The following is a 203,908-nucleotide window of genomic DNA, read 5'->3' on the forward strand; positions in this document are numbered from 1 at the left end:
TAAGTTTCCGATATCCGCTCCACAAACCGTCATCCTGACGAAGGTCAGGACCCAGATCGTAAAGGGAGATTTGGGCCAGGCGGGCTCGGATCGTACTGCGCCATCATGGGGGATAAGTGCGAGATCGCGACCACCCGGCTCTATGAACTGGGCCCTGACTTTCGTCAGGGTGACGGTGCTTGGTGGCGGCGTTTGCGCTCTGTCTTCCAACCGCCTCACTTTTTCCCGGACGGAGGCCCGCGCAAGCAGGCTGCAGATCCGGGACCGACCGGAGATCGTTTCAAGCGATGAGCTTCCCGTAGATCCCGGCTCTCCGCCCGGCCTTCGCCGGGCATTCGACCGGGAGAAAACGAGGTCTTCAGGGGGGTGGTGGCTTCAGCACCCCCTCTCCCCCGACCGGGGAGAGGAATCAAAGGTGAGAGGCGGCCGCGCAGCGGCCTGCTCAAGACTCGTCTCAGCGCTGCCGCGCGCCCCTCATCCGCCCTGCGGGCACCTTCTCCCCGGACGGGGAGAAAGAAAACTCAGCGCGATAATCAATAAAATTCAATTCTCTAACACCAGAACCCGTATGTAAGTAATTATTCACTTGCAATTCTACGAACACCATTTCATAAAATGCGTGAATGATCGTTCACACGATCCTGCAACACGGGACGAAAGCGATGACCGGAATGCTGAGAACTGACCTGTTCGACGGTGTGGATGCCAATACCGGTGTGACGGCGAAGGCCGGTACGACCAAGGCGCGGATCGAGCGGGCAGCGCTGATGCTGTTTGCCCGGCACGGGATGGACGGGGTGTCGATCAAGCAGATCGCCGGAGCCTGCGGCATATCCGACGGCGCCATGTATCGCCACTTCAAGTCCAAGGATGCGCTGGGCCGGCAGATGTTCGAGGCGATCCATGCCCGGCTGGAAAGCCTGGTGACAGACAATCTGGCCCCGGGCGCCTCGCTGGAGGATATCGCCCGTGCCCTCACCCGGGCCTATTGCCACCTGGCGCAGACCGATCCGGCGCAATTTGCCTTCCACCTCACCCACCGCAATTATTTCATCGCGGCGTCGGGCGATGGCGGGGCCGACCCGTCCGACCTGATGACGGCCTGTGTAGCCGACGCGATGGCGCGCGGCGAAATCCCCCAGGGCGATGCCGAACTGAAATCCGCCATGGCGCTGGGTGTGGTGATGCAGGCGGCGGAGTATTCGCTCTACGGCCGGATCGCCAGACCGCTCACCTACTATGTGGACGACTTCACCCGCGCGATCATGGCCGTGCTGCACACCGCCTGATCCACCCGATTTTCCAATGACTTCCAACAGCCAAGGGAGGCCGTGATGCGGTCCTTCGTGTTCAACTGTGCCTACTGGTTCCTGTCCGGCGTCTACGCCATCCTCTGCGCCATCTTGGCGCTCGTGCCCGGCCGCCGCGTGCTGATGCACGGTCTGCGCTCCTACTGCCGCGCCACGGTAATTCTGATGCGCGTCGTCTGCGGCATCCGCGTCGAGGTACGCGGCACGCCGCCGAAAGACCAGCCGGTGATCATCGGCGCCAAGCACCAGTCCTGGGGCGACGGCATCGTGATGATGGCCAAGTGCGGCGATGTGAATTTCGTCTGCGGCGACCACATGCTGAAATTCCCGCTGATCGGCTGGGTGCTGAAACGCTGCGGCGCGATCGTGCTGTCCAATGGCGGCGGCGCGGAGGCGCAGAAGAGCCTGGCCGAGGGTATTGCCCGCTCGCAGGGCGAAGGCCGCCCGCGCCCGGTGCTGATCTATCCGGAGGGCCATCTCACCCCGGTCGGCGAAGGCTTGCGCTACCGGTCCGGCGTGTGGCGCCTGAGCCAGGCTCTGGACCGGCCGATCGTGCCCGTCGCCACCAATCTGGGCCAGTGCTGGCCGCTACAGGGCTGGACCAAGTTTTCCGGCACGGCGGTGATCGAATTCATGGACCCGATCGCCCCAAGTGCCGACCGCGATGCGGTGCTGGCGGAACTGGAAAGCCGCGTCGAGGCCCGCTCGCGCGAACTGGAAGCGGAATACGCGGCCCGGTTTGCGCCGCGTGAAGAACGCGCGCAGTCTTCCAGCCGTCCGGTCCGGAGCTGCGCATGAGACGCGGCCAGGGCCCGGCCGCACCCGGGGAGTGTCATGCGATCGACCGTGTTCAACATCCTGTTCTATGCCTGTCTGGCCGTGTTCGTGCTGATCGCGGCCGCCCTGACCCTGCAACCCTCGCCCCGGCCCGTTCGCGCCGTCATGCGCACGGCCTGCCGCACGGTGCGCGGCCTGATGCGATGGGTGCTGGGTATCCGTATCCAGGTGCGCGGCACGCCACCGGCGGGCCAGCCGGTGATCATCGCCTCGAAACACCAGTCCTGGGCCGACGGTTTCATGATGATGGCGGTTACCGGCGATATCAATTTCATCATCGGCACGGCAATCGCCAAGTTTCCGCTGGTTGGCCGCATCGTCGCCCGTTCGGGCGCGACCATGGTCAACTCGCCCGGCGACCGCGCCTCGGACCAGTCGATGCAGGACGTGCTCAACCGCGCGGCCGACGATCCGCGCCCGCTGCTGATCTATCCGGAGGGCAATCTGGCCGCAGTCGGCGAGGCCAAGCGCTACAGGAAGGGCGTGCACCTCATGTATGAGACACTGAACCGCCCCGTCGTGCCCGTCGCCACCAATATGGGGCTGCGCTGGCCGAAGAATGAATGGGTCAAGCATCCCGGCCCGGCAGTGATCGCGTTTCTCGATCCGATCCCGCCGGGCCTGCCGCGCGATGCCTTCCTGCCGCGCCTGATGACCACGATTGAAACCCGCACCCGCGCCCTGGAGGCCGAGGGCCTCGCGCAGGGGCGTACCGACACGGAGACAGTGTCATGAGTGCCAAGATTGCCGCCCGTCTGGTCACGCAGAAGCGTTTCCTGCCCCTGCTGGTCGCCCAGTCGCTGGGCGCCTTCAACGACAATTTCTTCCGCTATGCCCTGGTCACGCTGATCACGTTCGAAGGCCTGACCCTGTTCGGGCTGGACCGGCTGACCCTGGTCTCGGTTGCCGCCTCGATGTTCACCGTGCCGATCTTCCTGTTCTCGGCCGTCGCCGGCCGCATGGCCGACAAGTTCGACCGCACGCGCATCATGCGTTTTGCCAAATTCGCCGAGATCTGGCTAATGGCGATCACGGCCCTGGGTTTCATCCTGGAACAGCCGCACCTGTTGATGACGGCGCTCTTCCTGATGGGCACGCAATCGGCCTTTTTCACCCCGGCCAAGAATTCCGCCCTGCCCACGCTTCTGACCGACACCGAGCTGGTGCCTGCCAATGCGCTGATCTCCGGCCTGCTGAACGTTTCGGTGCTGATCGGCATCGGCACCGGCACCTGGCTGATCACCCAGTCCTTCGGACCGCAGGCCGTGGGCGGCGGGCTGGTCGTGATGGCGATCATCGGCTGGCTGGCGATCCGGCAATTGCCGCAAGCGCCCGCCTCGCAACCGGACATGCCGCTGACCGTCAACTTCATCGGCGAGACAATTCGCGTGCTGGGCTATGCGCTGAAAGCGCCGGCCGTGCTGCGGCCGCTGATGGGTGTGGCCTGGTTCTGGATGCTGGCCGCCTCGATCATCACGCTGATGCCGGTCTTCACGGCCTCGGTGCTGGGCGCGGACGAAACCGTCGTATTGCTTTTCTCGGCGCTGTTCACGGTCGGCGCGGCGATCGGTGCCATGGCGTGCGGCGCGCTGAGCGGTGACGGCGATGCCCTGCCCTTCTCGATCGCCGGTGCCTTCGGCGTCGTGATTTTCGCCGGGGATGTCGCCCTGCACACCTGGTCCAACCCGCTGACACCGGAAAGCGCGCCGCTGGTCTCTGCAAACGCCTTCCTGGCCGAGCCGGCCAATCTGCGCATCCTGATCGATCTGGGCATGGCCGCCGTGTCGGCCGGTCTCTTCGTGGTGCCCCTGCAGGCCATGGCCCAGCGCCGCGCACCGGCCGAGCTGCGCGGCCGGCTGCTGGCGGCGGGCGGGATTCTCAATGCCGCCACCGCGACCGCCGGACAATTCGTGCTGGCAGCCATCGCCGCCCTGACCCTGCCGATCCAGACCGCCTTCCTGGTGATCGCCGCGATCAGCCTGCTGGCGGGTCTGTTTATTCTCTGGCGGCAATCGCTGCGCTGGCGCTCCCCCCCCGACTCGCCTTCGAGATAGTCAAAACGCTCGTACCACGCTAAACGGCGGCTCCATGAATATAATCACGACGACAAAGGGCCTGGAAAAGGCCTGTGACGACCTCCTCCAGAATCCCTACATGGCTGTCGACACCGAGTTCATGCGTGAAACGGTGTACTGGCCGCAGCTCTGCCTGATACAGGCGGCCGGCGGCCCGACGGAAGTCATTATCGACCCGCTGGCTGACGGTCTCGACCTGGAACCCTTCTGGGAGCTGATGGCGGATGAGCGGATCATCAAGGTCTTCCATGCTGCACGGCAGGACCTGGAGATCTTCTTCCACCGCGGCGGCGACAGCCTGATCCCGCATCCGATGTTCGACAGCCAGGTCGCCGCCATGGCGCTGGGCCTGGGCGACTCGATTGCCTATGACGCGCTGGTGAAGGCGCTGCTGAAACGCCCGATCGACAAGGGTCCGCGCTTCACCGACTGGTCGCGCCGCCCGCTGAGCGACGCCCAGCTGGAATACGCCATGGCCGACGTGACCCATCTGCGCGATCTCTACCCGATCATGCAGGAGCGCCTGGAGAAGAAGGGCCGGGCCGAATGGCTGGCCGAGGAAATGAAAATCCTCACCAATCCGGACACCTACCGCCTCGATCCCGAAGAGAGCTGGCGCCGGATGAAGCTGCGCAAGAATTCGCCCAAATGGCTGGCGGCGCTGCGTGCCGCTGCCGCCTGGCGCGAGACCGAGGCCCAGACCCGGGACATGCCGCGCCAGCGCGTGATGAAGGATGATGCGATCTACGAGATCGCCGGTGTCGCGCCGACAACGCCGGACCAGCTCACCGGGCTGCGCGCCGTGCCGAAAGGCTTCGAGCGCTCCTCGCCGGCCCGCCGCCTGTTCGAGAAAATGTCGGCTGCCCTGGCCGCGCCGGAATCATACGCACCGAAATACGAAAAGTCCGCACCGCCGCCGCAGGGCACGGGGCCGACCGTGGAATTGCTCAAAGTGCTGCTGAAATTCGTCGCCGAGGATGCCGGTGTCGCGCCGCGCCTGATCGCCACCGTGCCGGATCTCGAAAAGATCGCCAGTGGCGATGACGAAGATGTCGCCGCGATGACCGGCTGGCGGCGCGACGTGTTCGGCGAACCGGCCCGCCGTCTCAAACGGGGCGAACTGTCGCTGACGCTGAAGGACGGCAAGGTCTGCGTTTCCGAGGTGAAAGCCTAGAGCGATCAGGTGATCACGCTTTAGGCCAAAGGCTTGAGCCTCGCATCCCAGGCACTGCCGCCATTGGCATAGAGCGGCAGGCCCGGCGGTGGCAGCAGGATGTTGTTCCAGTAGACATGCACCAGATCGCGCAAGGGGTCGTCGAGACGCTCAATGAGGCCGCGCGCCAGTTCCGGCATGGCGAAGAAGACAAACTCGCCCAGCGAACAGCACAGCCAGCTCTCGAAACCCGACGCCGGGCCGTCCGGATCATAGGGGTTCGGGACGGCCGTGGTGCACAATGTGTGGAAGCGGACATAATCCTCGACGTCCCAGCCGGCAAAGTCGAGGCAGTCGGACGGTGTGCGCAGATGATCGTGGATCGCCTCGCGCCAGCCGGCTTCGGCTGCACGGTCCGGCCAGGTCTCGCGCAAAAACTCAGCCACCGCGCCAGCCGGATTTCGAAGGACAAGGCCGGGGTGTTCACCGCTGCCGCCGCCGATAACCAAACCGCCGCGCGGACAGGAAAACTCCTGCGGCGGACCGTCGATATCTTCAAGCGGGCGGTAAACCGGCAAATAGCCGAAATAGCCCACAAGCTGGTGTTTATAGCCGTCGATAAAGCTCACGCCGCCATCCCTTGCGATCCGTCCCGTCCCAGATAACGCGCAGCGCGTGCTGTGGCGAGCCCGGTCAGCCGGCGCGGCTCATTCTGAGACCGCCCTCGCGGCGCTCGGCCTCGACATGCGCGACCAGCGCGTCCAGCGTCAGTGGACGTGCGAAGAGATAGCCTTGAGCCTGGTCGCAGCCGATAATGCGCACGGCCTCGAACTGGCGTTCGGTCTCGACGCCCTCGGCAACCGTCGTCATCTGCAGGGCCCGGGCGAGCGCGTTGATCGAGCCGACGATGGAGATGGATTGCGGCTCGCGGTCCAGCGGTTCGACGAAGGAGCGGTCGATCTTCAGCTTGTCGAAGGCGAATTTGCGCAGATAGCTGAAGGAGGAATAGCCGGTGCCAAAATCGTCCAGGCTGATTTTCAGGCCGATATCGCGAAGCTTCTGCAGGATGTTCAGGTTCGCATCGGTATCCGCCAGCAGGACGGATTCGGTGATTTCCACTTCGATACGGCCCGGATCGACCCCGTAGCGCGTCAGCGCCTCGATGAAAACGGCGGGCAGGTTGGGATTGCGCAATTGTACCGGCGACACGTTGACGGCCAGGCAGATATCGTTATCGATCCGCGCCGCGGCCGCGACAACCGACCGGATCACCCATTCTCCCATCGGCACGATCAGTCCGCTGCGCTCGGCCAGTTCGATGAAGCGGTCGGGCGGCACATTGCCGTGTTCCGGATGGGTCCAGCGCAGCAGCGCCTCGCAACCGGTGGTCCGGTTCCGGTCGATGTCGATCAGCGGCTGATAGACCAGATGGATCTGGTCGTTGTCGATCGCCGCCCTGAGGTCCCGCTCCATCCGCATCAGCGCCTGGGCCTCGATGTCCATCGTCCGGTCGAACTCGACGACATTGCCCTGCCCGCTCGCCTTCGCACGATAGAGCGCAAGGTCGGCCTGGCTCAGCACTGCCTGGACGCAGGTATCACCGGCACCGAGCTGACGGATGCCGATACAGGTCGAACAATCCACCACGGCGTCGTCGATCGTGATCGGCAGCTCGATCGCATCGACGATCTGGCGTCCGATATACTGGGCCTCGCGACCCGGATCGGTCAGAACAATGGCAAATTCGTCACCGCCCATCCGGCACACGATGCCAGCCCGCCCCACAACATGGCGCAGGCGGCTGGCGACGGTCACCAGCACGCGGTCGCCCACCCCGTGTCCCATCGTGTCATTGATGACCTTGAACCGGTCCAGGTCCAGCAATAACAGGCTCGTACGGCCGTCCGGCAATTGCATGCGCTGATCGAGCAGTGCCGAAAGCGTCGCCCGGTTGGCGAGGCCCGTCAGGGTGTCGTGCGAGGCCAGATACTCGATCTTTTCGGCGCTCTCGCGCGTCGCGGTAATATCGGAGGCCACGCCCTGGTAGCCGGTGAAACGCCCGTCCTCATAGCGCGGCTTTCCGGTCAGGCTGACCCAGCGCACGGTGCCATCGCCCTTCAGCCGCAGCTCGCGATCCGAGAAAGCCTCTTCGCCGGCCATCAGATGTGCCAGTTCGCTGGCGGCCACACCCCGTTCGAACAGAGACAGCAGCGCTGGCGCAGGGTGATCCTCCGAACGGATATTGTCCGGATCGAAACGCGGCAGGCCGGACCGGATCCGGCCCGACGTGTCGGTGCGCCATAGCCAGTCGGAGGCGGCCTCCTCGAAATCATGCAACAGCAGACCGATCAGCTCGGTCTGCTGTTGTGCGACACGCTCGCCCAGCAAGCGGTGGACAAATTCCGAATGGGACCAGCGGACCGATTGCGCCAGCACGCCGGAATAGACCAGCAGGAGTGCGGCGACATAGAGCTCGACCGGATCCGGGTTCCGGAACAGGGCGACAAGCGAGCCTGCGGTAATGATGCCGATCCATGCCATCGCCGCGCGCGGCAGGCTGGACAGCATGAAGGCACCGCCGCACAGCATGCCGACCGTCACGGCAACGACGGCCGCCTGAAACGAGCCCGACATGGAATTGTAGAACAGGATCGGGAAAGCCGCCCAGACCAGCGCCAGGATCGAACTGTCGCGCAGATTACGGCTGATCGACCGTTCCGAAGCCGCGGGGCGCAGCGGACGCCGGCGTTTACGCAGCCAGCCATAAAGGAGGAAGAGATTGGGTGCGGTGATGGCGAGCGCCCAGAACAGGCCGGACCACATCTGGCTGGTCTGTATCATCACACCCGCAACCAGTACCGCATTGGCAATATTGGCCCCGGCCGCAACCGGGCTGAACCGCTGAAACGCGTCCAGCTGCCGCGCCCGCACCCAGCCTGCCACGTCCTGCGGCACCGGTACGGGCGCGAAAAGATATTCCCCTAAACGCTTGAACATATGTCCGCAAAGCCGGTTTATCCCGCGACCATACTGTCGGACAAACCTTACGCCACTGTAAGAAGCCGCCGGCTTTTGCAGTCCACGGCGAGGATAAATTATAACCGGCCCGCTGCGTCCTAGACGTATTCGGCACGCCCTTCGCGGCCGATGGCACGGGCCAGATTGTCCAGCAGGGACAGGGATCGCTCGACATAAAGGTCACGCACGCTCTCATCGACCGCCAGGCAGACCTCGGCCGGTGTCACCGTCAGGGTGAAGCGGTCCAGCAGACGCGGTGCCCGGCCGGACAGTTTGGCGCCCAGACGCAGCGCACAGCCCATCATCTGGGCGACATTGTGCTGCACCTCGCTCAACAGCTCGAATTCGGCATGCGGCTCCAGCTCGCTCCGCTTGCCGGCATAGCGATAGTGCAAGGCAGCAGCCAGGAAGGCCCGTTCGGCATGGGTGACACCGGCAAAGGGCGCATACAGCACAGTATCGCGCGCCAGCTCGGCCCGGTGGTCGGGATGGAAGCGCGCACCCAGATCGGTCAGTCGCGCTCCGGCCTCCTGCAGCACCCGGTCGCGCGCCGGATCGAAGGCCGTCTCCACCTCGCGCATGGCCGGTGCGATCCAGGCGGCGAGTGCCCGGCCGAAATCCGGCGAGGGTGAAGACGGACGGGCCATCGTCTCGGCCCCCGCGATCAGCGGATCGGTCGCCAGAAGGTCAGGTGGCAGGCCCTCGGCCAGCACCCCTTCGCGCACGCCATAGGCCGAGAACACGACGCGCCCGAACCCGCCATGCCGGATCACCCGCCGCAGGAGAAGCGCGGCATAGGGCAGCGTCGTAACCCGGCGTGATGACAGTCCGGGCACACCGGTCAGCGACGCGGCGCTTAACCGGGTCGCCAGCCGCGCCAGTTCCAGCGCTTCGGCGGCCGACAGCTCGAACTGGTGTACGACGTGCAGCGGATGGTCGAACCGCGCAAAGGCCAGTTGCGCCATGGCACGCCAGGCCCCGCCCACGGCATAGAAGGTGCCGCCCTGTCCCGTCAGGACACCGCCTTCGGCCAGGCGTTCATCGATCACGGCCTGGGCCGCCGCACTGTCGAAGAGATCGCCGGAAAGAACCGCCTGCGGTCCAAGCTCGAACGTTTTGCCCTCGCCCACCGCACCATCGGCGATCGGCGTGAGTTCCAGGCTGGACCCGCCCAGATCGCCCGTCACGCCACGCGCATCGGGGATGCCGGTCAGCACACCCATCGCCGACAGGCGCGCCTCGTCCTCGCCGGACAGGATCCGGATATCCAGGCCGGTCAGCTCCGCGGCTTCCGCGACAAAGGCTCGACCATCGACGGCGTTACGCACGGCAGCCGTAGCCACGACATGCCGCTCACGCACGCCCTTGGCGTCCAGCAGGCGCTGAAAGCGTTTGAGCGCGCGCAGGGCGATGTCCCGGCCTTCCGTATGCAGCCGCCCCGTCTCGCGAACGCCGCGGCCCAGACCGGCCATCACTTTCTCGTTGAAAATCGGCCAGAGCGCCCGCCCCTCGACCCGGAAATGCACCAGGCGCACCGAGTTGGAGCCGACATCGATCACCGCGATATCGCGATGAATGGCGGTTTCCGCAATCAGCGGCTCGATCGGCTGGATGACGTCGTCCAAGGCGGTCAGCTGCCGGTACTGCCGGTCAGCGTCGGCGGCTGGTCGTTCTTGAGCGCGTGGCCGCGGCCGGACAGGCTGGGATTGGTCATGAAATAGGCGTGCGCACTGAACGGCTTGTCGACATTGGCCGTGTCCACCCGGTGATAATCGCCCTCTGAATCCATATACCAGCTCTGATCGGTATCATTGAGATTGGCGACCATGATCTGGTCCAGCACCTGGCGGTGCACGGTGGGGTTCTGGATCGGGCAGAGATGCTCGACCCGGCGGTCCAGATTACGCGGCATCCAGTCGGCGGAAGAGATGAACACCTTGGCCGCCGGCGACGGCATCGCGGCGCCGTTGGCAAAGCACACGATGCGCGAATGCTCGAGGAAACGGCCAACGATGGATTTGACGCGGATGTTCTCGGACAGGCCCTTGATCCCCGGACGCAGGCAGCAAATGCCCCGCACCACGAGTTCGACACGCACCCCGGCCTGGCTGGCGCGATAGAGCGTATCGATGATTTCCGGATGGACGAGCGAGTTCAGCTTGGCCCACACGGCCGCCGGCTTGCCGGCGCGGGCATTCTCGATCTCGCGCTCGATATGTTCGAGGATGAATTCCTTCATGCCGATCGGCGAGACCGACAGCCGCTCCAGATTTTCCGGACGCGCATAGCCGGTGACATAGTTGAACACCCGCCCCGCATCGCGCCCGAAGGCCGGGTCGGCGGTGAACAGCGACAGGTCGGTATAGATGCGCGCCGTGATCGGGTGGTAGTTGCCGGTGCCGAAATGGGCGTAGGTGCGCAGGTCCGAACCCTCGCGCCGCACCACCAGCGAGATCTTGGCGTGGGTCTTGTACTCGATGAAGCCGTAGACGACCTGCACACCGGCGCGTTCCAGGTCGCGCGCCCATTTCAGGTTCGCTTCCTCGTCAAAACGCGCCTTCAGCTCGACCAGGGCGGTGACATTCTTGCCGCTCTCGGCCGCCTCGATCAGGGCCGCCACGATCGGGCTGTCCTTGGAGGTGCGGTAGAGCGTCTGCTTGATGGCGATGACGTCGGGATCGGCCGCCGCCTGGCGCAGGAATTCCACCACCACATCGAAACTCTCATAGGGGTGGTGGACGATGATGTCCTTCTCGCGGATCGCCGAGAAGCAATTGCCGCCATGATCGCGGATCCGTTCGGGATAGCGCGGCTCATAGGGTTTGAACATGTGATCGGGCCGGTCGTCCGGGATCAGCTGACCGATCTGGGCCAGGCCCAGAAGACCGTTCACCGGTACGATGTCCTGCGGGCCGGCATGCATGTGCTGGACGATGAGGTCGCGCAGCGCCGGCGGCATGCCGGTTTCCATGGTCAGGCGGACCACAGCGCCGCGGCGGCGCTGTTTGAGAAGGTTCTCGAATTCCAGCATCAGGTCTTCGGACTCTTCCTCGACCTCGATATCGCTGTCGCGGATCACCCGGAAGACGCCCTTGCCGACCACTTCATGACCCGGAAAGAGCGTGTCGACGAACAGGGTCAGCACCGCTTCCAGCGACATGAAGCGCCGGTCCGGCCGGCCGCCATCGCGGCGCGCGCGTGTCGGCAGTTCGACAAAGCGCTTCACCCCGCTGGGCAGCGGGATCAGCGCATTCATCAGCTTGCCCGTGCCCTGTTTGCGCAATTGCAGCGCCAGAGCAAAGCCCAGATTGGGGATGAAGGGGAAGGGATGCGCGGGGTCGATCGCCAGCGGCGTGATCACCGGCAGGGTGTGTTTGAGAAACTCGCCGCGCAGCCAGGCCTCGTCGGTCTTTGATATCTGGTGCGGTTCGAGGACTTTTACCCCGGCCCGGCCCATCTCCGTCCTCAGCTTGCGCCACAGGTTCTGCTGCTTGAGCATCAGCTCGCCCGCCAGCGCGTGGATCTTCTCCAGCTGCTCGGCCGGGGTCAGCCCGTCGATACTGGTGGCGGTGACACCGGAGTGCATCTGCGCGCGCAGACCCGCGACGCGGACCATGTAGAACTCGTCCAGATTGCTGGCCGAGATCGACAGGAAACGCAGGCGTTCGAACACCGGATGGTTCGGATTCTCCGCCTCCTCGAGGACGCGCAGATTGAAGCGCACCCAGGACAATTCCCGGTTCAGGTAACGCGCAGGCGACTGCATCAGCGCGTCGATGTCGGCGATATCCCGGGCCGGGAGGTTCATTCCGTCTCTCCACTGTCCTGCCAGGTGTCCAGCACTTCCCGCGCAATAGCACGTGTTATTGGCGTTTTCTTCACGAGCGCCAGCTTGTCCATCCGCTCGACGATGCGGCGTACGGCCGTGGCCGAACGCTCCATGCGCGGCAGCAGATAGTCTATCACGCCGGGCCGGATCGGGGCGCCCCGGTCCTGCAGCTGTTTCTCGATCAGCCGGGTGAGCAATTCATCGTCGGCTTCGTGCAGATCTGCATGCGGCAGCGCCCGCAGCCGCGATACCAGATCGGGCAATTGTGCCGGCCACAGCACCGGCGGTTTGCGGGCCGTCAACAACAGGGCCGGGATATCGCCCTCGGCTGCACGGTTGAGCGTGTGGAACAGCGCGTCATCATCCAGGGCACGGTCGATGTCTTCCACCAGTACGCGGCGCCCCGGCGCAATGTCCGCCAGCCGTTCGGCCAGATCGGCAGCCTCGACGATCTCCGCCTCGCAGCGCAGCGCCCAGACCGTCGCCAGATGCGACTTGCCAGCCCCTTCCGGCCCGATCAGCGCCATGACATTGCGCGGCCAGTCCGGCCAGCGGCCAAGTGCGGCCAGCGCCTCGGCATTGGACGGGCCGAGGATCAGGCTCGACGCGCTGAAATCCTCGCGCGCCGGCAGATCGAGTGCCAGTTGGGGTGTCATGTCGGCCCGCCGGTTCAAGGGATCACCGGGTGGCCAGCACCACCCAGCCCAGTTCCGGGTGTTCTTCCAGTGCGGCGCCGCGTTCGGCAAGTTCCGTGACCAGCTGGTCCAGGGCCCCGCGATACTGCACCGTCATGCGCGCGCCGTCGCGCGACAGCGCATCGAGCTGGGCATTGCGCACCAAGGAGGCACGCGCCAGCGCGGTCTGCAGACGGCGCCATTCGTCGATACCGCTGTAGAGCACCGTGACGCGCATCTCGGTCTCTTCCATGTCGCGCACAATGCTCTGGCGCTTCCAGGCATCCTCGCGCTCGATCACGAAGAAATCCGCCGCCTCGGCCCAGCCGCCATAGAAACTCATCGGCCCCCAGGTATCGACGGCCATCGTCCCGTCCTGGGCAAACTCCACCATATAGCCGCCAGCCCGCACCGCCTCGGAGGGCTGTTGGGCCGCGCGCAGGATCGCGATCCGGGTGACGCCGTACTGCATGGCCAGCGCACCCAGGGACGCCTCGTCCAGCTGCAGCGCCTGGCGCGCGGTGATCGGCGCCGTTTCCGGATCGGCGGACGCCAGCATCATCGGCGTCAGCGCATGACGGAAGCGCCGGCTCTGCCAGGCCTCGCGCCAGGGATTGTCACGCCACAACACCAGGTCGCCGCCGGCATCCAGCACCGGCAGGACAAGGGTCGCGCGCGCCGGACTGTCGACAAAGGGAATACCGTAGTTCTCCAGGACGCGTGCCACCGAGCGGCGATGGAAGCCGACATCCAGCTTGGCGAGATAACGCGTGGAGCTGCGCTGCTCGTCGCGAATCTGCAGGCCGGAGATCATTTCCGCGATGATGGCGTCGTCCAGGGCAAATGCGCCGCTGTCCAGCGGTGTGCCGGCCCGGTCCTCGGCCAGGGTGAGACGCTCGATCAGCCGGCGGGCGGCGAGGCGCTGGCCCTGCTGCATCGCACGCGTCTGGGCCTGCAGGGCATTGTCGGCGGTCGCATCGATCTCCACGCCGGTGACCGTATAGGGGTCGTCCGCCTGCGCCGCTGCCAGCGGAACAAGGGTGAGACACAAGGCAGCGAGAAGGAATCGCACGGCAGGCTCCTGTCAGGTTCGGATGTCGCGCCACTATAACCGGACGCAGTCCCGCGTGAAGCCCGTGGCTTGCGTCTGGAGCGGGTTTCGACTGTACTCCGCCGCACTTTGACAGAAGGCTGGGGAATCGGCATGGCCGGAACCGATGATAGCGGACGCAAGAACGGGCTCACCTATGCGGACAGCGGGGTCGATATCGACGCCGGCGATGCCCTGGTCGACCGCATCAAACCGCTTGCCGCCGCGACGCGCCGGGCCGGCGCTGCGGCCGATCTGGGCGGTTTCGGCGGCGCTTTCGATCTCAAGGCAGCCGGCTATCACGACCCGATCCTGATTTCCGGCACGGACGGTGTCGGCACCAAGCTGAAGCTGGCAATCGCGACCGGCATTCTCGACACGGTCGGCATCGACCTCGTGGCGATGTGCGTCAACGACGTGCTGGCCCAGGGCGCCGAACCGCTCTTCTTCCTGGACTATCTGGCGACCTCGAAGCTCGACCCGGCCCGTGGCGAGGCCATCGTCAGAGGCATTGCCGAAGGCTGCAAACAGTCCGGCTGTGCCCTGATCGGCGGCGAGACGGCCGAAATGCCCGGCATGTATGCCGAGGATGATTTCGACCTGGCCGGCTTTGTTGTCGGCGCGGCCGAACGCGGCCGCCTCCTGCCCGATCACGACGCCATGAAGGCCGGCGATGTACTGATCGGTCTCGCCTCCTCCGGCGTGCACTCCAACGGCTTCTCGCTGGTCCGCAAGGTGATGGAAGTCGCCGGACTGAACTGGTCTGACCCGGCCCCGTTCGAGCCGGGCAAGACGCTGGGCGAAGCCTTCCTGACGCCGACGCGGCTCTATGTGAAATCCTGCCTGCCCCTGATCAAGTCCGGCCTGGTGAAGGGCCTGGCCCACATCACCGGCGGCGGTCTGGTCGAGAACCCGCCGCGCATGATGCCGGACGGTCTGGAAGCCCGGATCGACTATTCCGCCTGGACCCTGCCGCCGATGTTCCAGTGGCTCGCCGAGACCGGCGGGATCGAGGTCCATGAAATGCACCGTACCTTCAATTGTGGCGTCGGCATGCTGCTATGCGTCGCACCGGAGACTGCGGATGCGGCCCTCGAGGCGCTTGCCTTGACCGGCGAGCGCGCCATGATTGTCGGGCAAGTCGAGACAGCCTGACCCAGGATAATCCCGATGGCGAAGACCAAGATCGCCGTGCTCATTTCCGGGCGCGGTTCGAACATGCAGGCGCTGCTGGAAGCGGCGAAGGACGAGGCTTTCCCGGCCGAGATCGTGGTGGTTGCCTCGAACCGGCCCGACGCGCCCGGCCTGGCCGTTGCCGAAGCGGCGGGTATCGCGACCGAAGTCATCGACCATCGCGACTATGATGGCCGCGAGGCCTTCGAGGAAGCGCTCGATTCGACGTTGAAGATGTACGGCCCGCGCATCGTCTGCCTGGCCGGCTTCATGCGCATCCTGACGCCGTGGTTCACCGAGCGCTGGCGCGACCTGCTGATCAATATCCACCCCTCCCTGCTGCCGGCCTTCAAGGGATTGCACACGCATGAGCGGGCGCTGGAAGCCGGCGTGCGCATCCATGGCTGCACGGTGCATTATGTGCGCCCGGAAATGGATGACGGCCCGATCATCGGCCAGGCCGCCGTGCCGGTCCTGCCCGGCGACACGCCGGACACGCTGGCCGCGCGCGTGCTGGAAGCCGAGCACAAGCTCTATCCGCAATGCGTCGCCCTCGCCTGCTCCGGCAAGGCGCGGGTTGCCGGCGAACGCGTCCGGCTGCAGGTCCGCGAATTCGGCGCCGAATTGCTGATGAACCCGCACGATTGACGGCCGCCGCCGACGCTCAGCGCCTTTGCGTCAGATAGCCGGCGATATCGAGTGCCTGAAAGAAGCGGACCGGCGGGGCGAAGCCCGCAGTTTCAAGCAATTCCGTCAGACGGGCTTCGCTGACCGGGTGAAAGTCGGCAGCCATCCGCTCCACGGTCCGCGCTGCGAGCGAGGGATCGGGCGCAACCGACTCGATCCAGTGACTGAAAGCCGGACGCGCTGCGTCCTCGAACAACAGTCCGAGATCGGCCAGGATCAGCGGTGCGCCGGGCCGGACACGGTCGGCCAGATCGGCAAAATAGCGCGCCTTCTCGCCATTGTCGGGCAGGAAGTGGGCGACCAGAACGCTCAGCGCTGCATCATGCCGGTGCAGCGGTGCGTACTCACCCAGTGTGCTGATGCGGAAGTCGACCTGTTCCAGACAGCCCAGCATTTCCGCCCGGCGGCCGGCAATGGCCAGCATGTCGGGCGATGGATCGACAGCGGTGAAACACCATTTCGTCGACTGGAAGGCCAGTTCGGAGAGTTCGGCGCCGGTGCCCGCCCCGCTCAGCAGGATGGATGCCGCGCCGCGTCCAATCCGCGCCGCCAGGACGGGTGCGATCAGTTCCTGCAGCACCGAATAACCCGGCACGAGACGCCGGATACGCGCATCATAGGACCTGGCACCGGAACCGGAGAAACGCCCGCTATCCGGGGCGGACTGGCCTGCCGCGGCGCGGGCCGCAGCAGGTGGGATTTCGATGGAGTGTGTCATGGTCTCCGGATAGCATTATTGCGAATGTGTCGCAATTGCATTTCTTCGTCTTGCCCTTTCCGTGCGCAGCGCCGAAACACGTCGCAGGAAAGGAGGCGAGCGGTTCCATGCGCATCACCGACACGCTGAGCATCGACGAGAGCGAAATCGAGGAACGCTTCCTGCGCGCCTCGGGCCCGGGCGGCCAGCACGTCAACAAGACCGAGAGCGCCGTCCAGTTGCGCTTCGATGTCGCCCGTTCGAGCCTCGAACCGGGTGTGAAGCAGCGGCTTGTCCGGCTGGCCGGCTCGCGCATGACCCGCGAGGGCGTCCTGGTGATCCGGGCGGAGAACCAGCGATCCCAGGACCGTAACCGGGCCGAGGCCCGCGAGCGCCTGCGCGTGCTGATCGAACGCGCCCTCACCCCGCCCAAGCCGCGCAAGAAGGCCCGCCCGTCACTCTCCTCCATCCGCAAGCAGAAAGAAGCCAAGGCCCGCCGCTCGCAAACCAAGGCCATGCGCCAGAAACCGGCACCGGACAGCTAGTTTTCAGAGGCTGCACAGAGCTCCGGATCGCCGGTCCGGGCGGCGCCTTCCGCGCACAGCGCGTCGGCCGCGGCCGGATCGCCGGTTTCCCGCAGCAGGGCAGCGAGTTCGGTGGTGGCGGCGCGGTTATAGGGGTCCCAGTAGAGCACGCGGCGATACCAGAGTTCGGCGGTCACGGGATCCTCACGCAGGGCATGGCCGCGCGCGATGCTCAGCCCGGTCGGGCTGTACCAGGGCCGGATCAACACGGTCTGTTCGTCATAGACCCGGCTCATCGCCTCATAGGCTCGCTCCAGATAGGTCAGCGCCAGATCGGCCTCGCCCTTGAGAGCGTGGAGGTCCGACAGGTTAACCCAGGCTTCCCAGGCATCCGGGTCGAGCGTCAGGGCGCGGTTGTGCGCCTCGATCGCGCCGTCGAGATCGCCCTGCGCCGACAGGGCCAGTCCCAGCGCCCGGTAGCCCAGCGGGTATTCAGGGTTCGAAGCTATGGCCTGCCGCGCGAGAGCTTCAGCCCGTTCCAGCTGACGGGCGGCCGCGGTTTCGCGTGTCTGACCGGACGCCAGCGCCGCACCGATCCGCGACTGCCCGGCCTCACCGGGCCAGTCGTCCGGCCGGGCGCGGATGACGCGCTGGGTGATCGTGTTGGCAAGCCCGGCGAGCGCCCGCGGACTGTCGGGCTCAAGCGCCAGCGCGGCCTCGTAGAGCCGCATGGCGGCATCATTATCGCCGGGCTGGAACTGGTAGTAGAAATCGTCCGCGCGATCGGTCAGGCTTTCAGCACGATCCGCGGGTGCACCGGGCGGAGCGATACGGTCGCGCACCAGCCAGAAGACCGGAAAGGCTGCCAGCAGCACCAGCGCTCCCACGACGCCGCGCACCCAGGCGGGAACCGCCCGCACCGGCGCCGGCAGGCTTTCCGGCTCGGCCGGCACCAGCAGGCGATAGCCGCGCTTGGGTACGGTCGCAACATAGCGCGGCGAACGCGCCGGATCGCCCAGAGCCCGCCGCAATTTCCAGACACAGCGGCCAAGCGCATCGTCATTGACCGTGACGCCGGGCCAGATGCGTTCGGCGATCGTCTCGCGCGACACCACATCGCCTTCGGCTTCGGCGAGCAGGCACAGCAGGTCCATCACTTTCGGCTCGACATCCTGGCTGCCGCCGGGACCGCTAATCCGGCCGGCCCGCGGTTCGACACGCCAGTCTGCGAGCTTGAATGCCCTGCCGTACTTCATTGATTTTACAGTCCCCTTGCCCCGGTCAGAAAAAGGTCAGACCATCAGGAAGATTGGGTCATGGCCTTTTGTCAGGCGGCGCCCCCAGTGTCCGGGCAGCCCCACCTGAAAGAAGACACGGGAGACCGGGATGCTCAAGAGCCTGACCCTTTGCACCGCACTGATGACAGCCGTCGCGGCACCGATCGCCGCACAGGCCCCGACGCCGGACACAGTCTATGAGGCCGACGTGGTCCGCGCCGATTTCGACCAGCTTTATGCCGGCTTGCGCGCGGCGCATTTCGACCTGTTTGCCGTCACGCCACAGGCCGTATTCGACCAGCGGCACGAGGAAATGCGGGCCGGTTTCGACCGGCCGATGACCCGCCTCGATATCCGGCGGGAGTTCCAGGAATTCACCGCGCTGGCCCGTCATGCCCATGCGCGTATCGACTTCCCGATGGAGGCCTATGGCGCCTTCCGCGCGGCTGGCGGCCGCGTCCTGCCGCTGACGATCTCGATCCGCGAAGGCCGCGTCTTCGTGGAGACACGGGCGGCGGCCCTTGAAGGCCTGGCGCCGGGCGATGAAATTCTCGCCTTCAACGGCCAGCCGAACACGGTCTGGATCCCGGCCCTCACCCGGCACCTGTCGGCCGAGACGCCGCGCTTTGCGCACACCTTGCTGGAAACCTATCTGCGCGGCCTGGTCTGGCTGGAATGGCCGGAGATGACCGAGGTCACGCTCGAGGTGCGTCATGCCGACGGATCGGTGGAAACCCTCGTCCTGCCCTTCCTGAGCGGTGACGCACTGGCGCGGGCTGAAGCGGGCGAACAGCCTTTCAGTCTCGATGGCCGCGAGGCCCGCATGATCGGCAGCGATATCGCCTATCTGCGCCCGGGGCCGTTCTACAATACCGAGCCGGACGGGAATGTCTGGGATACGACGGGCTTCGCCGCGTTTGTCGATAACAGTTTCAACGACTTCCAGGCTGCCGGCGCGGAAGCGCTGATCCTCGATCTGCGCGACAATCCCGGTGGCGACAATTCCTTCTCCGATCCGGTCATGGCCTGGATCGCGGACCGGCCCTTCCGCTTTGCCTCGCGCTTCACCGTCCGGGTCAGCGAGGAGACGACCGCGGCCAACCAGGCCCGCCTGGACACGCTGCCGGAGGGTGGAGGCGGCATGTCGGCGACCTATGCTAACCTGTTTGCGGCGCATGCGCCGGGCGAGACGGTGGAGATCGACCTGCCCTACGCTCAGCCGCGCCCGGAGGGAGACCGGTTCGAGGGACAGGTCTATGTGCTGGTCAACCGCTACAGCTTCTCCAATGCGGTGGCCGTGGCGGCGCAGGTCCAGGACTACGGATTCGGTGTCGTGACCGGCGAGACGACGGCCGACATGGCCACCACCTATGGCGCGATGGAGCAGTTCACCCTGCCCCGTACCGGCATCATAGTGGGTTATCCCAAGGCCCATATCGTACGCATAAACGGTACATTGGAGTCACATCCGGTGACACCGGACGTCGCCCTCGACTTCCCCGTCCTGCGCGGACCGGAGGATGTCGTTCTGAACCAGCTGGTCGCGCAGGTCCGCACCGCGCTCGACGGCTAGCCTTTCAGGATGATGGCGATCGTGGCGAGCAGGAGAAGCGCGATCGCGAAATTGAGGATGCGGGCGTGGCGGCGATCGGTCAGGAAGCGATTGATCACGCCGCCCGCCAGCAGCCACATCAGCCCGCAGGGCGCACCGAAGAGCAGGAAGGTCGCCATGAACAGCATCGCCCGCTCGCCCGCCGTGTCGGCCAGGGCGATATAGGCGCCGGCCGTCGAGACCGTCATCAAAAGCGCTTTCGGATTGACCCACTGGAAGAGCGCCGCCTCCCAGGTGCGGAAGGGCCGCGAGCGGCGCCTGGGCGCCTTGGCGTCGCCCGGCTCGGCCGGACGCGCCAGCCCGGCCCGCACGAAGGCGAAGGCCATCCAGGCCAGCCACAGCGATCCGCCCACCTTCACCACATCCAGCGCTACCGGATAGCGGGCCACGAGTGTGCCCAGGCCGAACACGGCCGCAACCAGCAACAGGTTGAAGCCGATCTGCACGCCCAGGAAATGCGGCACGGTGCGGCGCACGCCGAACAGCGCCGAGGAGGACATCAGCATGAGATTGTTGGGGCCCGGCGTGGCCGACATGGCGACGACAAAGCCGACCAGGCTGAGATAGAGGGCCATGTCCATACTGTCTCCCCGCGCGCAACGTGAAGCGCAGGTAGGAGGCGCGGCTGCCCGTATCAATGCCGCAGGGACAAAAAGCGGCGGACAAAAAGAAAGGGCCCGGCGATCGCGCCGGGCCCTGTCCTGCAGTCTGATAGGAAAGTCCGGCTTAGCCGACGATCTCGTCGTCGGAGAAGAAGAACTTGATCTCTTCGGCAGCGGTTTCCGGCGCGTCGGAACCGTGCACGGAGTTTTCGCCGATCGACAGGGCGAATTCCTTGCGGATGGTGCCTTCGGCGGCTTCGGCCGGATTGGTGGCGCCCATCACTTCGCGGTTCTTGGCAATGGCGTCTTCGCCTTCCAGCACCTGCACGACGACCGGTTCGGAGATCATGAAGTCGACCAGTTCACCGAAGAAGGGACGCTCCTTGTGCACCGCGTAGAAGCCTTCGGCCTGCTCGCGGGTCATGTGGATGCGCTTGGACGCGACGACGCGCAGGCCGGCCTCCTCGAACTTGGCGATGATCTTGCCGGTCAGGTTACGCTTGGTGGCGTCGGGCTTGATGATGGAGAAGGTGCGTTGCAGCGCCATGGGAAAGGTCCTCGAAGACTTTTGTGACTGTCCGGGCAAACCGGCCTCTGGGATTCGCGCGGCTTATAGCGGCGCTTGCGCCAGGCCACAAGCCGCGCGGCAGAGACATTCCAGCAAGGGGTGCGGTGAAGCGGTTTTCCCAGGTTTCTCATTTCCCCCGGCCCCGGCATAAATCCGGAGCAGGTGAGTTTGAAATACCTTTTTGCTTCTCCCGGCGGGACGCCCGCGCAGGCGGGCGGGAGAGCCGGGATCTACCGGACCAGACCTCAAGCGATGTGTCTCCCGTTGGTCCCGGACAGCGCTGACGCGCTTCCGGGAGAAATGCGCTTGTTGGAAATGCGTCTGTGCGAACCCCACCCATCAGCCTTTCCGGATTGATCGGTTCGCCGCTCCGCGCTAACGGCCTTCCCATGTTGCACATCAATGACCTCACCTATCGCATCGAAGGCCGGATGCTGTTCGACCAGGCGACGCTCTTCCTGCCGGCCAAGGCCAAGATGGGTCTGGTCGGGCGGAACGGTACGGGCAAGTCGACCCTGTTCCGGCTGATCCGCGGCGAAGCCGTCGCGGAAAGCGGCGATGTGCGTGTGCAAAAAGGCGTACGCGTCGGCTCGGTCGCCCAGGAAGCGCCCGGCGGCGAGGAAACGCTGATGGACGTGGTGCTGGCCGCCGATAGCGAGCGCGCCGCCCTGCTCGCCGAAGCGGAAACGGCGACGGATCCCGACCGGATCGCCGAGATCCAGACACGGCTGGCCGATATCGAGTCGCACACGGCGGAGGCCCGCGCCGGCTCGATCCTGTCGGGTCTGGGCTTTACCGGCGAGGAACAGCAGCGCCCCTGCCGCGAATTCTCCGGCGGCTGGCGCATGCGCGTCGCGCTGGCAGCCACCCTGTTCGCCCGCCCCGATCTCCTCCTGCTCGACGAGCCGACCAATTATCTCGACCTGGAAGGCGTGATGTGGCTGCAGAGCTATCTGAAAACCTTCCCCGGCGCCGCCCTGGTGATCTCGCACGACCGCGACCTCCTGAACGGCGCGATGCAGAAGATCGCCCACCTGAAACAGGGCAAGCTGTCCGTCTATGAAGGCGGCTATGATGATTTCGAAAAGGCGCTGGCCGAGAAACAGCGCCTGCAGATGAAGCTGGTGGAAAAGCAGGAGGCCGAGCGCCGCCACCTGCAAAGCTTTGTCGACCGGTTCAAGGCCAAGGCCTCGAAGGCGAAACAGGCCCAGTCGCGGGTGAAGCGGCTGGAGAAGATGCAGGTTGTCGCCACCCAGGTGGAAGACCCGGTCGCCCCCTTCGACTTCCCCAATCCGCAGCGCCGCATGGCGCCGCCCATCGTGCGCATGCTGGACGTGTCGGTGGGCTATGAGCCGGGCAAGCCGGTGCTGCGCGATATCAGCCTGAATATCGACACCGAGGACCGGATCGGCATTCTCGGCCGCAATGGCGCGGGCAAGTCGACCCTGGCCAAATTGCTCAATGACCGGCTGGAACCGCTCTCGGGCCATCTGAGAAAACACAAGAAGCTGGAGATCGCCTTCTTCGCCCAGCACCAGATCGACGATCTGTCGCCGGACATGTCGGCCTATCAGCACGTGATCGAACTGATGGAGGACGCCACCGAGGCCCAGCGCCGCGCGCGCCTGGCCCGGTTCGGCCTGCCCGGCGACCGCCAGGAAACGCCGGCAAAAAACCTCTCCGGCGGCGAGAAGGCGCGCCTCCTGTTCAACCTGATCACGTTCGGCGGCCCGCACCTGCTCATCCTCGACGAGCCGACCAACCACCTGGACATGGACAGCCGCGCCGAGCTGATCAACGCCATCAATGCCTATGAGGGCGCCGTGGTGCTGATCACCCACGACCGCCACATCATCGAAAGCTGTGTCGACCGGCTCTGGGTGGTCGGCGACGGCACGGTGACGCCCTATGACGACGATATCGAGACCTATCGCCAGTCCCTGCTGGGCCGCGTCGCCCGCGACGCCCGGGGCAAGAAGCCTGCGCCGGCCGACGAGAAGTCGCAGCGCCGCCGCGACAAGGCCTCGCTGCGCGAGACGCTGAAACCGCTGAAGGCCGCTGCCGCCCGCTGGGAAAAGGAAGCCGAACGCCTGCGCGGCGTGATCGAGATCATCGACAAGGGCCTCGCCGCCCCCGGCCTCTACGAAAAAGACCCCAAGACCGCCACCGAACTCCAGATCAAGCGGGCCAAAGCCGTCGACCTCCTCGACACCGCCGAACTCAACTGGCTGGAAGCCGCCGAAGCGCTGGAGACGGCACAGGCGGAGTAGCGCTCGCGCTAACCCCTTGTTGCGCCAGACATCTATCCGGTTAATCGATCCTTAAGGGTCGATTTATACAATATTACCCGAAATCAGCCGAGGTGCCTGTCGAGCCCCGTGAACGGTGAACCGGTCTGCGTGAGCGGACGGGGCGGCGTGTGCCGGGCGGGAGGTGCGGCATGAAGATCGATCCGCCGGTTGCGGCCCCGATCTCGCTGGCCCAGGTGCGCAAGATGCGCGCGCGCACGCATCCGCGCGGCGGCGATTTCCGCCAGGAAGTGCCCACCCATGCGCCCGAAGTGATGCATGTCGATGCGCTGGCCCCGGCCGATCCGGACAGCCATGAGCCGCCGGAATTCGACGATGTCGAGATCACGCGCGACGATGCGCTGGAAACCGCCCGCGACATCGCCCACGAACTCGCCGCCCTCACCCTGCCCATCGCCAACTGGCAGGCCACACGGGTGCACCACCTGTTTCATCCGTAAGAGCCGGAGCGCGCCCTAGTCCGGCATGTTGGCCGGGTCGAAGAAGAGGGCGAGCACGATGGCGGCGAGCGTGACCGGTTCGCGCAGCGTGTCGTCCTCGCCGGGCAGATACATGCGCGACTGCATCACGCCGTAATCCATGCCGCCGACATCCACGCCGTCATGCCGGATGACATAGCCCGGCACGCGGCCGGACGGGAAGGCCATGCCGGACAGGCGCTGGGTCTCGAAAGTCAACGTGGTGCCGTTGTGATGGAATTCGCCGGCGCGCTCATTACGCCCCATACCCATCAGGCCGCGCCGCTGCAGCGCCAGCTCGAAACGGCTGTCCAGCGCTTCGCCATTGCGGGTGAAGCTGCACGAATAGACGAGGTCCTGCCTGTCGAAGGTGATCCAGGCCAGGCGCAGCTCGCTCTCCCCGCCGGAACAGGAAATCTCCAGCGGCACCTCGCCGAAACTGCCGCCGGTCACGGTGAGGTCGGCGCGGGTGCGGCGGCGTTCGGAGACGCCGAACAGGTTGCGATAGGAGCCCATGCCCGACCAGGTGCCGCCCAGCTCGTCCGCCTGCCAGCGGTTCTGGCCGTCCTGCCGGCTGTAGCGGATTTCGACTTCCTCGGTGCGCCCGGTGATCGGCGTGTCGTCGGCCTGCGCGCCCATCAGGGCTGCCGACGCAATCAGTGTGTGAAGCAAAGCCATGATATCCCCCCGGTCCTGGCCAGGAGGATCATAGCGCCGCGGCTCACGGGTTCAAAGCCGGCCCGGATCAGCCGCAGGCCATGCTTTCGACGATGTCGCTTTCATTGACGCGAATGGTCAGCCGGTCGGGGCGGTAGTCCATCGTCACCGGCGTGTTCGGGCCCACAACGCGGTAGTTTTCCGGCATGGCATTGCGCGGGACATTGACCCGCGGTTCGCCGACAAAGTGCTGCAGGTCTTCCATACCGCAATCGCCGGTGATCGGCGGGCGTACGGGATTGGCATCGACATCGCCGGCATCTTCCAGCGGCGGCAGGGCCGGCGCGGCGTTGCCTGTGTCTGCCGACGGGGTCTCGGCGATCTCGGGATAGGGTGCGGGGGCCGGTGTTTCACCGCCGCGGGTTGTCAGGGCACAGCCCGCCACAAAACAGGCAATCAGCAGGGAAAGACGGGTTTTCATCGCACGCTACTCGACCGGATCAGCCACACCAGGGCCGTAGAATGACGCCCGATTCGGCCAGGTCAAGGTTGAGGCGCGACGGGCGATAGTCCTCGGTGATGGCGGTGTCGGGATAAATCAGGCGGACATGGCCGGACAGGCTGGCCAGATCGACCTCCTCGACCTGCTGGCCGACGAGATAGCCCATCTGGGCGGCCCCGCAGGGGCTGGTGTCCGGCGCAGCGGCATCGCTATCCCCGTCCACATCCGGCGGCGGCAGGGCCGGGCCGGACGGGCCCATCCCGCTGCCCCCGCTGGAACAGGCGGTAACGGCCAGGGCGGCGAGCGCGGCGAGGAGTGCGTGTTTCATGCCTTCTTCTCCCATCTGCCCTCGGGCGACTGGCGCCAGTAGGACACGGTGCGTCCGTCGGCGGCCGCCTTCTTCCAGAGCGCGCGGGCGTCCTGGACCGAGGCCTCGTCATGCCCGTCGAACATGACGATCATCCGTTCGAAACCGTCCGGATTCTCCGGTTCGGCTCCGTCGAGCAGGAAAAGGCACTGGGCGCCGTTGGGATTGGCTTCGTCCTCGGCCAGCAGGATGGGCTGTCGCGCTTCCTGCCCCGCCCCCGCCTGGCCGTGCGGCGTGAAACTGTCGTCTCGCCAGCTCCACAGCCACTGGTCCAGGGCTTCCAGACGCCGCGCGTCCGGCGAACGCACCAGCGCCCGCCAGCCCCGCGCGAGGGTCTTTTCCAGCAGTTCGGGAAGAACGTCTTCCAGGGCGGAACGTTCCAGATGGTAGAACCAGAGTTCGCCGCTCATCGCCCTCTCCTGCATCTGAACCCGGGGTCCAGTGGACAGTATAACAATGCCGGTGTCATCCCGGCCCCCCGCTTACGCGGGCGCAAGCTTCTGGCCCGCACAGGCGGGCAGCAGGGCCGGGACCCATAACCGCCGGACCTGGGAAAGCGTGGCTCCGCTGCCGGCGTCAGCTGGTCAAAGTGCGGGCGTACAGGTCCCGGACTTCCGCCCGGCACAAGGCCGGGCATCCATCCGGGATGACATGAAAGCCGGGCCTAGCCCTCGTGATTGTCGCGCACGAAGCGGTCGAGGATGCGCACGCCCCAGCCGGTGCCCCAGCTCGGCTGGCGCGGATCGTCCTTCGGGCTCATGCCGCCCATCGCCGTGCCGGCAATGTCGATATGGCACCACGGGCGCTCATTGACGAAGCATTTGAGGAATTCCGCGGCCGAGATCGAGCCGGCCAGGCGGCCTTCGCCGACATTTTTGATGTCGGCATTCTTGGTCTCGATGTGCTTTTCGTAGTCCGGGCCCAGCGGCATCCGCCACACCGGCTCGTCGCTGTCATTGCCCGCCTTGGACAGGTGATCGGCGATCTCGTCGGAATTGGTGAAAATGCCGGCGCGGGTATTGCCCAGCGCGATCAGCATGGCGCCGGTCAGGGTCGCCAGGTCGATGATCAGCTTCGGCTTGAACCGGTCCTGGGAATACCAGAGCACATCGGCCAGCACGAGACGGCCTTCCGCATCGGTGTTGAGGATCTCGATCGTCTGGCCGGACATGGAGGTGACGATATCGCCCGGACGCTGGGCATTGCCGTCGGGCATGTTCTCGACCAGGCCGACAATGCCGATGGCATTGACGTTCGCCTTGCGGCCGGCGAGCGCGCGCATCAGGCCGACCACGGCGGCCGAACCGCCCATGTCGCCGCGCATCTCGTCCATGCCGGCACCCGGCTTCAGCGAGATACCGCCACTGTCGAAGGTCAGGCCCTTGCCGACGAAGAGCAGCGGCGCATCGCCCTCCTTGCCGCCATTCCATTTCATGATGGCGATCTTGCTCTCGAACTCTGACCCCTGGCCGACCCCCAGAAGCGCGCCCATGCCCAGCTCGGTCATGTGGACTTCGTCGAGGATCTCGATCTCGAGACCGAATTCGGCCAGGCCCTCGATCTTCTTGGCGTAGGTTTCCGGGTTCAGCACGTTCGGCGGCAGATTGGTGACATCGCGCGCCAGGTCGACCCCGTCGGCCACAGCGCCCCAGCTTGCCCATTCCGCGTCAGCCGCAGACGTGTCGTCGACCACGATGGAGACGGTCTCCAGCGAGGGCTTCTGGTCGTCCTTAAGCTTGGTGCGGAACTGGTCGTAGCGATAGGCCGCCAGACGGGCACCCAGCGCAGCGCGGGCCGCGCCTTCCGCATCGGTCTCGCCATTGAGCGCGACGGCGACTTTCGTCTCGCCGCTGCTCAGCAGCAGTTTGGCCACGGCCGCACCGGCCTTTTCCAGCGTCGAGGCCGAGCGCTTGTCCTTCTCGCCCAGGCCGAACAGCACGATACGGCTGTTCTCGACACCCGACGGCGCGACGATTTCGAGCGTCTGGCCCGGCTTGCCGGAGAAACGCGAAGCCGCCACGGCCCGCTTCACGGCACCCGAGGTCGCGCCGTCCAGCGTCTCGGCAGCAGCCGACAGGCTCGCACCGTCATAGACCGGCACGGCGATCGCTCCGGATGTGCTGGCGGCAGCGGCGAATTCGATTTTCATGGCTTCCCTCTCCGGTGTGGCGAAGGCCCGGACATGTCATCCGGGCGCAAAAACATATGTCGCGGAAGTGGTATCCGATCACGACGTGAGATAGAAGGCGGATCGCGCAGCACAAGCCGGATCATGATTCTCGTTCAGCGGTATTTCTTCAAGCAATTGCTCTGGCCCTTCCTGACCGCGGTCGGGGCCTTCGCTGCACTGGCGCTGCTGACGCAGTCGCTGTCGAATGTCGATCTGGTCTCCGGCTATTCGGAAACTGCACTGACCTTCATCAAGATCACGCTGCTGGCGCTGCCGCATCTGACCGCCCTTCTGGTCCCGCTCGCGCTGTTCGTCGCCGTCCTGTCGACGCTGAACCGGCTGTCCGGCGACAGCGAGCTGGTGGTGACGCAGGCCTCGGGTCTCGGCCGGTTCGGCATGATCACGCCGGTGCTGCGCCTGGCGGTCTATGTGATGATCGCCAATCTCGCCTTCAATCTCTTCCTGCAGCCGGTTTCCTATCGCGAAATGCGCCGCTCGCTGCACGAACTGCGCTCGGACGTCGCCGCCAGCCTGATCACACCCGGCGCCTTCACCCAGCTGGGCGACGGGGTGACCATCTATGCCCGCGACCGCGACCGGTCCGGCCGCATGCAGGACATCCTGATCGACGATACCCGCGGCGAGGAACAGTCGACCCTGACCGCGCGCGAAGGCGTGGTGGTGCGCACCGACGACCGCTCCGTCATGGTGCTGATCGACGGCAATCGCCAGCAGATCGACGAGGCCGGCGAGCTGTTCTACGGCTCCTTCGACCGCACCGAATTCGATCTCGGCGAGTTCATCGGCCCGGTCGACGCCATGTTCTTCAAGGAAAGCGACCGCTTCCTGCACGAGCTGATCTGGCCCGATGCCGGCACGATCGCGCGCACCGGCGGTCCCGAACGGGCCTGGGCCGAGGCGCACTACCGCCTGTCCGCGCCGCTCTACAACATCGCCTTCGCGCTGATCGCCGCAGCCGCCTTCCTGGCCGGCGATCACTCGCGCATGGGCCATTCGCGGCGCGTGATGATCGCCGTGGCGGCCGGCATGACGATGCGCCTGGTCGGCTTCGGCGTGCAGTCGGCCAGCGCCGACGACAGCGCGATGAATGCCATGCAGTACATCATTCCGCTGGCCGGTATTGCCGGGGCCATCGCCGTGATCTACTGGCCCGCGCGCCGCCGGCCCAAACACCCGCCCGCCGAGACGGCCTCCCTCGCGGGTGCGGAGGTGACGGCATGACCGGCGGCCGTCTCAATCGCTACATGCTGACCCAGACGCTGAGCGGGCTGGGCCTCGCTCTGCTGACCATCACCACGGTGATCGTGCTGGTCGATTTCGTCGAACAATCCCGCGCCATCGGCACGCGGGTCGATGTGTCGACGCTCGACCTTCTGGGCCTGACTCTCCTGAAGACGCCGCTGCTGCTGGAAACCACCCTGCCCTTCATCTTCCTGTTCGGCATCCTGACTTCGCTCTTCCGCCTGAACCGCCGCTCCGAACTGATCGTGATGCGCGCCTCGGGCATGTCGGCCTGGCGGATCCTGACGGCGCCGATGCTGTTTGCCGTCGTGGCCGGCGTGATCGGCGCGACGGCGCTCAACCCGCTGGCGGCCGCCGGCAATGCCGAATTCCAGCGCCGCCGCGATGCGCTGATGAATGTGCGCCAGACGCCGGGTGTGGAAGAGCCGGTCTGGCTGCGCGAGACCACGGCCGACGGCTTCACGGTGATCTCGGCCATGGCGCTGGAGGAGAACCGCCGGGAAGTCCGGCGCCCGACCTTCTATCACTTCTCGCTGAACGATGAGGGCGTGCCCAGTCTGGAGCGCCGGATCGACGGGGCGACTGCGCAGCTGATGGACGGGTTCTGGGAGGTCTCCGGCGCGATCGAGCGCATTCCCAATGAAAGCGCGCTGGAACTGGGCATGATCACCCTGCCCACCCAGATCAACCGCCAGGCCCTGTTCGAACGGGCCCGCTCGCCGCAGGGCGTGTCCTTCTGGGACCTGCCGGGCCTGATTGCCACGGCGCGCGATGCCGGCCTGGCGACCGCGCGCTACGAGCTGCGCTGGCACGGCCTGCTGGCCCTGCCCCTGACACTGCTGGCGGCAACGCTGATCGCTGCTGCCGCAACACTGCGCCTGCACCGGCTGGGCGGAGCGGCCGCCTTTGCGCTGGTCGGCGGGCTGGCCGGCTTCGTGATGTTCTTCTTCCAGGAAGTCCTCAGCTCCTTCGGGGCGACGGGCGCCCTGCCGCCGCTGACGGCCGCCTGGGCCGCACCGGCGATCACTGCGCTGATGGCGCTGACCTATATCGCGTCGACCGAAGACGGCTGACGGCATGGACGCGGGCGGCGGGTTCGGCTAGTCAGGTTCGATCCGTTCGGCCGGGGTTCGGGACAGATCAAGGGGATGACGCGCATGGCGTCACAGGTTCGCCGCCTCGCGGCAGTTTTGTTGAGCACGACGGCGCTGGCGATGGCAGCTCCTGCCCAGGCGCTGGCGCAGACGCCGGAACCGTCGGACCCGCCCATCTACCTGGAAGCCGACCGGATCGACGATCTCGCCGAGGGCGGATACGTCGCGCGCGGAAATGTGCGTGTGCGCCAGCAGGACCGCACCCTGATGGCGGACGAGCTGGAATACCACCCCGAAAGCAATCGCGTGATCGCCCGCGGTCATGTTGTGATCATCGGCCAGGGCCCCTACCCGCAATATGCCGACGAGGTCGAGCTCGATTCGGCCCTGTCCTCGGGTATTGCGCTGGGCTTTGCATCCAGGCTGGAACGTAATGGCCGCGTTGCGGCCGCCTCGGCGATCCGCGACGAGAATGCCTCGATGACGCTGCGCGATGCCTATTATACGGCGTGCGAACTGTGCGAGAACGGCGAAGGCAATCCGACCTGGCGCCTGCGGGCCCGCCAGGTGCACCAGAATGCCGAAGAGCAGATGATCTATTACCGCGATGCGCGGCTGGAAGTTCTCGGCGTGCCGGTGCTCTACGCCCCGGTCTTTGCGCATGCCGACCCGTCGTCGGAGCGGCGCTCGGGCTTTCTCTTCCCCAAGATCGGCGTCTCCTCGCGGCTCGGTTTCGTCTATCAGCAGCCCTATTACTGGTCGCTGTCGCCATCGCAGGACATCGTCATCGCGCCGCGCGTGATGACCAATGTGAACCCGCTGCTCTACACCGAATACCGCAAGCGCTTCTGGTCGGGCTTTACCGAATTCGAGGCCAGCCTGACGCGCGAAGCGGAAATCGACAGCGATGGCGAACGCTTCGGCGAGGAAGAGTGGCGCTGGCATGTGTTCGGCGGCGGCCGGTTCGAGATCAACGAAGACTGGCGCTGGGGTTTCGGCATCCAGCGTGCCTCGGACGACCTTCATCTGCGCCGCTATGATTTTTCCGAACGCGCCAAGGATCTGGGTCAGCCGATCGAGGCGGTGAACCGGCAGCTGGTCAGCCAGCTCTTCGTGGAAAACCGGACCCGGCACCGCTACGGGTCGGTGCTGGCGGCGACCTATCAATCGCTGCGGACCAACGTCAATGACGACACCCTGCCGGATCTGGCGCCGCAGATCGATGTGACACAGATCGTCGATGCGCCCGATGGCTGGGGGCGCGTTTCGCTGAACGGCAATGTGGTGCATCTGACCCGCGAAGCCGGCTCGGACTACACGCGAGGCAGCGCAACGGCCGACTGGCGCACGCGCTGGATCGCCCCCGGCGGCGTGGTGGTCGAGCCCTTCGCGCTGGGCCGTGTAGACTATTACAACCTTGCCGACCTGCCAGTGGCGGCCGGCCAGGACGACACCGACAATTTCACACGCGCACTCGGCCTCGTGGGCACGGAATTCAGCTGGCCCTTTTATCGTGCAGGCGAACAGGTGGACTGGATCATAGAGCCGGTCCTGTCGCTGGTCGCCGCGTCCGACGATCCGGAGCGCACCCGCATTCTCAACGAGGACACGCTGTCGACCGATCTGGACGAGAGCATGCTGTTCGAGCCGGTCCGTGCGTCCGGCTATGATATCTGGGAAGAAGGCACGCGAGCCAGCTACGGCCTTCGTGCCACCGCCTTCTGGGGCGAAACCGGCCGCTTCCGCGCCTTCGCCGGCCGCAGCGAGCGTCTGGACGGGGATCCCGCCTTCGGCCCGACCAGCGGACTGTTCGAAGAAAGCTCCGACTATGTCGTTGCCGGCGAAATCGACATTGCCCAGTTCTCCGCCGAGATCCAGACCCGCCTCGACACGGACGATTACGACGTCAACACCTTGCAGATCTCGACACGCTACAGCGGCGACCGGTTCAGGGCCATGCTGGGATATCTGGACACCAGCGACGACGCTGCCACCCGCGGGCCGCAGCGTGAACTGCGCGCCGATTTTCTGGTGCGCCTGACCGACCGCTGGAGTGCAGTGGCCCGCATGACCCGCGACATCGACCTCGATCTCTCGCGCCGCGAGGAGACCGGCTTCATGTATCGTGACGAGTGCACCCAGTTCGAGATTGTCTATCAGCGCGAGAATCTGGGAATCGAGAGCCTGGGCCCCTCGGAATCGATCCAGTTCCGGATTACCCTCTTCACCCTGGGCAGCCTGGATCCCGAACAGTAACGGTGTCCCGTGATTGCGCCCCTGCCGAGTTTGAGTAATGTTCCGCGCCGAACCGAAATGCGATTGCTTATGACCGCCAAGAACCTCGTTTTCGCCCTGTTTGCCGCTCTGACGGTGTTGCCTGCCATGGTGCTTGCCGGTGGTGCACACGCCCAGACGACGGAGGGGGTTGCTGCGCTCGTCAATGACGAACCGATCACCACGGTCGATGTGCGCAACCGGATGCGTCTGATCATCTCGACCTCCCGCATGTCGCAAATCGACGAGCAGACGCTGGCGCGGGTGCAGGACGAAGCCCTGCGCGGCCTGGTCGACGAGCACCTGCAGATGCAGGCAGCGCGGGAGTATGAAATCGAGATCGAGGACGCGGAGATCAATAACGCCCTTCTCGACCTTGCCAGCCGCAACAATGCGACGATCGACGAAATCCTGGCCGATCTGCAAAATTCGGGCATCGATGCCTCGACCCTGCGCAGCCAGATCGAAGCGGAAATCGCCTGGCAGATCCTGGTCAATGGCCGCTATGGCTCGCGCATCCGGATTTCCGAACAACAGATCGAGCTGGCACTGGACCGTCTGGTCGCCAGCGCCTCCCAGCCGCAATTCTACATCTACGAGATGTTCTTCGAGGTGCGCCGTCCTGGTCAGGAGCAGGCCACGCTGCAACGCGTGATCGCAGTCATGAACCAGCTGCAGCAGGGCGCATCCTTCCCGGAACTGGCACGGCAGTTTTCCGATGCGAGCTCGGCCGCCGCCAATGGCGAGATCGGCTGGGTCGCCCTGTCCGAACTGCAGCCGGAAGTCGCCGCCATCATGCCGCAGATGCGCCGGCAGTTCGAACAGTCCGGTGGCCGTGGCGCCCTGTCCAATCCTGTCCAGGTGCCGGGTGGCTTCATGGTCATTGCACTGGTCTCCGTGCGCGACGGCACGACCTCGCTACAATACGATCTCGTCCAGATCACCGTCCCCCAGAGTGCCGCGAGCGACGACACACGCAATCGCCTTGAGCGCGCGCTTCGGGACAATCCGCAATGTGAGGCCAGCGAAGCCATTGCCGAGCGGATCGACGGTGCCATCCACACGCCGCTCGGCAGTATCGGTGCCGATGCCATGCGCGACGAGATCCGCCAGGCGCTGGAGCCGCTCGATGCCGGCGAGAACACCGGAGTGATCGATACACCGGCCGGCCTGACAGCGCTGATCGTCTGCGACCGCGCCATCACCGGCCCCGGCGTTCCCAGCCGCGACGATGTTGAATCGCAGCTGCGCGGTCAGCAATTGTCGCTGCTCTCGCGCCGCTGGCTGCGCGATCTGCGCCGCGACGCGACCATCGAGATCCGCGAGTGATGACACCGCGCTCACCCATCGTCGTTTCGATGGGTGATCCGGCCGGGATCGGCCCCGAGATCATCCTGAAGGCCCGCAAAGAGCTGGGCACATCCATTCCGCTGCTCGCCCTTGGCGATCCGGGGGTTTTCGCCGGCACCGCTGCCCGCCTCGGCCTTCCGGGGCCGGCTATTGTCGATGCACCGGACGCCCCGCTTCCGGCAGACCGCCTCGCCGTTCTCGCTACACCGCACACCTGTTCCGGGCCGGTCACGCCCGGCCAGCCCGATGCAGCGCATGCGCGCGCGGTCACATCCGCAATCGAGACCGGCGTAGCCCTGTGCCGCGACGGCAAGGCCTCGGCCCTGGTGACCGCGCCGATCTCCAAGGCCGTGCTCTACGAGGCCGGCTTCAGCTTTCCCGGTCACACCGAATATCTCGCCGAACTGACCGCCGAGGCGCCCGTCGAGGGCCCGCGCGGCCCCGCCATGATGCTGTCCGGCGGCGGACTGCGCGTGGTGCTGGCGACCATCCACCTCTCCCTGCGTGACGCCCTCGTGGCGCTGACGGCCGAGCGGATCGCCAGGATTGCCCGTCTGACCCATCACGCCCTCATCCGCGATTTCGGGATTGCCGCTCCGCGGCTGGCCCTCGCGGGTCTCAACCCGCATGCAGGCGAAGGCGGGGCGCTGGGCCGCGAGGAAATCGAGATCGTCAATCCGGCCGCCGCCGCCCTGCGCGCCGAGGGAATCGACATCACCGACGCCCTGCCGCCGGACACGATGTTTCATGCCGAGGCGCGGGCGCAGTACGACGCCGCCGTCTGCCTCTATCACGATCAGGGGCTGATCCCGGTGAAGACGCTGGATTTCCATGGCGGGGTGAACATCACGCTGGGCCTGCCCATCGTGCGGACCTCGCCGGATCACGGCACCGCCTTCGCGATTGCCGGTCAGGGCGTGGCGCGTCCCGACAGCCTGATCGCGGCGATCCGCCAGGCCGCAGAGATAGCGGAGCACCGCGGATGAGCCTCGACGCCCTGCCCCCGCTGCGCGATGTCATCGCCGCCCATGGTCTGGGTGCCAACAAGGCGTTCGGCCAGCACTTCCTGCTGGATCTCAACCTGACCGGCAAGATCGCCAGCCTGGCCGGCGACATGTCGGCGGCCCACGCCGTCGAGATCGGGCCCGGGCCTGGCGGCTTGACCCGCGCCATCCTGACCGCGGGCGCAAAAACCCTGACCGTGATCGAGAAGGACAGCCGCTTCCTGGGCGCGCTGGGCGAGATCGGTACGGCCAGTGGCGGCCGTCTCGACATCATCGAGGCCGATGCGCTGAAGGTCGACGAGGATGCCAGCCTGCCGCGTGACGGCGCGCGGATCATCCTGTCCAACCTGCCCTATAATGTCGGCACGCTGTTGCTGATCAAATGGCTCGAAGCGGAGCCGGTCTGGTGGTCGCGCGCGGTGCTGATGTTCCAGCGCGAAGTCGCCGACCGCGTCGTCGCGGCGCCGGGCACGAAGGCCTATGGCCGTCTCGCCGTGATCTCCCAGGCGCGCTGTGACGTCCGTATGGGGCTGAAAGTGCCCGCACGGGCCTTCACTCCGCCGCCCAAGGTGGACAGCGCTGTCGTGGTGCTGGATCCGCTGCCGGAGGACAAGCGCTTCGCCGATGTCGAGGCGCTGGGCATTGTCACCGCCTCGGCCTTTGGCCAGCGCCGCAAGACGCTGCGCCGCAGCCTGGCCCAGGCCGCCGGACAGACAGGCGCGAGCGCGGAAGACCTGCTCACTGCAGCCGGTATCGATCCGGGTGCAAGGGCGGAAACGGTGGATGTGGCCGGGTTCCGGCGGCTGGCCGAGGCCTGGCGCGCCGCAAAGGGCTGAGCCCCTATTCCTCGTCCATAATCGCGTCGACGAAATCGTCGAGCCAGGGATGGCGGGTGCGCTTGAGGCGTTCGGCGTGCAGGATCAGGCTGAGCTTTTCCAGTGCGCGGGCGAAGTCGTCATTGACGATGATGTAGTCGTATTCGTGCCAGTGCGAGATCTCGTCCTTGGCGCGGTCCATGCGGCCCTTGATGATCTCCGGCGTATCCTGGCCACGCTTGCGCAGACGCTCTTCCAGCAGCGCCAGCGAGGGCGGCAGGATGAAGACCCGCACAGTGTCTTCCGGTGCCTGTTCGGCGATCGCGCGGGCGCCCTGCCAGTCGATGTCGAAGACCACGTCGCGGCCCTCTTCCACGGCATCCATGACCGGTGTCTTCGGCGTGCCGTAATAGCGGCCGAAGACTTCCGCCCATTCGAAGAACTCGCCGTTCGCGGCCTTCGCCTTGAAGTCGTCGACGGACATGAAGTGATAGTCCTGACCGTCGGCCTCGCCGGGACGCGGATCGCGGGTCGTTGCCGAGACGGACAGAATGACATCGGGATTCTGGCTAATCAGGCGCTTGGACAGCGTCGTCTTGCCCGCGCCCGACGGGCTGGACAGCGCCAGAAGAACACCCCGGCGGCGGCCGCGGAAAATCGGTCCGGAATGGCCGTCACTCGACATTCTGTACCTGCTCCCTGAACTGATCGACGGCGTTCTTGATCGCCAAGCCGATCTGCGTGAGTGAAGAATCGGAAGACTTGGAGCATAGAGTGTTCGCTTCGCGATTAAACTCCTGCGACAGGAAGTCCAGCTTGCGGCCGGTCGGCGAGCCGGCCGCCAGAAGCTCGCGTGCCGAGGCGATATGCGCCTCCAGACGGTCCAGCTCCTCGCGGACATCCATCTTCACGGCGAGCGCGGCGGCTTCCTGGGCCAGCCGGTCCTCCGGCAGATCGCCCTCGATCAGCTCGGCAAACTTGGCCGCCAGCCGGTCGCGGATCGTTTCGATGCGCACGGCGGCGCTCGCAGCGGCTTCACGGGTCAGCTGTTCGATCGTGTCGATATGGCCGCTCAGCACGGTCTCGAGCGAACGGCCTTCATCATGGCGGGCCGCCTGAAGCGCATCGAGTGCATCCGCCAGCCCCGCCAGCAGGGCCGAGTCCAGCGCCGGGTCTGCGGTCTGGTCCTGCGGACCGCCCAGCGAACCGGCGAGCGCCACCAGCCCCTCGAAACTCGGCTTGGCGATCACGCCGCGCTCGACATAGGGGGCCGCGGCCGCCAGCAGGGCGTCGATCCGGGCGGTGTCGATATCCAGTCCGGAACCGGACGCATCGCGCTTGAGGGTCAGGGTCGCCTGCACATTGCCGCGCGTGAAGCGCGCCTTGGCGAGATCGCGCGCCTTGGCTTCCAGACGGTCATGGCCGGGCGGAAAACGGAAACGGGCCTCCAGCCCCTTGCCGTTGACGCTGCGCGCCTCCCAGGTCCAGCACCAGTCGCCCGTCACGCCTTCGCAGCGGGCAAATCCCGTCATGCCGGAGAGCACGCCCATCACCGCCCCCCGTTCGAGCGGCGCTCGCGCTCGATCCGGCGCCATTGCGCGACATTGCGCAGGTGCTGGGCATAGGTGTCGGCGAAGACATGGCCGCCCGTACCGTCGGCGACGAAGAAGAGCGCGCTGGTCTCGGCCGGATTGAGCACGGCGGCCAGGGATTCGCGCCCCGGATTGGCGATCGGCGTCGGCGGCAGGCCGGCGATCTGGTAGGTGTTCCAGGCGTTTCCGGTATTGTCGATTTCCGACCGGCGCAGGCCGCGGCCCAGCGGCTCGCCCTGCGAGATACCGTAAATGATGGTCGGATCGCTCTCCAGCCGCATGCCGCGCCGCATCCGGTTGACGAAGACGGAGGCCACTTCGGGCCGTTCGGACGCGATACCCGTCTCCTTTTCCACGACCGAGGCCAGGATGATCGCCTCCTCGCGCGTATCGAAGGGCAGATTCTCCGCGCGGGCCGGCCACAGCTCGTCGAGCAGCGCTGTCTGGGCGGCGGCCATGCGGTCGATGACGTCCTGACGCGGCGTGCCGCGGGTGACCAGATAGGTCTCCGGCAAAAGCGTGCCTTCAGCCGGAATCTCGGCGATCTCGCCGGTCAGGACCTCGACCTCGTTGAGCACGGCGACGATCATCGCGCTGGTCAGCCCTTCCGCGAAGGTGACGGGATGCTGCACCGTCTGGCCGGAGCGCAGGAGTTCGTAGATCTGGGCCATGGAGGCCCCGGCGGGGATGCGGTACTCGCCGGCTCGCAGCGCCCTGTCGCCCTCGTCCAGAGTGACGGCAATGCGGAAGATGCGTCGATCGGTGATCACACCCTCGTCTTCCAGCTGCTGGGCGATGCGGATCAGCCCGGCGCCGCGCGGCAGGAGAACAACGGTCTCCTCGGCAGCCGGACCCGGCTCCGCGAACTCGGCCTCAAGCCATTTATAGCCGCCATAGAGCGCGCCCAGCGCACCGAGCGCCAGCACGATGAGAACCACCAGCAATCCGATAAAGAATTTCGCCAGCCCGTTCCCGGACTTCGGCGCAGGCGTCTCGCTCATTCACATTTCCCCGACAGGCGTCACTCTGCGGCGACGAATACCACGGACGCGTTGGTCCCGCCGAATCCGAAAGAGTTCGACAGGGCGGCGCGGACCGGCTTTTTCACGGCGGCCTTGGGCGCCAGATTGATCGCGGTCTGAACCGACGGATTGTCCAGGTTCAGCGTGGGCGGACAGACCCCGTCGCGGATCGCCAGGATCGAGAAGATCGACTCGACCGCGCCGGCCGCGCCCAGGAGGTGGCCGATCGCCGATTTGGTCGATGACATGACCAGCCCGTCGGCGCTGTCGCCGAACAGGCGTTCGACGGCCCGCAGCTCGATCTCGTCGCCCAGGGGCGTCGAGGTGCCGTGCGCGTTGACATAGTCGATATCGCCCGGCTCCAGCCCGGCATCCTTCAGCGCGGCGGACATGGAGCGGAAACCGCCATCGCCATCCTCGGCCGGGGCCGTGATGTGATAGGCATCGCCGGACAGGCCATAGCCCTTCACTTCGGCGTAGATTTTCGCGCCGCGCGCCTTTGCGTGCTCATAGTCTTCCAGCACCACAATGCCGGCCCCCTCGCCCATGACGAAACCGTCGCGGTCGGCGTCATAGGGGCGCGAAGCCTTTTCCGGCGTGTCGTTGAAACCTGTGGAAAGCGCCTTGCAGGCGACGAAGCCGGCAATGCCCAGACGGCACACGGCGGCTTCGGCACCGCCGGCCACCATCACATCGGCATCGCCGCGGGCGACCAGGCGGGCCGCATCGCCGATGGCGTGGGCGCCGGTCGAACAGGCCGTCACCACGGCGTGGTTCGGACCTTTCAGGCCATGACGGATCGACACCTGGCCGGAGACCAGATTGATCAGCATGGCAGGAATGATGAAGGGAGAGAGGCGCCGGGGCCCCTTCTCGTGCAGATCGACCGAGGCCTGGTAGGTGGTCTCCAGACCGCCGATCCCCGACCCGATCATGACGCCGGTGCGCTGCTTTTCGTCTTCCGTCCCGGGTGTCCAGCCGCTGTCGGCAATCGCCTCGTCGGCGGCGGCAATCCCGTAGAGGATGAAATCGTCGACCCGGCGCCGGTCGCGGGCGCTCAGGACGTCGTCGGGATTGAACACCCCGGCATCGCCCTCGCGGCCGCCGCCGCGTCCGTCGCTGCGTGGAACAAGTCCGGCGATCCGGCAGGCCAGATCATCCGTTTCGAAATGTTCGATCGGACCCAGCCCCGACTGACCGGCGAGAAGACGTTCCCAAACGACTTCCCGCCCGCAGCCCAGCGGCGTGACGAGCCCGATACCTGTGACAACGACGCGACGCATGAAGGGGTCGTTAGCCCACCTTCTCGGAGATGAACTTCACGGCGTCGCCGACCGTCTGGATGTGCTCGGCGGCATCATCCGGAATTTCGATGTCGAACTCTTCTTCGAACGCCATCACCAGTTCGACATTGTCCAGGCTGTCAGCGCCCAGGTCGTCGATGAAGCTCGCGTTTTCCGTGACCTTTTCGGCCTCGACATCGAGATGTTCGACAACAATTTTCTTAACGCGCTCGAGAACGTCAGACATTTCAGACCCTCATAATGAATCACCGCGAGACTATAGCGGTGCAGGAGAAGACGGGAAGTGCCCAATTACAAGGCTTTCCCAAGATGCGCGGGCACCTAGCACACATAATGGCGGGACGCCAGAATGTGACACCGTGTCCGCAGGCTCGGATTTTGCCGCTAGATCATCGCCATACCGCCATTCACATGGACGGTCTGGCCGGTGACATAGTGGGCTTCGGAACTGGCGAGATAGACCACGGCGGCGGCAATGTCGTCGCCCGAGCCCAGATCGCCGGCAGGAATTTTCGTCAGGATGGCCGCCTTCTGGTCGTCGGTCAGCGCATCGGTCATCGGCGAGGCGATGAAGCCCGGCGCGACACAATTCACCGTCACACCGCGCGCCGCAACTTCCTGGGCCAGCGACTTGGAAAAGCCGATCATGCCCGCCTTGGAGGCGCAGTAATTCGTCTGGCCCGGATTGCCGGTGACACCGACCACGGAGGTGATGCCGATGATGCGGCCCCAACGCGCCTTCATCATGCCGCGCAGGGCGGCACGGGACAGGCGGAAATAGCTTTCCAGATTGATGCGCATCACCGTGTCCCAGTCCTCATCCTTCATGCGCATGAGGAGCTGGTCCTTGGTGATGCCGGCATTGGCAACCAGGATGTCCAGCGAGCCCATCGCCTCGGCGGCCTGCTTGGGCAGGGCGTCGACGGCTTCGGCGTCGGACAGGTTGCAGGGCAGGACATGGGTGCGCTCGCCCAGTTCGCCGGCGAGCTCCTGCAGCACGTTTTCGCGCGTACCGGACAGGGCAACGGTCGCGCCCTGGGCATGCAGCTTGCGGGCAATCGCATTGCCCAGACCACCGGTGGCACCGGTCACGAGGGCAGTCTTGCCGGTAAGATCGAACATCATGCGTTCTCCTTGAGAGCCGCCGCGAAGGCTTCCAGATCGTCGGCGGAATTGAGGGCAACGCCATTGGCGTCCTTGGTGGTGCGCTTGAGCATGGTGGTGAGCACCTTGCCCGAACCGGCCTCGGCCAGCGTGCCGATACCCGCCTCCTCGACCATCCACAACACGCTTTCGCGCCAGCGCACGCGGCCGGTCACCTGTTCGACCAGCTGACGGCGGATCGTCTCGACATCATCGGTCGGACGCGCGGTGACATTGGCGACCACCGGCACGACGGGCGCCTTGATCGTCGCTGCGGCGAGCGCTTCGGCCATCGCATCGGCGGCCGGCTGCATCATCGGACAATGGAAGGGTGCGGAGACCGGCAGTTTCATCGCCTTCTTCAGGCCCAGCTCACCGGCCTTGGCGATGGCGGCATCGATGGCCGCGACAGAGCCGGAGATCACGATCTGGCCCGGTGCGTTGTCGTTGGCGATCGCACAGACACCCGCCTGGGCGCCGGCCGCGACGGCCTGTGCCGCCAGATCCTCGTCGGCGCCGAGAAGCGCCGCCATCGTGCCCTCGCCCACCGGCACAGCCTTCTGCATGGCCTGGCCGCGCAGCTTGAGCAGTTTCGCGGCATCGCTGACGGACAGCGCGCCGGCGGCCGCCAGGGCCGAATATTCGCCAAGACTGTGACCGGCGACGAATTCGGCGGCGTTGACGTTTACGTCAAACTCGCTCTTCAGCACCGCCATGACGGCCAGGCTGGCGGCCATCAGGGCCGGCTGGGCGTTCTCGGTGAGGGTGAGTTCTTCGATGGGACCGTTGGCCATCAGGCCCGACAGGTCCTGGCCCAGCGCCGCATCGACTTCGTCCAGCACCGCCTTCGCGCTGGCAAAGCGCTCCGCCAGTTCCTGGCCCATGCCGACGGCCTGGCTGCCCTGACCGGGGAAGACAAAGGCAAATTTCATGGAGTATTCCCTTCCCGACTCTCAAATGGCCGATCTGTTCGGGTTCGCTCGATACCTCCTGCGGGAGGCCGCGCGCAAGGGTGCTTGCGCCTTGCGCTGTGCATTCAATTCGGGTATGGCCCGCGCTTCGCTTGGTTGCGGTCCGTTCTTCCGGTCGATCCTGCATGGTGCAGGGTCAGGGATTTCGGAGCCGCCGCAGACCTGCCCGACCCTTCGGCATGGTGTGCGCCGCAACCGCTTATGAAGGGAGCCGACATGGCACTTTACGAGCACATCTTCATTGCGCGTCCGGACATTTCCCCGGCGCAGATGGAATCTCTCATCGAAGAGACCAAAGCCCTGATCGAAGAGAAGGGCGGCAAGACCGGCAAGACCGAATACTGGGGTCTGCGCAACCTTGCCTACCGCATCAACAAGTCCCGCAAGGGCCATTACGGCCTGATCGACATGGACGCCCCGGCGGATGTCGTTGCCGAACTGGACCGTATCCAGCGCCTGTCCGAAGACGTGATCCGTCACATGACGGTCCGTGTCGAGGACCACAGCGAAGAGCCGTCCGCGATCCTGTCCAAGAAGGACGATCGTCGCGGCCGTCGCGAGCGCAGCTAGAAAGGACTTAACAGATGTCTTCCGGAAACATTTCCAACCTGCCGGCACGCCGTCCGTTCATGCGTCGCCGCAAGGTCTGCCCGTTCTCTGGCGAAAACGCGCCGAAGATCGATTACAAGGACCCCAAGCTGCTGCTCCGCTACATGTCCGAGCGCGGCAAGATCGTGCCGTCCCGCATCACCGCGGTTTCGGCCAAGAAGCAGCGTGAACTGGCCCGCGCCATCAAGCGCGCCCGCCAGCTGGCCCTGCTGCCCTACGTGGTCGATTGAGGGAGGACTGAACGATGAAACTGGTTCTCCTTGAACGCGTGGAAAACCTTGGCGCCATGGGTGACGTTGTCTCCGTGCGTCCGGGCTTCGCCCGCAACTTCCTGCTGCCGCAGGAAAAGGCGCTGCGCGCCACCGAAGCCAACCTGGCCCGTTTCGAAGCCGAACGCGAAGCGCTGGAAAAGCGTAACGCCGAACGCGCTGCAGAAGCTGCCACGGCTGGTGAAACGATCGACGGCGAACGCTTCGTCATGATCCGCCAGGCCGGCGAGAGCGGTCAGCTCTACGGTTCGGTCACGTCCCGCGACATCGCCGACATCGTCTCGGCCAGCGGCACTTCGGTTGCCCGCTCGCAGGTCGTGCTGAATTCGCCGATCAAGACGCTGGGCGTCCACGACGTGCGCATCAAGCTGCACGCCGATGTCTCCGTGATGGTGTCGATCAATGTCGCCCGTTCCGAAGAGGAAGCCGAACGCCAGGCGGCCGGTGAAGACGTGATCGCGGCCCAAGCCGACGAAGATCGCGCCATCGCCGAAGCCCAGGCCGCGGCCCTGTTCGAAGCCAGCGAGGAAGGCCAGGAACTGGCTGCCCAGCAGGCTGCGGAAGCCGAAACGGCCGGCGACGAAGCCGAGACCGAGGAAACCGAGCAGTAAGTCCTGCAGGTTCCCGAATTTTCAAAGGGCGGCCCGCCGGGCCGCCCTTTTCTTTTTGCTGTCGCTAATCCGGAAGACGCGCGCTAGCGTACGAACCCGTAGGGGATGGCCGGACCTGCTTCCGTGCCGAGGAAATGCGAATGGGTTTTCCGCCTGTCTTCCGTCTGGTCGAACGCTGGCTCGGCGTGCTCCTGTGTTTCCTGCTCGCCCTGTCGCAGGGCTATTTCATCCTCGGTCTCTACGTGTTCTCGGTCGACGAATATGTCGATCTGGAGCCGAATGTGACGTTCGAGGATGTGCGGCCGGTGATCGAATGGCCGCTGGAAACGGCGATCGTCATCGCCTTTGCCGGCGCGGCGCTGGCCACCGTGCTGGCCCTGTTCCGCTCCCGCTGGGCCTTTGCCGCCATCCTTGTGCACTTCGTCGCCGCGAAGACGGCCTGGGTGCTGTCGACCTTCCTGCCCTATTATGACGGCGGAGCGATCGGCGCCTGGCTGACCGTCATCCAGATGATCGCCATTGTGCTGATCTTCCGCACGACAGCCCCTTTCCGGCCCCGCCGGGCTGTATGACAGTCACACTGTGGATAAACCGGTCATCCAACCCCTTGTTTTCCCGCTCCTGAAACTCTCCTGCCCTGTCGCACAAACCCATGACAGGCAAGGCGGACGTGACGTTATCCACAGCCATCAACAATCGTTAACGCCGACCGGTCCGGCAGCTGCATCTGACAGTGTTCGACAGTGGCCACGGGCGATCCGGCCCGGTATTGATCCGCCCTTCGCCTGCGGGCGAAGTGAAGGGGACCATCGGAATGACCACCGCGCTGCAGCCGTTCGTCGAGAACGACTCCGAAATTGCCAATGCCGATACGGCACCGCACAACCTGGATGCGGAACAGGCATTTCTGGGCGCGCTTCTGTATGACAACGAGATGTATCACCGGGTCGCCGACTGGCTGAAGCCGGCGCATTTCTACGACCCGGTCCATGGCCGCATCTATGAAACCGCCGCCGATTTGATCGGCCGCGGCTCGCTGGCCGACGCCGTCGTGCTGAAAACCCAGTTCGACCGCGATGACGGGCTGCGCGAAATCGGTGGCACCACCTATCTCGCCGTCCTGATGGAAGGCGCAGTAACGGGCAATGCGGCCGTCGAGTACGCCAAGATCATCTATGAGCTGGCCCTGCGCCGCGAACTGATCCGCATCGGTCACGATCTCGCCAATACCGCCGGCAGCGATGCCGAGGTCCAGGCGCGCGCCCTGATCCAGGATATCGAACAGCAGCTCTACAATCTGGCCGAGGAAGGCTCGGCCTCGCGCGGCTTTGTCAGCTTCAAACAGGCGCTGGCCGAGTCGGTGGAAACCGCTTCGGCAGCCTATGAGCGCGAAGGCGGCCTGGCCGGTATCTCCTCGGGTCTGAGAGAACTGGACCGCAAGCTGGGCGGGCTGCACCCGTCGGACCTGATCATCCTCGCCGGCCGTCCCTCGATGGGCAAGACCTCGCTGGCGACGAATATCGCTTTCAACATCGCCAAGGCCTACCGGTACGAGGAACAGCCCGACGGCACACGCAAGACCGTCAATGGCGGCGTGGTGGGCTTCTACTCGCTGGAAATGTCGGCCGAACAGCTCGCCACGCGTCTCATCGCCGACCATACCGGCATCCCCGGCTACATGATCCGCCAGGGTACGATCGACGCGGCCCAGTACGAAGATATCCGCGACGGCGTGCTCGAGATCCAGGGCCTGCCGCTCTATATCGACGACACCGGCGGCCTGCCCATCTCCGCCCTCGCTGCCCGCGCGCGCCGCCTCAAGCGTACGCACGGCCTCGACCTGATCGTGGTCGACTATCTGCAGCTGGTCACCTCCTCGCGCGCCCGTGCCGGCGCCAGCCGGGTGGAAGAGGTCTCCGAGGTCACCCAGAACCTCAAGGCGCTGGCCAAGGAGCTCGGCGTTCCGGTGATCGCCCTCTCCCAGCTGTCGCGCCAGGTGGAAAATCGCGACGACAAGAAACCGCAGCTGTCCGACCTGCGCGAATCCGGCTCGATCGAGCAGGACGCTGACGTCGTGCTGTTCGTTTACCGGGAAGCCTATTACAAGGAACGCGAGAAGCCGCGCGAAGACACGCCGGAATATCTCGCCTGGGAAGAAGAGTTCCGCCGGATTGAGAAAGTCGCTGAAGTCATCATCGGCAAGCAGCGTCACGGCCCGATCGGATCGGCAAAGCTCCACTTTGATGGCATGCTGACGAAGTTCACCGATCTCGAGACCCGCTATGACGACGAGTCCGACTGACACACGCGCCGAACCCGCTCCGCGCCTGATCATCGATCTGGCGACCATCCAGCAGAATTACCGCAAGGTCCGCGACCTCGCGCCCGGCGCCGAGGCCGGCGCCGTGGTGAAGGCCAACGCCTATGGTCTCGGCGCCATGGAAGTGGTGCCGGCGCTGGCCGATGCCGGCTGCCGCACCTTCTATGTCGCGCATACGTCGGAAGGCCGCGAGGCCCGCACGGCGCTCGCCGGGCGCCCGGCCGACATCTATGTCTTCAACGGGTTCTGGCCGGCCGAACTGCCGGCCCTGCGCGATGCCGAGCTTTTCCCGGTGATCAACGAGCTCGCCCAGCTGGAGCAATTGCGCGAACAGGCGCCGGACCTGCCCTGCGCGCTGCATTTCGACACCGGCATGAACCGTCTGGGCCTCGGCCCCGAGGAAACCGACGCGCTGATCGCGAATCCCGCGCGGCTTGACGCCATCGATGTGCGGCAGATCATGAGCCATCTCGCCTGCGCCGACGAGCCGGTCTACCCGCTCAATGCACGGCAGCTGGAACGCTTCTCCCGCATCCGTGAGGCCTTCCACGGCATTCCCGCCTCGCTGTCCAATTCTGCCGGCATCCTGCTGGGGCCGGACTATCATTTCGACGTGCTGCGCCCCGGGCTCGCCCTGTTCGGCGGGGTTCCCGCCCCCGGCTATCCCTCGCCCTTCGAACCGGCGGTCGAGATCGACGCCCCCATCCTGCAGATCCGCACGCTGCGGCCCGGCGACACGGTGGGCTATGGCGCAACCTTCACGGCTGACACGCCGCGCCGCATCGCGACAGTCGCGGCCGGCTATGCCGACGGGCTGCTGCGCGCCTTCGGCAATGGCGGGTTCGGCCGGATCGGCGAGACCCGTGTGCCGATCCTGGGCCGGGTGTCGATGGACCTGATCGGTGTCGATGTCACCGATGTCGATAACCCGCTCGCACCGGGGCACCCGGTCTGCTTCCTCGGCGGCGATATCGAGGACATGGCCAACAGTGCCGCCACCATCTCCTACGAATTCCTGGTCCGTCTGGGCCTGCGTTTCCACCGCATCTACAAGCCGGCTGCCAGACGGCGCTGACCCCGGACACATTCTGTCATCCTCCCCTGCTTGACTGTGCGCAAACAGAAGGAGACACACCCACATGGCCCGATCCGATAGCGTCTATGTCTGCCAGTCCTGCGGTGCCGTCCATTCCAAATGGGCGGGCAAGTGCGATGATTGCGGCCAGTGGAACACCCTGGTCGAGGAAGCCGCATCCGCGCCCCTGGGCACACAGGCAACCGCCGCGAAAAAGCGTGGCCGCGCAGCCCGCCTGGAACTGGTCGATCTCGGGGCCGAGACCCCGGAAACGCCGCGCCTGCGATCGGGCATAGACGAGCTGGACCGGGTGGCCGGCGGCGGGCTGGTGCCCGGCTCGGCCATCCTCGTCGGCGGCGATCCCGGCATCGGCAAGTCGACGCTTCTGCTGCAGATGATGGCGCAGCTGGCCAACCAGAATACGCGCGCCATCTATATTTCCGGCGAGGAAGCGATCGACCAGGTGCGCCGCCGCGCCCGCCGGCTCGGTCTGGCCGATGCGCCGGTGGCACTGGCAGCCGAGACCTCGCTCAACGACATTCTGGACGGGCTGAAATCGGAAAAGCCGGACATCGTCGTGATCGATTCGATCCAGACGCTGTGGACCGACCAGCTGGCGGCCGCGCCGGGCACGGTGGCCCAGGTGCGCGCCTGCGCCCAGGAACTCGTCCGCTTTGCCAAGAAACGGAACTGCACCGTCATCCTGGTCGGCCATGTCACCAAGGACGGCCAGATTGCTGGGCCGCGCGTGGTCGAGCACATGGTCGATGCGGTGCTCTATTTCGAAGGCGAGCGCTCGCACCAGTTCCGCATCCTGCGCGCCGTGAAGAACCGCTTCGGACCGACCGACGAGATCGGTGTGTTCGAGATGGGCGACAAGGGGCTCGGCGAGGTCACCAACCCCTCCTCCCTCTTTCTTGATGGCCGCGCCGAGGCCAATCCCGGTGCCGCGGTCTTTGCCGGCATGGAGGGCACGCGGCCGGTCCTGTCGGAGATCCAGGCGCTGGTCGCGCCCGCCGCCTTCGGCACACCGCGCCGCGCTGTTGTGGGCTGGGATTCAGGGCGCCTCGCCATGGTGCTGGCCGTGCTGGAAGCGCGCTGCGGCGTCAACATCTCCAATCGCGACATCTTCCTCAATGTTGCCGGCGGGCTGAAAATCACCGAGCCGGCCGCCGATCTGGCCGTTGCCGCCGCGATTGTCTCCTCGGCAATGGATGTGGCGCTGCCGGGCAAGGGTGTCGTTTACGGAGAAATCAGTCTTTCCGGCGATGTTCGTCCCGTCGGACGCTCTGAGGCCCGGCTGAAGGAAGCCGCAAAGCTCGGTTTCGACTCGGCCATCGCGCCCCAGGCCGCGGCCGACGGTAACGCACCCGTGCGGGTGCATGGCGTGGCCACGGCGCTCGAATTGGTGCAGACTTTGCGGGCTCTGGCGGGAGAGTAGGAGTTGCAGGGATGGATGGATCGCTGAGTGCCTTCGACGGGATCGGCCTCGCCATCCTGTTGATTTCCGGCCTCCTGGCGCTGGTGCGCGGCTTTGTCCGCGAAGCCCTGTCGGTCACCGCCTTCGTCGCCGCCTCACTGGCGGCCTTGTGGAGTCTGCCGGTTTTCATCGGCCCGGCCCGCGACATCATCGATCCGGACTGGCTGGCACCTGTCGCCGTCGGCGCGGCCGTCTTCATCCTGATCTATCTGGCCGTCACTTTCGTGACGAGCTCGCTCTCCAAGGGACTGGCCAAGGGCGAAGATGTGAATGTCGTCGACCGCACGCTGGGCTTTGTCTTCGGCGTCGTGCGCGGCCTCGTCCTGCTCGGTCTCGGTGTGATCTTCATGGCCGCAACGATGGGTGAAAGCGGACGCCCGCCGGCCTGGGTGACCCAGGCGCGCATCTATCCGCTGGTCGGCGCGACGGCCCGGGCCCTGCAGACGCTGGCTCCCGAGACCTCGCGGCTGGCCGAGACCCGTCCCCTGCCCTATGGCGAGGACGACCCGATTGCAGAAACAATAAGAAATAATGACAGCTCCTATGGAAGCCGCGACCGAAACCGACTAGATGACCTCATCGGTTCGACCACGGATGACCAGGACGAGGACGGATGAGCCAGGCCAACCCCCAAACTGCCACGCTCACTTACGATCCCGAGACGGATCGCCCCCAGGAAGAATGCGGTGTTTTCGCCGTTTACAATGCGGTAGATGCCGGTGTTCTCACTGCGCTCGGGCTTCACGCCCTGCAGCATCGTGGACAGGAAGCCTGCGGCATCGCGACCCATGACGGGTCGCGTTTCCATATCGAGCGCTATCTCGGCCTTGTCGGCGAGAACTTCACCTCGCCAGACATGCCGCAGCGCCTGCCCGGCAGGGTCGCGATCGGCCATGCCCGCTATTCCACCCAGGGTGCATCCGTGCTGCGCAATGTGCAGCCGCTGTATTCGGATGTGCGCGGCGGCGGCATCGCCCTCGCCCACAACGGCAATCTGACGAATGCCCGCGTCCTGCGCGAAGAGCTCGTCAGCCACGGCGCCATCTTCCAGTCGACCTCCGATTCGGAGGTCGTTCTGCACCTGGCTGCCCAGTCAAAAAAGACCAAGCTGACCAATCGCGTCCTGCAGGCGCTGAAACAGGTGCAGGGCGCCTTCGCTTTCGTGGCGCTGGTGAATGACCGCCTGATCGCCGCCCGTGACCCCTACGGCATCCGGCCGCTGGTGATGGGCACGCTGGGTGACGCGGTGATCTTCGCCTCGGAAACCTGTGCGCTGGACATGGTCGGCGCGAGTTTCGTGCGCGATATCGAGCCCGGCGAGGCCGTCGTAGTGAGCGAGGACGGCATCCGTTCCGAACGCTTCGCCCCGGCTCATCCGGCCCGCATCTGCGCCTTCGAATACATCTATTTTGCCCGGCCCGACTCGATCATCGGCGGCCGCTCGGTCTACGAGGCCCGTAAACAGATGGGCCGCCAGCTGGCGATGGAAACACCGGCCGATGTCGACGTCATCGTGCCCGTGCCCGACAGCGGCGTGCCGGCTGCGATCGGCTATTCGGAAGCGGCAGGCGTGCCCTTCGAACTGGGCATCATCCGCTCGCACTTCGTCGGCCGGACCTTCATCCAGCCGACCCAGGACCGGCGCGACCTGTCGGTCCGCCGCAAACACTCGGCCAATGCGGCCGTGGTGCGCGGCAAGCGCGTCCTGCTGATCGACGATTCCATCGTGCGCGGCACGACCTCGCTGAAGATCGTGCGCATGATGCGCGAGGCCGGCGCGGCGGAAGTGCATTTCCGCTCGGCCTGCCCGCCGATCAAGTTTCCGGACTTCTACGGCATCGACATGGCCGGACGGGCCGAACTGATCGCCGCGAACATGGAACTGGACGAAATGGCCGCCAAGCTCGAGGCCGACAGCCTCGGCTTCCTGTCGGTCGACGGTCTCTACCAGGCCGTCTGCGGCGAAGCGCGCAATGATGCGAACCCGCAACTTGCCGACCACTATTTCACCGGCGAGTACCCGACCCGTCTCGTCGACCACGACCGGGACCTCTCGGCCAAGGAATTCCAGCTCTCGCTTCTGGTGGACGCATGACCGACATCGATCTGAAAGGCCGCCTCGCTCTCGTCAGCGGGGCCTCGCGGGGTATTGGCCGGGCTCTGGCCCTGGAACTGGCCAAGGCCGGCGCCCATGTGATCGCCACCGCCCGCACCCAGGGCGCCCTGGAAGAGCTGGACGACGCCATCAAGGCTGCCGGCGGGACCACGACGCTCGTGCCGATGGACCTGATGTCGGAAGACGGGATCGAACAGCTCGGCCAGATTGTCACCGACCGTTGGGGCAAGCTGGACATCATGATCGCCAATGCCGGTGCGCTGGGTGAGCTGACACCGGCCGCCCAGGTGAAGGCCAAGACCTGGCAGAACGTGCTGGGTGTGAACCTGGTCGCGCCGGCGCGCATGATCCGCGCCTTCGAGGGACCGCTGCTGTCGTCGGATGCCGGCCGCGCCGTCTTCATCTCCTCGGGCGCCGCCAGCTCGCGCCGGGCCTTCTGGGCGCCCTACGCGGCCGCCAAGTCCGGCCTCGACGCCCTCGCCCAGTCCTGGGCTGCCGAGCACGTGAATTCGCCCAGCCTGCGCATCAATGTCGTCTATCCCGGCGCCATGCGCACGCGGATGCGCGCCAAGGCCTTCCCGGGCGAGGATCCCAATTCCCTGCCGGAACCGGCCGCCCTGTGGCCGCTGGTCGCCGAACTGGTCGGTCCGGACTGTGCCCGCCACGGCGAAATCGTGCGGTTCGAGGGCTAGCGCTCAACTTGCCGTGAGCGCGTGACGCACCGGCTTCCCGTTGCCCCCAAGCCGGTGCTAGCTGGGCGGCATGCCTCAGCGTCCCGACATCGCCTTCACACGCCTCACCAGGATCGCGCCGGACGCGATCCTGGACCACATGTCCGATCCACGCCTGGCCGAGCACATGCCCCTGCTCAACGGCGGTTGGGACATGGAGACCTGCACAGCCTTCATCGCCGCCAAGGAGGCGTGCTGGGCACGCGACGGGCTGGGACACTGGGCGATCCTGGCGGACGGGCGCTATGCCGGCTGGGGCGGCTTCCAGAAGGAAGGTGAGGACTGGGATTACGGCCTGGTGCTGCGGCCGCAGGATTTCGGTCTCGGCCTCACAATCACCCGCAAGGCCCTCGCCTTCGCCCGCGCCGATGCGCGCATCCCGTGGATTACCTTCCTCCTGCCGCCCTCGCGCCGCCATGTGCGCGGTCTGGAGCGGCTGGGGGCGGAGATGGTGGGCGAAGTCAGCTATGAGGGCGAGGTCTTCCGCAAATACCGGCTGGAGACGTCCTGAGCGCCGTGCAGGAAGGGCCGGCGATGTCTTCTTCCCGTCAGCTGGGCTTGCGCGGTCCGGCCGCCTTGCCCGGCTTGCCGGCTTTCTTGACCGATCCGGGGGCGCCCTTGGGCTTCTGACGGATGCGCGGCACGCTGGCCCGCGCCGGCGCTCCGGCCCGGACCGGCGCACTGCCGCCACGCTCGCCATCGGCGTAAGGATTCTTGCCCGCTTTCACGATCAGACGGATCGGCACACCGGGCAGATCGAAAGCCTCGCGCAGCCCGTTCACCAGATAGCGCTTGTAGCTTTCCGGCAGTTCGCTGGCGCGCGAGCACATCATCACGAAGGTCGGCGGACGGCCCTTGGTCTGGGTGATATAGCGCGGCTTGACGCGGCGGCCATTGATCGAGGGCGGCGGATGCCGCTCGATCATCTCGTGCAGCCAGTCATTGAGATCCCGGGTCTTCACCTTGGCATCCCAGTCGGTATGCAGTCGCGACAGGGCCGGCATGATCGTCTCCAGCCCTTTCTTCTTGAGGGCCGAGATCGGCAGGATCGGCGCACCGGTCATCTGCGGCAGCAAGCGCTCGAACTCGGTGCGTATGTCCTTGATGAAGGCGTCGCGCTGGTGCACGAGGTCCATCTTGGAAACAGCGATCGCGACCGCGCGGCCTTCCTTGTAGGCCATGTCGGCCAGGTGCAGGTCCTGCTTTTCCAGCGGGTGGCCGGCATCGACGATCAGCAGCACGACTTCGGCAAACTTCACGGCGCGCAGTGTGTCGGCGGCGCTCATGCGCTCCAGCCGGTCATTGACCTTGCCGCGCTTTCTCAGACCGGCCGTGTCGTGCAAACGCACCCGGCGCCCGTCCCACATCCAGTCGATCGAGATCGCGTCGCGGGTGATCCCCGCTTCAGGCCCGGTGATCAGGCGTTCCTCGCCGATCAGCGCATTGATGAGGGTCGACTTGCCCGCATTCGGACGGCCGATCACGGCGATCCGCAGCGGCGGATCCTCGCTGTCGTCGCGATAGCGTTTGGCATCGCGGGCCATGCTGCCCAGACCGGTCTCGACGGCATCATAAAGGTCGCCGATACCGCCGCCATGGGCCGCCGACAGGGGCACAGGCTCGCCCAGGCCAAGGCCGTAGGCGTCCATCAACCCGCTCTCGCCGAACCGGCCCTCGCACTTGTTGGCGACCAGAACGACCGGTTTGCCCGAGCGGCGGATCACATCGGCAAAGCTCTGGTCCAGCGGCGTCACGCCGGTACGGGCATCGATCAGGAAGAGGCAGAGATCGGCATCCTTGAGCGCAATCTCGGTCTGGGTGCGCATTTCAGCGTCCAGACCGGCCTTCTCGCCATCGTCATAGCCCGCCGTGTCGATCAGCAGGAGTTCCATATCGCCCAGCCGGCCGCGCGCCTCGCGACGGTCACGCGTGACCCCCGGGCGATCGTCGACGATCGCCAGCGGTTTTCCGGCCAGCCGGTTGAACAGGGTGGATTTACCCACATTGGGCCGTCCGACGACGGCGATGCGGGGCAGATATGCAGTCATGCGCGAGCGCCTAGAGCAATTTCACACGGAATGAAATCACAAAAAGCCGCTGAACGCCCGATTTGCCGTTAGCGGATCGCGATCAGCCGCGCCTCGTCGGTGAGCACATAGATGGTCTCATTGGCGATGACCGGGCCGATGAAGACGTCGTCGCGCAGGTCCATCTCGCGCAGAACTTCACCGTCATAGGCATTCAGCACCACGCCCTGACCATTGCTCGATGCCACAAAGACGCGGCCGCCGGCGAGAACCGGGCCCGTCCAGGCGATGCGGTCCCGGCGCTTGTTCGGATTTTCGAACAGGTCGAGCTGCGTCATCCAGAGGACGGATCCGTCACGGCGGTCGAGACAGACGATCTCGGCTTCATTCGTGGTGACGAAGAGATAATTGCCTGCCACCCACGGCGCCTGGGAGCCGCCGGCCGGCTGCGTCCACAGACGCTCGCCGGTGCGCAGCGAAATCGCCACCAGCAGACCGGAATGGCTCATCGCATAGACGGTGTCTTCCATGATGACCGGGCTGCCGGCGAGATCGTTGATCTCGGACACGGCCGTCAGACGGGACGAGCCGGACAGGCTGTCCGACCAGATCGGATTGCCGTTCTGCACACGCAGCGCGATCAACTCGCCCGAGGCGAAGGGTGCAATGACCAGATCGCCCAGCACGGCCGGGGACGGCGCGGTCAGCAGGCGGGCGGTCTCGACGATGCCCGGATGGGTCCACATGACGGTACCGTCATCGGCGTCGAGCGCGAGGAGCTCGTTATTGTCGCTGGTCACGAAGACACGGCCATCGGCCACGGTCGGCGCCCCGTGGAAGGGAACCAGCACATCGCTGCGCCAGATCTCGTCACCGCTCTCGGCATCCAGCGCCACGAAATAGTTGTAGCCGGAATGCGCGTAGACACGGCCGCCATCATAGGCCACGGCGCCGCCGAAGGACATGCGGTCGCGCCGGTTGGGACCTTCCAGACGCGTCGACCATTGACGGGCACCGCTGTCGGCATCATGGGCAAAGACCACGCCATTGGCGTCGATCGTGAAGATACGGCCATCGGCGACGACAGGCCGCGCGATGATACGGCGATTATTGTCCGACCCCTCACCGAAGCTCTGGCGCCAGGCCACTTCGAGAGGGCCGCTCGCCTGGGTGTGCTGCAGGGCGTGTGTCGGATAGCCGTCCGGCTGCGGCCAGACCTGGTTCACATAGGCCGTCGGCAGATCGACCGGTGCCGCTTCGGTATCGAGCTGGAGGCCCTGTTCGAACGACATGATCGAAACGCGGTTATCGTCCGGCGCCGTGCCGTTCAGATTGTCATCCTCGTCATCCCCGATGCCCGGGATCACATTGAGCGGATTGGGAATGTCCGGGATCGAGGAACAGGCCGCCAGCGGCGCGATCAGCGCCACGGCGAGAAGATTACGGATACGCTCGACACTATTCATCGCCTGGCTCCCCGGCGTCATTTTCATCATCGCCGGCCGGTGCCGGGTCTTCCGTCACGTCGCCTGCCGGCATGCCGGCTTCAGCTTCGCCGCCTGCGGCTTCGGCCGGTGCCTGCGTCGCCGACCGGCTCGCGATCACGGCCAGGGCTTCCTGGGCGCGTTGCCGCACGCCCTGCGGGGCGTCGAAGCCGAAGCTGATCAGCTGGTAGGTTTCGCGGGCACGTTCGAGATTGCCATCGCGCAGCGCAGCCGCAGCGATCGCCTCACGCGCCAGGAAGCGGTAGGGCGAGGTGTCGCCGGTCAGCGGCGTCAGGCGGATCTCGATATCGTTGAAGCTCAGTGCGTCCCACCGGGCCCAGACCGATTTCAGCGTGGCCAGGTCGCGAATGACAGGATCGGACGCCTGGCGGGCCGCCCGGTCGAAGAAGCCGGCAGCCGCTTCGCGGTCGCCCTCTTCCAGCGCAACCGAACCGCGCTGCAGCAGCGCCAGTTCCGGATAGCCGCCGACGCCGTCCTCGGCGAGCGTCTCGAATCCGGTCGATGCCAGGGAGTAATTGCCGGCCTCGGCCGCACGCAGCGCGGACACATAGGCATCGGACGACGCCTCATGCTGTGCCGTACGCCACGCGTTCCAGCCCTGGTAACCGGCCGCACCGGCGATGATCACCAGCGCGCCGCCGAGCACCCAGGGGCCGTACTTGCGCAATAAATCCTGATACTTGTCGCGGCGAAGTTCTTCGTCGACTTCCTCGAAAATATCGACCACGTCGATGTGGCTCCGTCGTTCTTGTGCCCATGCCGAAAGGTTTGCGCGGGACCCTAGCCTTACCCGCGCCGGGCGGCAACAGAGCTCAACCGTCCTGACGCGTCATGGTGTAGACCTGTGCCGTGGCCGGGAAGCTGCGATCGCGCACCTCCTCGGCATAACGCTGCACCGCAGCGGTCGTGCGTTCGGCCTGGTTGTCATAGCGCTTGACGAATTTCGGCGTCCACTCGAACACGCCCAGCATATCCTGGGTGACCAGCACCTGGCCGTCGCAGGCCGCCGAAGCACCGATGCCGATCGTGGGGACCGGCACTTTCTGGGTGATTTCCAGAGCGAGATCCTCGGCCACGCCTTCCACAACGATGGCAAAGGCGCCTGCGTCCGCGGTCGCCATGGCTTCATCGATCACTTTCTGGCGCTCGGCGCGGGTGCGGCCCTTGGCCTTGAACCCGCCATCGGCCAGCGCCGCCTGGGGCCGGAGCCCGATATGCCCCATTACCGGGATCGAGCGCTGGGCCATGAAGTCGATGGTTTCGGCGGCATAGGTCCCGCTCTCGATCTTGATCGCCTGGCAGCCGGTCTCGCACATGATGCGGGCGGCGTTCTCGAACGCCTGCTGCGGCGACTTTTCGTAGCTGCCGAACGGCATGTCGACGGTCACCAGCGCGCGCTTGGCGCCGCGCATCACGGCCTGGCCGTGCAGGATCATCATGTCGAGGGTAACGCCGATGGTCGAATCGAGCCCGTGCACCACCATGCCGACGCTGTCGCCGACCAGCAGGAGATCGCAGTGCGGGTCGAGCAGCCGCGCCATCGGGGCATCATAGGCCGTCAGGCAGACGATCGGTTCGCCGCCCTTGCGGGCCCGGATTTCAGGAGCAGTGATGCGGCGGGTCTGGGTCTGGGCGGACATGGCTGTCTCTCCGGGGTTGGCCGGAGAGACTAGCTCACAATGCTGCGGTGCAAAAGCCCGCCCTCGCCCGTGCAGTATCAGCCGGCAATCCGGCGCGGCAGGACGACAGCAACGAGACCGACGGCGACGGCCATGGCGGCCGCGGCGAGCACTTCCGGCGACATCAGGAAGCCGGCATTGGCCAGCAGGCCTTCGGTGGGGACATGCATGTTGCCGAACACGCTTTCGAGTTGACTCCCGGCAATGGCCGATCCCGTGGAGCCAGCACCGCCCAGGATCAGGACCCGTTTGCGGTCCGGACGCGACAGGCGCTCGACCACCGATCTGGAAAAGGCTTCGCTCTCGCTGTCGCGTTCCAGCGGGGCTGCGGCGTCGGCAAAGGCCGCCTTCAGCCTTGCATCGAATGCATCATCTATCGTCATGACGCCATTTCCTCAGCTTCCTGGAAGTAGGCCTGCAATTTGGCCCGCCCCCGGTTCACATGCGATTTCACCGTTCCCAGCGGCATTCCGGTCGCCTCTGCAGCTTCGGAATGCGACAATCCGCAAGAGTAGCACATCACCACCGCGATGCGTTCCTCCTCCTTCAATGTGGCAAGCGCCCGGTCGAGATCAACCACATTGCCCATGTCCCGTGGCGCTTCGCTGTCTTCCAGTCCGGTCTGGAATTTCTCCATGGCCCGCTCGGTGGAGCGCCGCTTGCGCGCGGCCATCAGGAATTCCGTGTAGGCAATCGAGCACAGCCAGGACTTGAATGCGCCCTTGCCGGTGAAGGTGCCGATCTTCTCGTAGGCGCGGATGAAGGCGTCCTGCGCGAGATCGTCAGCCAGGGCATGGTTGCGGCACATGCGATGCAGCATCCCCCTGACCAGCCCCTGGTGGCGCCGGACCAGCTCCCCGAAAGCCGCCGCATTCTTGGTGGCGACCACGAGGGCGACAAGTTCTTCGTCCGGCGCCTTCATCGGCGGCGTCCTCCTCAGGCCTGGTCTTTTTTGCCGAACAGGCCAAAGCCGATCAGCACCAGACCGATCAGGCCCGGGAAGGCCGCGACGGCCGGCATGATGTACATGGCTTCCGCATCACCCTCGACACCGAAGATGGCAAAGCCCAGAACGATCAGGGCCAGCGCGATGGCCACCAGGATCGAACCGCTCTTCAGATCGCCATTGGAATCCTTGCGCGGCATACCCAGTGCGCGGATCGTCTCCGGCGTCATGGTCTGCCCGTTGCGGATCGCCTCCTCGACGACGCGCAGCGTTGCCCGGCGATTGCGCGATACCGCGCTCATTGCGATCCAGACGATAGCCACCACCATGATGAAGGGCGACATCGACACCAGCATGACTGTCAGGTCCATTTTCGTAACTCCCGTATCTGGGCGGGTCCGCACAATGCTGCCCGTTTGACACCTTGATGCACCATCGTGCGGAATTGGATGCAGGCGGACTATCCGATGATGGCCACGCCGAACAGATACATATGAAGATTCATGATGATAAGCGCTGCAAGTGCGCCCAGCACGATCGCCGTCAGATCGCCGCCCCAGCCCTTCACGACCGGCGGCGGGGTCTCGCGCAGCCAGGACGACACGAAGGTCACCAGCGACCAGACAAAGAAACTGCCGAACAGCACGAGTGCGGCGCGTTCGCCATTGGCAAGGAAGTGTGCACCCGCCCACAGCATGACCCCGGCCAGCATGGGATGGCGTACCCAGTGGCGGATATGTCCTGGCGCATAGGCCGACACGATAAGGATCAGCCCCAGCGGCACCAGGGCGAAAGCCAGATGACGCGTCCACACCGGCGGCGCCCAGACGGTTCCGGCCACAGGCTGGGCGAGCATCATGCCGTAGATGACGAGGCCGAAACCGACGAGCGATATCGCCGTATAGGCCAGCTTGTAGGGCGTTTCCCCCAGAGCCGACTGCAAGGCCGGCCGCGCGCCCGGCACCACGCGCAGCGAATGAACGCCCAGAAACAGAACCAGACCGGTAATCAGGACCAGCATGCGCACCTCCCCGCTGTCCGGGCACGAGTATAGGCGATTCACGCCCGCGTCGCGGGGGCAAATGGCTGACGCCCGAATCCGGGTCCAGGCTAGAGCAAATTCGGCAGGCGTACGCGCAGACGCCCATTCAGCCAGAAATGACCGATCAGGCCCACACCCAGAGCCAGGGGCAGCGTCACAAGGGCGAAACGGGACTCCCCGCCCCGGAACAGGGTTTCCAGCACATCCCCGGCGATGGGAGCCGTGATCAGTGCGAGCAGGCACACCACCAGCCCCTGCCCCAGCCGTTCGGCCAGTTCCCGCCGGAAGCGGCGATGGGCGATATCGGCCATCACGGCCAGCCGGAAACCGGGATCGCGCGCCGGCACATCGCCAGCGCGGAAGAAGTCCTGCAGCGGATCGTGTTCACGCATCGTCCACTCCCAGAATGGCCATCAGACGGGTGCGGCCCCGGCTGACATGGGATTTTATCGTACCCAGCGGCAAGTCCAAGACATTTGCCGCATCGCTGTGCGACCAGCCTCCGGCCAGGCAGAGCGCGACGGCCGCCCGCTGCTCTTCCGGCAGTTCCGCAAGCGCCTGCTGCATCGCCAGGGCCAGTTCGCGCTGCGGCGCCTCGCTGACCGGCTGCAAGGCCTGCCAGGCGGTTTCCCGAGTGCGGGTGCGCGACATGGACCGGGCGCGCGCCTTGGCCTTGCGCCAGGCAATCGCGAACAGCCAGGATTTGAGCTTCGCTCCGTCGCGCAGGCTGCCCAAATGCGTCCACGCATCGACGAAAGCATCCTGTGCGATCTCGTCAGCATCGGCGTCATTGCCACTTACCCGCCGCAAAAAGCCGCGGACCGGCGACTGGTACCGGTCCACGATACGGGCAAAGGCCTCATCCGATCCCGACCGGGCCGCCGCGACCAGCGCAGCGTCGTCGGGGGCCTGCATGATCAGTCATTCCTGCGGCGGCGCGAAAACAGGCCGCTGAAAAGAAACGCGACCGCGAGCACACCGAGCACCATTGAGATGAAATACATTTCGCGCGTGGTGCCGCCCAGCAGTCCGGCATAGCCGGTATAAGCAAACACGCCAGCCAGACCGGTGAACAGCACGACCAGAAAGACATGGCCACCGCCAGGGCTGCCGCTGCTTTCCTCGCCGGAGGTGTGATATTCGTGGCGATGCGTGTTGTCGTTATCGAGCGAAGCGAGCAATTCGGCCGGCGGCTCCTTGCCCGCGGCCGTGAAGCTCTTGATCAGGTCGATCTTGGCCTGGGTGCGCTTGTAGCGCATGAAACTGCCCCAGCCGGCAGCCAGAAAGAACCCCAGCGGAAACAGCAGCCACCAGTAACTGTGGAAGATCTCGACCATTGCATTCATCCCTTTCCGGCGGCACCCCGCGGCACCTTTCGATAACAGGTTGCCGCCAGGCCCCCGTCCGGATGCAGCGTCGGAAAATTATTCTGCAGCCGGAGTCCAACAGCAGCCGTCCAACAGGCGCCGTCCCTCACCGTCTTCAATATCCGCGCTGACGTGCCAACCATAGCCGCGCTCGCTCATCCCGTCAGAACAGGCCTGCGGCGAAACGATTGCAAAACCACTCACATCGCCGCCGAACCGGTAGATGAAAGGATGCATGCGCCCCCGCGCGGTGCGCGCATCACTCACCGCAAAACCGCGCTCCTCGCCCATCGACATCGCATCGTTGAAGCGTCCCTGGCCGTCGACATCGATCTGAAGTCCCCAGAAGGGTTCGGTCCCGGCACAGGCGAAGCCGCCCGGCGCCGACTGACCGGGAATGTCCGGCCGCTCGTCTTCCGCCAGATAGGCGAGACTGACCCAGCCTTCAGCTCCGCGCAGCAGGACCCGGCCCCAGCCATGCCGCGTTTCCAGCACCTCGACCCGGTTTGCACCGGGCGGCAGGGAGCCGACAAGTGCACTCGTCGGACTGGGCGTGCTGCGCACATTGAGTACGTCATGACTGTCGACATTGACCACGCGATAGACCGCGGGCTGGGCTTGCGCCGCCCCGCTCGATGCCCCGGCAATGGCAATGATGATCCCGGCCAGAAAGGTCCGCATCCCGGTCTCCGTCTCGTGAAGCCTCAGACTAGCGGAGCCGGCCGGACGGGCAACTGCGCCCGCATCACAAAAAGACGCCCCGGAGACACGGCACGGATCCCCGGGGCGCAAGACGGTTATTCCGCGGCCTGCCTGAGCCGTCCCGCAACGGCGACCATGCCTTTCAGGGATGCCTCGACTTCCGGCCAGCCCCGCGTTTTCAGTCCGCAATCGGGATTGACCCAGATCCGGTCGGCCGGGATCACATCGGCCGCTTTCACAAGGAGGCGCTCAAGCTCGGCCTCACCCGGAACCCGCGGCGAGTGGATATCCCATATGCCCGGCCCGATCTCGTTCGGATAGCTGAACTCGGCGAACGCCTCGAGCAACTCCATGTCCGAGCGCGATGCCTCGATCGAGATCACGTCGGCGTCGAGTCCCGCGATCGACGGCATGATGTCATTGAACTCGGAATAACACATATGGGTGTGGATCTGGGTCGCGTCGGACACGCCCGATGCGGCGATGCGGAAACAGGTGCCCGCCCAGTCCAGATACCCGGCCCAGTCCGCGCGCCGCAGCGGCAAACCCTCGCGCAGCGCCGGCTCGTCGATCTGGATCGCGCCAACCCCGGCTTTCTCCAGATCGACAACCTCGTCACGGATGGCATAGGCGATCTGCCGGCATGTCTGCGAACGCGGCTGATCGTCACGCACGAACGACCATTGCAGGATGGTCACCGGTCCTGTCAGCATGCCTTTCACTGGTTTGCCGGTGAGACTCTGTGCATAGGCCGTCCATTCGACCGTCATCGGCGCCGGACGCGATACATCGCCGAAAATGACCGGCGGCTTCACACAGCGCGATCCATAGGACTGGACCCAGCCGAAACGCGTGAAGGCGAAACCGTCGAGCTGTTCGCCGAAATACTCGACCATGTCATTCCGCTCGAACTCGCCATGGACCAGCATGTCCAGTCCCAGCGCTTCCTGGCGGCGGATGGCATCCTCGGTCGCCGCCTTGAGGAAGGCATCGTAGTCGGCATCGTTCATGTCGCCCTTGCCGTTGGCCGCACGCGCCTCCCGGACGGGCTGGGTCTGCGGGAAGGAGCCGATCGTGGTCGTCGGATACACCGGCAGGTTCAGCCGGGCACGCTGTTCAAGACTGCGCCGTTCATAGGGCGATGCGCGCCGTGCATCCGTGTCCGCCGATGCCGCCAGCCGGTCTGCGACGGCCGGGTCATGGATTCGCGGGGACGCGCGCCGGGACGCCTGTGCGGCATCGCTGGCGTCAAATGCTGCGGACCGGGAGGCTCGCCCGCTCTGCGCCGCCTGCGCGAGGGTCACGACCTCCTCCAGCTTCTGCTTGGCAAAGGCGAGCCAGGCTTTCAGCGCGTCATCGAGGCGATCTTCCTGTTCCAGATCGACCGGCACGTGCAACAGGGAACAGGACGGCGCGATCTCGATATCTCCCCCGCCCCGGGCAGCGATCGCCGTCTCGACCCGGGCGAACGCTGCGGAAAGATCCGTGCGCCAGATATTGCGTCCGTCGATCACGCCGAGCGACAGGGTCCGGTCCTGCGGCCAGGCCGCCAGGACTGCATCCAGCTGGTGCGGCGCACGTACCAGATCGACATGCAGCCCCTCGACCGGCAGGTCCGCAACGAGATCCAGATTGTCGCCCAGAGCCCCGAAATAGGTCGTCAGCAGGAGGTTCGGGCCAGCACCGGTCAAACCGGCATAGGCTTCGCCTACCGCTGCCTTCTGTGCGTCGCTCAGATCGGTCACAAGGACCGGTTCGTCGATCTGCACCCAGTCCGCGCCCGCTTTCGCGAGACGGCCCAGAATGTCCCGGTATACCGGCAATACCCGCCCGAGCAGGTCCAGCGGATCGATCTCGCCGCTCTTGCACTTGCCCAGCATCAGCCATGTCACCGGCCCGATGATCACCGGCCGGGTCCGGTATCCCGCTTCGCTCGCCTCTTCATAGGCGTCGATGATGTGCGTGGAGGCGAGCGAGAAGGTCTGTCCTTCACGCAGTTCGGGGACGAGATAGTGATAGTTCGTGTCGAACCACTTGGTCATTTCGAGGGCCGGCACATCACCGTGACCGCGGGCCATGTCGAAATAGGTATCGAGCCCGATCGTGCCGGGTTGCCAGCCAAAACGTTCGGGAACGGCTCCGAGCGCAACGCTCATGTCGAGCATCTGGTCGTAGAAAGAAAAATCGTTCGACGGAATGATGTCGATACCCGCCTCGGCCTGGAGCGCCCAGTGCCGGCGGCGCAGTTCGCGGCCGGTATCCTTCAGGGCTTCTGCGGAAACCTCGCCGCGCCAATAGGCCTCGACGGCCTTTTTCAGTTCCCGGCGGCGCCCGATGCGCGGAAAGCCGAGATTGCTGGACCGGATCGTCATGATCGTCCCTTTCATGGTTCTTGGATGTGAAAATTCGAATGCGTGCCTGGACGGCTTACCCCTGTGCCGGACGATGCCGGGCGACATGCTCCAGAAGCGTCAGCATGCGTCGGCGGTCTCGACTGTTCGGATGCCCGATCTCCGTGCGCAGCCGGCTCGCAAGCCGTCTTGCCGCACGGCCCTGGTCCGTCGCCCGGCTGGAGATCAACCAGGCCAGAACCATGGTGTCCGCGTCGGGGTCCGGCCGGTCACAACCGCAATACCAGTCCACAATCATCCCGTCGGGACCGATCTCCCGGCCGGAATGGCGGCGGCCTCTGGCACATTGGGCATCTGTTAGGGGAAAGCGTCGCTCAGCCTGTGAGCGCGTCACCGTCAGCCCGGATCAAGGCTTGTACCTGACACGTCTCGGGGGCTTCGGCCCCGGCTGCTGGAGCTGAAAATCATAATCTGTCCTCCGCCGGATATCCCCGTCCGGTGTGTTCGAGTTGTCCGAGCGACGGTAGGTCTCCTGGCTTGCGGCCTTTGCAGCCCCCTCGCCTTCCCGGGTTTCCACCCAGTGGCATATTGAGGAGGCCAGCCGCCAACAGTTGCGGGGACAGCTCCGGACTTGACCTGTCAGACAGGCCGTACCGGTATTCCCTGTTATGCCCTTGCGGGCACCGTCGCAGCGTCAGACTGCGCCAGCTGCGAACGCCTGTCAACAGAGTATAACGACATGCACATTTCTTTATATCAGATCGGTCAGGCTAGCGGCAGGTAGATATCCGACCGCCATTCCGCTTCGGGGCGGCTTTCCGGATCGTCGACATAGTTCACGATCAGGGGCCGGTCGGCGATCAGATGCGTGTCGTCCGCCATGATCAAGGCGTAGAGCCGGTCGATCGTGTCATGCAGCGACGTATAGCTGCCGACATGGCGCAGGCGGGCGTGCCGGCCACCGGCGATACCGAGCAGCTCGATCTCGCCCTGCTCGGGGAAGCTCTCTGCGACCTCGATGGCGCAGTCGAAATGGAGGTCTGCGGGATCGCAGAAGCGCGGGTCCTCGTGCCAGACGCCCCAGATGCCACGCAGGCTTTCCATCGGAAGCTGCGAGAAGACGGTGGCGAACAGGCGCTCATAAGTCAGGTTCAGCTCGGCATAGGCGCCGATATTGCGGATCGCGAGCAGGCGCAGCGGGTCGGTGGAGACGATTTCGACCGGCATGGGCGTCTCGGCCTCGATGCCCTGCGGCTGTAGCAGACGCTCGAACAGGGTGCCGCCTCCCGCCCGGATCTCGCTCGCCGTTGCACCCGTCGCGGCCTTTATGGCGCGGGCGAAGGACTGGCTGGACGAATACCCCGACGCTGCGGCCGCCTGGGTCACGGTCAGGCGATCATCCTGCAGGGCCGGCGCTGTGCGCACCAGACGGATGCGGCGCACGGTTTCCGCCGGGGTCTCACCCGTCATGATCCGGTAGATGCGATGGAAGTGAAACGGCGACAGTGCCGCGACGCCCGCAAGGGTCTCCAGATCCAGCGCGGCTTCCTCGTCGGCTGCCTCGATATACGCCACGACACGATCGATCCGGTCGGCATAGCCTGCTCGATTATCCGCTCTCATCCCCATGTCTCCTCTGTCCGTGTGGCAATGATACTCGCCCGGACGGGCAGACACAGCGTGCCTGTTCTTGCTCATTTGCCCCGGTCACACGGCACCGGACGCCCCCAGCCCGATCGTGCGCGTCACACCGATCGCGTCGAGAAAGCGCGTATCATGGCTGGCGACCAGAATGGCGCCATCATATCCCGCGAGTGCCTGCTCCAGGAGTTCCACCGCTTCCAGGTCGATATGATTGGTGGGCTCGTCGAGGATCAGCAATTGCGGGGCCTCGGCCGCACAGGCGAGACAAGCCAGTCCGGCCCGCATCCGCTCGCCGCCCGACAGCACGGAAACAGGCTTCTCTGCGGCTTCTGCCCGGAAGGCATAGCGCGCGAGCGCTGAGCGCACCGCATTCTCGGAGAGTTGCGGATTGAGCCGGCGGGCATTGGCCGCAACCGACAGTTCCGGTTCCAGGAAGGTCACGGACTGGTCCAGCAGCGCAAAGCGCTCATGCCGGCCCGAGACTGTACCGCTGTCCGGCTGCAGCCGCCCGGTCAGCAGATCGAAGACCGTGCTCTTGCCCGACCCGTTGGGGCCGGCGAGCGCAATCCGCTCCGGACCTCTGATCTCGAACGAAAGCGGACCGACAATCCGCTTGTCATTTCGCGAGAAAACCAGGTCCCGGACATTCAGCACCGACTGGCCGGCGGCCAGTCCGCTGGCGGGAAGATCGATACTGAGTGGCGTGACGATCTCGACTTTTTCGCGCGCCGCATCGTATTCGGCCCCGGCTGTTTCCATCTGCCGCGCCGACATGCGGGCAACCCGGCTGTCACTGCCCCCGGCGCGGTTCTTGCGCGCATCCAGGAGGATTTTGGGCTGGCTGCCGGCAGCCCGTTCCTGACGCCCGGCCCGGTCCGAGCGCGCCTTGCGCTCGGATCGCTGGCGTGCCGCGGCGCGGGCCTGGCGGACACCGGCCTCGGCCCGCTCGGCCTCCGCTTCGACGCGGGCGAGCCGGGCTGCACGGGCGTCGGCAAAGGCGCTCCAGCCGCCTCCGACAACCGTCGCACCCACGGGGGTCAGTTCGACAATCCGGTCCATGCGCTCCAGCAGGTCGCGGTCATGGCTGGCAATGATGATGCCGCCGGACCAGTCCTCGATGAGAGACAGGATCGCCGCCCGGCCATCGGCATCGAGATTATTGGTCGGCTCGTCGAGCAGCAGGATATCTGGTTCGGCCAGCAGCATGCGTGCGATCGCCAGACGCGTTCTCTGACCGCCGCTGGCCGCCGCAGCCGGACGGTCAAGCGGCCAGGCCGGCAGGCCCACCTGCGCCAGTACCGTCTCGACGCGGCTCTCCAGCGTCCAGTCGGCCTGATCGAGATCGGCATCACTCGCCGTGCCGTCGAGAATGCGGGCCAGACAGGCCCGCGCATCGTCCACCCCCAGCGCTTCGGCAATGCTGGCAGCACTGACACAGGCATGCTGTTCCATCAGGGCGATCTTGCCCGTGACGGAGACCTCGCCGGCGGCGGGGGCAAGTGCACCGGCGATAACATGAAGAAGGGTCGACTTCCCGCAGCCATTGCGGCCGACAATGCCGGTGCGTTCCGCCCCGAAGGCGAGCGTCAGGTCCGCGACAAGCGGACGGGCATCAGGCGTGGCGAGGGAAAGACTGGAAAGCGTGATCGAAGCGGACATGGCAAACACCGGCAAAAACAAAACATTGGGTTTCGATTTGCAGGTGGTTGTTCATCACACGCTCCGGGTTCGAGATCCGATAAGGTCGGTATGACCGCGCCCGGCCCGGAAATCAAGCCGGGCCGGGGCGGTATTCGTCGAGGGTCAGTCCCGCCTAGAAGGGCAGTTCGGTGAAGTCCGGCAGATCGACGATAACCTCTTCGGTCCCCACCGGCTCATCACGCATGAAGCGGTGCATGACATCGTGCACGTCCGGCGATGTCATGAAGAGATTGTGCCCGGCATTGCGCACAATGACCTGTGTCACATCGGACAGTCCGGAGACTGCTGCTGCCTGGCCTTCCGGATAGGTGCGACCGTCCAGCGTGCCGGTCAGCAGGAGGACCGGCGTGTCGCCGGCCGGCGCTGTGCGGAAATCATCCCCCAGATCGAAGCCGTTCCAGGCGCCGCGGATCTGCGGCATGGGATGGTTGAGATAGGCGCCGACCAGCCCGTCCTGCGCCTGCTGTTCGAACGCAGCCAGACGCGCATCGCCGATACCCGAGGCCAGATCCATGGCTGTCGGCATGGCACTCAGCGAGATCGGCTCGCCCGGCGTGTGGAAGCGCTGCAGAAGCCCGATGGCCAGTCCGGTCTCGCCGGCGTCGAGTGTTGCATAGAGCGCCAGCAGGATGGCGGCGTATTGCGGGTCGGAGATCAGCCCTGAACTCATTTGCTGCATGTGCCGCCGCTGCAGGAGTACGGGCGCCACCGAACCATCCTGCTGCGGGATGTCCAGCAGGACCGGCTCGGCCTCCAGGCGGGCGTGGACCCGCCGCATCATGCCGGCAATATCCGGATAGCGGACTGCGGCTTGTGGCTGGCTGTCCACGGCCGCCTGCAGCCGCGCGAAATACGCGTCGGTATAGGCGGGCATCTTCACCGTCTGGTCGAGGCCTTCGGCACTGGCGATGATAACACGGTCGATCTCATCGGGAATGTCCTTCAGCGCCGCCAGGGCCAGATGGCTGCCATAGGAGATGCCCCACAGCGTGACGGTGTCGGCGCCCAGATGCTCTCGCAGATCCGAAATATCCTGCACACTGTCGCGCGTCGTATAGCCCTCGATAGCGACACCCTCGCCGCGCCAGAAGGCGCCGCATTCCTCGACAGCCCGCCGGTAGGCTGCGCCATAGCCGGCATCGGAGACCGGTTCGGTCTCGGACACGTGGACCGAGGAGACACAGCGCGGCAGGCGGGTGGAGTCGCCGGTTCCGCGCTGATCGAAGGCGATGACATCGCCATGCTGCCGCATCGCCATGAACAGTTCGAAGCGCGGCCCTTGCGCCGTACCGCTGCCCGATCCGCCCGGCCCTCCGGCCAGGTAGACGATCGGCGGTCCATCGGCATCGCCGGTCGCGGGAAAGCGGACATAGGACAGGGTGATCATGCGGCTGCCGGGATCGGACCGGTCTTCCGGCACCTCGAACGAGCCGCGCAGGGCGTCGACGCTGTCGCCGGACCGGGCCGTGAAGGTGATCGGCTCTTCGGCGCCTGCAGCCGGGGTTAGCGGCAGCGCCATGGCAAGACCGGCAATGACGAGGAAGGATCGGATCGGGGACATGGGGAGACCTCTGGGGTTGTTTCACCCTCACCCTCGAACGCCCTGCGCCACCGTACACGCGCCGATCTGTGAGCGGTCATGACCGGCCTGCAAACGGCGTCGGCCTTCGCCCGGCGGCGCGCTAGACTGGGTGAATGAAAACCTTCTGCATCCTCCTCGCCGCGATCACCGCAGGCCTGCTGCTGTGCGTTCCGGCACACGGTCAGCCCGGCGCCCATGTCGATACGGCGAATGTGAGCGTCTGCCTCGTCGACGATCCGGCCCGGATTCCGGACTTCTCGGGACCGGAATGCCAAATCATGCCGCTCTGGTCCGTCGACCCGCAGGGCCGGCATCTCTGGATGCAGGCGCAGCTGGTCCTGCGTCCCGAAAACCTCGACGGTCCCGGACCGTTCGGCCTGCAGGTGCTTGCCAAGGCGTCCAGCGAAGCCTGGATCAATGGCACCTATCTGGGCGCCAATGGCCGCCCCGCCGGCACGCGCGACGCGGAAATTCCCGGCCGGATGGACAGCGTGATCTATGTCCCGCGCGCGCTTGTGCAGGAGGGCGAGAACACGGTGGTGCTACGCCTGTCGGCCCAGCACGGATTCATCCGGCTTACAGCACCGATCCATCGCATCGCCTTCGGCCCCTACCGGAACCCCAGCCAGCGCATGATCCTGGCCTACTGGCCATCCCTGATCACATTCGGCGCTTTCGCGGTCGGCTGCCTGTTCTTTGGCGTCACGGCCCTGCGCGGTGAAGACCGCGAAGGCTCGGCCATCCTGTCGGCCGCCTCGCTGTTTGCGGCGATCCAGTTGCTGGCGGAAGTCTCACGCTCGCTCTACCCCTATCCCTACCCCGTGCACGAGGTCCGGCTTGTGACGATCCTGGCCTGTGCCTTCGGTTTCGGGCTTTGTCTGAACGCCTACCTGTTGCTGCGTCTGAGCGGGCTGGGCGCCAGGGCGCGTATGCGGCGCCTGGCCGGACTGGCCGCCATCATGGCCGTGATCGTGGTCGTCGTGCCCGGTTTCGATGGCAAGACCGGCTTCGCGCTTCTGGCTGCCGTGGCGGCGGGGATCATCGGGAGCATCGTCTGGAGCATCGGGAAACGCCCCGGGGCTCCGGCCTATCTCGCGCTGTTTTGCGTCTTCGCGGCGCTCATGATCTTTTTCCCGACCGACTTCATCGACACCTATTTCTACCTCGCGGCCGGCGGCATGCTGGTCTTTCTCTTCTACCATCAAGCCTTGAACCTCGTCGGCGAACGCCGGCGCCGCCAGGCCGAGGAACGACGCGCGCGACAGCTCGAAACGGCTCTGGCCGAAGCGCGCCAGCGCACAGCGCCGGCACAGCTGCAGCTGGTCAGCGCGGGACGCGTCGATTACGTGCCCACGGACCGGATCGTTCAGCTGAAGGGCGCCGGGGATTATGTCGAAGTGCATTATGATGACGGCCGCACAGCGCTCTACAACGGCTCCCTGGCGGGGCTTGAGACCGAACTGCCGGAGACATTCCTGCGCGTTCACCGCTCTCACATCGTCAACACGGCTTTCGTCAATGCGCTCGAGCGCGATGCGTCGGGTGTCGGCCGGCTGCTGCTGACCCAGGGAAGCGAGGTCCCGGTGAGCCGGCGCATCATGCCGAAAGTCAGGACCGCCCTCGCCTCGCCTGCTGACTAGGCTGGCCGATCATCAAGCCGTCACTCGGCGCCGAGCGGCCAGCGGTCGAGGATGACATGCCGGGTCTGCCCGAGCAGACTGTGCACGAGCACGAATTCGCCGGCTGTCCACGTCACGGGCTCGACGGGGTGGACCAGGATCATCGCGTCGTCATAAAGCAGGGTGACGTGCGGCGAATACGGCCCGGCCTTGCGCCCGAGACCGACCGCCATCATCGCCCGCCCCAATGTTCGCTGGAACGCCGTCACGACAGTCTCGCTTTCACGCGACTGCAGGACAAAGGGCCGGTTGCCGGAGCGTCCTGCAAAACTGCCGGCCCGGTCGAAATGCGGTCTGAAAGCCGGGGCGGACACCTGGTCTCCGGCCTGACGCGCCTTGGCGACGATATCCGCCGGCAGGCCGTGATAATCACCCAGGTGCGACAGTGTGATGTGAAAGCGTTCGGCCGCCAGCGCAGGGCCGGTCAGGCCATGCCGCTGCCGCAGCTGTGCCGCAAGCGCTGCGATCCGTTCTGCCGTGCCCGGGTCGGGAAACAGGGCGAAGAAGAGACGATCGGTTGCACGCGTCTCCCCCAGGAGGCTCAGCTGTTCAGACATGGGGGCTCCAGCGACTCACCGAGCCTCAACCTCGCGGTCCGTCCGGGGTCCGGTCAAGCGCGGCACTCGCCCTAGTGATGTGACATGTGCATACGGTCGGCTTCCGGTGCTGCGGCATGCGCCTCTTCGGGCAGCGGCGTCTCGAACGCACCCGCCCGCATGTCCTCGATCTGCCGGCGCACCCAGTGCTCCACCGCGACACTGGGCAGGAGACCGCGGCCGGTGGAGGCGTAGTCCAGCCCTTCCAGGACCTCGGCATAGGGGCCGAAGCCCTGGACCCGATAGGGCAGGACGATCGTACGCTCTTCGCCTTCATTCGCAGCCGTCACGAATTCACGGATCCGCACTTCGGCGGCTTCGCGCGCTTCCGGCCAGTCCTCGCGCAGCGTCTCGACACGAACCTCGCGGAAGGGCATCGCCTCGCGAACTGTATCTGCGCGCGCGTCGATCCAGTCGATCCAGCGCTGGTTTTCCGCATCGTCGCCGGGACCGTGGGCGAGGATCAGAACACTCTCATTCTCCGGCGTTTCGCTGAGTGCGCGCGCCCGTTCGACCAGCACTGCACCCATCTCCGGCGCTTCGGCCAGGCCTTCAGTCGAAAGCGCGTACTCCGCATCGGTGTCGAGGCGCCAGTACTCCATGCGCATGCCGTGATGGCCGCCCTCTTCCCCGTCCGCCTCTTCCGGTTCAGGCCGCGCCGGCGCGCCGGTGTCCAGGCCGATGATCTCGCGCGTGCGCTCATACCAGCTCTCACCGGAGATGAAGAGACGCACCACGCCGATCCGGTCGGCACCGCGGTTCTCCAGCCGGTCGACAGCCTCTTGCAGGCTCACCGCATCAGCCATTCCGAAGGCGAGCTCCAGCGGATAATCCTGATCGATCGGTGCGAGCATGTCGCGGACTTCGCCATTCCACGTCTCGCCGCCGCCATGTGCCATGACCAGGACGCCGAACCCGTCGGCCTCGTTCTGGGCGGTTGCAGACGCCGTCGCGAGGCTTGCAGCCGTCATCGCAGCAAGAATGGGGAATTTCATGATCGCACTCTGGGTCAGCCATCGGACAGGCCGTAGCCATAATGCGATTGGTTCTCATACGCAATAAAAGCCGGTGCGACCGACTGACGCTTTCGCCAGACGCCCGTGGCTCAATAGTGCGGCGGCGGTGCGTTTTCCGGCAGCGGTGCCTGGTCCTCCAGCGTCGCGACGCGGGACATCAGCTTGTCGATCCGCCGCTCCAGCCGGCGAATGTCCTCACGCTGGGCCAGCACGACCTCGTTGAGCTCCTCGATCGTGCGATCCTGGTGCGCGATATGGGTCTCGAGACTGTCAATGCGGGCGGCCTGGCTGTCGATCATGGTCGGTCTTCCGGAGAGGTTTGCTTGGGTGGCGCCATCCTATGCCGCGTCGCACCGGGGCCGAACAGTCTTCTGCACCCGGCAGGGCGGTCCGGCGGGGACTCAGCCGCGTCCCCGCCGGTGCATTCATCGCAACAGCGACCCCACCGGCAGTGCGGTAAGATAGAGTCCAAGTCCGAACAGGGCATGGGTCACCAGGCTGTGAAAGCGGGCGCGGCCCGGAGCCGGTGTGCGGCTGGCGGCGATACCCGCCCCCAGCGCCGGCTGCATGACCAGAAAGGGAAACAGTACGGTCCCGAGGCCAATAATGAGGGCTGGCGCGAGTGTCGGCGCGGCAAGCCACCCAAGCCCCCAGACTGCCAGCAGCAACGCGGCAAAAGCGATACCGGTCAGATAGTGGAGGAGCCACCCCAGCGCCCGCTCACCCGCAACAGGCGCAGCCGCAGCAATCGGCCGGTGCGCGAACCGCCCCCGCGGCATGTGACCGACCCAGCGGCCCAGAAGGGCGTAATCCAGAGACGGGACACCCCACAGGCGGGCCTTCACGACGCCCCAGACATCCATAAACGCCGTTGCCCCGCACCCGATCAGCACGGCAGCCACCAGAAACGCGACAACCGGATCAGACATTCTCGCCTCCGATCGCCCAGCACGCAGCCGTGAAGCGAACCATGTCCCCGTCGACATAGGGCGCGTATGCAGAACGCGCGGCGTCGATCACCGCGGCGCGGTGCCCTGGATCAAGTTCGGGCAGGAGCCGTCCGAGCGGGCCAAGCCGTGTCAGCCAGGTCTCCAGCGCGTCCTCCGGCAGGGAACAGGCGACATCGAGCGGCGTCATGGTGACGCCGGACCACCCGCTGTCGCGCAGAATTCCCCGTACATGGTTTTCGTCGGCAAAGGCGAATTGTCCGGTCGGCTGCAGCGCCGCAGCGAGCGCCTCCGGCAATAAAGGCCGCACTGCCGCCTCGGCAGCTGTCATGAACGGGTTTTCCGCCGGGTCGCGCCAGGCGATGACGGCCAGTTGTGCGCCCGCCGCGCTCGCCCGGCGCAGATTGGCGAAAGCCCGCACCGGATCGCGGAAAAACATCACACCGAAGCGCGAGACGATGCGGTCATACCGGGCAATGCCGAGCGGATGATCCTCGGCGTCGGCGCAGATGAAGTCGGCGCCGGATCCGGACTGCACTGCGCGTTTACGCGCCAGCTCGATCATGGGATCCGAGATGTCGATCCCGGTACAGCCTCCCGCCTCGCGCAAACGGTCTGCCAGCGCCAATGTCGTTGCACCGGTACCGCAGCCGACATCGAGGACATGGCGTGCGCCCTGTTCCAGACAGCCTGTCACAATGATGTCCTCGAAGCGCTTGAACATGCTGTCGAGCAGGACCTGGGCTTCTACCCAGTTCTGCCCGGCGATGCCGTTCCATATCTCTTTTGCCGTGGGCGGATTTGCCTGCATCGTGTTCATGTCGGTCTCCTTTTGCCTTGCCGGAAAGCGGCGGAAGGCGCAGGCTGCCACCTCAAGTCAACTTGAGGTCAAGCGATGAAAGACCTGGACACTGCAGAACTCGCCCGGCTGACCGGACTGCCCGCCTCGACCCTGCGCTATTACGAGGAGAAAGGACTGATCGTGTCGATCGGACGACGCGGTCTGAAACGCCTGTTCGACCCGTCTGTCGTCGACCGGCTCTCCCTGATCGCCCTGGGGCGGGCGGCCGGTTTCTCGCTGGACGAGATCGGCGGCATGTTCGCACCCGACGGCGGACCGCGCATCGACCGCGGCAGACTGGTAGAGAAGGCGGAAGACATCGACCGGACAATCGGCCAGCTGACCGCGATGCGGGACGGGCTTCGTCACGCCGCGGAGTGCCGCGCGCCCAGCCATATGGAATGTCCGACTTTCAGGCGCCTGATGCGGGTGGCGGCAAAGGGCGGGCTTGGTCATTCCCGGCAAAAGCCTCAATCACCCGCCTGACAGCCGCCCCTGCGCGGCCGGGCATCGACGGCGCGGGCTGACTCGTGAAGAATGTGGGCCGAACCCGAGGAGGCTTGCGCATGACCACGATCTACGACTTCAACGCCATCGATATCGCCGGCCAGGAGGTTTCGCTCGCCGATTATCGCGGCAAGGTTCTGCTGATCGTCAACACCGCCTCGAAGTGCGGCTTCACGCCCCAGTATGAAGGCCTGGAAGCCCTCTACAGGGACCTGCAGGACAAGGGGCTCGTGGTGCTCGGCTTTCCCTGCAACCAGTTCGGCAATCAGGAACCCGGCGATGCCGAGGAGATCGCGAATTTCTGCAAGCTCACCTATGATGTGAACTTCCCGATGTTCGCCAAGATCGACGTCAACGGCGAAGCGGCAGCACCGCTCTATGAATTCCTGAAGCGCGAGGCCCGCGGCCTGATGGGGTCGAAGGCCATCAAATGGAATTTCACGAAATTCCTCGTCGACCGCGAAGGGAATGTGGTCAAACGCTTCGGCCCCCAGGAAACGCCGGAAAGACTGCGCGGTGCAGTCGAGGCCCTACTCTAGGCCGGGCGTACCGTGCGCCTCACAGCCCCAGCTCGCTCAGTCCGGGATGATCGTCCGGGCGGCGGCCCTGCTCCCAGTGGAATTTGCGGTCGGCCTCGCGGATCGGTGCGTCATTGATGCTGGCGATGCGCCGCCGCATCAGGCCGTCCGGGGCAAACTCCCAGTTCTCATTGCCATAGGCACGATACCAACTGCCGCAGTCATCGCGCCATTCATAGGCGAAACGGACGGCGATGCGACTGGCCTGGAACGCCCAGATCTCCTTGATCAGGCGGTAGTCATGCTCGCGTTTCCACTTGCCGGTGAGAAAGGCGACGATTTCCGCCCGTCCGGTCAGAAAGATCTCGCGATTGCGCCACTCACTGTCCGGCGTATAGGCCAGCGACACACGTTCGGGGTCGCGCGAATTCCAGGCATCCTCTGCCAGGCGCACCTTCTCGGCGGCAGCCTTGAGTGTGGTGAAGGGCGGAACCGGCGGGCGGATGATCGGGGTCATTGTTCACACTCCCGATGGCCCGCAAGAGCGAGCTCGGCGCGCAGGCGCGCATTCTCGTCCTCAAGACCGGCCAGGCGTTCCCGCACGCCGCGCATGGTCTCGATGATCTCCGCTTCGGTGAAGCGTGGCGTGATGTGCTGCGGGCAATTCCAGTCGAAGGCGACCAGGTGCAACAGCACGATGCGTTCCGGCCGGGCCCGATAGCCCGGCGTCAGCACCTGGCCGGCCAGACCGCTGTCCGGCTCCGCCGGCAGAAGCTCGACCGTGGCGAAGATCTTGAGGCGCGCCTGGCGGACATAATCCATCAGGATCAGCGCGACACGGGCATTCGCCCGGGCATTGCCGGTGGAGATGTATTGCCGGTTTCCGCGATAGTCGGCGAAGGCCAGCGTGCGCTCGTCGAGCACGGTGAGAAAGCCTGCCGGCCCGCCGCGATGCTGAACATAGGGCCAGCCGGTCTCGGAGACCGTGGCCATGTAGAAACTGTCGCGCGCCGCGATGAAATCCATCTCGTTGCGCCCGAACCGGTCGAAGGCGCGATCGCCCGCGAACTGCTCCCAGACATGGGCACTGCCCATCTCCGCCTGCATCGCGCGCACGCTGGGTGTGGTCGCGATATCGAGAAATCCGTAGCTCATGGCGAAGCTCCTGTCCTGGCCGCCGCAAAAAAAACGGGCGGACCGGTGATCCGGCCCGCCCGCTCGCGATCAGGCTGCTTCCGCGGCGCTGACGACGGGGAAGTCGATATCCGTCTGGGCGACGATATTGATCAGGTTGGTGAAGACGTTCTCGGCCGCGACAGCGACGATCTCGACAATCTGGCCGTCCGAATAGCCGGCATCGCGCAGCTCGGCGATATCGATATCGGAGACCTGGCCGCGCTCGCGCACCACTTTCGCGGCGAAGCGGACCGCGACATCAGCCTTGGCGTCGCCGGACTGGCCGCGGCGATTGCGGTCGATCTCTTCCGGCGTGAGCTTGGCCAGGTTCAGACCGAGATAGGTGTGGGCCGACAGGCAATAGTCACAGCCATTGATCTGGGCCACGGCCAGGGCGATGCGTTCGCGGGTCTTCACATCGAGCGTCTTCGCCAGGGCACCGTTATTGCCGGCGAACCCTTCCAGCGCGGCCGGGCTGGTCGCGACCAGGCGGAACATGTTCGGCACCGTGCCGAGCTGTTTGTGGACGGCGTTGAGGATCGGCTTGGACGCTTCCGGTGCGGAATCGAGATCGGGGATCGGCAGACGGGACATGTTTTCTCCTTCGGGGTCCGTGCGATCCATCGCGGATCGCGTCTTGCCGGGGAGAAATAGGCATTTCACCGGGAACGATAATCCGCTACTTCCGGAAACGTCTTTTCCATTTTACGGAACAATCATGGACCGTCTCAAAGCCATGTCGATCCTGGTTCAGGTCGTCGACAGCGGAAGCTTCTCGGCCGCCAGCCGCACGCTGGGTATCCCCCTGGCAACGGTGAGCCGACAGGTCACCGAGCTGGAAACCCATCTGGGAACTCGGCTTCTGACGCGCACCACGCGCAAGCTTGCCCTGACAGATGCCGGCATCGCCTATCTCGCCTCGGCCCGCCGTGTCCTCGAGGATATCGACGAGGCCGAGCGCACAGCCGCCGGCGAATTCCACACGCCGCGCGGTGCGCTGAACCTGACCGCGCCGGTCTGTTTCGGACGGCTGCACACCCTGCCCGTCGTGAAAGACTTTCTCGCCGCCTACCCGCAGATCAGCGTCGGCCTCACCCTGTCCGACCGGAATCTGCATCTGATGGAAGAACATATCGACATGGCCGTCCGGATCGGTGCCCTGCCCGACAGCTCCATGGTCGCCACCCGTATCGGTTCGGTGCGGACCGTTCTCGTCGCCAGCCCGCAGCTGCTTGCCGCGCATGGCACGCCGAAAACCCCCGACGACATCGCCGCCCTGCCGGGTGTGCATTTCGATGTCCTCTCGCCGGGTGGCCGCTGGAGCCTCACGCCGCCGGACGGCAAACCGGTCGACATCGCCTGCCCGCCCAGGCTCACCGTCTCTGCCGCCGATGCCGCCGTGTGGGCGGCCAGCGAAGGTATCGGCGTGACCCGGGTGCTGAGCTATCAGTGTGCGGATGCGGTCCGCGACGGTTCGCTGCGCATCCTCATGGAGGATTTCGAGCCGGCGCCCCTGCCCGTGCATCTGATCCATGCCAGCCGCGGCGCCCTGCCGACGAAAATGCGCGTCTTCCTCGACTTCGCGAAAACAGCACTCAAAGACCGCCTCGCGGCCATTGCCTGACCGGCTCTAGGACCGGCCCAGCTGTTTGCGGCGGGCGGCAACATAGTCGCGCAGCAAGCCGACCCGGCGCGGCCGGAAGCTTTCGCCGCCGCGTTGCAGGCCTTCAATGCGCGACACGTGGAAGACCCGGTAGTCCAGCCGCAGGCGGCAATGCGCCAGCAGCATCAGCGTCCCCTCGCCATAGGACAGACCCAGCGGCCAGATCTCGCGCTCGGTGCGGTTCTCCTTCAGATCCCGATAGCTCATGACGAGCGAGAACTCGTCCCAGCAGGCCTGGCGCAGCAGGTCCATGTCGATCCCGACCGGCGGACGCATATCGGCCGGAAACCAGGCGCGCATCGCCGAGTGCATCGCCTGGCGCGACTGGGCGTCGGGCAGCGTCGCGATGATCCGCGCCAGCGCATCCTTTCCGGCCGCCGTCAGCGTGTCGTCGCCGATCCGCTCCAACGCCCCGATGGCCAGCGTCAACGCCTCGATCTCCAGACGCGAGAAACTCTGCGGCGGCAGGGCCGGATCCTCGGTCAGCGTGTAGCCAGCCCCCGCCGCCCCGTCGATCAGGGCACCGCCCGCGCGCAGGGTAGCGATATCGCGGTAGAGCTGGCGCAGGGAGACGCCGGTCTCGTCCGCCAGCCGGGCGGCCGTCACCGGGGACGGCAGGCGCCGCATCGCGTCCATCAGACGCATCAGCCGGTCTGTGCGGGCCATTCTCGCTCCTGCCGCAATCTGTCAGCAGGGCGTGTGTAAGACACCGTCATCGCAAGACAAAGGAAAAACCCCATGCCCACGCTCTACCATTCGCCGATGAGCCGTTCCTCCGGCATCGTCACGCTGATCGATGAACTCGGCGCCGATGTGGACATCCGCGAAGTCACGATCCCGCGTCAGGACGGGTCCGGCGGGCCGGATCCGGCCAATCCGCACCCGGAAAAGAAAGTGCCCTTCCTGGTGGATGGCGAGCAAACGGTCCGCGAGCGCGGCGCCATCATCCTCTATCTCACCGACAAATATCCCGAGGCCGGCCTCGGTCCGATCGAGGGCGAGCCGGGGCGCGGCGAGTACCTGTCCTGGCTGTTCTACTATCAGGGCGTGATGGAGCCGGTCTTCATCCTGCACTGGGCCGGCGTGTCGCATCCCGCGATCACCGCCAGCATCCGGGACATGGACACCATGCTCGCCCGTCTCAATGATGCGCTGGAGAAGGGGCCATACCTTCTGGGCGACCGCTATTCCGCGGCCGACCTGCTGTGCTCCAGCCCCTTCCAGTGGTTCTCCGACCTCTTGCCGGACAATCCGAAAATCCGCGACTGGGTCGCCCGCTGCGCCGACCGGCCGGCGGTCAAGCGGACGCTGGAGCGGGACAATGCGGCCCTGCAGCCGGGCTAGGACTTGGTGCGGCGGGGGCTTCGGCGTTTGGCCGGTTCAGGCGCCGGCTGGGCGGCCTCCCGGGCCAGGCGTGCTGCACGCAGCTTGTTGGTAAGAGCCGTCCGCGCATCATGCTCTTCCTTGAGATATTCACGGACCGTGGCGTCGGTGATGTCGGCCTTGGATTTCGGCGCCGTCGACTTCAGCGTGAAGATACTCTCATCAATTTTCTGGACCATGCGTGTGTTCTCCTTGAACCGGGGGTCCGGAAACGACAAAGGCCGGGCTGATGCCCGGCCTTTGCAATTGCCAATCCGGCGTGCTGGCATCCAGCTGCCGGATAAACCGGATGCCTAGACGGCTTCCAGATTGTCAGCGGCGCTCTTGCCCGAACGCTTGTCCTGGACGACATCGAAGCTGATCTTCTGGCCTTCGGACAGCGGCGGCAGACCGGCGCGCTCGACGGCAGAGGCGTGGACGAACACGTCCGTGGAGCCATCTTCCGGAGCGATGAAGCCGAAACCTTTGGTGGTATTGAAGAATTTAACGGTACCAATAGCCATGACGAGATCCTTTCAATCAGTCACGTGTAGGTGGGCCCCGCCGACCGCGTGCCGGCAGATACCCGAGTGTCGATTTTGGAAGGAAGAGCGTCAGGGGGGCGAAAACCGTGCCCAGAAGATTCGTCATTCAATATCGATGAGCCATCATATGCGCCGGAACTGTGTCGGAAACAAGGCCTGAGCGGCTGCCTTCCGGAAATTCCGGCGCCCGGGTCCGATCAAGCATGCCGTTACAGCTCAGCGGTCGCACCGTCCGGGAACCGCATCAATCCGTCTCCAGACCTGTTCCCGGGCCAGCAATTCCCGCCCGGCGGCAGCGCGGACAGCGAGATAACCCAGATCGACCGGGTCGGGCAGATTGCCCATCGCCGCCCCGATCACGACCGATACGCCCTCATCCACGCTCGCGCCCTCATAGAGCAGCACGTCAAGCCTGTCCGGTCCGGCCGCGGCGATCTCGGCGTGGTAGATCGCGCCTTCGGCACGCACATAGACGCGGCCCTGCCAGACCCCGGTCTCCGGCTGCACACGCGCGTCGAACACGACCTGGCCGCCACAGACCCGCTCGCCCCACGCCCAGACATCGGGATGGGAATAGTCGCGCGCATTGTCCGGCCCGTCATGCGCGACGAGCCGGCCGCACAGCGCATCGGCCCGCGTTTGACATCGCACGAGCTCGATCACGCCCTGATTGTCCGGCAATCTCCAGAAGCCGGTGAGAGCGTCGGTGCGCCCGGACGGCATGTCCGGCGTTGCGGCGCAGCCGGCCAGGGCTGCCATCAGGGCGAGGAGCAGGGCCAGCGCCACGGCGCGCACAAGAAGGACAAACGGGTTCATGATCTTGCCCCCTCCCCGTCGCGGCGGATCGGCGCGCCATAGGTCACCCGGCGCAAGACGGCTTCCAGCGGACCCCGGCCGAACAGCCGGGCAAACAGGCCGACAGCCAGCATGGCGGTAAGCGCCACACAGACGCTCAGTGGCAGGAGCGCGGCGTGTCCCAGCTGGCCGAACAGACCCAGTCCATAGGCGCCGAACAGAAAACCGGCGATCACGCCCTGCAGCACATAGGCCGACAGGGAATTCCGCCCGGCCAGAACCAGGATCTGCGGCAGGCGCGGCCGCTCGAAAACGAGACGGATGATGCACAGATACGCCGCTGCGAGCACGGGCGCGCCCAGACCGAGCGACACAAAACTCACAAGATCGGCCAGACCGGTGCCGCCGAAGCCCGGCCCGTTGGCGACATAGCCATAGGCGATGTTGAGCGGCAGACCCGCCATGAGCAGCCAGGGCAAGGCATGCGCGCAATGACGCCGCCAGGGCGATCCCGGCTCGAAGAAGCCGGTCTTGGCCGCCGCCAGGCCCGCCGCATAGGCACAGAAGGCCAGCGGTCCCTGCAGGATGATCAGGAAAATGAGGGTTTCCGGCCAGTCCGTCAGGCGCGCAAGGACGGCCTCGCCATAGCTGCCGCCCAGCCCCGGCCCCGAGGGAAGGGGCACGGCCCCGGACGGCAGCAGCGTGACCAGCCATGTCAGCGACAGGCAGGACACAAGCACCATGCCCGCCGCTATCGCGGCCAGAACGCCGGGACGCGCACGGCGAAACGGCCAGATCAGAAGACCGAGCAGCGCATAAAGCACGAGGATATCGCCGGAGAAGACGAAAATGGCGTGTGCCGCGCCGAACAGGGCCAGCATGACCAGGCGCCGGCCATAACGCCGCCCGGCACTGGCGCCGGCCCGTTCGGCCGCCCTTTGCTGGATCTCGATCCCCCAGCCGAACAGGAAGGAGAACAGCATGAAGAATTTGGCTTCGAAGAAGATACCCGTGAAGAGCGCCGCCGCCTGGTTCCACAGCCCGTCCGGTGCCGACAGGACGGCGCCCTGCGGCAGGCCCATGAAAGGCAGGTTGACCACGCAGATGCCGATCAGCGCCGCGGTGCGCAGCGTATCGACGGTTGAATTACGATCCGGTACCGGCATAAAACCCTCATTGAACAGTCGCTCAATTTAATTGAGCAATGGCTCAATGAGTCAAGAGGGACGCGATGTCAGATGTGAAGAAACCCCGGGGCAGCGGCCGCGAGCGGATATTCCGGGCGGCGGTCGAAGTGTTAATGGAGAGCGGTCTGGAAGCGGCCCAGACCCGCAGCGTCACCGAGCGCGCCGGTGTGGGCACCGGGCTGCTGAACCATTATTTCCGCTGGCCGGTGCTGCGGGCCGCGGCCTGGGAAGCGGTATTCGAGGACGCTCCGGCCGACATCCGGCGTGCCGACGAGACGCCCCGCGCCGCGATCGAGCGTTTCATGGCCGAGGCCTTTGCGCCGGAGGCCCGGCTTTACTGGCGGCTGTGGATCGATGCCGAACGGCTGGCGCCGCACGACCCGCCCATCGCCGAAGCGCTGGACCGGATCCGCACGCAATTGCGCAGCGCCCTCGCCCGCCTGCTCGCCGACGGGGTCTCGTCCGGCGACTGGCAACTCCCCGACCCGGCCGCTACAGCCCTGCGCCTCGACGCCCTGCGCGACGGCCTTGCCGGGCTTATCCTGGCAGGCGATCCGGCGATGAATGCGGACACGGCGCGGCAGCACCTGGAAGCGCTGTTTGCGATGGAGTGCGGTGTGGCGGGCGGAGGCTAGACGACAGGGCCCTGGATGATCGCGCGGACCTGCTTCATCGTCATGAACATGCGGCCGGCCCGGCTGGCAAAATCCTGGAATCCGAAATCCCGATACCAGGCGCAGCGACGGGCGAATGCGGCCTCGCCGCCATCGTCCATCACATCGAGGACCAGGGCAAAGCAGCCGGCTTCCTGGCTGATCCGGCCGGCTTTCTCGAAAACGTGGTGCATCAGGATCGAGCCGATCCCCCGGCCTTGCACGGATTGGCTGACAGCAACCTGTCCGAGGAAAAGAGCGGGCAGTTCGCCATGAGCGGGCGTACCGCGCGGCTTTTTGGGCAGCTCCGTCACATCCATCATGCCCAGATTGATGGCGTGGTAGCCCAGGACCCTGTTATCGCCATCAGCGATGATGACATAGACCCGGGTCATGTCATCGATTTGCTGCCGCTTCGCCGTCAGCTTGAGATAATTGTCCAGCCGCTCAACGCCGCATGAAAAACCGGCGCGGTCATGCCGCGCCGGGTCAAACTTTTCTATGCGCAGATCGACGCCGTCAGTCGGCATGCACAACGCGGCGGCGATAGGCTTTTGCAGCCTCCAGGGCCCGCGGCGTCGGCGGCAGATCCGCATCCAGGGCCGCGGCAAACCGTGCTGCGTCCTCCGCCGAGAGCACGTGACGCGATTGCGCCTCGATCACACGCGCGGCCTCATTCTCGATTGCAGCGCGCAGGAAGACCGACTTGTCGACACCCAGCGACGTCGCCGCACGCTCGATCATCTCGCCAAGCTGATCGCCATGACGGATTTGCGTTGTGCGGGTCTGCTTTTCAGGTGTGCGGCCGGGGCCGGTAAAATTGAGCATCGCAAGTCTCCTCACCGCAATGTAGTGCACGAAGCACTACAAATCAATGAAGCCCCTACTCCCACTCAATCGTCCCCGGCGGCTTGCTGGTCACGTCATAGACCACCCGGTTCACACCGCGGCATTCATTGATGATGCGGGTGGCGACGCGGCCGAGGAAGTCGTGTTCGAACGGGTAGTAGTCGGCGGTCATGCCGTCGACCGACGTCACCGCGCGCAGGGCCAGGACGTGGTCATAGGTGCGCTCATCGCCCATCACGCCGACCGTGCGCACCGGCAGCAGCACCGAGAAGGCCTGCCAGATCTTGTCGTACGGGTCCGCCTGGGCGCAGCGGCATCTACGCGCGTGACGCCGGCGCGGCATGGCCGCGCCGGTCGGCCGGCCTCATCCGAACGAAACGCTGGTCAGCGCCTCGGATCTTTCCCAGAGGCGGGCGGCGACCGTTCCGTCCAGGGCCTGGGGCGGAATTCTTGCAGGACCTGGGGAGCCGCGCAGTTCGCTGAGGCCCTGCGGCCCGTAATATCCGCCGGGCGAGACCTCAAGCGCGGCAGCGGCGTACAGGGCCGGCAAGGCGCCCTGCTCCGCCGGCTGGAACAGAAACCAGAGCAGGGATCGGGTCAGGCCCGACGCGCTCCAGCGGCCGGGCGCATTGTGGAGCAGGCTGGTGCGCGCGATCCCCGGATGCGCGGCCATGCCGGCGACGCCCCAGCCAGCGGCTTCGCTGCGCCGCTGGAACTCCAGCGCGAACATCAGGCACGCGAGCTTGGACTGGCTGTAGACGGCCATCGGCCGGTAGCTGGCCTCAGCGTTCAGATCATCGAAATCGATGGCGCCGCCACGCGCGGCGATGCTGGACAGCGCGACGACGCGCGACTGCTCGGCGTTGCGCAGCAAAGGCAGCAGCCGGCCGGTCAGGGCGAAATGGCCAAGATAGTTCGCGCCGAGCTGAAGCTCGAAGCCGTCGGCCGTCACAAGCCGCCGCGGGGGCGTCATCACGCCGGCATTGTTGATGAGGATGTCGACCCGGTCATGCCGCGCGGCGAGGCGTTCGGCGAAGGCTGCGACCGAGGCGAGGCTCGCCAGGTCCAGCGCCTCGAACCGCACCCGGGCCGCCGGCGCCGCGGCGGCGATCCGCGCCACGGCCTCCGCGCCCCTGGCCGGATTGCGGCCCGCGACGAGAACCTCCGCCCCCGCGCGCGCCAGAGCCAGCGCGTTCTCGACCCCCAGACCGCCCGTGCCGGTGACGACCGCCAGGCGCCCCTGCTGTGACGGGATATTCGCTGCCGCCCATTTCGTCATGGAGACCGGCCTTTCCTGATTGTTGCACTCAGTGCAATTATCAAGGCGCCATGAACAGCGACGACGAAATTTCACCCCCGGGCGAAGGCAAGCGCGAGCGCAAGCGCCGCGAGACCCTGGCGCGCATCACCGATGTGGGCCTCCGCCTCTTTCTTCAGCGGGGCTATGACGCGACGACGCTCGACGAGATCGCCGCGGAGGCTGGGATCTCCCGCCGCACTTTCTTCCATTATTTCAAGTCGAAGGATGAGATTCTGCTGTCGCTGCAAAGCGATATGGGCCTGCGGATCGTGCGCGCGCTGGAGGACGAACCGGCCGACAAGCCGCCACTGGAGGCTATTCGCGACGCGGTCCTGGAGGTGTGCAACACCATCCCCGCCGACGAGATGCTGGCCATCGACCGGCTGATGCGCGCCAGCCCGGTGGTGCAGGCGCGCAAGTTGGCCAGCTATGTCGAGCACGAGGCCACGTTGTACGCCGCCCTGCGTCGGAAATGGCCCGGGGAGCAGCGGCAGCTGGCCCTCCGGCTTGTCTCCATGATGTCCATCGGAGCGCTGCGCCTGTCGACCGACGCGTATCACCGCGAAGACGGGGCGCGACCGTTCGGAGACTTGCTGCGAGAGGCTTTCGCGGCGCTCGGCGGCGAGGCCAATCCGTAGGAGACTTCGCTTTATTTCGGTCGCATGGCGATAGCGCCGGGACCGGAATTATAGATGGCGTCCAAGAGCATCAGGGGGCTGCCCGCAAATTGCCCCCCTACTCCCACTCAATCGTCCCCGGCGGCTTGGACGTCACATCATAGACCACCCGGTTCACGCCGCGGCATTCATTGATGATGCGGGTGGCGACCCGGCCGAGGAAGTCGTGTTCGAACGGGTAGTAGTCGGCGGTCATGCCGTCGACCGACGTCACCGCGCGCAGGGCCAGGACGTGATCATAGGTGCGCTCATCGCCCATCACGCCGACCGTGCGCACCGGCAGCAGCACCGAGAAGGCCTGCCAGATCTTGTCGTAGAGGCCTTCCTTGCGGATCTCGTCGATATAGATCGCGTCGGCCTTGCGCAGGATGTCGGCCTTTTCCTTGGAGACGGCGCCGGGGATGCGGATCGCCAGGCCCGGCCCCGGGAAGGGATGCCGGCCGACAAAGGCTTCCGGCAGGCCCAGCTCGCGGCCCAGCGCGCGCACCTCGTCCTTGAACAGTTCGCGCAGCGGTTCGACCAGCTGCATGTTCATGCGTTCCGGCAGGCCGCCGACATTATGGTGCGACTTGATGGTGACCGAGGGGCCGCCATCGAAGCTGACGCTCTCGATCACGTCCGGATAGAGCGTGCCCTGGGCGAGGAAATCGGCGCCGCCGGCCTCTTTCGCCTTGGCCTCGAAGACGTCGATGAAGAGCTTGCCGATCGTCTTGCGTTTCTTTTCCGGATCGTCGATGCCGTCCAGCGCCTCGAGGAAGAGTTTCTCCTCGTCGGCATGGACGAGCGGGATGTTGTAGTGCTCGCGGAACAGGGTCACCACCTCGTCCGCCTCGCCCAGGCGCATCAGGCCGGTATCCACGAAGACGCAGGTCAGCTGGTCGCCGATGGCCTCGTGCAGCAGCACGGCCACGACCGAGCTGTCGACACCGCCGGAGAGGCCGCAGATCACCTTCTTGTCGCCGACCTGGGCGCGCACCTTGGCGATCGCCTCGTCCTTGAAGGACTTCATCGACCAGTCGCCGGTCAGGCCGGCAATCGTGTGGGTGAAATTGCGCAGCAGGGCGGCACCGCGCGGCGTGTGCACGACTTCCGGGTGGAATTGCACACCGTAGAAACGGCGCGCCTCGTCGGCGATGGCGGCAAACGGGGCATGACCCGATTTCGCAATCACCTTGAAGCCCGGCGGCAGGGCCGAGACCCGGTCGCCATGGCTCATCCAGACACGTTCCTCGTGACCGACCGGACCGAAGCCCTCGAACAGCGGGCTGTCCTCGATCAGGGTGATGTCGGCGCGGCCGAACTCGCGATCGTCCGAAGCTTCCACCGCCCCGCCCAGCTGGGCACACATGGTCTGCTCGCCATAGCAGATGCCCAGCACCGGCAAGCCCCGGGTGAAGACGCTGTCATCGGCGCGGGGCGAGTTGTCCCAATGCGTCGAGTGTGGCGAGCCGGACAGGATGATCGCCCGAGGGTCGAAATCGTCGATGAAGGCAGCATCGGCGCGATTATAAGGGTGGACTTCGCAATAGACGCCACTCTCGCGCACGCGGCGGGCGATCAGCTGGGTCACCTGGCTACCGAAATCGATGATCAGGAGTTTCTGGTGGTTCTGGTCGATAATATCGTCGGTCATGCGCGCACGGGCCTGCAGGCGCAGGCCTCCCGGAGGTCAAATTGTGAGGAAAGGGCCGAGTCGAGGTTCAGCATGCGGCCGGATAGCGCGTAACGGGCAAATTGGCTAGAGGGCACGGGCGTCCCGTGTGCAACCGGGCAGATATTTTCCCCGCGGCCGTTCCGGTTTCCCTTGATCCCGGCCCCGGCGGGCTTCACCTATAGGGAACTCGCACGTGCAATCAGGAGAGTCTCATGCGCCGGTTTCGCCATGCCCTTCTTCCCGCCGCTCTCGTCCTCGCGGCCTGCGCCCAGCCCGCGGCACAGGGCAATGACTGGCAGCTCGATCGCGAGACCTCCTCGGTCGGCTTCGTTTCCATCAAGTCCGGCGAGATCGCGGAAGCGCATCATTTCACGAACCTCACGGGTTCGGTTGCGGAAGACGGCACAGCCGAGCTCCTGATCGCGCTGGACAGCGTGGAAACCGGCATCGAGATCCGCAATGAGCGCATGCGGGAACATTTCTTCCAGACAGGCGAGTATCCGCAGGCGCGCCTGACCGCCCAGATCGACCTGGCCGCCCTGACCGGCCTGTAACCGGGCCAGCGCACCACCCTGCCGCTGCAGGGCACGCTGGAACTGCACGGCGTCAGCCTGCCGGTTGAAACAGATGTCACCGTGACCGATCTCAATGGCGAGCGGGTGCTGGTGGAGACCACGCAGCCGGTTCTGCTCCACGTCGACGACTTCGGCCTGACAGACGGTCTCGCCACGCTCCAGGACCTGGCCGGCCTGCCCTCGATCACACCGGTCGTGCCGGTGACGGCGTCACTGGTGTTCGAGCGGGAATAGCTTGCATTAAATCCCTGTAATACATTGAATTAGTTTAACTTAAAAGACAGCCGCGCGTCATTGTAGACGCCCCACTCTCGTCACAGCGAGGGATGCGGCGCGATGCAATATGCAGTGGGGAAATCTCCGATTTTCATCGGCGGCGCGCCGCGCTCCGGCACCACGCTCTTGCGCGCCATCGTCAATGCCAGCCGCAATATCGTCTGCGGGCCGGAGATGCGCGTTATCCCGGCGCTGTGCCATCTGGCAGAGCAGATCGAGACTTCCCATCTCGACGTGCTTTCAGCCGATTATGGCCTCGATGCAGACGCGCTGAACGCCCGTTTCGCCCAGACCATCGATACCCTTCTGTCACCTTTGCACGCCCGTACCGGCGCGCGTGTGGCCGAGAAGACGCCGGCCAACATCCTGCACTTCAGCCAATTGCGCCGGCTCTTCCCGGACAGCCCGCTGATCGGGATCGTGCGCGACGGGCGCGATGTCGTGGCCTCCCTCCTCTCGATGAACTGGCGCGACAATCAGGGCCGGCCGATGGCCATCACGCAGGATGCCGGTGCCGCCGCCGAACTCTGGATGCGCAGCATCGAGTCCGGCGCCCGGATGCATGACGATCCGAATTATCTGGAACTGCGTTACGAACATCTGGCGACCGATCCGGAGCGCGAAATCGGACGGCTGTTCGACAAGCTGGGCGAAAACGATGCCGCCAAGGCTCGTGCCCTTGATCATGCCCGCCATTTCGACCGCACGGCCGGCCAGTCGGAATCCAGCGCCGAACGCGTCGCCCAGCCGATCGACGCCTCGGCAATCGGTCGCTGGCAGCGCGATCTCGATGACCGCCAGCTGGCACAGATCGACGCTGTTGCCGGCCGCGTCCTGCGTACGCTCGGCTATGCCTGAGCCGGCTGACCCCGCCCCCGGCGACGGTCAACGCCTGGTCTTTGCCGGCGGCTGCCCGCGCTCCGGCCTCACCCTGCTGCGCCGGCTCGTCGAGCCGCACAGCCGCATCCATTGCGGGCCAGATACCGGCCTGCCGCCCGCTATCGCCATGCAATGGCAGGCCTTCGCCAGCCAGCTGGGCGATCTGCACGCGCGCGATTTCGACCTCCAGGCCGAAGACATGCGCCATGCCATGGCGGAACTGCTGACGGGTCTGTTCGAGGTGCCGCTGGCGGCCGATCCGCGCCGCGTCCTGATCGAGAAGACCTCGCTCAACATCGCCGCGTTCGAACAGCTCGGGCGCCTGCTGCCGCAGGCGAAGTTCATCCATGTCGTGCGCGACGGGCGCGATGTGGCCGCATCGCTGCTCGCGCGCGACTGGCGCGATGCCGACGGCCAGACCTATCCGCATGTCAGCCGGCCCGATGCCGCACTGAAATACTGGTTCGACCTCACAGGGATCGGCCTGCGCGCCGAACGCGCCCTTGCCGGCCGGATCCACCGGGTGCGCTATGAGGATCTGGTCAAACGCCCCAAGGCCACGCTGACGGCGCTGACAGCCTTCCTGGGCCTGGGCTACGAGCCCGCCATGCTTCACTTCGCCGGCCGGCCTGTGGAGCTGAAAGGGCTGGAGCGCGACAGCCTGCCCCTGATCAATTCAGCCCTGACCCAGCGCCGCATCGGTGCCGGCGCGGCGCTCGACGCGCAGGTCTCGCCGGACATCCGGGCCCGGCTGGACGCGCTGGGCTATGCGGCGGCTCCGGGACGCCGCCGCAAGGTGCGCGGCTAGCCCACCGACTCGTCCTTCCCCTTGATGGGGAAGGTGTCCGGCGCAGCCGGACGGAAGGGGTGAACCCCGGTGATGGCCTTTCAGGTGCGTAGCCGGAAACACCTTGCTCCCACCCCATCCACCCCGCCTTCGGCGCGGTCCCCCTGCCCCATCAAGGGGCAGGATGACGCGGGTGGCGCCAAAGCCGCCAGCCTACCCCACCCGCTCCATCACGCAGATGTAGAAGCCGTCGGTATCCGTCCGGCCGGGCGAAAGCTGGATTGCGCCGTGTTCACCGACGCAAGGCTCCAGCATTGCGCGGGCGCCTTCGGCGAGGTGGCCGCTGGCTTCGATCACATCCAGCGCCGGGACCGGTTTGAATGCATCGGTGCGGTCGAGGAAGGCCGTGACCCGGTCGCCATTCTCCTCGGGCAGGACCGAACAGGTGACATAGACCAGACGGCCGCCGGGCTTCACATAGCGCCGGGCGCGCTCCAGCACCGTGTCCTGCTCGGCCATGCGCTTCTCCAGCGCGGCCGGTTTGAGACGCCATTTCGCATCGGGCCGCCGGCGCCAAGTGCCGGTTCCGGTGCACGGGGCATCGCAGAACACGACATCCATTTTCTCAACAAATTCGGACAAAGCCTTGTCTTCATTGCCGTCATGGACCTGAACATTGCGCGACCCGGCTCGCTTCAGACGCGGCCAGATGGCCCGCAACCGGCGCCAGTCCAGATCCCAGGCATGAACCTGTCCGGTATTCATCAGCAGCGCTGACAGGGCGAGCGTCTTGCCGCCTGCACCGGCGCAATAGTCCAGGATCTGCTGGCCTGGCTGGGCGCCCGCGGCCAGGGCGGCCAGCTGCGACCCGGCATCCTGCACCTCGACCCAGCCCTTGCCATAGGCGGGAATGCTCTCGGCGGCGGCCGCCTTGCCGCGCGGATCGCGCTGGGCAATCCGAATACCCGAGCGCACCAAAGGGGTATTTTCGGCCGCTTTGAGTTTCGACGATACTTCCTTGAAAGCCTTGTCGAAATCAGCTTTCAGTTCATTCACTCTCAGATCGACCGGGGCGCGGGACGAGAGGGCATGCCCCTCCTCGGCCGCCGCATCGCCGAAGGCGCGCAGCAGGCTCTCTTCCAGCCATTCGGGCACATCGGCCCGCACGTGGAGCGGAGCATCGGAAATATCGCGGACAAGGCCGGCCCGTTCCGCTTCGCTCAGCGGTTCGGGCGCGTGCTCGTCGCCCTCGAACAGGGCGTCGATCTCGTCAGCGGACAGTCCCCAGATACGGCCGACCGTCCCCAGGGCCAGCGCCCGCGCCGAACCCTCTCCCATCGCATGGGCGATCGATGCCTGGTGCCGCAACGCGTCGAGCACGAGGCCCGCAATCCAGGCCCGGTCGCCGGATCCGGCAAAGCGGTGCGCCTTGCCCCAGTCGCGCACGGCGTCCTTCACCGGCTGGTGCTGACGCGTCAGCGTGTCGAGGATTTCAATGGCCGCAGCGATACGGGCGCCGTCTCTCATGGGGTGCGATCCTGTGCATCTGACGTCCCGGCATAGCGGGGAAGTCGGCCGGCGCAAAGCGCCGGATCAAAAGGGCGCCTTCCCTAGCGCAAGCCGGGCACGCCGGACAGTGCCGCACGCAGGGCCGCTATTTCGGCCGGGCTCCGCCATGGGTGGCGGCGAGCTGGCGGCAGATCGTCTTGGGATCGGTGAAGATGCGAAGGCCGTTCACCACGGCCTCCGGCTCTTCGTGCGCCACCGTGTCCCCGGCGAGGATCAGGGTCGGCGCGTTCTGGTGATCGGCATCCAGCAGCGCGACGATCTCGGCCCGCGGCCGGGCATAGTCGACGCGCACCAGGGTGATGGCATCCACCCAGTGCGGATTGACCGCAAGCGCGCCCTCCATTGTGCAGCAATCGGCGCACAGCCAGGGACCGCCATCGGCGTCATCCCACTGGCCGGTCAGCAGGAAGAGCACATCTTTGGACAAATCGAGCGGCGGCTGGTCCTGCATCATCGGGTCAGCACCTCAATGGCCATGAAGACCCAGAAAGCAGCCAGCACGAGCACGCTTGCCAGGAAGGCTGCGAAACGGTGCAGCATGTGATTGGTGGTGATGTGGATCGCGACATGCACGATGCGCAACCCGACCCAGATCCAGGCCAGGGTGAGCAGGAGATCTCCGGCGACGCCGAACACGCCTGCGAACAGCACCCCGGCATAGAAGAGGATCGGTGTTTCCAGCTGGTTCTGATAGGCGTTGGAAACTTGCATCGACCGTTTCGGCCACGCCTTCTGCCCCAGCGCCACCTCGGACACTTTCACCTCGCCCCGCCGGATTGCAGCGGTCCGGGTCAGCCCGGTCGCAATCACCAGCGCGAAGGTCAGCGCCACCTGCACCAGGACCGGATAGAGAAAAGCCGTGTTCATTGCATCACTCCCCTTTTGCAGCCGCTCGTCCGGCGGCCCTGCGCGACCCTAGGCAGGCTTTCCGGCGAACGACAGCCATCCGCGATGGATGGCTGCCATACACCGGTTTTGGCAGCACCGCCGCCTAGCTCGTCGTCGGGTAGTTCGGCGCTTCGCGCGTGATCTTCACGTCGTGCACATGGCTTTCGCGCAGGCCCGCATTCGTAATGCGCACGAATTGCGCGCGATTGTGCAGATCGGCAATCGTGCGCGAACCGGTATAGCCCATGGCCGCCCGCAGACCGCCCACCATCTGGTGCAGGATCGGACCGACCGGCCCCTTGTAGGGCACCTGGCCCTCGATCCCTTCGGGCACCAGCTTCATGCGCTCGGTATCCTTCTGGAAGTAACGGTCGGCAGAGCCTGCCGCCATCGCCCCCAGCGACCCCATGCCGCGATAGGATTTGTAGGATCGGCCCTGGTAGAGGAAGACCTCGCCCGGCGCTTCTTCCGTGCCGGCCAGCAGCGAACCGATCATCACGCAGTGCGCGCCGGCCGCGATGGCCTTGGCCATGTCGCCGGAGAATTTGATCCCGCCATCGGCGATGATGCAGGCATCGGAGCCTTCCGCGGCGCGGCGGGCATCCATGATCGCCGTCAGCTGCGGCACGCCGACCCCGGCGACCACGCGCGTCGTGCAGATCGAGCCCGGCCCGATCCCCACTTTCACACAGTCCGCACCGGCATCGATCAGCGCCCTGGCACCGTCATAGGTCGCCACATTGCCGGCCACGACGCGGGCGGCATTCGACGCCTTCTTCACCCGGGTGACCTGGTCGAGCACAGACTGGCTCTGGCCGTGGGCGGTGTCGATCACCACCACGTCCACGCCGGCGTCCATCAGGGCCTCGGCGCGCTCGAAACCGCTGTCGCCGACCGTGGTGGCCGCCGCGCAGCGCAGACGCCCCTGGGCGTCCTTGGCGGCCATCGGGAAGGCCTGGGCCTTTTCCATATCCTTGACCGTGATCAGGCCGATACAGCGATCCTGGTCGTCGACCACCAGCAGGCGTTCGATCCGGTGCTTGTGCAGCTTGGCGCGCGCCTCGTCCTGGGAGGCGCCCTCACGCACCGTCACCACATCGCGCGTCATCAGATTGCCGACCTTCTCGTTGGGGTCGTCGGCAAAGCGCACATCGCGGTTGGTGATGATGCCCACCAGCTTGCCCGGCAGGCCGTCGCCATTGCCTTCCACGACGGGAATGCCGGAAATCCGGTGCTGGGCGATCAGGGCGCGCAGATCGGCGAGCGTCGCGTCCGGCGAGATCGTCACCGGATTGACCACCATACCGCTCTCGAACCGCTTCACCCGGCGGACCTCTTCGGCCTGCTCGGCAATGGTGAGATTGCGGTGGATCACCGCCAGGCCGCCGGCCTGGGCCATGGCGATCGCCATGCCGCTCTCGGAGACGGTGTCCATGGCGGCGGCCATCACGGGAATGTTCAACCCGACATCGCTGGCGATGCGGGTGGACACATTGGCGTCGGCGGGGAGAACTTCGGACGGGCCGGGCTGCAAGAGCACGTCGTCGAAGGTGAGACCTTCGCGAATCTCCATGGGAGACTCCTTTCTGCTGCTTGCGGCGCGGCTTTAGTCCGGATTCGACAGGGAGGCAAGGGGGCGGGGTGCGACATCGCGGAATTGTCGCATTTGGCGGGGCCGGCACCCGGCAGGGATCTGCCGCTTATTGCCGCCCGGCCCCGCATTGGCATATATTGCCACACCGACAAAGGAGCGCCTCATGGCCACACGCAATGTTGTCCTGACCGAAGCCCAGTCCGGCCTGATTGACCGGCTGGTGGCATCTGGACGCTTCCAGAATGCCTCGGAAGCCATGCGGGCCGGCCTTCGGCTTCTGGAAACCGAGGAAGCGGAACTTGCCCTGCTGCGTGACCGGCTTCAAACCGGTATCGCGCAGGCCCGGACCGGCGAACTCGCCGCCGGCAGCGGCGAAGATGCCGTACGCCGGGCTTTCGCACAGGCCCGGGCAAGCAAGGATTGACCCGCAACTGGCGCCTCACACGGCAAGCTGAGGCCTCCCTTGTCGATATCGCCCGCTGGACCCTGAAAACCTTCGGCCCCCGCCAGGCCGAGGCCTATGAAACCGATCTCATTGCATGCTGCCATGAGATCGCAAACGGCACCCGTTTTTCACAGAGCTGCCGTCAGCTGGTGGGTGCCGAAATGACCGAAGACCTGCGCTACGCGCGCGCCGGAGAGCATTTCGTCGTCTTTCTGGAAGCCCCGGCAGAGATTGTCATCGTCGACTTTCTTCACGCCCGGTCAGACCTCCCCGGGAAACTTCGATCGGAGTAAATCAGGATGTTCGACATTCTCACCGTCATTGCCGCCTGGTTCGGCGCGATAACAGCTGCAGTCGCTCTCGTCTGGCAGATTGCAAGCGACCGAAGACGCCGGAAAGAAATTGAAGAGGAACGCCTGGAGATCGTTTCCAAGCCCGTTGCGGCTTGGCATAGGGGAACTCTAGTGCGTTACAGACCGCGTATAAGCGGACCGACATATCATTTGAAATTCAAAATCGAAGGGGCGACGTGGGATCCCCACGAAGCCAACGGCAATTGGATCGAGAGTGGTCCTAGCGGCGGCCGCTATGTAATGGTGCCAGACGCCGACGGTCGTCATCGCACACATATTATTTTCCGCTCAGGCCCGCCAGAAGGCGCCTTTGTTGACTTCAAAGTCGTTGAATCGAACTCCAACAAGCCGGTGGTCAGGCGCCGCGTATATATCGAGTAGACACACAATCCCATACTTGGGTCATCCGTCACGCCCGAACCTGTTTTGCGGGGATAACCCCGATCTTATCCCCACCCTGCAAAGACCGCGCATAATCACCCCACGGTCCGCTGTCGCCGGTGCACAGGCAAGGCGGAGCGGGTGGCGCTGAGGCGGGCACGATCGGCCGGCTTCTTAATCGGCTTCACCGGGTTGCAGACGATCCTGCGGGACTTCTCGTACCCATATTAGATACCGGATACCCCCGAAGGGTCGTCTGCAATGCCCGCCCTCCGGCGCTGACACGCCCGGAGCCGCTTTCGTACGCCCGTGAGAGATACCCCGATATCCCCAAGTAAATTGAGGACTTCCAGACACCAAATATCAACATGCCGCTGCGACAAACCGCCCCATAGCGCGACCAAAAAAGAAAGTTGGGGTTGGTCATGCGGGTGATTACCTGTCTTTTCACGGAACATAATCTCTGGCTGGTGCTGCTGGCGGCGGCGATGTGTGTCATCGGCTCCTTCGCCACGCTGCGGCTGGGCCGCCGGGCTGCGGCCAGCGAAGCCACGCCGGAGCGTCTGGGCTGGCAGTTCCTGACCGCCGTCTGTGCCGGGTCCTCGATCTGGACCACCCACTTCATCGCCATGCTGGGCTATCAACCCGGCGTCCCCGTGAGCTTCGACGCCGCCCTGACCGTCGTCTCGATGATCATCGCCATTGCCGGGACGGGCATCGGCATCCTGCTGTCGACCGCTCCGCTGGGCCGGCTGGCCAACCCGCTGGGCGGTGCCGTGTTCGGCCTGGCCATCGCAGCGATGCATTTCACCGGCATGTTCGCCTATCGCGTCGACGGGCTGGTCTCCTGGGACCAGGCCTATATCACCGCCGCCATCATCCTGTCGGTGACGCTGACCGCCCTCGCCTTCATGGGCGTGAAGCGTTGGACCACGGGCGCGATGTCCTACGCACCGGCCGGCATTCTCGTGCTCGCCATCGTTGCGCTTCACTTCACCGGCATGGCCGCCTTCGAGGTCACGCCGCTGGCCGGGATCGAGCACGGCGCCGACAGCGCGGCCTTCCGCGCGATGGCACTGTCGATTGCGGTCGCCGGCCTAGTGATCGTCGGCACCGGCATGTCGAGCTATCTGATCGACACCCGCGTGCGCGAAAGCTCCGACGAACGCCTGCGCCACATGGCGCTGCACGATCCGCTGACCGGCCTGCCCAACCGCACCAGCTTCAATGCCTGCCTCGACGCCTGGCTGGCCGAGGCCGAGGATGGCGGCGTGGCGGTGATCGGGATCGATCTCAACCGCTTCAAGGAAATCAACGATGTCTGGGGCCATGAGGCCGGCGATGCCGTGCTGTGCACCCTGGCCAATCGCCTCAAGGGCTTTGTCGGCCGCACGCATTTCGCAGCCCGCCTGGGCGGCGATGAATTCAGCGTGATCCTGCGCACCGACTCGCGCATCGGCCTGCAGGAACGCGTCGAGGCGATCGAGAGCCTGTTCAACGACCCCGTCGTGTTCGGCGAATACAAGTCGGCGACCGGCGCCAGCCTGGGCATTGCCGTCTATCCCCATGACGGGAACGACCGCGACACGCTGGTGCGCAATGCCGACCTGGCGATGTACAAGGCCAAGGTCGATCCGCTGCAGGATGTGTGTTTCTACGATACCGGCCTGGGCGAAGCGGTGCGCGAACGCCGGGCCCTGGCGAGCGATCTGCGCGAGGCCATCGAGACCGACCAGTTGCAGCTGCACTACCAGGTCCAGACCGCGATTGGCACCGGCGATATCCGCGGCTATGAGGCGCTGCTGCGCTGGACCCATCCGACGCGCGGACGCATCGGTCCGGACGATTTCATTCCGCTGGCCGAGGCCAACGGCCTGATCCTGCCGCTGGGCGAATGGGTGCTGCGCCGCGCCTGCGAGGAGGCCATGCGCTGGTCCGAACCGCACAAGATCGCGGTCAATCTCTCCGCCGTGCAGCTGACGCATACCGGCCTGCCACAGCAGATCCACCAGATCCTGATGGAAACCGGCCTGCCGCCGGCCCGCCTCGAGATCGAGCTGACCGAGACCGCCGTCATCAAGGACCGCGTGCAATCGCTGCACATCATGCGGCAGATCAAGGCGCTGGGCGTCTCCGTCGCGCTCGACGATTTCGGAACGGGTTATTCCTCGCTGGATATCCTGCGCACCTTCCCCTTCGACAAGATCAAGCTGGACAAGTCCTTCACCGAGGAACTCGAGCACGATCACCGCTCGCTCGCCGTGGTGCGCGCCATCCTGGCGCTGGCCAAGAGCCTGGGCATTCCGGTGCTCGCCGAAGGCATCGAGACCGTGCAACAGCTCGACCTGCTGCGCAGCGAAGCCTGCGACGAAGGCCAGGGCTATTATCTCGGCCGCCCGGCCCCGATGGACGTGGTCAGCAATCCCGGCAGCACGGCCTCGACGGCGGACCGGGACGACGCCGTGGCGTAGCGCTGCCGGAAGACCGGACCGTCAGGCCTTTCGGCCCCGGAATCCCGTCGCGATGACGAAGGTCTCGGCGCTCTCGGAGCGGCTGGCGTCGGGTTTGAAGTGGCGGACCTTGTCGAAATTGGCTTTCAGCAGGTCCAGTAATTCGCCCTCGGCGCCGCCCTGGAAGACCTTGGCGACGAAAAAGCCGCCGGGCTTGAGGGTTTCCAGCGCGAACTGGGCTGCCAGCTCCACCAGCGCCACAATGCGCAGGTGATCGGTCTTCTTGTGGCCGGTCGTCCAGGGCGCCAGATCCGAGATCACGGCATCGGCCGGCCCGCCCATTTCGGCTTTCACCAGACCCGGTGCGTCATCGGCCGAGAAATCGTGCTGCAGCAGGGTGGCGCCGGGGATGGGCTCAATCTCCAGCAGGTCGATCCCGACGACTTCGGCCGCATCTTTCTTCAGCGCCACCTGCACCCAGCCGCCCGGCGCCGAGCCGAGATCGACGATCCGCATGCCGGGGCGCAACAGGTGGAAGCGCTCGTCCAGCTGGATCAGCTTGTAGGCCGCGCGAGAGCGATAGCCCTCCATCTGGGCTTTCTTCACATAAGGATCGTTCAGCTGGCGCTGCAGCCAGCGCGTGGAGGAGGACTTGCGGCCGCGCGCCGTCTTGACGCGTTCGAACATCTGCTTGGCCGCACGGGCGTCCCCGCCCTTGGTGACGGGGCCGGACCGGCGCCGGCGGCGGCCGCCGCTCTCACCCTCGCCTTCGGGCTTTTCGCTGTCGTCGTCGCTCATTCTTCGCCACCCGTCTCGTCGCTGCTGCTGCGGCGCTTGCGGCGGCGCTTGCGCGACTTGCGCATCAGGTTCAGCAGCATGCCTTCGCGCAGCCCCCGGTCGCCGACGCGCAGCCGGTCCGCCGGCCAGGCCTCTGCCACCGCCTCGTAGATCGCGCAGCCCGCGAGCACAAGCTCGGCGCGGTCCGAACCGATGGTCGGTTCCAGCGCCCGGCCGGCCACATCCAGATTGCGCAGGCGCGCGCAGGCGGCCAGCGCCTCCTCGCCCGACATCCACAGCCCGTCCACGCGCGAACGGTCATAGCGCGGCAGGCGCAGATGCACGCCGGCCATCGAGGTCACCGTGCCGGACGTGCCGACCAGATGCCCCCGCCCTTCGCTGAACAGCGGCCGCATCGCCCGGGCGCCGCGCGGCGTCTTCATCAGCCCGGCGGCATAGGCCTTCATCTCATTATACCAGGCCTCGCGATCCTCGCGCTCGGGAAAGCGTTCGGACAGGGTGACGACGCCCACCGGCGTGGAGGTCCAGGACTTCATCGGCGGACGGCCGCCGCTTTCCGGACCGCCGCGCTTGCGCCATTCGGCCAGATCCACCCAGGAAAGCTCCGTCGAGCCGCCGCCGATATCGATCACCAGCGCGGCATCCTTGTCCGGATCCAGCAGGTCGACACAGCCATGCACGGCCAGCCGCGCCTCTTCCTCCGGCGAGATCAGGTCGAATTCCAGCCCGGTCTCGGTGCGCACGCGCTCGAGGAAAGCCTCGCCATTGCCCGCCATGCGGCAGGCCTGGGTGGCGATGGAGCGGTAGCGGATGGATTTGTGCCGGCGGATCTTGGAGGCGCAAATCTTCAGCGCCTCGACCGCCCGGTCCATCGCATCGTCGGAAAGCCTGCCCTCGGCGGCCACGCCTTCGCCCAGGCGCACGACGCGCGAAAAGGCGTCGATTACCTGGAAGCCGCTGCCCGTGCGGTGTGCCAGCAGCATGCGGCAGTTATTCGTACCCAGATCGATCGCGCCGTACACCGGAGACGGCGCGCGTTTGCGCCGGTTCCGTTTGCGTCCGGCGGCGACCTTCCCCGGTTCCCCGGGTGATGGCTCCGCCATGATAGTCCTCTCGCCGTCCGGCGCGCCTGGGTCCCGGAGCGGGAGCACGAACCCGCAAGGGTCCGCCGGCGCGACACGAATCGGCCTGATACCGTTTCGAAACCAGAATACTCTCCCTGCCCCGGCCTGCAAGGATGCGTGACGGATGGCCCGTGTTTTCGTAGCTTATTGCCGGAAACACCCCATATAGAAGGGTATGAACACTTTAATGGACGCGAGTCAGAGTACGCCCATGATCATTCGCCACGCCCGTTTCGGCCTCGGCGATGTGGTTCGGCACCGCCTTTTCCCCTTCCGGGGCGTGGTGGTGGATGTCGATCCGGAATTCGCCAACACCGAGGAATGGTACCAGTCCATCCCGGAGGATATCCGTCCGTCCAAGGACCAGCCTTTCTACCATCTGCTGGCCGAGAACGAGGAAAGCTATTACGGCGCCTATGTCTCGGAAGGAAACCTGATCCCGGACGCCGAGAACGGCCCGGTCAGCCACCCGCAGGTGCCGGACGCCTTCGAAGGCTTCGATGGCGAACGCTACACCCTGCGCGCCGGACCGGAGAGCGCGCACTAGGTCGATACACATACGGTGTCATTCCGGATGGACGCCCCGCGCAGGCGGGGCGCAAGCCCGGGACCCATAATCCCGGTATTCGTCCAGCTGACACCGATATCGAGCCTGCTTTCGGTTGACGGCGGCGTTTATGGGTCCCGGCCCTCCAGCCCGCCTGCGCGGGCTATCCGGCCGGGATGACAATGAGCGGCATCGTCGCCCCGCCTCAGCCCGCGTCATACCCCGCCTGCAATTCGCGCTTCAGCACCTTGCCGATGGCGCTGCGGGGGAGTTCGTCGATGATGCGCAGATCGGCGAGGCGCTGCATCTTGCCCAGTTTCGCATTGGCCCAGGCGAGGAGTTCGTCCGCGCTGGCCGCGTCCGGTGCCGACAGGCACACGAAGGCCACCGGCGTCTCGCCCCAGTCCTTCGATGGCACGCCCACGACAGACGCGTCGGCGATGGCGGCGTGCTCCATCAGCACAGCTTCCAGGTCCGCCGGATAGATATTCATGCCGCCGGAGATGATCATGTCCTTGGCGCGGCCGGCGATGGTGAAGAAGCCGTCGGCATCCATCTTCGCCAGATCGCCGGTGCGGATGAAGCGCTCGCCCTGCGGCGAAATCCATTCCGCCTCGCGCGTCTTGTCCGGCCGGCCGTGATAGCCGGTCATCATCGAGCCCGAGCGGCCGACAACCTCGCCCACCTCGCCCGGCGGCAATTCGCGCCCGTCCGGCCCGATGACGCGGATATCGTGACCGGGCATCGCCTTGCCCACCGTGTGCAGCTTGTCCGGATGCTCGTGAGCAACAAGGGCGCAGGACCCGCCGCCCTCGGTCATGCCGTAGAATTCGATCAGACCGCCCGGCCAGCGGCGCAGCACCTCGGCCTTCAGCTCGGCGGAGAAGGGCGCGGAGGTGCAGTATTTCAGGCGGAAGGCCGACAGGTCGAAAGCGTCGAAATCCTCGACCGCCAGAATGCGCTGATACTGCACCGGTACCAGCATGGCATGGGTCGCCCTGTGCTGCTGGGCCAGTTCCAGAAAGCCGCGCGCGTCGAATTTCGGCATCAGCACGACCGTGCCGCCACCGGCCAGCGCCGGCAGGAAAGCGACCAGCGTGGTGTTGGAATACAGCGGCGTCGACACCAGCCCCACCGCATCGGGACCGAACCCCGGCGGATCGGTCAGCTGATTGTGCGGCCAGCGCATCTTGTGCGACTGGACGATCCCCTTGGGCGTACCGGTCGTACCTGAGGAATAGATGATGTTGAAAGCCATCTCCGGCGTGATCTCGACCGGATCCGGCCGGGCGCCCTGCGGCGCCATCCAGCCGTCCAGCGGTTTGCCCCGCGCACCCTCTGTCAGCGCGATGAAGTCTGCCCCGATCCCGTCCGCGACCGGTGCCAGATGCGCCGAGACGCTTGCATCGGTGAAGATATGGCTCGCCCCGCAATCGGCGATCATGCCAGCAAGCTGTTCGGCCGTGGCCGAGGGCGAGAGCGGCGCGACGGCCGCACCTGTGCGCAGCGTGGCAATGAAGACGGCGACATAGTCGATCGAGGCCGCCGCACAGATCGCCACGGCACCGCCCGGCTTCACCCCGTCACGCTGCAGCGCCGCCGCAATCCGGTCGGCCCGCGCATCCAGGTCGCGATAGGAAAGACCCGCCTCGCCGCAGATTACCGCGGTTTTTTCAGGATTGGCCGCCACCTGCAGGGCGAACAGCCCGGTGAAGGTGCCGAAAGCCTGCTGCACATAATCCCGGATCGCACTCACCGCATCTCTCCCGCCATGGATTTAAAGACAGGGTATGCCTGCCCTGCCACATATTCGTGCGGAAAGGTTAGCCTTGCGATCTACGGTATGGAAGAAGCGCGGTGCAGCACGCACAACACGCCATCGCTTCATCTGTCATCCCGGCCGGATAGCCCGCGCAGGCGGGCTGCAGGGCCGGGACCCAAACGCGCCGATGTCGGCCGGAAGCAGACTTCACCGCCGAGACAGCTGGAAAGCACCGGGATTATGGGTCCCGGACTTCCGCCCGGCCCAAGGCCGGGCATCCATCCGGGATGACAGCGGGATTTGCAGCCCCTACGCCTTCACCACTTCCTGTTCGATAGCGCCGAAGATGGAGTGGCCGGTCTTGTCCTTCATCTCGATGCGCACCGTGTCGCCGTAATTCATGAAGGGGGTTTTCGGTTCGCCGCTCTCGATGGTCTCGATCATGCGGATCTCGGCGATGCAGGAATAGCCCACCCCGCCTTCGGAAATCGGCTTGCCGGGACCGTCATCCAGCTTGTTGGACACCGTGCCCGAGCCGACAATCGTGCCGGCGGTGACCGGGCGCGTCTTGGCCAGATGGGCGATCAGCTGCGGGAAGTCGAACGTCATGTCGACGCCGCACTCGGCCTTGCCGAAGGGTTCGCCATTATATTTCACCAGCAGCGGCAGATGCAGCTTCCTGCCGTCCCAGGCCTCGCCCAGCTCGTCCGGTGTCACGGCGACCGGCGAGAAGGCGCTCGGCGGCTTGGACTGGAAGAAGCCGAACCCCTTGCCCAGCTCGGCCGGGATCAGGCCGCGCAGCGAGACATCATTGACCAGCATGACCAGACGGATCGCCTTTTCGGCCTCCTCGACCGAGCAGCCCATCGGCGCATCGCCGGTGATCACGGCGATCTCGCCTTCCATGTCACAGCCCCAGGCCGTGTCGCCCAGCGGGATATCGCCGCGCGGCGCCAGGAAGGCGTCGGACCCGCCCTGATACATCAGCGGATCGGTCCAGAAGCTGGCGGGCATTTCCGCCCCGCGCGCCTTGCGCACGAGTTCGACGTGATTGACATAGGCCGAGCCGTCGGCCCACTGGAACGCCCGCGGCAGCGGCGACAGGGCTTCGCGCTCATGGAAGCGCTCACGCGGGATGGTCTCGCGCTCCAGCTCGTCGGACAGCGTGCGCAGCTCGCCCTCGCATCGCTCCCAGTCGTCCAGGGCAGCCTGCAGGGTCGGCGCGATGCGGGTCGCATCGGCGCACCAGGCCAGATCCTTCGAGACGACGACCAGACGGCCGTCACGGCTGTCCGACTTGAGCGTTGCGAGTTTCATGATCGGTCTTTCCTTCGACGTTCGTGGATACCGGCCGCCCCTCTGCGGGAACGGTCCGGCGCTAGACCAGCGCGCCGGGCAGGCGCCCGTCGCGCGGGGATTGCGGGAATACGCCGTAGCTCCAATCGACGATGGCGTCGAGCTCCGGCCCCAATTGTTCGGCGATACGTTCGGCCTCGGCGCGGCGGCGGTCCGGACCATGCGCCTGTCCCGTATCCTTGGCATCGCGCGTGAAGAGCGACCCGGAGGCCGTGGCGGTGATATGCTCGGCACCCAGTTCCAGCCCGAAAAACGCGTCGACGGCCGTCAGCCCCTGTTCCGGCGCGGCGACGAAGGCATCGCCGTCGAGCCAGGCGAAACGGTCCGCGGCGCCCTGGGCGCGTGCTTCCAGCATGGCGGCGACCTGCATCTGCCAGACGAGGGCCGCGATCTGCAGATCGGACATCTGCATCAGCTGGCGCGGGTCGGTGCGCGCGACCGGATGCCCGTCCATCGCGAAAATCGTGAACAGCCGCCGCGCAAAGGCCCGTCCCGCCTCGCCCTTCTTGGCGATAGAGATCAGGAAGGCGCGCAGCTGGGAGGTCAGGAAGAGATGCCGGCTGTCCGGGAAGAGGCGCGCCACATCGCCGATCAGATTGTTGACCGTATTGGTCGGCTTGATCGTGACATGGGCCTCGCCGGCAAAGGGCTGGCTCAGGGCACCGAGAACGGGTTTCAGCCAGCTGTCGGAGACCGCCCGGCCCTCGCGCCGCTTGATGTTGGCGACCTCCATCAGGGCGGCCGGCTCTTTCAGGCTCAGATTGACGCCCGGCCGGTCGAGACAGCGCGCCAGCAGGGTCGAGCAGCAAAAGGCGGTATGCCAGATGAAGACCGGTGCGGCCGGCTTGTCCGGCTGCGGCAGCTCGTTCAGCGATACAGGCCGGGTGCGGCAGCCGGTGCGGTCCCAGCGCTCGTCCAGGAAGGCCGTATCGGCGAGACTGTCACGCGTGACCTGGCACAGGCGCACCGCCCGGTTCTGCGCATCCAGCGCATCGGGGAACCACAGCGCGTCTGGCATGGCCGTATCCGTCAAATCCCGCTCCGCCTGCTTGTGTCAGATGTTTCCGAACGTGCCGTCTTCGCCCAGCCATTCCAGGACGCCGTCATGGATGGAGAAGCGCGCTCCGTGCAGTTCCAGCCCGCGCTGTTCGATGGCATCGCGCACGAAGGGGAATTGCTTCAGGCGCTCCAGCGAATGGCGGATCGAGACCAGTTCCAGCGTGTCGGCGATCTCGGCCAGCGGCGCATCGCCCAGCTCGCCCGTCACCTCGTCACGGGCCGGCTCCATCGTGCTCAGCCAGGGACCGAGATAGGTGTTGGGCAGGCCGTCGAGGCCCGTCGCGCAGGCTTTCACGCCGCCGCAATCGCCATGGCCCATGACCAGCACGCCCTTGACCTTGAGCACTTTCACCGCGAACTCCAGCGCCGCCGAGACGCCGTGCAGGCCGCCGCCCTCTTCGGCCGGCGGGACCAGATTGGCGACATTGCGCACCACGAACAGCTCGCCCGGCGCGGCATCGAAAATCGCAGCCGGATCGACCCGGCTGTCCGAACAGGCAATGACCAGCGTGTGCGGCGTCTGCCCGTCGGCGAGCTCGGCATAATGCGCCCGCTCGACCCGGAACCGGCCGTCCTTGAAGCGGCGATAGCCCGAAATCAGGGTTTCTGGCGGCTGAAACGACATGAACACCTCCGGCGATGCCTGGGCCCCTCAGAGGGCATCTTTGCCAGCGTTTCTAGTTGCAATCGCAATCGACGGGAACCCGCAGCCGCAGGCAAAAAAGGCCGGCCCCGCGAACGGGACCGGCCTCCAGTGTCGTGCATTTCGCCTTGGCAGTCTGGGAGGATTACCCGGCAGTCGTGCACTGAGCCATGGCCAGATTGGCCTCGACCTCGTCCTCGCCGGACGAGGCCGCATTCGCCGCCTGGAACGCCTCGACAGCGGCCGCACGGTCGCCGGACAGCCACAGGGCCACGCCGCGATTATTCATCGCGCGCCAGGCGTCGTCGCGCATCTCGATGGCCGCATCGCAGGCCGCGATCGCCATCTCGTACTCGCCGGTGGCGGCATAGGCGGCGCACAGATTGGTGTGGGCGGCCACCTTGTGACCCGGCGCACCGGAACCGGCGACAACTTCTTCGCCGAAATGGATGGCTTCCGGCCACTCGCCGCGGCTCACCGCATTGTACTGCGCGCGGATCACGCCGTTGGCGGTGCGGTGGGCGGCAAATTGCGGTTCGGCATCGCAGGACTGGGCCAGGGCCGCAGACGAAGAGACGGCCGCCAGGGCCGCCGCGAGAAACACAGAGCGCATGGTCACTCCCTCAACAAGCGCGACCCTTCGGGGGTGTCCGTCAGGGACAGAACGGGCTCCGATCCGTTCTCCAGGCCGCGCGACCATTCAAGATTGGCAGACAGCGCGGCTCCGCTCGGAAGCTGCGCCGTCCAGGTAAACAGCGTTCAGATTTAGAACTAAGTTATGCGAATGGAATTGACGAATTCAGGATTGCCGGAATACATAATCGTATGGATGACTGGTCCGATTATCTTGTCTGCCTTGCGATTTCCGAGGCCGGCAGCCTGACCGCCGCGGCGTATCAGCTGGGCGTCAGCCAACCCACCGTGACCCGGCGCCTGCAGGCGCTGGAACGCCGATTCGGCGAGCCCGTTTTCGAACGCGAAAACGGCCAGTCACGGCTCACCCCGCTCGGTCACAAGGTTATCGCACATGCCAAGCGCATGCGCGACGAGGCGTCGGCCATCGAACGCGCCGTGATCGCCCAGGACCAGTCCCTGTCGGGCCTCGTTGTGGTCTCCGCCTCCGAAGGCATCGGGGCCGACTGGCTGCCGCGCGCCCTCGTCTCCTTCCAGCGCGACAATCCGGGCATCGGCATCGAGATCGCGATCAAGAACAACTCCGCCAATCTGGCCGACCGTGAAGCCGATATCGCGCTGCGCTGGAACGGGCCGGGCACGCAGCAGAGCCTGATCGGCCGCCGCGGCGCCACGGTCGGCGCGGGCCTCTATGCCTCGAAGGATTATCTCGACCTGCACGGACGCCCCGAACAGGTCGAGGATCTCGCCGACCATGCCTGCGTCGGCTGGTCGATGGGCGATTATTTCGGCTGGCCGTCCACCATACACGGCACGCCCGTCCTGCCCCGCCATGTCTCGATGAAGGCCAACTCCCCGGCCAGCCACGTCATGGGCATCGAGGCCGGCTTCGGCGTCGGCGTCACCTCCCACCGCCTCGCCCGCCGCAACCCCAACCTGGAACGCCTCCTGCCCGACTTCGAATCCTCCCTGGACCTCTGGGTCGTCGCCCACGAAACGGTGAGAAAAAGCGCCCGCGTGCGCGCAGCCTTCGACCACATCATCGCGCAGATGCAGGCGGATGGGGCTTATTTCTCAAGGGGGGAGGCTTCGATTTTGTGAGGGGGCGGATTGGGCGCAGGAGCGGACCTAATGATCGAAGTTTTTCGCATCGAGCGTTTGATTCCGCGCGAGACATCATCAAAATCGAACAGAACTAGGCCTCGTGCCTTGGGTCCGAGCATGCTTGATTTGGAATTTGGGGTCAGCTCCAGGGCACTACCGGCGTAGAAAACGACGATATGCTCAAGCAAATGCATCACATGTCAGAACGTTTCGACCTAGATCGTTTTAGATGGCTTTTCGGAGATGTCGCGCGTCACTGCTACCACCATCTTGCCTTCAGCGAGCCCGTCATTCACTGCCGCACACTTCGCTCTCACAAGTGTCTCGAGCTCCTCAAAGTTAACTACGTTGCCAGCGACTCGCTTTCGAAATGCCTTTCTTCTGACTTTTCTGGTCTTCTTGTCCTTCATCGCCTTCCTAGGAAGTGACGCATTAACGAGAACATATACTCCGGTGTGTGATGAAGCCTCGAACAGATACTGGTTCGAGAGCTGCTCATCAGGAGTGTTGACCAACTGATTTCCAGTCCAATGCCTCTTGTCGGCGAGCTTAATCTCAACCGACACCTTTCCCAAGGCCTCCACTCTCGAATGCAGCCTTAGGTCGGGCCGCTTCTCCCCTGCGACTTCTTGCTCCCGTATCACCGTGTAAAAACGCTCCCCTACCTCTCTCAGGCGAGCGGCCAACCAATTTCGTAGGTCACTCTCTTCGGATGCACCACGCCTGAAAAATGCGCTTTCGTCATCATCGGAAGAGTGTAGTTTTTCCAAGAGTGTCTCTATATGGGATTGGCAAAGTCGTCTGAACTCTTCCACAGTCGTGGGAGGCTTAGACTGATCGTTTAGAAACCGGATCGCGTCTTCAGGTGAAAATTCGATTCTCCTTCCGGCTCCTCGCTTCATCAGCTCGATTTGATACAGAAACGTATCTCGATAGCTCAACAGTTCTTTCGACTGCGCCAGTCTCCCGAATGCACCAACAGCATCGGGCGTTTGAAGCGCCGCCAACATGTTGGTGTAGCTTCGCCGGCTGCTCTCGGCGTGGTCCTCTTTTCCCGGCGAGTAGACGCCCTCGTGCCTCAGATCCTTCTCAGGTGGCCATGCGAGATATGATGCCCGAACCAACCACTCAAGCAGAATAGGATCGCGCTCACATTCTCTTCTCACAAAATCCGATCCGCCTTCCAGAGCAGGCTTGTTTCCTTCGCGTCCTAAATATTCAAAGAAGAGCGCTCTTTGTGCCGCGATCTGTAGATCGCCAAATGTTGCAGCTAAAACGCGTTTGGCGGCACCAGTGTTTGCGTTCATCAACCCATCAAGCCACCCCCAAGCTTCTCGAAAGTCGAAACGGGTCCAAGCCGCCAGATAGCCGGAAGCAAGAAATCTTGATAAGCGGTTCAGTTCGACGCTCGGGGCACGAGCCACGATATCCAAGCAGAGCATTCTGTCGCGGCGTTTTTTGGGCAGTGCAATCATCAACATCCGAAGAAGCATCGGAGCTACTAGGTTTCTGATTTCGCTGTTGGAGTAGGCGAGTTTGCTGACGCAGTCCGATACATGGTGGTCGCCCTCACCTTGCTCGGTGCTGAAATCCGTCAACAACGCAATTTTGACCTCGGAGCAAAACGGGGCTGGAAACCGGGTCGCCAATTCCTCGACCCACACGGGAAAGCCGTTCAATTCGTGAAATGCGTAACGAAAGGCTTTTCGCGCGTCGTCGGCCTCATTAGGCAGCTCGCCACATTCGTAGTCCAAGTTTATGCCCGCTAGGCCTATGTGGCCCAGATATGTCCGCCTCTCAAAGTAGCTTGTATCATGGTTCTTCCAGTATTGTCGTAAACCATCGCTAAATAATTGGGCGATCTCAGAATTATATTCTTCCTTGACAGCACGGATAGTTTCATATCCAGGATCATTGGGAGCTTTGTTAAAAAGCCAAATTGCATTGCTGTTGTCGAACTCACCCGCAGCAATTCCTTTTCGATTGCTCCAGATGAACTTGCGATTCCTTCGCGCAACATTCCAAGACCGCAATGCTTTCTTCTTGCCCCTTATCCACCTTTGGGGCTCGTAGCGATAATGATGTTGGAAGCGCGACTTCGTTCGAAGAAACCAGCCGCTAACGCCGAACTGCCGCCTTTGTTCCTCGTCCCCATATCTCTTGAGGTGCTGCCTGAGTACACTTAACGCCGTTTTGCGGTCTGCGGCCGAGAGTTTGCCCAGAACCGTTTGGGCCAAGTCGAGTAGAAATGCCCGCTCCGATGGATCGGTTGCGTCGGAAGCGCGCCCACAATAGTGGGATACGTCAGAGTGAACGAAGAGGTGTCCGTTTTGGTCTCTAACATTAAACTCTAAGGGGTGAACCAATCCAAACGGAACCCTATTCCGCTGACCACGATCAGAGAACAAGTTTACCCGCCGTTGAACAAGAGCGTGTTTGACTTCGGGTCTGGCTCGAAGGCCACCGGCTAAAATATTCGTCGGCGACTTTCGCCCGAGTAAGTCGATCCTGTCATCTATGCCCATCGCCATCTCCACGGCGTTCAGCAAGTCACTGTCGTCAGGACGAACGCCTTCATCACCAACTAGTTCGGACGCTAGGTAGATAATGGCTGGCACAAACTTCCTGTACCGCACCGAGGTATTCGGCATTCGGTATCGGTTCTCGTCGCGACCAGCAAATGCAAAGCCCAACAGCACGGATAACCAGGCCCGCCTCTCTGACTTCGACAAGTCGTCAAGTATTTCAATCAAATACTCATATGTCGCGGACGAGTAGTTCGAGCGCTCTCTTTGGATTCTGGAAAGAATGGCAATAACATCGAGCGGTAACGCCTCACCAAGGCTATACCTCAAGGCCTTCAGCTGAAACATGTTCCAGTTCGGCGCCGAGTCGGTATCCTGTGGGTCTGGTGGTGTGGCCGTAAGAGCTTCTAAAAGCACAGCAGCGCGATAAGTCTGGTCTCCTATCTCATAGAGAGCCGCGCACGCTTCCGCCTTGATCTTATAACCAGTATTCGGATTTCCGACATACCCCGCCAGTTTGGGGGCCAATGGTTCCATTCGGCCAAAGCGGGCAATATCGATCAGAAACTCGGTCAATTCAGGAGAATTAGACTTGTTTAACAGCTCATCGACTACAGGCCACAAGTCCGGGTGTGTGAACCGCTTTACGTCGTCATGATAGAACCATTCGCCTCTATAGCGAAGGTCGTCGTAGAGACGCGCCTGGTTGCGCAGGATGTCCTCTTTGTCGCCCACGGATAGTGACTTTGGGTCTCCAGTTTCGATGAGCAGGGCGGGTCTTGCATTTGCGACAACCGCCTTTGCTGAGTTGTTCAAGGCGGCTAACCAGCCCATGACATGTTCAGTCGACTGTGGAATCGATCGCTGACCCAGCCCCTCGGCAAGCAGTGGGGCAATTGTATTTCTCGAATGCGCTCTGGCTCGCAAGCTCTCGTCGAAATGTTCAGCTGCAAGGAAGTCGCGAATCTCTCGATGCGCGAACCTGATGCGCCCCCCAACAGAGGGCTGGAAAAGCCCGCTGGCGAGTAGTTGGCGAATTTCTGTAGTCGTCCATGCCTCCACATCCGTAGATAGGATATTTGCAGCATTCATCGCATCGCCGGCCGCTAAGGGGAGGACGGTAAAGTCCTGTTTGCCTGACAAAATCACAAAAGCTGCAAGTTTAGCGGCGGCCTTCCGTGCTCTGTTAACGTCAATGTTCAGCCGGTCTTTGCCTTCAGATCGTCCGAACAGCCGCCACGCAACCAAATCGCGCATAACTTGAAGTCGGGACTTGAAAACTTCCTCAGAGGAGCGGCCCTCATCAACAGCCTTCTTCCAAACATCCAAAAATAGATGCGCATCCAGCGGCTGCTGTATTAGACCAGCAGAAAGATTGGTGTTCACGGCGTTGATGAAGTCCGAAGGATTTACGTCGCGAGAAATGGCAAGTTTCTCAATGTCTCCGGTCGCAAGCGGTGCGAGGCGAAAAATTTTCTGCGTCGGACTATCGGCTTCCAAGTCCTGCTTGGCATCTCGTGCCTGCCTCACGAAACGAGATAAACGTCTTAGATCGCCATCCCCTAGCCACTCGCTTGGGCGGCTCGTGACGAGAACATGTATCGGTGCCAGTCGCCGCCCGATTTCTTGCGAGACAATGCTAAGGGCCCTTTCTAGAGCACTTTCATTGCGCGAAGCCGGCAGACGCGCCTCGTCGAGTGCGTCGAAGAACAGAAATCCGCCTCTTCGAGATCGCTTCCATTTTTCAAAACGTTCGCTTTGATTTTCCAGTTCGAAGTCGAATGAGCCCGTCAGGGAGCCGTCCTGTAGCGCCTCCAATCGCAGTAAGAACGCGTCTTCTCCTTCCTCAATGAGACGCTTCACGTGTTGACGAACTTCTGTAGTTTTCCCCGAGCCCGCAGTGCCTAGGAGAACAGACACATCATTCGAAAGAACTTCTTCCCACGTTTTCCCTGTCTCGCGGGTCGCGAGCGAAGCCCAAATACTGTCCAGTTCATTGTCAAATTCTGTCGATTGAATTTCGACAAAGCGCCGCGACAATGGAATGTACTGACCGCTGTTCACAGATGCTCCCTGACACTCTTTGGTTGATGGTATCAGTGGTATCGCCAGAGCACCATCTGGGGTGGTGGGCATTTTTATCAGTTTCAACAAGATAGAGCGTGACTGCGGGCGGGAGAATGCCTGCTGTACCCAATGTCCGCTTCCAGGATTATCCAGCCCCCTACCCCTCCGGCGGCGCCCCTGCCGGCAGGGCCAGCACATTCATCGCCACGGAGATCCGTTCTCCCGGGCCCTTGTGGGGGCGGACGGCGTGCATGAGCCAGGAGGGGAAGATGACCAGCTTGCCGGGCTCGGGACGGACGCGGAACTGGGACATCTGCTTTTCGCCGGTCTCGTCGGTGAAGACGAGGTCGGGGGCGACCATGCGGATCATCGGGAAGCGCGGATCCTGGGCGACGAAGAAACCGTCCTCGCCATCGCCGCCATCGTCGACATAGAAGCTGGCCGACCAGAAGGAGCCGGGATGGGAATGCATCTGGTTGGACGCGCCGGCGGGCGAGACATTCGCCCACATCTCCATGCCCATTTCATAGCGCGAACGGCCTTTGGCGGCATTCACGTCCGAGGTGAAACGGCCGCAGACCTGCATCGTCTCCCGCGCCAGCGCGATCGCGGCCTCGCCGCCCCAGTCCAGCATCTCGATGTCGGAATGCCAGCCATGAATGTTCGAGCGCCGCACGCCCGGCGAGGCGGCCCGGCGTGCCAGGATCGCCTGCTTCAGCTCCGAGACGAGCCGGTCGGCACCGGGCAGGCGCACCTCGATCAGCGGGGTGGCGAAGAGCCGGTTGACCGTGATCTGCGGCGCGGCGCTGCCGTCCGTCACCGTCATTCCTCGTCGCCGTAGATCGCCACCACCGGCTCGCCGCCTTCGGTCAGGCGGGCGCGGTACATGCCCGGCGTGTTGAAACTCCAGGCGATATCGCCCTCAGCCGTCAGCGCGATAATGCCGCCATCGCCGCCCAGATCCGTCAGCTCTTGCTGGATCACCTGGTCGGAGGCCGCCTGCAGGGTGAGGCCCTGCATCTCGACCAGCGCACAGATGCGGCTGGCCACGGTGAGGCGGATGAAATACTCGCCCGTGCCCGTCGCCGAGACGCCGCAGCTGTCATTATTGGCATAGGTGCCCGCGCCGATGATCGGGCTGTCGCCGACCCGGCCCCAGCGCTTCGCCGTCGTGCCGCCTGTCGACGTGCCCGCCGCGATATTGCCGGCCTCGTCCAGCGCCACCACACCGACCGTGCCGAAACGGTGTTCCAGCGCGTCACGCTCGAGCAGGCCCTCCTGGACCGGTTCCGGATCCGGTGCGCCGTCCGGACGCGGCGGAATCTCCAGACCGTCGCGGCCGAGCGACCGTTCCAGCGCTGCCCAGCGGCGTTCGGTGAAAAACCAGGCCGGCTCGACCATTTCCAGCCCCTGCTCCCGCGCGAACGTCTCCGCGCCCTCGCTTTGCAACATGACGTGACGCGAATGTTGCATCACTGTGCGTGCAAGGGTGATCGGATGTCGCACCTGTGTGACACCTGCGACGGCTCCCGCTTCAAGGGTCGCCCCGTCCATGATCGAGGCATCGAGCTCGTTACGGCCGGCCGCCGTGAACACGGCTCCCCGCCCGGCATTGAACATGGGATCGTCCTCGAGACCGTGGATCACCGCCTCGATCGCATCGAGCGCACTGCCGCCCTGCGACAGCACCGCCTCGCCACGCTCCAGCGCCGCATGCATGGCTGCGCGATAGGCGGCATCGGTCTCCGGCGTCATGCTGTCACGCTCGATCACACCGGCCCCGCCATGCACGACAAGCGCCCAGTTTCCGTCCTCCGCCAGGGCCGGAGACAGGGTCAGAAGGGCCGCGGCAGAGGCCGCCGGCAGAACAGATCGCAGCATGTTGAAATCTCCCCAAATCAGTTGGTTTCAGCTTTGCCATTCGCACCGCCCGGCGCAAGCCTGAAGACGCTCCGGGGCTGCTCAGCCGCCCGTGCGGATACGCACCCGGGACTGCGCCATCCGGCCGGATTCATCAACGGCCGTAACGGCATAGAAGCCCGGCCCCGGCGGCACCCAGACCGGTTCGCCCAGCGCATTACGGTCGACCGGTTCGCCATCGGCATACCAGTCCAGCGCGCCGCTCGCCTGGGCTGCCAGGACAAAGCCGCGCCCCTCGCCTTCCGACCAGACCTCAGCCCCGTCCGGCGGGAAGAGGATGTGCGGCGCCGGGTCGGTGCGGTACTGCGCCATCGTGCCCGGAACGTCCTGCACAGGCGCCCGGTCTTCCGCCCGCGAGACAGAGCCCGGCTCGATCCGCTCCAGCCCGTCTGCCAGGCGGAACAGCAGCGGCAGGGCGCCGTCACGGCCGGTAATCCCCTCCCGCGGCGCACCGTCGGCGCGACCGGTCCAGACCACCAGGGTATAGCGCCCGGTCACGCCGGCCGCCCAGGCATCGCGGAAGCCGTAGGATGTGCCCGTCTTGAAGGCGATGTCCGGCGCCCCGCGCGCCAGCGAGGCCGGCATGCGTCCACCCGGATGCGGTGCCCGGCGAAGGATATCAAGCACTTCCGCCGCCGATTCCGCGCCCAGCACGGCATAGCCGTCTTCTGCGGCCGGATCGTCTTCGCGCCAGCGCAATGGACGCGCCACGCCCTCATCGCCCAGCGCTGCATAGAGCACGGCCAGCTGGCGCAGGGTCAGCCCGGCACCGCCCAGAGCCACGGCAAGCCCGCTGTCGGCTCCTGCCGTGCGCGGCCGTTCCGGATGGGCGCCGGCAAAAGTCAGTGCGGCATTGAAGCGGCGTGCTCCCACCCCGTCCAACGCCGTGACCGCCGGAACATTCAGCGAGTGCTGCAAGGCCTCCGCGATCGTGACATCGCCGCGGAAACGGCGGTCGAAATTGTCCGGCCGGTAGCCGGCAAACCGGCGCGGCAGGTCGGAAATGCGTGTCCCTCCGGCGGCCAGACCGTCATCGAACGCCATGCCATAGATGAAGGGTTTCAGTGTCGAGCCGGGTGAACGCGGCCGGTCTGTCAGGTCGATCCAGCCGCCGGGACGCGCCCGGCTGGCCGATCCCGCCATCGCCCGCACAGCCCGTGTCTGCGTTTCCACCAGCATGGCGGCAAACTGTACATCCGGCCCGGTTTCCCGGGCCGCCAGTGCCAGCTCGTCCTGCAGCATCGTCTGGAGATGACTGTCGAGGGTGGAGACGATATCCGCCTCCCCGGGCCCGGCCGCCCGGCGCAGGGCATCGGCCGCATGCCAGGCATCGGCCGGGAAATCCTGGCGCCCCGGTGCCGGATCGAAAGCGGCATCGGCAGACGCATCCGCACGCGCCAGCCCCACTTCGGCCAGACGGTCCAGCACGCGTCCGCGCGCCAGCACCGCATTGTCGGGACGCCGATCCGGACGCCGCGCTTCCGGCGATTGCGGCAAGGCGATCAGCAAGGCGATCTGCTCGATGGTCAGCGCGTCGGGCTCGCGCCCGAAATAGGCCCAGCTGGCGGCCCGGACACCTTCCAGATTGCCGCCATAAGGCGCCAGGGTGAGATAGAGTTCGAGGATCTCGCGTTTGGAGTAGCGCAGTTCCAGCTGCCAGGCCCGCAGGATCTGGATGACCTTCGCGCCCACCGTCCGCTCGCGCGGCTCGATCAGACGGGCAAGCTGCATGGTCAGGGTAGAGCCACCAGAGACGATACGGCCGGCCAGGGCGCTGTCCCGCGCCGCGCGCACCAGCGCCAGCGGATCGACACCGGAATGCTGGTAGAAGCGCGCATCCTCATACGCCAGCAGGGCCTCGACAAAGTTCGGGTCGATGCCGTCCAGATCGGCTTCAAGCCGCCAGCGGCCATCGGCGACCGGGAAGGCCCGCAACACCTGCCCGTCCCTGTCCCGAACCACGGTGGAGACGACATGCCCTGCCTCGACAGGCGGCGGCAGGGCATGGTCGGCCGCGAGAACCGCCGCAAACAGGGTCAGGGCGATCACCCCGGCCCAGTATATCCGCGGCAGTCCCAGCACGGCATCAGCCTCGCGGTGCGATCACGATACGCCCGGTCGCACTGCGCGCGAACGTATCCGGCCGGTACATGTCCTCAACCACGGCCCCGGGCAGTGTGTAACTGCCCGGCGTCACGGCGCGCACGACATAGGCGATACGCTCGGCCCGCCGGTTGCGCAGATCTAGCGCCGCCACGAAGCGGTCGTCACGCGCTTCGGCCACGCGCGGTGTGCGGATATTGTCGAGCCAGGAATAGACGCCGGTATTGCCGGCATCCTCGGGCCGCACGACCGCTTCAATCTCGAAACCGGGCGGCAGGAGATCTTCCACGATCGCCGGGATCAGGCGTTCCTCGCGCGGCGCGACAACAAGATCGATAATCAGGCGGTCGCCCTGGACCAGGTTCTCAAGGTCGGCCTCGGAACCATCCAGGCGGCGAACCCGCTTCTGGATCACCAGGCCCTGGGCATCGACATCCGGCGCCTCGACCGTCTGACCGTGAGCGATCTGGGTCACCCACGCTGGCGCATCGCCGGTCATGCGGAACTCGACCCCCTCGCCGATCTCGCCGGCTTCCAGCCGGTAGCGCAGCGGGCCGTCGGCCTCGACGGCCGTTTCGACGGCGATCTCCTCGCCGCCATCGCGAAGCGCATTCGCAGCGAGAAGCAGGAAGGCCTTCTCCTGTGTGTTGAGACGGGCCGGTTCCGGCAGGTCCTGACCGACACGCTCGGCCAGGCGAGCAACACGCTCATGCTGGCCGGCTTCGGCGGCGAGCGCCAGAACACCGGCCAGGTCACGACGCGGCGACATGTAGTAATTGCCGGGGTTTTCAAAGCCCAGCGCCGCCTCGGCCGCATCGAAAGCGTTCACGGCGCGGGATTGATCGCCGATGAGATAAAGCGCTGCACCGATCTGTGCCCGGGCCAGCGGGCTTTCGATCGCCTCCAGGCGCTCGTCATGCATGTAGCGCAGGCGCGAACGATCGACCCGTCCGGCGCGGGCCAGAACGTAGAGCGCATAGGCCGCGGAACGGTCATTGAGACGCTCGGGCGTGTCGGTCTGACCGCGCCAGCGATGGATCTCGGTGTCATAGCCGTTGACCCGCCACATCTCGCCGGAGGCAATATGCTCAAGGCCGGTATAGGCCCGCTCCAGCGCCGCATCCGGCACGGTGTAGCCGGCCTCTTGGGCACGGGCCAGGAAGTCGGTGGCGTAGGCGCCGATCCACGGCCGCAGGCCACGATCGCCGATACGCCACAGACCGATGGCACCATCGGCCGACTGACGGGACAGCAGCGTTGCGATGGCCTCCTGCACGCGTGCCCGTGCACCCTCGACCGGATCTTCACCCGCAGCGCTGGCGAGAGGATCGGCGTAGAGCAACGGCAGCGCCCGGCTGGTGATCTGCTCGGTACACCCATAGGGATAGCGGCTGAGGGCCGTCAGCAGCGCCGCCTCGTCCAGCGGTGTCGGCGAGAAGCTCACCGTCACATCTGACGTGCCCGGCAGGTAGCCCGCCAAGACATCGCTCGACAGGCGCCAGCTATCGCCCGGCATGACGCGTCCGCGCCGGACGCTGGAAGACGGCAGCCAGGCCCAGCGCACCTCGATCGGATAGCTGCGCGCGACGGCGAAGTCGTCCGGTCCGTCGACTGACAGCCCCACCGAGCCCACACCGGCATCGTCGGATGAAAGCCCGTAGCGGCGATCGACACGCTGGCCGGCGGCGAGCTCGATCGTGTCGGTGGCCGACATGCTGACCGGCGCTTCGGCGTCCATCGCCACGGCATAGGCGCCCGGCGCGCCATCGATATTGTCAATCGTCAGCGTGGCCGTCGACTGATCGCCCGGTGCGAGGAAGCGCGGCAGGATCAGTTCAGCCGGCACATCGTCGCGCACGGTCAGGGGCTGGGCCGCCTGACCGACGGCACGGCCACTCCAGGCGACCGCCATGAGGCGCAGCTCGCCATTGAAGTCGGGCACGTCGAAGGACACGGTCGCCCGGCCATTGCGGTCCACTTCAACCGGTCCGGTGAACAGCGCCACGGTCTGCGTCGGCACGACGGTCAGACCGGCACCGCCGATCTGGTCACCGCCCTGGCGAACGGGCGCCGCGGCGCCCTGGTTCGGATCGAGCAGGCGGCCATAATCATCGTGCAGATCGACATCGAGCGCCGTCTTGCCGAAATACCAGGCCTGCGGATCGGGCGACGCGAAACGGGTCAGGGCGAGAATGCCCTCATCGACCGCCGCCACGGACACGTAGGCACCGCTGCGCACCGGCCCCTCGATTGCCAGTTCCAGCTCGACGGTCTGGCGCGGATGAATGCGCTCGGGCGCGTTGAAATCGATCTCCAGCGTCCGGTCCGACATGTCGACCGGCAGATGAACCACGCCGACAGCCCGGCGCGGGGCCGGCCGGTCGACCGGGTCGCGCGGCGTGTAGACCGACACCATGGCGTAGGCGCCGGCGCCCCAATCCTCGGTGACATTGAAGGACAGTTCGACACCGCCTTCGGGAATGCTGACCGAACGGGTTTCCAGCACGCGGTCGCTGGCAATCACCACCTCGGCCTCGCCGGGATAGGGCGGACGAATAGATACGGTTGCGGTGCCGCCAACAGAGACAGGCTCTTCAGGGCCGGACAAAGCCACGCGGTCCGGCGCCTCGACGCCTGGCTCGGACGTCCCGCCCCAGCCGACCCAGAACTGGGCGCTGGCAGACATGCCGCTTTGGGGATCGGTCACGACAAGCTGGTAGTCGCCCCAGTCAAGCGCGCGCAGGGACAGGGGATCGGCGCCCTCGCCGTCCAGCGACAGCACCCCCTCCTCGATAGGCACCACATGGCGGGTACGGCGCCAGCGCCAGCGTTCGCCATCGGTGCGGTACCAGTCATAATCCCAGTCGATCCGCATCAATTGCCATTCGACATCCACCGCGACCGGCGCACCACCGGCATCGACCGCGACCACGTCGAAAGCGCTCTCGCGATTGCGCTCGGCGCGGCCTTCGAATTGCGGCTTCAGGCCGAGATAGAGCGGCGCAGGACGGTAGGGAATGCGGACATCGTCGGCGACGGCCCGGCCGCCGGGCTCGATGGCGGAGACGACGGCGCGGATGCGCAGTGGCTGGGTGGCATCGGCACCGATCTCGCCCGCACTGACGGTCAGGGTCGCGGCACCGGCCCCGTCGGCCACCGTGCCAGGCAGATCCTCGGTACGGTCGCGGAAAGGCTCGTCATGGCGGCCGAAACTGAACCCGGGATAGTCGGCGAAGGGACGCGGGTCGGTCTCGATCCGCAGACGGCCCTCGACCGGCAGTCCCGCCCCCGGCGCACCATAGAGAAAGCGGACATTGGTGGCGATTTCACGCTTGCCGCCCAGCAGGATCGGCGTTTCGTCGTCGGCATCGAGTTCCAGGGCGATGCGTTGCGGCACGAAATCCTCGACCGAGAACCGGGTCGAGCCGACATCGCCATACCCGTCCATCGTCGCCACGATGCGCCATTCACCGCGCGCGGCGGCAACGGGCAATTCATAATCCCAGAATACCGATCCGGCCTGCGGCAGGCCTTCAAAGCGCGACACGGCGGCTTCGATCCCGTTCGGCCCGTAGACCGTCAGCGTGACGGGCCGGTCCGATATAGCCACGGCTTCGGCATCGCGCACCATCGCACCGGCATGAACCGTTTCGCCCGGCCGGTAGATACCCCGGTCGAGCCAGATATATCCGTCTGCACCGTCAGGACGTTGGCGGCCGCCGATATCCTGACCGGACAGGTCGACCGGATTGCGCTGGAAGTCGAGCACGGCGAAGTCATTATTGCGGCCATAAGCGGTCAGGAGACGCGGTGCCATGGCACCCTCGCCTCGCGTCAGCGGCCCGTCAAAGCGCGCACGGCCGTTCGAATCCGTCATGGCCGTGGCAAGGATCTCGTTGGAGCGTGCGATAAGCTGCACCTCGACACCGGCCTCCGGCATCGCGGTCTGCAGCGAGCGCACCACGAAATCGATCCCATCCGCACCGCGATAGGCTGTGAGGGCCAAATCCGTGATCACCAGCCAACGTTCGGCGCGGGCCGGAACGTCGTCGTCAGCCGCTTCGCTGTCTTCGCGTACCGAAACGAAGTAGGCGCCGGGCGAGAGGGTTCCGATGGCTTCGGCGATCGGGAAAACAGTCGTCACCGGCGTATTCGGCGCGCCGGCGGTTTCCATGCGGCCCTGCCAGATCTGTTCGCCGACCGCGTGCGGGCTCTCCTCTTCGGGAACCCAGTTGTATTCACCCTGGGCCGCGTTGAAGCCGGTCGTGATCGAGCGGAAGGCCAGCGCCCGGTCGGTGATCCGCCAAACCTCCAGCTGGACCGCATCGACATTCACCGTCTCGATGGCCAGACCATCGGCGTCACGGCGGGGCAGAATCACGCCGTCGCCGGCAATACCGACAAAGGCCGGGCGGTCACCGAAATCGATCTCGACGGTTTCGTCCGCCAGCAGGGCATCGCCATTCGCAGCCGGCAGGCCCTCGCGCAGCGTCAGGCTCTGGCCATCACCGAAAGTCAGACCGCCGACACACAGCGAGCGCCCCGATGCCGACAAGGCGATCGGGCGCTGCGGCGTCACGGCGACATAGGGTTCGTAGTCGGCGTCGGGATCGAGCGGATGCGTAAAGCCGAGGCAGACCTCCGGCGTATCGCCATCGACGCTAATCGCATAGCGCAGGAATGCGAAATTCGCTGGTGCCTCGGGCTCGGCACGGGGCGCGTCGGCAGATCGTCGTTCCAGTCGGGGCCCGGTTGATTCGACCGTCTCGTCAGACGGACCGGTACACGCAACGGCCCCCAGCGCCAGTGCCAGCGCGAGGATTCGACTGTGCCACAGCGACATCGCTGAACTCCTATCCCATTGGCGCCGAACCATAATACTTTGTTAAGAAAAACGCACCGGCGAAATGGGCATTCGGCGCGTTTTCTCCCGTCAGGCGAGTTCGATGCCGCAGAATGCAGCAATCGTGCGCCAGGGCAGTGCGGCCGACGCCACGCCGATCCCCACGATCGCCAGCCCGACTGCGATCCGGACCCGGGGTGTGCGCGCCGCCGACAGCAATCCGCTTACGCCGAACGCCGCTGCTGTGACGGCTGGCAGTGTTCCCAGACCAAATCCAAGCATGATCAGCGCGCCGGTCGTGGCCGAACCGGATAGCATGGCGTAGAACAGCGTGGCGTAGACCATGCCGCACGGCAGGAAGCCCCAGAGAAAACCGGCCAGCAGCGGGCTGGCCAGCGACAGGGCTCCCGCAAACGGCGCCCTCATCCAGGTCAAAAGGCGCGCACCGAGACGGTCGACACCGGCCAGCGAAGGCGCCCAGCCCGCGACCGACAGCCCGATATAGACCAGCATGGCCGCCGCCAGCCAGCGCAGGATCAGGTGTGCCTCGGCACGATCGAAGGCGAAATAGGCCTGTGAGCCGAGCGCTGCGAGGACTGCTCCGGCGGCGACATAGGCCACGATGCGGCCGGTCTGTGTGAGCATGAGTGCCCGAGCGCGGCTTTGGACTGCATCCCCGCCGAGCGAAACAGACAGGCTCGCCGCGATGCCGCCGCACATGCCGACACAGTGCAGGCTGGACGCGAATCCGGCGAGCATTCCGCCCAGAAGGCTCAGTTCTGACAATCCGGCCGGTGCCATGCCATACTCCCTGGCGCTGTCTTCGACTGGACAAGCCCACAAATAAAGTGTGGCGTAATGCCGCAAAACAGCTGACGATACCCAGCATAGAATTTCCGAGGGAGGACACCATGGTTCATCTCAAGCACGTGCGCCGGGACGCACCCTGGGCCTGGCTGAAGGCCGGATGGCAAGACATCGTGCGCGCGCCGCGGGTGACGGTCGGCTACGGCCTGATCTTTGTCGGTGCGGGCGCCCTGATCGTGCTGGGATTGAACGCTATAGGCTTTGCGTCCGCTGTCCCGGTTGCGCTCAGCGGTTTCGCCCTCGTTGCCCCCGCGCTCGCGATCGGTATCTACCAGGTGCCCCGCGCGATCGAGCGTGGTGAAAAGCCCCGCTTCCGTTTCATCATCTCGCGCTTCCCCTCGCGACTGTCACAGATCGGTTTCCTCAGCCTGCTGCTCCTGATGCTCTTCCTGCTCTGGGTCCGGATCGCACAATTCCTGCTCGTCGCTCTCGCACCCGATACCCCACTGGTGCCGGGTCCCTTCCTGGAATATGCGCTGAGCGATCCGGCCGGGCTGAGCCTGATGGTCATCGGCACCGCCATCGGCGCCATCCTGGCAGCCGTCGCCTTTTCGATGTCCGCCCTCGCCTTCCCGATGCTGGTCGATCAGGATGTGGACGCGGTGACCGCACTCGTCGCGAGCTTCAAGGCCGTGATCGGACAGCCCTTCGTGATGCTGACCTGGGCCTGGCTGATTGCCTTCATGATGGCGGCGGGATCAGCGGTCTTCCTGATCGGGCTCGCAGTGACCTTCCCGTGGGTCGCGCTGGCGACCTGGCATGCCTACCGGGATTTCTCGCCGGAAGCGGCGCCGTCAGCGTCGTCCTCCGCCTCGCCCTCGGCATAGCCTTTCGGTACGATCGGCTTGTCGTCATCCATCAGGATGCGCTCTGCGGCACCGTCCAGATCCTCGAACTGGCCGGACTTCAGGCTCCACATGAAAGCCAGAAGACCCAGACCGCCCATGGCAATGGCGACAGGTATCAGCCAGATCAGAACGGACATCAGCGAGCGAGCCTCAGCGCATTGAGTGTGACCAGGACCGAGGACGCCGACATGGCGATGGCGGCGATCAGCGGCGTGACCAGACCGGCCACCGCAAGCGGCACGGCGATCATGTTGTAGACCGCGGCCAGACCGAAATTCTCCAGCACCCGCCGTTTGGCACCGCACGACACATCATAGGCCACGATGGCCGCCGCCAGGCGATCACCCTGCAGCACGAAATCGGCTGCGGCCTGTGAAATCTCCGCTGCCGATGCCAGTGAGACAGACACGTCTGCCGCAGCGAGCGCCGGCGCATCATTGATCCCGTCGCCGATCATGGCGACGCGGCGTCCCTCGGCCTTGAGCGCTTCCAGACGCGCGATCTTGTCCTGCGGTTTCAGCTCGGCCTGCCAGGCATCCAGTCCCAACTCGGCCGCAACGGCTGCGACCGGGCCACTGCGATCTCCCGAAAGAAGCTCAACCCGGCTACCGCGATCACGCAGTGCCGCGACCGTCTCGGCAGCGTCTGCGCGCAGCCGGTCTTCAAAGCGGAAGCGGACGGGGGCCTCATCACCGGCCTTGAGCCAGACTTCGCTGTGCGGATCGCTCGCCGCGTCGATGCCCAGCCAGCGGGCCGAACCGAAGCGGATCGTCATACCATCCTCGACGGCCTCGATGCCGCCGCCGGAAATCTCGCGCGCTTCGGACGCTGCGATCCCCATGCCTGCGGCATCGGCAACGGCACGGGACAGGGGGTGACGGCTGGTCCGGGCGAGCCGTGCAGCCATCTCGAACGCCGAATCGGGAATCTCGTCCCGATTGATCAGGCGCGGCCGACCTTCGGTCAGCGTACCCGTCTTGTCGAACACGACGGTATCGATCCCGGCCAGACGCTCCATGGCGTCGCCCGATTTCACCAGCACGCCTTCGCGATAAAGACGGCCGGATGCGACCACCTGGACGGCGGGAACCGCCAGTCCGAGCGCACAGGGACAGGTGATGATCAGGACCGCAATCGCGTGAATGATCGCCAGATGCGGGCTCTGCCCGATGACGAGCCAGCCCAGCAGCGTCAGCGCCGCGAGCGAATGAACCACCGGTACATAGAGTTTCGCTGCACGGTCGGCGAGACGCACATAGCGCGACCGGCTTTGCTCGCCCGCCTCGACGAGACGTGTGATCTCGGCGAGCAGGGAATTGTCGCGGTCGGCCGTCGCTTCCAGCACCAGCTTGCCATCCAGGTTCAGCATGCCGGAAAAGACTTCGATGCCCGGCTTTGCCGCAACGGGAGCTGTCTCGCCAGTCACAAGGGAACCGTCCAGCGCGCCCTGCCCTTCGCGGATCACGGCATCCACCGGCACCCGGTCGCCTGCGGCCAGGACCAGCCGGTCGCCGGCCTTCACCTCGCGGGCCGGGATCGCCTCGATCCGTCCGTCTGCCCGAAGCCGGTTGGCGGTCGCAGCCTGCATCGCCGCCAGGCCGCGAGCCGCTTCCCCGGCCTTGGCCCGCAGACGCATGTCGAGAAACCGCCCGATCAGCAGGAAGAAGAGCAGCATCGCCGCGGCGTCGAAATACGTGTCGCCATGCCCGTAGAAGGTTTCCCAGATCGACAGGCCACAAGCCAGGATCACCGCGAGCGAGATCGGCACGTCCATATTAACGTGCCTGTTGCGCAGCGCCGTGATTGCCGAGCGGAAGAAGGGCTGGCCTGCATAGGCGACCGCCGGCAACACGATCAGCGCCGATATCCGGTGCATCAGTGCCTGGGTCGCCTCGGTCATTTCCATGCCGCCGGCCCAGACCGAGATCGACAGCAGCATGACATTCGCCATGGCAAAGCCGGCGACGGCCATCGCACGAAGCAGCTTGCGCTCTTCTTCCTTCTGGGGGTCGGCTTCCGCTTCCGGCTCGTAGGGCGTGGCGGGATAACCCAGCCGGCCCAGCCGGCTGACATAGGTCGATGCCAGCGCCGCATCGCCCCGCCAGCTCAGACGAAGGCGGCCGGTCGACAGGTTGAGCCGGGCGCGTTCGACGCGGTCGTCCTCGAGCAGGCCCGACTCGATGCGCGAGATACAGCCGGCGCAGACAGCGCCGCGCACCAGCAGGTCAAGATGGCATTGTCCGTCAGCAAGGCGGACAAAGGCCTGCGGATCGACCTGGCTGACAGGTTCTGAAAAATGGGCCGTGTCTAGCGCAGCCAAAGCGCGTGCTCCATTTCGAACGGCGCGTCGCCATTGTTGTGCGCGCGCAGATGCCATTGCCCGGTCTCGGTACACGGCAGTGCGGCGCGATAGAGGCCGGCGCGGCCTTCCAGAAACTCGAGCGGACAGTCACGCGACGTGTTCGTGGGATGGTTCATGGCGCCGGTCAGCTGGAGCCCCGGCACGGGCGCGCCATCGGCGTCACTGACCTCGACCAGCAGCTCGCCGTCGACCACATTGACCCGGGCCGACCAGCCCAGCTCGGCCTGTTCGTGGCGGCGGGCCAGCGTCTCGTTGTAATTGAGGCCCTGATAGTAGGAGCGCGGGACGTCTTCGCCGGGATGCGTGCGCATGGCGAGGGTGATGAAAGTGGCGTTCACCCCGATCGTGACGCTGAAAAACAGTACAATGAGAACCAGGACATGCCAGCCCCGCACGGGGTTGAGAAACGACTTCATCACTCGGCTCCGGTCACGATCATTGACGGGGTGGTCGCGGTCTCGCCGGTCCGCGTGTCGGTGACACGGAAATTGAAGGTCTCGCGTGCGCCGTCGATCGCACTGGCCGGCAGGGTGAGATATATCACGAAGTCCTGGGTCCGGTCGGCATCCACTCTCAGCTGCATGGGGGCGTCATCTGCGGCGCCCAGAAGCCGCGTTTCGATCTGCGGATCGCCTTCAATCGACAGGGTGAGAGTGCGCGGCTCGTTGGCCTTGTTGACGACCTTGAGATTATAGCCGTTTCGCACCGCACCATCCGACAGGATCACGAAGTTCGGGTTGCGGTCGCGCTGCGAGTTGAGCTCGAGTTCCGACCGGTTGAGCAGGGCTGCCAGCATGATCGCCGCAACGATGGCGAAGGCCACGCCGTAGACGACCGTACGCGGGCGGATGAACTTGTAGACGGCTTTCTCGCCTCTCTGAAAACGGTCGACATTGTCGTCCGTCTCGTAGGTGATAAGGCCGGTCGGACGATCCACCTTTCTCATGATGTCGTCACAGGCATCGATGCAAAGCGCGCACTGGATACACTCCAGCTGGGCGCCATCGCGAATGTCGATCCCCATCGGGCACACCGCCACGCACTGCTTGCAGTCGATACAGTCGCCGCGGCCGTCCCAGCTTTCATTCTTCTTGTGCGGACCGCGCGGTTCGCCCCGGTCGACCCGGTAGGTCACGTTCAGGGCATCCCGGTCCGTCATGGCCGCCTGAATGCGCGGCCATGGGCACATATAGGTGCACACCTGCTCACGCATCGTGCCGGCGAGCGTGTAGGTGGTGAAGGTGAGAATACCGGCAAACAGATAGGAAGACGGTTCGGCCTGGCCGGTGAAGAAATTCCCGATCACGTCATAGGCGTCGTGGAAATACAGGATCCAGGCGCCGCCGGTCGCCAGTGCGATGACGAGCCAGACCGTGTGCTTGCCGATCTTGCGCCAGGCCTTGTCGAAGGACATCGGCGACCGGTCCAGCTTGATCCGGGCATTGCGGTCGCCTTCAAAAGCGCGCTCGACCCAGATGAACAGGTCGGTCCAGACGGTCTGCGGGCAGGCATAGCCGCACCAGACCCGGCCGAAAAGCGCTGTTGCCAGGAACAGCGCCAGCGCCGCGAGGATCAGCAGGCCGGTGATATAGTAGACTTCCTGCGGCCAGATCTCGATGAAGAAGAAGTAGAAACGCCGGCCGGCAAAATCGACCAGGACAGCCTGGTCCGGTGCGTCCGGCCCCCGGTCCCAGCGCAGGAAGGGAACGAGGTAGTAGATGCCGAGCGTCACCGCCATCACCACCCATTTGACGGTCCGGAACTTGCCGTGCGCCAGCTTGGGGTAGATGGGTTCGCGCTTTTTGTAGAGTTCGCGCGTGTCCGCTGCGTTGACCGCTTCGGCCTTTGACTTGCGGATACCGGGCGCCGCCATGGCGCGTGTGTTCTTGTCACTCATGACGGCGCTTTATCCCGGTTCCTCTGGTTGGTGTATGCGACCTAGCGCCCCGTGGGACCGTTCGCCGCACCCTCTGCTTCCTCACCGCCGCCGAGCAGATAGACATAGGCGGCCAGCGCATCGATCGTGGCTTCGTTCAGACGGCCTTCCCAGGCCGGCATCACGCCATAGGGACCGCGATGGATGATGTTGATCACCTGCTCGCGGCTCGAACCATAGAGCCAGTCCTGATCGGTCAGGTTCGGAGCCCCCTGCATGCGGTCGCCCGTACCGTCAGGCATGTGACAGGACGCACACTGGATGTCATAGGTCTCCTGCCCGCGGGCGAGCGCCTCGGCACTCACATCCCCGGCACGGCCGGACATCGACAGGACATAGTCGGCCACATCGGCGATCTCGCTGCCGGTGAGCAGTTCGTCGCGGCCGAAGGACGGCATCTGCGAGAAACGGGTATCGGGATGTTCGCTCCGGATGCCGTAGCGCAGCGTGGTGCGGATATCCTCATAGGTCCCGCCCCACAGCCAGACGTCGTCATTCAGGTTGGGGTAGCCGATGGCCCCCTGGGCGCCCGACCCGTGACAGGTCGCGCAATTGTCGCCGAAAGCCGCCTCGCCCGCCGCGCGGACAAAGCCGAGCAGTTGGGGATCGTTCTCGATCTGATCGATCGAAGCCCCCTCGAGAGCCGCGAACCCGCTGGCCCGGCTGGCGTGCAGCTCCTCAATGGCCTGGGCGACATTGGCCCGCTCGGAGTGGTCACGAAGGCCGCGGGTGTGGTCGGTCTCACCAGCCAGTCCCGGCAGGGCCGGCCAGGCCGGCATGAAGATCATGTAGACCACGGACCAGGCGATGCTGGCGTAGAAGACCCACAGCCACCAGCGCGGCAACGGCGTGTCCAGTTCCTTGATACCATCCCATTCGTGACCGGTCGTCGCGGTACCCGAATGGGCGTCTCTTTCGCGTTCTTGATCATGCTCGGACATGGGTCTCGTCCTTATTGTGATCGGCCGTTTCCGGCTTGTCGGTTTCTTCCAGCGGCGTGCGCGCGGCGGCGTCGAATTTCGCCTGGTTACGCGGCCACAGCGCGTAGGCGAGCACCCCGGCGAACAGGAGGACGAAGATCAGCAGCCCCCCTGTCTGGGCGAAGTTGGAAAGTGTCTCGTGCATCGCCCTACCTCAGGTTTTCGTCGGCTTCGGCCTCATAGGTGGAGAAGTCCACCATGGTGCCGAGCACCTGCAGATAGGCGACGAGCGCATCGAGCTCGGTGACCTGCGAGGGGTCGCCGTCAAAATCGCGCATCACCGCATTCGGATAGCGTTCCTGGAAGCCGTCATAATCGGCGGCGTAGGGATCCAGCTGGGTCGTGATGTCGGACACGGCGGTCTCGATCATCTCGTCGGTGTAGGGCACACCCACGCGGCGCAGCGCCCGCAGATTGGCCGCCACATTGTCGTAGTCCAGCTCGGAGGTTTCCAGGAAGGGGTAGTCCGGCATGATCGACTCCGGCACCACTGATTGCGGGTTGCGCAGGTGGTCGCGATGCCATTCATCCGAATACTTGCCCCCGACACGGGCGAGGTCCGGCCCCGTCCGCTTCGAGCCCCACTGGAAGGGGTGGTCGTACATGCTCTCGGCCGCCAGCGAGTAGTGGCCGTAGCGCTCCACCTCGTCGCGCAGCGGGCGGACCATCTGCGAGTGGCAGTTGTAGCAACCCTCGCGGATGTAGATGTCCCGGCCCAGCTGTTCCAGCGGCGTGTAAGGGCGCACGCCTTCCACCTCTTCGATGGTCGAGTCGAGGTAGAAGAGCGGTGCGATTTCCACGATCCCGCCGATCGAGACCGTGACCAGGATGCCAACGGTCAGGAGGAGCGAGTTCTGCTCGAAGAGCTTGTTGTGGAGCTTGCTCCAGCGGCTTTTCTTTTGTTCTGACATGACAGGCCCCTATTCGGCCGGAACGGCGGCGGACTGAGGAATGACATTCTCGTCTTCCTCTTTCACGTCGCCCTTGATCGTGCGGTACATGTTGTAGGCCATGATGATCGCGCCGCTCAGGTAGAGCAGACCGCCGACGGCCCGGATGATGTAGGAGATGTGCATCGCCTCCACGGTCTCCACGAAGGAGAATTCCAGGAAGCCGAGCTCGTTATAGGCCCGCCACATCAGACCCTGCATGATGCCCGCGACCCACATCGAGGTGATGTAGAGCAGGATGCCGAAGGTCGCGATCCAGAAGTGCCAGTCGATCAGCGCCTTGGAATGCATGCCCTTGCGCTTCCACAACCAGGGAACCAAGCAGTAGACGGCCCCGAAGGAGATGAAGCCGACCCAGCCCAGTGCACCGGAGTGCACGTGGCCGACGGTCCAGTCGGTGTAGTGCGAGAGCGCGTTGACGGCGCGGACCGACATCACCGGTCCCTCGAAGGTCGACATGCCGTAGAAGGCGACCGACAGGACCAGCATCCGCACGACCGGGTCGGTGCGCAGCTTGTCCCAGGCGCCCGACAGGGTCATCAGGCCGTTGATCATGCCACCCCAGGACGGCATCCACAGCATCACCGAGAAGGTCATGCCCAGCGTCTGCGCCCATTCCGGCAGGGCCGTGTAGTGCAGGTGGTGCGGACCGGCCCAGATGTAGATGAAGATCAGCGACCAGAAGTGGATGATCGACAGGCGGTAGGAATAGACCGGGCGCTGAACGCGTTTGGGGATGAAGTAGTACATGATCCCCAAGAAGCCGGCCGTCAGGAAGAAGCCCACCGCGTTGTGGCCGTACCACCACTGTGTCAGCGCGTCCTGCACACCGGCAAAGAGCGAGTAGCTGCGCGCGCCGAAGAAGCTGACCGGCATGGCCAGATTGTTGACCACGTGCAGCACGGCGATCGTGACGATGAAAGCGAGGTAGAACCAGTTCGCCACATAGATGTGCGGCTCCTTGCGCTTCCACAGCGTGCCGAGGAAGACCAGCAGATAGGCCACCCAGACGATGGTCAGCCACAGGTCGGTATACCATTCCGGCTCGGCATATTCCTTGGACTGGGTGATGCCGATCACATAGCCGGTTGCGGCCATGACGATGAAGAGCTGGTAGCCCCAGAACACGAACCACGGCCAGATACCGCCGGCGATCCGCGTCCGGCAGGTACGCTGCACGACGTAGAAGGACGTCGCCAGCAGCGCATTGCCGCCGAAGGCAAAGATCACCGCCGAAGTGTGCAGCGGGCGCAGGCGACCGAAACTGGTGAAGCCGAATTGCTCGATATTGAGCACCGGAAAAGCCAGCTGGAAGGCGATGACCACGCCGACCAGAAGCCCGGCAATGCCCCAGAACATGGTGGCAATGGCACCGGCCTTGACCAGGTTCTCGTTGTATTCGCGTTCGTCATTGACGACGCCGCCATTGGCAATGGTCCCGACGATCAGGATGATACCCGTCAGGAACCCGCCCAGCAGAAGCCAGGCCTGGCCGCGCATCGCGGCCTCGGGTGCGTAGGCCGCTGCGAACAGCGACCAGAGCGCCCCCAGGAAGGTGATGAGAAGGACGACGGCAGTGGAAGGATCGGCCCCTGCGCGTCGCAGCACTTGCGGCGTAGACATTTATGCGCCCCCGGATTGGCTGTTATCGAGCCCGGTTTAGCGCACTATCCCCCAAAAACTCTATGGCAATTTGTCGCGTGCGTCGAAATGGAACTGCTACACGGTCTTGCCGCGACTCGGTGCGAGGGATTGCCCGCCGATATTCACCGGTCCACGCGCCAGACTATGCAGGCCTCGCGTTTGATTCCCAAGCAATTTTTAAAAGAAATCGCCAATCCGGACGATCAGCCTCCACGAGCAACGCCAAGTCGTAATGCGTCAAGCCGCCGCTGTGGCAGGCCCGGCGGCACAAAATACATCGCCGAGTTCCTCGATGCCGTATGCGCCGACGTTCAGGGGGACGACACAGGTCGTCGCGATGCACATCGATCCCGTTTCCATCGATGCGCTCAATACCGGCTTCGCCGGGGATCCGGACGCGCAATGCAGGGAAAGCTGACGGCCGGAAAACCGGTCAGAGAATGCTCTGACCGGTCTTTTTCCAGTCTGCCAGGAAGGCTTCGAGCCCTGCATCGGTGAGCTTGTGCTTGACCAGCCCCTTGAGCACCGCCGGCGGCACGGTGGCCACGTCGGCGCCAGCAAGCGCGCACTGCTGGACATGATCGGCCGAGCGGATCGAGGCGGCCAGGATTTCCGTCTCGAAGCCGTAATTGTCGTAGATGATCCGCAGGTTCTCGATCAGCTCCATGCCATCAACACCCAAATCGTCCAGGCGGCCGATGAAGGGCGAGATATAGGTCGCGCCGGCCTTGGCAGCGAGCAGGCCCTGATTGGCCGAAAAGCACAGAGTGACATTGGTCTTGATGCCGTCATCCGTCAGCGCCCGGCAGGCTTTCAGGCCGTCGAAGGTCAGCGGCAGCTTGACCACAACATTGTCGGCCAGCGCTGCCAGCTTACGTCCCTCAGTGATCATCCCGTCAGTATCCATAGCCGTAACTTCAGCACTCACGGGACCATCCACCAGCGCGCAGATTTCCTTCGTCACCTCGATGAAGTCGCGGCCGGACTTGGCGATCAGTGAGGGGTTGGTCGTCACGCCATCGACCAGGCCGGCCTCATTGAGTTCGGTGATTTCAGCAACGTCGGCGGTATCGACAAAGAATTTCATGACTTAACTCCAATCGGACGGCAGGCCGTTTGCGCGCGACCGGTCCTACTATGTCCATGTGACAACTTAAATGAAACGCTCAATAGCTGGCCTGTTCCACGCGGAAGCCGGCCTCACGCAGTGCCGCTTCGATGCGGTCCATATGGGCGGCATCCTGCGCTTCCAGCGAGATGTCGATATAGGTCACCTTCGCCGGCAGGTCGGAGAAGGTCTTGTGATAGGCCACATCCGTGACATTGCCCTCGGCCCGCGAGATCACGTCGGACACGGCCGACAACTGGCCCGGCACATCGACCAGCTCGATGCGCAGCCGCGCCAGGCGGCGGGACCGGGCAAGGTCCCTAAGCAACAGCGAAGACAGCAGCCGGGTATCGACATTCCCGCCCGTGAGAACCAGTCCGACCCGCTTGCCGCCAAACCGTTCGGGCGCGGCGAGAACGCCGGCCAGCCCCACGGCGCCCGCACCTTCCGGCAGCACGCGCAGATGCGAGATGAAGAGGTTCAGGGCTCGTTCGATCTGGCGCTCATCTGCAACAAGCACATCGTCGAGAATATCGCTGAGGATTTCGCGCGTCAGCTCGCCAGGCTCTCGCACGGCGATTCCCTCTGCCAGGGTAAAGCCGCCAATCGGCCGGTCAGTCCCGTGATAGATATTGGCAAAAGACGGAAAGAGATCCGACTGAACGCCCACGAGTTCGATATCCGGCTTTATCTGGCGCGCCGCGAGTCCGCAGCCCGCCGCCAGCCCGCCCCCGCCGATCGGCAGGACCAGCGTGTCGAGATCGGGATATTCGGCGAGCATCTCACGGGCGAGCGTTCCCTGCCCGGCCAGAACGACCGGGTCGTCGAACGGGTGGATGAACACCGCACCGGTCTCCGCCGACAGTGACAGGGCATGCGCCTTCGCCGCATCGAAGTCCGCGCCCGTGATGTCGACCTCGGCTCCGAGCGCCCGGGTCTGGTGGACCTTCACCATCGGTGTGCCTTCGGGCATCACGATGGTTGCCCTTATGCCCATCGCTGTCGCATGGCGCGCAACGCCCTGGGCGTGGTTGCCTGCCGATGCGGCCACCACGCCACGACGGCGTTCCGCCTCGCTCAGGGCCGCGAGACGGGCATAGGCGCCACGTTCCTTGAAGGATCCGGTCGCCTGGAGGTTTTCAAGCTTCACGACGACCTCACAGCCCAGCGCTTTGGAGAGCGCGGGCGATGGCAGGCAGGGCGAGCGCAGGATGCCGCCCATGCCCTGTTCGTGAAGCCTGTCGACAAAAGCGAACGCGCCGGCGAGGTCGCCGGGCATGTCTGCCGCAGGCTGTGAGGCTGTAAGGGGCATTCTCAGGTCTCCGGTCAGCCGGACACGCCAGACACGAAAAAGCCCCGCTCCTTTGGGAGCGAGGCCGGTTTTCCGTGTCGTGATGTCCGGTGGGACGTCAAACAGGCGTCGGCAGCGCTCCCGCAAGGGCGAGGCCAATAATAATCGAAAGGAGAATGAGGCCGGACATCATCAGCGTCCGGACCTTGGCGGTCCGCTCTTCGTCGACCCGTCGGGCAATGGCGATGGCACGAGCGCGATTACGCATGTCATTCCTCTTTCAGCTGACAATTACAATGGGGTGTCTTCGCCGCCCTGTCCAGCCCCCGGCCTATCCAGCACGGTCATATGCCATGCGCAGCCATTCGATCAGTTCGGCATCCACATCCTCGACCGAGCCGAGGCGCACCCTGTGCGACACCATACCGTTGAAGGAACCGGACGCTTCCAGACGCCGCTGCGGAGGCACGTCCTTGAGATTGATGCCGACATCGACCCGGGTTTTGGTCGAAGGCTGGACGAGCGCGAACTGCTTGGCACGGCGCAGGCTGACATAGGTCTTCTTCGGTGCTTGTTCGACATCGCCGCCAAAGCCGGCAACAGCATCGGCGATCGCGTCATGGATCGGCCGGAGCCCAGCCTTGTCGCCGGCATACTGCGCGGCCACGAGGTCGGTGGACGGATCGGGAAGCTTGGTCGCCACACCGCCTCGCACCTCATGAGCCACCAGATTGGCAAAACCGTGCGTCATGCCGTGCTCCCTCTTGAGCAGTTCGACCATCTCGCCATGCTTTTCCAGACCGCTGGCCTTCACGATCGCCACCCAGTCAGCCAGTGGCTTTCCGGTCTTCTCGGGCATGTTGGCCACCATCTTGTCGGCCATTTCCTGCGGGGACTGCGCCATGTCTGCCTCCCTACCCTTTCGGCGCCCGGTCGAGCGGCCAGTTTTCCGAGCGCGCGGTCTTCGGCGTCATCGGCGCCATCAGTGAGAACATGAACAGCAAGGCCTGACCGCCGAAGGTTGCCTTGCCGGTCTCGACGACCGATTTGAGATTCTCGGAGATGAATTTCGCCCCCTGGGCCATCTGCTTTTCCGACTTCGAAACCGGATCGCCAGCCGGATGCTCGTTGATCAGCGTGAATTCCGTACCACCATCCACCTCTTTGAGCTGATAGCGAACGATCGAGGCCGGATCCTCGGACGTGGTGAAGCGGAAGGTGTGCGCATAGCGACGCGGCGGATCGAACTCGATCACCTCGCCCATCGCCATGGTGAACTTGCCGTCCGGCGAGCGCATGGCAAACGGGGCACCGGTCTTGAGCCCCGGCGTGTCGTATTGTCCGCCGAAGAAGAAGGGCAGCGGACGATCGGTGCGGATCAGCTCCGACCAGACTGTCTCGATCGAAGCGCGGATCACCACGCGGTACATGGATGTGCGAACGGCATCCGCCTGTTCGGCCTTGCTGGCTGTTTCACTCATGGCTTTCCCCTTGTCTGCCCCCTGTCGCCGTCCGGCCCTTTCCGGCCGCGACGTCCCCCCCGTCCGCCGCAGCGCGCTGCTCGGCGAGGTATTTGATATCCAGCGTGCGACCGGCCCACAGCGCCGAATACTCGCTCGTCCAGCGGTCGTGGATCATCTGGATAGGAACCGCATTCATGTAGAGATGGCGCGTCCGGCCGCGCTTGTCGGAAATGATCAGCTGCGCGTCCTCCAGCACAGCCAGATGGCGCATCACCGCCACCCGGCTGACATCGAATCCGCTGGCGACCTGCCCGACAGAACAGCCGGGATGATTTTTCACGCAGTCGAGCATGCGGCGGCGCTGGGCATTCCCCAGTGCCTGGAAAACCGCATCCATCGAGTCCGGAGACATCATCACAATCCTCAACATGTAATGCTTTTATTACATGTTTGGACGCACAAAATGTCAAGCACACAAGGGACTACGCACTACGGCACTGAAAAACGTAATGATTATAGCTAGTTTTTGAAGCGACCTGCGACCCGCCGGACGAAAGCCTCCACCTGCTCCGGCACGATCACCAGCGGCATGTGACCGCCGCCATCCAGCGTTTCGATGTCAGCGTCCGGCAAGGCCTGACGCAAGACGGCAATCTGGTCGCCGGCAGACAGGATGCGGTCGTCGGTGCCGTAAAAGAGCCCGACCGGCACTTCGATACCGTCGATGCGCCCCGTGATATCGTCCATGTCCTTCGCTACACACTGCAGGTCTGTCGCCGCCGCATAGAAGGCCTCCGGACGCAGGCTGAGCAGACCACCGCCCCGTGTGCGGAAATCCTTGGGCGGGGCGTCGGGCCCGAAGACGAAGGCCAGGGTCTTTTCGCCATTGCGGATCGACATCGGTACCGCCAGCGTATTCGCCACCAGACGGCGCAGGGCCGGGTTGGCGATATTGATGCCGGCAAAGGCTTCAGCCGGTTGAGACGGTGCCTGTATCAGCGCCGAAACCAGCGCCAGCGCCTTCACCCGCTCAGGATGATTGACCGCCAGCGCCAGCGAAACAGCCCCTCCGAGCGAATGCCCGACGAGGATGGCGGGGCCGATCCCTTCCTTTTCGAGCATCTCGGCGATCATGCGGGCCTGTTCAGGAATGCGCGCCCGCTCGTCGCCGTCGCGCTCCGACCAGCCGCACCCGGGGCGATCGATTGCGATGACCCGGAAATCCCCGGCCAATCGGTCGACCAGGGCATAGCCGAAATTGTGCAGATTGCCGGCCAGGCCGTGGATCATCACGACCGGCGGCCCCTCGCCCTGCTCGGTCCAGTGGATACGCCCGCCGGAGACTTCGGTGAAGCGGCCGCGCGCGGGGATCGCCGCTGCAGCTTTCTTCGCAACGGCAATACTGAACCGCCAGGCGAGAACCAGGGCCAGAAGGATCAGGGCGAACAGCCCAACGAAGATCCACATGATGATCGACAGCATGTTTGCCCTACTCGCTCTTCGCGCCGGTGAGACGCCCCAGTTTCGACCAGTAGCTGACCGGCCAGACCCGCTCGATCAGCGCCATGGTGTGCGCATCGCGCCCGACGAGAATGCGCGGCTTTCGCCGCTCCACACCGCGCAGGATGATCCGCGCCGCTTCGGGCGGCGGCATCACCAGCAGGCGCCGCGCCCGTTCGCGCCCTTCGGAAACTTCCATATTGCTCGCATCCGCCGGCATCCGCGCGCTCTCCGCGATCTGTGTCGCGACGCCGCCGGGATGGACGACCGTCACCCCCACTCCCGACCGCTCCATGGCCAGCTCGTGCCGCAGCGCATTGGAAAAACCGCGCAGGGCGAACTTCGCGGCGGAATAGGCCGTCTGCCCGGGCGGCGAGATAATTCCGAATATGCTCGACGTGTTGACGATCTGGGCTGGAGCGGACCGTTCCATCAGCGGCAGCAGGGCACGCGTGAGGCGCACCGGCGCATGGAAATTGATCTCCATCAGCCAGTCGAAATCGGTGTCCGTCACACGGTCAAAAGTTCCGCCGAGAGCAACACCGGCATTGTTGAACAGGAGATGCAGCGGGTCGTCCCCGCCAGCGACCTCGGCCGAAAAAGCCGCAACTGCTTCACGGTCCGACAGATCGAGCGCCCGGGTCCTAACCGTCACGCCGGAGCCAGCAAGCTCTGCCGCGAGCGCTTTGAGACCGGCGGAATTCACGTCGACCAGGAGAAGGTCGGTACCGCGTCCGGCAAGATCGCGCGCGAGTGCAGCGCCGATGCCGCTGGCCGCGCCTGTAATCAGCGCGCGACGGCCGACGAATTCGAAACGGCCGCTCATTCTGCCACATCCCGGCGCAGGGCCGTGTGCGAGAGACGCGGCGTGTATTCGCCCGCGTTGGCAAAGCGCATATGGCCGTCCTCCAGCCGGCCATAGCGGATCGCCAGCATATCCCGGATATAGTTCTGATAGGTGCGCCAAGGGGCGACCGAGCCTTGCTTGGGTAGATGCGGCAGGGCGCGCTGCACATACCCCGAGGAGAAGTCGAGCAGCGGCGCCGGCTGCAGATCGTCCGGCGGGATCGGCACCGCGATCTCGGCACCGGTACGTTCCATATAGTTGAGCATCCGGCAGACCCGTTCGCAGGTCAGATCCACCTTCAGCGTCCAGGACGCATTGGTATAGCCAAACGCCAGCGCCAGGTTCGGCATATTGCCCAGCATCATGCCGCGATAGGTGAAGAGCTCGGCGGGTGTGACCGGCACCCCGTCAAGACTGAGGCGCGACCCGCCGGCCAGCTGCATGTCCAGACCTGTTGCGGGAACGATGATATCAGCCTCGATCTCGGCGCCGGACTTCAGGCGGATGCCGGTCTTCGTGAAACACTCGATATGATCGGTCACGATCGAGGCTGAACCGGTACGCAGGGCCTCGAAAAAATCCCCGTCCGGCGCGAGGCAGAAACGCTGGTCCCACGGATTATAATGCGGGGTGAAATGGGTCTCGACGTCGAAATCCTCGCCCAGCTCCTCGCGGACATGCTTGATCACCTGGCGTTTGACGAAGGCCGGGAAACGCTTTGACAACTGGTAGACATAGATCGACAGCGCGATGTTCTTCATTCGGGCGATCAGGTAGGCCAGCTTACTGGGCAGGACACGCTGAAGCGCGTCGGCCAGGCCGTCGCGGGAAGGGCGCGCAGCGATATAGGTCGGCGATCGCTGCAGCATTGTCACATGGGCAGCGCTCTGCGCCATCGCCGGGACCAGCGTTACCGCCGTAGCTCCCGAGCCGATAATCACCACGCGCTTGCCGGAATAGTCGAGGTCTTCCGGCCAGAGCTGGGGATGCACGATCTCGCCACCGAAATCGCCCTGGCCGGGGAAGTCCGGCATATAGCCTTGCTCGTAGCGGTAATAGCCGGAGCACAGCATCAGGAAACGGCAGTCGAACTCGACGCGCTTGCCGTCATGCTCCGCCGTGACCGTCCACAGCGCCTTGTCGCTGTCCCAGTTTGCCCCGACGACACGATGGCCATAGCGGATATGCGTGTCGATACCGTTCTCGCTGGCCGTAGTCTCGATATAGTCGCGAATGGCCGGTCCATCAGCGAACACCTTGCCGCCAGTCCACGGCCGGAAGGCATAGCCGAACGTGTACATGTCGCTGTCAGAGCGGATGCCGGGATAGCGGAACAGATCCCACGTCCCGCCCATCGCCGCGCGCGACTCCAGGATCATGTAGCTGCGTTCGGGGCAGCGCGCCTGCAGGTGATAGGCCGCGCCGACCCCGGACAGACCCGCGCCGACAATCACCACATCCAGCACATCGCTTTTTGCTTCGCTCATCTGGCTCCCCGTCCTGTACAGCCGCAAAAAGTGAACACTGTTTCTGGCAAAGCGCAAGCGTGTGGACCGGGACACACGACGATTCCGAATATTCGAAATGCACACCCGGGACTCGATTCTGCGGAGGAATTGTCTAACTGCTCTGATCAACGGTTTGTCGAGGAGAAGAATATGACCGACACAAAGGCGCTCTTCCGCCCTTTTTCGCTGGGCTCGCTGGAGCTCAGCAATCGTATCGTGATGGCGCCGATGACGCGCTCGAAGAGCCCGGGCGGCATTCCGGGCGAACCGGTCGTCGAATACTATCGCCGCCGTGCCGCCAACGCGGTTGGCCTGATCATCACCGAAGGTACGACGGTCGACCGCCCCGGCGCCAGCTTCGACCCGGCCATACCGAACTTTCATAACCCCGACTCCCTGACCGGCTGGCGCAAGGTCGTGGACGCCGTGCATGCCGAAGGCGGCAAGATCGCGCCGCAGCTGTGGCATGTCGGCCTGGCGCGCCGCCCGGGAACCGGTCCGCACCCGGACGCCGCATCCGACAGCCCGTCCGGCGTTCTGCCCAATGGCAAGCAGATCGGCGAGCCGATGACCGCCGAAGACATTACCGACACGATCTCCGCCTTTGCGAAGGCCGCAAAGGCCGCCGCCGAAATCGGCTTCGACGCCATCGAGCTGCACGGCGCGCATGGTTATCTGCTCGACCAGTTCTTCTGGGACGGCACCAACAAGCGCGACGACCGTTTCGGCGGTGGACTGATTGAGCGCACCACCATCGTCCAGGAGATCGTCCGGGCGGTGCGCGCGGAAATCCCGGCCGACCTGCCGCTCATCCTTCGCTTCTCGCAATGGAAGCAGCAGGACTACAATGCCCGCCTGGCCCAGACCCCGGACGAGCTGGAAGCCTTCCTTGCGCCCCTGTCTGACGCCGGCGTCGACATCTTCCATGCCTCCACCCGCCGCTTCTGGATTCCCGAGTTCGAGGGGTCCGATCTCAACCTGGCCGGTTGGACGAAAAAGCTCTCCGGCAAGCCGGCCATCACCGTTGGCTCGGTCGGCCTCAACTCCGACTTCCTCGGCGCCTTCATGGGCGAAAACTCGCAAGCCTCGTCGATCGACAGCCTGATCGAGCGCCTTGAAAACGATGAGTTCGACCTGGTGGCTGTCGGCCGCGCATTGATCAGCGATCCGGAATGGGCCGCAAAGGTCCGCGATGGCCGCCTCGACGAACTCAGCGACTTCGACGCAGAGAAGCTGAAGGAACTGGTCTAGCGGAACAGCTGCAACAGGGCTTGCGGCGCACGGTTCGCGATAGACAGGGCCTGGATGCCGAGCTGTTGCTTCACCTGGAGCGCCTGCAGTTCGGCCGCCGCCTTGGCCATGTCCACATCGACAAGATTGCCGATGCCCTTTTCCAGGGCGTCGGTGAGCTTGTCGGTGAAGCTGCTCTGGATCTCCAGCCGCTTCGATGCAGACCCCAGGCGGGCCAGCACGGCGCCGATATTGTCGATGGAACTGTCGAGTTCGGAAATCGCCAGATCGGCGTTCACGAATGCGCTGATCGTGGCGTCCTCGGAGAGGATGATATTGGTCCCCGGCCCGCCCGGCGGCCCATAGGAGAGGTCCTCGGCCGCGAAGGTAATCCGGCTGCTGCCATCGTCATTGGCAAGCACAGACAGGTCGTCGCCCCCCGACTTGATCATGTTGATGCCGTTGAATTCGGCGTTCGCGATAATCGTCTTGATCTGGTCGCGCAGCTGGACGAAGTCCTCGTTCAACGCATTGCGGCTCTGCTGGTCCAGGCTGCGGTCCGAGGCCGCAAGCGCCTTCTCCCGCATCTCGATCAGAATGTCCGAAATGGATTCGCTCGCCGCGATTGCGACATCGACCACGCTCGTTCCGCGGTCCAGCGACTGCTTGACGACATTGTAGCCGGCCACCTTGGCCCGCATGCCCTGGGCGATCGCGTAGATCGCGCCATTATCCTTGGCAGACGAGACCTTGAGGCCCGTGCTGATCTGGCGCTGAACCACTTCGAGACGTGCATTCGTCTCGCGCAGATTCTGCAGCGCGATCATCGCACCGGCATTGGTGTTGACCGAGAAGGTCATGCTGTCTCCTTCTGAGACGCCGCAACGAGGCTTCCCGCGAATACTTCGCGTGGTCATATGCTATGCAAGATCTGCGCCACGCGACGCCCCAGGCAGGCCTTGCATCGTCGCCGGCCACGCGCGCCGGAACAGGCAAGACCTGCCGGGCTTTCGGGAAATTTCTGCCGCACCGGCAATTCTTACCGGGCCGTCAGAGCGGGCTGGCACGCTCGACAATCGCAGCGGCATCGAGCTGACCGGTCAGTGCGCCATACGCAAAGCTGCGGTGATCCGGATCCAGCCGCGCGGCACAGAAACCGTCAAAGACATAATCCGGCGATGCGTGGTGCAGGGCCGCGGCCTGAAGGCCCAGCGCGACACCTTCAGCGAAGGCTCGCGCCGTCGCTTCCCCCAGAACACCCGGTTTGAACCAGTCGTCCAGCCGCTGGAGGTGGGCGTCGTAGAAGCGGTTGATACCACGCACCGCCACGAGCTCGGCGCGAACAGCTTCCAGACTGTCGGGCTCCCGGCCCAGCGCCCGCAACACGTCCAGCGCGATGACATTGCCCGAACCTTCCCAGATGGCGTTAAGCGGCGATTGCCGGTAGAGGCGCGGCATCGGCCCTTCCTCCACAAATCCCGCGCCGCCGTGACACTCGAGCGCCTCGTAGACGAGCCCCGGTTGACGCTTGCACACCCAGTATTTTGCGATCGGCGTGGCCAGCCGCATGAAGGCCGCCTCGCCTACCGACGCCTCCGCCCGGTCGAAACTGTGCGCCAGACGCAGCCCCAGCGCGACCGCCGCTTCCGCCTCCAGCGCCAGATCCGCCAGCACGGCTTTCATCGCCGGCTGGTCGACGAGCTTCATCTGGAAAGCGGTACGGTGCTCGGCATGCCAGAGCGCCTGCGCCAGTGCAGCCCGCATGCCGCCCGCCGAGCCCAGGATACAATCGAGCCGCGTGTGCTGGACCATGTCGATGATCGTGCGCACGCCCCGGCCTTCATCCCCGACTCGCCGCGCCCAGGCGCCATGATACTCGATCTCCGAGGACGCGTTGGAGCGGTCGCCCAGCTTGTCCTTGAGACGCATGATATGCATCGCATTGCGCGTACCGTCTGGCCGCCAGCGCGGTACGAGGAAGCAGGTCAGCCCGCCCTCGGCCTGGGCCAGGGTCAGGAAGGCATCGCCCATCGGGGCGGAGCAGAACCATTTGTGCCCGGTCAGTTCGTACTCGCCCGCTCCGCCCGCGGGCACAGCCCGTGTGGTGTTGGCGCGAACATCGGAACCGCCCTGCTTCTCCGTCATGGCCATGCCGAAGGTGACGCCGGCCTTTTCCTCCGCCGGAATGAAGCGCGGATCATAGCGACCGGCCGCAATCCGCGGTTCCCATTCAGCCGCGATAGCCGGCTCGGCCCGCAGCGCCGGCACGGCGGCATAGGTCATCGACATCGGGCAGACGACGCCGGCATCCGCCTGCGTCATCAGATAGAGCATGGACGCATGCAGCACATGCCCGGCTTCGCCCTCAGTCCAGGCCGCCGAGGACAGACCGGCATCCAGTCCCAGCCGCATCAGCTCGTGATAGGCCGGATGAAACTCGACCTCGTCCAGACGGTGCCCGTAGCGATCGAAAGCTTTCAGTTTTGGCGGGCTCTCGTTGGCGCGGCGTGCCCAGTCGACCGTTTCGGCCGCACCGCACCGCGCACCCATCGCAGACAACCGTTCGGCGTGCGCATCGCCCCCCGCCGCAACCAGCGCCGACTGCAACGCGCGATCGCTCTTGCACAGATTGACGTCCTCGAAGGGCGGCGGCTGGTTGGTGACGGTATGGGTCGCCAGTTCGGTGTGGGGTTTGTAAGGCGCTGTCATGACGCGACATCCGTTGCTGCGGAGCTGTCAGTCTACACCAATCGCCAGATCACGCAGCAGCAGCGCCCCAGAACACAAGCGGCCGGGCACTCGAGGCGCCCGGCCGTTCGTTCATTGACATTCCGACCTGATCAGTCGGCAGCTGAATCGGCGTCGAAGCCGAGATCGGACAGGCCACCCGCGCTGGTCGTCACCAACCGCCGCATCGTCAATCCGGCATTTACGTCGTCCTCGTCCGCAACGACGCGGAAAAGAACGTCAGCACGTCCGAAACTGCCGCAATCGGCGAAATCCGACGGGAGGATAACGAAGTCACCCTCGCCGGACCGCGCCGCGCGAATGGTCAGCGAACAGTCGAAATAGGAGCCGATGCCGGACCCCGCCGTCGCATTCATGAGTGCGACATCGACCCGGTACGGCGCGCCGCTGGCCAGCCCGCTGATGCGGAATGAACTCATCGTCGTTCCATTGGCATCCTCGACCCAGTCAAACGGACCGAATGACACTGCGCCAAGTCCCGACGGAGCTCCGTTCGGGACGTTGGACGCAGTCGCGTTGGAGCCCGGCGTATGATCAAAACCAAAATCGGTCAGATCCCGGCTTGGCCCGATGGCAAACCGGCGCATCATCAGCCCTTGCGGCACATCCGTCTTGAGACCACGGATCCGGAAAACAAGGTCCGCCTGCCCAAACGCGCCGCAATCGCCGAGGTCCGACTGCGTGACAAGGTATTCTTGGCCGTTCTTGCGCTCCGGACGAATGGTCAATGAGCAATCGGCGAAGGTCCCGTTATAGCCGGCAGCCTGCGCCGACCGGATTGCCAGATCGATCTGGGTGGGCAGCCCGGTCTCGAAGCCGACAATCCGGAAAATGCTCGACAGGCCGGCAGAACTGTCGCCAGTCCACTCGAACGGTCCGAAGGCGGCCTGTCCATGCGTGGCATCGAGCGAGACAAAGGTAGAAAATGCGCTGCTCTCCTGATCGAAAGCAAAATCAGTCAGACCGCCGCTCAATGCGGTGGCGAACCGTCGCATCGCGAGCCCGTTCGAGACGTCAGTCGAGTCTGCAGAAATGCGGAACGTCAGGTCACCACGAACAAAGTTGCCGCAAGCGGCCAGATCAGAGCCGAAAATCAGATACTCAGAGCCGTTGTACCGGGTTCCGAGGATGTTCAGCGCGCAGTCCGAGAACGCCCCGGCATAACCATCCGAAGCGGCATTATCGATAGCAACGAAGATTGAGGTGGGAATGGCTGTTCCAAGCCCCGATATCCGGAATGCACTGCCGGTAAAGGCATTTGCATCGCCGGTCCATTCGAACGGTCCGAAATCGGCATTCGCCAGGGCGGCCGGCGCAGCTGCTGCGGGTTCATCAGGAACCGTGTCGGCCCGGGCCCAAATGCTGTCTTCTGCAAGAGCAACAAATCCGGCATCGCTTTCAAGGCCCGGCCCGGACTGCGCCGACGTCTCGGAAGAACTAGTGCCTTCGGCGTCAAAGCTGAAATCCGTCATCCCGCCAAGACTGTTCGTCGCGAAACGACGCATCCGGATGCCTTCCGTGATATCGGCCTGCTCGGCAAAAATGCGGAAAGTCAGATCGGCGCGACGGAAATTACCGCACTCGGCCAGATCGGTGTTTGTGATGATGTATTCGCCCCTGTTGTACCGGCCGGGCTGGACGGTTAGGCTGCAGTCACTGAAATCACCACTGTACGCGCCGAATGCCGTATTCGAGAGAGCGACACTGATCGCCGTCGGCAAGCCGGTATCCAGCCCGGTTATCCGGAATACATTTTGCGAAACAGCAGAGGCATCACCGGCCCAGGGATAGGGCCCGAGTTCAGCAACGGCGCCAGTTTGCTCGACTTGGATCGAGACGGGTATGGACATGGTCTGACCGTTCGAGGTCAAGGTCACACGGCCAGAGTCTGCGAAAACTGGCAGATTGCCCATATCCACACTCAACTCCAGCGTTCTGCTACTACCTGCCGGGATGCTAAAACTGCCGGAGTTGGTGTCTATCCAGGCCGGAGTCGACGAGACTGTCACCGACCGAGCGCTACCTGTCGTATTCTCCAGCTGATATAATTTGGTCCCAAATGAAGTTGGGTCCCCAGACTCGCCACTCACGCGATAGGCCTCCGCGGGGGTCAGCTCAACGCCGCCAGCCAGAACACCACCGTCCTGCAGCATTTCGTAAGCTGCACCGACGTCGATGCGGGAGCGTGTGATCCCGTTGTCCGGGTCCGTCACCTGCATCCCGGTAAACTGCAGCGCGGTCAGGATTTCATCGACCGTCGCACTTGGAAAACCATCCCGCAGCGCTGCGAACGCGCCCGCAACGTGCGGTGTAGCCATCGAAGTACCCGAGCTTTGCGCAAACCAGTGGCAGAACCCCTCCGAGTTCGGCTCATCGTCTTGGATAATACAGTTTTCGCCCGTCGGCGGTTCTTCCGACTGCCAGGCGGCCATGATCGAAGACCCCGGAGCCAGGAGGTCGACCAGTTCGGACGAGTTCGAAAAGCTGGATATCTCGTCGTTCTTGGTCGTCGATCCGACCGTGATTGCCTCCGGGATACAGGACGGCGAGCTGACGGCATCGAGGAAGCGTTCATTCCCTGAGGCGATCACCGTCGCCACGCCGGCCGTGTGCAGGCTGACAACGATATTCCGAAGCGTATGCGCCGTACAGGCAGATGAATATTCCCCGCCCCCGAGACTCATATTGACCGCGGCAAGATTGAGCGTGTTGCGATTATCGTAAAGCCATTCCAGAGCCGCCAGCTGGTCTGACTGGTAGCTCAGTATGCAGGGATCGTCGCTGTCCTCGCACTCGTCCGCCTCAAAGCGGCTGAAAACATTTACCGCCACGATGTCTGAGGCGCGGGCGACACCATTTAGCGTGCGGCCTCCCGACAGGTTCACCGTCCGTCCGGCAGCCGTCGAGGCGACGTGTGTGCCGTGGAAACATCCATCCGTGCCGGTCTCCGGCGCCCGGGCGATATCATCCTCGACACAGGAGTCGCCCGAATCGGGGCCCGTGAGATCGGTTTCCTCTTCCAGACCGCCCGGACACAACGAAGTCGATGAACCCGGGTCAACTGTATTGAAACACGCACTGGCTGTGATCGCCGGCCCCGTCATGGGGTGTTCGGTCTCCACACCTGAATCAAGAATGGCAACAGCCCACCCCGACCCGTCTGCCCCCAGCGCCCAGGCATCGTCTGCTCCGACCAGCGGGATCGACTCGTCCAGCACCGGCGGCACCGGAACATCCTCCGTCACGCTCAGGACGTCAGGATGGTTGCGCAACGCTTGGATCGTGTCCGGCCGCGCCATCATGGAAAAGGCCGGTGTCACGGCAAACTGGCGGGTCACACGCTCTTCCACGACGCTCTGGCCGGCATGCGCGGCGCGCGTCGCGTCACTCAAGCGGCGCAGACCGCTTTCCCCCATCGCAGCCAGCAGGACGCGCTCGCGCAGCGACGTGAGCACTTCGCGGCGCTGCTCCAGCTCGAATGTAGTGGGTGCAGCGGAGCGCGGCGCAGCCAGCATTGCCGTATCCGTAAAGGTCACGATGACCGGGATCGGCCGCCCCTCCTCGATGCGTCGAACGGCAAACGGGGACAACGGCGCTTCGAACAATCCGTCGGAAAGCGCACCCGGCGCATCCTGGGCCATCGCCACCGCAGGCAGGAGTGCAGCACTGAGGCCGGCGACAAGAGACGGAAGAAGAGAAGATTTCATGGGATCACCGCTGCGAGATAGAGGAGTTCGAAGATAGGGTGGCCGTCGGCGCGCTGGTCGTGTCGGGCGTCACGGACAGGACGGAGGATTGTCTGCGGATACTGTCCGCTTCATCAGCAGACAGTCCCATCGCAAAACCCGGCAAGGAGCTGAAAGTCTCGTGCAGCACCGGCCGGCAGCCGGTCTGCATGCCGCTGCGATCATAACCTTGCGCACCAAAAGCCGCCTCAAGAACAGCCTCGCGCAGATCTTCCAGGGCGACAGCGTTCCTGCTGGCATCCGGCGCGAGCCTGACAATCATGATTGTCCGGTCCGCCTCGACACATCCGGCCACGGGTTCCGATGTCGTCGCACAGCCGACCAGCAGCCCGGCCGGGATCAGAGCAAGCGCCAATACTATCCCCGGAATCGACCGCCTGACTTTGCAGGTCTTTTTCAGATGCATCCCGTTTCCCCTCATTCTGCCTGCCAGTCTGGATCGACTCTTGTTCAGGCCTTGATGGCAGCATATCGCGCCATTCGGAAAAATATATGTCGCTCCGCGATGTCGACAATTTTTTATCGCCGAACAGGAGCGAACAACTTCTAAGGGCCGACTGCAGCTGTGACGCACTGCCACATCCAAACGCGACGGAAATCGCAGCCAATGTCGTTTCAGCAGGTATGGCAGCCCCGTTCCCGGAGACCCGGCATGACCTTTCGGCGCACAGTTTTCTGGACTCATCTGGCTGCAGGCCTCGTCACTGCCCTCTTCATCGGGCTTATGTCGATTACCAGCGTGCTGCTCACCTATGAGCGCCAGATGATCCGCTGGGCCCAGGATGCAGCTGTTTCCGCGCCCGCCGGCGAAGCACCCTTGACCTTCCAGGGTCTGGTGGACGCCGCAGCGGCGGAAGGCGCGCAAGCCGGCCATGTAGTTACCGTGCCGGATGGCCGGAGCGGCGCTGTGCATGTTGCAGCCGGGCGGCGCAATGCCTTCCTGCTCGATCCCTACACGGGTGACCGCCTTGAGGGCGCCGGGGAAGGCATGGAAGCCTTCTTCGGCCGGGTCATGCACATCCACCGCTGGCTCGCCTTCACGGGCGGGCGCAATGATCTGGGCGCCGCTATCAATGGCGCGGCCAATCTGGCCTTCGCCGCCCTCATTCTTACCGGGCTTTACCTGTGGTGGCCGAAGGTGTGGCGCTGGGCCTTCCTGAAAACCCAGCTCCTGTTTCGCCGCCATTATCCCTCCGCCAAGGCGCGTCACTATAACTGGCACCATGTGATGGGCTTCTGGATGGCGTTACCACTGCTCGCCATCACGCTGACCGGTGCGGTCTTCTCCTACGGCTGGGCCAATGCGCTGGTCTATGCGGCCTTTGGCGAAAGCGTGCCGGTGCGAGGCGGACCGCCGGTTCCCGCTGGCACCGCGGACTCAGCGCCTGACGAGCCGCGAGGCCTGGCCGGCGAGCCCGTGTCGCTGGACGCGCTCGTGGCGCGCGCTATCGCCGAGACCGGCCCCGGACGCCGGATTGCCATTACCCTGCCTGAGGAAGGCGCCGAAACGGTGCGCATATCTGTGGATCACGGCAATGGTGTCCAGGCCAGCCTGATCGACGAGGTCGTGGTGTTCCGCGACGGATCGGGCCTGGCCACGGCGACACCGGCACGCCGCTCGCCCGCCGCCGAGGCCCGCCGCTATATCCGTTTCCTGCACACCGGAGAAATCTACGGCCTCGCCGGCCAGACCCTCGCGGGCCTCGCATCCCTGTTTGCCGTCCTGCTGGTCTATACCGGAGCCTGCCTCGGCGTGACCCGGCTGCGGCGGATGTGGCGGGAGCGATAGGCCGGATGCAGCGCGTTCTGTTTGAGGAGAAGAATGGCGCGGGCTGATGGACCAGCCTCTAACCCCACAGCCCTGAGCGCGTTCCAGGTGAGCATCGACCCGATCGCCGGCGGCCGCGACAGGCTCGGGTCGAGCGGAGCGGGAACAAGGGAAAAAATGGTGCCCGGGGGCGGATTCGAACCACCGACACGCGGATTTTCAATCCGCTGCTCTACCAACTGAGCTACCCGGGCGCCGGGCGGACACGCGCATCGGGGCGCGGTCGAGAGCGCGGTTTATAGGGGCCCGCGCCGGGCCTGTCCATGGCCGTTTTCAGCGAAATGTGCACCCGGCCGCAACGTCCGGTCGGCCAGCCTAGCGGTCTTCCTCAGACGGCGGGTTTTCCTCGGCCACATCGGCCGGTTCGCCGGGAATGGCATAGCTGTCATTCATCCACTTGCCCAGATCCACATCGGCACAGCGCTTGGAGCAGAAGGGCTTGAATTCGGGGTCGGCCGGCTTGCGGCAGATGGGACATTTCATGATGCCCTCCTTGGTTCGCTATTCGCGCGCCGGGTCAGGCGCGGCTGACGCGCGCATCCTCGCGATCGAGACCGTCGGCGGCCACCAGCTCGAACCGCGGCCCGATCCGGCCGGTCAGCGCCTTGCGCCAGCCGATCGTATCAGCATCGAGCCAGGCGAAAACCTCCGGCGAGACTTCCAGCTTCTGCTTGCGGCTGCGATCGGATATGGCCTCGCCCTGCAGGCGTCGCAAGGCCGCCAGGGCACAGCTCTCCACCGACAAGCGCCCATCGGCATCGCACATCTGCTCGCGCAGTGAGCGGCCCCGGCGCTGGCGTGCCAGTTCGCCGACGCCGAATTGCGACAGCGGCGCCACATCCACCTTCGCCCGGTCACGCTTGAACGCACCGCGCATCGCCTGCTCCACCGTCTTGCGATCGGGCTGGGCGCGCATGTGCACAAAGTCGATGGCGATAATGCCGCCGAGGCCACGCAGACGCACCTGGCGGGCGGCTTCCTTGGCGGCCGACGTGTTCAGCGCCACAGCCAGCTGCGCCGGTGAGCCCTGGCCCTTGCGGCCGTCGGCATCGACATCGATCGTCGTCATCGCCCGCGTCGTCTCGATATAGAGCGAGCCGCCGCCGGGAATGGGTGCGAGCGGATTCAGCGCCGCCTCGAACTCATCGTCCAGATCGATATCCGTCTCGTCCGCCCACACCGCCTCGGCCTCGCCGTAAGCTTTCACCAAGCGCTGGGCAAGGATCGGCGCCGGCTGGAGACATTCAGGCGCATCGCCCTCCCCGGCCTCGGCCAGGGCGAGATTGGGGCCTTTTTCGGCATAGGCTTCGCGGGCAATACGCACACCGATGGCGGCGCCTTCATGGAAGCCCTTGGGCCGGCCGGCCTTGCCGAAGGGCAGGAAGCCTTCCGGCCCAACGCCGAGATCGACAAAGGCCGCATTCAGTGCCGGTTCGACCCGGCGCACGCGGCCGCGATAGATCTCGCCCTCGACGACGCGCTGACCGGCCTCGCTCCAGCGGTCCAGCCACAGCTCGACCACACGGCCATTGTCCACGACAGCGGCGCGGGTTTCGCCAATATTTTCCTCGATCAGGATGCGGCGGCTCATGTCGTCGGCCTTTCGCCCATGCGCTCGGTCACGGGATAGCCCAGACCGGCCAGCAGATTGCTCGTCTCGTAGAGCGGCAGTCCCACCACGCCGGTGAAGGAGCCGATCAGATTCACCACAAAACACCCGGCCCGGCCCTGGATACCATAGCCCCCGGCCTTTCCATGCCATTCGCCCGAGGCGATATAGGCGTCGATCTCCGGCTGGGACAGGCGTTTGAACTTCACCCGGGTCTCGACCACACGCGCCGCGAATGCCCCGCCGGGGCCTGCCGCGGCAATGCCGGTGAAGACCCGGTGATTGCGGCCGGACAGAAGGTCCAGACAGCGCCGGGCCTCGGCCTCGTCGAGCGTCTTGGGCAGAATGCGCCGGCCGACACCGACCACCGTATCTGCCGCAAGCACGAACGCATCGCCGCCCGCGCGCACGGACGGGTGCGCCATCGCCTTTTCCTGCGCCAGGCGCAGGGCGAGCGGCCCCGGCAATTCGCCGGGGATCTCGTGCTCGTCGATATGTGTGGGTTCGACCGCGTCGGGAACAATCCCGACACTGACCAGAAGATCGAGGCGGCGCGGTGAGGCGCTTGCCAGGATCAGGGGCGGTCGCGGTCCGTGTGCCATGGCGGCATCCGTCATTGCGTCGACGCGCCCCGCAAACGGTTTACTTGAAGCGATAGGTGATACGACCCTTGGTCAGGTCATAGGGTGTCATTTCGACAAGCACCTTGTCGCCCGCCAGAACCCGGATCCGGTTCTTGCGCATCTTGCCCGCCGTGTGGGCGATGATCTCGTGATCATTCTCGAGTTTGACCCGGAAGGTCGCGTTCGGAAGCAGTTCCGTCACCTCGCCGGGAAACTCCAACAACTCTTCTTTCGCCATGCGGCTCCTCAATTCCTGGCCCGGATTTCCGGGCGAAATAAATACGGGATAAGGCCGACTCGCCGTGCGGCCGGCGTCCCGGAGCGCGCTATATAGTCCTTCACCGGGTGCAAAGTCGAGACGTCAAGCGCTTTTTAGGCTGGCATCCCACTGTGCGATGCGTGCAGCAATGGCGTCACGGGTCTCTCGATAGGCCGCCAGACGCATGTCGCGATTGCCGCCGGTCTCGCTGGGATCGGGGATCGGCCAGGCCTGGAACTCGGCGCCCGTGCGCGCCGCATAGTCCCGCGCCGTGCGGTCGGCCGCAGTAGACAGCGAGACCACGATATCGGCCGCCGGCTCGCCTACACCATTGAGGGCGATCGGCGAGAAGTCTTCGAGGTCGATGCCCTCTTCCAGCATCACCGCCACCATGAAGGGGTCGACAAAGGCGGCCGGGATCACGCCGCAGGAGCGCGCCGAGACATCGTCGCCGAAGCGTTTGCGCCACAGTGCCTCGCCCATCGGCGAGCGGATGGCATTGCGCCCGCAGACGAACAGGACCGAGGGCGTCGTCATGAGGCAGCCCGCCGGTGCAGGGCGCAGATCAGGGTGAAGAGCCGCCGGGCGGTGTCGAAGTCCACCTCGATCTTGCCGCTCAGCCGCTCGCGCAGCAGCGTCGAGCCTTCGTTGTGCACCCCGCGGCGGCCCATGTCGATCGCCTCGATCTGGGCCAGCGGCGCATCGCGCACAGCCTCGTAATAGCTCTCGCAGATCAGGAAATAGTCCTTGATGATGCGGCGCAGCGGCCCCAGCGCAAAGACGAAGGCGCGCACCGGCGTATCGTCATCCTGGCGCACATCGAAGACCAGACGGTCATCCTCGATCGCCAGGCGCAGGGCAAACGGGCCGTCGGTATCGCCGGACGGACGGAAACTGTTGGCTTCGAGAAGATCGGCAATGGCAACGCGCCGCTCATGGTCGGCATTGACATCGCCCGGCCCCATGCTGGCCGCGTCGAGATCGATCCTGACAATCCGGTCCGGCAGTTCGCTCATTGCCTGCTCGCCCCTTCTTCCGGCCCGTCCTCATGCACCGGCCGGCCGCCCGTCGCGCGCCAGGGCGCGGTCAGGTCGGCCATCACCACATCCAGGCATTCCACATCAAGCCGCACCTCGCCGCCACCGGAAAACACCAGCACGACGGTGCCGGCGGGCGTTTCGGCCGGTTCGAAAGCGATGGAGAGCAGGTTGACCACGGCGTCACTGGCGCCCTGGCGGATATTCTGCGAGCGCGCCGCAGCGACGCGGCCGATCTGCAGACCGCTGCGCACACGGCGATCGCGCCGGCCCGCTTCCCAGCAGAAGCGGTTGAAGGCGATGGTAAATGCCTTCTCGCGCCGCGAGAACTGGAAGTCGCCCAGCTGCGCCACGGCATCCTGCAGGGCTGCCGATATCGGTTCGAGGTCCGTCGCGTCGAATGCCACCAGACGCAGGGGCCGGTCGTCTCGCTTCAAGGTCTCAGGACTCCGCCGGTTCAGACTGACGTTCGATCCGCGCGCCGCAGCCTGACAGCTTGGCCTCCAGGCGCTCGAACCCACGATCAAGGTGATAGACCCGATTGACCACGGTTTCACCCTCGGCGGCAAGTCCGGCAATGACCAGGCTGACCGAAGCGCGCAGGTCCGTCGCCATGACGGGGGCGCCTTTCAGCCGCGGCACACCGCGCACGACCGCCTCATTGCCGTTGACGCTGATATCGGCGCCCAGACGCGTCAGCTCCGGGGCGTGCATGAAACGGTTCTCGAAAATCGTCTCGCGGATCACCGATGTGCCTTCGGCCGTCGTCATCAGCGCCATGAATTGCGCCTGGGCGTCCGTCGGGAAGCCCGGATAGGGCTGGGTCTCGATATCGACACCCGTCACGCGGGCGCCATTGCGCTCGACCCGCACGCCGCCATCGACCGGCTGGACCGTCACGCCGGCCTCGTTCATCGCATTCCACAGCGCCTTGTTATGCGCCCACACGGCGCCATCCAGCACCACATCACCGCCAGCCGCCGCAACCGCCAGCGCATAGGTCGCGGTCTCGATCCGGTCACCGACGACCGCGTGGGTTACGCCGTTCAGGCGCTCGCGCCCCTGGATACGGATAGTCGATGTACCCGCCCCCTCGACCTCGGCGCCCATCGCCGTGAGGCAGGCCGCCAGATCGGCGATTTCCGGCTCGCGCGCGGCGTTCTCGATCACGGTCTCGCCCCGCGCCAGGGCCGCCGCGAGCATGGTGTGCTCGGTCGCGCCGACCGAAGCGAAGGGCAGGTCCACCTCGCCGCCGACAAGACCGCCTGCGGGCGCCTTGGCGTCGACATAGCCCTCTTCCAGCGTGATCTGCGCCCCCAGCGTCTCCAGCGCCTTCAGGTGCAGATCGACCGGACGCGCGCCGATGGCGCAGCCGCCCGGTAGCGAGACGCGGGCCCGGCCTTCACGGGCGACGAGCGGTCCGAGCACATTGAAGGTGGCGCGCATCTTCCGCACCAGGTCGTAGGGCGCGAATGTGTCGGTGATCTCGGCGGCGTGCAGCTGCATCTGGGCGCCGGGGCCCTCTTCCACACGCAGCCCCAGACGCGCCAGCAAATGTCCCATGAAGCGGGAATCGGCCAGGCGCGGCATATTGGTGAGAATCAGCGGCTCGTCGGTCAGAAGCGCAGCGGCCATGAGTTTGAGCGCGGAATTCTTGGCGCCGCTGATGGCGATTCGGCCGTTGAGCCGGGCGCCACCCTGGATGACGATACGGTCCATGCTTACTCCCCGGTACAGATTGGTCGGATAATGCGAGCCGGCATGCAGCCCGGCGAAGCGGGCGGCATTATGACGGCTTTCCGGGCTTTTCCGGGGCCGTTTCCGCAGCTGCGGGTGTTTCGGTTGCAGTCGCGTCCCCGGCAGGCTTCGCAGCAGCCTTGCGGCGGCGCAGATTGGCCCGCAGGGCCTCGGCCAGACGGGCCTCGCGGGACCCCGGTTCGGGCTTGCCGGACTTGCGCGGGGCGGGCGGACCGCCGTTCTGGGATGGTGTCTTCATGTAATTGGTCATGTCGAACGCTGCACATCGCGTCAAGACACTCTTGGCCTCGCTCCTCCCTTGGGTTATACGCCCGTCTCTCGATCGCCGACAGGCGAACCCGGTGCGCCGCTATAGCTCAGGGGTAGAGCGTTCCCTTGGTAAGGGAGAGGTCGAGTGTTCAATTCACTCTAGCGGCACCATTTCTTCTTTTTGCTTCCGCTCCGCTCGAACCCGTACCTGGTCGCGCTATCGGTGTTAGGGTTCGTGCTCACATGAAGCGCGCTCAAGGCTGCTTCGTTCGAGACGGGTCCGTCAGCCCGCACACCCTTTTTTTTTCGACATTATGCGCCTCTTCAATGCGGCACCCGAAACGGTCAGATTGCCTCACCTCTTATCCGCAACTATCGTTTGCAGCCCTTGTGGAGGAGGAGTTCCGGTGTCCCAGCCTGTCATTCTTGCCCTGTCCCTGCTTGCTGCCAGCTCCACCGCGCAGGAAGAGCCGGCCTGCCGCGTCGATCCCTCGCCCTATCTGGAGATGGAAGTCGACGCCTTCGACCAGAGCGAAACAGGCTGGCGTGGGATTGCGCGTCAGCGCTGCTATGCCGAAGCGGCCGATCTGATCGGGCTCTATGTCGCGGACCGGGTCGAGCCGGACGACCGCCTGTTCGGCCAGCTCGTCTGGCACCAGGCGCAGATGGAGGCCCACGCCGGCGACTATGACGCCGCGCTTCCGCTGTTCCGGCAGTCGCGCGCCATCAATATCGCCGACGGCCATACGGCCGATATCCTCATGGCGGACGCCTCGATTGCTTTCCTGGAGGGCGATATTGATGCGTTGCATGCAGCCCGCACCGCCTTGCTGGACTTGCCCGAGCCGGATGGATTTGCCGACACCATCGCCCGCTTCCGCGAAAACTACCCAGACCGGCCCCCACCGACCTGGCCGCTGAACCTCAACATCTTCGACCGGCTGATCGCCTGCTTTGGCTATAGTTATGAAGTCGCGTATGCGGGCCGCTGCGAGACGGCGGAGACGGGCGCGGACGAATGATCACGCCCGGCCGTGCACAGGCGCATCCCCTTGTGGACGCCGCGCGGCCACGGCGATAACGTCCGCCGCCGAATATCGGGGACGGTTCGGGGAATGCTGGGTTCAGATCTTTTTCGTGCTGCGGGCCTGCTGGCCGCAACGGCAGCCGGTGCGGCTGCGCTGGCGGGATTTGCGCCGGAACTGCGTGCCGCCGGCGTACTGCCCGCACCGGCCGAACGCGAGACGCTGGTCTACACGGTGATCGAGATGACCGAGCGCTTCGACACGCGGCGGGCCTGTCCGCTCGATCTGGACACTGCGCGGCAGAAGATCGAACGGCAGATCGACCGTCTGGGCTTTCAGCCCGTCTACAGTCCGATCGCGGATGGCCCGGACGTGCTGACTCATGAATTCCTGGCCGAACGCAACGTCGGTGCTCCTGCCGCGGCTCCAGCCTGCGCCTGGCAGGTCGCCGCCTTGCTGAACGGCCGCATGACACCGGCCAGCCGCGATATCGACGGCCAGCCCCTGTCGGCCGTCGACCAGCTGACACCGGCGCTGACACACCTGCTGGCCGACCGGTCCGCAGCGCCGTCATCCTGACTGCAGCGCGCATTGGAACCCATTGCGATCTGGCCGGTTACTGCTCACGCGCGGGCGGAGCCGGTCCGTCCCGGATCGCCCTCCGGCCCCTCTCCGGCTTCGCCCGCCATGCGCTTGACGTCGGCCCGGCATAACGCACCATTGAGGCGATGACCGAATATTTCCCCTCTCTCCCGCCCCGCCGCGCGGACGACCTGCCCGTCTCCGATGGCCACACCCTCTATTTCGAGGAATGCGGCAATCCGGATGGTATCCCGCTCGTCTTCCTGCATGGCGGGCCCGGCTCGGGCGCTTCAGCCAAATACCGGCGCATGTTCGATCCGGACGTGTTCAATCTCATCTTGTTCGACCAGCGCGGCTGCGGGCGCTCGACCCCGCATCTGTCGATCGAGGCAAACACCACCGCCCACCTGATCGAGGATATCGAGCAGCTGCGCGAACATCTCGGCGTCGAGCGCTGGATGGTGTTCGGCCCGTCCTGGGGATCCACCCTCGCCCTGGCCTATGCCGAGGCCTTCCCGGAGCGGGTGAGCGGACTGGTGGTGGAGGGTATTTTTCTCGCCCAACCATCCGATCTCGACTGGATGCATGGCCGCAACGGCGCCCGCAATGTCTTCCCCGATGCCTGGGCGGATTTCGCCGCGCCGGCTCCGGAGCGGGCCCGCAAGTCGCCGCGCGCCATGATGGAATGGTGTTTCGAACAGATGCAGGCCGAGATCGCCAACGGTCTGACGCTGCTGCGCCGCCTGGACGACACGAGTGTCAGCCTGGAGGAGATTCGCCAGTCCACACTGTACCGCTGGACCGAGTATGAGGACCGCCTCTCCTATCTCGACAATCCGCCCGAAGCGGTGCTGTCGGGCCTGCGGGCCCGCGGCGCAGAATTCGTGGCCGCCCACTCGCTGATCGAAGTCCACTACTTCCGCAATGGATGTTTCCTCGAGCCGGACCAGCTGATCCGCAATGCGCGGCAGCTCTCCAACATCCCCATGCACATCCTGCATTCGCGCTATGACATGGTGTGTCCGGCCAGCGCTGCCTTCCGACTGGCCCGCGCCTGCCCCCATGCCGGCTTCGACCTGGTCACCGTCAACGGCCACGCCATGACCGAGACCACTCAGCCCATCCTCAACCGCATCATGGCGCGCATGGCGTCCGTGGTAGAATAGCGGCACGTCAAACCGCAGGCGCCACCGGCCGCCAGGCATGGATGGCGATGGCGACGCTGCCGCCGGTGAAGTCGCCGCCATTCGCGGTCAGCTCGACCGGCGTGTCGGCGTAGAAGGCCGTGGGTCCGATCACGCCGATATTGCTGGCGCCGGGCGACACCCCCAGCGAACCGCCGAATTTCGACGCCTCGCCGGATATCCCGCAATCGAAAGAGGCCGCACCGGTGATCGCGCTGCGCGTGGTCACCGAGACGGCGAACACGATGGAGCGCGCCGGGATGACCACGCTGCTGGCAACGCTGGCACCGGAAAGCCCGGTCAATATGTCCTCGATCAGTACGGCTTCGGTCGCCGCGCCACCCTCGCCAGCCGTCAGGACCGTGTTCGCGGCCGCGGCGATCCAGGCATTGCGGCCTGCATCGAAGGCCACGCTGCGCGCCTCGTCACGCACATGTACCCGCCAGCCGTCCGCCGGCACAATCGCTGTCCAGAAACCGTCGCGCCAGATCGCCAGCGTGCCCGCTGCCATCGCCGCCCAGTCATCGCCGCTGGCGCCGGCCGGCACGATCCAGACATCGCCCTCGCCGGGCGCGCCGGGCTGGACGGTCAGTGTGCGGCTTTCCACACAGGCCTGTGTGAGGGCGTCGAGCCGCAGTAGCGCCTCGTTCACGGTGACATGTTTTTGCGCCTGGGCCGGCATGACCAGCGGCAGGGACAGGTTGGGTGTGGTTTCGCTCATGCTGATGCTCTCCCGGTTTGTGCCGTCATTGTGCAGCCGGTTTGACGTGCGGGGATTTCCCCGCGCACTGTCCACGCACCGCAGCGCCTCTTGACGCACGCGACGTGCGCGCCTTTTCTCCGCGCCAGAACAAGAACACACGTTTCGAGGACAATCGCGCATGACCGACGATATCCGCGCCCTGGCCGGGGGATTTCCGGCCTTGAGCCCACAGGATTGGCGGCCGCTCGCCGAGAAGGCGCTGCGGGGCGCGGACTTCGAGGAGGCGCTGTCGCGCACCACGGTTGACGGGATTGATCGCGGACCGGTCTTCTTCAACAGGCCCGAGGGTGCACATGCAGTCGACGCGGCTCCGCGCGACCTCCACCTGCCCTGGGGCATGCGCCAGACCCTGGTCGAAGCGACGCCGGACGCCGCCAATGCCGCGGCGCTGGCCGATCTGATGGGCGGTGTATCGGAGCTGGAATTGCGGCTCGATCCGGAAGGCCGCTTCGGTCTCAAGGCCAATGATGTCGATCTGATGGACGCCGCCCTGAAGGGCGTTGATCTCACCCTCGCCCCCATTCACCTGGACAGTCTGGGCGGCCAGGGCCACCACGCCCATGTCTTCCTGACCCTGATGGCGCGGCGCCGGGTCGATGGCGAGCAGATCGAGGGCGGGCTGGGCATATCCCCGGTCGAGCGCGCCGCGCGCCAGGGCGTGATGCTGGACGATCAGTGCGTCCCCAAGGCGATCGAGATTGCCGAACTCGCCCATGCCGCCTTCCCCAATCTGAAAATCTTCCGCGCCGATGCCGCCCTGGCCTTCGAGGCCGGCGGCAGCGAGGTGCAGGAACTGGCGATGATGGCCGCCTCGGCCGCGACCTATATCCGCCTTGCCCTCAAGGCCGGGCTGGATGCCGACGCCGCCGCGCGTTCGGTCGAAGCGCGCCTGGTGGCCGATACCGACATCCACCTCACCATCGCCAAGCTGCGCGCCGCCCGTCGCATCTTTGCCCGCATCGCGGAGAGCTTCGGCGCGTCGGACAATGCCCGCCGTCTCAGCCTGCATGCCACCACCGCGCGCCGCATGCTGTCGGCCAGGGACCCGTGGACCAATCTCATCCGCAATGCCTGCGCCGGCTTTGCCGCAGCCGCCGGCGGCGCCGACGCAATCACCGTGCGACCGCTGACCGAAGCGATCGGCCGGCCGACACCCTTTGCCCGCCGCGTCGCGCGCAATCTCCACATCCTGCTGGCCGAGGAGAGCCATCTGGGCAAGGTGACCGACCCGGCCGCCGGATCGTATCTGCACCAAAGTCTCGCCGACGCGCTGGCGCAGAAGGCTTGGGTCCTGTTCCAGGAAATCGAGGCCAAGGGCGGGCTCGCCTCGGCGCTATCCTCGGAATGGTTCCAGTCGGAAATCGCCAAATCCCGCCGGGCACACCTCAACCGCTACGAGGCCGGCACCGACCAGATCCTGGGCGTGACGCAATATGCCGACCCGGATCCGCGCGCCGTGGAGACCGACGGCCTCTGGCCCGATGACGACCTGCCCGCCCGCGCCCTCGCCCCGATCCGCTTTGCCGCTCAGTTCGAGGAGGCCGCCCAATGACCCGTCCCGGCCCCGACTTCACCCAAATCGATCTCGGCGACGCGCAGAATCCCGGCAGCGGATCGCGCGAGCCCTGGGAAACCGCCGAAGGCATTGCCGTGAAATCGCAATACCGGGCGGAGGATGCCGCCGGGATCGATTTCACCGGCTCCATCCCGGGTGCAACGCCCTTCGTGCGCGGCCCCTATCCGACCATGTTCCTGCAGCGTCCCTGGACGATCCGGCAATATGCCGGCTTCTCCACGGCCGAGGATTCCAACGCCTTCTACCGCCGCAATCTGGCGGCCGGCCAGAAGGGCCTCTCCGTCGCCTTCGACCTGGCCACCCACCGCGGCTATGACAGCGACCACCCGCGCGTGTCCGGCGATGTCGGCATGGCCGGCGTGGCGATCGACAGCATCTACGACACGCGCACCCTGTTCGACGGCATCCCGCTGGACGAGATGTCGGTCTCGATGACCATGAATGGCGCGGTTCTGCCGGTGATGGCGCTCTATATCGTCGCCGCCGAGGAACAGGGCGTGAGCCCGGACAAGCTCTCGGGGACGATCCAGAACGACATCCTCAAGGAGTTCATGGTCCGCAACACCTACATCTATCCGCCGCGGCCCTCGATGCGGATCATCTCCGACATTTTCGAATACACCTCGACCCACATGCCGCGGTTCAATTCGATCTCGATCTCCGGCTATCACATGCAGGAAGCCGGCGCGCCGGCCGACCTGGAACTGGCCTACACGATCGCGGACGGTCTGGAATACATCGCCACCGGTATCGAGGCTGGACTGGACGTCGACGCTTTCGCGCCGCGCCTCTCCTTCTTCTTCGGCATCGGCATGAATGTCTTCATGGAGATCGCCAAGCTGCGCGCCGCCCGCCTCCTGTGGGCCAAGCTGGTGAAAGAGCGCTTCTCGCCCAAATCCGACAAGTCGATCTGCCTGCGTACGCACTGCCAGACCTCGGGCTGGTCGCTGGCCGCCCAGGATGTGTTCAACAATGTCGGCCGCACGGCGCTGGAAGCCATCGCCGCTGTCGACGGTCACACCCAGTCGCTGCACACCAATTCGCTGGACGAGGCGCTGGCCCTGCCGACCGATTTCTCGGCCCGGATCGCCCGCAACACCCAGCTCCTTCTGGCCGGTGAAGCGCATCTGTGCGACGCGATCGATCCCTGGGGCGGCAGCCATTACATCGAACGGCTCACCCATGATCTCGCCGCCCGCGCGCTGGACCATATCGCCGAAGTCGACGAGCTGGGCGGCATGGCCAAGGCAATCGAGGCCGGCATTCCCAAACTGCGGATCGAGGAAGCCGCCGCGCGCACCCAGGCGCTGATCGATAGCGGCCGCCAGACCATCACCGGCGTCAACAAGTTCCGCCTGGACGAGGAAGAGGACGTGCCCGTCCTCAAGGTCGACAATTACATGGTCCGCAAGCAGCAGATCGAGAAGTTGGAACGCCTGCGCGCCGAACGCGATCCGGCCGCCGTCGAGGCTGCCCTCAACGCGCTGGCCGAAGGCGCCCGCACCGGCGAGGGCAATCTGCTCGCCCTCTCCGTCGACGCGGCCCGCGCGAAAGCCACCGTCGGCGAAATCTCCGATGCAATGGAGACCGCCTTCAATCGTCATGTCGCCAAGATCAAGGGCGTGACCGGCGTCTATGGCGCAGCGGCCGGCGAGGACGACAAGGTGAAACGCGCCCTCGCCCTGGCCGAAGCCTTTGCGAAACGCCATGGGCGCAAGCCGAAAATCCTGATCGCCAAGCTCGGCCAGGACGGCCATGACCGCGGCCAGAAAGTCGTCGCCTCGGCCTATACCGATCTGGGCTGGGATGTGGTGATCGGCCCGCTCTTCCAGACGCCGGATGAAGCCGCTGAACTCGCAGTGTCGGAGAGTGTCGATGCGGCAGCGGCCTCATCGCTCGCTGCCGGACACCTCACCCTCGTGCCGGAACTGCGCGACGCGCTGCGCGACAAGGGGCGCGAGGACATCCTGGTGATTGTCGGCGGCGTGATCCCGCCGGATGACGAACCCGTGCTGCGCCAGATGGGCGCCGCCGCCGTCTTCCCGCCCGGCACCGTGATCGCGGACTCGGCCCTCATCATGCTGGAACGCATGGGGATGGAGGAAGAGGAGGCGTAGGGCTTCCCCTGCGTCAGCGGGGGAAGTGGCCGAACCCGGCGTCTGCCGGGTGAGGTCGAAGGGGGTGAGTCTGCGCGATCATACGCTCTGCGGTGCTTCGCGCCGCCCCCTCAGTCCGCTACGCGGACAGCTCCCCCGCAAGCGGGGCGAGCCCTCCCTCAAATCACCAGCCCGTGCAGCGCCAGCCAGGCGAAGCCGAAATAGAGGGCGGAGAGGATGGCGGTCATGCCGGCGCCGGTGAGGAAATAGGGTTTCAGGGTCGGCCAGGAGAGCCCGTGGGCGATGGCGGCGACCTCGCGGGCGATCTCCTCGACCAGCCGGTCGCGCTTCTGCCCGGCCAGCGCCAGCAGAAGATCGTCATGCCAGAGCTGCGGTTGCTGGGCGCTCTCTGCCAGCACTTCGTCGAAGGTCTGGGCGGCAATGATCTCGGCCACGGTCAGGCGCGGGCGCCAGCCATGCTTGCGCAGCTCGCTGGCGGCGAAGCTCAGGGTCGGCCAGAGCATGTAGAGATCGCGAATCAGATAGGCCGTCAGCAGCGCCAGCAGCATCGCGCCATAGAGCCAGCCCTGCAGCACACCCAGCCGCTCCAGCGCGACCACGCCCAGCAGCAGACCCGCCTTGACGACCAGGGCGATGGAAAAGCGCCGCAGATGGTCGACCACGAAGCCGCGCGCCTGGGTGCGGATGCGTTCGCGCACTTCCGCACCGGCGCGCTGGACCAGCGCCGCCTTCTTCTTTTCGACCTGGCCGGCCAGCAATTTGCGCCCGATGAAGACGCCACCGGACACCGCCGACACGACCAGCGTGGCGATCCTGAATACGCTCATCGTCCCTACCGTCTGCGGACCGCGCACCGGCGGCCCTGTCATGCCCTGATCGCGCGATTCTGGCGCCAACTGGCGGCGAAATCGCGGCAAGGCCTGACGACTAGATAGAAATCGCGGCCGTTCAGAGCAAACCGGCGATGACACGCTGCACACCCCGGGAGGCGTTTTCCGGATCCCGGGCCACGACATAGCCGGCGGCCAGCGCGATCGCGACAGCGCTGAGCGGATGCTTCTTGACGATGTGCTGCACAGTATCGAAGGGCAGGTCCGCCAGGGTTTCTGCCGCCAGGCTCTCGGCCTGGTGCGCTTCGGCCTCGGCCGGTTTGTAGGGCAGGAGGAAGAAATAGAGGCACAGGCAGGACAGGCCGATCAACACAGCCCCGACGCTCACCGTCGCCCAGGCCAGTCCGAGGACCGGCGTCAGCACGACAACCAGCGCATAGGCCATGGACAACGCCCCGGCAAAGCCGAACAGGGCGCCGCCCACAGCGGCCAGTAATCTGAGCTTGGCCTTTTCCATGACGCGATCCTCGTGCTGCCCTAGCGGCGCGAGGAGACGTAGGAGAGGAGCGCGCCGACGCCCATCGCAATACCGATGGCGGCCAGCGGGTTCTCGCGCACCTTGTCCTCGACCGTGGTGCGCGCCTCGTCGACACCCTGCTGGGCGCGTTCGGACCATTCCTTCGAGCGCTCGATACCCTCGCGCGACTTGGCGGAGGCGTAGCTTCCCGTATCCGAAAGCAGTTTCGACAGATCGCCGCGCAGCGCCTTCAGGTCATTGCGCAGTTCGTCGATATCGGAATCCACGGACTTGGCGGCATCCTTGGCGTTCTGCTGGCCCGCCGCGATCTTGGTCTCGGTCTTGGTCGGCATTGTGCGTACTCCTTCGGCTGCTTCCGGTTCGGGTTCCTCTTTGCAACACCTGCCGCGGACAATCGTTCCATCATTCCGCGCATTCATGCAGATCGCCGCTCCCCGGTCGCAAACGGGCGGGCCCGGGCGGAACGCTTGCCCGGTTTCACACGTTGTCCTTGCAGTTGGCCGGCTGTGTACCGACCCCCGCGTATCGAGCCGGCGCCTCCGGGAGCCACCCATGCCGATGAAGCGCATATTCAGGACTGCTCACCGCCCCGCCAAGCGTGCGGCCGGTTATGCGCTGATCGGGCTTGGCAGCGTGCTCGCAATCACACCGCTTCCCGCCGGCATCCTGCTGGCCGGGGTCGGCGCGGCGATCCTGATACCAGCCGACTCGGGGTTCCGGCGCTGGGTACGCGAGCGCCGGCGCAGCTCGAAATGGCTCGACGGCACATTGAACCGGATCGGTCACGCCGCGCCCGGCTCTCTGGGCCGCTATCTCATCCGGTGAGGCGGGCAGCATGCGAACGCGGCCACCCGGACAGAGGACGGGCCGCGCACAGCCGCCCGTCCCCCCGACCAGCCTTGCGGCCGGATCAGCTTTCGATCAGGCAGTTGGTGGTGTCGTCGAGCGTGGTCATCACGCGCGATTCGGGATGGTCATAGCCCATCGAGATCTGGAACATCACCCGGAAGACATGCTGCTCCTCCAGGGTCGCCGGCACACCATCCGACATGAAGGCGTAGATGCCCTGGATCCCCAGCGGGAACAGGTCGACCGCCGTTCCCTGAACCGTCGAGCTCGCCGACATCATCATGGATTGCGGATCGATGCGATACTCGGTGGTGACGCTCTGGCCAATCCAGTCGCCATAGTTGGCCTGGCAATCGGCGTCGCGCGACGGGTCCGGCTGGCCCGTCTGGTTCATCGCCGAGATCGACTGCAATTCCAGCGTGACGTCGCCGGTATGGTCGTCCGCCATGGCCGATCCGGCGAACAGCGCCGCAGCAAGGCCTGCACTCACAATCATGTGTCGTTTCATCGTCAGCCCCTTTTCCATTTACGGGGGAATTCCCGTTCTACATATCTACAGGTTGCGCACCCGCGCGACAATCCGCCGTGCGCGAACAGGCATCCGGTTCATCGCAGCGTCAGCCTGGATGTGTCACAGTGAAAGCCGGACACAGCAAAGCGAGGTTATCCGACATGCGCTCCCTTATCTGCCTGATTGCGCTTGCATCCGTGACGGCCTGCGCCTCGACGCCGACCGCCTATCAGCCGATGGCCGGCGGCGATCGCGGTTATTCGGAAATGCGCATCGAACAGGACCGCTACCGCATCCGCTTTGCCGCCGGCAGCGATGCCTCCTTCCAGCTGGCCGAAGACTATGCCCTGCGCCGGGCGGCCGAGATCACCCTGCGCGACGGCGGCGACTGGTTCCTCGTGGTCGGCCGCGCCCGCGACGGCAATGACCGCGATCCGGTCGGCGTCGGCGGCTCGGTCGGCCAGACCTGGGGATCCGGCGGATTCCGCGCCTCAGGCGTCGGCATCGGGCTGCGCTTTGACGGCAGTGCGGGCGAAAAGGAAGTGATGCTGGAAATCGTCGTGCGGTCCGGCGAACGGCCGCAGGATCCGCAGGCTTATGATGCCCGCGCCATCCTGGACTTTGCACCGCGTTAGCGGCGCGCCTACTCCGCCAGAAGGCCCAGCTCGCGCTGCTTCTTCTTGCTGAGACCGGACGCGACCAGCTCGTGCGACTTGGCGATATAGGCCTGAAGATCGCTATCCGGCAGGCCGGGCGTGTCATAGTGCTGGATCCAGCTCATCCCGCGCGAGGCGAGATAGGGCGCCGGGCGCAAGCCGGGCTGCTCCTGCAGGATTTCGAAGGAAAGCGGTGTGACTTTGAAGGTGATACCGGGATAGTCCCGCAATCCCCAGCCGCCGATGGCGAACACCTTGCCGCCGACCTTCCAGACATTCGCATTCCCCCACTGCACCACATGCGTGGTGGCAGGCAATGAGGCGCAATAGGCGTTGAATTCGTCTTCGGTCATGGCCGGATGTCAGCCGGCAAGATCGCGCGCCTGGCTGACCCAGTTGTCGCGCTCGATCCGGCCGCGGCCATTGATGCGATCGTCCCAGACTTCCACGTCGGATTCGCTCCAGGCGGCGATCTGGGCGAAGGTCGTGACGCCGCCAGCCTTGAGCGCAGCTTCGGCCTTGGGACCCAGCCCCTTGATCCGGGTGAGATCGTCCTCGCCGGACACCTCCTCCGCCTTTGCCGGCGTCTCGGCGACAGCAGCGGGCTTCGGGGCAGCCTTTTTCGGGGCGGCCGGCTTGGGTGCGGTCGCCGGTTTGGCTTTCGCCTTCGGCCTGGGCGCAGCTTCAGCAGCAGGCTCGAGCTCGGACGCCTCAGGCGTCGCGGGCGCCGCCGGTGCGACCTGGGGCGCGGCCTCGGCAGACGGTGCGCTGCGGGCCGACGCCTCGCCGAGACGGCGAGCGAGATTCTCGTTCTCCTGACGCAGGCGGGCATTGTCGGCCTGGGCCTTATCGGCGTCGATGCTGCGCGCATCGCCGCTCCAGACGAGATAGCCCACCAGGAGCCCCAGTCCGGAGAAGATCACCAGCAGAACGCCCATTTGCCAGATCAGCCAGAACATGCGTCAGTCCTCATTCGTCGAGATGGTGAATGATATCGCCGCATCCTGGTCCTGCACCAGTTCGACAGCGATACGCGGAGCTTCGGCGCCGCCGGCATCGACCAGCCGGCTCACCTCGGCAATGCGCGCCTGGTCCAGACCGGCCTGCACGGCTTCGCGCAGCACGCCGACCGTCAGGACCGCATCGGCAGGACAGGCGGCAAAGGCGCGCGCCACACGGCGCAGCGCAACGACCGTCAACGGGCTCGGCGCCGCACCGGCCCGGTCGAAGCGCAGATTCTCCGTACCCTGGGCCGCGCGCACAACGGCGGCACACCCGTTGACATCGGCGATGCGGCTGACCGTCGGTGCGCCTGCCGGCATGACGATCCAGGCGGCCTCATAGGGCTCGGGCATGCTGGACAGCGCAGAGGCGACCGACTGGGCGATCTGCGGATTGGCGGCCTCACCGACCAGGGCGCCGGTTTCCGACTGCAGCACGATTGCACCCCGATCGAGCCGCGCCAGCTGGCCGAGCAGTCGCCGCGCCGCAGCTTCCCACTCCGGTGCGGCACCGCCGCCCGGAACAAGGGTGAGATCGGTATCCGCCCCGTTGGCAAAGGTTGTTTCGGCGAAGGACGCGATGGCCTCGCGGGCCGCCGCGTCGGTGGCGTCGCCGCGAATCAGCACCCGGCCATTTACCGCCATATCGGCCCGGAAAACGAATCCGTGCCGCAGGCGCGCTTCGACCGTCTCGTCCGTCACAGTGGTGACCCCGCCGGCCACCCGGCCGCCGGACCAGGTCGACGCCATCACAGTCGCCAGGGCATCGTCACGCGCCGTGCCGCTGGGCGCAGCACCGGTCAGAATGGCGTGCTGCCCGTCGAAACGGACCGCCGCCCAGTCATGTCCACGCAGGCTCAACGCCTGCTCTGCATTGGCCGTAAGCCGGTCCTCGAGCGCGCGGATCGAAAACGGACCGACGCTCATTGCGAGGGCCGACACGGCAACCAGCCCGGCAATCGCTGCGAGGAGGATCCGGCGTTGTCTCGGTGTCGTGGCGAAAGTCGTCATTGCGTGAAAAACCGTCCCGCGGAGCATACAACCGACAGATATCGGCGGTTTCAGGGCAAGCCTGCACCGGAATTACCATTAAAAATTCGGCATCTCCAGAGGGCAAACCCCAGATTGGGCACTCGATTGCCGCAACGCACAAACGCAGCGGCGAAAAAGAAGAGGGCCGCAGCACCGGCTGCGGCCCTCCCCTGTTCGGATTGCGCAGCCGGTTAGCGGCGGACGCGCAGGGTCACGCCATAGGTCCGCGGACGGCCCAGGAAGGCGTTGAAGGAACCGGACTGGAACGGTGCATCGAAGCCGACCTGGATGTAGTCCTCGTCGGTGATGTTCTGGCTCCACAGTTCCAGGTTCCAGCTGTCATCGACCGCGCCGATACCGACACGGGCGTTGAACAGGGCATAACCGTCCTGGATCTTTTCCGGGTCGAGGTCGGAACCGGTGTTCTGCTCCGACATCCAGCGGCCGTCGAGGTGGGCCAGCCAGCCCATGCCGTTCTCGAACGTGCCTTCATAGGTGATCGCGCCGGAGGCATACCATTCCGGAGCGAGCGAGAAGTTCTGGCCCGACAGACGGTCCACGTCCGGCGTACCGGTGGCGGGGAACTCGTCATAGGTGGCGTCGGCATAGGTGACACCGCCCTGCAGGGTCAGACCGTCAATCTCGCGCGGCAGCCACAGCAGTTCCAGCTCAGCACCCTGGGTGGAGGCACCCGGGATCGACGTCACGAAGAAGCCGATGCCGTTGAACGTGTTCAGCTGGTAGTTCTCGAACTCCGAGGAGAAGAGATAGAAGTTGGCCAGCACGCTGTCATTGGCCCACTCGGTCTTGATACCGATTTCGAAGCTGTCGACCGTCTCCGCGTCGAAGGAGGCCGGATAGAGCTCCGGATTGGCAATGACGGCTTCGAAGTCCACCGCGTTGCTGCCGGCCTGAGTGAAGCGGTCGAGGTTGAAACCGCCAGCCTTGTAGCCGCGCGAATACGTGCCGTACATCAGCAGGTCTTCGTTGAAGCGGTGCGACAGCGAGAGCAGGCCCGACATCTCCTCTTCCTCAAGCGACTGCGTGTGGTCGATCATGGAATAGACGTCGCGGCTCTGCGGCAGGCACGAGAAAGTGCCGAACTGGGCCAGCGTTGCCCCCGGCAGACCGGTCGCGCCGGACAGGGCGCCAAGCAGGGCCTGGTTACCCGGCGAAGCGAAGTTGAGGGCCGGACCGAAAGCGTGTTCCCACACCGCACAGGCCGGGCTGTCGCTGTCGCTCCAGTCGAAGGTCGCCGTCTTCTCGGTCGAGGTGTAGCGCAGACCGAAGGTCAGGTCCGTCGCGTCCGTCATGTGCCACGTATTGTGGGTGAAGAAGGACAGGGCCTCGGCTTCCTGATTGTAATAATCGCCGCCGGAATTCCACGCACCGGCCGGAATGGCTTGGCCCGGCGCCAGCGGGGAGAAGCCCGGGACCGGGTTTCCGAACGCAGCCGAGACAGCCGCCACGCCATTGGCGAGGTCGGCCACGGTCGTTGCGGAGGCACCGCCGGAGGCGAGCAGCGACAGGAAGGGTTCGAAGGCCGCACCGACGACGATGCTGTCACGGCGTTCCAGGGTTTCGTCGGAGAAATAGGTACCGACCATCCAGTCGAAATTCTCGGTCGCACCGGACAGGCGCGCCTCGAAGGTCGTCACACCGACGTCGACCGTGTTGTCTTCCGGCAGGCGGTAGACGATGTCGGCGCCGGTGAAGTCGACGTCCTGGCCGCTGGTGATGCCGAAGGAACGGTCAGAGGCGATCACGGTCAGGTCGAAATTCTCGAACGCCCAGTTCAACTCGCCGGAGAAACCGTAGTCCTCGATCTGCTGCAGCGTGGTGCGGTTCGCCTGGACGACGCGGCTGAACGGATCTTCCTGGCCCGGCAGCGGACGGCCGCCCGGCTGCAGGGCATTGATGATGCCGGCCGTCGGACCGGAGACGATTGCCGCACCGACACAGCAATCCTCGTCACGGTCGGTATAGTCGGCGCTGAGCAGCAGGTTCACATCGTCGGAGATGTCGAACAGGAGCTGGCCGTTGATCGTGTAGAAATCCTGGTTGGCATCCTCGGTCTCGCTGCGCGGACCGTTGAAGGTCTCGACCGACTGGAAGCCGTCACGCGCGCGGCGGGCGACATAGATACGGCCGGCAACATTCTCGGAGAGGCCGCCGGTCATGCCGCCGGCAACGCCCCAGCCATCGGCTTCGCCGCCGGACAGGGTGGCTTCGGCATGGGCGCCGAACTCGTATTCCGGACGCTTGGTGACGACGTTGATGATACCGGCGGAAGTGTTGGCGCCGAACAGCGTACCTTGCGGGCCGCGCAGCACTTCGATGCGCTCGATTTCGCCGAGATCGCCGAAGCCGACACCGTTACGGGCGCGCGGCACGCCGTTGATGACGACGCCGACTGAGGATTCGAGACCCGGGTTGTCACCCACGGTACCGATGCCGCGGATACGGGCGGTCGTCTGGAACTCGTTCGAGGTCGAGGTGACGTTCAGGCCAGGCGCGATAACGGCGAGGTCTTTGAGGTCGCGAACGCCGGCATTGGTGAGGAGTTCCTCGTTGTACGCCGTAACGGCGACCGGAACGTCCTGGATGCCTTCTTCGCGTTTCTGAGCCGTGACGGTGATGACATCGACCGTGCGGCCTTCATTCTGGGCCGCGGCGTGACCGGCCGTCAGCGCAGCCGCCGAGGCGGCGGCGAACAGAATCGTGCGCTTCGTGAGTGACATGCTTTAACTACCTCCCGTATCGGCGGTCATTGCCGCCGTTTTGTTTTGAACGCGGACGAGCCGACGCCGTCCGGTTCTTCTCCGAACACTTCTCGATATACCGGGTCGGCCCGGGCTGAAAAGGCGCGATGGCCGCCTGCAGACCGGCAGAACGCTTTGCGTGTCGGTTTTCCACCGCCATGTTGCAGGACTGTCACATCACAACCCGCAGCAGCGCCATTGCTGGCGCCTCGAAGGCGGGCTTAGATGGCCGGGTATTCGAGGAGACCGCGCGTGATCAAGACGACAAGCTGTGTACTGGCCCTCATGGCCATCGCCCTTCCCGCCTCTGCCCAGGCCATCCGGCCCCTGTCCCAGGAAGACGTGTTCCGCCTGGAAGCCGCCGCCGATCCGCAGATCGCTCCGGATGGCGGTATGGTCGCCTATGTCCGCCGCAGCAATGACATCGCCACCGACCGCACGCGCAGCTCGATCTGGGTCGTCGGCGCCGATGGCAGCGGCCACCGCCAGCTCATTTCCGGAGAAGGCGAGACCGGCAGTCCGCGCTGGTCGCCCGACGGCTCGCGACTGGCCTATGTCCGCACGCACGACGAGACGACGACGCTGGAAGTCCTGACACTTGCGGACGGCGCCGCACGCACCCTGACGACACTCCCCGCCGGCCAGTCCGGCCTGGCCTGGTCGCCGGACGGAACACAGCTGGCCTGGGCCGCTTTCCGGCCGTCTGCCGGGCCGGCCGCTGCGGCCCTGCCCGAACGCACCGAAGACATGGACTGGGCGGCCGGCGCCCAGGTCGAGGAACGCCTCTCCTTCCGCTTCGACGGAGCCGGCGAACTGCCCATGGGCCGCCAGCAGCTTTTCGTGATCGATCTGGCCGGCGGTGAACCGAGGCAACTGACCGATGACGAAGCCGGCGCCGGCGGCGATTTCGCCTGGTCGGCCGATGGCAGCGCGCTCTACTTCTCCGCCGACCGCCGTCCCGACAATGGCGCCCTCGCCCCGGACAGCGAGCTGCACCGGGTCGACCTGGCCACCGGCGAAATCGAGACCCTGACCGGACGCACCGGTCCCGACACCACGCCCCGCCCCTCGCCCGACGGCACGCAGCTGGCCTGGCTGGGCTATGACGATCACCGGATGGGCTATCACAATGTCGAGCTTTACGTCGCCGGTCCGGATGGAACCGAGCCGCGTTCAGTAACTGCAGAACTCGACCGGTCGGTCTCGGCGCCGCAATGGAGCGCAGACGGCCGCATGATCTACTTCCTGTACGATGATTCCGGCCAGACCCGTCTTGCGCGGACCAATCTGGAAGGCCATATCGAGATCGGTCTGGACGACCTCACCCCGCCGACCTTCGGCCGTCCCTATACCGGCGGCAGTTTCTCGGTGTCGATGAATGGGCGAATAGCCGCGACAGTCGGGTCATCCATACGTCCCCCGGACGTGATCCTTATGTCACCGCTCGGTGATACGCACGTGCTCACTTCGCTCAACGAAGATGTCCTAGCGGAGATCGATCTGGCCCCGGCCGAGGAAATCCACTGGGCCTCGCCGCATGACGGTCTCGATATCGAGGGATGGGTGCTCTACCCGCCCGGTTTCGACCCCGCACGCGAATGGCCGATGATCCTGGAAATCCATGGCGGCCCCTTCTCCGCGTACGGTCCGACCTTCTCGGCCGAGCTGCGGCTGATGGCGGCTGCGGGCTATGTCGTCGTCTACACCAATCCGCGCGGCTCGACGAGCTATGGCTACGACTTCGCCAACCTGATCCACCACGACTATCCCGGCCATGACTATGACGATCTGATGGGCGCGGTGGACCACATGATCGGCCGCGGCTTCATCGACGAGGACCGGCTGTTCGTGACCGGCGGTTCGGGCGGCGGCGTGCTGACGGCCTGGATCATCGGCAATACTGACCGTTTCGCAGCCGCCGCCGTCGTGAAGCCGGTGATCAACTGGACCAGCTTCGTGCTCTATTCCGACCTGCCGCAATTCTTCTACCGCTACTGGTTCGCCAGCGCGCCCTGGGAAGACCCGGAGGAATACTGGCGCCGGTCACCGCTGTCGCTTGTCGGCAATGTCGAGACCCCGACGCTGATGATGGTCGGCGGTGCCGATCTGCGCACGCCGCGAGCGGAGACAGAGCAATACTATTCCGCCCTCCACCTCAACGGCGTGCCGACCCGGCTGGTGGTGATCCCGGACAGCTATCACGGCATCTCGAACTCGCGCCCCAGCCGCCTGCTCACCAAGGTCGCGGAAATCCTGCGCTGGTTCGGGGAATTCGATCCGGCGAAAGAGGACGTGGTGACGGATGGAGGAACCGCGGAGTAGAAGCGGACGCTTAATCGCGACCAGAGGAATATAGGGATAGCAAAAATCTGACAGCAAATCGCCTTCTTGTCGTATTTATCGCAAGATTCACAATCTGGACTAGTCGTCAGCGCCTTGGCTGACCCTTATAATGCTTCTTCTCGTGGCCACATTGACCGCGCCCTAAACCATGTAAAACAGGGTTCAAAGTGGCAGCGGTAAACGCCGTCGGACCAAGCACGAAAACGACGCAAGTCCTCTGCCCCAACCACCGTCATCCCCCGGCTTGTCCGGGGGATCTCTGCCCTCCGGTTGGCAAGGAAGCTGTGTCAGCTCATATCCCAGGCTCGCAGGCAGGTTAGCTGAGGTCCCCCGGACAAGCCGGGGGATGACGGAGCCTTATGGACCTTCCGGGACACGTACCGGAGGTACCTACGCCTCCGCGCTGGGCCGGGCGCCGACCGTCGCCCGCCACTGGGCGAGATGGGTGAGCGTGTCGGCCGGCTTCAGCTTGATCCAGCCGGCAAAGTCCACGAACACAAAGGCCGCGATATCGGCAGCACTGAAATGCTCGCCGGCGAGATAGGGCACCTCCGCCAGACGCGCGTCGAGCACCTGGAAGAAGGCTTCGGCGCGGGCCCGGCCGCGCTCGACCAGTTCGGGCACCTGGGCATAGCGCTCCGGTCCGGTGATCGAGGAATCCTTGAAGAATTCGGAGCGGTTGCGCAGGGCCTCCGCGACGCCGAGCAGCCCCTCGCCCTCGGCCCGCGACATCCATTCGGCGACCAGCGCCTTCTCGACCGGTGTCGTGCCCAGAAGCGGCGGATCGGGAAAGACTTCCTCCAGATAGCGCGCGATCGAGGTGTTGTCGCTGAGCACCGTACCGTCATCGAGGACGAGGGCCGGGACCGTGCAGCGCGGATTGACGGCCCGGTAGGCCGGCTCGAACTGGGCCTTCACACCCAGATCGACTTGCTCGGTTTCGATCCCGATGCCCTTTTCGGCCATGAAGATGCGGGCGCGGCGCGGACTGGGCGCCGCGCGATAATCGTAGAATTTCATCGGTTTATCCTGACTGCCTGCTGACTACGCAAACCCGGACGGGCGTTCGCTAGAGACACCCAGCCGCGCCTCGATCGCACGCCCCAGCGCAATGATATTGCCTTCCTCGAAGAGGGGCGCCCACAGGCTGGTGGTCTGGGGCACGCGGAACTCGGCCTCGCCGGCATCCTCCTGCGCGCCGCCAAATATTGTCCGGGTGGGCTGCTGGGAGTAGCCGGAGCGGAAGGCGAGCTGCGGATGGCCGGTATAATTGGTGATCAGCAGCATTCCGCCGGCAAAGTTCGGACCGATCACCGCGTCCAGCCCGTCGAAGGCCGCATGGACTTCCTGCATCACCTGACGCCGGAAACGGTCGATATTCACATAGTCGACGGCCGAGATGAAACGGGCCCGCCGCCAGGTATTGGGCCAGGCCTGCGGCGCCTGCCAGACCAGGCTGTCATCGCTGTTTTCCAGGGTGAGGTGTTCGAAGGCCGCAGCCGACTCCACCTCGACACTCGCCAGAAGCGCGTCATAGGGCCGGTCCGGCAGCGAGAATTCGACAAGCTCGATACCGGCATCGCGTGCGGCCTGCAGCGCGGCGCGGTCAGCATCGGTGCCGTTTTCGAACCAGGCCGGATTCCACCCGACCCGCATACCGGCCACATCGCGCCCGGCATCCGCCTCGAACCCGGCTTCCAGCGAGCCGGGATCGAGCGGATCAGCGCCATTGATCGCCGACAGGATCAGGGCCGTATCTTCCACGGAGCGCGCAATCGGGCCGATCTTGTCGAGCGACCAGCACAGCGCCATCGCGCCGGAACGCGACACCCGGCCGAAGGACGGGCGCAGCCCTGTCGTGCCGCAACGATGCGAAGGCGACACGATCGAGCCGAGCGTTTCCGTGCCGATACCGAAAGCAACCAGTCCCGCCGCCGTCGCCGAGGCCGATCCGGCACTGGAGCCGGACGAGCCCTCCTGCGGATTCCACGGATTGCGGGTCTGCCCGCCGAACCAGCGGTCGCCATAGGCCAGCGCACCATTGGTCGTCTTGCCCAGCAGGACGGCCCCCGCCTCGCGCAGCATCACTGCGATACGGGCATCCTGTTCGGCGACACGCTCGCGATAGGGCGTAGCGCCCCAGGTCGCCGCCACGCCGGCCACATCGATGATGTCCTTCATGCCGTAGGGAATGCCGTGCAGCGGCCCCAGAAGACGCCCCTCCGCAAGTGCGCGATCGCAATGATCGGCCTCGGCGCGGGCGATTTCCGGCGTCACCGTGACGAAACAGTGCAGCGTGCCGTTATACCGGGCGATCCGGTCGAGATAGATCTCGGTCAGCCGGCGCGCGGACAAGGCCCCGGAGCGGATCCACTGGGCCTGTTGCCAGACCGGTGCGAAGGCGATGGCGGCATCATCGGCCGGCAAGGCACCGGCCTGCTGCCCGGACAGGCTGACCGCGTTTGGCTGGGACCGGTAGGCGATACCCGGCAGGCGCGGATCGAACATGCAGGACGGGGCCAGCGTGTTCGGTTTTTCGACCGCCCGCTGCTGCGAGGTTCTTGCGATCCAGTCATCGAGACCGGCCACCACCTGCTCCCGCTCGGCATCCGTATAGCGGATGTCGAACAGCGCCTCGGCGCAATGCAGCGTATCGGTGGAGATCGCCGGTGCAGCAGCGTCCGCCGCGGCCGGTGCTGCGTCCTGGCGTGCCAGTGCAGGGCCGGCCGCCCCGGCTGCAACGACAGCAACGGCGCCTCCCTTGAGCAGTTCGCGCCGTGTCGAAGACTTGTCGGACATTCTTCCCCTCCCCGTTTTTTTCTGCCGCCGAGCGTGAGCGCCAAGCCTCCGGAATTCAATACACAAGCGGCAGAGAAAGACCGGCCCACCCCAAAATAGCCGCATTCCGCCCCATTTCGGCTCACAATTGGTCGTTAACCGTGTTGTGAACGCCAATGCGGCGCGCGCCAACCGGGGGGAGGCCATGCCCTTAGACCAGATGGAAAACACCGTGCTCGACCGAAGCGATTTCGGCAGTAGCCAGGATTATTCGACCGAAGCGACCGAGATGCGCGAGACCCGCGCACCGGCCGCCATGATCCAGTTGTCGCGTGCCCGGGCCATCGCCCGCGCCCGCCATGCCGACCTCTTGAAATTCCGCCGCACCTGGGGCGGTGCGATCAACGACCCGGCCGAAGACGGCAAGGCCGACGAGGCCCGTCCGGCGGTGAAGCCGATCGACCGCGCTGCGATCTACCCCAAATCCCACATCCTGCACTTCTCCGTGCTGGCGACACTGGTGCTGTTTGAAGGCCTGGCGAATGCCTATTTCTTCTCGAAGGGCTCGGACCTCGGTCTGCTAGGCGGCTGGCTGCAAGCCATCACCGTCTCCTTCACCAATGTGATCGCGGCCTTCTTCCTGATCGGCTTCATCGGCCTGCGTCACATGTCGAACCGCAACAAGCCGATTGTCGCCGCGCTCGCCGCGGTCGGTGTCGGCGTCACGGTCGCCGCGCTGGGCCTGTTGAACCTCACCGCGGCCCATTTCCGCGACCTGCTGGAACTGAATGCGGCCACGCTCGCCCTGGGCGGCGCCGAGACCACGGGCACGGTGCTGACCCCGGTTCTGGATGCACGGGCCAACCCGTTCAACCTGCAGACCCTGGAAGCCCTGCTGCTCTTCATCCTGGGCTCCACCTTCGCCGCCATCGCGGCCTACAAGGGCCGCACCTTCGACGATGCCATCCCCGGCTATGGCGGGGTTACCCGCCGGCTGGACGCGGCGTCGCGCGATCTGGAAAAGGCACTGGAAACCGGCTGGAAGGACGCCAAGAAACTGTCGGCACCCGAGCTGGAAGAGCTGGTCGAGGCCAAGGCGCTGCTGGATGAAATCTGCCAGGATCTGGCCGGACCGGGCCACCAGCGTTAAGACAGACGGGCCGGTGCGGGGCTGCACCGGTTCGACCTGCGACGGGAGGGGGCATGTCCGGACGCGATCTCATCGGGCTTTTCAACCTGATCATCATCGCCGGCGTTGTCGGCGCCATCAGCTATGCCGCCTTCGTGCTGAAGCCGGCCGAGTATGACAGCCAGACACTGTGCCTGGTTGATGAAACGCCGCCCCACCGCGTCGTCGTGATCGACAAGACCGATCTTTATTCCACCGCCCAGGCGGACACGATCGGCGATGTGATCCTGGGCGAGCGCAATGCCCTGGCGGTCGGCGAACGCTTCTCGCTCTACGAGCTCAACGAGAGCGGCGAACTGCGCAATACCAACCGCTTCTCCCTGTGCAATCCGGGTGCTGGCGAGCAGGTCAATCCGCTCTACCGCAATCCCGAACGCGTGCAGGCCCGCTACAATGCGCTGTTCGCCGAACCGCTGCAGCGGGCGCTCGCGGACCTCGTCCTGCCCAAGGACGCCCCGTCCAGCCCGATCATCGAAGCGCTCGCCCGGCTCGGCCAGGATCCGGCCTTCGACCGGACCGTGCCGCAGCGGCGCATCGTGCTCGTCTCCGACATGCTGCAGAATTCGGACGTCTTCTCGGTCTACGGCCGCCGCCGGGGCCGTTTCGAACAGCGTGTTCCGCCGGCCCGCGCCGTCGCGGACATCATCCGCGAGACCTATGGCGACAGCCTGCGTGGCACCGAGCTGGAAATCCGCCTGATCCCGCGCGAGACGTGGGAAGCCGAACAGCGCGGCGAGCTGCAAGCCTATTGGAGCGAGATTTTCCGGCAGCTCGGCGTTCGCGCCTACTGGCTGGATATCTAGCGCCCCCCTTCCCGCCCCTCACCGCGGTTTTCCACACCCCCGGACCGGGATGCATAGGATATGCATTTCCCCGACTCGCGACGCGTACCACAATATCTGGTATCGAAATTGACGCCACGCGCTAGAGATGGGGCCTACCATGTCCATTCAGCCCGCCCGCAACGCGACCGGAACACGTGCTCTGGACCGTGAAGCGCGCCGCCTGCTCGACCGCGACATGCTGACCTTCTGCGCCCGCCAGCCGCAGCTTGCGGAACTGGCCTTCACACTCGCCGACCATGGTCACACCCATGTCGGCCATGTGGCGGGCCTGACCTTCTTCACAATTCTCGACCTTGCCGGCGGTGACCGTGCGCTGGCTGACGAGTTGCAACACCGGCTTCGCCATGCCGGTCTCGATACCGGCCTTTCCCTGCCGGACTGGCAACCGCCGACCGGCGATGCGATCGAGCCGATGCTCGATTAAGGTTTTGCATTGCCGCATCGCACAAGCGCTCTATCTTCGCGGACAGTGACGAAACCCGCGGGACGATAGCCATGATCACGGTGCACCATCTCAACAATTCGCGCTCCCAGCGCATTCTCTGGCTGCTCGAGGAGATCGGCCAGACCTATGAAATCCGCAAGTATGAGCGCGACCCGCAGACCATGCGCGCGCCGGCGGCTCTCAAGGACGTCCATCCGCTGGGCAAGTCTCCGGTGATTTCCGATGGCGACCGCGTCATCGCCGAGTCCGGCGCGATCACGGAGTATCTGGTCGACACCTACGGTTCCGCCCTCAAGCCGGAAGCCGGCAGCGACGATCACCGGCGCTATGTCTACTGGCTGCACTTCGCGGAAGGCTCGGCCATGCCGCCCCTGCTGGTGAAGCTGGTGGTCGATCAGATATCCAAGGCCAAGATGCCTTTCTTTGCCAAGCCGATCGCGCGCTCGATCGTGACCCGGCTCAATGACGGCTTCGTCCAGCCCGAGATCGACAACATCTTCGGCTATATCGAAACCGAGCTGTCCGGACGCGACTGGTTTGCCGGCGACAGCTTCTCGGCCGCCGATATCCAGATGAGTTTCCCGCTGGAAGCGGCGGCTGCCCGCGGCGGGATCGGCAGGGCTTATCCGGCGATCCAGGCCTGGCTGGAACGCATCCACAACCGCCCCGCCTATGTGCGGGCGCTCGAACGCGGCGGCGAATACGGGATCGTCGGGCGCTGATGTCATGAAAAAGGCGGGAGCCACGCTCCCGCCTTCTCCGTATCAGACTGTCTGCGGCCAGACGCTACTGGCTCGCCGTATCGTCCGGCGTTTCGCGGAAGTCGACATCCGTCTCCGCCGCCAGGTAAACCAGCGCGGCATAGGCCGCGACATTCTGGGCCAGCTCGTCCGGGTCGATCTTGTCCAGCGTGTCGTCCGGCGTGTGGTGCAGGTCGAAATAATCCTCGCCATTCTGCTCAAGGCGCACGGTCGGCACGCCCAGCATGGCCAGCGGGATGATGTCCGGACCGCCGCCCGGCTCGTTCGAACCGCCGCGGATAATCCCCAGCGGGGCGATGACCCGGCCGACCTCGTCGATCACCGGCGTGCCGGCGTCCGAGACATTCGAGGACAGGCGCCAGATGGTCCGGGCACCGAAATCGGATTCGGTTGCCAGCACATGGTTGGCGACCTCATCGGCGTGTTGTTCGGCGTAGGCGCGCGCGCCCAGCAGACCGACTTCCTCGGCGCCGAACATCACGACGCGGATCGTGCGGCGCGGCCGCTGCGGCAGGTCGGCGATCAGCTTGGCGGCCGCGACAGTGATCGCGACACCGGCCCCGTCATCGACCGCGCCGGTCCCCAGATCCCAGCTGTCGAGGTGCCCGCCGATCAGCACGATCTCTTCCGGGTTCTCACGCCCGACAATGTCGAGCACCACATTGCCGCTGGTCACTTCACCGTGCCAGCCGGCACCGGAATTCACCGTCAGGCTGATGGCCTCGCCATTATTGTGGAGCCGGCGCAGATGGTCGGCGTCGGGATTGGAGACCGCGATCACCGGGATACCGGCCCAGCTGCCATCGAGATCGCTCATCATGCCGGTATGCGGGAAGCGGTGGCTGTCCGAGCCGACCGAGCGGACGACCAGCGCGGCTGCGCCGGCGCGTTCGGCATGCTGCCAGCCGATGCGGCGGCGCTGATTGGCCGGGCCGTAGCCGGCGCCGACCTGGCTGCGCACCATGATGTCGCCGTCGATGAAGGCGATGCGGCCTTCCAGCGAACCGTCTTCGGCGGCGACGAGGTCGTCAACGGTGCGGAAATACACGATCTCGGACTGCGCGGAGCCGGAGCCGGAACCGCCGAGCGCCGTACCGTGCAGCTCCATCTCGTAGGGCGCGGTCATGGTGATGGACAGACTGTCGCGATCCCAGAAGGGCATGGTGAAGCCTTCGACCTCGACGCGGTCGAAACCCAGCTCCTGCCCCAGCGCCGCGCCCCAGGCGCGGGCCCGCCCCTCGGCTTCGGAGCCCGCCAGACGCGGCCCGATTTCCGTCGTCAGCGACTCGACAATGTCATAGGCCAGATCGCTTTCCAGCGCCGTCTCCATCAGCGTGCGCGCCGTGGCGGCCGCTTCCGGTGAAATGTCCTGGCGCTCCTGACCGATTGTTTCCGCCGTGAGAAACATGGTCATTCCAAGGGCGACAATTGCTTTCATCCTTACCTCCCCACACATTCGGTGCGTCACTATGAAACGCTTTGCCCCCGGCGCAAGGGCCGGGGCTGTGAAAGCCGTTACCAACAGATGGGAGCGAAACGATGGACAACAAGATCGAGCGGGTCATTCAGGGCCGGACACGCGACCTGGGCGGTTTTGAAGTCCGACGCGTCCTGCCCTTTGCCCGGCGCCGCATGGTGGGACCTTTCATCTTTTTCGACCAGATGGGCCCGGCTGAATTCGCGCCGGGCCAGGGCATCGATGTCCGCCCCCACCCGCATATCGCCCTGGCAACCGTGACCTATCTGTTCGACGGCGCCATGCAGCACAAGGACAGTCTCGGTGTCGACCTGACCATCCGTCCCGGCGATGTGAACTGGATGACAGCCGGCCGCGGCGTGGTGCATTCCGAACGCACACCGCACGAGGAACGGACCGCCGGGCATCGTCTCTACGGCATCCAGACCTGGGTGGCCCTGCCCTCGGACAAGGAAGCGGTCGAGCCGGCCTTCCATCACCACAAGGCCGACACGCTGCCGCGTTTCGAGCGCGATGGCGGCGATTTCCGGCTGATCCTGGGAACGGCCTGGGGCCATGCCTCTCCCGTCGAGGTGTTTTCGCCCATCGTCTACCTGCACGGCGAATTGCGGGCCGGCACATCGACCACGCTCAATCTCGAGCATGAGGAGGTGGCGGTCTATCTCGTCGAAGGCGCCGTCACGCTTGACGGTCAGGCGCTCGAGCCTGGCGAAATGGCGGTGATCGAACCGGGCACGGCGCCGGAGCTGGGCGCGCAATCGCCCAGCCGCATCATGATCTGCGGCGGGGCGCCGCTGGGCGACCGGCACATCTACTGGAATTTCGTCGCCAGCGACGAAGCCGATATCGACACGGCCAAGCGTGACTGGGTGGCGGCGGCCGAAGCCGGCTTCCCGGCCGGAGGACGCTTCATCCTGCCGCCGGACGAACAGGAACACATCCCCCTGCCCGACGACATCAAGCGCGAAGAACCGGTCAAACCGACCCCGGACAGCCCGACCAGCTGATCTCAGTCATCCTCGCCGGCGGACGGCACGGCGCGCCATTCCGGTGCGTCGAGCGCGCGGCCCGTAACGTAGTAGGTCGCAAAGCTCGCGAGCCAGTGTCCGCCGGCATAATCCTCACCCGTCACCGAGGCGATACCCGCCTCGCCATGGCGATCCGCGCTGGCCAGCAATGCCGCAATGCGCGGATCGCCCTGCGGCAGGGCGTGGGCGATCGCGTCGAGATTCCAGGCGCGCGACAGGTTCACACCGTCCAGGTGAACCAGCTTGCCATCGGTCGGATCGACAACCCGTCCCGGCTCCAGCCAGTCGGCTGACCCGTCCTCCGGGATGCCCGGCAGAAAGCTGCCCAGCCAGTTCGCGAACTCGGCCTGCGGCATCACGCGCCGCATGAGATCCGCCTCCATCAGGCAGGGCGACAGGAAATCCTCGCCGGACGGTTCATAGGCGATCGGGCAGTCGCGGTCCTCGATGTGAAACTCGCGCGCCTTGTCGACGATCAGCCGCTCCAGCCCGGCATCGCCGGTCGCCCGCGCCCAGTCCAGCGCGAGGGCAAAGCCGAAGGCCGACTGGTTGTGCGTGCCGATCCGGATCGGATAGAGCAGATTGGGCAGCCAGGCCTTGTACCGGTCCGCGACCACCGTCTCGAGCGGCGCCAGCGCCGCCAGCCAGCGCGCGGCCCGCGGATCGTCCCATTCACGCAATTCCAGACCCAGCTGCAGCAGCCAGGCCAGACCGTAGGGGCGCTCGAAGGAGCCGCGCCCCTCGCCCTGGAAATACGCCACTTCGCCGGCGATATTCCCGGGCGTCAGATTGGCATCCAGCGCGGCTGTGGCGCGGTCGGCCAGCTCGCCGTCCCCGGTTTCGCGCAACAGCCGGACGAGCAGCCAGTGGCCGTGCACCGCCGAGTGCCAGTCATAGCAGCCATAGAAAGCCGGATAGAGTTCGCGCGGCGTCAGCGCATCCTCGCCGGACTGCAGCACATGCGAGATCTTGTTGGGATACTCGCGCTGCACGCAATCCAGTGCCAGTTGCATGAAGCGGACATTGCGCTCCGACGGCTCGGCCGGTTCCTGTGCAAAAACAGACGAGGACGAAAAAACCGAAGCAATTGCGGCACATGTCAAAAGTGTTTGCGATACCATTTCGATCCCCGTCCTTCACTTTCAATTTCCGGCGTGCCCGAAGGGCTTTTCTGCCCCCGGACGATCTGCTACCGCCGGAATACCAAAACCGTTCGACCCGCGTGGCAAGCGTCTTGCTGCCGGGATCGACGATAACAGGGTGCGCGAACAGTCCCGTTTCACACAAGCACCCGCAAACAGGTGAGTGGCTCACCGGCGCCCGGCCCGACACGGTCCCGGACCGGAACCATGAAGAGCGAGCAGACTGACCACACTGGGGAAGCAGGAAACATGTCGAACTCCGAAACGCGTGATGGCGGGCTCAAAGCCCTTGGCGTCAATGCCGGCCGCGTCAATCTGAACTGGAACGAGGCCCGCCTCTACGAGGAGGCTGTGCGCCGTGGCGAGGGTGAAGTCGCCGAGGGCGGTCCGCTGGTGGTGAAAACCGGCGCCCATACCGGCCGTTCCGCCAAGGACAAGTTCACCGTCCGCGATGCAGAGACCGAGAACCAGGTCTGGTGGGAGACCAATGCGTCGATCTCGCCGGAGCAGTTCGACGCGCTGTGGCAGGACTTCCAGGCGCACATGGACGGCAAGGAAGTCTTCGTCCAGCAATTGTTCGGCGGCGCCGACCTTGATCACCGCCTGCCGGTGCGCGTCGTGAACGAGCTGGCCTGGCACTCCCTCTTCATCCGCCACCTGCTGCGCCGTCCGGAACCGGCCGAGCTGGACGGGTTCGAAGCCGAGTTCACCATTATCAACCTGCCCAGCTTCCAGGCCGATCCCGCACGTCATGGCTGCCGCTCGGAAACGGTGATCGCGGTCGATTTCGCGCGCAGGCTGGTGCTGATCGGCGGCACGTCCTATGCCGGCGAGACCAAGAAGTCGGTCTTCACCATCCTCAACTACCTGCTGCCCAAGAAGAAGATCATGCCGATGCACTGCTCGGTGAATGTCGGCAGCCAGGACGATGCCGCGATCTTCTTCGGCCTGTCTGGCACCGGCAAGACCACGCTGTCGGCCGATGCCAGCCGCACGCTGATCGGCGATGACGAGCACGGCTGGTCGGAGAACGGCCTCTTCAATTTCGAGGGCGGCTGCTACGCCAAGATGATCCGCCTGTCGGCCGAAGCCGAGCCGGAGATCCATGCCACCACGAAGATGTGGGGCACGGTGCTGGAAAACGTCGTGATGGATCCGGAAACGCGTCAGCTGGATCTGGACGATGACAGCCTGGCCGAGAACAGCCGCGGCGCCTATCCGATGCACGCCATTCCTAACGCGTCGGCGACCGGCCGCTGCGGTCATCCGAAGAACCTGGTCATGCTGACCTGCGACGCTTTCGGCGTGCTGCCGCCGATCGCCAAGCTGACCCCGGCCCAGGCGATGTATCACTTCCTGTCCGGCTATACGGCCAAGGTGGCCGGCACGGAAAAGGGCGTCACCGAGCCGACGGCGACCTTCTCGGCCTGTTTCGGCGCGCCCTTCATGCCGCGCCATCCGGCCGATTACGGCGCCCTGCTGCGCGAGCTGATCGCGGAACACGATGTCGACTGCTGGCTGGTCAATACCGGTTGGACCGGCGGCGCCTATGGCACCGGTCACCGCATGCCGATCAGGGCGACGCGCGGCCTGCTCAACGCCGCGCTGGACGGCTCGCTGAACGATGCCGCCTTCCGTGAGGACAAGCTGTTCGGCTTCATGGTGCCGATCGCGGTTCCCGGTGTGGATGACAGCATCCTGGACCCGCGTTCGACCTGGTCCGACCCGGCCGCCTATGATGCCCAGGCCGCCAAGCTGGTGACCATGTTCGTCGAGAATTTCACCAAGTTCGAAGACAATGTGGCGGCCTATGTCCGTGCCGCAGCGCCCAAACTGCCGGCCCGCGAAAAGACGCTGGAAACCGCAGCCGAATAGGCTTGCCGTCATCCGACCTGAAAGACCCTGGCTGCCCGCAGCCGGGGTCTTTTTGTGTCCGCATTCCGGCACGACCGGAATGGCCGCTCCTGTATATGATTTTCATGTTCCGGTACACAAACCGGGATTTTGCGGGACAATCTTTCTCCAAGGCGTCGATACGGAAATTTTGTTCCGAATTTTGCCAAGCCTGACGCACCAGGTTTCAGCGAAAAAATTGCGTCAGTTCGGTGAAAAAGCACCTCCAGAGCAAAATTTGTTTGACCCGCCGGAGCAAATGCGCCTTCCTAGTGTGACTTCGCAAGCGCAGCACGCCGCTGCCGCAGGGATGGACCCGTCATGACGCTCGACGCCATGAACATCGCCGGCCTTCAGACCCAGACCGTCACCGGTCTGTCCGGTCGCGGCGGCGCCATGCCCGGCGGCCTCGGTACCACCACGACCACCATTATGACCACCTCCTGGACACGGGGGGCGGCCGGCGTGCGTTAGCGGACCAGAAAACCGCAACACACCGACCCCGCTCCCCGGCCCCGGCGAGCGGGTTTTTTTGTGCCCGAAATTCACACTTCACCCATCAGCCAGACCCGAAAAGACCCAAAGGACCCAGACCCATGCCCCTCGACCTCGATGCCCGAAAACCGCTGAAGCTTTGCGTTCTCAAATTCGGAAGCTCCGTCCTCCAGAAGCCCGACGACTACGTCCGCGCCGCTCACGAAATCTATCGCCACACGCGTGCCGGCGAGAAGGTTGTCGCGGTCGTGTCGGCCCTGGAAGGTGAAACCGACGCCCTGTTTGCCGTCGGTGGCGATGTCGGCCAGGGGGCCAGCGACGGCCTGATGGCCCGGCTGGTCCGGTGCGGCGAGCTGAAGTCTGCAGCGCTGATGGGTCTGGCGCTGGAGCGAACCGGCATTCCCTCTGCCGTGCTCGATCCGCATGAAATGGGTCTGATGGCCGATGGCGAGCCGCTCGACGCCAATCTCACGGGTCTGGATTCCGAGCGGGTCCTGGCGCACTTCGAAAACGCTGACGTGATCGTTGCGCCGGGCTTCTTCGGGGAAGGTGTTGCAGGGCCGGTCACACTGGGTCGTGGCGGAACGGACCTGACGGCGGTCGAGTTCGCCCACTGGCTCGATGCCGACCGGGTCCGGCTGATCAAGGATGTCGACGGGGTCTATACCGACGACCCGGCCAGGGTCGCCGATGCGGAACGCCTCGACCAGCTCGACTATGACGAAGCCGTACGCGTCAGCCGGGGTCTCGTTCAGGAAAAGGCGATCTTCCGGGCGCGCGACAACCAGGTCGTGATCGAGGTCGCCGCTCTGGGGCGCCCCTATGCAACGCGCATCGCCGGACGCGTGCAGCAACGCCCGGGGCCTGTCCCCGCCGCGCGCAAGCTGAAAGTCGCCGTGCTCGGCCATGGCGCCGTCGGCGCCGGCGTGTGCTCGCATCTTCTGGCCCATCCGGGCCGGTTCGAACTCGCCCCGGTCCTCGTCCGTGACGCGGCAAAGCACGCAGAAGCCTGTGATCGCCCGCTGGAATTCACCGAGGACCCGGCCGTCGCCCTGGCCGGAACGCCTGACATTGTCGTGGAAACGCTCGGCGGTACCGATACGGCGCGCGCGCTGAGCCAGAGCGTGCTGCGCGATGGCAGCCATCTTGTCACCGCGAACAAGGCTGTGGTGGCCCTCGATATCGACCGCCTCAACGACCTCGCCCGGCAGCAAGGACGGCAGTTGCGTTACTCGGCCGCTATCGGCGGCGGCGTTCCGATCCTGGAACTGGTCGACCTGCTCGGCCGCAATGGCGAAATCCTGGCGGTCGAAGGCGTCATGAACGGCACCTGCAATTTCATCTTCGACCAGCTCAAACAGGGCACCCGTCTCGCCGACGCGGTCAGCGAAGCCCAGAGGCTGGGCTTTGCGGAAGCCGATCCCAGCACCGATCTCGACGGTCACGATGCGGCCGACAAGCTGGTCCTGCTGGCCCATCACGCCTTCGGCGTCACGCTGCACCCCAGCCAGATCGAGAAGGAAAGCCTGAACGATCTCGACGGCAACCGGATCCGGGCGGTCAACGAGAAAGGCATGGTCTTCAAGCAGATCGCCCGCTGCGAAGCGACCCCGGACGGCCGGGTGGAGGCGCGCGTCGAGATCGTCGCCCTGGAGCCCGATCACCCGCTGGCCGGCCTCGTCAACGAGGGCAATGGCTTCCTCGTGAAACTGCCGCAAAAGACGGTTTCCGTACGCGGCAAGGGAGCCGGCCGCTGGCCGACAGCGGAAGCTGTCTTTGCCGATATCATGGACATCCAGCGTTCCTATCTGACCGGCGAAGCCGAAGCGTCGCCCGTACCGGAGAATCCGCTTAGCCATATCCGCCGAATGTCGACGGGACAGGTGGCATGACGACAGCAAATCCGGCGGCCCGCGCCAGCGCGCCCGCCAGTGTAGGCAATGTCGGGGTCGGCTTCGATGTGCTCGGCCTCGCCTTTGACGCCGTGCGTGACGAAGTCTGCGCCGTCCGGGAAGACCAGCCCGGCGTGCGTCTGGGCAGGGTTTCGGGTCTGGTCGACAGCCTGCCGGCCGAACCGGAGCGCAATTGCGCCCTCGCCGCCGCAGCCGCCGTGCTTGAAGCGGCCAGAGCCGATTTCGGCCTGCGGATCGATGTGCACAAGGGCGTACCGATGAGTGCCGGCATGGGTGGCTCCGCGGCCTCGGCTGTTGCCGCCGCCGGCGCAGCCAATGCCCTGCTCGACAAGCCTTTTTCAGACATCGAACTTCTGCCCCTGGCCATGGAAGGCGAGAAAGTCTCCGCCGATCCGCCGCCCTGGGACAATGTGATGGCGGCACTGCTGGGCGGTCTCGTCCTGGCGGCGCGCCTCGACCCGCCCCTGATCCGGCGCCTGCCCCTGCCCGAGGGGATTGCCTGCGTGGTCTTCCACCCCCAGCGCAAGATCGAGACCCAGGCCGCGCGCGAACTTCTTTCGCCGCAGATCGCCAAGGATATTGCGGTCGAGCATTCACGAAACATGGCCAGCTTCGTGGCCGGTTGCGCCAGCGGCGATCTCGACCTCGTGGCCAGCGGCCTGCGCGACATCTTCATCGAACCGCAGCGGGCCAGCCTGCTGCCGGAACTGGCGCCGGTCCAGGCCGCCGCCCTTAAGGCCGGCGCGCTGGGCTGCTCCTTCTCCGGCTCGGGCCCGTCCGTCTTCGCCTGGACCCGGGTGGCAGATCTCGACGCCACGCGGACCGCCATGGCCGCAGCCTTTGCAGCCGCCGGATGCCCGGCAACCGCCTATGATGCCCCGCTGAATTCCCCCGGGCTCCGGATCGAACCCCAAAAGGGATAGTGCCGCTCATGCTGTTTCACTCCACCCGCGGCAACGCCCCCGCTGTCACCGCTGATATCGCGCTCAAGGCCGGAGCGGCGCCCGATGGCGGTCTTTACCTGCCCGGGAGCCTGCCGGGTTTCACCAGCGGCGACTTCGCCGACACGCCAGGGCTCGGCGATCTGGGCGCACGCCTGCTCGCCCCCTTCTTCGAAGGTTCGCCCCTGGCGGACGCCATGGCGGATATCTGCCATGACGCGTTCGACTTCCCGGCTCCACGGGTCAGCCCGGATGCAAGCGACGACGCCCCGGCCGTGCTCGAACTGTTTCATGGCCCGACCGGCGCCTTCAAGGATTTCGGCGCCCGCTTCCTGTTCCGCAGTTTCAGCGCTCTGGGCCAGGACGCGGACGCGCCGATCACGGTTCTGGTCGCGACTTCGGGCGATACAGGCGGGGCCGTCGGCTGCGCGGCCGAGGGCGTACCCGGCGTGCGCGCCGTCATCCTGTTCCCCAAGGGCCGGATCTCGGCCTTCCAGGAACACCAGCTGTGCTGCTGGAAGCCGCCCGTCTCCGCGCTCCGCGTGGCCGGCGATTTCGACGCCTGCCAGGCCCTGGTCAAGGCGGCCTTTGCCGATGCCGATCTGACCGCCAGGCACTCGCTGACCTCGGCCAACTCGATCAGCATCGGCCGCCTGCTGCCGCAAATGGTCTACTGGTCCCGCGCGGCGCTCGATACCGAAGCAGAGACCGGGGCAAAGCCCGGCCTCGTCATCCCCACCGGCAATCTGGGCAATGCCTTTGCCGCCATCCTGGCCCGCGCCTGCGGCCTGCCGATCGGCCCGATCGTGCTGGCCACCAATGCCAACACAACCCTGTCCGACTGGTTCGCTTCGGGCCGCTATTCAGCGCGCGCATCGATTGCGACCATCGCCAATGCCATGGATGTCGGCGCGCCGAGCAATTTCGAACGCCTGGACGGGTTCGACGGCGGCGCAATCGCGGGTGTGGAGTGCATCGACGACGACACGATCCGCACCCGCATCCGCACGACATTCGAGAACAGCGGCTATATTGCCTGCCCGCATACGGCGACGGGTCTGGAAGCCCACGCACGCCTGCCCGAAGCCGAACGCAAGGCCCGGCCCTGGATTGTCGCCGCAACCGCCCACCCCGGAAAATTCGCCGACATCGTCGAGCCGGTGATCGGCCGGTCAGTTGAATTGCCGCCGGCGCTCGCAGGGGTTTTGCAGCGCGAGGTGCGGGTCAGCGATATCCCGGAGAGCCTGCAAGCGCTTGAGGCGCACCTGACCGGGCAGCTGGCGCCAGACTAACGCCCGTCGACGACGGTGTGGCGGACGAGCCGGCCGGCGGGGACCCGTGTGCGGAAGCGCGCTTCGCTGTAGGCCAGTCCGGCATCCACATCCCAGCATCCTGCCGACACTGTGAAGCGGTAGGACCGCCCCGGCGGTACGGACACGCCTGACGGCAGGCGGTTGAGCCCATAGCTCGCTGCCGAGCAGTCCGAGATCAGGATTGCCGTCAGCGTCCGGCTTGATCCGTTGACGATCTCCAGCATGCCGGTCGGCTCGCCCGGGCGGACCAGCGGACCGCCGGTGACGAGCGAGGCGCAAGCGGTCAGGCTCGCGGCAACACCGAGTGTCGCGATGAGTTGAAGAATGCGTTTCATGTCCCCTCCTGTGCCCCGCCGCCAGACCTGGCAGAGCGTTTGCCAGTGGATTTCACGAAGTTATCGAAGTGTAATCGACACCAGCCATCCCCTGATCGGGGGAGCGGCCCGGGGACGGCCTGCCGTTATAAGCGTGGAACGACACGCCGGAGGAAGCCGGGGAAAGACTGTAAGCGCATGCCTACGAGCCGCACTCGCCTGACACCGAATACGCGACTGGCCGCATTGCTTGTGGCCGGACTCGCGGCGAGCCTGCTTGTGATCTGGGCCGCGATGAGACCGGCCATTCCCGGCGACCCGTTGCGGCCGGTGACCGATCTTTCCCATGTGTTCTGGATCCAGATCGTGATCGGCTTCGGATCGCTGGCGGTGTCGGGCTGGGTCTGGGCGCTGCGACCCCGAGACACCGCGACGCGGCTCTTCGTGCTCAGCGGCATCGCGACCATGTGCTTCACATACGCGCCCGCCCCGCTGCGCGAGTCGATGGCGCCGGTGCCCGACACGGTCTTCCTGGCGCTGGTCGGGCTGAACGGTGTCGGCGCATCAATGTTCGGCATCGCCATGACCGCGCTCTTCATCTGCTATCCCGGCCGCCTGCCCTACCGGCGCGTGCTGGCCGTCGGCAGCGCATTGTTCTTCGGTCTGTGGACCGTGATCGGCATGACCGGCGCGCTGCAGGGCCGGACGGAGCCGATCTACAACATCCATCTTCTCACGACGGTCGAGATGCTGACGATCTGCCTTGCCGTTGCGGCCCAGATCGCCGTGACCGGCCGCGATCCCAAGGCGCGGGCCGTGGCGATCTGGTTCGGTCTCGCCGTGCTGTTCGGTGCCGGCGGCTTCATCACGATGACCGCGATCCCCGGCGTGCTGGGGATTCCGGCACCGATCGATTCACACTATTCCTTCGCCTTCTTTCTTCTGATCTATATCGGCGTCGCCGCGGGGCTGCAGCGCTTCCGCCTGTTCGAGCTGGGCGACTGGGCCTATCGTATCCTGTTCTACGCGGCCGGTGCGGTCTTGCTGGTCGCCATCGACGCCGTTCTGGTCTCGCTGATCGCGATCGACCCCGGCCCGGCCTTCGGCGTGTCGCTGCTGGCCACGGCGCTAATCTATCTGCCGCTGCGCGATGTGATCGGCCGCCGCATCCTGCCCCGGCCCGGCCTGAAGCAGGACGAGCTTTTCCTCGCCGTGGTCGATACCGCCTTCGGGGCATCGGGGCGCAGCCGCCATCACCGCTGGCGCAGCCTGCTCGACCGGCTCTTTGCCCCGCTGGAGATTACCGAAGCCGACGGCCCGGTCGACCAGCCCGAAATCCGCGAGGACGGCGTTGAAATGCGCCTGCCATCGACGCCGGGACACCCCGCGCTGATCCTGCGCCACCCCTGGCGGGGCCGCGCCCTGTTCTCGCCCGGCCATCTCGCCACCGCGCGCCAGCTGATCGAGCTGATGGCCTATGCCGAAGAAAGCCGCCGCTCCTATGATCGCGGCGTCGCCGAGGAGCGCAGCCGCATTGCCCGTGACATGCATGACAATATCGGCGCCCAGCTGCTGGGCGCCCTGCACTCCAGCGACCACGACCGCAAGGACCTGATGATCCGCGAGACGCTGACCGATCTGCGGGACATCATCAACAATGCTGCGACCCCGGGTCTGGACCTCGACGAGACGCTGGCCGATCTGCGCGTGGAATCGGCCGAACGTCTGGGCGCTGTCGGGATCGAACTGGTCTGGGAAAACGACATCGGTGAAACGCCCGACCTGTCGACCTCGGCCACCCACGCCCTGCGGTCCATCATCCGCGAGGCCGTCAGCAACACGATCCGCCATTCCGGCGCCTCGCGCCTGTCGGTTCAGCTTGGCCGCGAAGCCGGCAGGGCCCGCCTTGTCATCGCCGACAATGGTCGCGGCTTTGACCGCAAGAGCGTCAATGCCGGCAATGGTCTTTCCAATATCGAGAGCCGGAGCGAGACTCTGGGAGGACGAATGACATGCGACAGCTCGCCCGACGGGACGCGGATCGAGATCCGCTTTCCGCTGAAACAGCCCGGAGTGCCGGCATGAAACGTATCCTGATTGTCGAGGACGTCGCCCAGACCCGCCGCTGGCTGTGCGAGATCGCCGAGAGCGCCTTCCCCGGCTGCTCGATCGAGGAGGCTGCGAGCATGCGCGGCGGCCTGGCCGCTGCGGCAGCCAGTGCCGACTTCGACCTCGCCCTGATCGATCTCGGCCTGCCCGACGGCTCGGGACTGGAAGTCCTGCGCAGTCTGAAACTGGTCTGCCCCGACGCCGTGCCCATCGTCACGACCGTGATGGGCGATGACGCGCATATCGTTGCTGCGCTGTCGGCCGGCGCCGAAGGTTATCTGCTCAAGGAAAACCCGGCCGATCTGCTCACCGCCCAGCTGAAACGCCTGGCCGACGGGACGCCGGCGCTGTCGCCCTCGATCGCCCGGCGCATCATGGAGCATTTCCGCTATACCGGCCCGGCCGCCGATCCGGAGGAAGAACTCACGGCGCGAGAAAAGGAAGTGCTCGGACTGATCGGCCGCGGTCACCGCAATGTCGACGTGGCGGCCAGTCTCGACCTCGCCGAGAGCACGGTGGCCAGCCACATCAAGTCGATCTATCGCAAGCTGGGCATCTCCTCACGCGCCGAAGCCTCCTGGCATGCGACACGGATGGGGCTCACCCTCAACAAGCCGGACGAGCCCTCCGGACGCTGATCGCGGTCAGTCCCAGCCGAACTGCACCACGATATCGGCATTGCCGTCACCGATCTGGTGATAGGTGGTGTGCTGGCCGCTGCCGATCTGCAGCACGCCGAGGATATTGCCATTGCCTTCCTGCACGGTGTTGGCCGTGTGGCCTTCGCCCACCTGGGCGACACCGACAAGATTGCCATTGCCGGACTGATAGACCGAGCCGGTCAGATTGTCGCCGAACTGACGGGTCAGGGCACGATTGGCGAGACCGGCCTGCAGCACATCCTGCCAGTTGTCATAACCCTGCTGGCGGATATCGAGCCGGTTGCGATAGCCGTCCTGGCGGGCCGCGGCCGCATTCTGGTCGCCACGCTGGGCGATCCGGGCGCGGTTGCGCCAGCCGTCAAAGCGGCCTTCCACCATATTGCCATAGCCGGACTGTTCCACGCTGACGCGCGAACGCGACTGGGCCTCGGCCTCGCCTGCGGCGAAAGCGATCGAGGCCAGAGCGGCCCCGGCGAGCATCATCTTCGAGAAGGTCATCATCCTGTCTCCCTGTCGGGGGCCGGCTCCATGCAGCGGCCTTCATGCACACCGGTCTAGCAAGCCGAGGCTGAGCGCAGTCTGAGGCGATGGTTCATCTCAAAGTCACCCAGCGTGACACCACGCTTACCCCTGCGTGACCCCGAATTAAGTTGTCCCGGAATGCTGGCGCACCCCTATTGGACCGCGACAAACAGGGAGGGATTTCATGAAAAAACTTGCACTTGCCGGCACGGCTCTGATGCTGGCCAGTCTCGCAAACGGGCTGGCCGAGGCGCGTGACGATGACGCCATCGGCGCGCTCGCGGATGTCATTGAAGCGAATTATTACGACGAGGCCCGCGCCCGCGAGATCGCCGACGCGCTGCGTAGCGAAGCCGCATCTGGTGCCTTCGGCGAAACACAGTCCCCCGACGCCCTCGCCTCTGCGCTGACCGACCGGCTGCACGCCGAAGACCGGCACTTCTCCGTGCGATATATCGGCCCGGAACGGGCGGCAGACATCATCGCGCGCCGCGCAGCCGCCGAAGCCGGTGAAGCGCCCGAACGTCCTGCCGATCCCTGGGCCGGCCTGCGGCGCGAGAATTTCGGCTTTGCCGACATCGACATCCTGCCGGGCAATATCGGCTATATCGATCTGCGCCAGTTTGCACCGATCCAGCCGGCGGAAAGCACGGCCCGCGCCGCGCTCGACTTCATCGCCAATACGGACGCTGTTATCTTCGACCTGCGCCAGAATGTCGGTGGCGCCCCGTCGATGGTGCAGTACCTGATCAGCCACTTCCTCGACGCCGAGGAGCCGGTGGTGATCAACACCTTCGTCGCACGCGACCTACCCTATCCGGACCAGCTGTGGTCGCTGCCGGTGCATCCGGCCGGCAACCGCCCCGACGTGCCGCTGATCGTCCTGACCTCGGGCAATACCGGATCGGCCGGCGAGGCCTTTCCCTACCATCTGAAGGCGATGGAGCGCGCTACCATTATCGGCGAGACCACACATGGCGCCGGCAATCCGGGCTCGACCTTCTTCACCCCCGAAGGCTATGCGGTTTTCATCTCGACCGGCTCGGCCCGCAATCCGATTACCGGGACCAATTGGGAAGGTACCGGCGTCACGCCGGACATCGCCGTTCCCGCAGGCGATGCGCTGGAGACGGCCCTCGACCGCCTCTACGACACGCTGCTGGCCTCTCATGACGCTGACAGTGCAGGCTATCAGGACGTGGAATGGGCGCGCGAACTGCTGGCCGCTCAGCGCGAACCCGTGGACGTTTCCTCACGTCAGCTGCGCCGCTATGCGGGCACCTATGGCAATCGCCACTTCGACACCGCTAACGGCACGCTCGTCTATACGCGTGAGGGCGGCTCGCCGGTGGAATTGCTGCCGGTCGGGAACCACCGCTTCGCCATTCCCGGCAATAACAGCTATCGCTTCGTCTTCACGCCGAACGAGGCCGGAAATGTCGGCCACCTGGAAATGCAGATCGCCGGTTCGGGCAGCCGCAACTACCCGCGTTCCCGCTAAAACAGTGCGGCCTGCCGGGGTTCGCCCCAGCGGGCCGCATCCACGCCTTCATGCGCCAGCAGCCAGCGCTTGCGGTCCAGACCGCCGCCGAACCCGGTCAGCGAGGCATTGGCGCCGATGACCCGGTGACAGGGCACGACAATGGGGATGGGATTGGCGCCATTGGCCAGGCCGACGGCGCGCACCGCCTTCGGCCGGCCGATACGCCGGGCCAGCTCGCCATAGCTGATCGTCTGCCCGACCGGTATGTCACGCAGGGCCCGCCAGACATCCCGCTGGAAATCGGTCCCCGCTCCTTCGACAGAAATCCCGTCCAGGGCTGTGAGGTCGCCCGCGAAATAGGCCTCGAGCGCCCGGCGTGCCGCGCTGGGCGTATCCGCCTCGCTCAGTGACAGATCCGCGCCATAACGCCGTTCCAGCTGCCGATGCAGCCGTTCGACGTGATCGTCCCAGTCAACAGCGTGCAAAGTGCCAGCCCGGTCCGTGACCAGAAAGGTCAGGCCGATCGGCGTGTCGATCTGTTCGATCACAAAATCGGGCAGAGAATCTGGCGCTGACATGCTGTCCTCCATCAAGACTCGCGGGACAGACTGTACCAGAGCAATCGTTTCGACTGGCGGTTTCCGGACATGATGCCCGGCGTCCGCCGGACTTTCACATCCATGTCCGAAAACCGCTAGACAGTCCGGCCGGCCCGGGCAAGCTTCCCGGCATGGATCTCGATCATGACGCCTGCTACCGCGCCATTTCCCAGCGCGATGTCCGTTTCGACGGCCGCATCTTCACCGGGGTGAAGACGACGGGCATCTATTGCCGTCCCGTCTGCCCGGCGACGACGCCGAAGTCGCAAAACGTCATCTTCTACCCGTCTGCCGCAGCGGCGCGCGAGGCCGGGTTCCGGCCCTGCCTGCGCTGCCGGCCGGAGACGGCGCCGGATATGGGAGCCTGGCGCGGCACATCGAACACGGTCTCCCGCGCCCTGCGCCTGATCGAACAGGGTGCGCTGGATACGGCCTCGGTGGATGAGCTCGCCGGACGCCTGGGCGTCGGCGAACGGCAATTGCGCCGTCTGTTTCACCAGCACCTGGGCGCCTCGCCCGTCGCCGTCGCCCAGACACGGCGGATCCATCTCGCCAAACAGCTGATCCATGAGACACGCATGCCGATGGCCGAGATCGCCTTTGCCTCGGGCTTTTCGAGCATCCGCCGCTTCAACGAGACCTTTCGCGACATGTTCGGGCGGCCGCCGGGCGAATTGCGCCGGGCGAGCGCCAAAGCTGTCCCGGCCGACACGGCGGGCGGGCTGAGCCTGCTGCTGCGCTATCAGCCGCCCTATGACTGGGAGGCCATGCTGGACTTCCTGCGACTGCGGGCGATCGCCGGGATCGAGCATGTCGAGGACAATGCCTATTCACGCACGATCGAGATTGACGGGGCCCAGGGGCATGTACGCATCGAACCGGCCAGCGGCGATGCCCTGCGCGCGACAATCGTCTTCCCCACCCTCTCTGCCCTGCCCGCCATCATCGGTCGTATCCGCCGGGTCTTCGACCTCGCTGCCGATCCCGCCGCCATCGCCGCCCATCTGAGCGAAGACCCGGATCTGGCCCGCCATATCGCCCGCCGGCCCGGCCTGCGCGTTCCGGGGGCCTGGGACGGGTTCGAGCTGGCGATCCGGGCCGTGCTCGGCCAGCAGATCACGGTGACCGCGGCGGCTCGCCTCGCCGGCCAGCTGGTCGCCCGTCACGGAACGCCGCTGGCAGAGCCTGCCGGCCCCCTGACCCACACCTTTCCGCAGGCCTCGGCCCTTGCCGATGCAGACCTTGCGAGCCTGGGCATGCCCCGCAGCCGGTCTGCAACGCTGAGCGCGGTGGCCGCGGCCAGCCTGGCAAACCCCAACCTGTTCGACGCCCATCGCGGGCTCGACGAGGCCGTTCACGATCTGCGGACGATCCGCGGTGTCGGCGAATGGACGGCGCAATACATCGCCCTGCGGCAATTGCGCGAGCCTGACGCCTTTCCGGCGGCGGATATCGGACTGATGCGAGCACTCGCGGCACCGGACGGGACCCGCCCCTCCGCCGCGGCGCTGAGCCGGCGCGCCGAGCGCTGGCGTCCCTGGCGGGCCTATGCCGCCCAGCATCTCTGGGCCGCCGATCCCGGATTGCACGTTTCCTGACACAACCCTCTGAAGCACAACCGGATTCTGACGCTTTTCATGCGAAATGACTGGCCTCGCGGCGGCCGGTCGCGTTATGCCTCCAATCAACCAGGGTTAATGCCCGGTCCAACGGCCCTGAAAGGGTCATGAAACTGACAAGCTGGCGTACGGCTCCGCATGCAAGCGTGCGAGGAGGCGGAAAAGCCAGGCGGACCGGAGTGTATTTCCCGCCAGGATGTGTCCCCTACGGGTGTCAGCAAGGCAGAGCCTTGCCGCGGCCGCTTGTGGGCACCGGCGGAGTGGATGGCGGTTTTTTCGCGGACAGGAGACGGGCCGGAAGCGCACGGGAGTCGTGCGTCCGGCGATATGTGACCCGGAGAGAGGAGCACCCCGGATGGCGAACACGATACGGATGGCCGGCCTGGCAGTTGCGGCCATCATTCTGGGACTGACCGGCGGCCCCGCAGCCGCATTGATCCAGACCGAGGACCAGGATGGACGGTCCGATGCCCGCCCCGCGGTCCAGGTCGTTGAATCCCTCGCGTGTACGCTGGAAGACCGGACCCAGTGCGTCGGCGAGACCCAGATCGTGGAAGACGTCGAGGAGTGGAACGAGTTCCTCGAGCGCAAACGCCCCTTCCCGGGCCTGCTGAAATTCTATCGCGACATCCAGACCGGCGAGCTCTTCCTGGAGCTGACCGAGGATGAGTTCGGCGAAGAGTACATCTATTTCAGCTATGTCCATGACGGTTCGCGCCGCGACGGCATGCGCATGGCCGGTCTGATGGGCGAGAACGCCGTGATCTCCTTCCGCCGGCGCTTTCGCCATGTCGATATCATCCGCCGCAATACCGACTACGTCATGGATCCGGATTCGACCCTGACCCGGGCGGAAGGCACCAATGTGCCCTTCACGGTTCTGGCCAGTCTGGAAGTCGTCTCGGAAAGCCGCCGTTCCAAACGCGTCATCGTCCGCGCCAACGACCTCTTCATGACCAACTCCCTGGTCCGTATCGGCCAGGCCTCGGCCATGGGGCGCGCCCTCGGTGTCCGGCCGGGCACGCTGAACGCCCGCAAGACCAATATCCGCTCGATCCGCAATTACGAGGACAATACCGAGATCGTCACCGAATTCGTGTTCGACTGGAGCGGGGCGAGCTCGCCCGAGAGCTCGTCGGACACGACCGTGGTGCAGCACACATTTGTGCGCATGCCCGATGACGGCTTCACGCCCCGCCGCGCCGATCCGCGCGTCGGCTTCTTCACGGAACGGCGCACCAATCTGACGCGGGTCGATGGCAGCCCGGTCGACGATCTGATCCAGCGCTGGCGGCTGGAGAAAACCGATCCGGAGGCCGAGGTGTCCGATGTCGTCCGGCCGATCACATTCTGGATCGAGAACACGACGCCGCTGGAATACCGCGACGTGATCCGCGATGCCGTCTTGGCCTGGAACCCGGTCTTCGAGGCCGCCGGTCTGCGCAATGCGATCCAGGTCGATGTCCAGCCGGACGACGCCGTCTGGGACGCCGGCGACGTGCGCTACAATGTGATCCGCTGGATCGCCTCGCCCCACCCGATTTTCGGCGGCTACGGCCCCCGTTTCACCAACCCGCTGACCGGCGAGATCCTGGGCGCCGATATCGTCATCGAGCACGCCGCGGTTCAGCGCTGGGTGCAGACGGCCGATCTCTTCCCGCCCGTCGGTGACGGCAGTGCCGCCGCGGCGTCCGAAGCCGCCCTCGACAGCGAAGCGCTGGCCGCGGTCAGTGCCGCCGATATCGACGAGGCCTGCGAGGCCGGCCTGCACATGGCCCGCTCGACCGCTTTTGCACGTCTGGCCGCCGTCGCGGCTGCCCGCGCCGGTCATCGCCCGGATATCGACCCCGATGCGATCATCGAGCAGGGGCTGAGCTGGATGGTGGCGCACGAGGTCGGTCACACGCTGGGCCTGACCCACAACATGATGGCCTCCTATTTCGGCGATCTGGAGACCCTGGCCAGCGGCGATCCGCGCGCCGAGCGCCGCCTGTCGGCATCGGTGATGGACTATCCCGGCGTCAATCTGGCCGCGGCCGGCGAGAGCCAGGGCCCGTTCTTCCCGGGCCTGCCGGGCCCCTATGACAGCTGGGCGATCCGTTTCGGCTATGCGCCGGAGATCGGTGAGACCGAGGCGCGCAATGCCCTGCTCGCCCTGTCGAGCCTGCCCGAGCACGTCTTCGGCAATGATGCCGATGCGGTGCGGGTGCCGGGCCGCGGTATCGATCCGCGGGTGAATACCTACTCCCTGTCCAACGACCCGATCGGCTTTGCCGCGCGCCAGGTCGATGTCGCCCGGACGACGATGACCGGACTGGTCGAGACTGTCCCGCAGGACGGCGAGAGCTGGGCCGAGACCCGCGCGGCCTTCGGTGTGCTGATGGGCATGTGGAAACAGGCCGGCGGGATCGTGTCACGCTATGTCGGCGGGGTCTATGTCGACCGCTCGGTCGTCGGCCAGCCGGGCGCGGCCGAGGCGCCCTTCGTCCCGGTCTCCGCAGCAGAACAGCGCCGCGCCCTGCGCACGCTGGGCGAGACCGTGTTCGGACCGGATGCCTTCGACTTTCCGCCCGAACTGATTGCCCGGCTGCAGCCGGAACGGCGAGGGTTTGACGCCCTGCGCCGGGCCGAGGAGCCGCGCGTCCAGGCCTATGTCCGCGATGCGCAGAATTCGGTGCTCGCGCACCTTCTGCACCCGCGCGTGCTGAACCGGCTGACCGACAGCCTGGCCTATGGCGGCGACTACTCCACCCACGCCATGCTGAACGATCTGACGCGGGAGATCTTCAAGGGCGATCCCTGGGGCCGTCCCAATGTCTACCGGCGCAATCTGCAGATCCAGTATATCGACCGGCTGATTGCCGTCGAAGACGCATCCTCGCTGCAGCATGTCCCGGCGGTCGCCGTGCGCGACACGCTGCGGCGGATCGCCGGAATGAATCATGGCTGGGATGTCTGGCTGGATGCCGAGACACGGGCGCATCGCCGCTATGTGCGCGAGCGGATCGCGGCGGCCCTCGACGCCTGACCGCCCCTGTCGGGGCACCGCACAGAAGAAAGGCCCGCCGGCAGAACCGGCGGGCCTTTCCCGTGTCACCTTCCTGTCGACCCGGTCAGGCCTGGTCCGTGCTCTCCGCGTCCATGGCCGCATGGTCGCGCCTGGGCAGGAAACGCGAGATCCAGCGGCCGACCACGTAGAAGACCGGCGTAAAGATCAGGCCGAAGAAGGTCACCCCGATCATCCCGGCGAACACCGCGATCCCCAGGGCCTGGCGCATTTCCGCACCGGGGCCGTGGGCGAACGCCAGAGGCGTCACGCCGAGAATGAAGGCAAAGGAGGTCATCAGGATCGGCCGCAGGCGGATCCGGGCGGCCTGGGCCGCAGCTTTGAAGCGGTCGCTGCCGGCCTCGTCCTCGGCCTGGCGGGCGAACTCGACCAGCAGGATCGCGTTCTTGGCCGCCAGGGCGATCAGCACGATCAGGCCGACCTGGGTGAGGATATTATTGTCCAGCCCCGTCAGGTTGATGCCGACCATCGCTGCCAGGATACACATCGGCACGATGAAGATGACCGCCCAGGGCAAGGTGAAGGCCTCGTACTGGGCAGCCAGCACCAGGAAGACGAACACCACCGCGAAGGCGAAGATCATCAGGCCGGAATCGCCGGCCGCCTTTTCCTGGTAGGCGATCTCGGTCCACTCATAGCCAAAGCCCGGAGGCAGGTTGGCTTCGAGGATTTCCTCCATCGCATCCAGCGCCGTGCCCGAGGCCACGCCGGGCATGGCCTGGCCCTGGATTTCCACGGCGGTGAAATTGTTGTGCCGCACGACACGGACCGGTCCGGACTCCGTGGTGATCGACGCCACCGAGGCGATCGGCACCAGCTCGCCATCCCGGCCGCTGACGCGCAGCCGGCCGATATCGGCGATGTCGTCCCGGGCCTCGGCTTCTGCCTGGGCGGTCACACGATAGGTGCGGCCCTGGTAGTTGAAGTCGTTCACATAGGTCGAGCCGAGATAGGTGCCAAGTGCAGAGTAGACCGATGCCGGATCCACACCCAGGCGCTGGGCCCGGTCGCGATCGACATCGACGCGGACGCGCGGCGAGTCGGTCGAGAAGTCGGTGAAGACCTGGGTCAGGCGCGGGTCCTGGTTGGCGGCGCCGATGATCTGCCAGGCCACCTGGCCCAGCGTGTTCAGCCCCTGGCCGGTGCGGTCCTGCACGATCACCTTGAAACCGCCGCCATTGCCCAGCCCCTGTACCGGAGGCGGTGCAATGATGAAGGCCCGGCCTTCCGGCACGATCTGCGCCAGCATGCCGGTCAGCTGCATCGACAATTCCTGCGCCGACATGCCCGGATGGCCCTGGCGTTCCTCGATCGGATCGAGCCGGATGAACATGGTCGAGCCGGACGAGTTCAGCGAGAAGGTCGCCCCGTCCAGGCCGACAATCGCCGCCATGCCGTCCACGCCTTCGGTCTCGGCGACCGCGCTCTGGACACGGGCCATGACTTCGTCGGTGCGTTCCAGGGACGCGCCGGGCGGCAATTGGACAATGCCGATCAGGAAGCCCTGGTCCTGGTCCGGGATGAAGCCGGTCGGGGTCTCCGACAGGCGCCAGCCGGTGAGCGCCAGAAGGCCGGCATAGGCAATCAGAACGATGACGATCATGCGCACCAGGCGCGACACAACGGCCCCATAGCTGTCCGATAGCCATGCAAAACCGTTATTGAACTGTCGCGCAGCGAAGCGCAGCGGAGCCAGCGGGCCCGGCCGGGCGTCGTGAGCATCCGCCTTGTGCGGTTTCAGCAGCAGGGCGCAGAGCGCCGGGCTGAGTGTCAGCGACACGACCAGCGAGATGATCGCGGCGGTCGCGATGGCGACGGCGAACTGGCGATAGAAAATCCCCGGAATGCCGCCCATGAAAGCGGTCGGAATGAAGACCGAGATCAGCACCAGCGACATGGCGATCAGCGCGCCGCCGACCTCCGTCATCGATTTGCGGGCTGCGATCCGGGGCGAATTCCCCTCGCGTATCAGACGCTCGACGTTTTCCACCACCACGATGGCGTCGTCGACGACGATGCCGACGGCCAGCACCATGGCGAAGAGGGAGAGCGAGTTGATCGAGAAGCCCAGCGCCAGCTGCACGGCGAAGACGCCGACAATGGAGACCGGGATGGCCACGATCGGGATCAGCGCCGCCCGCCAGGTCTGCAGGAAGACGATGATCACCAGCACGACGAGGAAGACCGCCTCGATCAACGTGCGCTGCACCGCGTGCACCGACGCCTCGACGAATTCGGTCGGGTTGTAGGGGATGATGTAGTCCATGCCCTCGGGGAATTCGGCCTCGGCGGCCTCGATTTCCCGCAGCACGGCCGAGGCCGTGTTCAGCGCATTGGCGCCGGGCTGCTGGATGATCGCCATGGCGACGCCGGGCAGCTGGTCGAAATAGCCGCGGACGAGATAGGTCTCGGTGCCCAGCTCGACCCGTGCGACATCCTCCAGCCGCGTAACGGCCCCGTCTTCGCCGCGGCGAACCACGACATTGCCGAACTCCTCCGCCTCGATCAGGCGGCCGCGCACCTGCACAGGCACCTGGAAGGACGGGGCGTCGCCGGCGCCATAGGGCGGCTGGCCGAGAATGCCGCCGGTCGCCTGGATGTTCTGCTCGCGCAGGGCAGCGACGACATCGCTGGCCGTCAGGCCGTGGGCGGCGGCGCGGTCGGGATCGATCCAGACCCGCATGGAATAATTGCCGGCCCCGAAGACGCGGACATCGCCGACACCGTCAAGGCGCAGTAGACGGTCGCGGACGCGGGTATTGGCGTAATTGCCGATATAGTCGGTATCCAGCGTTCCGTCCGTCGAGCGCAGCGACAGGATCAGCAGGAAGCCGGTCGACTGGGCCTCCACCGACACGCCGGTCTGGCGGACGATTTCCGGCAGGCGCGGCTCGGCCCGGTTGACCCGGTTCTGCACCTTCACCTGGGCGGTATCGATATCGGTGCCGGGCTGGAAGGTGACGGAGATCTGCACCATGCCGTCCGCCGTCGAGGAGGAGGTCATGTAGAGCATGCCCTCGACGCCGTTGATCTCCTGCTCCAGCGGTGCAGCGACCTGTTCGGCGACGTCCTCGGCAGTGGCACCGGGATAGGCAGCCGTGATCGCCACCGTCGGCGGGGCGATCTCGGGATATTGCGAAAGCGGCAGCTGCGGATAGGCGAAAATACCCAGCAGCGTGACGATGACCGAGATCACCAGAGCGAAGATCGGTCGGTCGATAAAGAAATGGGACAGGCGCATGAGGGAGGCTTTCTTCCGCGCAGCTGTGGACGGGATCAGTCGACGGGCTGGGCGCTCGTGGCCGGCTGGGATTCAATGAAGGCGGCACCGCCCCGGTTGGGCGCGGCACGGGAAATCTCGGTACTCTGGGGCACGACTTCGGCGCCCGGACGGGCCCGCAGGAGACCGTTCACGATCACCCGGTCGCCCGGCTGGAGACCGTCGCGGATGACGCGCAGACTGCCGCTCAGCGGCCCCTGGACGATATTGCGGGTCTCCACCATGTTCTGGTCGTTCACCACATAGACGATCCGGCGCGAGCCGTCGGACAGGATCGCCGTCTGCGGCAGCAGCATTGCCTCATAGGGCGCACTGCCGCGCACCCGGGCCGTGCCCAGCATGCCCGGACGGATGAGACCGTCCGGATTGGCCACGCGGGCCCGCATGTGGATCGTGCCGGTATTGGGATTGATGGCATTGTCGGCAAAGACGATCTCGCCGCGGCGTTCGAAGGCGGTCTCGTCCTGCAGGCGCACCTCGACCGGCGCGCCCTCGCCCGTCACCTGCCGGCGCTGATAGCGCAGGAAGACGGCTTCGGAGGCATCGAACTCGAAATAGATCGGATCGGAGCTGACGATCGTGGTCAGCACATCGCCGGCCGAATTGCCGCCGGAGACGAGATTGCCCGGATCGACCTGGCGGGCCGAGGCATGGCCGGTGATCGGCGCCGTCACCTGGGTGAATTCCAGGTTCAGCTGCTGCACCTCGACCTGGGCCCTGGCCGAGGCCACCGCAGCTTCCGCCGTGCTGACGGCCGTGCGGCGCTGCTCCACCGCCTCCTGGGAGATGGTGCGCGATTCGATCAGGCGTTCGGCGCGTTCCAGATCGGTGCGCACCTGGGACAATTCGGCGCGCGCCTGGGTGAGACGGCCTTGCGCAGCAGCCAGTTCCGCCTGGAAGGGACGCGCATCGATGGTGAACAGGAGTTGCCCTGCCTCCACCTCGGCCCCATCTTCAAAGTGGACGGCTTCAAGATAGCCGCTGACACGGGCACGCACATCGACATGCTCCGGCGACTCGAAACGGCCGGTAAACTCGTCCCAGTCGGCGACCCGCTCGACGAGCGGTGTTGCGACATCGACCTGGGGCGCGGGCATCTGGCCCTGCTGCTGCCCGCCGCCGCAGGCGGTCAGGAGAACGGCCGAAACAAGGAGGACACCGGTGGTGTTGGAAAATAGGCGCGCCATGGATCAATCCTGCAGACGAAAACGGACGCGCATGCCGCCGGCCGGCGGTGCCACGTCCTCCAAGTGTAAAATCTGGCCGGAATGTAGTAAGTCAACAGGTGATGACAACCCGGCCCTGTGAGAAAAATTCGCATGGTAGCTATTTATCCACCCCGGCCTCGCAACGCCGAAGCCACCAAGGCCGCAATCCTGGCCGCTGCACGCGGCCGTTTTGCCCGGGCCAGCTATGATACGGTGGGCATCCGGGAGATCGCCTCGGACGCCGGCGTCGACCCCGCCCTGGTCTCGCGCTATTTCGGCTCGAAGGAAGACCTGTTCGCCGCCGTGCTGAACCGGCCGGAGAAGATCGAGCGGATCGGCGATCTCTTCACCGGCGATATCGCAACGCTGTCAACGCGCATTGCCGACATGATCGTGGAGGAGCCGGACGACGAGAACACCGTCGAGGACTTCCTGATCATGCTCAACTCGATCGCCTCGGCGACCGCGGCCGACATGGTCCGCGCCACGATTTTCGAGCGCTGCGACCGCCCCGTCGCGGCCGCCCTGACCGGCCCCCACACGGAACTGCGCGCCCGCATGCTCGGCGCCCTCATCGTCGGCCACATCATGAACCGCACCATGTGGGGCGACCTCGCCAAGGACCCCGACCTGCGCACCCGCGTCCGCCAGCGGATCGTGGAACAGGTGGAGCTGAGCCTGGCGGAGTTGTGACTTTGGGTGCGCCCCGGGGATTTGAACCTGCGATCGACAAGAAAAACCCGCCAACTCAATGAGCTGGCGGGTTGTTTTTGGGTGCGGGGGTAGGATTTGAACCTACGACCTTCAGGTTATGAGCCTGACGAGCTACCGGACTGCTCCACCCCGCATCAGGATGGCCCGCGGAACCGGAGTGCCGTGGGGAGGCGCGTATGTAGGATGACACTGATGTGTCGTCAACCAGCCAGCTGCGCTTTACCTGCGTCCGCGATCATGGCCTAAACTCGGGTCATGACGGTTTCCACGAACGATCCGAGCGCCCCCGCCCCGACAGCCCTTCGCGAATGGCGTGAAGGCCGGCATTCCAATGCCATAGACCGGCTCGACAACGCAGCCCGGGCCGGCGACGAAGCCGCCCTCAGCCTGCTTGTGCAGCTGTGCGGCCATGAGCCGGGGATGGCGGAGACGCGCGCCCGGGCATTCGCCGCAATGGAGGCGATGCCTGACTCGATGATGCGCAATCGACACCGGGCCTATTTCCAGGCGGCCGGTCTCGCCGGACCGGCCAACTGGGCGCTGGCATTGCAGGACCGGTACGCACAGGCCGAAAAGGGCGACTGGCTGGCGCATACAGAGCTGGGCCTGCTGGCCCTGATGGCAGGGGACGCGGCCACCGGCACCGCCTGGCTGGAACAGGCCGCACAGGCAGGCTCCGGCCTTGCGATCGCCGCGCTCCTGCGTCTGGGCAGCGATACCGGCATGCTGTCTCCGGTAGCACGGGAAACCGGCGGAGGGTTCAGCCGCTCCGGTCATCCTATGGCCCAGGGCCTGATCAACCGGGCTCAGCCTCTGCCGCTCGCCGACGGCCCGCAGACGGCACCGGATGAGGTTGGATCAAGGCTCGAACGCATCGCGGAGGCCATCGACACCATCCCCCGCGCTGACGAAAGAATGAGCGACGCCCCCCGTATCGAGCGCTGGGACGACGTCCTGCCGGGGGCGGCATGCGACTATCTCACTGTCGGAGCTTCCCCCCTGCTCATGCCGGCTCAGATTCACGATCCGAAGACCGGCGAAACCCGGCAGGATCCCTACCGGACTTCGCTTACCGCCGCGATCCCCGAACAGGCGATGGATCTGGTCAGCTTCGCTATCAAGACCCGCATGGCGGCCCTGTCGAATCGCCCCGTCGATACCGGTGAGGCCCTCGCGGTACTGGCTTACAGGCCGGGCGAGGAATATCGCGCCCATTTCGACTTCATTCTGGATGTTCCCGGTCAGGCCACGCACGATCTGGAGCGCCGCGGGCAACGCGTATCGACCAGTCTCATCCGGCTCAATTCGGAATTCACCGGCGGAGAGACCCGTTTCCCCCGCCTGGATCTCGCCTGGAGCGGCGGCCGCGGATCCGCCCTGAGTTTCGATAACGTCTCGGCCGATGGCCAGTGCGACAAGGCCTCCCTGCACACGGGCGAGCCGGTGAAGGACGGCGTCAAGGTGATCGCCAGCCTGTGGCTGCGGGAGCGCGCCTAGCGCGCCGCATCGCCAGCCTCCCCGTTCTGCGTGAGCGGCAGAACGTGTTCGACCAGGGCAACGAGCGTGCGGCCCGGTTCCTCGATCGGCGAGAGATGGGCGGAGTGCTCGAACCAGACCAGTTCCTTGGACGGCGCTTCCAGGCGCCGATACCAGGCCTCGACCAGGTCTGACGGCGTGGTGAGATCGTGCCGGCCGGCGAAGAAGACGACCGGGAAATCCACCTGCTCCACATCGCCCTGGCGCACGGCCATCAGATCGTCGAGCAGCGCCGTCACGCTCATGATACCGCCCGGATTGACCGCCTCGCGGTCGGCCTGTTCGTATTCCGGTGCGAGGCGGCGCGCGCGATAATAAAAGCCCGCATTGTCGCGATAGGCGGCCAGGCCGCCATAATGCACCGCCCATTCCCGCTCGGCGCCGATCCGCTCGAACGTCACCGGCGTGTCGCCCGGATAGGGCGCGATGGCGGTGAGATCGGCGATCGCCTCGGCATTGCCGTCGGCCCGGGCGGCCGCCAGCGTCAACTCATGACTGCGGCGCTCATTCTCGTCCATATCGACGATCTGGCCGATCCCGACATAGGCATGCACCCAGTCCGGACGGGCCATCGCCGCCTGGAAGCCGGCGACCGTGCCCCAGGAATGGCCGACCACGATGATGCGCTCCTGACCGAGATGCGCGCGCAGCCAGGCCATCAGCTCGACCGTGTCAGCCACGATGCGCTCGCGTGACAGGCCTTCGCGGCTGGCCGCCTCGCCATTGTGACGGAAGGTCTTGCCGCCGCCGCGCTGATCCCACTGCACGACGGTGAAATAATCTTCCCAGGGCCGCTGGAAGGCCCAGCCCACCCCCATCTCCGGCGCGCCGGGCCCGCCATGCAGGAACAGCAGGACAGGATTGTCGCGATCGGTGCCGCGGATCGATATCCACTGCTCCATGCCGCCGAGCTCGACGGTCATCAGCTCCTGGATGCCGTTCGGCGTGACGATCTCGTTGACGCCGGCCATGACGGCGCGGGCATCGGCATAGGGATCGGGGTCGGGCGCGTCGGTCTGCGCACCGGTCTGTGCTGTGGCCTGGGCGGTGAACGCCAGGGCCGCCGCGGCGATTGCGTGGGCGAAGGTCGTCAAAGGCATGTCGGTCTCGCATCGGCTGGATATATGATCGTTGGATGCGGGCGGAGGCGGATCCGGATGCGGCGGGAGACCGGGACGGTCGCGCTGAATGTCCCGCTTCCCGGATGCACGCGGCATGCAGGTGCGTTTTATCGGGATACACCAGTGTCTGCCATTCACGCGCATCGCGCGCTGCCGGCGATGCTAAAACAGCCTCATGGACACGACAGACATACGCATCCGTTCACTGAACGAAGACGATGCCGCCCGCATGTGCGAACTGAACCGGCAGCTGGGCTATGAGGCCGGCGTGCCGGAGATGAAGCAGCGCATGAAACAGCTTGCGACAACCGGTGGCCACTGGCTGCGCGGCGCGCAGATCGCCGACACGCTGGCCGGCTTCATCCATTTCTACCAGCGCCCGTCGATCGAGACCGGTGCCGGCCTGGTGGTGCAGTCGCTCCTCGTCGACGCGGCCATCCGCGGCCGCGGCCTGGGCCGTATTCTCCTGGGCGAGGCGGAAACCATGGCGCGGGAGCTGGGCCTGGCATCCGTCGGCCTGGCCTCGCGTGTGGAACGGGAAGACGCCCACGCCTTCTACATCCGGCAGGGCTATGCGGTGACCGCCACCTCGCGGTATTTCCGGAAGGCGATCGGATAGTCGCGGGCCCGGAGCATTTCCAGCAAAAGTGGGAACCGGTTTTGCGGTTCGAAAATGCGACCGCCAAGACCGGCGTTTTCAGCAAAAGCGGAAACCGGTTTTGCGGTTCGAAAATGCGGTGACATGGGCTCCGGCCGGCGCGGGATCCACAGGCAAACCACCGGAATCCGGGCACAAAAAAACCGCCGCGAAAGCGACGGTTGATTTGTGAATTGTCATGGAGGGGGATCTAACGGGCAGACCGGGCAGCGACCTACTCTCCCACGCCTTGAGACGCAGTACCATCGGCGCTAGGGGTCTTAACGGCCGTGTTCGGGATGGGAACGGGTGCGGTCCCCCTGCAATAACCACCCGGTCAGCGCGTTAGATCCAAAAGAAGAGACATGTCTGATGTATTTTGAGGTGTTGCTTTGCTTTGTCCGACGAAGCGATCGCCGGGCATGAGCATCATAAGATCAAGCCTATCGAGTAATTAGTACCAGTCAGCTTCATGTGTCGCCACACTTCCACACCTGGCCTATCAACGAGGTAGTCTTCCTCGACTCTCAAGGGAAAACTGGTTTTGAGGGGGGCTTCCCGCTTAGATGCATTCAGCGGTTATCCCTTCCGTATATAGCTACCCTGCTATGCTGCTGGCGCAACAACAGGTCCACCAGAGATACGTCCACCCCGGTCCTCTCGTACTAGGGGCAGCTCCTCTCAATTTTCCGACACCCACGGCAGATAGGGACCGAACTGTCTCACGACGTTCTAAACCCAGCTCACGTACCGCTTTAATTGGCGAACAGCCAAACCCTTGGGACCTGCTCCAGCCCCAGGATGCGATGAGCCGACATCGAGGTGCCAAACAA

At 65.3% G+C, this 203,908-nt stretch carries 196 protein-coding genes, 3 tRNA genes, 2 rRNA genes, 1 pseudogene and 1 riboswitch; of the genes and pseudogenes, 76 read left to right on the forward strand and 126 right to left on the reverse strand.

The window, feature by feature from the left end; all coding sequences use genetic code 11:
• Positions 1-671 precede the first annotated feature (671 nt).
• The 5 genes from JJ918_RS05185 to rnd are packed head-to-tail and all read left to right on the forward strand — an operon-like array spanning position 672 to position 5,396.
• Entirely contained in the window at positions 672-1,289 is a 618-nt protein-coding gene (locus JJ918_RS05185; RefSeq protein ID WP_291884196.1) for a TetR/AcrR family transcriptional regulator, read from the forward strand.
• 45 nt (positions 1,290-1,334) lie between these two features.
• Positions 1,335-2,108 carry a 1-acyl-sn-glycerol-3-phosphate acyltransferase gene (locus tag JJ918_RS05190; RefSeq protein WP_291884198.1) on the forward strand — a complete coding sequence of 258 codons (774 nt, stop codon included), beginning with the start codon at positions 1,335-1,337 and terminating at the stop codon, positions 2,106-2,108.
• 36 nt (positions 2,109-2,144) lie between these two features.
• Positions 2,145-2,882: a 1-acyl-sn-glycerol-3-phosphate acyltransferase gene (locus JJ918_RS05195; protein ID WP_291884200.1), complete on the forward strand. Its 738-nt coding sequence runs from the start codon at positions 2,145-2,147 to the stop codon at positions 2,880-2,882.
• Positions 2,879-4,201, forward strand: a complete 1,323-nt coding sequence (locus tag JJ918_RS05200) for an MFS transporter (RefSeq protein ID WP_291884202.1) — start codon at positions 2,879-2,881, stop codon at positions 4,199-4,201. Before JJ918_RS05195 ends, JJ918_RS05200 begins: the two co-directional genes overlap by 4 nt.
• A gap of 34 nt (positions 4,202-4,235) precedes the next feature.
• Positions 4,236-5,396 (forward strand): ribonuclease D, encoded by a 1,161-nt coding sequence (gene rnd, locus JJ918_RS05205; protein ID WP_291884205.1) that lies wholly within the window; start codon positions 4,236-4,238, stop codon positions 5,394-5,396.
• Positions 5,397-5,416: 20 nt separating this feature from the next.
• On the opposite strand, the gene JJ918_RS05210 is transcribed toward rnd, so the two are convergent.
• From JJ918_RS05210 to JJ918_RS05235, 6 genes are all read right to left on the reverse strand, one after another.
• Positions 5,417-6,004: a hypothetical protein gene (locus JJ918_RS05210; protein ID WP_291884207.1), complete on the reverse strand. Its 588-nt coding sequence runs from the start codon at positions 6,002-6,004 to the stop codon at positions 5,417-5,419.
• A gap of 64 nt (positions 6,005-6,068) precedes the next feature.
• Positions 6,069-8,372 (reverse strand): EAL domain-containing protein, encoded by a 2,304-nt coding sequence (locus JJ918_RS05215; protein WP_291884209.1) that lies wholly within the window; start codon positions 8,370-8,372, stop codon positions 6,069-6,071.
• Positions 8,373-8,491: 119 nt separating this feature from the next.
• Positions 8,492-10,018: a Ppx/GppA family phosphatase gene (locus tag JJ918_RS05220; protein WP_291884212.1), complete on the reverse strand. Its 1,527-nt coding sequence runs from the start codon at positions 10,016-10,018 to the stop codon at positions 8,492-8,494.
• A gap of 5 nt (positions 10,019-10,023) precedes the next feature.
• The gene (locus JJ918_RS05225) at positions 10,024-12,201 is read right to left on the reverse strand and encodes an RNA degradosome polyphosphate kinase (RefSeq protein WP_291884214.1); all 2,178 of its coding nucleotides are present in this window, start codon (positions 12,199-12,201) and stop codon (positions 10,024-10,026) included.
• The gene (locus JJ918_RS05230; RefSeq protein ID WP_291884216.1) at positions 12,198-12,878 is read right to left on the reverse strand and encodes a hypothetical protein; all 681 of its coding nucleotides are present in this window, start codon (positions 12,876-12,878) and stop codon (positions 12,198-12,200) included. The genes JJ918_RS05225 and JJ918_RS05230 overlap by 4 nt, the downstream gene beginning before the upstream one ends.
• A gap of 22 nt (positions 12,879-12,900) precedes the next feature.
• Entirely contained in the window at positions 12,901-13,968 is a 1,068-nt protein-coding gene (locus JJ918_RS05235) for a DUF2066 domain-containing protein (protein WP_291884219.1), read from the reverse strand.
• A 132-nt stretch (positions 13,969-14,100) separates the two neighbouring features.
• On the opposite strand from JJ918_RS05235, the gene purM reads away from it, so the two are divergent.
• A complete protein-coding gene (gene purM, locus JJ918_RS05240; protein WP_291884221.1) occupies positions 14,101-15,141 on the forward strand; it encodes a phosphoribosylformylglycinamidine cyclo-ligase in 1,041 nt (346 codons plus the stop codon).
• Positions 15,142-15,156: 15 nt separating this feature from the next.
• Positions 15,157-15,807, forward strand: coding sequence for a phosphoribosylglycinamide formyltransferase (purN, locus tag JJ918_RS05245; RefSeq protein ID WP_291884223.1), 651 nt, complete (start codon positions 15,157-15,159; stop codon positions 15,805-15,807).
• Positions 15,808-15,823: 16 nt separating this feature from the next.
• Here purN and JJ918_RS05250 read toward each other — a convergent pair whose 3' ends face one another.
• On the reverse strand, positions 15,824-16,564 hold the full coding sequence (locus JJ918_RS05250) for a class I SAM-dependent methyltransferase (RefSeq protein ID WP_291884225.1): 741 nt from the start codon (positions 16,562-16,564) through the stop codon (positions 15,824-15,826).
• A gap of 107 nt (positions 16,565-16,671) precedes the next feature.
• Here JJ918_RS05250 and arfB point away from each other — a divergent pair, with 107 nt between their 5' ends.
• Positions 16,672-17,088, forward strand: a complete 417-nt coding sequence (arfB, locus tag JJ918_RS05255; RefSeq protein WP_367277642.1) for an alternative ribosome rescue aminoacyl-tRNA hydrolase ArfB — start codon at positions 16,672-16,674, stop codon at positions 17,086-17,088.
• On the opposite strand, the gene JJ918_RS05260 is transcribed toward arfB, so the two are convergent.
• The gene (locus JJ918_RS05260; protein ID WP_291884227.1) at positions 17,085-18,323 is read right to left on the reverse strand and encodes a tetratricopeptide repeat protein; all 1,239 of its coding nucleotides are present in this window, start codon (positions 18,321-18,323) and stop codon (positions 17,085-17,087) included. The two genes, arfB and JJ918_RS05260, sit on opposite strands and share 4 nt — an antisense overlap.
• Positions 18,324-18,453: 130 nt before the next feature.
• Between JJ918_RS05260 and JJ918_RS05265 the strand changes: the two genes are divergently transcribed.
• Entirely contained in the window at positions 18,454-19,917 is a 1,464-nt protein-coding gene (locus tag JJ918_RS05265; RefSeq protein ID WP_291884230.1) for a S41 family peptidase, read from the forward strand.
• On the opposite strand, the gene JJ918_RS05270 is transcribed toward JJ918_RS05265, so the two are convergent.
• Positions 19,914-20,531, reverse strand: coding sequence for a LysE family translocator (locus JJ918_RS05270; RefSeq protein WP_291884232.1), 618 nt, complete (start codon positions 20,529-20,531; stop codon positions 19,914-19,916). The genes JJ918_RS05265 and JJ918_RS05270 overlap by 4 nt on opposite strands.
• 151 nt (positions 20,532-20,682) lie before the next feature.
• On the reverse strand, positions 20,683-21,105 hold the full coding sequence (gene ndk, locus JJ918_RS05275) for a nucleoside-diphosphate kinase (protein WP_271187692.1): 423 nt from the start codon (positions 21,103-21,105) through the stop codon (positions 20,683-20,685).
• A gap of 410 nt (positions 21,106-21,515) precedes the next feature.
• On the opposite strand from ndk, the gene JJ918_RS05280 reads away from it, so the two are divergent.
• Together JJ918_RS05280 and JJ918_RS05285 are read left to right on the forward strand one after the other, a co-directional pair.
• Positions 21,516-23,396, forward strand: a complete 1,881-nt coding sequence (locus JJ918_RS05280) for an ABC-F family ATP-binding cassette domain-containing protein (protein ID WP_291884237.1) — start codon at positions 21,516-21,518, stop codon at positions 23,394-23,396.
• Between the two features lie 170 nt (positions 23,397-23,566).
• Positions 23,567-23,875: a hypothetical protein gene (locus tag JJ918_RS05285; RefSeq protein ID WP_291884239.1), complete on the forward strand. Its 309-nt coding sequence runs from the start codon at positions 23,567-23,569 to the stop codon at positions 23,873-23,875.
• A gap of 15 nt (positions 23,876-23,890) precedes the next feature.
• Here JJ918_RS05285 and JJ918_RS05290 read toward each other — a convergent pair whose 3' ends face one another.
• The 5 genes from JJ918_RS05290 to JJ918_RS05310 form a co-directional block, all read right to left on the reverse strand.
• Positions 23,891-24,571 (reverse strand): hypothetical protein, encoded by a 681-nt coding sequence (locus JJ918_RS05290; protein ID WP_291884240.1) that lies wholly within the window; start codon positions 24,569-24,571, stop codon positions 23,891-23,893.
• A 67-nt stretch (positions 24,572-24,638) separates the two neighbouring features.
• Positions 24,639-25,031 carry an I78 family peptidase inhibitor gene (locus tag JJ918_RS05295; protein WP_291884243.1) on the reverse strand — a complete coding sequence of 131 codons (393 nt, stop codon included), beginning with the start codon at positions 25,029-25,031 and terminating at the stop codon, positions 24,639-24,641.
• A gap of 19 nt (positions 25,032-25,050) precedes the next feature.
• Positions 25,051-25,380, reverse strand: coding sequence for an I78 family peptidase inhibitor (locus JJ918_RS05300; RefSeq protein WP_291884245.1), 330 nt, complete (start codon positions 25,378-25,380; stop codon positions 25,051-25,053).
• Positions 25,377-25,829 (reverse strand): DNA polymerase III subunit chi, encoded by a 453-nt coding sequence (locus JJ918_RS05305; RefSeq protein WP_291884248.1) that lies wholly within the window; start codon positions 25,827-25,829, stop codon positions 25,377-25,379. The genes JJ918_RS05300 and JJ918_RS05305 overlap by 4 nt, the downstream gene beginning before the upstream one ends.
• 254 nt (positions 25,830-26,083) lie before the next feature.
• A complete protein-coding gene (locus JJ918_RS05310; RefSeq protein WP_291884251.1) occupies positions 26,084-27,568 on the reverse strand; it encodes a leucyl aminopeptidase in 1,485 nt (494 codons plus the stop codon).
• A gap of 123 nt (positions 27,569-27,691) precedes the next feature.
• On the opposite strand from JJ918_RS05310, the gene lptF reads away from it, so the two are divergent.
• The 6 genes from lptF (at position 27,692) to rsmA (ending at position 35,410) form a co-directional block, all read left to right on the forward strand.
• A complete protein-coding gene (lptF, locus tag JJ918_RS05315; RefSeq protein WP_291884253.1) occupies positions 27,692-28,831 on the forward strand; it encodes an LPS export ABC transporter permease LptF in 1,140 nt (379 codons plus the stop codon).
• A complete protein-coding gene (locus JJ918_RS05320; RefSeq protein WP_291884256.1) occupies positions 28,828-29,925 on the forward strand; it encodes an LptF/LptG family permease in 1,098 nt (365 codons plus the stop codon). Before lptF ends, JJ918_RS05320 begins: the two co-directional genes overlap by 4 nt.
• Positions 29,926-30,009: 84 nt before the next feature.
• On the forward strand, positions 30,010-32,202 hold the full coding sequence (locus JJ918_RS05325; RefSeq protein WP_291884259.1) for an LPS assembly protein LptD: 2,193 nt from the start codon (positions 30,010-30,012) through the stop codon (positions 32,200-32,202).
• A gap of 69 nt (positions 32,203-32,271) precedes the next feature.
• Positions 32,272-33,549, forward strand: coding sequence for a peptidylprolyl isomerase (locus JJ918_RS05330; protein ID WP_291884262.1), 1,278 nt, complete (start codon positions 32,272-32,274; stop codon positions 33,547-33,549).
• Positions 33,549-34,556, forward strand: coding sequence for a 4-hydroxythreonine-4-phosphate dehydrogenase PdxA (gene pdxA, locus JJ918_RS05335; RefSeq protein ID WP_291884265.1), 1,008 nt, complete (start codon positions 33,549-33,551; stop codon positions 34,554-34,556). The genes JJ918_RS05330 and pdxA overlap by 1 nt, the downstream gene beginning before the upstream one ends.
• Positions 34,553-35,410 (forward strand): 16S rRNA (adenine(1518)-N(6)/adenine(1519)-N(6))-dimethyltransferase RsmA, encoded by an 858-nt coding sequence (gene rsmA, locus JJ918_RS05340; RefSeq protein WP_291884267.1) that lies wholly within the window; start codon positions 34,553-34,555, stop codon positions 35,408-35,410. Before pdxA ends, rsmA begins: the two co-directional genes overlap by 4 nt.
• Positions 35,411-35,414: 4 nt before the next feature.
• Here the strand turns inward: rsmA and gmk are convergent, their stop codons facing one another.
• From gmk to fabD, 7 genes are all read right to left on the reverse strand, one after another.
• A complete protein-coding gene (gene gmk, locus JJ918_RS05345) occupies positions 35,415-36,074 on the reverse strand; it encodes a guanylate kinase (protein ID WP_291884270.1) in 660 nt (219 codons plus the stop codon).
• On the reverse strand, positions 36,064-36,939 hold the full coding sequence (locus JJ918_RS05350; protein WP_291884271.1) for a YicC/YloC family endoribonuclease: 876 nt from the start codon (positions 36,937-36,939) through the stop codon (positions 36,064-36,066). Before JJ918_RS05350 ends, gmk begins: the two co-directional genes overlap by 11 nt.
• Positions 36,939-37,982 (reverse strand): endolytic transglycosylase MltG, encoded by a 1,044-nt coding sequence (gene mltG / locus JJ918_RS05355; RefSeq protein WP_291884272.1) that lies wholly within the window; start codon positions 37,980-37,982, stop codon positions 36,939-36,941. The genes JJ918_RS05350 and mltG overlap by 1 nt, the downstream gene beginning before the upstream one ends.
• Positions 37,983-38,002: 20 nt before the next feature.
• Positions 38,003-39,286, reverse strand: a complete 1,284-nt coding sequence (gene fabF / locus JJ918_RS05360) for a beta-ketoacyl-ACP synthase II (protein ID WP_291884273.1) — start codon at positions 39,284-39,286, stop codon at positions 38,003-38,005.
• 10 nt (positions 39,287-39,296) lie between these two features.
• The gene (locus JJ918_RS05365; RefSeq protein WP_271187710.1) at positions 39,297-39,533 is read right to left on the reverse strand and encodes an acyl carrier protein; all 237 of its coding nucleotides are present in this window, start codon (positions 39,531-39,533) and stop codon (positions 39,297-39,299) included.
• A 158-nt stretch (positions 39,534-39,691) separates the two neighbouring features.
• Positions 39,692-40,429, reverse strand: coding sequence for a 3-oxoacyl-[acyl-carrier-protein] reductase (gene fabG / locus JJ918_RS05370; protein ID WP_367277651.1), 738 nt, complete (start codon positions 40,427-40,429; stop codon positions 39,692-39,694).
• Positions 40,429-41,382: an ACP S-malonyltransferase gene (fabD, locus tag JJ918_RS05375; protein WP_291884274.1), complete on the reverse strand. Its 954-nt coding sequence runs from the start codon at positions 41,380-41,382 to the stop codon at positions 40,429-40,431. Before fabD ends, fabG begins: the two co-directional genes overlap by 1 nt.
• A gap of 255 nt (positions 41,383-41,637) precedes the next feature.
• Between fabD and rpsF the strand changes: the two genes are divergently transcribed.
• From rpsF to JJ918_RS05430, 11 genes are all read left to right on the forward strand, one after another.
• A complete protein-coding gene (gene rpsF, locus JJ918_RS05380; RefSeq protein WP_291884275.1) occupies positions 41,638-41,991 on the forward strand; it encodes a 30S ribosomal protein S6 in 354 nt (117 codons plus the stop codon).
• Positions 41,992-42,005: 14 nt separating this feature from the next.
• Positions 42,006-42,260 carry a 30S ribosomal protein S18 gene (gene rpsR / locus JJ918_RS05385; RefSeq protein WP_138510340.1) on the forward strand — a complete coding sequence of 85 codons (255 nt, stop codon included), beginning with the start codon at positions 42,006-42,008 and terminating at the stop codon, positions 42,258-42,260.
• A 14-nt stretch (positions 42,261-42,274) separates the two neighbouring features.
• On the forward strand, positions 42,275-42,910 hold the full coding sequence (gene rplI, locus JJ918_RS05390) for a 50S ribosomal protein L9 (protein WP_291884276.1): 636 nt from the start codon (positions 42,275-42,277) through the stop codon (positions 42,908-42,910).
• 140 nt (positions 42,911-43,050) lie between these two features.
• Positions 43,051-43,482, forward strand: a complete 432-nt coding sequence (locus tag JJ918_RS05395) for a hypothetical protein (RefSeq protein ID WP_291884277.1) — start codon at positions 43,051-43,053, stop codon at positions 43,480-43,482.
• 242 nt (positions 43,483-43,724) lie between these two features.
• On the forward strand, positions 43,725-45,212 hold the full coding sequence (locus tag JJ918_RS05400) for a replicative DNA helicase (RefSeq protein ID WP_291884278.1): 1,488 nt from the start codon (positions 43,725-43,727) through the stop codon (positions 45,210-45,212).
• Entirely contained in the window at positions 45,193-46,305 is a 1,113-nt protein-coding gene (gene alr / locus JJ918_RS05405; protein WP_291884279.1) for an alanine racemase, read from the forward strand. The genes JJ918_RS05400 and alr overlap by 20 nt, the downstream gene beginning before the upstream one ends.
• 64 nt (positions 46,306-46,369) lie before the next feature.
• Entirely contained in the window at positions 46,370-47,746 is a 1,377-nt protein-coding gene (gene radA / locus JJ918_RS05410; protein ID WP_291884281.1) for a DNA repair protein RadA, read from the forward strand.
• An 11-nt stretch (positions 47,747-47,757) separates the two neighbouring features.
• Positions 47,758-48,402 carry a CvpA family protein gene (locus JJ918_RS05415; protein ID WP_291884282.1) on the forward strand — a complete coding sequence of 215 codons (645 nt, stop codon included), beginning with the start codon at positions 47,758-47,760 and terminating at the stop codon, positions 48,400-48,402.
• Positions 48,399-49,880: an amidophosphoribosyltransferase gene (gene purF, locus JJ918_RS05420; protein ID WP_291884284.1), complete on the forward strand. Its 1,482-nt coding sequence runs from the start codon at positions 48,399-48,401 to the stop codon at positions 49,878-49,880. Before JJ918_RS05415 ends, purF begins: the two co-directional genes overlap by 4 nt.
• A complete protein-coding gene (locus JJ918_RS05425; RefSeq protein ID WP_291884286.1) occupies positions 49,877-50,593 on the forward strand; it encodes an SDR family NAD(P)-dependent oxidoreductase in 717 nt (238 codons plus the stop codon). The genes purF and JJ918_RS05425 overlap by 4 nt, the downstream gene beginning before the upstream one ends.
• Before the next feature lie 70 nt (positions 50,594-50,663).
• On the forward strand, positions 50,664-51,143 hold the full coding sequence (locus tag JJ918_RS05430) for a GNAT family N-acetyltransferase (protein WP_291884288.1): 480 nt from the start codon (positions 50,664-50,666) through the stop codon (positions 51,141-51,143).
• A gap of 37 nt (positions 51,144-51,180) precedes the next feature.
• On the opposite strand, the gene der is transcribed toward JJ918_RS05430, so the two are convergent.
• The 16 genes from der to JJ918_RS05510 all read right to left on the reverse strand — a co-directional run bounded on the left by der (position 51,181) and on the right by JJ918_RS05510 (position 67,157).
• The gene (gene der, locus JJ918_RS05435; protein WP_291884290.1) at positions 51,181-52,680 is read right to left on the reverse strand and encodes a ribosome biogenesis GTPase Der; all 1,500 of its coding nucleotides are present in this window, start codon (positions 52,678-52,680) and stop codon (positions 51,181-51,183) included.
• Between the two features lie 68 nt (positions 52,681-52,748).
• Positions 52,749-54,125 (reverse strand): PQQ-like beta-propeller repeat protein, encoded by a 1,377-nt coding sequence (locus JJ918_RS05440; RefSeq protein WP_291884292.1) that lies wholly within the window; start codon positions 54,123-54,125, stop codon positions 52,749-52,751.
• Positions 54,118-54,891: a tetratricopeptide repeat protein gene (locus JJ918_RS05445; protein WP_291884294.1), complete on the reverse strand. Its 774-nt coding sequence runs from the start codon at positions 54,889-54,891 to the stop codon at positions 54,118-54,120. Before JJ918_RS05445 ends, JJ918_RS05440 begins: the two co-directional genes overlap by 8 nt.
• Before the next feature lie 85 nt (positions 54,892-54,976).
• Positions 54,977-55,804, reverse strand: a complete 828-nt coding sequence (gene panB / locus JJ918_RS05450) for a 3-methyl-2-oxobutanoate hydroxymethyltransferase (protein ID WP_291884296.1) — start codon at positions 55,802-55,804, stop codon at positions 54,977-54,979.
• Between the two features lie 77 nt (positions 55,805-55,881).
• The gene (locus JJ918_RS05455) at positions 55,882-56,226 is read right to left on the reverse strand and encodes a hypothetical protein (protein WP_291884298.1); all 345 of its coding nucleotides are present in this window, start codon (positions 56,224-56,226) and stop codon (positions 55,882-55,884) included.
• Complete coding sequence (locus JJ918_RS05460) at positions 56,223-56,765, reverse strand: sigma-70 family RNA polymerase sigma factor (RefSeq protein WP_291884300.1); 543 nt, start codon at positions 56,763-56,765, stop codon at positions 56,223-56,225. Before JJ918_RS05460 ends, JJ918_RS05455 begins: the two co-directional genes overlap by 4 nt.
• Positions 56,766-56,779: 14 nt before the next feature.
• Positions 56,780-57,160 (reverse strand): DUF6249 domain-containing protein, encoded by a 381-nt coding sequence (locus JJ918_RS05465; RefSeq protein WP_291884302.1) that lies wholly within the window; start codon positions 57,158-57,160, stop codon positions 56,780-56,782.
• 89 nt (positions 57,161-57,249) lie between these two features.
• Complete coding sequence (locus tag JJ918_RS05470) at positions 57,250-57,810, reverse strand: NnrU family protein (protein ID WP_291884304.1); 561 nt, start codon at positions 57,808-57,810, stop codon at positions 57,250-57,252.
• Between the two features lie 89 nt (positions 57,811-57,899).
• A complete protein-coding gene (locus tag JJ918_RS05475; protein ID WP_291884306.1) occupies positions 57,900-58,223 on the reverse strand; it encodes a hypothetical protein in 324 nt (107 codons plus the stop codon).
• Positions 58,216-58,746, reverse strand: coding sequence for an RNA polymerase sigma factor (locus tag JJ918_RS05480; RefSeq protein WP_291884309.1), 531 nt, complete (start codon positions 58,744-58,746; stop codon positions 58,216-58,218). The genes JJ918_RS05475 and JJ918_RS05480 overlap by 8 nt, the downstream gene beginning before the upstream one ends.
• Positions 58,747-58,748: 2 nt before the next feature.
• Entirely contained in the window at positions 58,749-59,168 is a 420-nt protein-coding gene (locus tag JJ918_RS05485; protein ID WP_291884310.1) for a hypothetical protein, read from the reverse strand.
• Positions 59,169-59,255: 87 nt separating this feature from the next.
• Positions 59,256-59,879, reverse strand: a complete 624-nt coding sequence (locus JJ918_RS05490) for an SH3 domain-containing protein (protein ID WP_291884312.1) — start codon at positions 59,877-59,879, stop codon at positions 59,256-59,258.
• Positions 59,880-59,995: 116 nt separating this feature from the next.
• Positions 59,996-62,272: a 5-methyltetrahydropteroyltriglutamate--homocysteine S-methyltransferase gene (gene metE / locus JJ918_RS05495; protein ID WP_291884314.1), complete on the reverse strand. Its 2,277-nt coding sequence runs from the start codon at positions 62,270-62,272 to the stop codon at positions 59,996-59,998.
• Positions 62,273-62,755: 483 nt separating this feature from the next.
• A riboswitch (cobalamin riboswitch) is annotated at positions 62,756-62,954 on the reverse strand.
• Positions 62,955-63,016: 62 nt separating this feature from the next.
• Positions 63,017-63,874 carry a GyrI-like domain-containing protein gene (locus JJ918_RS05500; RefSeq protein WP_291884318.1) on the reverse strand — a complete coding sequence of 286 codons (858 nt, stop codon included), beginning with the start codon at positions 63,872-63,874 and terminating at the stop codon, positions 63,017-63,019.
• A gap of 84 nt (positions 63,875-63,958) precedes the next feature.
• Positions 63,959-65,554 (reverse strand): ABC-F family ATP-binding cassette domain-containing protein, encoded by a 1,596-nt coding sequence (locus tag JJ918_RS05505; RefSeq protein WP_291884321.1) that lies wholly within the window; start codon positions 65,552-65,554, stop codon positions 63,959-63,961.
• A gap of 154 nt (positions 65,555-65,708) precedes the next feature.
• A complete protein-coding gene (locus JJ918_RS05510; protein ID WP_291884324.1) occupies positions 65,709-67,157 on the reverse strand; it encodes an alpha/beta fold hydrolase in 1,449 nt (482 codons plus the stop codon).
• Between the two features lie 134 nt (positions 67,158-67,291).
• Between JJ918_RS05510 and JJ918_RS05515 the strand changes: the two genes are divergently transcribed.
• Complete coding sequence (locus JJ918_RS05515) at positions 67,292-68,818, forward strand: LytTR family DNA-binding domain-containing protein (protein ID WP_291884327.1); 1,527 nt, start codon at positions 67,292-67,294, stop codon at positions 68,816-68,818.
• A 20-nt stretch (positions 68,819-68,838) separates the two neighbouring features.
• Here JJ918_RS05515 and JJ918_RS05520 read toward each other — a convergent pair whose 3' ends face one another.
• The 5 genes from JJ918_RS05520 to JJ918_RS05540 form a co-directional block, all read right to left on the reverse strand.
• On the reverse strand, positions 68,839-69,414 hold the full coding sequence (locus JJ918_RS05520; protein WP_291884329.1) for a 2'-5' RNA ligase family protein: 576 nt from the start codon (positions 69,412-69,414) through the stop codon (positions 68,839-68,841).
• Positions 69,415-69,485: 71 nt separating this feature from the next.
• Complete coding sequence (locus tag JJ918_RS05525) at positions 69,486-70,448, reverse strand: hypothetical protein (RefSeq protein ID WP_291884332.1); 963 nt, start codon at positions 70,446-70,448, stop codon at positions 69,486-69,488.
• 110 nt (positions 70,449-70,558) lie between these two features.
• The gene (locus JJ918_RS05530; RefSeq protein ID WP_291884334.1) at positions 70,559-70,768 is read right to left on the reverse strand and encodes a SlyX family protein; all 210 of its coding nucleotides are present in this window, start codon (positions 70,766-70,768) and stop codon (positions 70,559-70,561) included.
• A 126-nt stretch (positions 70,769-70,894) separates the two neighbouring features.
• Positions 70,895-71,398, reverse strand: a complete 504-nt coding sequence (locus tag JJ918_RS05535) for a DUF2938 domain-containing protein (RefSeq protein WP_291884336.1) — start codon at positions 71,396-71,398, stop codon at positions 70,895-70,897.
• A complete protein-coding gene (locus JJ918_RS05540; RefSeq protein WP_291884338.1) occupies positions 71,391-72,236 on the reverse strand; it encodes a class I SAM-dependent methyltransferase in 846 nt (281 codons plus the stop codon). Before JJ918_RS05540 ends, JJ918_RS05535 begins: the two co-directional genes overlap by 8 nt.
• 75 nt (positions 72,237-72,311) lie before the next feature.
• On the opposite strand from JJ918_RS05540, the gene JJ918_RS05545 reads away from it, so the two are divergent.
• The gene (locus tag JJ918_RS05545) at positions 72,312-72,743 is read left to right on the forward strand and encodes a helix-turn-helix domain-containing protein (RefSeq protein ID WP_291884341.1); all 432 of its coding nucleotides are present in this window, start codon (positions 72,312-72,314) and stop codon (positions 72,741-72,743) included.
• A gap of 80 nt (positions 72,744-72,823) precedes the next feature.
• Entirely contained in the window at positions 72,824-73,303 is a 480-nt protein-coding gene (locus JJ918_RS05550) for a glutathione peroxidase (protein ID WP_291884343.1), read from the forward strand.
• 19 nt (positions 73,304-73,322) lie between these two features.
• Here JJ918_RS05550 and JJ918_RS05555 read toward each other — a convergent pair whose 3' ends face one another.
• From JJ918_RS05555 to JJ918_RS05565, 3 genes are all read right to left on the reverse strand, one after another.
• Complete coding sequence (locus JJ918_RS05555; RefSeq protein WP_291884346.1) at positions 73,323-73,799, reverse strand: nuclear transport factor 2 family protein; 477 nt, start codon at positions 73,797-73,799, stop codon at positions 73,323-73,325.
• Complete coding sequence (locus JJ918_RS05560; protein WP_291884350.1) at positions 73,796-74,437, reverse strand: pyridoxamine 5'-phosphate oxidase family protein; 642 nt, start codon at positions 74,435-74,437, stop codon at positions 73,796-73,798. The genes JJ918_RS05555 and JJ918_RS05560 overlap by 4 nt, the downstream gene beginning before the upstream one ends.
• A 69-nt stretch (positions 74,438-74,506) precedes the next feature.
• Complete coding sequence (locus JJ918_RS05565) at positions 74,507-75,052, reverse strand: carboxymuconolactone decarboxylase family protein (RefSeq protein ID WP_291884352.1); 546 nt, start codon at positions 75,050-75,052, stop codon at positions 74,507-74,509.
• Between the two features lie 124 nt (positions 75,053-75,176).
• On the opposite strand from JJ918_RS05565, the gene JJ918_RS05570 reads away from it, so the two are divergent.
• Positions 75,177-76,082, forward strand: a complete 906-nt coding sequence (locus JJ918_RS05570; RefSeq protein ID WP_291884354.1) for a LysR family transcriptional regulator — start codon at positions 75,177-75,179, stop codon at positions 76,080-76,082.
• A gap of 6 nt (positions 76,083-76,088) precedes the next feature.
• Here the strand turns inward: JJ918_RS05570 and JJ918_RS05575 are convergent, their stop codons facing one another.
• Positions 76,089-76,787 carry a YafY family protein gene (locus tag JJ918_RS05575; protein WP_291884357.1) on the reverse strand — a complete coding sequence of 233 codons (699 nt, stop codon included), beginning with the start codon at positions 76,785-76,787 and terminating at the stop codon, positions 76,089-76,091.
• A gap of 72 nt (positions 76,788-76,859) precedes the next feature.
• Between JJ918_RS05575 and JJ918_RS05580 the strand changes: the two genes are divergently transcribed.
• Positions 76,860-77,465 (forward strand): glutathione S-transferase family protein, encoded by a 606-nt coding sequence (locus JJ918_RS05580; protein WP_291884360.1) that lies wholly within the window; start codon positions 76,860-76,862, stop codon positions 77,463-77,465.
• Here the strand turns inward: JJ918_RS05580 and JJ918_RS05585 are convergent.
• The 4 genes from JJ918_RS05585 to JJ918_RS05600 form a co-directional block, all read right to left on the reverse strand.
• The gene (locus tag JJ918_RS05585) at positions 77,462-77,683 is read right to left on the reverse strand and encodes a hypothetical protein (protein ID WP_291884363.1); all 222 of its coding nucleotides are present in this window, start codon (positions 77,681-77,683) and stop codon (positions 77,462-77,464) included. The two genes, JJ918_RS05580 and JJ918_RS05585, sit on opposite strands and share 4 nt — an antisense overlap.
• Positions 77,684-77,797: 114 nt before the next feature.
• Complete coding sequence (locus tag JJ918_RS05590) at positions 77,798-78,007, reverse strand: cold-shock protein (RefSeq protein ID WP_291884366.1); 210 nt, start codon at positions 78,005-78,007, stop codon at positions 77,798-77,800.
• Positions 78,008-78,244: 237 nt separating this feature from the next.
• On the reverse strand, positions 78,245-78,844 hold the full coding sequence (locus JJ918_RS05595; RefSeq protein ID WP_291884368.1) for a DUF2147 domain-containing protein: 600 nt from the start codon (positions 78,842-78,844) through the stop codon (positions 78,245-78,247).
• The gene (locus tag JJ918_RS05600; RefSeq protein WP_291884371.1) at positions 78,841-79,989 is read right to left on the reverse strand and encodes a DUF418 domain-containing protein; all 1,149 of its coding nucleotides are present in this window, start codon (positions 79,987-79,989) and stop codon (positions 78,841-78,843) included. The genes JJ918_RS05595 and JJ918_RS05600 overlap by 4 nt, the downstream gene beginning before the upstream one ends.
• A gap of 65 nt (positions 79,990-80,054) precedes the next feature.
• On the opposite strand from JJ918_RS05600, the gene JJ918_RS05605 reads away from it, so the two are divergent.
• A complete protein-coding gene (locus JJ918_RS05605) occupies positions 80,055-80,645 on the forward strand; it encodes a TetR family transcriptional regulator C-terminal domain-containing protein (protein ID WP_291884375.1) in 591 nt (196 codons plus the stop codon).
• Here JJ918_RS05605 and JJ918_RS05610 read toward each other — a convergent pair.
• From JJ918_RS05610 to JJ918_RS05625, 4 genes are read right to left on the reverse strand one after another with little or no spacing between them, the layout of a single operon-like run.
• On the reverse strand, positions 80,642-81,193 hold the full coding sequence (locus tag JJ918_RS05610) for a GNAT family N-acetyltransferase (RefSeq protein WP_291884377.1): 552 nt from the start codon (positions 81,191-81,193) through the stop codon (positions 80,642-80,644). The two genes, JJ918_RS05605 and JJ918_RS05610, sit on opposite strands and share 4 nt — an antisense overlap.
• Positions 81,183-81,491 (reverse strand): DUF1778 domain-containing protein, encoded by a 309-nt coding sequence (locus JJ918_RS05615; protein ID WP_291884379.1) that lies wholly within the window; start codon positions 81,489-81,491, stop codon positions 81,183-81,185. Before JJ918_RS05615 ends, JJ918_RS05610 begins: the two co-directional genes overlap by 11 nt.
• A 55-nt stretch (positions 81,492-81,546) precedes the next feature.
• Positions 81,547-81,855, reverse strand: a complete 309-nt coding sequence (locus JJ918_RS05620; RefSeq protein WP_291884381.1) for a hypothetical protein — start codon at positions 81,853-81,855, stop codon at positions 81,547-81,549.
• Positions 81,856-81,876: 21 nt separating this feature from the next.
• Entirely contained in the window at positions 81,877-82,791 is a 915-nt protein-coding gene (locus tag JJ918_RS05625; protein ID WP_291884384.1) for an SDR family oxidoreductase, read from the reverse strand.
• A 50-nt stretch (positions 82,792-82,841) separates the two neighbouring features.
• On the opposite strand from JJ918_RS05625, the gene JJ918_RS05630 reads away from it, so the two are divergent.
• Positions 82,842-83,450 carry a TetR/AcrR family transcriptional regulator gene (locus JJ918_RS05630; RefSeq protein WP_291884388.1) on the forward strand — a complete coding sequence of 203 codons (609 nt, stop codon included), beginning with the start codon at positions 82,842-82,844 and terminating at the stop codon, positions 83,448-83,450.
• A gap of 97 nt (positions 83,451-83,547) precedes the next feature.
• On the opposite strand, the gene guaA is transcribed toward JJ918_RS05630, so the two are convergent.
• A complete protein-coding gene (gene guaA, locus JJ918_RS05635) occupies positions 83,548-85,122 on the reverse strand; it encodes a glutamine-hydrolyzing GMP synthase (protein WP_291884391.1) in 1,575 nt (524 codons plus the stop codon).
• A 233-nt stretch (positions 85,123-85,355) separates the two neighbouring features.
• Between guaA and JJ918_RS17230 the strand changes: the two are divergent.
• The 3 genes and pseudogenes from JJ918_RS17230 (at position 85,356) to JJ918_RS05655 (ending at position 87,681) form a co-directional block, all read left to right on the forward strand.
• Positions 85,356-85,952, forward strand: a pseudogene (locus JJ918_RS17230) (YceI family protein).
• Between the two features lie 102 nt (positions 85,953-86,054).
• Positions 86,055-86,852 carry a sulfotransferase gene (locus JJ918_RS05650; RefSeq protein ID WP_291884400.1) on the forward strand — a complete coding sequence of 266 codons (798 nt, stop codon included), beginning with the start codon at positions 86,055-86,057 and terminating at the stop codon, positions 86,850-86,852.
• On the forward strand, positions 86,845-87,681 hold the full coding sequence (locus JJ918_RS05655) for a sulfotransferase (protein WP_291884403.1): 837 nt from the start codon (positions 86,845-86,847) through the stop codon (positions 87,679-87,681). The genes JJ918_RS05650 and JJ918_RS05655 overlap by 8 nt, the downstream gene beginning before the upstream one ends.
• Positions 87,682-87,873: 192 nt before the next feature.
• Here JJ918_RS05655 and JJ918_RS05660 read toward each other — a convergent pair whose 3' ends face one another.
• From JJ918_RS05660 to guaB, 4 genes are all read right to left on the reverse strand, one after another.
• The gene (locus JJ918_RS05660; protein WP_291884406.1) at positions 87,874-89,187 is read right to left on the reverse strand and encodes an RsmB/NOP family class I SAM-dependent RNA methyltransferase; all 1,314 of its coding nucleotides are present in this window, start codon (positions 89,185-89,187) and stop codon (positions 87,874-87,876) included.
• Between the two features lie 127 nt (positions 89,188-89,314).
• On the reverse strand, positions 89,315-89,683 hold the full coding sequence (locus JJ918_RS05665; RefSeq protein WP_291884408.1) for a DUF3088 family protein: 369 nt from the start codon (positions 89,681-89,683) through the stop codon (positions 89,315-89,317).
• A complete protein-coding gene (locus JJ918_RS05670) occupies positions 89,680-90,096 on the reverse strand; it encodes an MAPEG family protein (protein ID WP_291884411.1) in 417 nt (138 codons plus the stop codon). Before JJ918_RS05670 ends, JJ918_RS05665 begins: the two co-directional genes overlap by 4 nt.
• A 124-nt stretch (positions 90,097-90,220) precedes the next feature.
• Positions 90,221-91,690 carry an IMP dehydrogenase gene (gene guaB, locus JJ918_RS05675; RefSeq protein WP_291884413.1) on the reverse strand — a complete coding sequence of 490 codons (1,470 nt, stop codon included), beginning with the start codon at positions 91,688-91,690 and terminating at the stop codon, positions 90,221-90,223.
• A 184-nt stretch (positions 91,691-91,874) separates the two neighbouring features.
• Here guaB and JJ918_RS05680 point away from each other — a divergent pair, with 184 nt between their 5' ends.
• From JJ918_RS05680 to JJ918_RS05695, 4 genes are all read left to right on the forward strand, one after another.
• Positions 91,875-92,135, forward strand: coding sequence for a type II toxin-antitoxin system ParD family antitoxin (locus tag JJ918_RS05680; RefSeq protein ID WP_291884415.1), 261 nt, complete (start codon positions 91,875-91,877; stop codon positions 92,133-92,135).
• On the forward strand, positions 92,132-92,449 hold the full coding sequence (locus JJ918_RS05685) for a type II toxin-antitoxin system RelE/ParE family toxin (protein WP_291884418.1): 318 nt from the start codon (positions 92,132-92,134) through the stop codon (positions 92,447-92,449). Before JJ918_RS05680 ends, JJ918_RS05685 begins: the two co-directional genes overlap by 4 nt.
• Before the next feature lie 6 nt (positions 92,450-92,455).
• Entirely contained in the window at positions 92,456-92,890 is a 435-nt protein-coding gene (locus JJ918_RS05690; RefSeq protein ID WP_291884421.1) for a hypothetical protein, read from the forward strand.
• 425 nt (positions 92,891-93,315) lie between these two features.
• Complete coding sequence (locus JJ918_RS05695) at positions 93,316-95,361, forward strand: bifunctional diguanylate cyclase/phosphodiesterase (protein ID WP_291884422.1); 2,046 nt, start codon at positions 93,316-93,318, stop codon at positions 95,359-95,361.
• 21 nt (positions 95,362-95,382) lie between these two features.
• Here JJ918_RS05695 and JJ918_RS05700 read toward each other — a convergent pair whose 3' ends face one another.
• Both JJ918_RS05700 and JJ918_RS05705 read right to left on the reverse strand, forming a co-directional pair.
• Entirely contained in the window at positions 95,383-96,138 is a 756-nt protein-coding gene (locus tag JJ918_RS05700) for an RlmE family RNA methyltransferase (RefSeq protein ID WP_291884424.1), read from the reverse strand.
• The gene (locus JJ918_RS05705; protein WP_291884426.1) at positions 96,135-97,241 is read right to left on the reverse strand and encodes a Ppx/GppA phosphatase family protein; all 1,107 of its coding nucleotides are present in this window, start codon (positions 97,239-97,241) and stop codon (positions 96,135-96,137) included. The genes JJ918_RS05700 and JJ918_RS05705 overlap by 4 nt, the downstream gene beginning before the upstream one ends.
• Positions 97,242-97,473: 232 nt before the next feature.
• On the opposite strand from JJ918_RS05705, the gene hspQ reads away from it, so the two are divergent.
• Positions 97,474-97,809 (forward strand): heat shock protein HspQ, encoded by a 336-nt coding sequence (hspQ, locus tag JJ918_RS05710; RefSeq protein ID WP_291884429.1) that lies wholly within the window; start codon positions 97,474-97,476, stop codon positions 97,807-97,809.
• A 205-nt stretch (positions 97,810-98,014) separates the two neighbouring features.
• On the opposite strand, the gene JJ918_RS05715 is transcribed toward hspQ, so the two are convergent.
• The 5 genes from JJ918_RS05715 to JJ918_RS05735 form a co-directional block, all read right to left on the reverse strand.
• Entirely contained in the window at positions 98,015-99,499 is a 1,485-nt protein-coding gene (locus tag JJ918_RS05715) for a class I adenylate-forming enzyme family protein (RefSeq protein ID WP_367277652.1), read from the reverse strand.
• Positions 99,500-99,880: 381 nt separating this feature from the next.
• Complete coding sequence (locus JJ918_RS05720; protein ID WP_291884434.1) at positions 99,881-100,888, reverse strand: fumarylacetoacetate hydrolase family protein; 1,008 nt, start codon at positions 100,886-100,888, stop codon at positions 99,881-99,883.
• A gap of 61 nt (positions 100,889-100,949) precedes the next feature.
• A complete protein-coding gene (locus JJ918_RS05725) occupies positions 100,950-101,945 on the reverse strand; it encodes a hypothetical protein (RefSeq protein ID WP_291884439.1) in 996 nt (331 codons plus the stop codon).
• A gap of 36 nt (positions 101,946-101,981) precedes the next feature.
• On the reverse strand, positions 101,982-102,611 hold the full coding sequence (locus JJ918_RS05730; RefSeq protein WP_291884441.1) for a carbonic anhydrase: 630 nt from the start codon (positions 102,609-102,611) through the stop codon (positions 101,982-101,984).
• 163 nt (positions 102,612-102,774) lie between these two features.
• Positions 102,775-103,242, reverse strand: coding sequence for a tetratricopeptide repeat protein (locus tag JJ918_RS05735; protein ID WP_291884443.1), 468 nt, complete (start codon positions 103,240-103,242; stop codon positions 102,775-102,777).
• Between the two features lie 212 nt (positions 103,243-103,454).
• Here JJ918_RS05735 and JJ918_RS05740 point away from each other — a divergent pair, with 212 nt between their 5' ends.
• Complete coding sequence (locus JJ918_RS05740) at positions 103,455-104,363, forward strand: LysR family transcriptional regulator (RefSeq protein WP_291884445.1); 909 nt, start codon at positions 103,455-103,457, stop codon at positions 104,361-104,363.
• A 218-nt stretch (positions 104,364-104,581) separates the two neighbouring features.
• Here JJ918_RS05740 and JJ918_RS05745 read toward each other — a convergent pair whose 3' ends face one another.
• The 6 genes from JJ918_RS05745 to JJ918_RS05770 form a co-directional block, all read right to left on the reverse strand.
• A complete protein-coding gene (locus tag JJ918_RS05745) occupies positions 104,582-108,955 on the reverse strand; it encodes a hypothetical protein (protein ID WP_291884448.1) in 4,374 nt (1,457 codons plus the stop codon).
• A gap of 160 nt (positions 108,956-109,115) precedes the next feature.
• Positions 109,116-109,784 (reverse strand): TIGR02466 family protein, encoded by a 669-nt coding sequence (locus tag JJ918_RS05750; protein ID WP_291884451.1) that lies wholly within the window; start codon positions 109,782-109,784, stop codon positions 109,116-109,118.
• Positions 109,781-110,839, reverse strand: coding sequence for an isoaspartyl peptidase/L-asparaginase family protein (locus tag JJ918_RS05755; RefSeq protein ID WP_291884455.1), 1,059 nt, complete (start codon positions 110,837-110,839; stop codon positions 109,781-109,783). The genes JJ918_RS05750 and JJ918_RS05755 overlap by 4 nt, the downstream gene beginning before the upstream one ends.
• A gap of 81 nt (positions 110,840-110,920) precedes the next feature.
• Entirely contained in the window at positions 110,921-112,960 is a 2,040-nt protein-coding gene (gene pbpC, locus JJ918_RS05760; protein ID WP_291884458.1) for a penicillin-binding protein 1C, read from the reverse strand.
• A 4-nt stretch (positions 112,961-112,964) separates the two neighbouring features.
• Positions 112,965-117,824 (reverse strand): alpha-2-macroglobulin, encoded by a 4,860-nt coding sequence (locus JJ918_RS05765; RefSeq protein WP_291884460.1) that lies wholly within the window; start codon positions 117,822-117,824, stop codon positions 112,965-112,967.
• 90 nt (positions 117,825-117,914) lie between these two features.
• Entirely contained in the window at positions 117,915-118,625 is a 711-nt protein-coding gene (locus JJ918_RS05770) for a sulfite exporter TauE/SafE family protein (protein ID WP_291884463.1), read from the reverse strand.
• A 110-nt stretch (positions 118,626-118,735) separates the two neighbouring features.
• Between JJ918_RS05770 and JJ918_RS05775 the strand changes: the two genes are divergently transcribed.
• Positions 118,736-119,518, forward strand: coding sequence for a DUF2189 domain-containing protein (locus JJ918_RS05775; protein ID WP_291884467.1), 783 nt, complete (start codon positions 118,736-118,738; stop codon positions 119,516-119,518).
• Here JJ918_RS05775 and ccoS read toward each other — a convergent pair.
• Genes ccoS through ccoN form a run of 8 tightly spaced genes read right to left on the reverse strand, consistent with a single transcriptional unit; the run spans position 119,455 to position 127,390 of the window.
• Positions 119,455-119,676, reverse strand: coding sequence for a cbb3-type cytochrome oxidase assembly protein CcoS (ccoS, locus tag JJ918_RS05780; protein ID WP_271187788.1), 222 nt, complete (start codon positions 119,674-119,676; stop codon positions 119,455-119,457). The genes JJ918_RS05775 and ccoS overlap by 64 nt on opposite strands.
• Positions 119,676-121,859, reverse strand: coding sequence for a copper-translocating P-type ATPase (locus tag JJ918_RS05785; RefSeq protein ID WP_291884472.1), 2,184 nt, complete (start codon positions 121,857-121,859; stop codon positions 119,676-119,678). Before JJ918_RS05785 ends, ccoS begins: the two co-directional genes overlap by 1 nt.
• A complete protein-coding gene (locus tag JJ918_RS05790; protein WP_291884475.1) occupies positions 121,847-122,317 on the reverse strand; it encodes a FixH family protein in 471 nt (156 codons plus the stop codon). The genes JJ918_RS05785 and JJ918_RS05790 overlap by 13 nt, the downstream gene beginning before the upstream one ends.
• A complete protein-coding gene (gene ccoG, locus JJ918_RS05795) occupies positions 122,317-123,798 on the reverse strand; it encodes a cytochrome c oxidase accessory protein CcoG (RefSeq protein ID WP_291884478.1) in 1,482 nt (493 codons plus the stop codon). Before ccoG ends, JJ918_RS05790 begins: the two co-directional genes overlap by 1 nt.
• A 41-nt stretch (positions 123,799-123,839) precedes the next feature.
• Positions 123,840-124,778: a cytochrome-c oxidase, cbb3-type subunit III gene (ccoP, locus tag JJ918_RS05800; protein WP_291884481.1), complete on the reverse strand. Its 939-nt coding sequence runs from the start codon at positions 124,776-124,778 to the stop codon at positions 123,840-123,842.
• Entirely contained in the window at positions 124,765-124,962 is a 198-nt protein-coding gene (locus tag JJ918_RS05805; RefSeq protein ID WP_271187793.1) for a cbb3-type cytochrome c oxidase subunit 3, read from the reverse strand. The genes ccoP and JJ918_RS05805 overlap by 14 nt, the downstream gene beginning before the upstream one ends.
• Before the next feature lie 4 nt (positions 124,963-124,966).
• Positions 124,967-125,728 (reverse strand): cytochrome-c oxidase, cbb3-type subunit II, encoded by a 762-nt coding sequence (gene ccoO / locus JJ918_RS05810; RefSeq protein ID WP_291884484.1) that lies wholly within the window; start codon positions 125,726-125,728, stop codon positions 124,967-124,969.
• Positions 125,729-125,737: 9 nt separating this feature from the next.
• Positions 125,738-127,390 carry a cytochrome-c oxidase, cbb3-type subunit I gene (gene ccoN, locus JJ918_RS05815; protein WP_291884487.1) on the reverse strand — a complete coding sequence of 551 codons (1,653 nt, stop codon included), beginning with the start codon at positions 127,388-127,390 and terminating at the stop codon, positions 125,738-125,740.
• Between the two features lie 313 nt (positions 127,391-127,703).
• On the opposite strand from ccoN, the gene JJ918_RS05820 reads away from it, so the two are divergent.
• The gene (locus JJ918_RS05820) at positions 127,704-127,829 is read left to right on the forward strand and encodes a hypothetical protein (RefSeq protein WP_291884489.1); all 126 of its coding nucleotides are present in this window, start codon (positions 127,704-127,706) and stop codon (positions 127,827-127,829) included.
• A gap of 15 nt (positions 127,830-127,844) precedes the next feature.
• Here JJ918_RS05820 and fsa read toward each other — a convergent pair whose 3' ends face one another.
• From fsa to JJ918_RS05865, 9 genes are all read right to left on the reverse strand, one after another.
• Positions 127,845-128,498 (reverse strand): fructose-6-phosphate aldolase, encoded by a 654-nt coding sequence (fsa, locus tag JJ918_RS05825; RefSeq protein WP_291884492.1) that lies wholly within the window; start codon positions 128,496-128,498, stop codon positions 127,845-127,847.
• 79 nt (positions 128,499-128,577) lie between these two features.
• Positions 128,578-129,831, reverse strand: a complete 1,254-nt coding sequence (locus tag JJ918_RS05830) for a threonine ammonia-lyase (RefSeq protein WP_291884495.1) — start codon at positions 129,829-129,831, stop codon at positions 128,578-128,580.
• A gap of 97 nt (positions 129,832-129,928) precedes the next feature.
• Complete coding sequence (locus JJ918_RS05835) at positions 129,929-130,078, reverse strand: hypothetical protein (RefSeq protein ID WP_291884498.1); 150 nt, start codon at positions 130,076-130,078, stop codon at positions 129,929-129,931.
• A gap of 63 nt (positions 130,079-130,141) precedes the next feature.
• A complete protein-coding gene (locus JJ918_RS05840) occupies positions 130,142-130,714 on the reverse strand; it encodes a DUF4287 domain-containing protein (RefSeq protein ID WP_291884501.1) in 573 nt (190 codons plus the stop codon).
• Between the two features lie 10 nt (positions 130,715-130,724).
• Positions 130,725-131,291: an SRPBCC domain-containing protein gene (locus tag JJ918_RS05845; RefSeq protein WP_291884504.1), complete on the reverse strand. Its 567-nt coding sequence runs from the start codon at positions 131,289-131,291 to the stop codon at positions 130,725-130,727.
• Positions 131,284-131,688 carry a helix-turn-helix transcriptional regulator gene (locus JJ918_RS05850; protein WP_291884507.1) on the reverse strand — a complete coding sequence of 135 codons (405 nt, stop codon included), beginning with the start codon at positions 131,686-131,688 and terminating at the stop codon, positions 131,284-131,286. Before JJ918_RS05850 ends, JJ918_RS05845 begins: the two co-directional genes overlap by 8 nt.
• 104 nt (positions 131,689-131,792) lie before the next feature.
• Positions 131,793-132,755, reverse strand: a complete 963-nt coding sequence (locus JJ918_RS05855) for an alpha/beta hydrolase (RefSeq protein ID WP_291884510.1) — start codon at positions 132,753-132,755, stop codon at positions 131,793-131,795.
• A gap of 7 nt (positions 132,756-132,762) precedes the next feature.
• Positions 132,763-133,599 carry an SDR family oxidoreductase gene (locus tag JJ918_RS05860; protein WP_291884513.1) on the reverse strand — a complete coding sequence of 279 codons (837 nt, stop codon included), beginning with the start codon at positions 133,597-133,599 and terminating at the stop codon, positions 132,763-132,765.
• Complete coding sequence (locus tag JJ918_RS05865; RefSeq protein WP_291884516.1) at positions 133,596-135,107, reverse strand: NAD(P)/FAD-dependent oxidoreductase; 1,512 nt, start codon at positions 135,105-135,107, stop codon at positions 133,596-133,598. Before JJ918_RS05865 ends, JJ918_RS05860 begins: the two co-directional genes overlap by 4 nt.
• A gap of 171 nt (positions 135,108-135,278) precedes the next feature.
• Here JJ918_RS05865 and JJ918_RS05870 point away from each other — a divergent pair, with 171 nt between their 5' ends.
• Positions 135,279-136,379, forward strand: a complete 1,101-nt coding sequence (locus JJ918_RS05870; protein ID WP_291884520.1) for an NADH:flavin oxidoreductase — start codon at positions 135,279-135,281, stop codon at positions 136,377-136,379.
• On the opposite strand, the gene JJ918_RS05875 is transcribed toward JJ918_RS05870, so the two are convergent.
• The 4 genes from JJ918_RS05875 to JJ918_RS05890 form a co-directional block, all read right to left on the reverse strand.
• The gene (locus JJ918_RS05875; RefSeq protein WP_291884523.1) at positions 136,376-137,218 is read right to left on the reverse strand and encodes a flagellin; all 843 of its coding nucleotides are present in this window, start codon (positions 137,216-137,218) and stop codon (positions 136,376-136,378) included. The genes JJ918_RS05870 and JJ918_RS05875 overlap by 4 nt on opposite strands.
• A gap of 190 nt (positions 137,219-137,408) precedes the next feature.
• Positions 137,409-139,067 (reverse strand): acyl-CoA dehydrogenase family protein, encoded by a 1,659-nt coding sequence (locus JJ918_RS05880; protein WP_291884526.1) that lies wholly within the window; start codon positions 139,065-139,067, stop codon positions 137,409-137,411.
• Positions 139,068-139,198: 131 nt separating this feature from the next.
• Positions 139,199-142,813 carry a S8 family serine peptidase gene (locus JJ918_RS05885; RefSeq protein WP_291884528.1) on the reverse strand — a complete coding sequence of 1,205 codons (3,615 nt, stop codon included), beginning with the start codon at positions 142,811-142,813 and terminating at the stop codon, positions 139,199-139,201.
• Between the two features lie 4 nt (positions 142,814-142,817).
• Entirely contained in the window at positions 142,818-143,258 is a 441-nt protein-coding gene (locus JJ918_RS05890; RefSeq protein ID WP_291884532.1) for a protease inhibitor I9 family protein, read from the reverse strand.
• Positions 143,259-143,504: 246 nt separating this feature from the next.
• Here JJ918_RS05890 and JJ918_RS05895 point away from each other — a divergent pair, with 246 nt between their 5' ends.
• The gene (locus JJ918_RS05895) at positions 143,505-144,641 is read left to right on the forward strand and encodes a PepSY domain-containing protein (protein ID WP_291884535.1); all 1,137 of its coding nucleotides are present in this window, start codon (positions 143,505-143,507) and stop codon (positions 144,639-144,641) included.
• A 157-nt stretch (positions 144,642-144,798) separates the two neighbouring features.
• On the opposite strand, the gene JJ918_RS05900 is transcribed toward JJ918_RS05895, so the two are convergent.
• The 10 genes from JJ918_RS05900 to JJ918_RS05945 all read right to left on the reverse strand — a co-directional run bounded on the left by JJ918_RS05900 (position 144,799) and on the right by JJ918_RS05945 (position 150,216).
• A tRNA-Phe gene (locus JJ918_RS05900) sits at positions 144,799-144,874 on the reverse strand.
• Between the two features lie 121 nt (positions 144,875-144,995).
• Positions 144,996-145,163, reverse strand: a complete 168-nt coding sequence (locus JJ918_RS05905; protein WP_291884538.1) for a DNA gyrase inhibitor YacG — start codon at positions 145,161-145,163, stop codon at positions 144,996-144,998.
• A 34-nt stretch (positions 145,164-145,197) separates the two neighbouring features.
• Positions 145,198-146,271, reverse strand: coding sequence for a ribonuclease E/G (locus JJ918_RS05910; RefSeq protein WP_291884541.1), 1,074 nt, complete (start codon positions 146,269-146,271; stop codon positions 145,198-145,200).
• Positions 146,268-146,891: a Maf family nucleotide pyrophosphatase gene (locus tag JJ918_RS05915; protein ID WP_291884543.1), complete on the reverse strand. Its 624-nt coding sequence runs from the start codon at positions 146,889-146,891 to the stop codon at positions 146,268-146,270. Before JJ918_RS05915 ends, JJ918_RS05910 begins: the two co-directional genes overlap by 4 nt.
• A 40-nt stretch (positions 146,892-146,931) precedes the next feature.
• A complete protein-coding gene (infA, locus tag JJ918_RS05920) occupies positions 146,932-147,150 on the reverse strand; it encodes a translation initiation factor IF-1 (protein WP_019961978.1) in 219 nt (72 codons plus the stop codon).
• Positions 147,151-147,273: 123 nt separating this feature from the next.
• A complete protein-coding gene (locus tag JJ918_RS05925; RefSeq protein ID WP_291884548.1) occupies positions 147,274-147,708 on the reverse strand; it encodes a low molecular weight phosphatase family protein in 435 nt (144 codons plus the stop codon).
• Positions 147,705-148,187, reverse strand: a complete 483-nt coding sequence (locus JJ918_RS05930) for a UPF0262 family protein (protein WP_291884551.1) — start codon at positions 148,185-148,187, stop codon at positions 147,705-147,707. The genes JJ918_RS05925 and JJ918_RS05930 overlap by 4 nt, the downstream gene beginning before the upstream one ends.
• Positions 148,184-148,645, reverse strand: a complete 462-nt coding sequence (locus tag JJ918_RS05935) for a DUF2948 family protein (RefSeq protein ID WP_291884554.1) — start codon at positions 148,643-148,645, stop codon at positions 148,184-148,186. The genes JJ918_RS05930 and JJ918_RS05935 overlap by 4 nt, the downstream gene beginning before the upstream one ends.
• A gap of 4 nt (positions 148,646-148,649) precedes the next feature.
• Positions 148,650-149,927: a UDP-N-acetylglucosamine 1-carboxyvinyltransferase gene (gene murA, locus JJ918_RS05940; protein WP_291884555.1), complete on the reverse strand. Its 1,278-nt coding sequence runs from the start codon at positions 149,925-149,927 to the stop codon at positions 148,650-148,652.
• Between the two features lie 67 nt (positions 149,928-149,994).
• Complete coding sequence (locus JJ918_RS05945) at positions 149,995-150,216, reverse strand: hypothetical protein (protein ID WP_291884556.1); 222 nt, start codon at positions 150,214-150,216, stop codon at positions 149,995-149,997.
• Positions 150,217-150,311: 95 nt separating this feature from the next.
• Between JJ918_RS05945 and JJ918_RS05950 the strand changes: the two genes are divergently transcribed.
• From JJ918_RS05950 to pip, 4 genes are all read left to right on the forward strand, one after another.
• Positions 150,312-150,386: transfer RNA gene (locus JJ918_RS05950), tRNA-Thr, on the forward strand.
• Between the two features lie 236 nt (positions 150,387-150,622).
• A complete protein-coding gene (locus JJ918_RS05955) occupies positions 150,623-151,237 on the forward strand; it encodes a hypothetical protein (RefSeq protein WP_291884557.1) in 615 nt (204 codons plus the stop codon).
• 93 nt (positions 151,238-151,330) lie between these two features.
• Positions 151,331-151,819, forward strand: a complete 489-nt coding sequence (locus JJ918_RS05960; RefSeq protein WP_291884558.1) for a hypothetical protein — start codon at positions 151,331-151,333, stop codon at positions 151,817-151,819.
• 149 nt (positions 151,820-151,968) lie between these two features.
• Complete coding sequence (pip, locus tag JJ918_RS05965) at positions 151,969-152,988, forward strand: prolyl aminopeptidase (protein WP_291884559.1); 1,020 nt, start codon at positions 151,969-151,971, stop codon at positions 152,986-152,988.
• Positions 152,989-152,995: 7 nt separating this feature from the next.
• Here the strand turns inward: pip and JJ918_RS05970 are convergent, their stop codons facing one another.
• On the reverse strand, positions 152,996-153,727 hold the full coding sequence (locus JJ918_RS05970) for a DUF2793 domain-containing protein (protein WP_291884560.1): 732 nt from the start codon (positions 153,725-153,727) through the stop codon (positions 152,996-152,998).
• A 160-nt stretch (positions 153,728-153,887) separates the two neighbouring features.
• On the opposite strand from JJ918_RS05970, the gene JJ918_RS05975 reads away from it, so the two are divergent.
• Positions 153,888-155,321: a methylmalonyl-CoA mutase family protein gene (locus tag JJ918_RS05975; protein ID WP_291884561.1), complete on the forward strand. Its 1,434-nt coding sequence runs from the start codon at positions 153,888-153,890 to the stop codon at positions 155,319-155,321.
• Positions 155,318-157,462 carry a methylmalonyl-CoA mutase gene (gene scpA, locus JJ918_RS05980; protein WP_291884562.1) on the forward strand — a complete coding sequence of 715 codons (2,145 nt, stop codon included), beginning with the start codon at positions 155,318-155,320 and terminating at the stop codon, positions 157,460-157,462. Before JJ918_RS05975 ends, scpA begins: the two co-directional genes overlap by 4 nt.
• Before the next feature lie 158 nt (positions 157,463-157,620).
• On the opposite strand, the gene JJ918_RS05985 is transcribed toward scpA, so the two are convergent.
• From JJ918_RS05985 to JJ918_RS05995, 3 genes are all read right to left on the reverse strand, one after another.
• Positions 157,621-158,289, reverse strand: coding sequence for a hypothetical protein (locus JJ918_RS05985; RefSeq protein WP_291884563.1), 669 nt, complete (start codon positions 158,287-158,289; stop codon positions 157,621-157,623).
• Between the two features lie 121 nt (positions 158,290-158,410).
• The gene (locus JJ918_RS05990) at positions 158,411-158,809 is read right to left on the reverse strand and encodes a hypothetical protein (RefSeq protein WP_291884564.1); all 399 of its coding nucleotides are present in this window, start codon (positions 158,807-158,809) and stop codon (positions 158,411-158,413) included.
• A gap of 20 nt (positions 158,810-158,829) precedes the next feature.
• Entirely contained in the window at positions 158,830-159,162 is a 333-nt protein-coding gene (locus JJ918_RS05995; protein ID WP_291884565.1) for a hypothetical protein, read from the reverse strand.
• 220 nt (positions 159,163-159,382) lie between these two features.
• Between JJ918_RS05995 and JJ918_RS06000 the strand changes: the two genes are divergently transcribed.
• Positions 159,383-159,655, forward strand: coding sequence for a hypothetical protein (locus JJ918_RS06000; RefSeq protein ID WP_291884566.1), 273 nt, complete (start codon positions 159,383-159,385; stop codon positions 159,653-159,655).
• A gap of 85 nt (positions 159,656-159,740) precedes the next feature.
• On the opposite strand, the gene JJ918_RS06005 is transcribed toward JJ918_RS06000, so the two are convergent.
• Positions 159,741-160,187, reverse strand: coding sequence for a hypothetical protein (locus JJ918_RS06005; RefSeq protein WP_291884567.1), 447 nt, complete (start codon positions 160,185-160,187; stop codon positions 159,741-159,743).
• Between the two features lie 164 nt (positions 160,188-160,351).
• Here JJ918_RS06005 and JJ918_RS06010 point away from each other — a divergent pair, with 164 nt between their 5' ends.
• Positions 160,352-160,825: a hypothetical protein gene (locus JJ918_RS06010; protein ID WP_271186055.1), complete on the forward strand. Its 474-nt coding sequence runs from the start codon at positions 160,352-160,354 to the stop codon at positions 160,823-160,825.
• 8 nt (positions 160,826-160,833) lie between these two features.
• On the opposite strand, the gene JJ918_RS06015 is transcribed toward JJ918_RS06010, so the two are convergent.
• From JJ918_RS06015 to JJ918_RS06030, 4 genes are all read right to left on the reverse strand, one after another.
• Positions 160,834-161,199 carry an MmcQ/YjbR family DNA-binding protein gene (locus JJ918_RS06015; RefSeq protein ID WP_291884568.1) on the reverse strand — a complete coding sequence of 122 codons (366 nt, stop codon included), beginning with the start codon at positions 161,197-161,199 and terminating at the stop codon, positions 160,834-160,836.
• 9 nt (positions 161,200-161,208) lie between these two features.
• Positions 161,209-161,805 (reverse strand): hypothetical protein, encoded by a 597-nt coding sequence (locus JJ918_RS06020; RefSeq protein WP_291884569.1) that lies wholly within the window; start codon positions 161,803-161,805, stop codon positions 161,209-161,211.
• Between the two features lie 3 nt (positions 161,806-161,808).
• Positions 161,809-162,858, reverse strand: coding sequence for a hypothetical protein (locus JJ918_RS06025; protein WP_291884570.1), 1,050 nt, complete (start codon positions 162,856-162,858; stop codon positions 161,809-161,811).
• 212 nt (positions 162,859-163,070) lie between these two features.
• A complete protein-coding gene (locus tag JJ918_RS06030; protein WP_291884571.1) occupies positions 163,071-165,620 on the reverse strand; it encodes a TonB-dependent receptor in 2,550 nt (849 codons plus the stop codon).
• Positions 165,621-165,893: 273 nt separating this feature from the next.
• Between JJ918_RS06030 and JJ918_RS06035 the strand changes: the two genes are divergently transcribed.
• The gene (locus JJ918_RS06035) at positions 165,894-167,963 is read left to right on the forward strand and encodes a S9 family peptidase (protein WP_291884572.1); all 2,070 of its coding nucleotides are present in this window, start codon (positions 165,894-165,896) and stop codon (positions 167,961-167,963) included.
• Positions 167,964-168,374: 411 nt separating this feature from the next.
• Here JJ918_RS06035 and JJ918_RS06040 read toward each other — a convergent pair whose 3' ends face one another.
• Positions 168,375-169,004: a glutathione S-transferase family protein gene (locus JJ918_RS06040; RefSeq protein ID WP_291884574.1), complete on the reverse strand. Its 630-nt coding sequence runs from the start codon at positions 169,002-169,004 to the stop codon at positions 168,375-168,377.
• A gap of 24 nt (positions 169,005-169,028) precedes the next feature.
• Positions 169,029-170,783, reverse strand: coding sequence for an amidase (locus JJ918_RS06045; protein ID WP_291884576.1), 1,755 nt, complete (start codon positions 170,781-170,783; stop codon positions 169,029-169,031).
• Between the two features lie 184 nt (positions 170,784-170,967).
• Here JJ918_RS06045 and JJ918_RS06050 point away from each other — a divergent pair, with 184 nt between their 5' ends.
• The 4 genes from JJ918_RS06050 to JJ918_RS06065 all read left to right on the forward strand — a co-directional run bounded on the left by JJ918_RS06050 (position 170,968) and on the right by JJ918_RS06065 (position 173,963).
• On the forward strand, positions 170,968-171,912 hold the full coding sequence (locus JJ918_RS06050; protein WP_291884578.1) for a hypothetical protein: 945 nt from the start codon (positions 170,968-170,970) through the stop codon (positions 171,910-171,912).
• Between the two features lie 53 nt (positions 171,913-171,965).
• Positions 171,966-172,754, forward strand: coding sequence for a hypothetical protein (locus JJ918_RS06055; protein ID WP_291884579.1), 789 nt, complete (start codon positions 171,966-171,968; stop codon positions 172,752-172,754).
• 139 nt (positions 172,755-172,893) lie between these two features.
• The gene (locus JJ918_RS06060; RefSeq protein WP_291884580.1) at positions 172,894-173,220 is read left to right on the forward strand and encodes a hypothetical protein; all 327 of its coding nucleotides are present in this window, start codon (positions 172,894-172,896) and stop codon (positions 173,218-173,220) included.
• Positions 173,221-173,291: 71 nt separating this feature from the next.
• Positions 173,292-173,963: a glutathione S-transferase gene (locus tag JJ918_RS06065; protein WP_291884582.1), complete on the forward strand. Its 672-nt coding sequence runs from the start codon at positions 173,292-173,294 to the stop codon at positions 173,961-173,963.
• 64 nt (positions 173,964-174,027) lie between these two features.
• Here the strand turns inward: JJ918_RS06065 and JJ918_RS06070 are convergent, their stop codons facing one another.
• Positions 174,028-175,440, reverse strand: a complete 1,413-nt coding sequence (locus JJ918_RS06070) for a M20/M25/M40 family metallo-hydrolase (protein WP_291884583.1) — start codon at positions 175,438-175,440, stop codon at positions 174,028-174,030.
• A gap of 101 nt (positions 175,441-175,541) precedes the next feature.
• Here JJ918_RS06070 and JJ918_RS06075 point away from each other — a divergent pair, with 101 nt between their 5' ends.
• Positions 175,542-176,486 (forward strand): pirin family protein, encoded by a 945-nt coding sequence (locus JJ918_RS06075; RefSeq protein WP_291884585.1) that lies wholly within the window; start codon positions 175,542-175,544, stop codon positions 176,484-176,486.
• Between the two features lie 2 nt (positions 176,487-176,488).
• On the opposite strand, the gene JJ918_RS06080 is transcribed toward JJ918_RS06075, so the two are convergent.
• Positions 176,489-177,520, reverse strand: coding sequence for a DUF2891 domain-containing protein (locus JJ918_RS06080; RefSeq protein ID WP_291884586.1), 1,032 nt, complete (start codon positions 177,518-177,520; stop codon positions 176,489-176,491).
• A gap of 378 nt (positions 177,521-177,898) precedes the next feature.
• On the opposite strand from JJ918_RS06080, the gene JJ918_RS06085 reads away from it, so the two are divergent.
• From JJ918_RS06085 to thrC, 6 genes are all read left to right on the forward strand, one after another.
• Positions 177,899-179,524, forward strand: coding sequence for a phosphoenolpyruvate carboxykinase (locus JJ918_RS06085; protein ID WP_291884588.1), 1,626 nt, complete (start codon positions 177,899-177,901; stop codon positions 179,522-179,524).
• A 79-nt stretch (positions 179,525-179,603) separates the two neighbouring features.
• Complete coding sequence (locus JJ918_RS06090; RefSeq protein WP_291884590.1) at positions 179,604-179,867, forward strand: hypothetical protein; 264 nt, start codon at positions 179,604-179,606, stop codon at positions 179,865-179,867.
• Complete coding sequence (locus JJ918_RS06095; protein WP_271186038.1) at positions 179,864-180,016, forward strand: hypothetical protein; 153 nt, start codon at positions 179,864-179,866, stop codon at positions 180,014-180,016. Before JJ918_RS06090 ends, JJ918_RS06095 begins: the two co-directional genes overlap by 4 nt.
• Before the next feature lie 122 nt (positions 180,017-180,138).
• Complete coding sequence (locus JJ918_RS06100; RefSeq protein ID WP_291884593.1) at positions 180,139-181,929, forward strand: homoserine dehydrogenase; 1,791 nt, start codon at positions 180,139-180,141, stop codon at positions 181,927-181,929.
• A complete protein-coding gene (locus JJ918_RS06105; RefSeq protein ID WP_291884595.1) occupies positions 181,926-182,873 on the forward strand; it encodes a homoserine kinase in 948 nt (315 codons plus the stop codon). The genes JJ918_RS06100 and JJ918_RS06105 overlap by 4 nt, the downstream gene beginning before the upstream one ends.
• Before the next feature lie 8 nt (positions 182,874-182,881).
• Positions 182,882-184,183, forward strand: a complete 1,302-nt coding sequence (gene thrC, locus JJ918_RS06110; RefSeq protein ID WP_291884597.1) for a threonine synthase — start codon at positions 182,882-182,884, stop codon at positions 184,181-184,183.
• On the opposite strand, the gene JJ918_RS06115 is transcribed toward thrC, so the two are convergent.
• Positions 184,180-184,539: a hypothetical protein gene (locus JJ918_RS06115; RefSeq protein WP_291884599.1), complete on the reverse strand. Its 360-nt coding sequence runs from the start codon at positions 184,537-184,539 to the stop codon at positions 184,180-184,182. The genes thrC and JJ918_RS06115 overlap by 4 nt on opposite strands.
• A gap of 177 nt (positions 184,540-184,716) precedes the next feature.
• Between JJ918_RS06115 and JJ918_RS06120 the strand changes: the two genes are divergently transcribed.
• A complete protein-coding gene (locus JJ918_RS06120) occupies positions 184,717-186,603 on the forward strand; it encodes an ATP-binding protein (RefSeq protein ID WP_291884601.1) in 1,887 nt (628 codons plus the stop codon).
• Positions 186,600-187,265: a response regulator transcription factor gene (locus JJ918_RS06125; RefSeq protein WP_291884602.1), complete on the forward strand. Its 666-nt coding sequence runs from the start codon at positions 186,600-186,602 to the stop codon at positions 187,263-187,265. The genes JJ918_RS06120 and JJ918_RS06125 overlap by 4 nt, the downstream gene beginning before the upstream one ends.
• 6 nt (positions 187,266-187,271) lie before the next feature.
• Here JJ918_RS06125 and JJ918_RS06130 read toward each other — a convergent pair whose 3' ends face one another.
• On the reverse strand, positions 187,272-187,790 hold the full coding sequence (locus JJ918_RS06130; RefSeq protein ID WP_291884604.1) for a curlin-associated protein: 519 nt from the start codon (positions 187,788-187,790) through the stop codon (positions 187,272-187,274).
• Between the two features lie 205 nt (positions 187,791-187,995).
• Here JJ918_RS06130 and JJ918_RS06135 point away from each other — a divergent pair, with 205 nt between their 5' ends.
• Positions 187,996-189,312: a S41 family peptidase gene (locus JJ918_RS06135; protein WP_291884607.1), complete on the forward strand. Its 1,317-nt coding sequence runs from the start codon at positions 187,996-187,998 to the stop codon at positions 189,310-189,312.
• On the opposite strand, the gene JJ918_RS06140 is transcribed toward JJ918_RS06135, so the two are convergent.
• Positions 189,309-189,872, reverse strand: a complete 564-nt coding sequence (locus JJ918_RS06140) for a methylated-DNA--[protein]-cysteine S-methyltransferase (protein ID WP_291884610.1) — start codon at positions 189,870-189,872, stop codon at positions 189,309-189,311. The two genes, JJ918_RS06135 and JJ918_RS06140, sit on opposite strands and share 4 nt — an antisense overlap.
• A gap of 152 nt (positions 189,873-190,024) precedes the next feature.
• Between JJ918_RS06140 and JJ918_RS06145 the strand changes: the two genes are divergently transcribed.
• Both JJ918_RS06145 and JJ918_RS06150 read left to right on the forward strand, forming a co-directional pair.
• Positions 190,025-191,491, forward strand: coding sequence for an AlkA N-terminal domain-containing protein (locus JJ918_RS06145; protein WP_291884613.1), 1,467 nt, complete (start codon positions 190,025-190,027; stop codon positions 191,489-191,491).
• A gap of 376 nt (positions 191,492-191,867) precedes the next feature.
• Complete coding sequence (locus tag JJ918_RS06150) at positions 191,868-194,540, forward strand: zinc-dependent metalloprotease (protein ID WP_291884616.1); 2,673 nt, start codon at positions 191,868-191,870, stop codon at positions 194,538-194,540.
• An 85-nt stretch (positions 194,541-194,625) separates the two neighbouring features.
• Here the strand turns inward: JJ918_RS06150 and JJ918_RS06155 are convergent, their stop codons facing one another.
• Entirely contained in the window at positions 194,626-197,820 is a 3,195-nt protein-coding gene (locus JJ918_RS06155; RefSeq protein WP_291884620.1) for an efflux RND transporter permease subunit, read from the reverse strand.
• 35 nt (positions 197,821-197,855) lie between these two features.
• The gene (locus JJ918_RS06160) at positions 197,856-199,046 is read right to left on the reverse strand and encodes an efflux RND transporter periplasmic adaptor subunit (RefSeq protein WP_291884623.1); all 1,191 of its coding nucleotides are present in this window, start codon (positions 199,044-199,046) and stop codon (positions 197,856-197,858) included.
• Positions 199,047-199,178: 132 nt separating this feature from the next.
• Here JJ918_RS06160 and JJ918_RS06165 point away from each other — a divergent pair, with 132 nt between their 5' ends.
• Positions 199,179-199,760, forward strand: a complete 582-nt coding sequence (locus JJ918_RS06165) for a TetR/AcrR family transcriptional regulator (RefSeq protein ID WP_291884625.1) — start codon at positions 199,179-199,181, stop codon at positions 199,758-199,760.
• 78 nt (positions 199,761-199,838) lie between these two features.
• On the opposite strand, the gene JJ918_RS06170 is transcribed toward JJ918_RS06165, so the two are convergent.
• Positions 199,839-199,915: transfer RNA gene (locus JJ918_RS06170), tRNA-Met, on the reverse strand.
• Positions 199,916-200,036: 121 nt separating this feature from the next.
• Between JJ918_RS06170 and JJ918_RS06175 the strand changes: the two genes are divergently transcribed.
• Positions 200,037-201,278 carry a 2OG-Fe(II) oxygenase gene (locus JJ918_RS06175; protein WP_291884628.1) on the forward strand — a complete coding sequence of 414 codons (1,242 nt, stop codon included), beginning with the start codon at positions 200,037-200,039 and terminating at the stop codon, positions 201,276-201,278.
• Here JJ918_RS06175 and JJ918_RS06180 read toward each other — a convergent pair.
• Positions 201,275-202,417 carry an alpha/beta hydrolase gene (locus JJ918_RS06180; RefSeq protein WP_291884629.1) on the reverse strand — a complete coding sequence of 381 codons (1,143 nt, stop codon included), beginning with the start codon at positions 202,415-202,417 and terminating at the stop codon, positions 201,275-201,277. The two genes, JJ918_RS06175 and JJ918_RS06180, sit on opposite strands and share 4 nt — an antisense overlap.
• Positions 202,418-202,613: 196 nt before the next feature.
• On the opposite strand from JJ918_RS06180, the gene JJ918_RS06185 reads away from it, so the two are divergent.
• On the forward strand, positions 202,614-203,057 hold the full coding sequence (locus tag JJ918_RS06185) for a GNAT family N-acetyltransferase (RefSeq protein ID WP_291884630.1): 444 nt from the start codon (positions 202,614-202,616) through the stop codon (positions 203,055-203,057).
• 240 nt (positions 203,058-203,297) lie between these two features.
• Here JJ918_RS06185 and rrf read toward each other — a convergent pair.
• Positions 203,298-203,412 (reverse strand): 5S ribosomal RNA (gene rrf / locus JJ918_RS06190).
• Between the two features lie 96 nt (positions 203,413-203,508).
• A 23S ribosomal RNA gene (locus JJ918_RS06195) occupies positions 203,509-203,908 on the reverse strand; the annotation flags it as partial.

Source organism: Maricaulis sp. (genome assembly GCF_017642925.1).
Classification (GTDB): domain Bacteria; phylum Pseudomonadota; class Alphaproteobacteria; order Caulobacterales; family Maricaulaceae; genus Maricaulis.

Excerpts from the sequence above, each read along its gene's own strand:
- JJ918_RS05185 (WP_291884196.1), top strand. The coding sequence starts at position 672 with ATGCTGAGAACTGACCTGTTCGACGGTGTGGATGCCAATACCGGTGTG.
- JJ918_RS05190 (WP_291884198.1), top strand. The coding sequence starts at position 1,335 with ATGCGGTCCTTCGTGTTCAACTGTGCCTACTGGTTCCTGTCCGGCGTC.
- JJ918_RS05195 (WP_291884200.1), top strand. The coding sequence starts at position 2,145 with ATGCGATCGACCGTGTTCAACATCCTGTTCTATGCCTGTCTGGCCGTG.
- JJ918_RS05200 (WP_291884202.1), top strand. The coding sequence starts at position 2,879 with ATGAGTGCCAAGATTGCCGCCCGTCTGGTCACGCAGAAGCGTTTCCTG.
- rnd (WP_291884205.1), top strand. The coding sequence starts at position 4,236 with ATGAATATAATCACGACGACAAAGGGCCTGGAAAAGGCCTGTGACGAC.
- JJ918_RS05215 (WP_291884209.1), bottom strand. The coding sequence starts at position 8,372 with ATGTTCAAGCGTTTAGGGGAATATCTTTTCGCGCCCGTACCGGTGCCG.
- JJ918_RS05225 (WP_291884214.1), bottom strand. The coding sequence starts at position 12,201 with ATGAACCTCCCGGCCCGGGATATCGCCGACATCGACGCGCTGATGCAG.
- JJ918_RS05230 (WP_291884216.1), bottom strand. The coding sequence starts at position 12,878 with ATGACACCCCAACTGGCACTCGATCTGCCGGCGCGCGAGGATTTCAGC.
- purM (WP_291884221.1), top strand. The coding sequence starts at position 14,101 with ATGGCCGGAACCGATGATAGCGGACGCAAGAACGGGCTCACCTATGCG.
- purN (WP_291884223.1), top strand. The coding sequence starts at position 15,157 with ATGGCGAAGACCAAGATCGCCGTGCTCATTTCCGGGCGCGGTTCGAAC.
- JJ918_RS05250 (WP_291884225.1), bottom strand. The coding sequence starts at position 16,564 with ATGACACACTCCATCGAAATCCCACCTGCTGCGGCCCGCGCCGCGGCA.
- arfB (WP_367277642.1), top strand. The coding sequence starts at position 16,672 with ATGCGCATCACCGACACGCTGAGCATCGACGAGAGCGAAATCGAGGAA.
- JJ918_RS05260 (WP_291884227.1), bottom strand. The coding sequence starts at position 18,323 with ATGAAGTACGGCAGGGCATTCAAGCTCGCAGACTGGCGTGTCGAACCG.
- JJ918_RS05265 (WP_291884230.1), top strand. The coding sequence starts at position 18,454 with ATGCTCAAGAGCCTGACCCTTTGCACCGCACTGATGACAGCCGTCGCG.
- JJ918_RS05270 (WP_291884232.1), bottom strand. The coding sequence starts at position 20,531 with ATGGCCCTCTATCTCAGCCTGGTCGGCTTTGTCGTCGCCATGTCGGCC.
- ndk (WP_271187692.1), bottom strand. The coding sequence starts at position 21,105 with ATGGCGCTGCAACGCACCTTCTCCATCATCAAGCCCGACGCCACCAAG.
- JJ918_RS05280 (WP_291884237.1), top strand. The coding sequence starts at position 21,516 with ATGTTGCACATCAATGACCTCACCTATCGCATCGAAGGCCGGATGCTG.
- JJ918_RS05285 (WP_291884239.1), top strand. The coding sequence starts at position 23,567 with ATGAAGATCGATCCGCCGGTTGCGGCCCCGATCTCGCTGGCCCAGGTG.
- JJ918_RS05290 (WP_291884240.1), bottom strand. The coding sequence starts at position 24,571 with ATGGCTTTGCTTCACACACTGATTGCGTCGGCAGCCCTGATGGGCGCG.
- JJ918_RS05295 (WP_291884243.1), bottom strand. The coding sequence starts at position 25,031 with ATGAAAACCCGTCTTTCCCTGCTGATTGCCTGTTTTGTGGCGGGCTGT.
- JJ918_RS05300 (WP_291884245.1), bottom strand. The coding sequence starts at position 25,380 with ATGAAACACGCACTCCTCGCCGCGCTCGCCGCCCTGGCCGTTACCGCC.
- JJ918_RS05305 (WP_291884248.1), bottom strand. The coding sequence starts at position 25,829 with ATGAGCGGCGAACTCTGGTTCTACCATCTGGAACGTTCCGCCCTGGAA.
- JJ918_RS05310 (WP_291884251.1), bottom strand. The coding sequence starts at position 27,568 with ATGAAAATCGAATTCGCCGCTGCCGCCAGCACATCCGGAGCGATCGCC.
- lptF (WP_291884253.1), top strand. The coding sequence starts at position 27,692 with ATGATTCTCGTTCAGCGGTATTTCTTCAAGCAATTGCTCTGGCCCTTC.
- JJ918_RS05320 (WP_291884256.1), top strand. The coding sequence starts at position 28,828 with ATGACCGGCGGCCGTCTCAATCGCTACATGCTGACCCAGACGCTGAGC.
- JJ918_RS05325 (WP_291884259.1), top strand. The coding sequence starts at position 30,010 with ATGGCGTCACAGGTTCGCCGCCTCGCGGCAGTTTTGTTGAGCACGACG.
- JJ918_RS05330 (WP_291884262.1), top strand. The coding sequence starts at position 32,272 with ATGACCGCCAAGAACCTCGTTTTCGCCCTGTTTGCCGCTCTGACGGTG.
- pdxA (WP_291884265.1), top strand. The coding sequence starts at position 33,549 with ATGACACCGCGCTCACCCATCGTCGTTTCGATGGGTGATCCGGCCGGG.
- rsmA (WP_291884267.1), top strand. The coding sequence starts at position 34,553 with ATGAGCCTCGACGCCCTGCCCCCGCTGCGCGATGTCATCGCCGCCCAT.
- gmk (WP_291884270.1), bottom strand. The coding sequence starts at position 36,074 with ATGTCGAGTGACGGCCATTCCGGACCGATTTTCCGCGGCCGCCGCCGG.
- JJ918_RS05350 (WP_291884271.1), bottom strand. The coding sequence starts at position 36,939 with ATGGGCGTGCTCTCCGGCATGACGGGATTTGCCCGCTGCGAAGGCGTG.
- mltG (WP_291884272.1), bottom strand. The coding sequence starts at position 37,982 with ATGAGCGAGACGCCTGCGCCGAAGTCCGGGAACGGGCTGGCGAAATTC.
- fabF (WP_291884273.1), bottom strand. The coding sequence starts at position 39,286 with ATGCGTCGCGTCGTTGTCACAGGTATCGGGCTCGTCACGCCGCTGGGC.
- JJ918_RS05365 (WP_271187710.1), bottom strand. The coding sequence starts at position 39,533 with ATGTCTGACGTTCTCGAGCGCGTTAAGAAAATTGTTGTCGAACATCTC.
- fabG (WP_367277651.1), bottom strand. The coding sequence starts at position 40,429 with ATGTTCGATCTTACCGGCAAGACTGCCCTCGTGACCGGTGCCACCGGT.
- fabD (WP_291884274.1), bottom strand. The coding sequence starts at position 41,382 with ATGAAATTTGCCTTTGTCTTCCCCGGTCAGGGCAGCCAGGCCGTCGGC.
- rpsF (WP_291884275.1), top strand. The coding sequence starts at position 41,638 with ATGGCACTTTACGAGCACATCTTCATTGCGCGTCCGGACATTTCCCCG.
- rpsR (WP_138510340.1), top strand. The coding sequence starts at position 42,006 with ATGTCTTCCGGAAACATTTCCAACCTGCCGGCACGCCGTCCGTTCATG.
- rplI (WP_291884276.1), top strand. The coding sequence starts at position 42,275 with ATGAAACTGGTTCTCCTTGAACGCGTGGAAAACCTTGGCGCCATGGGT.
- JJ918_RS05395 (WP_291884277.1), top strand. The coding sequence starts at position 43,051 with ATGGGTTTTCCGCCTGTCTTCCGTCTGGTCGAACGCTGGCTCGGCGTG.
- JJ918_RS05400 (WP_291884278.1), top strand. The coding sequence starts at position 43,725 with ATGACCACCGCGCTGCAGCCGTTCGTCGAGAACGACTCCGAAATTGCC.
- alr (WP_291884279.1), top strand. The coding sequence starts at position 45,193 with ATGACGACGAGTCCGACTGACACACGCGCCGAACCCGCTCCGCGCCTG.
- radA (WP_291884281.1), top strand. The coding sequence starts at position 46,370 with ATGGCCCGATCCGATAGCGTCTATGTCTGCCAGTCCTGCGGTGCCGTC.
- JJ918_RS05415 (WP_291884282.1), top strand. The coding sequence starts at position 47,758 with ATGGATGGATCGCTGAGTGCCTTCGACGGGATCGGCCTCGCCATCCTG.
- purF (WP_291884284.1), top strand. The coding sequence starts at position 48,399 with ATGAGCCAGGCCAACCCCCAAACTGCCACGCTCACTTACGATCCCGAG.
- JJ918_RS05425 (WP_291884286.1), top strand. The coding sequence starts at position 49,877 with ATGACCGACATCGATCTGAAAGGCCGCCTCGCTCTCGTCAGCGGGGCC.
- JJ918_RS05430 (WP_291884288.1), top strand. The coding sequence starts at position 50,664 with ATGCCTCAGCGTCCCGACATCGCCTTCACACGCCTCACCAGGATCGCG.
- der (WP_291884290.1), bottom strand. The coding sequence starts at position 52,680 with ATGACTGCATATCTGCCCCGCATCGCCGTCGTCGGACGGCCCAATGTG.
- JJ918_RS05440 (WP_291884292.1), bottom strand. The coding sequence starts at position 54,125 with ATGAATAGTGTCGAGCGTATCCGTAATCTTCTCGCCGTGGCGCTGATC.
- panB (WP_291884296.1), bottom strand. The coding sequence starts at position 55,804 with ATGTCCGCCCAGACCCAGACCCGCCGCATCACTGCTCCTGAAATCCGG.
- JJ918_RS05455 (WP_291884298.1), bottom strand. The coding sequence starts at position 56,226 with ATGACGATAGATGATGCATTCGATGCAAGGCTGAAGGCGGCCTTTGCC.
- JJ918_RS05460 (WP_291884300.1), bottom strand. The coding sequence starts at position 56,765 with ATGAAGGCGCCGGACGAAGAACTTGTCGCCCTCGTGGTCGCCACCAAG.
- JJ918_RS05465 (WP_291884302.1), bottom strand. The coding sequence starts at position 57,160 with ATGGACCTGACAGTCATGCTGGTGTCGATGTCGCCCTTCATCATGGTG.
- JJ918_RS05470 (WP_291884304.1), bottom strand. The coding sequence starts at position 57,810 with ATGCTGGTCCTGATTACCGGTCTGGTTCTGTTTCTGGGCGTTCATTCG.
- JJ918_RS05475 (WP_291884306.1), bottom strand. The coding sequence starts at position 58,223 with ATGCGTGAACACGATCCGCTGCAGGACTTCTTCCGCGCTGGCGATGTG.
- JJ918_RS05480 (WP_291884309.1), bottom strand. The coding sequence starts at position 58,746 with ATGCAGGCCCCCGACGACGCTGCGCTGGTCGCGGCGGCCCGGTCGGGA.
- JJ918_RS05485 (WP_291884310.1), bottom strand. The coding sequence starts at position 59,168 with ATGGTCGAGATCTTCCACAGTTACTGGTGGCTGCTGTTTCCGCTGGGG.
- JJ918_RS05490 (WP_291884312.1), bottom strand. The coding sequence starts at position 59,879 with ATGCGGACCTTTCTGGCCGGGATCATCATTGCCATTGCCGGGGCATCG.
- metE (WP_291884314.1), bottom strand. The coding sequence starts at position 62,272 with ATGACGATCCGGTCCAGCAATCTCGGCTTTCCGCGCATCGGGCGCCGC.
- JJ918_RS05500 (WP_291884318.1), bottom strand. The coding sequence starts at position 63,874 with ATGAGAGCGGATAATCGAGCAGGCTATGCCGACCGGATCGATCGTGTC.
- JJ918_RS05505 (WP_291884321.1), bottom strand. The coding sequence starts at position 65,554 with ATGTCCGCTTCGATCACGCTTTCCAGTCTTTCCCTCGCCACGCCTGAT.
- JJ918_RS05510 (WP_291884324.1), bottom strand. The coding sequence starts at position 67,157 with ATGTCCCCGATCCGATCCTTCCTCGTCATTGCCGGTCTTGCCATGGCG.
- JJ918_RS05515 (WP_291884327.1), top strand. The coding sequence starts at position 67,292 with ATGAAAACCTTCTGCATCCTCCTCGCCGCGATCACCGCAGGCCTGCTG.
- JJ918_RS05520 (WP_291884329.1), bottom strand. The coding sequence starts at position 69,414 with ATGTCTGAACAGCTGAGCCTCCTGGGGGAGACGCGTGCAACCGATCGT.
- JJ918_RS05525 (WP_291884332.1), bottom strand. The coding sequence starts at position 70,448 with ATGAAATTCCCCATTCTTGCTGCGATGACGGCTGCAAGCCTCGCGACG.
- JJ918_RS05530 (WP_291884334.1), bottom strand. The coding sequence starts at position 70,768 with ATGATCGACAGCCAGGCCGCCCGCATTGACAGTCTCGAGACCCATATC.
- JJ918_RS05535 (WP_291884336.1), bottom strand. The coding sequence starts at position 71,398 with ATGTCTGATCCGGTTGTCGCGTTTCTGGTGGCTGCCGTGCTGATCGGG.
- JJ918_RS05540 (WP_291884338.1), bottom strand. The coding sequence starts at position 72,236 with ATGAACACGATGCAGGCAAATCCGCCCACGGCAAAAGAGATATGGAAC.
- JJ918_RS05545 (WP_291884341.1), top strand. The coding sequence starts at position 72,312 with ATGAAAGACCTGGACACTGCAGAACTCGCCCGGCTGACCGGACTGCCC.
- JJ918_RS05550 (WP_291884343.1), top strand. The coding sequence starts at position 72,824 with ATGACCACGATCTACGACTTCAACGCCATCGATATCGCCGGCCAGGAG.
- JJ918_RS05555 (WP_291884346.1), bottom strand. The coding sequence starts at position 73,799 with ATGACCCCGATCATCCGCCCGCCGGTTCCGCCCTTCACCACACTCAAG.
- JJ918_RS05560 (WP_291884350.1), bottom strand. The coding sequence starts at position 74,437 with ATGAGCTACGGATTTCTCGATATCGCGACCACACCCAGCGTGCGCGCG.
- JJ918_RS05565 (WP_291884352.1), bottom strand. The coding sequence starts at position 75,052 with ATGTCCCGTCTGCCGATCCCCGATCTCGATTCCGCACCGGAAGCGTCC.
- JJ918_RS05570 (WP_291884354.1), top strand. The coding sequence starts at position 75,177 with ATGGACCGTCTCAAAGCCATGTCGATCCTGGTTCAGGTCGTCGACAGC.
- JJ918_RS05575 (WP_291884357.1), bottom strand. The coding sequence starts at position 76,787 with ATGGCCCGCACAGACCGGCTGATGCGTCTGATGGACGCGATGCGGCGC.
- JJ918_RS05580 (WP_291884360.1), top strand. The coding sequence starts at position 76,860 with ATGCCCACGCTCTACCATTCGCCGATGAGCCGTTCCTCCGGCATCGTC.
- JJ918_RS05585 (WP_291884363.1), bottom strand. The coding sequence starts at position 77,683 with ATGGTCCAGAAAATTGATGAGAGTATCTTCACGCTGAAGTCGACGGCG.
- JJ918_RS05590 (WP_291884366.1), bottom strand. The coding sequence starts at position 78,007 with ATGGCTATTGGTACCGTTAAATTCTTCAATACCACCAAAGGTTTCGGC.
- JJ918_RS05595 (WP_291884368.1), bottom strand. The coding sequence starts at position 78,844 with ATGAACCCGTTTGTCCTTCTTGTGCGCGCCGTGGCGCTGGCCCTGCTC.
- JJ918_RS05600 (WP_291884371.1), bottom strand. The coding sequence starts at position 79,989 with ATGCCGGTACCGGATCGTAATTCAACCGTCGATACGCTGCGCACCGCG.
- JJ918_RS05605 (WP_291884375.1), top strand. The coding sequence starts at position 80,055 with ATGTCAGATGTGAAGAAACCCCGGGGCAGCGGCCGCGAGCGGATATTC.
- JJ918_RS05610 (WP_291884377.1), bottom strand. The coding sequence starts at position 81,193 with ATGCCGACTGACGGCGTCGATCTGCGCATAGAAAAGTTTGACCCGGCG.
- JJ918_RS05615 (WP_291884379.1), bottom strand. The coding sequence starts at position 81,491 with ATGCTCAATTTTACCGGCCCCGGCCGCACACCTGAAAAGCAGACCCGC.
- JJ918_RS05620 (WP_291884381.1), bottom strand. The coding sequence starts at position 81,855 with ATGCCGCGCCGGCGTCACGCGCGTAGATGCCGCTGCGCCCAGGCGGAC.
- JJ918_RS05625 (WP_291884384.1), bottom strand. The coding sequence starts at position 82,791 with ATGACGAAATGGGCGGCAGCGAATATCCCGTCACAGCAGGGGCGCCTG.
- JJ918_RS05630 (WP_291884388.1), top strand. The coding sequence starts at position 82,842 with ATGAACAGCGACGACGAAATTTCACCCCCGGGCGAAGGCAAGCGCGAG.
- guaA (WP_291884391.1), bottom strand. The coding sequence starts at position 85,122 with ATGACCGACGATATTATCGACCAGAACCACCAGAAACTCCTGATCATC.
- JJ918_RS05650 (WP_291884400.1), top strand. The coding sequence starts at position 86,055 with ATGCAATATGCAGTGGGGAAATCTCCGATTTTCATCGGCGGCGCGCCG.
- JJ918_RS05655 (WP_291884403.1), top strand. The coding sequence starts at position 86,845 with ATGCCTGAGCCGGCTGACCCCGCCCCCGGCGACGGTCAACGCCTGGTC.
- JJ918_RS05660 (WP_291884406.1), bottom strand. The coding sequence starts at position 89,187 with ATGAGAGACGGCGCCCGTATCGCTGCGGCCATTGAAATCCTCGACACG.
- JJ918_RS05665 (WP_291884408.1), bottom strand. The coding sequence starts at position 89,683 with ATGATGCAGGACCAGCCGCCGCTCGATTTGTCCAAAGATGTGCTCTTC.
- JJ918_RS05670 (WP_291884411.1), bottom strand. The coding sequence starts at position 90,096 with ATGAACACGGCTTTTCTCTATCCGGTCCTGGTGCAGGTGGCGCTGACC.
- guaB (WP_291884413.1), bottom strand. The coding sequence starts at position 91,690 with ATGGAGATTCGCGAAGGTCTCACCTTCGACGACGTGCTCTTGCAGCCC.
- JJ918_RS05680 (WP_291884415.1), top strand. The coding sequence starts at position 91,875 with ATGGCCACACGCAATGTTGTCCTGACCGAAGCCCAGTCCGGCCTGATT.
- JJ918_RS05690 (WP_291884421.1), top strand. The coding sequence starts at position 92,456 with ATGTTCGACATTCTCACCGTCATTGCCGCCTGGTTCGGCGCGATAACA.
- JJ918_RS05695 (WP_291884422.1), top strand. The coding sequence starts at position 93,316 with ATGCGGGTGATTACCTGTCTTTTCACGGAACATAATCTCTGGCTGGTG.
- JJ918_RS05700 (WP_291884424.1), bottom strand. The coding sequence starts at position 96,138 with ATGAGCGACGACGACAGCGAAAAGCCCGAAGGCGAGGGTGAGAGCGGC.
- JJ918_RS05705 (WP_291884426.1), bottom strand. The coding sequence starts at position 97,241 with ATGGCGGAGCCATCACCCGGGGAACCGGGGAAGGTCGCCGCCGGACGC.
- hspQ (WP_291884429.1), top strand. The coding sequence starts at position 97,474 with ATGATCATTCGCCACGCCCGTTTCGGCCTCGGCGATGTGGTTCGGCAC.
- JJ918_RS05720 (WP_291884434.1), bottom strand. The coding sequence starts at position 100,888 with ATGAAACTCGCAACGCTCAAGTCGGACAGCCGTGACGGCCGTCTGGTC.
- JJ918_RS05725 (WP_291884439.1), bottom strand. The coding sequence starts at position 101,945 with ATGCCAGACGCGCTGTGGTTCCCCGATGCGCTGGATGCGCAGAACCGG.
- JJ918_RS05730 (WP_291884441.1), bottom strand. The coding sequence starts at position 102,611 with ATGTCGTTTCAGCCGCCAGAAACCCTGATTTCGGGCTATCGCCGCTTC.
- JJ918_RS05735 (WP_291884443.1), bottom strand. The coding sequence starts at position 103,242 with ATGCGCTCTGTGTTTCTCGCGGCGGCCCTGGCGGCCGTCTCTTCGTCT.
- JJ918_RS05740 (WP_291884445.1), top strand. The coding sequence starts at position 103,455 with ATGGATGACTGGTCCGATTATCTTGTCTGCCTTGCGATTTCCGAGGCC.
- JJ918_RS05750 (WP_291884451.1), bottom strand. The coding sequence starts at position 109,784 with ATGACGGTGACGGACGGCAGCGCCGCGCCGCAGATCACGGTCAACCGG.
- JJ918_RS05755 (WP_291884455.1), bottom strand. The coding sequence starts at position 110,839 with ATGCTGCGATCTGTTCTGCCGGCGGCCTCTGCCGCGGCCCTTCTGACC.
- JJ918_RS05765 (WP_291884460.1), bottom strand. The coding sequence starts at position 117,824 with ATGTCGCTGTGGCACAGTCGAATCCTCGCGCTGGCACTGGCGCTGGGG.
- JJ918_RS05770 (WP_291884463.1), bottom strand. The coding sequence starts at position 118,625 with ATGGCACCGGCCGGATTGTCAGAACTGAGCCTTCTGGGCGGAATGCTC.
- JJ918_RS05775 (WP_291884467.1), top strand. The coding sequence starts at position 118,736 with ATGGTTCATCTCAAGCACGTGCGCCGGGACGCACCCTGGGCCTGGCTG.
- ccoS (WP_271187788.1), bottom strand. The coding sequence starts at position 119,676 with ATGTCCGTTCTGATCTGGCTGATACCTGTCGCCATTGCCATGGGCGGT.
- JJ918_RS05790 (WP_291884475.1), bottom strand. The coding sequence starts at position 122,317 with ATGAAGTCGTTTCTCAACCCCGTGCGGGGCTGGCATGTCCTGGTTCTC.
- ccoG (WP_291884478.1), bottom strand. The coding sequence starts at position 123,798 with ATGAGTGACAAGAACACACGCGCCATGGCGGCGCCCGGTATCCGCAAG.
- ccoP (WP_291884481.1), bottom strand. The coding sequence starts at position 124,778 with ATGTCCGAGCATGATCAAGAACGCGAAAGAGACGCCCATTCGGGTACC.
- JJ918_RS05805 (WP_271187793.1), bottom strand. The coding sequence starts at position 124,962 with ATGCACGAGACACTTTCCAACTTCGCCCAGACAGGGGGGCTGCTGATC.
- ccoO (WP_291884484.1), bottom strand. The coding sequence starts at position 125,728 with ATGTCAGAACAAAAGAAAAGCCGCTGGAGCAAGCTCCACAACAAGCTC.
- ccoN (WP_291884487.1), bottom strand. The coding sequence starts at position 127,390 with ATGTCTACGCCGCAAGTGCTGCGACGCGCAGGGGCCGATCCTTCCACT.
- JJ918_RS05820 (WP_291884489.1), top strand. The coding sequence starts at position 127,704 with ATGCCGTATGCGCCGACGTTCAGGGGGACGACACAGGTCGTCGCGATG.
- fsa (WP_291884492.1), bottom strand. The coding sequence starts at position 128,498 with ATGAAATTCTTTGTCGATACCGCCGACGTTGCTGAAATCACCGAACTC.
- JJ918_RS05830 (WP_291884495.1), bottom strand. The coding sequence starts at position 129,831 with ATGCCCCTTACAGCCTCACAGCCTGCGGCAGACATGCCCGGCGACCTC.
- JJ918_RS05835 (WP_291884498.1), bottom strand. The coding sequence starts at position 130,078 with ATGCGTAATCGCGCTCGTGCCATCGCCATTGCCCGACGGGTCGACGAA.
- JJ918_RS05840 (WP_291884501.1), bottom strand. The coding sequence starts at position 130,714 with ATGGCGCAGTCCCCGCAGGAAATGGCCGACAAGATGGTGGCCAACATG.
- JJ918_RS05845 (WP_291884504.1), bottom strand. The coding sequence starts at position 131,291 with ATGAGTGAAACAGCCAGCAAGGCCGAACAGGCGGATGCCGTTCGCACA.
- JJ918_RS05850 (WP_291884507.1), bottom strand. The coding sequence starts at position 131,688 with ATGATGTCTCCGGACTCGATGGATGCGGTTTTCCAGGCACTGGGGAAT.
- JJ918_RS05855 (WP_291884510.1), bottom strand. The coding sequence starts at position 132,755 with ATGCTGTCGATCATCATGTGGATCTTCGTTGGGCTGTTCGCCCTGATC.
- JJ918_RS05860 (WP_291884513.1), bottom strand. The coding sequence starts at position 133,599 with ATGAGCGGCCGTTTCGAATTCGTCGGCCGTCGCGCGCTGATTACAGGC.
- JJ918_RS05865 (WP_291884516.1), bottom strand. The coding sequence starts at position 135,107 with ATGAGCGAAGCAAAAAGCGATGTGCTGGATGTGGTGATTGTCGGCGCG.
- JJ918_RS05870 (WP_291884520.1), top strand. The coding sequence starts at position 135,279 with ATGACCGACACAAAGGCGCTCTTCCGCCCTTTTTCGCTGGGCTCGCTG.
- JJ918_RS05875 (WP_291884523.1), bottom strand. The coding sequence starts at position 137,218 with ATGACCTTCTCGGTCAACACCAATGCCGGTGCGATGATCGCGCTGCAG.
- JJ918_RS05880 (WP_291884526.1), bottom strand. The coding sequence starts at position 139,067 with ATGACAGCGCCTTACAAACCCCACACCGAACTGGCGACCCATACCGTC.
- JJ918_RS05885 (WP_291884528.1), bottom strand. The coding sequence starts at position 142,813 with ATGAAATCTTCTCTTCTTCCGTCTCTTGTCGCCGGCCTCAGTGCTGCA.
- JJ918_RS05890 (WP_291884532.1), bottom strand. The coding sequence starts at position 143,258 with ATGCATCTGAAAAAGACCTGCAAAGTCAGGCGGTCGATTCCGGGGATA.
- JJ918_RS05895 (WP_291884535.1), top strand. The coding sequence starts at position 143,505 with ATGACCTTTCGGCGCACAGTTTTCTGGACTCATCTGGCTGCAGGCCTC.
- JJ918_RS05905 (WP_291884538.1), bottom strand. The coding sequence starts at position 145,163 with ATGAAATGTCCCATCTGCCGCAAGCCGGCCGACCCCGAATTCAAGCCC.
- JJ918_RS05910 (WP_291884541.1), bottom strand. The coding sequence starts at position 146,271 with ATGAGCCGCCGCATCCTGATCGAGGAAAATATTGGCGAAACCCGCGCC.
- JJ918_RS05915 (WP_291884543.1), bottom strand. The coding sequence starts at position 146,891 with ATGGCACACGGACCGCGACCGCCCCTGATCCTGGCAAGCGCCTCACCG.
- infA (WP_019961978.1), bottom strand. The coding sequence starts at position 147,150 with ATGGCGAAAGAAGAGTTGTTGGAGTTTCCCGGCGAGGTGACGGAACTG.
- JJ918_RS05925 (WP_291884548.1), bottom strand. The coding sequence starts at position 147,708 with ATGACGACGCCCTCGGTCCTGTTCGTCTGCGGGCGCAATGCCATCCGC.
- JJ918_RS05930 (WP_291884551.1), bottom strand. The coding sequence starts at position 148,187 with ATGAGCGAACTGCCGGACCGGATTGTCAGGATCGATCTCGACGCGGCC.
- murA (WP_291884555.1), bottom strand. The coding sequence starts at position 149,927 with ATGGACCGTATCGTCATCCAGGGTGGCGCCCGGCTCAACGGCCGAATC.
- JJ918_RS05945 (WP_291884556.1), bottom strand. The coding sequence starts at position 150,216 with ATGACCAATTACATGAAGACACCATCCCAGAACGGCGGTCCGCCCGCC.
- JJ918_RS05960 (WP_291884558.1), top strand. The coding sequence starts at position 151,331 with ATGCTGGGTTCAGATCTTTTTCGTGCTGCGGGCCTGCTGGCCGCAACG.
- pip (WP_291884559.1), top strand. The coding sequence starts at position 151,969 with ATGACCGAATATTTCCCCTCTCTCCCGCCCCGCCGCGCGGACGACCTG.
- JJ918_RS05970 (WP_291884560.1), bottom strand. The coding sequence starts at position 153,727 with ATGAGCGAAACCACACCCAACCTGTCCCTGCCGCTGGTCATGCCGGCC.
- JJ918_RS05975 (WP_291884561.1), top strand. The coding sequence starts at position 153,888 with ATGACCGACGATATCCGCGCCCTGGCCGGGGGATTTCCGGCCTTGAGC.
- scpA (WP_291884562.1), top strand. The coding sequence starts at position 155,318 with ATGACCCGTCCCGGCCCCGACTTCACCCAAATCGATCTCGGCGACGCG.
- JJ918_RS05985 (WP_291884563.1), bottom strand. The coding sequence starts at position 158,289 with ATGAGCGTATTCAGGATCGCCACGCTGGTCGTGTCGGCGGTGTCCGGT.
- JJ918_RS05990 (WP_291884564.1), bottom strand. The coding sequence starts at position 158,809 with ATGGAAAAGGCCAAGCTCAGATTACTGGCCGCTGTGGGCGGCGCCCTG.
- JJ918_RS05995 (WP_291884565.1), bottom strand. The coding sequence starts at position 159,162 with ATGCCGACCAAGACCGAGACCAAGATCGCGGCGGGCCAGCAGAACGCC.
- JJ918_RS06000 (WP_291884566.1), top strand. The coding sequence starts at position 159,383 with ATGCCGATGAAGCGCATATTCAGGACTGCTCACCGCCCCGCCAAGCGT.
- JJ918_RS06005 (WP_291884567.1), bottom strand. The coding sequence starts at position 160,187 with ATGAAACGACACATGATTGTGAGTGCAGGCCTTGCTGCGGCGCTGTTC.
- JJ918_RS06010 (WP_271186055.1), top strand. The coding sequence starts at position 160,352 with ATGCGCTCCCTTATCTGCCTGATTGCGCTTGCATCCGTGACGGCCTGC.
- JJ918_RS06015 (WP_291884568.1), bottom strand. The coding sequence starts at position 161,199 with ATGACCGAAGACGAATTCAACGCCTATTGCGCCTCATTGCCTGCCACC.
- JJ918_RS06020 (WP_291884569.1), bottom strand. The coding sequence starts at position 161,805 with ATGTTCTGGCTGATCTGGCAAATGGGCGTTCTGCTGGTGATCTTCTCC.
- JJ918_RS06025 (WP_291884570.1), bottom strand. The coding sequence starts at position 162,858 with ATGACGACTTTCGCCACGACACCGAGACAACGCCGGATCCTCCTCGCA.
- JJ918_RS06030 (WP_291884571.1), bottom strand. The coding sequence starts at position 165,620 with ATGTCACTCACGAAGCGCACGATTCTGTTCGCCGCCGCCTCGGCGGCT.
- JJ918_RS06040 (WP_291884574.1), bottom strand. The coding sequence starts at position 169,004 with ATGAAATTCTACGATTATCGCGCGGCGCCCAGTCCGCGCCGCGCCCGC.
- JJ918_RS06045 (WP_291884576.1), bottom strand. The coding sequence starts at position 170,783 with ATGTCCGACAAGTCTTCGACACGGCGCGAACTGCTCAAGGGAGGCGCC.
- JJ918_RS06050 (WP_291884578.1), top strand. The coding sequence starts at position 170,968 with ATGCCCTTAGACCAGATGGAAAACACCGTGCTCGACCGAAGCGATTTC.
- JJ918_RS06055 (WP_291884579.1), top strand. The coding sequence starts at position 171,966 with ATGTCCGGACGCGATCTCATCGGGCTTTTCAACCTGATCATCATCGCC.
- JJ918_RS06060 (WP_291884580.1), top strand. The coding sequence starts at position 172,894 with ATGTCCATTCAGCCCGCCCGCAACGCGACCGGAACACGTGCTCTGGAC.
- JJ918_RS06065 (WP_291884582.1), top strand. The coding sequence starts at position 173,292 with ATGATCACGGTGCACCATCTCAACAATTCGCGCTCCCAGCGCATTCTC.
- JJ918_RS06070 (WP_291884583.1), bottom strand. The coding sequence starts at position 175,440 with ATGAAAGCAATTGTCGCCCTTGGAATGACCATGTTTCTCACGGCGGAA.
- JJ918_RS06075 (WP_291884585.1), top strand. The coding sequence starts at position 175,542 with ATGGACAACAAGATCGAGCGGGTCATTCAGGGCCGGACACGCGACCTG.
- JJ918_RS06080 (WP_291884586.1), bottom strand. The coding sequence starts at position 177,520 with ATGCAACTGGCACTGGATTGCGTGCAGCGCGAGTATCCCAACAAGATC.
- JJ918_RS06085 (WP_291884588.1), top strand. The coding sequence starts at position 177,899 with ATGTCGAACTCCGAAACGCGTGATGGCGGGCTCAAAGCCCTTGGCGTC.
- JJ918_RS06090 (WP_291884590.1), top strand. The coding sequence starts at position 179,604 with ATGGCCGCTCCTGTATATGATTTTCATGTTCCGGTACACAAACCGGGA.
- JJ918_RS06095 (WP_271186038.1), top strand. The coding sequence starts at position 179,864 with ATGACGCTCGACGCCATGAACATCGCCGGCCTTCAGACCCAGACCGTC.
- JJ918_RS06100 (WP_291884593.1), top strand. The coding sequence starts at position 180,139 with ATGCCCCTCGACCTCGATGCCCGAAAACCGCTGAAGCTTTGCGTTCTC.
- JJ918_RS06105 (WP_291884595.1), top strand. The coding sequence starts at position 181,926 with ATGACGACAGCAAATCCGGCGGCCCGCGCCAGCGCGCCCGCCAGTGTA.
- thrC (WP_291884597.1), top strand. The coding sequence starts at position 182,882 with ATGCTGTTTCACTCCACCCGCGGCAACGCCCCCGCTGTCACCGCTGAT.
- JJ918_RS06115 (WP_291884599.1), bottom strand. The coding sequence starts at position 184,539 with ATGAAACGCATTCTTCAACTCATCGCGACACTCGGTGTTGCCGCGAGC.
- JJ918_RS06120 (WP_291884601.1), top strand. The coding sequence starts at position 184,717 with ATGCCTACGAGCCGCACTCGCCTGACACCGAATACGCGACTGGCCGCA.
- JJ918_RS06125 (WP_291884602.1), top strand. The coding sequence starts at position 186,600 with ATGAAACGTATCCTGATTGTCGAGGACGTCGCCCAGACCCGCCGCTGG.
- JJ918_RS06130 (WP_291884604.1), bottom strand. The coding sequence starts at position 187,790 with ATGATGACCTTCTCGAAGATGATGCTCGCCGGGGCCGCTCTGGCCTCG.
- JJ918_RS06135 (WP_291884607.1), top strand. The coding sequence starts at position 187,996 with ATGAAAAAACTTGCACTTGCCGGCACGGCTCTGATGCTGGCCAGTCTC.
- JJ918_RS06140 (WP_291884610.1), bottom strand. The coding sequence starts at position 189,872 with ATGTCAGCGCCAGATTCTCTGCCCGATTTTGTGATCGAACAGATCGAC.
- JJ918_RS06145 (WP_291884613.1), top strand. The coding sequence starts at position 190,025 with ATGGATCTCGATCATGACGCCTGCTACCGCGCCATTTCCCAGCGCGAT.
- JJ918_RS06150 (WP_291884616.1), top strand. The coding sequence starts at position 191,868 with ATGGCGAACACGATACGGATGGCCGGCCTGGCAGTTGCGGCCATCATT.
- JJ918_RS06155 (WP_291884620.1), bottom strand. The coding sequence starts at position 197,820 with ATGCGCCTGTCCCATTTCTTTATCGACCGACCGATCTTCGCTCTGGTG.
- JJ918_RS06160 (WP_291884623.1), bottom strand. The coding sequence starts at position 199,046 with ATGGCGCGCCTATTTTCCAACACCACCGGTGTCCTCCTTGTTTCGGCC.
- JJ918_RS06165 (WP_291884625.1), top strand. The coding sequence starts at position 199,179 with ATGGTAGCTATTTATCCACCCCGGCCTCGCAACGCCGAAGCCACCAAG.
- JJ918_RS06175 (WP_291884628.1), top strand. The coding sequence starts at position 200,037 with ATGACGGTTTCCACGAACGATCCGAGCGCCCCCGCCCCGACAGCCCTT.
- JJ918_RS06180 (WP_291884629.1), bottom strand. The coding sequence starts at position 202,417 with ATGCCTTTGACGACCTTCGCCCACGCAATCGCCGCGGCGGCCCTGGCG.
- JJ918_RS06185 (WP_291884630.1), top strand. The coding sequence starts at position 202,614 with ATGGACACGACAGACATACGCATCCGTTCACTGAACGAAGACGATGCC.